Genomic DNA, 230686 nt, shown 5'->3' with positions numbered 1-230686 from the left:
GCGCTACGCTTTCCCTGCCGCCGGTGCCTTTGCCGTGATGCACGCCTTTTTACCACCGCATCCGGGTCCTGTGGCTTCGGGCGAACTCTTAGGCGTTAATATGGGATTATTGGTAATCGTAGGACTGGTAATTGCGATTCCGACCTGGTATATCGGCGCTTATCTTTATGGCTTATGGGTGGGACGTAAAATTCATATCAGCCTACCTTCCGCTTTTTTGAATCAGAATGTTGTAACGGAAACCGTTAAAGCGGAACCGCCTAAATTCAGCAGCGTATTGTTTATCCTGCTACTGCCGCTGATTCTGATCTTTCTGGATACCGGTTTAAACACCTTGGTTACGGCAAAAGTATTGGCCGGTGATCAGGTATGGGTGGAAGTATTAAGAATGTTGGGTAAAACCCCGGTCGCCCTGTTAATTACATTACTGGTTTCTATTGTTATTCTGAAAAAACAGCGTTCTCTGGAACAAGTGGAAAAATTATGTGATAGCGCACTCGGCCCGATTTGTTCCATCGTTCTGGTTACGGGTGCGGGCGGTATGTTCGGCGGCGTTTTGCGCGCCAGCGGTATCGGTGATGTACTCGCCGCAACATTATCGGATACGGGCTTACCCGTTATCGTGGCCGCCTTTGTTATCGCCACCTGTTTGCGTGTTGCACAGGGTTCCGCCACCGTAGCCCTGACTACAACGGCCGCATTAATTGCCCCTACTGTAGCAGCCACAACGGGACTGAGCGAATTCGATCTTTGCTTTATCGTCATCGCCATCGCTTCCGGCGCCACCGTTTTATCTCATGTGAACGATTCCGGTTTCTGGTTAATCAGCCGTTTCCTTGAAATGGATACCAAAACCACCTTTAAAACCTGGACCGTTATGGAAACATTGTTAGGCTTAATCGGCTTTATTTTGGCCGCTATAGGTAGCATTATTCTCTAATCCTCCCTATACGAAAATAACCGCCTTGTTGCCGATGCAGCAAGGCGGTTTTATATTCCGATAAAAATAAGCGGGCTTAATTACTCTTGTGCAAAATTGCTGGCAGCCAAAAAAATCCTGTAAAAATGACCGCTCTTTTTCAACCCGCCTATTTTCAACCCGCTTATCTCTTAAACCGGCTTAGCGCCGATTAGTATCGCCGCTAAGCCCCAATCAGGAAGTTACGGCAGTACAATCGGCGACCACAGAAAACCGAATATAACGCCGGCAATCACGCCGCATAAGCCCGGTAGCATAAACGGGTGATTCAATACATATTTACCGATACGGGTGGAACCTGTGGTATCCATTTCCATCGCCGCCAATGAAGTCGGATAGGTCGGTAATACGAATACGCCGGTTACCGCTACGAATGAAGCCAATATGGCCCAATGCGGTACTCCCAACGCTAAGGCCAAAGGAATAATCAGCGGTGTTGTTGAACCCTGAGAATATAATAACGCACAGGTGCCGAATAAAACTAAAGCCAACAGCATCGGATAAGTCGTCAATACATTACCTGCCACCGCTTTAATATCCGCCATATGAGCATCAACGAAGGTAGTTCCCAAGGTAACGATACCAAGGATAACCACAATGGAACTCATACCTGAACGGAAAGTAGAGCTTAAAACCAGCGCATCAGGTTTGGTTTTGCAGAAAATCAGCATTAAACAGGCCGCACTATACATAACAATCACGATGATATCGCGCGTTCCCATGGTTTTGCCGCTCTCATAAACCGGACGCAGCGAAGGTATCGCCGCCAGCACGACAATACAAAGCGTCGCCAGTAAAAAGATAACAACCGAAAGTTTTGCCGTGGCCGGGAAAATTTCCGTTTTCTGTTCCATTTTGCTAACCAGCCCCGCCTGCAGGCGTTGCAGATAAACTTCGTCATCCTGCAATTCGCAACCCTGACGGGAAGCTACAAAGGCCGCAACCATAGCGGCGATAAAGGAGGCAGGCAAACAAACCGCCATAATTTGTAAAAAGGTTACCGAGGTGCCGTTTTCCATAATGGTGATCATTGCCGCCATTGCCGCACTTATCGGCGAACCGGAAATCGCCAACTGAGAAGCCACTACGGATCCCGCCAATGCCCGCGACGGACGAACCCCGGATTCTTTCGCCACCTCCGCAATCACCGGTAAGGTGGAAAAAACAATAAATCCGGTACCGGCCATAATCGTCATCAGCCAGGTAATCACCGGTGCGATAAAGTTAATATATTTCGGGTTTTTGCGCATAAAAATACCGGCGTGATGAACCAGAAAATCCATCCCCCGAGTAGCCTGCAATGCCGCTGCGGCAATGACCACACTCATAATAATCAGCATTACGTCCACAGGTACGGAACCTACCGGTAAGCCGAGGCCGAGGGTTAATATGGCCAACCCGATCCCGCCGAACAGCCCGATCCCAACGCCGCCCATGCGGATCCCCATAAAAATACATCCCAATACGACGAAAATTTCTATCCAAATCATAATAAACTCCGGAATAATCTGTAATTAAGCTTGTCGATACCATTGAATCGCCGCACGTACCAACGCCGAAGTGGAATCAACATATAAGTGCGGTCGATTTTGCTGATCTTTTTGCAAGATCACCGGGATTTCGGTACAGCCGAGAATCATAATTTCCGCCCCCTTCCCGATTAAAGCTTCTTTCTGTGCCAACATCAGCGCTTCCGCCTCCTGCTCCTGCCCCGCTTTAAGCAAATAGATGCTTTTCATCACTTCCTGCTGCGAGGCCTTATCCGGAACAATACAGTTCAGCCCCCTTGCTTCCAGAGCATCTTGATAAAGACGGGTAGCTAAAGTGGCATCGGTCGCCAGCAGTCCGATATTCTTTGTACTCGATGCCGCCGCTTCAGCCACTGTGGCCTCGATCATACTCAGCATCTTGGTGTGGCACTGTTGCTGCAAACGAGAAAACCAGTAATGAGCGGTATTACAGGCGATTAGGATACAATCCGCCCCGGCCCGTTCCAGCCCCTGAATGTATTTCAGCATCAAAGGTTCCGGTGATTCGCCGCCATGCAATAACGCTGCAGTTCGATCCGGAATATCGGGAATAGAAGAAATCAGCAGCGGAATATGCTCCTGATCACAACGGGCCGGAGTAAAACGGATAAACTTCTGCAGCATATCCGCAGTGGCGGCAGGCCCCATACCGCCTAAAATGCCGATCACTTTTTTCATGTATGCCTCCTAAATTTAATTAGCCATAACAAGCTTTTAGCAGGCGGAGAGAGGAAAATGAAATGCAAGAAAGCGAACAGATATGCAAAAAACGACTAGAGAAATCATTAGGGATACATATTCATAATATAATCAATGTGCTATCTTGGATAAGGCAAAGCAAATCATGCAAGAAGTATAGGGATTATGCGAAATATGCATTTCATCGGAGGTACCGGAGATGAAAAACATTGAAACCAAATGGTTGGAAGATTTTTTAATGTTGGAACAATGCCGCAATTTTTCTCAGGCGGCGGAACAACGCAATTTATCCCAATCCGCTTTCAGCCGGCGAATATCGACCTTGGAAGACGCATTGGGAATCAAATTGTTTGACCGTTCTACCCTCCCCCTGCAACTAACTGAAGGCGGTAAACTTTTTCATTCTCAGAGCCGCAGCCTATTACAACAGTTTCAGGATAATCTGGACGAACTGGCCGGACGTAATAATCTCGGGCTGCCCAATATAAAATGCGCCGCCGCCCATTCCCTTTCCCTGTCGGTAATGCCGGAACTTTTTCGTCGGGTCGCCGCCCGTCAGAACAATTTAATTTATGCGGTGGAATCTATTGATGTGGATCAGGCGGTCAATACCCTGATTGAAGGCAAAAGCGATTTTATCTTTTCTTTTTATGACGAACGTCTGATGCAGGCTCCCTTTCTTTCCGTGGAAATTCTGCAGTCGAAACTCTATCCCGTATCACCGGCAGATGAATACGGGCAGGCACTGTTCAATCTGAACATGCCGAACTGCCCGCTTCTCAACTATACCTCTTCCTCTTATATGGGACGCCTGGTTAACCGTAAGCTGAGCAATTCTCCCCATATCAAACCCAAAACCGTATTTATTTCTTCAATGAGCGAAGTATTAAAAAATATGGTACTCAACCGACAGGGAATCGCCTGGCTGCCGGAATACGCCATTCATGAAGAATTAGCGGCAAATAAACTCTGCTTGCTCGATATGCAAGAATTTATTATCCCGATTAAAGCCTATATTTATCGGGTGGATACTCGGCTTAATAATCATGCGGAGCAATTTTGGAGAATAGTGGCCGAACTAACGGACTAAAGCCCTCCTCTGGGCAGCTAGAGGTGATTTTGCTATACTGGCGCGCAAAAATTTTATTCCGAGCGAATGACCATAATTATGATGCGATTATTTATAGCCGAAAAACCCAGTCTGGCGCGGGCCATTGCCGATGTATTGGATAAACCCCATCAGCGCGGCGACGGCTTTATCCGCTGCGGAGAAAATGATTATGTAACCTGGTGCGTCGGTCATTTGCTCGAACAGGCGGAACCCGATGCCTATAATCCCGCATTTAAACAATGGCGCCTGGAACACCTGCCCATCATACCGGAAAAATGGCAACTGATCCCACGCAAAGCGGTGGCTAAACAGCTGCAAATCGTAAAAAAACTTATCCATCAGGCAGATATTTTGATCAACGCCGGCGACCCGGATCGTGAAGGACAATTGCTGGTGGATGAAGTATTCAGCCATGCGGATATCAGTGCGGAAAAACGCAATAATATCCAACGTTGCCTGATTAGCGATCTCAATCCCGGCGCAGTCAAAAAAGCGGTGGCGAAATTACAGCCGAACCGCAAATTTATCCCGCTCTCCACTTCTGCCCTGGCTCGCGCCCGCGCCGATTGGCTGTACGGTATTAATATGACCCGAGCCTACAGTATACGCGGTCAGCAAGCCGGTTACCGCGGGGTACTATCCGTTGGTCGCGTGCAAACCCCCGTGCTGGGACTTATCGTCCGTCGTGATCTGGAAATCGAAAACTTTCAGCCCAAAGACTTTTTTGAAGTGCTGGCCCATATCCGTCCGCAACAAGAAAAAACGCCAAAATTTACCGCACTTTGGCAACCGAGCAAAGCCTGCGAAGACTATCAAGATGAGGACGGACGTATTCTTTCTCTGCCGCTGGCGCAAAATGTAGTAAAGCGGATCAGCGCACAACCGGCGGAGGTAACGGATTACAGCGACAAGCGGGAAAAAGAAACCGCCCCTCTGCCTTATTCCCTCTCGGCACTACAAATCGATGCGGCAAAACGCTACGCTATGTCGGCGCAGGAAGTTCTGGATATTTGTCAACGCCTGTATGAGACTCATCGGCTTATCACCTATCCGCGTTCGGACTGCCGTTATCTGCCGGAAGAACACTTTGCCGATCGGCATAAAGTACTTAAGGCCATTGCTATGCATAGCAATGTTTATGCCGAATTGCCGGAGATTCTGAACCCCGAACAAAAAAACCGTTGTTGGAACGATAAAAAAATCGAAGCGCACCATGCCATTATCCCCACCGGGAAAAATCATAAGGTCGCCCTTAATCCGCAGGAAATCAATGTCTACACATTGATTGCCCGCCAGTATCTGATGCAATTCTGCCCCGATGCGGAATACCGTAAAAGTAAAATCAGCCTCAATATTGCCGGCGGCAGCTTTATTGCTCAGGCACCTAATTTACAAACCGCAGGCTGGAAAGAACTTCTCGGTAAAGAAGACGGACAGGAAGAGCAGGAGCCGCCGTTACCCATAGTTAAAAAAGGACAGATACTGTATTGCGAACAAGGGGAAATTTTGAGTAAAAAAACTCAGGCGCCGAAGCCCTTTACCGATGCCACCCTGCTGTCCGCCATGACGGGGATCGCCCGCTTCGTACAGGACAAAGAGCTGAAAAAGATCTTGCGCGAAACCGACGGACTGGGTACCGAAGCGACCCGTTCGGGGATTATCGAACTGCTGTTTAAGCGAGAATTTCTATATAAAAAAGGCCGTAATATCCACAGTACCCAGGCCGGCCGAATCCTGATTCAAGCCCTACCGGATATCGCCACCCAACCGGATATGACCGCCCATTGGGAGGCACAGCTGAGCGAAATCAGCCGTAAACAAATGAGCTACGCGCAATTTATGGCCGGACTTACGGCAATGCTGCCCGAATTGGTACAATATGCAAACTTTAGCGCTCTGCGCCAATTAAGCGCAATTCCCCACCAATCCCCAAGAAATAAAAATACAGAAAAAAGCGGGAAAAGAGCGGTCAAATCTTCCTGAGTTTTTTAAAGTGCCTGAATTTACGCCAAATGCATCGCTTTTTCTCGAAATCGCTTGCGTAAAGAATGAATTTTCGCTAATATCCGGACGTTTTATTTTATTGCATTTCAGCAACAGAGAAGAAGATAATGTATCAAGCCCTATTAATCGTTTATTTACTTATTTCCATCGCATTAATTGCGTTTATCCTGATTCAGCAGGGTAAAGGCGCCGATGCGGGTGCTTCCTTCGGAGGCGGCGCTTCAGGTACGGTATTCGGTTCGGCGGGTTCGGCCAACTTTCTGTCCAGAACCACGGCGGTACTGGCAACCATCTTCTTTGTTATCAGCATTGTTATCGGCAATATCAATTCGCACCGCAACAATGTTGCCCAGGGTAAATTCGATGATTTATCACAGGCTGCGGAGCAGTTGCAGCAAAAACAGGAAGCGGCACCTGCCGTACCGGAAAATAAAAACAGCGATATTCCGCAATAAATTGATTCAGATTCTGCGCTGGTGGTGGAATTGGTAGACACGCTATCTTGAGGGGGTAGTGTCGCAAGACGTGCGGGTTCAAGTCCCGCTCAGCGCACCACAACACATATCGAAGCCTTTCGTAATTTCTCGAAAGGCTTTTTTAATGCCAGTAATTGCAAGGGTTTATCGCCATTTTGCCTTTCTTAGCTTATCGCCGTTATTCGCCTTTTAGCACAGATTTTTGTCGCTCCCTAGCAACTACGCACCTAATATAGTTACCGGCTTATTTTTCATAGTTACTAAATGCGGAGAATCGAACTATGGCACGCATTATCAATGCCTTTGACCAATACAGAAATAGAGAAAGCTAAACCGAAATATAAACCTTATCCCCTAAAAGACGGGGGCGTATTATTTTTACCTATAGCTATTACAGCTTCCAACGCCCGGCAGTTTAATTATCTCCACCCTCTAAGCAAGCAAAAATTCGGTATAGAAGCCTATCCGAGTATTAGCTTAGTCCAAGCCCGTGAGAAATATAAAAAATATAGAACTGTGCTTGCATAAGGAATAGATACTCAAGCACAAAAAACGGCATAAAAAAGAAGGGCTGAAAATTAAAAGCATAAAAAACCCTCTATGTAAAAGAGGGTTTATTTCGTTACGTAAAATATTATTTTACCCCGGGAGGGCAAACCGCATCCGCCGGTTCCACCGCTTTCCAGTAGAAACTGCGGGCAATTTTCTGTTTATCAAACAGAACTTTGTATTGGCAGGTGGTTACTCCTTGGGCAACACCCGGAGTAGGGAAATAGAAAACATAATCCCATTCCCGTGCTGATAGACCTTCATCAAAATGCGGCGTACCGAGCAAGTAATAAAGCTGAGATTTGGTAGCTCCTTTGTAAACCTTTTCCAAGTTCACCGGATTAGGATATATACCCTTCCCCTTTTCAAACCGGATATCCTTTACCGGATCCGGCCAAATCAGCTTATCCGCTGTTCCTTCGCCCGTAACCACAGTACCCGAAGAACAGGCCGATAATAGGGCGACGGACAGGCTGACAAATACAAAAGGTTTAAATCCGAACATAACAGACCTCATCTCTTAGGCATATCGGCGACCCTTTATATGGGCCGCCGAATCCCCTTATTACCATTCGTAACCTACACCGGCACCTGCACCTACATCACCTTGGCTATTCATATTTCCCTGTAATTTCAGAATCACTTTACCGTTATCTGAAGCAGTTGAATATCCTACGGCAATAGCGCTTTGTCCTCTGAAGGTACCCACGGCGGTGGCCATCATAGATTTACCGTTGCCTCTTACCTGCGGTAATGCAGCGGCTGCGTTAGCACCTGCAATACCGGCACGGGCGTTTTTATCCACTTTATGAATATTACGGCTCAATTTATTTTCCACTCGGCTTACCTGGCCTACAGTTGCTACATCGTTAGGAGCCTTACCATCCTGAACATTAGTAATACGTTTATTATTGATTACAATATTACCCTCCTGATTGGAAGAAATGGTAGGTCCATTATTTCCACCGATTTGAATACTGTCCACCTGAATATTACTAAAGCTTTGATTTGCCGCGGCGGAAACTTTCAGGCTATTGCCGTCCTGAGTGATTTCAATATTTTTACCAGCCTTAATATTGACGGTATCACCCATTTTCACATTAGCTTTTTGGCCGTTAATAACTTTACCGCCATCTTCCGTCGCTTCAATATTCCAACCTTTGGCAACTTCGTTCTTCACATTATTAACTTCGTTTTTAACGTTATTAACATCTCCTTTTACGTTATTCACTTCGTTCTTAACATTATTAACTTCGTTGTTGATGCTTGAAATATTATTAGTTACATCAGTGGAAATATCTTTAATCTTGTTTTCAACATTAGTAACTCGTTCATTGGTTGCATGTAACTGAGAACCGTTTACGGCATCGGTACTATTTTCACTAATATCACCATCTGCAACATTAACAATCTTATTACCGCCGTTATTTAAGCCTGTATTAGTTAAGGATACTTCCTTACCACCTTCTTGGCTTGGTTTAATAGTAATACCTGAGTTATCGACCGTCGTATTACCAATCTGGATACTACCGTTATCAGTTAGCGTAACCTTATCAGCCAAACCGACTTCAACGGTATTACCCTTAACCTCCGTCTTAATATTGTCAGCACCTACAATATCAAAACGCGGATTCTCATTGTTAACGGTGATGCCGGCAGCTTGACCAGCACCTACGGTAAAGGCAGACATTTTGCCATTGGTATTGTTAGTGAGAGCCTCGCCTAATCGTTTTAACTGAGCCACATTAACCGCATCGGTATCGGCAGCACCGGCAGCTACATTAGTAATTTGACGGGTTTTTCCTTCACTACCAACAGAAACAGCACCTAAGGTAGAATTCCAAGTAGAATTCGTCGTATCAGTAGAAGGTTTGTTAGTCAAAGGATCATAACCAGCTACACCTTTATCTGTGCTTGCTATAGAACCCGAACCTAAAGCGACACCACCAGCCACAATTACATTGGCATTATGACCAAGTATCGTTGCATCTTCTACTTTAAGCTCAGTTTCTTTATCTGCTATACCGATAACAACAGCATTATGTGCACCGCTAAGTTTACGATTATCCGACAACACAATGGCGTTATCCGTATCCGCTACCTTATTGTTCGAACCAATCGCCGTCAGATGATTGATATTGCTACCATTGTTCAGATAACCGGTAATAAAGTTATAAGAACTTGGTGTTTCCGCCGTACCGGTTAAGCTGTTACCAACACCGGTTAACTGTGAAAGTTTGGCGTAATTTGCACTGTTTGCGCCACCAACGGCCATTACCGCACCGCCGCTGTCTTTCACCGCTTCAGCCAGAATGGAAGCGATATCTTCCGGTGTATTATTCACAACCGCCTGCTGAATTTTAGCGATTTGTTCAGGCGTTAGAGTTACGGCTCCAGCGGAGTTACTGATTTGGTTACCCGCACCGAAGATTAGCGCACCATTGGCATTTTCCGTTTTATTGGCAACACCGATAATACTATTAGCAACACCGTCAAACATATCGCTATTTTCATTTTGTGTAATGGTATTAAATGCCCCGTAAACGGATGCCGTAGCACCTTGGAAAGTAGAATCGGCATCAATACGGGAATAGGAACCCATCACATTTGAAAACACCGCTTTACTTAAAGCATTAGGTCCAGCTACTATACTACCCACCTGCTTAGCACCATCATTATCGTAGTTATCGAGATTTTTCGGTGCATTAACACTATAATAATGGATCTTATCCGCAGCCACATCGTCTTTAGTCGCTAAATTTGAAACAGTGAACTGCTCTCCGTCATTACGATTAATAGTTAAAGTACCATCATTAAGTGTTGCTCCGGTGATATATTTATCAACGGCACTCACCTTATACTCCGTATAACCTTTTGACGTATCTTTAACGACTGAAATATTATCACCGGCTACCACTTCTACACGAGCAGCTTTTAGCTGAGCTACGTTAACCGCATCGGTATCGGCAGCACCAGCAGCTACATTAGTGATTTGACGGGTATTTCCACTACTACCCACAGAAACAGCAGCTAGAGTAGATTTCCAAGTTGCATCTGTTTTTGTTGAAGCGGCATTGGTTAAAATATCATAACCGGCAGCGCCTTTATCAGTATTTGCAATAGCACCTGAACCTAAAGCGACACCGCCAGCCACGGCTACATTGGCATTATGGCCAAGTACAGTGGCATTTTTCACATTAAGCTCAGTTTCTGCATCTGCCGAACCTATAACAATGCTATTATCTGCATCGGTAAGTTTGCGTTTATCGCCTATTACCGTAGCATTATCACTATCTGTTAATTCATTGTAACTACCATTAACAACAATATGCTCTGAGTTTGATACTGTATTTTTTACTCCGTTAAGTAGCGCATATGAAACATTGGTTGCGGTATTTTCATAGCCACTAACCGCATTAAATGCACTAAATACATTACTAGATGTCGCTTGTGCTAACTTAGTATTACCCGAGTTTAGTACCTCATTGGTTGTGGCTCCATTACCTGTTAAGGTATTACCCACCCCAGAGATGGTAGAGAATAAAGCATAATCCGCTTTATTGCCCGAACCCGTAATACCCACGGAAGCAAAACGATTATCCTGAGCATATTTACGGAAAGTTTCCGCTAACTCTTTTACGGAAGAAGAAGCAATGGTTGGATCCAATGTTAAAGTTCCGAGGAATGGAACATTTGTTGATAATGAATCCATAATAATCGGACTATCAGGTGTAATATAAGAGTTAGTAATCTCATTACCGGTACCGAAAATTAAAGCACCATTACTCTTATTGATACGGTTAGCCACCCCGATAATATTGGAAGCCGTACCTGAATACATTAAACCGTTAACTGGATCACTACCACCACCTAATAAAGAGAAAATATTAGCGCTTAACTCTTCATTACCTTCAATGCTATTCAAAGAACCGTTAATCACTGAACCTAATCCTTGGATAGCCGCACCTGCATTATGCAAGGCATTGGTTCCTCTTGTGATTTGGTTACCGGCCCAAGATGCGGTCGGTTTATCATAAGCTTTTGAAATAACGTTATATGAACCTTGGATAGTAGCAAAATTTGCCATATTGAAAGAGTTATCACCCACTGTGGTTGAACCTACACCGGTAGTAACATCAGAGTTATTGAGTCTACCATTATCGGCAATGGCAGCTCCTCCGATTTTTCCGTTGCTTGTTCTAAAATCGAAGTCGCCGATTTGACCACTGTAATCGCGATTACCCAACTCAACATTACCAATGCGAGCATGTGTATCTTGACCAATGGCTACACCGCCTGCTAACTGATTTTTATCACGACCAAAGGTAATAATTGCCTCATGATTACCGTTAGTCATCGCGTGAGAGTAAGCATTTTTACCGATTGCAATACCAGCTGTTCCTACACCACCCTCATTAGTTACTCTTGCGCCATTACCCAGAGCCACTGAATTTTCCAATAAGGCTCTTGCATTAGGGCCAATGGCAATTGCGTTAACTCCTGTAGCGCCAGTATTATCTTTATTACCAGTTTCTTCAGATTTCACTGAGAAGTATTCAATCTTATTAGCAGCTAAATCCGTCTTAGTAGCTAAATTATTGACAGTAAATTTTGCACCATCATTACGGCTAATAGTTAAAGTATCGCCGCTAAGAGAAGCACCGGTAATATACTTATCCTGTAAACCGGTTACATTTACTGTACCGCCTGCGGTATCAGTTAAGGTCATTGTACCTGCACCATTATTCCCATAGGTAACAGTACCGCTCTTAACTTTTGTATCAGTAGATTTCACTGTATATTTAGTATGACCTGCAGTTGTATCAGTATCTACCGTTACATTATCACCGGCAACTACTTCTACACGGGCGGCTTTTAGCTGAGCTACATTAACCGCATCGGTATCGGCAGCACCGGCAGCAACATTGGTGATTTGACGGGTATTCCCATTACTACCCACAGAAACAGCAGCTAGAGTAGATTTCCAAGTTGCATCTGTTTTTGTTGAAGCTGCATTGGTTAAAATATCATAACCGGCAACGCCTTTATCGGTATTTGCTATAGCACCTGAACCTAAAGCGACACCGCCAGCCACGGCTACATTGGCATTATGGCCAATTACAACAGCATCAGTAGCAGTTAATTCCGTTTCTTCGTCTACAGAGCCAATAACAACGCTGTTATGAGCACCTGTTACTTTGTGATTATCACCGAAAACAACAGCGGTCTTAGTTCCTGTAATTGTATTATTAATACCAGCTACAGTTACATCATCTACATTTTCCGCTTTATTGTTATACCCCATAATGGAGTTATATTGGCTAATATCTTCTGCAGTACCTGTTAAGGTATTTTTCACGCCGATAATAGAAGAGGCGCGGGTATAGTCAGCTTTGTTACTGCCCCCAATAGCGAGAGTTGAACCTCCACTATCTGTGTTACGAATAATATCTAGCATCTTCTCTTGTAACTCTTTAGCAGAATTTGCCGCAGAAGAGCTATCTAATAATCCTGTACCTGGGATAGAAATACTTGTTACCGAGTTCGTAATTTCATTCCCCGCACCGAAGATTAAAGCACCATTTGCATTAGCAACTTTATTGGCAAGACCGACTATACTACTAGCTACGCCAGAAGATGAGTTTTCAGCGGTAGCAGATTCAATACTATTCAAAGAACCCGTAATAGTGGAACCAAAGTTCTTACCGGCATCAGTTGAGTTACGACCGCCAGCATAATTACTTGTTGCAATAGAATATGCCCCTGTAATTGTTGAGAAAGTACCATGGTTAAAACTATTGGTACCTATGGTAACGGCATTTACCCCCACTCCTGTTGCTCTACGGCCTGCTTCAGTCGATGTATCTACATTCACATCACCTAATTTACCAATATACTTATGGGTACCAACCATCAAACTACCGGAACGTGCATAGGAGTTTTCCCCAATGGCAATACCTGCCGCAAGCTTAGATGGGTCAGCCGGAATTCTTGCAGTAGACAAGAAATTACCGCTAAATGTTGTTTGACCTAGAGCAAAGATAGCTTCCTGTTTACCCGCCATATTTTCAACATAGGCATTTTGTCCTAAGGAAATACCGGCACTTTGATCCGCATAGTTTTCAACCTTGGCTCCATTACCGATAGCAATATCACCACTGCCTTTACCGCCGTTACTATCCAGAATCCAAGCTTTATGACCAATAGCGATACTGTTATGAGCGACTGCACTGGCTCCTACGCCAGCTGCTAAGGCGTTATCGCCTGTAGCGCCATCATTATTATAGTTACCACCTGGAGTTTGAGGACCTTTTACACTGTAATAATGGATCTTATCCGCAGCCAGATCAGTTTTAGTGGCTAAGTTATTGACCGTGAATTTTTCACCATCATTACGGTTAATGGTTAGTGTATCGCCGCTAAGTTCTGCACCAGTAATATATTTATCACTGGAACTCACTGTATATTTAGTATGACCTGCGGTTGTATCAGTATCTACCGTTACATTATCACCGGCTACCACTTCTACACGGGCGGCTTTTAGCTGAGCTACGTTAACTGCATCAGTATCCACTGCACCGGCAGCTACATTAGTGATTTGACGGGTCTTTCCATCAGCACCGACAGAAACGGAACCTAGAGTAGAAACCCAGGTTGCATCTGTTTTTGTTGAGGCTTTGTCTGTTGAAATATCGTAACCGGCAACACCTTTATCAACAGTTGCCACTGCATGAGAGCCTAAAGCGACACTATCATTTACTGTAGCATCAGCGTTATACCCCATCACCACAACTCTGTCGGCGGTTGTATTAATAGTTGTTTCAGGTACAGCACGTAAACCGTTATTAGCAGCTGCTTTGTTTGCACGTCCTAGAATAATGCTATCTTCTGAACCGGTAACCGTACGATTATCCCCCAAAAGAATCGTGTTCTTAGTGTCTGCAATTGTATTGTTACTACCTGTAGCTGTTACATGACTTACATTAGTCGCAGTATTTTCAAAACCGGTAATAGCGTTAGATTCGCTGATATTTTGAGCTGTACCAGTTACCGTATTATTAACCCCGATAATTGCGGTACGTTGTGTATAGTCCGCTACATTGCCGCCACCAAAGGCCATGGTAGCACCACCACTATCGCTGCTTCGAATTGCAGATTGTAACTTATCTACCATGGCATCAACAGAATCTGCGCCGCTGGTTGGTGCAACAATCCTTGTAATAGAATTAGTGACTTTATTACCCGCACCAAATACTAATGATCCGTTTGTATTATCCGCAGTATTGGCTAAACCGACGATGGTATTGGCTATCCCTTGATAAGAAGGGGAGAATAAACCACCACTACCGTTAGAGCGAATACTATTTAAAGAACCTACTACGGTAGCGCCAAAGTTTTGAGCGCCATATGCTGCGGTATTCATACGTCCGGAACCGTCAAAACTACCTGTGGCAATAGAGTAAGAACCCAACATAGTGGAGAATAACCCTTTAGCATAGGTATTGGTACCTAATGCGGTCTGATTTACATGGAAACCGATAGCATCATTGCCTTTTACTTGTTTACCGCCCATAAGGCCATTATAGGTACGACCGCCGATATCGATGGAACCAGTACGTCCCTTAGCATTAACCCCCATAGCAATACCGGTTGCTACACGACTGCGATCGGTCGGATTATCATAACCACCGGCACCGCCCTTAGGCCAGTTTGTTGGGTCAAAACCAAGTTTCGCTTCTTGTTCGCCACCACCGGCAAATACACGTGCATTTTTACCGATTGCGATATGGCCGTCTAATGAAATATTAGGATCAACACCGGCGCCATCACCGATAATAACAGTGCTATCTCCGCTGGTTCTGGTATTGCGACCAATAACCACCCCACCGGCACCAGCCATACTATTGTTAAAACCGATGGCAACACTACCCTCACCGCTTGCGGTAACTTTCGGACCGATAGCAATAGCATTGGTACCTGTAGCACCTGCATTATTTTTATTACCGGTTTCCGTAGATTTTACAGAAAAGTATTGTACTGCCCCTAATTTATCGATTACATCTTTAGAAAGTGCTAAGGATATAGCTTGACCGTTAACAGTGGTTGTAATATTAGCATCACCATTAATAGCTAATTGCTGAGTACCAAGATTAACGCTACCTTCTACAGGTTTACCATCCTTTTTATTATCTCCGGTAAATTTTAGCCCTACTTGTTTTAACTGAGCTACATTAACCGCATCATAATCATCTGCACCACCGGCTACATTAATAATACGGCGACGATTTTCTGCAACAGTATCTTCACCTACTTTGTATTCCGCATTACCAACAGAAACTACACCATTCTCTTTAGCAAAAGCCTCCTTAGATAGGTAAGCTTCGGTTTTTACATCATCAGCAATATAGGCTAAAGAATTTTTACCTAAAGCTACAGAATTACTGGAAGCTGCTCGAGCTTGTTGACCAATAGCAATTCCATTAGTAACTTCACCGCTTCCATCTAAAGTACTGGTAATTGCATAAGAGCCGATAGCAATTGCATTATCACCATAAGCGCGAGCCCAATGACCTAGGGCTGTAGCTTCCAATCCATTAGCATTAGCTTGTTGACCGATAGCTGTTGCATAATTGCCTTTAGCTTTAGCAGCTATACCAATAGCGACATCATTGGTGTCATAGGCTTCGGCACCGGCACCTAATACAGTATTTTGGTATCCAAAAGACTTGGCCGAATTACCGATTGCAATAGAATTCATATATTCTTGGTTAGGTTTACCTGAACTTGTATCATTATCAACAATTGATAAAGAATGATCAGGTACCCCGCCTTCTGGTGTGCCACCCAGTTCAGTCTTCGCCCCAATATAAGATAATTGACCGATTGCAATACCGTTAACACCTTGCTTGACGGCTGTAGCCTGACGACCAATAGCAATAGAATCATCACCTGTTGCAGTAGCCTGAAGACCGATAGCGTTAGAGGCCAAGCCGGCAGCTATTGCCTCACGGCCATAAGCATTAGCGGCTTCACCACCTGCCCGGGAACTCATCCCTATAGCTTGAGCAGTATACCCTGCAGCCTGTGCATCATATCCGCCGGCAAAGGAAATCGCTCCACTCGCTTTACTTTCCTGACCAATAGCAACGCTCCAGCCACCGGAAGCTTTAGAGGTTGTACCCAGTGCTGTATCGCTGGTATTAGTAGCTTCAGCTCTGGAGCCTAAAGCTACTGTATTATTAGCTTTAGCCTGAGCTGTATCACCTATGGCAACAGCACTGGTAGCAGTCGCTTGTGCCGTCGAACCAATAGCAACAGCATAGAGTTTACTCTCTGATTGCTTACCTATAGCTATACCACCTGAGTTTATACTACTGCTTTCTTCACCGATAGCAATTGCACTAACTCCCCCTGTTTTTGTGCCTTTACCAATTGCGATTCCATTCTTTGTAGATGCATTAGCACTGTTTCCGATAGCAATAGCATCATCGAACGTTGCTTTAGCGGCTGCACCTATGGCTATAGCTTCTCTTCCATAACCTGTTACAACGGCATCCGCACCTATAGCAATACCTTTTCTCGCTAATACCCCTGCATTAGCACCTATAGCGATAGCATTATTTCCAGCAGTAGGTTGTTCTCCAATGCTAGTATCCCCAACTGTTCTCGCCTTAAATCCGATTGCAATAGAGTTTTCCCCGGCACTCTCTCCGGCTTTACTATTAGAACCGATTGCAATGGAATTAGGTGCGCCTTTACCTGTCTTAGCATTAGGTCCGATGGCAACGGAATCTACACCGCTTGCCCCATCATTCTCTTTATTTCCCGCTTCTGTTGATTTAACCGAGAAGTAGTTTATCTTATTGCTATCTGCCGAAGCTTCGTCAGCAGATCCCGTATCCTCCGCATATAAAGGCGATGAAATAAACATCCCCCCTATTGCTGCGCATAGCATTAATTTTTTAAATTTCATGGTTTACCCCTTTCAGACCCTGCCCGACAACAGAAACCCTAAAAAATACTAAAGTTATTATTAAATGGGCTAAATAAGACGCTCCTGTCAACGAATATAAAATATCCATCTTATTTGGCAGAATATAAACAATATTAAAAATATTATCTATATTCCTTAACAATTTTATTTAAAATAATTAAATAAAAATAAAATCCTTTATTACTTAAAAGAATATAAGGCATAACAATATGAATTAATTAAAATTTTAAACCTTCTTAAAATTATTCCTTATTTTTTAATAAAAAAATAAACCAAATAAAACAACAGGTTAAAAAATGATCAAATGATGATGATTTCAAAATTCACAAGAATGCCATTGACAAATTCATAACAACCCTTATCTTCAGCATACTAAAACCGCCCCTTAGCCTGCCCAAAAAAGCTCAGCAGGCTAAACGGAGGAATATTTACAAAAGGAGAAAAAATGAAACTCGGAATTATCGGAACAGGAATGATCGTACGGGATTTTCTGCAAATCTTACCCCAGCTTAAACTTGAGCGAGTCTCTATTTTTGGGCGTAACCCGGAACAAACCAAAGCACTGGCACAAACCTACGAAATAAGCCAAATCTTCTGTGATTATGAGGAAATGTTGGCGAGTGATGCGGATACCCTCTATATTGCGCTGCCGAATGATTTGCATTTTTCCTTTGCCGAAAAGGCATTAAAAGCCGGCAAACACATTATTTTGGAAAAACCTATTACGCCTAGTCTGTCCGAGTTTCAAGCGCTGCGCCGTCTTGCCGAGGAGCAGAAAAAAATTCTGATTGAAGCGATGACCGTCCATTATCTTCCCGCCTATCTGCGGCTAAAAGATTATCTGCCTCGGCTCGGGCAGATAAAAATTGTCAGTTTAAACTATAGCCAGTACTCTTCCCGTTATGATCGCTTTAAGGCGGGCGAGATCCTGCCGGCATTTGATCCTTTAAAAGCCGGCGGCGCTTTAATGGATCTGAACGTTTATAACCTGCATTTTTTAATCGGTTTATTCGGCGCGCCGAAATCCGCCTTCTATTCGGCGAATATTGAACGCAATATTGATACCAGCGGCATTATGCTACTGGATTATGAAGATTTTAAAGCGGTTTGTATCGCCGCTAAGGATTGCCAAGCGCCGGTTACTCTCTCCATTCAAGGAGAAAAGGGCTGCATCAGTATTCCGATGCCGGCTAATATTATGGATAACTTTAGCCTGAATTTAAATGCTCAACCGCCGCAACAGTACAGTTTTGAAAATCAGCACCGTATGCTGCCCGAGTTTCAGAAATTTATCTCTATTATAGCTCGGCAGGATTTCGCATTTGCCGAAAAAATGCTGGATATTAGTGAAGCCGCAGTCGCTTTATTGGATACCCATAAGTGTAAAATTCAAGATTAACGCTGACGGGCCGGTATTACCGGTCTGTTTTTTTACAAAAAGAGCGGTCAAAAAAACCAAAGTTTTTTATTTTAATTAAAAATAGAAATACAAATTATTTACTTTTGTATTTATAAAGCTTTATTTTAGTTAAACTCATTTTTTGTTATTATACTTTTTGTTAAACATAATATTTGTTTAATCTATCTATGAGGTTTTTCCGCTAAGTTTATAAAATTTGCAGAGGTGAATAAATGAAGTCTTTATCTTCCTATATCACGACAGCAATACTCTGTTTATTACTGCCGTTTTCCGCATCTTCCGTCCCCGGATTTCAAAATACTAAGGGTAATATTGATATTGCCGGCGGTACCGCGCATATTCCGGTGATGCTTGGTGCGGCAAAAAACATTATGAGCGAACACCCAGATATTAATATTACCGTTACCGGCGGCGGTTCCGGCGTCGGCGTACAGAAAGTCGGCGAAGGACTGGTGAATATCGGTAATACCGGTCGCGCCCTTAAAGCCGCCGAAATCGAAAAATACGGCTTGGTCAGTTTCCCTTTTGCCATTGACGGTGTCGCCGTTGTGGTAAATAACGCTAATAAGGTGAAAGCCCTTAGCCGTGCACAGCTAAGCGATATTTTTTCCGGAAAAATCACAAATTGGCAGCAACTGGGCGGTGATAACGCGGTAATTTCACTCTATATGAGAGAAGACGGTAGCGGTACGCGCGAAGTTTTCGAGGCAAAGGCCTTAAATAAGGATACCGAAATCGCGCAATCCAATATCGTAAATTCAAACGGTGCGATGAAAACAGCGGTTGCACAGGATAAAAATGCTATCGGCTATGTGGGTATCGGCCATCTGGACGATTCTCTGCACGGGTTAATTATCGATAATATGCAGCCTTCCCAGGAAAATGCGGCAAACGGAAGTTATAAAATTACCCGTTTACTGTATATGAATACCAAAGGCCAGCCGCAGGGTATTACCAAAGCCTTTATCGACTATATTTACAGCCCGGCGGGAACCGCAATAATTAAAAAGGCAGGCTATATCCCAACCGATAAATGATCGAGGGTAATAAAGGGGCCGGTTTACCGGTTTGTCTGGCAACCGCACTGGCTGTCGCTGCGATTCTGTTGATTTTTATCATGGTTTTCGCCTTCGCTTTACCGGTTTTCAGTGCTGATGACAACGGAATAAATGCGCATTTATTCTCTTGGCAATGGAAACCGGCAAAAGGACAATTCGGTATATTGCCCATGGTGGCCGGCTCTCTAGCATTGTCCTGCCTGGCCGTAACTATCGCCTTTCCGATAGCGGCAGGTATCGCTTTCTGGCTACAGACTCGCCCCAACCAAAGGAAACCTCGGCATTTCCTCCCCACAATGGTAGCCTTGGTTATCCGTTTTATGACCGCCATTCCCACGGTGGTATACGGTTTTGTTGCCGTATTTTTACTGGTTCCCTTCATCCGTCAGATACTCAGTTCCGGCTCGGGTTTAAACTTACTGTCCGCAGCATTAATTTTGGCCTTATTAATCTTACCGACAATGGTTCTGGTGATGGATACGGGCTTAAAACCCAGAATGGAACATCTTAGTTTCGATACTGCAGCCCTGGGTTTTAATCGACGTCAAACCTTAATTTATTTTGTATTACCTGCCGCCAGACAATGTTTATTAACTGCGTTGTTACTGGGCTTCAGCCGTGCCATGGGAGATACTCTGATTTCATTAATGCTATCGGGCAACTGGCCTCAGCTTCCTTTACATTTTAGCGACAGCCTGCGAACCCTCACCGCACATATGGCATTAGTAACTGCAAATGAGGTGGGCGGAATCGCCTATAATTCGCTTTTTGCGGCAGGTGCGTTGCTATTATTAATCAATGCCTCAATCAGCCTTATAGTGCGTCGCCTCGGGGAAAAGCAAATATGAAAACCTCTCCTTTCCTACTATTGGTAGGCTTGTTCGAATGGCTGTGCGTAGGTATTCTGCTTATCGCTATAAGTTGTGTGGTCGGATTCTTACTGATACGAGGTTTACCCGCATTAAATTTATCACTGTTATTTGGCACCACACCGGCCAAAGCGGCAATACTGGGAGAACTGCCGGTATGGGAGGGTATCTGGCCGGCCTGTATCGGAACCTTATATCTGGTACTGCTGACCCTCGCGCTCAGCCTGTTTCCGGGAATAGGTTGCGGCATTTTTCTGGCGGAATATGCTACGCCCCGGCAAAAAAAATGGTTAAGCAGCATTATTGATATTCTGGCGGGTACGCCTTCAATCGTTATGGGGCTATTCGGCTTCAGCCTGATTTTATTTCTGCGCTATACCTTTTTCCCGCAAGCCAATACCGGCTTACTGCTTGCGGCAATTTGTCTTGCGTTACTGGTTTTACCGACGCTGATACTCACAACATCCGAAGCCTTACAGGCCGTTCCTCAGGGGTTAAGGCTAACCGGTGCCGCCCTGGGTTTCAGCCGCCGTCAAAGCCTGCGCTATATCCTGCTGCCCAGTGCTAAAAAGGGTATTCTGGCCGGCATTATACTGGCCCTAGGTCGGGCCGCGGAAGATACCGCAGTTATTCTACTGACCGGAGTTGTAGCCAATGCCGGAATAGCCGGCGGCCTATTGGATAAATTTCAAGCCCTACCTTTTACCGTCTACTACAGTGCGGCGCAATACCAAACGGCGGAGGAACTACAAAGGGGATTCGGTGCCGCCTTGATACTGTTAATCCTGGCAAGCGGACTACTGTTATGCGCTTACCTGATTGAAAAAAAATTACTTTCACCTCGGATAACAACAAACTTATGACTATCGCAGCCCAACTTAGCCGCCTCAGCATTAAATTCCACCGGCATAGTATTCTTGAAAATATAAATTTGACGATCCCGAAAAATAAAATCACGGTATTTATCGGTCGTTCCGGCTCGGGAAAAACTACGCTATTACGCAGTTTTAATCGCTTAAATGACGAATATCCCGAATGCCTGACCGAAGGCGAAATCAAACTGGATCTCGGTACAGGATTACAGCTTTATAACCGTCTTTCTCCTAAGGCGCTCAGCGAATTGCGCTTAAAGGTCGGGATATTGTTCCAAACCCCAAATGTATTACCTGTTAGCATAGAAAAAAATATTTCCCTGCCGCTGGCCAAATTACTGCATTTAGCCGAAGCTGAAATACGGGACAGAGTCCAACAAAGCTTGCAGGACGTCGGCTTATGGGAAGAGGTTCGACACCGCCTGCATAGCGCCGCCGACAAACTTTCCGGCGGACAACAACAGCGACTTTGTCTGGCCAGAATCCTAGCCCTTAAGCCGAAAATTTTATTACTGGACGAACCTACCGCTTCTCTGGATATTCTCGCCGCTCGTAAAATCGAAGAGCTCATTGAAAAACTGGCGCCGAAATACAGCCTGATTATGGTATCCCATAGCCTGGCGCAAGCCTGTCGCCTTGCAGACCGCCTGTGCATTTTCGACAAGGGTAGGATAATCGCCATTATTGATAATAAACAGGAAATGCAGGAAGAAAAACTGGCGGGCATTATTTCCGCTTTGCCCGAATAAGAAACAAATAAAAAATATCCGCCTTAATTAAGATTAGTGCGGATATTTTTAAGCTCTTCACTGCGACTCTTCAGCCGCTGCGCGATTATTTATAACGTCTGAACACTAAGGTCGCATTGGTACCGCCGAAGCCGAAGCTGTTCGACATAACCGTTTGCAAACCGGCTTTTTCTTTGGTTTCGGTAACGATATTTAAACCTTCGGCCTGCGGATCCATAGTTTCGATATTAATACTCGGCGCAATAAAGTCGTTTTCCAGCATTAACAGGGTATAAATGGCTTCATGCGCACCTGCCGCTCCGAGAGAATGGCCGGTCATTGATTTTGTCGAAGAAATCGGCGGTACCTTATCGCCGAATACCGCTTTAATTGCGGCTAATTCCTTCACATCGCCCACCGGCGTTGAAGTTCCGTGCACGTTAATATAATCAATCGGCGTATCGATATTTGCCATCGCCTGTTTCATACAACGCTCGGCCCCTTCGCCGCTCGGAGCTACCATATCATAGCCGTCGGAAGTAGCGCCGTAGCCGATAATTTCGGCATAAATTTTAGCACCGCGCGCCAACGCATGTTCAAGTTCTTCAACCACAACCACTGCACCGCCGCCGGCGATAACAAAGCCGTCGCGATTGGCGTCATAAGCGCGGGAGGCTTTACTCGGGGTTTCGTTATATTTAGTGGAAAGTGCCCCCATGGCATCAAATTCGGTAGCGCATTCCCAGGATAATTCTTCCGCACCGCCGGCAAATACGATATCCTGTTTGCCTAACTGAATAAGCTCCCAGGCATGCCCAATACAATGAGCGGAAGTCGCGCAAGCGGAACTCATACTGTAGTTTACGCCGCGAATTTTATAAGGCGTCGCCAAACAGGCGGAAGCGCTGGAAGCCATGGTTTTGGTAACTGCATAAGGGCCGATGGCTTTTACACCGCGCGGACCGCGAACCGCATCACAGGCGACCAGCTGGCTGTGAGCAGACCCCGTACCCGCCCCAATTACCAGGCCGGTACGATCATTGGAAACCTGATCTTCGCTCAATCCCGCATCTTCAATCGCCTCTTTCATGGAAAGATAAGCATAAGCCGCCGCATCCCCCATAAAACGATAAACCTTACGATCAATAAGTTCCGCCGGATTTAATTTTATTGTTCCCGCAATATGGCTGCGCATACCAATATCAACAAAAGCGGGAACCGTTTCAATTCCTGATTTTCCCGCTTTTAATGCTGCCAAAACTTCTTCTTTATTATTGCCGATGCTGGAAATCACACCGAAACCGGTAATCACCGCTCTTTTCATTATCTGTATTCCTTAATGGGTTAGAATAAACCAATTTCAACTTACATTTGTTAGCTGAACGTTAATGTACTATGAAATCGGCAGATTGCAAGTACTAATAATAACGTTCGACCAGTTAGACATACCGAACCGGCCGCCTTTCGCCTAAGCTTAAAAATTGGGGTATTATATACGAAGATCAAACTCAACCAAAGGAAATAACGCCCGATGTTAAAGGTTAGTCCGGCTAAAATTCATTTTAACCTGCAAAATACTCCGGTATCGGAACAATTCGACGATATCTATTTCTCCAATCAGGACGGCATTGCCGAAAGCCGCTATGTTTTTCAACAGGGGAATAATTTATCTCAACGCTGGCGGGACTGCCGTACCGAACATTTTACCATTGCCGAAACCGGTTTCGGTACCGGGCTGAATTTTTTTACCCTGATCGAAGCCTTTCGCCAATTTCGCACTGAATACCCCGAAGCGCCCCTCAAGCGCCTGTTTTTTATTTCCTTTGAAAAATATCCTCTCAACAGGGAACAACTCGAAACCGCACATCGGGCCTATCCGCAGTTTACCCGCCTCAGTAGCGAGCTCCGCGCCCACTGGCCCTTGTCCCTCGCCGGCTGTTATCGTATCCATTTTGCCGAAACCACATTGGATATCTGGCTCGGAGATATTGCGGACAACCTGCCGCAACTGGGCGATTATATGCAAAATAAAATCGACGCCTGGTTTCTGGACGGCTTTGCACCGAGCAAAAACCCGCAAATGTGGAACCATAACCTCTATACGCAAATGTTCCGCTACACGCGCCCGGGCGGTACCTTTGCCACCTTTACCGCCGCCAGTGCGGTCAGAAAAGGGCTGCAAAGCGCCGGTTTTCAGGTAAATAAACGTAAAGGCTATGCACAAAAACGCGAATGTCTGCAAGGAGAAAAGCCCCTTGAAGCCAATAACTTCGAATACCTTAGCCCCTGGTACCTGGCTCAAGCGGCGGATCTTTCCGCAAAGGCGGATATCGCGCTGATCGGCGGCGGAATCGCTTCATTATTCAGCGCCCTCAGCTTACTCGAACGGGGAGCGACAGTTACCCTTTACTGTGCGGACGAACAACTGGGGCTGAATGCCTCCGGGAATAAACAGGGCGCATTTTACCCGCAGCTGAGCGACGACGATATACGCAATATCCGCTTTTATATTCATGCCTTTGCTTACGGACGGCAACGGCTGGAGCAGGCTATCGCCCGCGGAATCGAATTCGAACATGAATTCTGCGGTGTGGCACTTTGCGGTTACGACCCCAAAAGCGCCCTAAAACTGGACAAAATCGCCGCCTACCGATGGCCGGAAGAATTATATATTCCCCTGGATCAGCAACATCTCAGCGCAAAGGTCGGATTACCCCTGCCTTGCGGCGGCGGCTTTATTGCCCAAGGCGGCTGGTTGGCGCCGCGACAATTTGTGCAAAATACTTTCGCTTATTTAGAATCTCTGGGGTTGAAAATAAAAACTCGGCAAAAAATCACCGCACTTTCTCGGGAAAAAGAGCAATGGCGCTTAACTAACGCACAGGGAGAAAGCTTTTTTCACCGGGTGGTGATTCTGGCAAACGGTCATCAGGTTCATCGTTTCCCGCAGAGCGCACCTCTGCCCCTTTACCCCGTACGCGGTCAGGTCAGCCAAATACCCACCTCGCAACAGCTGTTAAAGTTGAAAAGCGTACTCTGCTACGACGGTTATCTTACCCCGGCGGATCAGGCGCAAAGTTCTCATTGTATCGGCGCCAGCCATGTACGCAATTGTGAATCGCGGGAATTCAGCCTGCAAGAGCAACAGGAAAATCAGCATAAGCTACAACATAATCTGGCGGTGGACTGGGTTAACGAAGTGGATTGTTCGGACAATCTGGCGCGCATAGGGATACGCTGTGCGGTACGGGATCGTATTCCCCTGCTCGGAAATCTCCCGGACTTTCAGCGTCAGATTGAAGATTACCGTAATATTTTTAATCTGCGCCGACGCCGCCAAGAAATAAAAGCGGCGGCAAATTATGAAAACCTATATGTGATTGCCGCCCTGGGTTCGCGCGGCCTGACTTCGGCGCCTCTGTTGGGCGAAATTCTGGCTTCCTTAATCTATAACGAGCCGCTTCCGCTCAGTGAAGATCTGCTGCACCAACTCAGCCCGAACCGCAGCTGGATAAGAAAGCTGTTGAAAGGAAGCGCAGTAAATTAAACTGCGCTTCCGAGGGCATTGGCAAAGAGCGATATAATCCCGAGGGAAGCGATAAAAAGCTTTGCCTTTAACGCCGTAGCTCAACGCAACGGCTTCCCCGCCATATATGATGCGTATACAAATTCAGCTCTCGGACTCAAGACGGCTTAGCTTCATATATAAGGGACAAATAATGCGCTAATTTGACAGTCAGGCCATTTTTATGTAGCATTCGCCACGCAATTTAAAAAGTTGCTATCTATATCTATACCGCCGAAGGTTAGATAAATATTCGTTAAATTTATTCAATCGGCTTTTCCGCCATCAGCTATGCCTTGCTTCCTGCAAGATTGCATCAGATTTCCGCCCCGCAGGGCGTTGTCAACTTAAATATTCTGCTTTATCCTGCCGATAATATCTTTTCGCAGGTTGATCAAAAATATAGATTTTGAACTATTAACTTTATTTGTCAGGGAACATGACAAAATTATTTTCCGTGCCGGGAAACTTAATATTAAACGGAATTAGATTTTATATGTTGGAGAAGAAAATAAGATGAACATATTACAAAAAATACGAGCCACAACAACCTTAAAAGGCCCGATTTTTATCCCTACCCTGACATTTGTAGGATTAGTCGCTATTTTTTGTTCGATATTCCCCGAACAGGCTCAAACCACATTAAATAACGCAAAACTATGGGTATTCGCTCATTTCAGTTGGTTCTATATTCTGGCAGGCTCAATTTTTTTCCTGTTTCTGATGTTTTTATGTGTCAGTAGCCTGGGCAGTATCCGCTTAGGAGCGGATACCGATGAACCGGAATATCCCTTTATGTCTTGGATCGCCATGCTATTCGCCGCAGGAATGGGGATCGGTTTAATGTATTTCGGCGTAGCGGAGCCTATGCTGCATTATTTACATCCGTTACAACAGGGACTTTCAGAGTCGGAACGCATGAAAGATGCGATGATGACGACCTTTTATCACTGGGGAATTCATGCTTGGGCGATTTATGCGGTCATAGCACTGGTATTGGCCTATTTTGGCTTCCGCTACAAACTCCCCTTAACCGTACGCTCGGGTTTTTACCCTTTACTGAAAAACCGGATTTCGGGTTTTTGGGGACATCTGATTGATACGGTGGCCCTGTGCAGTACTATTTTCGGTTTAACCACCACCCTGGGCTACGGCGCCATGCAAGTGAATGCCGGTTTTAATCATCTGGGAATGTTGGATGGCAATAGCTTCGGCATATTGGCGGTAATTGTTATTGTCGCCATGGTGTTATCCGTTATTTCAGCAATTTCCGGGGTGGGGAAAGGGGTAAAGATCCTCAGTGAAATTAATCTAATCTTAGCCGCTTTATTATTGATCTTTGTTGTTGTGGCGGGACCGACCTTATTTCTATTCTCCGGCTTAACCGAAAATCTGGGCTATTACTTCAGTTCATTACTGGAACTAAGTTTCCGTACCTTTGCCTATGAACCGGAAAATAAAGGTTGGTTAAGTAACTGGACTATTCTCTACTGGGCATGGTGGGCATCTTGGGCGCCCTTTGTCGGCACCTTTATTGCTAAAATATCTAAGGGTCGAACCATCCGTGAATTTATTTTAGGCGTCTTATTCGTTCCTTCCCTATTTAATATTTTATGGATGACCAGTTTCGGCGGCTCCGCTATATGGCTGGATCAGCAAACGGGAGGCGCATTGGCGGCGATTAGCGGCAATACGGAAGACTTGTTATTCGGCTTCTTCAACCAATTACCCTTCGGCCTTATTGCATCAATAACCGCAGTAGTCGTTATTTCCATTTTCTTCGTAACCTCTGCGGATTCGGGTATTTTTGTCCTCAACAGCATAGCCTCTCAGGGAGATGAAGGCGCGCCGAAATGGCAAAGTATTCTATGGGGCGCCTTACTTGCCATTTTAGGCTTATCCTTGCTTTATTCCGGCGGTTTATCATCGCTGCAAACCATGACATTAATTATTGCGCTACCCTTTATGGCAATTATGATAGCCCTGTGCTTCGGCTTATGGAAAGGACTAATGGTGGATAGCCAGTATTCCGGTAAAAAATTCTCACAGGGCAGCGCCTCTTGGACCGGTAAAGGTTGGAAAGATCGTTTGGAAAAAATCGTTAATCCTACCGATCGCAAAGATATCCGACGTTTTATTAACCAAGTGGCACGCCCCGCCTTCAGAGAACTGGTAGAAGAATTTGAAAACCATGATTTAACCGCGCGCATGAACTTTTTTGAGGGCAAAAATCCGAAAATTGAATTTGAAGTGGTCAAAGAAAACTTACGCAATTTCTTATACGGTATTGAATGCCAGTCCCGCGAATTATCCGATTTAGTCGTGGAAGACAGTAACGTACCTAATATCGATGAAAGTAAAATCTATGAACCCATCACTTATTTTTTCGACGGACGTCAGGGTTACGATGTGCAGTATATGACAAAAGAGGAATTAATTGCCGACGTATTAAAACAATATGAACGCTTTATGAATCTTGCTATGGACGACAGCCATAACTTGATGACCGCCGATGTGGAAAATATGGGCGAATCGAGCGACAACAACATGCAATAATCGCCGCAATAATAAAGGGGGAAAATCCCGATAAAAAATGCCTTTACTCACAAGTAAAGGCATTTATTTTCCATAAGTTAAAGAAATTAAGGTTTATAGATAATTTCTACCCCTTCCTCATCTTCTTCGGACCAGTCATCGTCCCAGTCCTCATCATCTTCATCGAATTGTGTCAGCTGTTGCTGATGATAATCTTCCCATTTGAATTTCACCTCTTCCGCTTCCGCCGTTTCTTGCTCGCTCTCACGCGGGTGCGCTTCAATAAAATCCATAATATCTCGGGTCAGCGGCAGAATATTTTGCCCGCTGGCGGCGGAAATCAGGTAATAATCCTCTTCCCAACCGAGGCGCTCGGTAATTTCCTCCGCTCTCCGGCCGGCCTCTTCCTCGTCCAGGGTATCAATCTTATTGAACACCAGCCAACGGGGTTTATCCGCCAGACGTTCGCTGTACTGGAATAATTCGGTTTCGATAACGGCGATATTATCCGCAGGATCCGACTCATCAATAGGTGCGATATCCACCAAATGGATCAATACTCGGCAACGCTCCAGATGCTTTAAGAAGCGGATACCTAATCCCGCCCCTTCGGAAGCTCCTTCAATCAGCCCCGGAATATCCGCCACCACAAAACTGCGGTTGGCATCCACCCTCGCCACGCCAAGACTAGGTACCAGAGTGGTAAAAGGATAGTCCGCCACCTTCGGTTTTGCCGCCGAAACCGCACGGATAAAAGTGGATTTACCGGCATTCGGCAAACCGAGCATTCCCACGTCCGCCAACAGCATTAATTCCAGCTGCAAATCCCGTTTCTCACCCGGGGTACCCATGGTTTTCTGGCGCGGCGCCCGATTCACCGAAGATTTAAAGCGGGTATTGCCCAAACCGTGATAACCGCCTTTTGCCACCAGCATTTTTGCCCCATGTGCGGTTAAATCTCCCAGCACTTCTTTAGTGTCATTATCAATGGCACGGGTACCTACAGGCACGCGCAAACTAATATCTTTACCGCGGCGACCGGTACAATTTGCACTACGACCGTTTTCTCCTCTTTCGGCGGCAAAACGTTTTTCAAAACGATAATCGATTAATGTATTCAGATTTTCGTCCGCAATCAAATAAACGTCGCCGCCGTCGCCGCCGTCGCCGCCGTCAGGGCCGCCCTTAGGTATATATTTTTCCCGTCGGAAACTAACACAACCGTTACCGCCGTCCCCGGCTTCGACCCGAATCAAAGCCTCATCAATAAATTTCATGCTTTCACCTGCTTCTTAATAGTTCTGTGTCGCCGAACCCTCAGCGACAGGGAAGAATTAGCTTCTCTTGCGGCGGCTAAACAGTTTATGCCCCACCGCAGATAAAATAGCCCCTAATACTACAATAAATGCGCCCAGATAACTAATCAAATTTAATTCCGGTGCCGGAAAGTAGCGGGGCAGCAAATAATGAAAAAGATGGGCGAACAAAATCGTAAACAGCGGCACCAGAGTAATAATTACGCTGACCTTGGATACTTCCCAGCGATTCAGCGCCTCGGCATAAGCACCATAACCGATCAGGGTATTCAAACAACAGTAAATAAAACAAATTAGACTAATTCCCTGTAAGCCGCTCACCTGAGTAATTTCAACAAAGGGGGTAAAAACCAGTGCGCACCCCATATACATCATCATTAGGATTTGCTGCGCGCTGAAACTACGCAGCAAAATTTTTTGCGCCATACCATAGCCGACCCAAACCATTGCGGCGGTAATGCTCAGCATCACCCCGAAGGAATAGCGATTTATACCAAACAGGCTGTCAAAACGATCATTAAAAAACAATCCCAGCCCAAGCAGCAAAATCCCCAATCCGATCTTCTGATAACGCCCCAGCTTTTCTTTAAAAATCACCACACCGCACAACAGCATCATAAAAGAAGATAAATGAATAAAAATCTGCGCCACCGCCGGGCTGACATAGTTCAAGGAAGAATTAAATAAAAAGAAATTACCGGCCAAACCCACAACCCCGATAATCACCAACCAACCGTAGGTGCGGCCGGACTGACGCAACTCGGGTAATTTTTTTCGGCTCCCTAACAACAGAAATAAAGCCAAGGAAGCGACCGCAAAACGATACCAAACGATACTCTGTGCATTCATTACCGCCAAAACTTGTTGTAACGCCAGCGGCAAAGAACCCCAGGCCATAGCGGCAATCAGCGCGAACAGAGCGCCCAAAACCGGTTGTTGTTGCATATATCACCTTATTAAAACGAAATTATTCTTCCGCACCGAAACGGAATATATCAGTCGGAAAAAACTTGGAAATTTTCAACCGCACTTTTCTATCGGCATTAACCTTGCCGGATACGATTGAAAAACTTATGCCCTACGGCAGAAAATAACGCGCCCGACACCACAAAGGCCGCTCCGCAATAACTAAGCGTATTCAGCTGCTGATCGGCAAAAAACTGTGGCGCCAGATAAAATAGCAGTTCGGAAAAAATAATGGTAAATACCGGTATCTGCGTCATCATGGCGCTGACTTTGGAAACCTCCCACAAATTCAGCGCCTCCGCATAGCAGCCGTAAGCAATCAGGGTATTGGCGCAACAGAAAAGCAAGCAGGCAAACTGAAAGGGAGTTAAGGTAAACACCTGCCCCTTATCGGCAAAGGGAGTAAAGAGTAAGGCGCAGCCGATATAGATCACCAGCAGAATTTGCTGAGCGCTGAATTTATACAGCAGCATTTTCTGCGAAATCCCATAAACCACCCAGATTACACTGGCAATAAAGGCGATTAGAACCCCCTTAAAATAAAGGTTCATACGGGCAAAATCATCAAAACGATCATTAAAAAACATGAGCAGACCGATAATCAGTATCAGCAGCCCTATTTTCTGATGCGCCCCCATTTGCTCTTTGAAGATCTTCACGCTGGCAAACAGCATCATAAAGGAACCCAAAGGTCCCATCACCTGACTGGTGCTCGCCGAAATATAATTTAATCCCAGATTAAATAAAAAGAAATTTCCCGATAACCCGAAAATCCCAAGCAGAATATAACGGTAAAAACGCCGATTCAGCTGTCCGAGGCGAGGCAGATTGCCCCGCCAAGCCATAAATAGCGAAAGGCCGACCGCCGCCGCAATAAAGCGATAAAAAACGATCGTCTGAGAATTCATCGCCGTTACCAGTTGTTTTACCGCAATGGGCAACATTCCCCACATAAGTACGGCGATTAATGCGTAAGTAAAGCCTAATAAAGGTTTCTGCTGCATGCTCATTCACCAGATAAGAAAAAGAAAGCCCACCCTTGCCGGGAACAACAACTAGCATAGCGCGTTAAATAAAAAAACCCCACAAAAATTTGTGGGGTCGATTATTTTAAACTGAAATTACTCGGCTACGATACTTACGTATTTACGGTTTTTCTCGCCTTTAACTTCAAATTTTACTTTACCGTCTGCGGTTGCGAACAGGGTATGATCGCGGCCCATACCTACGTTTGAACCTGCGTGGAATTTAGTTCCGCGCTGACGTACGATAATGCTGCCCGCTAATACGGACTCGCCGCCGAAACGTTTAACCCCTAGGCGTTTAGCTTCAGAATCGCGACCGTTACGAGTTGAACCACCAGCTTTTTTAGTTGCCATCTACTTGATCTCCTCTGAAATTATGCCTGAATCCCAGTGATTTTCACTTCTGTGAACCACTGACGATGACCTTGTTGTTTACGGCTGTGTTTACGACGACGGAACTTAACGATTTTTACTTTTTCGCCACGACCGTGTGCAACAACTTCAGCCACTACTTTACCGCCGGCAACAACCGGGGTACCGATTTTAACATCTTCACCGTTAACGATCATCAACACTGAATCAAATTCAACTGATTCACCGGTTGCTTTCTCAAGTTTTTCTAAACGAACAACCTGGCCTTCGCTCACACGGTGCTGTTTACCGCCACTTTGGAAAACTGCGTACATAAATACTCCGCTATATTTGTGCCTCTATGTCTTATTCATTTCTGGCACAGACAAATCATATAAATAGGTCGCAAATTCTACGGAAAAATCCAACCGATAGCAAGCCTTTCTTCACAATATCATGAAAAATTTCCCGAAATGCCGGCTTGAGTTTCGAAACGCCGAGAAATCGGGTACAATTCACCGCACTTTTCTCAAAACTTAACCGGTAACCGGCATCATGACAGCTAAACACGACTTAATGGATCTCTCCGCCGTTCAGGCGCTGATTGAAACCGATATGCAAAAGGTAAACGCCGCTATCCTGAAGCAGCTTGATTCGAACGTGGTACTGATCAACCAACTCGGTCAATATATTATTCAAAGCGGCGGCAAACGTATTCGCCCGATGATCGCCAACCTAACGGCAAGAGCGCTCAATTATCAAGGCGATAAGCATATCGACTGTGCGGCATTTATCGAATTTATTCATACCGCCACCCTATTACATGACGATGTGGTGGACGAATCCGATATGCGCCGCGGCAACCCTACCGCCAACGCCCGTTTCGGCAATGCCGCCAGCGTACTGGTCGGCGATTTTATTTATACCCGCGCCTTTCAGATGATGACCCGTCTGGATTCCCTCAAAATCCTGCGCATTATGTCGGACGCCACCAATGTTATCGCCGAGGGGGAAGTGCAGCAACTGATGAATATCTGCAATCCGGATACCACGGAAGAAAACTATATGCGTGTAATTTATAGCAAAACCGCACGCTTATTCGAGGTTTCCGCTCAGACGGCCGCAATTGTCGCCGGTGCCGATACGGCCTTGGAAAGTGCCATGCAACAATACGGACGCTATCTGGGAACCGCCTTTCAGCTGGTAGATGATGTACTGGATTACAGCGCAAATGCCGGAGCCTTGGGTAAAAACCTGGGAGATGACCTAGCCGAAGGCAAGCCTACGCTGCCTTTACTGCACGCCATGCAACAGGGAAACCCACAGCAGGCGGCGCTGATTCGAAGTATTATCGAACAAGGCGGAAATCGTACGGCCTTGGAGGAGGTACTGGCGATTATGCAGGAACATCGTTCCTTGGATTACGCCATGGGCCGAGCCGAACAGGAAGCGCAAAAAGCTATTGAAGTTATCGCTCCTCTGGCGGACAGCGAATATAAACGGGCTTTAATTTCACTGGCATATTTGTCGGTAAAACGCCATTATTAAATTTTACTTTTTATATCGGAACTTTATGACTGAACAAACCAAACCGACGGAACAATCCGTCCAACCTCAAGCACACAGCTATAGCGGCAAAAAGAAAGAACGCAAAGCAGCCAAAGATCCCAACGCCCCCTTTGTGCGCCCTAAGCTGGAACTCCCCGGCGGACATAATAAACTGCTGCTGCATTCCTGCTGCGCTCCCTGCTCCGGCGAAGTAATGGAAGCTATTCGCGCTTCAGGTATCGATTTCACCATATTCTTTTATAATCCGAATATTCACCCTTTAAAAGAATACTTAATTCGGAAAGAGGAAAATATCCGTTTTGCCCAGAAGTTCGGCATTCCCTTTATTGATGCGGACTACGACCGTCAGCAATGGTTTGATCGGGCCAAAGGTATGGAAGACGAGCCGGAGCGCGGTATTCGCTGCACCATGTGCTTTGATATGCGTCTGGAAAAAGCGGCGGAATACGCCCACAACCACGGTTTTCCGGTTATCACTACCTGTCTGGGCATTTCGCGCTGGAAGGATATGAACCAAATTAATGGTTGCGGACATCGTGCTGCGGCAAAATACGACGATGTTGTATTCTGGGATCATAACTGGCGCAAAGGCGGCGGTTCGGCGCGCATGATCGAAATCAGCAAAAGGGAACAATTCTATCAGCAAGAATATTGCGGTTGCGTTTATTCCCTACGCGATTCCAATAAATGGCGCGAAGCCAACGGACGCCCCAAAATTGAAATCGGCGTCCTCTATTACGGTGCGGACTGATAAAAGGAAAATTTTCGGTAACATCAGCCTAAATGCGGAAAACCGGTTTTACTCAGCAAAAAACTTCGGCAAAAACCACCGCTCTTTTAAAGCTCAAGCAGTATTTATCCTGCCGATACCGAAACCGACAGTAACGACCTTGAGGTAAGAAAAAAGAAAAATGCGATAGGTTTTACACTATCGCATTTTTTATAGGCTTCTCCCGCTTTTAGCCTTTCGCCTGCGCCCGCTTACCTAACAGCACAGACAGGCTAAAGGCGACCGCAAAGGCTATTAGCATGCCGATGCAATACATGGCCAAGCTGTCCGGACGGATTGAAGGAATACCCAGCAGTCCGGCGGCGCCCAAAGCAATGGCTTTCACATTAAAGAAAGCGATAAATGCCGCTGCGGCACCGGAACCCGCCATCGCCGCGATAAAGGCATAACGATAACGCAAATTAACCCCGAACATAGCGGGTTCGGTAATTCCCAACAAAGCGGAAATTCCGGAAGGTACGGCTAAACCGCGAACCTTCGCGTCTTTCATTACCAAAGCGACACCTAAACAGGCCGCGCCTTGCGCAATATTCGACATGGCGGCGATTGGGAAGATAAAGGTACCGCCGGTACGGGCGAGTTCAGCCAACAACTGAGTTTCCACCGCAATAAAGGTCTGATGCATACCGGTAATTACAATAGGAGCATACAGCGTACCGAATACCGCTCCGCCGATAAATCCTAAATTATCATACAACCAAGTAAGTCCCTGTGCTATCAAGCTGCCCGCTTCCCGCCCAAAAGGGCCGATAACGGTAAAAGCAAGAAAACCGGCAATAAACAGGGCAAATAAAGGGGTAACCAAATTATCCAGATAGGAAGGTACGAATTTGCGTAAGCCTTTTTCCAAGCTTGCCAGCACCCAAGCGGAAATTAATGTAGGAATCACCGTTCCCTGATAACCGACTTTTTCGATTTCCAGACCCAATACATTCCAGTAAAGAATTTTTCCCTGCTCCAGAGTTAAGGCATAATTCCAGCCGTCCGCAAGTGCCGGATGCACCAACAGCATTCCCAGCGCCGCCCCTAAATAAGGATTACCGCCGAACTTACGGGTAGCGGAGAACCCCAGCAATACCGGTAGGAAAACAAAGGGCGCGTTGGCAATAGTATTGATAAAATCCACCAGATCGGCAATGCCCGGGTACATATCGATAACATTTATTCCCTCGGCAAAAAAGCCTTTTGCGGTCAGCATACTATGGATACCCATTAACAAACCGCCGGCCACAATCGCCGGAATAATAGGGACGAAAATATCCGCCAATCCTTTCACTAAAAGTTGCAGCAAATTCTGTTTCCGATTTCCCGGCGCAGCAGGCTCCGCCGCTGCCATATCGCCGCTTCCCATTAGCTTGCTCATTTCGGCATGCACCTTATTCACGGTACCGGAACCGAAAATAATCTGATACTGACCGGAAGTGGAAAACTGCCCCTTCACCCCCTCAATATCTTCAATAGCCTGTTTATCGACTTTCGTTTCATCATTAAGGGTTAAGCGTAAACGAGTGGCGCAATGCGCCAAGGTCGCAATATTTTCTTTACCGCCGAGCTTGGCGATAACCTCTCGGGCAATCTGAGGGTAATCCATATTGTTCTCCTGAATAATTAAAAAATACTCGCTCAATTCTAACTAAAACGATAAAGCAGGACTAGAAAAATTTCCCCTTTTGTGCACAGGCGTCCCGATTCTAGCAAAAAATTGTCCGCCACAACGGGGCGGACAATCGATTAAAATTCAGCCAATGCCAGAGCCAGCCTTTCTATCCCGCAACGGATATCCTGCTCGCTGATATTCAAAGCCGGAGTAAAGCGTAATACATTAGGCCCGGCCTGCAAAATCATTACGCCCTGCGCCGCCGCCGCTTTCACAAAGTGTGAGGCCTGTCCCCGATATTTTTCAATCAGCTCCGCCCCGATCAACAAGCCTTCGCCGCGAATATCGCAGAATAACCCGAATTGTCCGTTCAGCTCCCGCAATGCCTGCTTAAACAGTACCGAACGCTGTTGCACCCCCTGTAAAAATTCGGGGCGGGCGATGGTTTCCACGACTTTCGCCCCTACTGCACAGGCCAGAGGATTACCGCCGAAGGTGGTACCATGTACTCCGGGTTTAAAACTGGCCGCAATTTTATCCGTAGTCAACATGGCGCTAATAGGAAAACCGTTAGCCAACGCCTTCGCCGAAGTAAGAATATCCGGCGTTACGCCATAATGCTGATAGGCATACAAATACCCCGTACGTCCCACCCCGGTCTGTACTTCGTCAAAAATCAACAGCGCACTATATTGATCGCAAAGTTCGCGCAGCCCCTGTAAAAATTCGGGTTCCGCCGGAATCACACCGCTTTCGCCCTGAATCGGCTCGACGATAACAGCGCAGGTATGATCATCAATAACCGCTTTTACAGTATCAAGATTGTTAAATTCCACATGGAGGATATCCCCGGGTTTCGGCCCGAACCCGTCCGAATATTTCGGTTGTCCGCCGACACTAACGGTAAACAGCGTCCGCCCGTGAAAACTCTGCTTAAAAGAGATCACCTTGCTTTTCTGATAGCCGAAATGATCGACGGCATAGCGACGGGCTAATTTTAGCGCCGCCTCATTGGCCTCGGCGCCGGAATTGGCAAACATCACCCGTTCGGCAAAGGTGTGAGCCACCAGTTCCGACGCCAATGCCAGTGTCGGTTCGCTGGTAAACCAGTTACTGGAATGCCATAGGGTTTCGCCCTGCCGGCGTAAAACGGCGACAATATCTTCGGGGCAATGTCCCAACGCATTAACGGCAATGCCGCCGCTGAAATCAATGTATTCTCTGCCCTGCTGATCCCAGACCCGGCTGCCCTTCCCCTTGACCGGAATAAAATCCGCCGGTACATAATTTTGGATCATCACTTCATCAAAGGTTTTGCGTGTATATGTTGTCATCTTATTTATCCTTGCCGTGCTTAAATTGATTTAAGTTCAACATACGCCTCAAGCAATATTTAGTCAATAAAAATGAATAAATATTCACTTTATAAGATTGTGCTTTTCCCTATTCGCCTTATTACTGAGTGCCGCCCACGGTGATTTGATCGATCTTTAATGCGGGTTGCCCCACCCCGACGGGTACGCTCTGCCCCTGCTTACCGCAAACACCGATGCCCTGATCAAGTTCCAGATTATCCGCCACCATGGAAACATTCTGCATCACTTCAATGCCACTACCGATTAAGGTGGCGCCTTTCACCGCTTTACCGATACGCCCTTTTTCAATTAAATAAGCTTCGGAGGTGGAAAAAGTGAATTTGCCCGAACTGATATCTACCTGACCGCCGCCGAAATGAGGCGCAAAAATACCATAATCCACCGAAGCGATTAAATCTTCAAATTTACTCTGCCCCGCCAACATATAAGTATTGGTCATACGCGGCATCGGCAAATGAGCATAAGATTCGCGCCGACCGTTGCCGGTAGGTGCCACGCCCATCAGGCGCGCATTCAATTTATCCTGCATATAGCCCTGCAGGATCCCCTCTTTAATCAACACATTATATTGTCCGGGAACCCCTTCGTCGTCCACGCTCAGCGAGCCTCTGCGATCTTGCAGGGTACCGTCGTCCACAATGGTGCATAGCGGGGAGGTAACCAGCTGACCGATTTTCCCGCTGAATAAAGAGCTTTGCTTACGGTTGAAATCACCTTCCAGACCATGCCCCACCGCCTCATGTAATAATACGCCCGGCCAGCCGGCGCCCAGAATTACCGGCATCAGTCCCGCCGGCGCCGCGACCGCACTTAAATTAACCAAAGCCTGACGTACCGCCTCTTTGGCAAAATACACCGCTCGGCATTCCCCTTGATAAGGTGCTAAAAACCAATCCAGGGCAAAGCGACCGCCGGAGCCGGAGCCGCCCCTTTCGCGCTTGCCGTCTTTTTCCACCAATACGGAGATGGAAAGACGTACCAAGGGGCGAATATCCGCCGCCAAGGTGCCGTCCGTTGCGGCAATCAGCACTTCTTCATACAATGCGCTTAAACTGGCGGAAACTTGGGTTACATAAGGACTTTCCGCTCTGGCGGTGCGATCCACCAAGCGCAGCAATTCGATTTTCTGTTCCTTGCTCATGCTGTCCAGCGGGTTAATAGCCGCATAACGGTATACCGGAGTTATGCCATGTAGGGCTATTGGAGACACCTTGCCGGTTTGTCGTGCTTCGGCGATACCTTTCGCCGCATCCGCACATTGCAGCAGCTCGCTTTTATTGATCTGATCCGCATAAGCGAAACCGGTTTTCTCTCCGCTTACCGCTCGTACGCCGACCCCGCAATCAATATGAAAACCGCCTTCTTTAATAATTCCCTCTTCCAATACCCAGTTTTCGTCCTGACTAAGCTGAAAATACAGATCCGCATAATCAATGCGGCGTGCGGAAAACCGATCCAGTACGGAAGCGAGTTCCCGAAGGGAAAGACCGCCCGGGCTAAGTAGGCTGTCGCTGACTTTATTTAACATGCTGTTCTCTTTCGTGTTGAATTAAAATATCCAGGGCATTATAAAAGTGCGGTGTTTTTTTGCAAAATTTTTTCAATCTTTGAAAAACCACAAAAAAACACCGCACTTTTCCGGCAAGAAGGTGCCTCGATAACCGCCCTCTAAATACTGAGAGCCCTTACTACATTACAACGACATCAAACTGATCCTGATTATAATAAACCTCGGTTTTCACCTGAATCTGCTTGCCGATGAAAACTTCCAGTTCCGCCAGTAACCCGTGGCTTTCTTCGTTAATCAGATAATCCGCCACCGCCCTTGAGGCATAAACCACAAACTGTTCGCTGGAAAACAAATGATGCACGCGGATAATTTCACGCATAATCTCATAGCAGACGGTTTCAACGGTCTTAACCTGACCGCGCCCTTTACAGGCGGGGCATTCGCTGCACAGCACATGCTCCAGACTTTCGCGCGTACGTTTACGCGTCATCTCCACCAAACCGAGCTGAGTAAAGCCGTTCACATTGGTTTTAACCCGATCTCTGGCCAGCACTTCCTGCAAGGATTGCAGAACCCGGCTGCGGTGATCATCGCTTTGCATATCGATAAAATCGATAATGATAATCCCGCCCAGATTGCGTAGCTGCAGCTGCTGAGCAATGGCCTGAGTCGCTTCGATATTGGTATTGAAAATGGTTTCTTCCAGATTCCGATGCCCCACAAAAGCGCCGGTATTAATATCTATGGTGGTCATAGCCTCCGTCTGTTCGATGATCAGATAGCCGCCGGATTTCAAATTGACCCGTTTATCCAAAGCCTCCTGAATCGCAGCTTCCACGCCGTACACATCAAATAAGGGTTGATTACCGCTATACAGCACCAATTTATCCGCCAACTCGGGCATAAATTCCTGTACAAACTGAGAAACCTCGGAAAAACACAGTTTCGAATCGATACGAATCTTTTCAATGCCGGCACCGACAAAATCGCGCAAAATCCGCTGCGCCAAGGCCAGTTCGCCGTAAAGCATGGAGCGGGTGGGATATTTCCCGCGCCGCTCCATAACTTTAAGCCAGAGGCGTTTCAAAAAATCCGCGTCCTGTTTCAATTCTTCTTCCGTGGCGCCTTCCGCCGCAGTGCGGATAATATAACCGCCGAGATCGTCGCAATAGGGTTCAACCAAGGCTTTCAGCCGCGCCCGTTCCTCTTCACTTTCAATTCGTTGCGATACGCCCACATGGCTATTTTCCGGCATAAATACCAAATAGCGGGAGGGCAGCGTAATATCCGTGGTCAGCCTTGCGCCTTTGGTGCCCAAGGGATCCTTTACGACCTGAACCACAATATCCTGTCCTTCGCGCACCAGCTCGGCGATATCCTTAACCACAAACTGCTTTTTTTCATTTTCATCCACACATTCCGTATGGGATACAATATCGGAAGCATGTAAAAACGCCGCTTTATCCAATCCGATATCCACAAAGGCCGACTGCATTCCCGGCAAAACTCTGGTTACCCTGCCCTTATATACGTTACCGACAATACCGCGTTTGGCCTGACGTTCGATATGAACTTCCTTTAGCACCCCCATATCCATTAATGCAATACGCGTTTCGCTGGGCGTTACGTTAACTAATAATTCCACTTCATCCATAAAAAATACCTGTTTATTTATTCTTATTATAGGGTTCCGCAAGCGGAAAACCTTCGCTAGTCTATCGAAAAGGGCCATGGAATAATAGCGTTAATTACTGTAAAATATGCGCTTTATCAAAATTTACCCGCATAAACCGAAGCGTCGCATTGTATCATCGGAAATTTATCCCGCACCGAAATCAGCGCGTAACAGGTGAATCAGGCGATAAAAACATATCGCCCGGGATCAAGGGAACCGACGGAGAAAGATAATGTTTGGATTGGATCCGACACTGACGACTTTTACCATTTATATTTTCGGTATGCTGGCTATCGGCATTCTGGCTTATCGTTACACCAATAATATTTCCGACTACATTCTGGGCGGACGTCGCCTAGGCAGCTTTGTTACCGCCATGTCGGCGGGGGCTTCGGATATGTCCGGCTGGCTGCTGATGGGGCTGCCCGGGGCGGTATATCTTTCCGGTTTGGTAGAAAGCTGGATTGCAATAGGTCTGACCCTGGGCGCTTATCTGAACTGGCTGTTCGTGTCCGGTCGGCTACGAATTTACACCGAATTTAACCATAATGCCTTAACCCTCCCGGAATACTTCCACAGCCGTTTCGGCACCTCGCATAGACTGCTGAAAATCGTATCCGCCGCAATTATTTTGATCTTTTTTACCATTTACTGCGCTTCCGGCGTAGTGGCCGGTGCCAAACTGTTTCAAAATCTATTCCAGCTGGACTATGCCACCGCCCTTTGGTACGGCGCTCTCGCCACTATCGCCTACACCTTTATCGGCGGTTTCCTGGCGGTGAGCTGGACGGATACCATTCAGGCGACCCTAATGGTTTTCGCCTTACTGCTGACCCCTTTATGCGTAATTTATACTCTCGGCGGTACGGATCAGTTCGATCTGGTAATCCAACAGGCGGGAACCGATATGCACAAAGAATTCAGCGATCTGTTCGCCGGCACTACCCCGCTCGGTTTGCTAAGTCTGGCCGCCTGGGGCTTGGGTTATTTCGGTCAGCCGCATATTCTGGCCCGTTTTATGGCGGCCTATTCGGTTAAAGCCCTGCATAAGGCTCGTCGTATCAGTATGATCTGGATGATGATCTGCCTCGGCGGCGCAGTGGCAATCGGCTATTTCGGCATCGCCTATTTCTATGCCAATCCGCAGCTTGCCGGAACGGTAAACCGCGAGCCGGAACAGGTGTTTATCGAACTGGCGAAACTGCTGTTCAATCCATGGATTGCGGGTATTCTGCTGTCCGCAATTCTGGCGGCGGTAATGAGTACTCTAAGCTGCCAGTTGCTAATCTCTTCCAGTGCGATTACCGAGGATTTTTATAAGGGCTTTATCCGCCCGAATGCCGGTGAAAAAGAGCTGGTCTGGTTGGGACGAGCGATGGTACTTATTATTGCCGGTCTGGCCATCTGGATTGCTCAGGACGAACATAATAAAGTGTTGAAGTTGGTGGAATTCGCCTGGGCAGGCTTCGGCAGTGCCTTCGGCCCGGTGGTTCTGCTCTCTCTGTTCTGGAAACGCATGACCGCCTCCGGAGCGATGGCGGGTATGCTCACCGGAGCTGTGGTGGTATTCGCCTGGAAAGAACTGATTCCGCAGCACAGCCAATGGCATCAGGTATATGAAATGATCCCGGCATTTTCTCTGGCAGCCTTGGCGGTTATTGTGGTTTCCCTGCTATCGCCGAAACCGGAACAACAGGTTATAGAAACCTTCGAACGGGCCGAACAGGCATATAAACAGGCTAAATTATCATGATTGACTTCCGCCCCTTTTATCAGCAGATTGCCACCTCAAACCTGTCCGCTTGGCTGGAAACCTTGCCTTTACAGCTAAAACGTTGGGAAAAACAAACACATGGCGAATATGCCAAATGGGCTAAAGTCATTGATTTCCTGCCGCAGCTGAGTGCAGAACGGATAGATCTGAAACAGGCGGTACGCGCCGAAAGCGATACGCCCCTAAGCGAAGGTCAGCGCCAACGTCTGATTTATCATCTGAAGCAGCTAATGCCATGGCGTAAAGGCCCCTATCATTTACACGGCGTGCATATCGATTGCGAATGGCGCTCCGATTTTAAATGGGAACGGGTATTGCCGCATCTGGCGCCGCTGCGGGATCGCACCGTACTGGATGTGGGTTGCGGCAGCGGTTATCATATGTGGCGAATGCTTGGAGAAGGTGCGGCGACCGTGATCGGCATCGATCCTACCGAGTTGTTTCTCTGCCAATTCGAAGCGGTGCGTAAACTGTTGAATAATGATCGACGCGCCAATTTGATTCCCCTCGGCATTGAAGAAATGCAAGCGTTGGGAGTATTTGATACGGTATTTTCCATGGGGGTGTTATATCACCGTAAATCCCCTCTCGATCATCTGACCCAGCTAAGAAGTCAGTTGCGTCCCGGCGGCGAATTGGTACTGGAAACCCTAGTGGTTGAGGGCGATGTTAATACGGTGCTGGTACCCGCCGATCGCTATGCAAAAATGAAGAACGTCTATTTTATTCCTTCCGTAGACTGCCTGATTAATTGGCTGCAGAAAACCGGTTTCCACAATGTACGTTGTGTAGATGTCGCCACCACAAGTTTGCAGGAACAACGCAAAACCGAATGGCTGGAAAATGAAAGTCTAATCGATTTTCTCGATCCCCAAGATCAGAGTAAAACCGTCGAAGGCTACCCGGCGCCGCAAAGAGCGGTTATTTTGGCGAACAAATAAAAACAAAAGTGCGGTTGTTTTTTCCCGAATTTTAGCCATTTTCACCTCATAAAAAAACCGGAAAAAAACAACCGCACTTTCTTGCCTAAACTTAATTAATCTCACCGAACAAAAGGGGAAAACAGCAGTTTTCCCCTTTTAGTTTCAGCCTTTTCTTTAGGCTATTGCGCTAAACATTGCGCATAACTGTCCGCAGTGGCCTGCAAAAATGCGGCATAAGAATCTTTACCGAGTTGCACATTATCGCCAATCGGATCCAAACGCCCCACTTTTACCCCGGTAGATTGGCTTAAGCTTTCAATTACCTTCGGCGTAAATTGAGGTTCGGCAAATAAACAACTGACTTTATGTTGTTGAATTTCCTGTTTGATCTTTGCCAGAGTTTTAGCCCCCGGGGCAACCAAGGGGTTAATGGTGAAATAACCGGTCTGATTTAAGCCGTAGGCCGTATTAAAATAGCCGTAGGCATCATGAAAAACATAGAAACCCCGATCTTTATAGGGTGCCAGCTGAACTTTGATTTTTTCGCTTTGCGTCGCTAAAGATTGTTCGAACTGCGCCAAATTTTTTGCGATGCGCTGTTTTTTATCCGGGTATATATGTGTTAAGCGCTCGGCAATTTCCTGCGCCACAATATGGCTAATTTGCGGTGAATACCAAATATGCCAGTTTACCGAACTGTCATGATGATGATCATGCGCATGGGAATGCCCCTCCTGCTTATGCGCATGGTTATGGCTATGTTCCGCATCTTCTTCCTCATGGCTGTCGCTATGATGATTATGCGAGTGGCTATGGTCGTGCCCCTCTTCGCCTTCAATCAGCAAATCTTCAATTTCTTCCAACTCACTAAGTTGCAATTTTTTATCGGCGCCGAGATATTCATTGATAATTTTACTGAAATTAGCATCCACATCTTCGCCAATCCATATCGCCAGATCGGCTTTTTTCAATAACAGCACATCAGAAGGTTTCAAATAGGTATCATGGGGAGAGGCGCCGGGCGGAACCAATACCTGGGTTTCGGTTACCCCCTCGGCAATGGAAGAAGCGATAAAACCGAGCGGCTTTACCGAAGTAACTATATCGGCGCTTGCCGTATAAGAGGCCAAACTTATTGCAACGGCAATGGCGCTTTTGTGTACGGATTTTTTTATATGGCGGGTAAATTCTGACATATTATCTCCTTGGCTGAATATCCCTGAAATTATGAGAATGATTATCAAACAAAATCCGCTTAAATTACTCCAATTCGAATAAAATATCCATCTTTATTTCTGCTCTGCACCTGAGGTTTCCCGCCATGATCCGCCTGCGCCATAGCAAATTAGCGCAGCGCTAATAGTTTATCAATTACCCTGGCTACCGCAAAAAATGCAAAAGTTGCGGTAACCACCGTAGTAGCGCCAAAACCGTTGGCACAGTTCATGGTAGCGGAAAGAGTACAGTCCTTTCCGACTTTGGGAAAAATCAACGCCTGTTCGGAAAAAACACAATCAATGCCGAATTTTTTCTTCGGATCACGACTGAATCCGTATTCTTTACGCAGCAAGGCGCGTACCCGAGCAAGTAAAGGATCTTGCACGGTTTTGCTTAAATCCGTTATCCGAATTCGGCTCGGATCGGTTTGGCCGCCCGCACCGCCTATGCTAATCAATTTTAATCGTCGAGATTTACAATAGGCGATCAGAGCCGCTTTAGTCCGCACATTATCAATAGCATCAATAATATAATCATAGCCGCGGTCTAAATATTCGTTTAGATTTTCCGGATCAAGAAAATCATCAATAATATGAACTTCAGATTCCGGATTAATCAGCTGAACTCGGGCTTTCATCACTTCGGTTTTTAATTGCCCGATATTACCGCTTAAAGCATGAATCTGACGATTAATATTGGTAACGCAAATATCATCCATGTCAATTAAGGTCAGCTTTCCTATTCCTGAGCGCGCCAAAGCCTCCACCGCCCAGGAGCCGACTCCGCCGATACCTATCACGCAAATATGCGCACGGCGCAAACGCTGTTGCTCGTCGCTACCGTATAAACGCTCGATCCCGCCGAAACGCCGCTCATAATTATCAATTCGTTCCATTTCATATCCTTTTACAAAAAATCGGCACGAATCCCTATTCGTGCCGAATTATCCGCTAGTTAAAGGCTGACTTATTGCAGCAACCAGACTCGACCATAATGCTTAGACAATCCGGCAATATGTCCCGCCTCATCACCTATGCCGCGATACAAATCAAAATGATGTCCTTTTACCGCACCGCCCACATCCAATGCAACCATTAAACGTAGCTGATGTTCACCCGTCCAGTTCCCTCCATTGTCCATTTGCGGTACTTCCACCAACAATACCGAACCGGAAGGAATAATATTGCGATCCGAGGCGATCGCCGCCATAGGAACCAGAGGAACGCCGGCGGAACCCTTTACCTGCCCGGTAGGATCATTTTTAAAGAACACATAGGATTGGTTTCGTTCCAGCAACGCCTGTAAGCGAGAAGGATTCGCCTTTGCCCAATCTCTGATCGCCTGAATCGACATTTTTTCCTTCTCGATTTCCCCCTGTTCTACCAACAAGCGACCTACCGCCGTATAAGGAAAACCGTTCTGTCCCGCATAAGCGAAATAATTCAGGTTACCGTCGCCGAAATCCACATATCCGCTGCCCTGTACTCCCAGCAGAAAATTATCGATCATCGAATCGCTATATGCCAATTCCAGCCCCTTATTTTTCAGCGCACCGGCATAAATCTGGGCGCGACTGAAGCGTTTTTTAGCCGGTAAGGCATAAATCGGTTGATTATATCTGCCCTGCGGGCTACGTCGCGCATGAATAACCGGTGAATAATAGCCCGTCATCAGCACATTCTGATAACCGTCATGTCCCTTCATAATCTGAGGACGAATCCCGTAACTACTCAGTTCGCCGGTATTGGCGCCGGCCAGCACCCAGCCGGTAATTTTGTTATAAACATCCGAATATTGCCCCGACAGACGCCCGGAATAATTATGCACATTAGATAACTGGGTTAAAAAATCGGCCTGATTAATCACCGCACTATGGTTGTCTACGCCTGCAACCGCCGCCAAATGGGATTGTTGATAAGTGCGGCCCTCATATTTGGCACCGAAATTGCGTAGATCCGTGCTATTTACCGAACCGCCCGCATGCCCCGCCGGTCGGGAGGAGCAGGCACTAACCAGAGCGATAGCCAATAAGCTCGCCCATTTAAAGCTTAGGTTAAAATTAAATTTCATGTTGAAATCCTTGTATCGATAAAGGCATAAAAACCCTTGTGCATATTGGAAGCGTAAAAGTGGTTATGCTATCAAAAAAATAAGCGAGGCTCTAGAAGTAATCTCGCTTCAATGTGCTTAACCTCGTTAAGCTAAGGGATAAAATAAGACAGGGATCATTGAGGAAGAAAAATTCTCTCGACAAATAAACAGTAAAGCCCCGGCGTCTTTATTTCGGCGCGCTATTTTTTACAGCTACCGATTTTACGACCGCTCTGCAAGGAAAAAATATCGCAATCCCGAGCAAAAGCGACTTTGCCCTTAAAGGAACCTCGTATCGCCTTTTCCGTATCCGGTTTTACATTTTCCGTACGCCGCATAATATGGCTGAGTATCAGGCTATCAACGCCCGCCTGCCGAGCAATGCGTCCGATTTCCGACGGCGGCATATGTAGTTTTAACGCAATGGCATCACCGCTGCTTTCCGGCACCGCATTATGTGCGATAAATAGGTTTGCTCCCCGTACCAAGGGATCAAGGGTTCCGCCCAAATTACTGGTATCGCCGGATACTACCAGCGCACAGCCGTCTTTTTCAATCCGCCACCCCAGTGCCGGCATTAAACCGTGTTCTACACCCACCGCCTGCAATTTGAATCCCGCCACCCGGGTAGTGAAAATTTTCGGTTCGATTTTATCCGCATTTACATTATGCGCTTGCAGGCTATAGGATTCTTCCCCCCTGACAAAGCCGGACAAATAAGCATAAGCCCCCTCTTCGCCGAATAGGCGTTGAAGGAAAAGCCCGGTATCCGGAATAAGATGATTACCCGTCGGCCCGTAAATCGGTAAATCCGTTGCCCTGGCAGTAAAAAAAGAGGCTTTGATCAGAGCCGGCAGATCATTAATATGATCCACATGCAGATGACTGAGTAATATGGCCTGTAAATCTTCGATACGGGCGCCGGCACGCTCAAAGTTGAGCAGAGTTCCGCTTCCCAGATCAATAATAAATTTCGCTTTGCCCTTTTCACGCAATAAATAACCGGTGGAAGCGCGCTGTTCCTGCTGCGGCATATTAATTCCGCGCAACAACGGCAACTCCGGCCCGCCGGAACCTAAAACCACCACCTCCAAATCAGGATTCAGGCAACGCTCGGCAACCGCCGGAGCGGAGAGAAAAAGCAATAATAAATACAAGAATTTTTTCATCAAGGTTGAAAGACCTCCCCGTATCGGAAGAAGTGCGCTTGTTTTTTTGGTTTGTTAACTAAACATAGCCGGAAATTTCCCGTCATAGACCTTATTGAACAACTTGGTATAATAGATTCCGAACAGCTTTCCGGCCAATATTTATCGCCAAATATTCCGTATAGCATTTCAGCGCTAAACCTTTAGCGGATAAATCACATCCTCTTCAATCCATTTTTCCCAGGTTTGCTGGAGCACTGCGCTTAAGCCTTGATTTTCCGCAATCACCGCGCTTAGCGCCTGCTCTATCTCCTGTAATGAAGCGGCTTGTTCGCCAAGATAGGTTAATAACCAGAAATCCAACTCCGTTAACCCCTGATGCCGGACCGCAAACAAGCTGTCGCGCCATACCGCCAGTTTTGTCGCCTTTGCTTCAAAGCGGGTGAAATCACTGTGAATAAAATCCACATCATATTCTTTTAAAAATGCCGCTTCTGAAAGACGCATTCGAGTACCTTCGTCCCAGGCAAAGCTATCGGGAACATCAGCCATAGCAACCTCGGCAAGCAACTGCGTGTTCTCGAAATCCATCAGCGCCAGAATATGCGGCTCAAAGGCTTTAATCGCCTGACAAAAAGCCAGAAATTCGCCGGCTATATCCTGAAAGTAAGGAGATACCGCCCGGGCTTCCCGTAAAAAGCGTTCTTTCGTATTCTGCCAATCTTCGGCGGGAATATGCTGAGGCGCTTCAACAAAACAGCGATCGATAAATCCGAAGGTATTATTACGTACCAAGCGGGCATAAACCGCCAAGCGGTTCGGAGCATAATTCCCCAGAGGCTGAGCGTCGGCCAAGCGTACCGCACGGGCAAGGGCATTTTGGGTTTGAATCAAACTAGGCCGCATAAGTTTTCACCTCGACAGGTTTGGCATATTTTTTCTGTAACCCGGCAATATGCTCCACTTCCGCATAGAGTTCGGCAAAAGGCGGGAAGTTAAAATCCCGTTCCAGTAATGTCGGCGGAATATAAGGCAAACGTTGATAGGCATATTCCAACAAATCCCAAACATTGCCTTTTACCGCTTCGCCGTGCGTATCCACCAGTAATTCCGGCAAATAACGGTATTCGCCCTTAACCTTATTGAAAGACTCCTGCTCCGCCGCCTCAATAACGGGCTGAGCGGCGGAATGTTCTTCGTCATGTCCTGCGATATGAATATAATCGACCCGTTCCATATTTACCTGATCGAGAAAAACATAGGGATCAAGTAAACCGTGATTAACCCCGTTCACATAAATATTATTCACATCCAAATGAATCCCGCAGTCGGCCTCTTCCGTAATCGCATTAAGAAATTCCACTTCATTCATAGTGCTGGTAGGAGAATGCAGATAATAAGAAGTATTTTCCAGGGAAATACGCATTCCGAGGAAATCCTGCACTTCGGAAATACGCCGTGCCACATGCTTTACCGCTTCTTCGGTAAAAGGCATGGGTAATAAGTCATAGAGGTGGCCTTCGCATTCGCAATAACTTAGATGTTCGGAAAAAAAGGTGGATTGGTATTGCTGCATTAATTGTTTAATATGTTTCAGCAAATTACGATCCAAGGGGGCTTGCCCTCCTAATGAAAGGGATAAGCCGTGAACCGCCAGCGGAAAACGTTCCGCCGCCCGATCAAATTGATAACGTGCCGCACCGCCCATTTTTATCCAGTTTTCCGGTGCGACTTCAATAAATTGAATGGCATTATGATCTGCCGGAAGGGACAAAAATCCCTCTGCCAAATCCCGGCGATAACCTAAACCTGATCCAGACAACATAGCATAACTCCATAATTTTTATTTAAGAAAACTGGTGTAATATAAATTACACCAGTGTTATTGAAAGCCGTGATTAATGCGAACCGCACTTACCCTCGCCGCACTTGCCTTCAGCGGATTTTGAACTTGCACCGCACTTACCTTCGCCGCATTTGCCCTCGGCGGATTTAGAGCTGGCGCCGCATTTACCTTCACCGCATTTGCCTTCGGCGGATTTAGAGGCTTTAACTTTCTGGCTCTGTTGCGCTTTAGTCGCTTTACTGTCTGTGGCAGCCTGTAGCGGTGCGGACATTACCATGGTCAATGCACCGGCCAAGGCGGTTAAAGTAGCTAATTTTTTCATATATAAATCTCCTAAAATAAAATATTAAATTAAAGATATTTCAACCATTTATTGGTCGAGTATTTTTTCCGCAATGCGGAATCCAAAGAGAGCGTCCCTGCTCCTTGTGTAATTAACGGGATTAACATGACTAAATAGATAAGAACCAATTTATAGCCATTGTCGCACACGTTATAACCCGCATCTGCATGGAGGCTATACCATGCAACAGCAATTAATGTCGCTAAGACAAAAGAACTAAAGCGAGTAAATAAACCGAGAACCAACAGGAAGGGTAAAACAAGCTCCGCTCCCATGGCCAATCCCCAGCTTAGATCCGTTGGAATATAATTGAGCGGAAACGGAAACTGATCCTGAATCTGAGAAAACCAGTTCTGCCCGTTCCATTTCTCCATCCCTGCTTCAAAAAACTCCCAGGCAAGCAGAAGCCGTAGTCCTAAAAATCCGATTCCTTCGGTTACCTGAAAATTCAATCTATTACAACGCATTTTCTCTCCTTGTTTTAAACCGGTTTTTCCTAACCGGTGCTTTATTAGTCTGATGAATGTTATTTTTCTTACAAAATTTTTAAAAAAAATTTCTTTTTTGTTAAAAAAACGCATCAAGGAAATAAGCCTCACAACAAACTTATCTTTCTGAGAAATAATATTTTTATCAATCGCATAGCGCCGAAGCGCGCTAAAACCACATGGCGCCGAGGCGCGCTAAAACAGCGGAACCTAACCGGTGCAAATCGAAACCCCATTTGCTATGTAGCGCTTTTTGCGCTTGCTGCTTGATTGCTAACTCAGTTACTAAAAATAGAGAAAAGAACGGTGAGATGTTCCGGCGTTTTTAGCCAAAAAAACCGCCGCCCGAAAACCACCGCACTTTAAGTTGCAAAAAGCTGCAAAACCCAAAGTTACAAAAACCAAAGTTGCAAAACCCATTTATCCGCCGCTCGGAAAAATCGCCGATCTTGACGGGATTAAGCAAATTAAAAATCTGTAGAGGAGGAGATTGAATCAGGTAGTTATACGGATTCTAAGCGATGAAAAGGGAGCCAATATTTTCTATTCCCTAAGGAAAAGGCGGCGGGTAAGCGGCGTTATCCGCTTTTGCAGCGAAGCGATGAAAAAACCATCGTTTCGTTTGTTTTTAGCGCAAACGAAAGCAATTATCCCAACTAACCCTTGAAATCTGACCGAAAACGAGTATAGTACGCCCCATCAGACGCGGGGTGGAGCAGCTTGGTAGCTCGTCGGGCTCATAACCCGAAGGCCGTCGGTTCAAATCCGGCCCCCGCAACCAGACAAACAAAAAAAGCGTTAACTTAAAAGTTAACGCTTTTTTTATACCTTTGCACCGCCTGTTGAGAGCGATAACCGGGCATTTAGGCCCGGATACTATAATCACCGCTCGCCACCCATTTATAAGTGGTTAGCGCTTCCAGCCCCATCGGCCCGCGGGCATGTAGTTTCTGGGTGCTTACCGCCACTTCCGCGCCTAAGCCGAATTGAGCGCCGTCGGTAAAACGCGTACTGGCATTAATATAAACTGCCGCCGCATCTACCTGAGTAGTAAATTGCCGTGCCGCCTGCATGGATTCTGTCAAAATCGCTTCCGAATGCTGGGTGCTGTATTCCCCAATATGTGCTATAGCCTCCTCTATATCCTGCACAACTCGGATATTCAGATCTAAGGACAGCCATTCCTGACGCAGTTCTTCTTCCCGTACCGCTACAGCTTCAATTCCCGCCTTGTGCAAAATGGAAAGTGCGGTCGGATCGGCATGCAATTTTACCTGTTTCGGCGCTAAGCGGGCTGCCAGTTTAGGTAAAAACTCCGCCGCGATGGAAGCCTGAACCAACAAGGTTTCCAAGGTATTACAGGTACTGGGACGCTGGGTTTTGGCGTTTTCAATTACCGCCAACGCTTTATCCTGGTTGGCACTTTGCTCGACAAAAATATGACAAACACCGATACCGCCCACAATCACCGGCATCAGGGCATTTTCTTTACAAAGCTGATGCAAACCGGCTCCGCCACGGGGAATCATCATATCCACATAGCGATCAAGCCGTAACAATTCCATAATCAAAGCGCGATCCGGATCCGTAATCGCCTGAACCGCCCCTTGGGGCAAGCCCGCCAATGCCAAAGCCCGACCGATAACCTCCACCAGTATTTTGTTCGAATGGCGGGTTTCCTTCCCCCCGCGCAGAATTACCGCATTACCGGTTTTTAAACACAAACTGGCTACATCAATGGTAACATTGGGGCGCGCCTCGTACACGGTGCCTATGACCCCCACCGGAACCCGAACCCGTTCCAGTTTAAGCCCGCTATCCAAGATACCGCCGTCGATACTTTTACCTACCGGATCCGGCAGTGAAATCACATGGCGCACATCATCGGCAATCGCTTTTAAGCGCTGCTCCGTTAATAACAGGCGATCTATTAGGGCTTCCCCTAAGCCTTGCTCTCTCGCCGCTTCAATATCCTTGCGGTTTTCCGCCAGAATTTGTGCCGACTGTTTTTCCAACTGATCCGCAATAAGCGCAAGCGCATGATTTTTTTCCGCCTCGGAAAGCTGAGCCAGTACAAAAGCGGCCCCTTTGGCCTGTTTTCCCATTTCAATTAAATCTGTCATCTTATTCCCCGTTTATTTAGTTTTCTGCGGCAATTTATCGTCGTTCTTATCTTTATCCTCGTCTTGTTCCTGATAGTCGAAAACCGGCAGCCCCAGTTCGAAATAAATGGCCAGCAAACGCAGAATAAAACCGCTGACTAAGGTAACGATAATAACGATATTGCGCTCCACCTGCAGATGCAGCAAACCGATATAAATAATTGTCGCCAGTAAGGCGATACTGGCATACAGCTCCTTTTGAAACACCAACGGAATACGGTTGCATAATAGATCGCGCAACACCCCACCGAAAGCGCCGGTAATAATCGCCGCAATAGTCGCCACCGTGAAACCATGTCCCATATCCAGCGCCACCTGCGCCCCGATAATGGAAAAAACAATCAACCCCAGCGCATCTAACACCAAAAATATGGTACGGAAATAACGCATCAAATGGCGAATAAAGGGAACGATAAACACGGTCAATATAGCGGCGCTGGCGACAATAATAAAATATTCAGGATGCTTTACCCAGCCCAGAGGATAATGCCCGAGCAGAACATCCCGCACCGAACCGCCGCCGATAGCGGTCATGGAAGCGATAATTACAACCCCGAAAACATCCATTTTTTCACGTCCGGCCGCCAGTGCGCCGGTAATGGCCTCGGCAGTAATACCGATAATATAGAGAATGCTCAACAGCATATATTGTCCTGTTTCGGGCTGATAAAGTGCGGTCAAAAAAACCGATACTTTTTTGGCGTTAATCTTAGCCGCAGAAAACTTAATTTTTACCTAAACAGCGAACCTCATAGGGAGATCCCGATGCAATAAAATCAATGAAATGCGGATTACACATATAAAACCTATTCTGTTATCCGGATGATTTTCATATTGTGCCTTTGCCATCTAACCCTCTAATTTTTTCCGTTTAAAGGAGGGCGAAAATAATAAAAAAATCATCGTATACAGCGACTGCGCTTCATTCTAGCGGAAAATCCGGCAAAAAACTATTTTCGTTTACGCCGCTAAAATATCGGTTTTGTGATTGTGCTAACAGAATTATCCGCGCACTTACTTTATTATAAAGAAAACTCAATCATATCAAGGAGTAAGCTCAATGAAAAAACTGATCAACGGTATCGAACAGGTTCTGCAGGAACAGTTACAGGGATTAAGTAAAGCGCATCCGGAATTGGTTTTACAGGAGGAGCCGCGTTTCGTACGTCGCATCCATAGCCCGATAGCGGGCAAAGTCGCGCTGGTTTCCGGCGGCGGCAGCGGACACGAACCCATGCACGCCGGTTTTGTCGGCGAAGGAATGCTGGACGGCGCCTGTCCGGGAGAAATTTTTACCTCGCCGACGCCGGATCAAATATTTGAATGCGGTTTAGCCGTAGACGGCGGTGCCGGCGTGCTGCTGCTAATCAAAAACTATACCGGCGACGTACTGAACTTTGAAACGGCGGCGGAATTACTTGCTGATAGCGGAATTAAGGTTGCCACCCTATTAATTGATGACGATGTGGCGGTAAAAGACAGTTTGTACACCACCGGAAGACGCGGCGTCGCCAATACCGTTCTGATTGAAAAGCTCCTCGGCGCCGCTGCCGAACAGGGCTATGATCTGGCACAATTGGAAGCATTAGGCAACAAACTGAATGATAACGGGCATTCCATCGGGATCGCCTTAAGTGCCTGTACCGTTCCGGCGGCGGGAAAACCTTCCTTTACCCTCAAAGATAACGAAATGGAATTCGGAGTTGGTATTCACGGAGAACCCGGTATCGAACGGCGTGAATTCATCGATTTGGAACAAACGGTGGCACAGATGTTCGACACCTTGATTGCACATGGCGCCTACGAACGCAATATGCGCCGTTGGGATTCCGGCACCCAGAACTGGCAGGAAATTCGGCGGGCTAAACAGGCATTAAGCGCCGGCGATAAGGTTATCGCACTGGTTAATAATCTCGGCTCCGTTCCTCTTTCCGAACTGTACGGCGTCTATAACCAACTGGAACGGCATTGTCGACAATTCGGTATTAGCATTGAACGTAACTTAATCGGCTCCTATTGTACTTCGCTGGATATGCAGGGAATTTCCATTACCCTGTTAAAAGTAGATGAGGATATCCTGAAATTATGGGACGCACCGGTTAAAACCCCCGCCCTAGGTTGGGGAAAATAAGGAGAACAGCGTGATTTTAACGAAACAACAAATCCTAAACTGGCTGGAAAACTGCCATCATATTTTGAGTGAAAAAAAAGACGAGCTGACCCAACTGGACACCGCTATCGGCGATGGGGATCACGGGGTGAATATGCAACGGGGTTTTGCCAAGGTGGCGGAAACATTGCCTAACATAGCGGATAAAAATATCGGCAGCATACTCAAAAGCGTGGGAATGACCTTACTTTCTCAGGTCGGCGGCGCCAGCGGCCCCTTATACGGAACCTTCTTCATTAAAGGCGGGCAAAGAGTACTCGGAAAAGAAAGTCTCACTTTTGCTGAATTTCACTTACTGCTGCAAGAGGGCGTGCAGGGCATTATTGCACGCGGACGGGCGGAAAGCGGGGATAAAACCATGTGTGATGTATGGCTGCCGCTGCTGAAAGATCTGGAAGGAATGAACGCCGATGCACCGGCGGCGGTAATTTTAAAAGAGGCGCTGCAAAAAGCCGAACAATATTCCGCCGCCACCCTGCCGTTGATTGCAAAAAAAGGCCGAGCCAGCTACCTCGGCTCTCGCAGTGCGGGACATCTTGATCCGGGCGCCGCCTCCACGGTTTATATACTGCGGGCATTATATGATGCGGTGAAACAGGAGTAAGGCAATGGTAAATATCGTTCTGGTTTCCCACAGTGAAAAACTGGCGCTGGGCCTGGCCGAATTATTGGCGCAAATGGCGCAAGATTGTAAAATCGCCGTTGCCGCCGGTATTGATGATGCCGATAATCCCATAGGTACCGATGCGGTAAAAATTATGAATGCGGTGGAAGAAGTCTTTAGTCCGGAGGGGGTCATAATTTTCGTTGATCTCGGCAGCGCCGTTCTGAGTGCCGAAACGGCAATAGATTTGCTACAGGCGGATATGGCGCCCAAGGTAAAAATCAGCTATGCGCCTTTGGTCGAGGGAGCGCTGGCAGCGGTTATCTCCGCCGCAGGCGGTGATGATCTGCAGACCGTACTTGCGGAAGCCGATGCCGCCGCCGAGTTAAAACAGCAACAAGCGGACAAATAACCTCCGCGCAAATAAAAAGCATGAGAAATATAACTTCCCATGCTTTTTTTATCAATTTCCGCAGCGGCGCTTAGTTTTCAAACAACTCTTTATGTAAAGCGCGAACAATATCATCGGCATGTTCGCTGTAGGTCAGCATACAGATATTATTGGTACTCGCACCATAGCTGATCATACGGATATTATAGTTCTCCAGCGTACTGAAAATACGTTTTGCCACCCCGGAAGCAATATGCAGATCATTACCGATTAAGGCTACCAGCGATAATCCGGTATCCACTTTCACCGTGCAAATCTCACTTAACTGGCTTAATAAATCCCGCGAAAGCAAATCCGTTGCGGAAGAAGTAGAACCGGTTTTATCCAAGGTCAGCGCAATACTGACTTCCGAAGTCGTAATAGTATCCACCGAGATTTTATGCTGCGCCAGAATACCGAAAACCTTGGCTAAAAAGCCTTGGGCGTGCAGCATATTCAGGCTGGAAAGGGTCAGCAACGTCTGATCTCGACGCAAAGCTATGGCTCGAAAGGTAGGCCGAGGTTGGGGATCGCGGGTAACCCAGGTACCACCGTCTTGCGGCGCCTTACTGGATCCCACATAAACCGGAATATTGCTGCGCACCGCCGGTAATAAAGTGGCAGGATGCAAAACCTTGGCGCCGAATGTAGCCATTTCCGCCGCTTCCGCAAAGCTCATGGTGTCAATACGCCGAGCCTGTGGTACTACACGCGGATCCGTGGTATAAATGCCCGCTACGTCAGTCCAGATCAGCACATCTTTTGCTTCCAGGATTTCAGCAATCAGAGCCGCCGAATAGTCGGAACCGCCCCGTCCTAAGGTTGTGGTTCTGCCTTTTTCATCACGACCGATAAAGCCTTGGGTAATCACCAACTCGCCGTGATCAATCAAAGGTTTCAGTATCAGCCGGCTATTTTTCAGTGTTTTCTCATCATCCGGTGCGGCCTTACCGAAATTGCTGTTGGTCGCAATCAGATTACGCACATCAAGCCATGTGGCCTGTACATTCAGTTCACGCAGCACCTGAATAAAAATACGGGTGGACATCATCTCGCCGTGGCTGATCAGCTCATCGGTAAGCGCCGGAGAAGTGGCCAGGCTGGCCGCCTCCGATAAGGATTTAATACTTTCCAGTAAACGTTCAATTTCCGGACGCACTAAAGAAGCGTCTGCCAGCTCGTTCAGAATATTTTCCTGAATACGGCGCACCTCAACCAATAGCTGCTCCCGTTTACCCTCATCACAGCCGGCGGCTAATTCCACCAACAAGTTGGTAATACCCGCAGAGGCGGACAACACCACAATCCGCGTATTAGGATCGGCGGTAACGATTTTAGCGCAGGCAACCATGGCGGCATGGTTCGCCACACTGGTACCGCCAAATTTAGCCACTGAAAGATTTCTCATTATTGTATTCCTCTAAAACTCTATCCCTTATCTACCAATAGAGAAAACCCGCCGGGTTGTCAAATAAAGCGGCGAGAAATTTTATATTTATTGAATTTTATTTAATTTATCCAGAATTTTTTGGTGAATGCCGCCGAAACTCCCATTGGACATCACTAAAATATGATCCGTCGGCTGCGCTTCCTTCACGATAAGATCGACCAATTTATCCGGATCTGCCGTCCAGCTTGCCGGCTGTACGCATTTATTAGCGATATCCACCACCTCCCAAGGAATATTCTCCGGCTGCAGTAGAAAAACATGATCGGCACGCACCAGTGCCGGAGCGATTTCATCTTTATGCACACCCATTTTCATACTGTTGGAACGGGGTTCCAGCACGGCCAGAATACGTACGCCGCCGCCGACCTTATCGCGCAGTGCGGTTAAAGTCGCTTGAATTTCCGCCGGGTGATGGGCGAAATCATCATATAGGGTTATGCCGCCCACTTCTCCCTTCACTTCTAAACGGCGCTTGGCATTAATAAAGGAAGCAAGAGCCGCACAAGCATCTTCGACCGCAACCCCGGCATGGTGAGCCGCCGCAATGGCCATTAAGGCATTATGCATATTATGCTGACCCACAATATTCCATTTCACTTCGGCAAGTTTCTCTCCCCGATGAAATACGGAAAAATGGCTGCTGTCGTTACTGATTCGTTCCGCATACCATTCTTGATCCTTACCTAAAAATTGTTTTTCCGACCAGCAGCCCATTTCCAGGGTTTCTTTGGCACTCTGCTCGGCGGCAACGGAAAGTACCAAGCCGCTCTGCGGCATGGTTCGGATCATATGGTGAAACTGGCGTTTAATCGCATTCAAATCATCGAAAATATCCGCATGATCGAAACCGATATTATTAATAATCAGGGTTTTTGGATTGTAATGTACGAATTTAGAACGTTTATCGAAAAATGCGGTGTCATATTCATCCGCTTCTATCACAAATAAATTGCCCTCGCCCAAACGGGAAGACACCCCGAAATTCCCGGAAATACCGCCGATCAAAAAACCCGGTTTTAAGCCGTTCTGTTCCAGAATCCAGGCCAACATTCCCGTCGTTGTGGTTTTTCCGTGCGTACCCGATACCGCCAGCACCCAACGATTGCGTAACAAATTATCATGCAGCCACTGCGGGCCGGAAGTATAAGGCAAACGATTTTCCAACACATATTCCACACATGGATTACCCCGCTTCATCGCATTACCGATAATCACCGTATCCGGCGCAGGCTGTAGTTGCGATACCTCATAACCGGAAATAATATCAATACCGTGCTGCTGTAAAAAAGTAGACATCGGCGGGTAAACATTGGTATCCGATCCGGTAACATGATAGCCCATCTGCTTGGCGATAATTGCCAGACCGCCCATAAAAGTACCGCATATACCGAGAATATGTATGTGTTTTCCTGCCATTGATTTATCTCTTTAATTGAAATTTAAAACGAATTCTGTGTCCAAGATCACATTGTTAAAGATTTGTAATATGAACCTCTGTAATTAGGCTCTATAATAATCCAACTCGTCCGCCTAGTAAACGACGGCGAATAAAAGCATTTTCCTTATATTTATCAAATTGTTATCTACCATTCAGAGCGCAGTATGAAAACATTAGACGAATTTATTGTCGAAAAACAGGCCGAATACCCTCATGCTAAAGGGGCTTTAACCGGAATCCTCTCCTCTATCCGCTTAGTTGCCAAAATCATTCATCGCGATATTAACCGCGCCGGTTTGACCAATAATATTTTGGGCATTTCCGGGGTCGAAAACATTCAGGGCGAAACCCAAATGAAGTTGGATATTTTCGCCCACGAAACCATGAAAAAAGCCTTAATGGCACGGGAAGAAGTGGCGGGTTTTGCCTCCGAAGAAGAAGAAAATTTTGTGGTTTTCGATACGGAACGCGGCCGTAACGCCAAATATATTATCCTGACCGATCCTCTGGACGGTTCTTCCAATATTGACGTCAATGTCGCCGTAGGTACCATCTTCAGCATCTATCGGCGCATATCGCCTATCGGCACACCGGTAACCCTGGAAGACTTTATGCAGCCGGGTAATCGGCAGGTCGCCGCAGGCTATGTGGTTTACGGTTCTTCCACCATGCTGGTTTATACGACCGGAAACGGCGTGAACGGTTTTACCTATGATCCTTCTCTCGGCGTATTCTGTCTTTCCCACGAAAATATTCAGATTCCGCACAGCGGCAAATATTATTCTATCAACGAAGGGCAATATCTGAAATTCCCGCAAGGGGTGAAAAAATATATTAAATATTGCCAAGAAGAGGATAAACAAACTCAGCGCCCTTACACTTCGCGCTATATAGGTTCGCTGGTATCCGATTTCCATCGTAATATGCTGAAAGGCGGTATTTATATCTATCCGCAGGCAACCACCTATCCTCAAGGCAAACTACGTTTGTTATACGAAGGCAATCCGATGGCCTTTATCGCCGAACAGGCGGGCGGAATCGCAAGCGACGGGCAGCAGCGTATTCTGGATATTCAACCTACCGCACTACATCAAAGAACACCGTTGTTTATCGGCTCGAAAGAGATGGTAGAGAAAGCGCAGAGTTTTATGCGCGATTACCCCGAATAAAAATCTCTTCTATCCTAATATCCTGCAAAATGCCGCCGAAACAATATTCCGACGGCATTTTTATATATTGGCGCCCAGATAAGGCATTAACCCATACAACAGCTTATGCGCCGATATAAGCGAAGGTCGCCCACAGCGGGAGAGAGGCACATAGGGTCAGTACGATAAGCAAACTGTTATAGCTCAGGGCTTTATTACGGAACACAGCCTGCGCCGGCATAAAACTGATAAAAATATGCAGCACGAAATAAAGAATCAATGCCGCCTGATTTGCAATCGCAAGGGTCTGATTAAAATAAGCGACGGCCAGTAGCGCTAACACGCATAGTGCATTTAAAAACAATAATCCGCCCTGGCTCAGGCAGAGCAAGGCAATAAATCCCTGTAAACGGTTGCGGGCAACCACCAGCATAATATTCGCCAGAACCGTACCGGCCAGTAACTGAGCGACGGGATTATATTGCAGCCAATCCGATAGCGGCAGACGCACTAACATAATCAAATAGCTCAAGATGCCCAAGGCACCGATTAAAGCGGCCACAATCAGCATCGAACGGCGCATTTGTATATCCTGCGGCGGTTTATTGATACATAAAAACATCAAGATTCCGCACAAACTGATAATATCGGTCAGAATATAATGATAAGTGGAAAAAAAACTCAGTAGAAACCAGCACAGCCAGTAAATCAAAAAATATCGGTTCGCTTTAAGCAGACGGGCGCGCTGTCCGTTGCAAATATCTCCCTTGAGAAAAACCAGAATACACAACAGCTGAGCGCTTAATACGGCAAAGGCAAGATGTGAAAGCGCTTTCGAATGCGCTTGTAAATACAGGGCGAAAACATCGATCAATAAAAAAATCACCAGGGGTAACGCGGAAAAAAAACCGGTTAAAAATTTAGTTTGGTTCTGTTCGGACATATATTTCCATTTGTATAACGAAATCCGCCGAAGGAAAACCGATAAAGTATCTCACCTTATCAATATCAATTCCGCCCGGCTTTACACTGCAACTCGCAGAGAGAATAAAATTTTTCGTATTATGCAGAAATAAAAAAGTGCGGTCAAAAATTTATCCCTTTTTTCAGTTTAAAAAGCATGGACAAATCCCCATATTCGGTTAGACTTAGGCTTTGCATTTTATTCAGGGGCTGTCGGACGGCCGCGGTGGCCGCAACAGCGACCGACCGAGTGCTAAAAAGCATCGACCTCCGGCAGGCCCAAAGGCTAACAATATTTTGACAACATGGAGTAAAACATGTCGCTAAACGGTTCGGATCAGGATCCTTGGGCAAAACCGGGGCAATCGCAGCCTGATAACAATACCTCAAAAGATGACAAAAAATCCGATTGGACTTCAAATTCCGGTAATAAACAGCGGAACCAAGAACAATCTCCGCCGGATATTGAGGAGATTTTTAACAATCTGCTGAAAAAATTAGGCGGTAAAGGCACAGGTAACGGCAATACCTCGAAAGCGCCGAAACCCGCCAACCTTGGAAAACTGCTTCCTCTGGCGGTCGTAATAGGCGCGGTAGTTTGGGGGCTGAGCGGCCTTTATACGGTAAAAGAAGCGGAACGCGGCGTGGTAACCCGTTTCGGCAAACTGCATTCCATCGTACAACCGGGCTTAAACTGGAAACCGACCTTTATCGACCAGGTTACCGCAGTTAATGTGGAAAAAGTGCAGGAACTGAAAACTCAGGGCGCCATGCTGACCCAAGATGAAAATATGGTAAAAGTGGAAATGACCGTACAGTACCGTATTCAGGATCCGGCCAAATATCTGTTCAGTGTTACCAATGCCGATGACAGTCTGAACCAGGCTACCGACAGTGCGCTGCGCTATGTTATCGGCCATATGAGTATGGATAATATCCTGACCACGGGCCGTGCCATCGTCCGTGAAGAAACTTGGAAAGCCCTCAACGATATTATTAAACCTTATGATATGGGGCTTGAAGTAATAGACGTTAACTTCCAGTCCGCTCGTCCGCCGGAAGAAGTCAAAGACGCCTTTGACGATGCGATTAAAGCCCAGGAAGACGAACAGCGCTATATCCGCGAAGCGGAAGCCTACGCCCGTGAACAGGAACCTATTGCACGTGGTGATGCTCAGCGTATCGTAGAAGCCGCCACAGCCTACAAGGATCAAGTGGTACTGAACGCACAGGGGGAAGTGGAACGTTTCCGCCGCTTATTACCTGAATTTAAAGCAGCACCGGAACTGCTGCGCGAACGTCTGTATATTCAATCCATGGAACAGGTTATGGCGAAAACCCCGAAAATCATGATGGACGGCTCTACCGGCAATAATCTCACGGTATTACCGCTGGAACAGATATTGGGTAATAATGCCGCAGCAAAAGCGGAGCCGACACCCAACAAGGAAAACAATACCCTTCCCCGGAACCTAACCACGAATCCCGCCAGAGCGGTATTAAATAATACGACGGAAAACAATAACGCCGTTCGTTCCGATATTCGACAAGGGAGATTTAACTGATGCGTAACTATTTAACCCCGATTATTGTTGTCGTACTGGCATTAATCTATTCTTCCGTTGCCATTATCGACGAAGGTTCGCGCGGAATTATGCTGCGCTTCGGCAAAGTTCAGCGTGATGCGGACAATAAAGTGGTGGTCTACACCCCGGGTCTGCATTTTAAAATCCCGTTTATCGACAGTATCAAGGTCTTGGACGCTCGAATTAAAACCTTGGACGGCCAGGCGGATCGCTTCGTTACCGTAGAGAAAAAAGACCTGTTGGTAGATTCCTATGTGAAATGGCGAATCAGTGATTTCGGTCGCTTCTACACCTCTACCGGCGGCGGCGACAATACGCTGGCATCAAACCTGTTGCGTCGTAAAGTAAACGACCGTTTACGTTCTGAAATCGGCTCGCGTACAATTAAAGATATTGTTTCCGGTACCCGCGGCGAATTAATGGCGGGAGCGAAAAAAGCGCTGAATACCGGGCAGGACAGTACGTCCGAACTGGGTATTGAAGTTATCGACGTGCGGGTAAAACAAATTAACCTGCCGGACGAAGTGTCTTCTTCCATCTACCAGCGTATGCGTGCGGAACGTGATGCGGTGGCGCGCGAACACCGTTCGCAAGGTAAAGAAAAAGCCGCCTTTATTCAGGCCGATGTAGACAGAAAGGTTACCCTGATTCTGGCTAATGCGAATAAAACCGCACAAGAACTGCGCGGTTCCGGCGATGCGACGGCGGCAAAAGTTTATACCGACGCCTTTGCTTCCGAGCCGGAGTTTTATGCCTTCGTGCGTAGCCTGAAAGCCTATGAAAACAGCTTCTCCGATTCAAAAAATATGATGATTCTGAAACCGGACAGCGATTTCTTCCGCTTTATGCAAACACCTGCCAAATAGGCTCATACAAGATAATCATCACAAAGCAAACCTTCGGGTTTGCTTTTTTATCAGCCCATATTTTCCCCGGATAAAACTTCAGCCGCTTTTTCCTTTATATAAAAATCAAAAAAGTAGCGGAATATTTAATTCCCTTTTAGCAAAAGGGGGGAATAACCTAACGCATTTCAATTTGCATTGAGTTCTCACCCGGAAAATAGTAAAGTATGCTCTTCTTATTAAACTGAAGCTAAAGGCGGTAAAACTTATGGGAAAAAGTGTCGTTATCCTCGGCGCCCAATGGGGTGATGAAGGTAAAGGTAAAATCGTCGACCTGTTAACCGATCGAGTAAAATACGTTGTGCGTTATCAGGGCGGTCATAATGCGGGTCATACATTAATCATCAACGGTGAAAAAACCGTACTGCGTTTAATTCCGTCCGGTATTCTGCACGATAACGTAACCTGCTTAATTGGTAACGGCGTCGTTCTTTCTCCCGCCGCACTGATGCAGGAAATGGGCGAACTGGAAAAACGCGGTATTAATGTGCGCGAGCGTTTACTAATTTCCGAAGCCTGCCCCCTGATTCTTCCTTATCATATTGCTATGGATCACGCCCGTGAAGCCGCATTGGGTAATAAAGCCATTGGTACCACAGGCCGTGGTATCGGCCCGGCCTATGAAGACAAGGTCGCGCGCCGCGGTCTGCGCGTCGGTGATTTATTCGATCGGGAAGCCTTTTCCGAAAAATTAAAAAATATTCTTGATTACTACAATTTCCAACTGGTGCATTATTACAAAGCCGAAGCGGTAGATTACCAGAAAACGCTGGACGAAGTATTCGCAGTTGCCGATATTATTACCGCAATGGTGGCGGATATCAGTACCATTCTGGATAATGCGCGCAAGAACGGCGACAATATTCTGTTTGAAGGCGCACAGGGTACCATGCTGGATATCGACCACGGAACCTATCCTTATGTAACCAGTTCCAATACCACTGCCGGCGGTGTCGCCACCGGTGCCGGTTTCGGCCCGCGCAATATCGATTATGTACTGGGCATCGTCAAGGCCTACTGTACCCGTGTCGGCGGCGGCCCTTTCACCACCGAACTCTTTGATAAAATCGGTAACGAAATTGCCCGTAAAGGAAATGAGTTCGGTGCGGTAACCGGACGCCCTCGCCGTTGCGGTTGGTTTGACGCAGTGGCTATGCGCCGTGCAATTCAGGTTAATTCCATTTCAGGTTTCTGTATGACCAAGCTGGATGTTTTAGACGGCTTTGATGAAGTAAAAATCTGCGTCGGCTATAAACTGCCAAACGGAGAAGTGATTGATTATGCGCCTCTCGCAGCAAAAGACTGGGAAGGTATCGAACCGGTTTACGAAACCCTGCCGGGCTGGAAAGAAAATACTTTCCGAGTAACCGACATCAATAAACTGCCGCAAAACACGCGCAATTATATTAAACGTATTGAAGAAGTAACCGGCGTTCCCGTTGATATTCTTTCCACCGGGCCGGATCGAGTTGAAACAATGATTCTACGTGATCCTTTCGCCCTTTAATCAAGCCCGAGACCAAATGACCGCACTTCTTTTATGCGGTCATTTCTTATACTCAAGTAAGGAAACTATATGCTGGTTGAAAATCCTAATGAAAAACCGCAACATAAGCCGCCTCAATATAACCCGCCAAACGCTGATGCGTCTGTCCCCGATAATTTCGCCAACCCTTTTAAGCGCTGGGGGGCTTCGCTACTCAATGCCTTGGTATTTTATATTATGTTATTTTTAGGGGCGCTTTTGGGCAAACTCGGCGCATGGCTTGCCGTTATCGCCTTTTTTATTCTGCAGATTTATTACATGCGCAATTACAATCAAACCTTTGCCAAAAATAAATTAAATCTTCAGGTACTGGACTATGCCACCCGCCGGCCCATAGCCTTCCCACGCTACCTTTTCCGCGAGCTTCTTGACGTTATCTTCTCGCTATTAAGCCTGCCGATTCTGATTAGCGCCGTTATTGCCTTTGTCAGTAAGGAAAAACGCTCGCTCACGGATATGATTATGTCCACCATTGTGGTTAATAAAAACTCACTCTGATAAAAATCAGGCAAAAAATAACCGCACTTTTATAGTGCGGTTATTTATATTAAGAAAAATCCAGCCTAATTGCTTTTTTCCGCAGCCAATACACCGTACCAGTTTTCAGCCTTAACCGAGCCGACCAAATAGCGATAATCCTTTTTATCCTTAGCGGAATCAACAAAATGTACATCCATAGAGGCTTTATCCCGCACCAATGCACCGCCTTCAAGATATTGTGTTGGAGTTAATGTCAAGGTGCCGTCAATAGGGCCTTTTTCAATTTTAAATAAATCCCCTTCTCCTCCGGATTGATAAATCTGGCCGCGACTGATTTTACCACCTTGAAATTCAATATTAACCGTTGCGGTATTAATCACATTATCCAAACTGCCGCCTTTCTGATCCAAGCGGCTGATGCTATACATAAAGCCATCTTCTTTATAATATTTCGCCGTAAGATTCTCAGGCACATCTTGATTTTCCAAAGAACGCTCAAACCCATAAATATAATTTACAAATAAATCTTTACTATCCGGGGTAATTTCACGGAAATAACCGAAGAAAGCCTCGCTCTTATTATTTTTATCGATGGATTTAAGCTCATAGCTACCGTTCTCCGCTTTGGCGGGTACAGCAACCTCAATAAGTGTTTGTTTCAGAATTTCTTCACCCAGATTATTTTTTCCCCCCTGTTCAACCTTATATATAAGTACTCTGTCTTTAGTAATCAGATGTGAAGAATTAACCCGATATGACCCGGTATGATTTACTGACAATACCGAATATCCTGTTTCCTGCGGCATATCCGGTTGCTTAGGCGCCGGCTCAGGTTGATTCTGTGGCGGTATTTCCGGTTTCGCCGACGGCGGCGCTTCAGGATTCTGTTGCGGCGGTTGCGGCAGTTTCGGGCCGCTATCCGGTCGCTGAGGCTGCGGCGGTTGCTGACCCTTATCCGGCTGCTGAGGCTGTTGCGGTTGCTGCCCCTGAGGCGGTGTTTGTTGCGGCGGCCGATTGCTGCGCGGCGGATTTTGCGGGACGTTATTGCCACCGCCACCACCGGAACAGGCGGCTAAGCAGGCAGATAAACAAAGTGCGGAGAATAGTTTTTTATAATCTTTCATAATTTTTTCCCTAAAATATAAATAAATTCCTTATTGCTTTGTGATAAAAAGAGTTAAAAAAGTGCGGTGATTTTTAACCGAAGTTTTTTATTGCTTCTCGGCAGCTAGCACACCGTACCAGTTTTCAGCCTTAACCGAGCCGACCAAATAGCGATAATCCTTTTTATCCTTAGCGGAATCAACAAAATGTCCCTCCAATACGGCCTTATCGCCTTGTAAGTTACCACTGCCTAGATGTTCCGTCGGAGTTAAAACCAGTTGATTAACCGTTGCGCCTTTTTCAATTGTAAACAAATCGCTGGCACCGCCCGATTGATAAATATGTCCTTTACTGATTTTACCGTTCTGAAATTCAATATTTACCGTGGCAGTATTTACCACATTATCCAGGCTGCCGCCTTGCTGATTCAAACGGCGCAAGCTATACATAAAACCGTTTTCTTTATAATATTTGGCCGTAAGATTCTCAGGCACATTTTTATTTTCCAAAGAACGCTCAAACCCATAAATATAATTTACAAATAAATTCTTACTATCCGGAGTAATTTCTCGGAAATAACCGAAGAAAGCCTCGCTCTCATTATTTTTATCTATGGATTTAAGCTCATAGTTACCGTTCTCCGCTTTGGCGGGTACAGCAACCGTAATTTCCTCTTGTTCTAAAATATCTTCACCTAGGCTATTTTTACTTCCCTTTACAATATCATACACAGGTACCTTATTTTTAGTTACCGGAAGTTTAGCTGTATATGAACCGGTATGATTTACTTTTAATACCGAATATCCTGTTTCCCGCGGCGTATCCGGTTGCTTAGGCGCCGGCTCAGGTTGATTCTGTGGCGGTATTTCCGGTTTCGCCGGCGGTGGTGCTTCAGGATTCTGTTGCGGAGGTTGCGGCAATTGCGGTCCGCTATCCGGTCGCTGAGGCTGCGGCGGTTGCTGACCCTTATCCGGCTGCTGAGGCTGTTGCGGTTGCTGCCCCTGAGGCGGTGTTTGTTGCGGTGGCTGGTTGCCGCGCGGCGGATTTTGCGGGGTATTATTGCCACCGCCGCCACCGGAACAGGCGGCTAAGCAGGCGGATAAACAAAGTGCGGAAAATAGTTTTTTATAATCTTTCATTATTTTTTCCCTAAAATATAAATAAATTTCCTATTGCTTTGTGATAAAAAGGGTTAAAAAAGTGCGGTGATTTTTAACCGAAGTTTTTTATTGCTTCTCGGCAGCTAGCACACCGTACCAGTTTTCAGCCTTAACCGAGCCGACCAGATACTTATAATCATTAGTACCTTTACTTGAATTTAGATAATGTATATCAGCAACACCTTTATCTAGTTTAATTCCTCTATTCTCATTTAAAAAAGAATCAGTGGGGGTAATAATAAACTGTTTTACTGAGCTACCCTGTTTAATATCAAACTGTTTCACTCCTAAGTTAGGATAGGTTATTTCGCCTTGAGAAATCTTACCATTATGAAATTTAATACTCACATCACTTTTAAATACACCATCATATCCTAAATTTCCATTTCCTATCATTTGAGCCACAGTATATAAAAAACCTCCTTTTTTCTTATAAGTGGCAGTAATATCTGATGGTAAAACACTATTCTCAAGTGTGCGATCAAATCCATAAGCAAAATTTAAAAATATATTATTATTTTCATTAAGATCCGTGTAGTAACCAAAGAAACCTCGCTCCCCTAATAAACTTAACTCATAGCTAAATTCATTATTAACTACCGGCGCTTTAACTCTAACACTTTCCTTTTTATTAATAACTTTCTCGCCATTACGTGTAAAACTAATATTATAAACAGGAATAGAATCTTTACTGATATCACTCGCATTATTCCAGTACATATCTTTATTTATCCCCTTGCTATTTACCGTTTCGGTAAAATAACCTTGAGCTTCCACTTGAGGAGCTTCTACCTTTGGCGGTTGTTGCGGATTACGTTCGCTATCCGGCAATTTAGGTTGCTCTGGCTTTTTACCACTTTCCGGCGACTGAGGCTGCTCAGGTTTTTTATCCGGCGATTGAGATGGCGGTATTTGTTGCGGTGGCTGGTTGCTGCGTGGCGGATTTTGCGGGGCGTTATTGCCGCCGCCACCGGAACAAGCGGCTAAGCAAGCAGATAAAAAAAGAGCGGATAAGCATTTTTTATAATCTTTCATAATTTTTTCCCTAAAATATAAATAAATTCCTTATTATTAGATAGAAAGAGGCTGAAAATAAAAGTGCGGTTATTTTCAGCCGAAGTTTTTTATTGTTTCTCAGCTGCTAGCACACCGTACCAGTTTTTTGCCTCCACCGTTCCCACTAGATATTTATAATCATTAGTATCTTTACTTGAATTTAGATAATGTATATCGGCAGTACTATTATCCCCTTGTAAAATATTTTTATCTATATTAGCATTAGCGGTAGGTTTTATAATTAATTGATTTACAGATTTTCCCTTTTCTATATCAAATAATTTAACACTACCATTTCCAGAAGTTATTTCACCCTTTTCAATATTTCCATTTCTAAAAACAATATTTACATTTCCTCCAGAATGGACACCTCCACCATACTGATTAGGTATTTTTGTGAAAAATAAAAAACCATTTTCTTTAGTATAATTAGCCGTAATATTGCTTGGAACATTTTTATTTTCTAAATTTTTATCAAAGCCATAAGCATAATTAATAGCATATTCTCCATTATTACCAATACTAGTATAATGACCATAAAAAGCATTATTGCCTAATAGACTCATGTCATAATATGCTTCTACTGCAGGAGCTTTGATTCTTTGTAGTTCTTTAGTTAAAACCTCCTCTGTATTTATGCGCTGTATTTTATATACAGGTATAGAATCCTTAGTTATATTGGTAGCTGATTTCCAAACTGAATCCGCATTTTTACCATCTTTATTAATTGTTTCGGTAAAATAGCCTTTAGCTTCCGGTTGAGGTGCTTCAACCTTTGGCGGTTGCGGTAGTATAGGATTGGTTTGCGGCGGTTGTTGCGGATCGCGTCCGCTATCCGGCAATTTAGGTTGTTCTGGCTTTTTACCACTTTCCGGCAACTGAGGTTGCGGATTTTTCCCCTTATCCGGCTGCTGAGGCTGTTGCGGTTGCTGCCCCTGAGGCGGTGTTTGTTGCGGCGGCTGATTGCCGCGCGGCGGATTTTGCGGGGTATTATTGCCACCGCCGCCACCAGAACAGGCGGCTAAGCAGGCGGATAAACAAAGTGCGGAGAATAGTTTTTTATAATCTTTCATAATTTTTCCCTAAAATACAGATAAATTCCTTAATATTGTTTAATGCTAAGGCTGAAAATAAAAGTGCGGTTATTTTCAGCCGAAGTTTTTTATTGTTTCTCTGCTGTCAATAGGCCATACCAACCTTTTGCATCTACCGTTCCTACCAGATATTTATTATCGTTAGCATCTTTAGTTGAATTTAGATAATGTACGTTAGCAATTCCTTTATCAGTATTAGTTATAAAAGAATCTTTTTCAGGAGTAATAACCAGGTGATTTATTGATTCTCCATTTTCTATTTTAAATAAATTCAGTAAACCGTCAGTAGAAGTTATTTCACCCTTAGTAATTTTACCATTTTTAAATTCTATATTTACATCACCACGACTATAACCAAAATCTCTACTAGTATCAGAAGGCGATTTTTTCTTCTTTGCCTTATATAAAAAACCATCTTTCTTGCTATATATAGAAGAAATATTCTCCGCTATATTTTTATTTTCAAGCTCCGGATTAAATCCATAAGCAAAATTAATAATTTCATTATTATTCTTATCTAAATCAGAATAATAACCATAGAAGCCTTCGCTTGCCAATAAATCGAATTTATAAACACCTATTTCACCATGAATACCCTTACCGGTAATAATGCCATACGAAGGTACACCAACAATAACAGCTTCCTTAAATAACTTTCTATTAGCTGCATCAGGAAAATCTATATTATAAACAGGTAAAGTATTTTTATTTATTTTTGCGGAATTCCAACGCATATCCTTATTTTTACCATCTTTATTTACCGTTTCGGTAAAATAAGCTTTAGCCTCCGGTTGAGGTGCTTCTACCTTTGGTGGTTGCTGCGGATTGACTCCGCTATCCGGCAATTTAGGTTGCTCTGGCTTTTTACCACTTTCCGGCGACTGAGGTTGCGGATTTTTCCCCTTATCCGGCTGCTGAGGCTGTTGCGGTTGCTGCCCCTGAGGCGGTGTTTGTTGCGGCGGCTGATTGCCGCGCGGCGGATTTTGCGGGGTATTATTGCCACCGCCGCCACCGGAACAGGCGGCTAAGCAGGCGGATAAACAAAGTGCGGAGAATAGTTTTTTATAATCTTTCATAATTTTTCCCTAAAATACAGATAAATTCCTTAATATTGTTTAATGCTAAGGCTGAAAATAAAAGTGCGGTTATTTTCAGCCGAAGTTTTTTTATTGTTTCTCTGCTGTCAATAGGCCATACCAACCTTTTGCATCTACCGTTCCTACCAGATATTTATTATCGTTAGCATCTTTAGTTGAATTTAGATAATGTATATCGGCAGTACCTTTATCAGTATCTTTTATAAAACTATTATTTTTAGGCGTAAAAATCAATTGATTTATTGTTTTTCCTTTTTCCACTTCAAATAACTGAACATGTTTTCCCTTTTCTTTTTTTGATATTTCGCCTTTTATAATTTCTCCATTTGCAAATTGAATATTAACATCCGCAACATCAACATTACCAGAGTGATGTTTTTCTACATTACTGTTCCTTATCGTATATGAAAAACCATTAGACTTACTATAGTTAGCAGTGATATTTGATGGTACATTTTTATTTTCTATTTGAGGACTAAAAGCATAAAAATAATTCGAAAATAGAATATTTTCATTATCTAAATTAAAATAATACCCGTAAAAAAAATCATCGTCTAAAAGAGTGATATCATGATGATTATTATTAGTTTTTTTACTCGGTGCCTTAACAATTACTTCTTCCTTTACGAAAGAATAATTACCATTCGTATCCTCAATAAAATCTATATCATATACAGGTATAAAATCTTTTTTTATTGCAGAGGAATTCCAACGCATATCCTTATTTTGACCATCTTTATTTACCGTTTCGGTAAAATAAGCTTTAGCTTCCGGTTGAGGTGCTTCTACCTTTGGCGGTTGCGGTGGTATAGGATTGGTTTGCGGCGGTTGCTGAGGATTGCGCCCGCTATCCGGCAATTTAGGTTGTTCTGGCTTTTTACCACTTTCCGGCGACTGAGGTTGCTCAGTTTTTTTGTCCGGCGATTGAGGTTGCGGATTTTTCTTCTGAGGCGGTATTTGTTGCGGCGGCTGGTTGCCGCGCGGCGGATTTTGCGGGGCATTATTGCCACCGCCACCACCGGAACAGGCGGCTAAACAGGCGGATAAGCAAAATACGGATAATAAGACTTTATAATTTTTCATTATTTTTCCTTAAATAAAAGATATATTCCCTTAAATTTTTAATAAAGGGCTGAAAATAACCGTAATGTTATTTTCAGCCTGATTTTTATTGTTTTTCAGCGGCCAATACGCCGTACCAGTTATTTGCTTTTACCGTACCTACTAGGTATTTGTGATCGTTTTTATCTTTAGCCGAGTTCAGATAATTCACGTCTGCAATCCCTTTATCCTTGGTTAAGCTGCCGAAAGCCGAAGGATCTGTAGGGGTAAATACAAGTTGATTAATAGAATTTCCTTTTTCTATTTTAAATAGCTGTTCTTTGCTTGATGGATCCAATATTTCTCCTTTTACAATATTACCTTTTTGGAATTGAATATTTACATCGGCTTTTGAAACACTGGAATCCCTTAGATTTTTACCTATCTCAGGATAATCCAGGGTATAAACAAAGCCGCCTTGCTTACTATAAGTTGCTGTCATATCAGCGGGAACATTTTTATTTTCCAGAGACTTATCAAAGCCATAAGCATAATTCACAAAAATCTGTCCTCTATGCGTATTAAAGTAATACCCATAGAATCCTTCCTGGCCTAATAAGTCAAATTTATAACTATTAAATCTGCCGCGATCTTTAGCCTTAGCTATTATCTCTTGTTTATGATCTAGGATAATTCGACCTTTTCTATCCTTGATCCGAGATATTTCATAAACGGGAATTGCATCCTTGGTAATATTCTGGGTACTATTCCAGCGGCTATCTTTATTTTTGCCGTCTTTATTAACAGTTTCGGTAAAGTACTCAGGTTTAGCCGGTGGTATATCCGGTTTCGGCGGTTGTGGCCGTTCAGGCATAGGACCGCCGGGAGGCGTTTGCTGCGGCGGTTTATTTCCACCGCCACCACCACCGGAACAAGCGGCCAAAAGTGCCGACAGGCAGAATATGGACAATAGTTTTTTATAATCTTTCATATGTTTTCTCCCTAAAATATTAATTTCCCTATAAAGATTATGTCGATGAAATATAAACCCGTTGTAAACAATGGGTTTAACCATAAAAGGAGCATATTATTTATTGCCTAATAAGCTCCCAAGCTATCAGCCTTAATTTTCAATCCTTGAAAAATAAGGCTGAAATTCTACGGCGAATTACTGCTTCTCCGCCGCAAGTACCCCATACCAATTTTTCCCTTCAACGTTACCTACCAGATATTTATTATCATTGGCACCTTGCGCTGAATTTACGTAATGTACGTTGGCTGTTCCCTTATCATCTTTGAGTTTACCTTCCGCCAGATGCTCTGTCGGAGTAATCAATAATTGTCTGACCGAATCCCCTTTCTCCACTTTAAATAACTGGGTCGTATTACCATTAGAAGCTGTTACGGAAATTTCTCCCTTGCTAATTTTTCCATTTTTAAACTGGATATTAACATCTGCCGTGGAACGGCTTTCATGGATATCCGCAGATTCGATACCTTTCAAGGTGTAAAGGAAACCGTTCTTTTTACTATAAGTCGCACTTATATCTTCTAAGCTGTTTTTATTTTCACGCGCTTCCTCAAAGCCATAGGCATAGGTTACGAATAAATCGTTTCTACCCTGTAAATCATAGTAATAGCCGAAGAATCCTTCGCTCCCTGTTCCCAATAGATCAAATTTATAGTTCACTACCCTTGCATCAGGCACGCTAACTGTTGTTTGCTCTTTCACCAGAAGAATTTCTCCCTTCTGATCTAAGGTGGCGCTGATATTGTAAACGGGAATAGCATCCTTGCTGATATTCTGGGTAGTTTTCCAGCGTTGATCTTTATCTTTACCCAGTTTACTTATCGTACCGGTCAGGTATGCTGGTTTTTCCGGCGGCTTAGGATTATCCGCTCTTGGCGGTAGTTCAGGTGGCGGCGACTTAGGTGGCTGAGGCTGTGGTTGCGGCTGCGGCTGCGGCTGAGGTTGTGGCTGCGGCTGAGGCTGAGGTTGCGGCTGAGGTTGTGGCTGCGGCTGAGGCTGCTGCCCCTTACCCGGCGGAGTTTGTTGCTGAGGCGGAAAATCAATACCGCCGCTGTTGGAACAAGCGCTTAAAAAAGCTGATAAACACAGCGTGGATAAGAGCAATTTATAGTTTTTTTGCATAAGTGTTTCTCCTTAAACCGAAGGACTGATTTCCCTATCAATCCTGATAATTATCGAATGAATTAAAACTGAGATTAATTTTTTTCAGCGCTTAATATACCATACCAGCCTTTAGCATCGACCGTTCCAATAAGATATTTGCGATCATTCGCCCCTTTACTGGAATCTACATAATGAACCTCTGCGATACCTTTATCCTCTTTAAAACGGCCTTTGGAAAGATTATCCGTTGGGGTAATCACAAGCTGATTAACCGAATTTCCGCTTTCCACTTTAAATAATTGGGTATTTTTCAAGGAATCGCCTTCCCGTATATCTCGGGTTATTTCGCCGCGTGTAATTTTTCCGTTTTTAAACTGGATAACGACATCCGCCTTGGCAGCAAGGAAGCTTGTATCAATGCCCTGTACATTTCTGACCGAGAATAAAAAGCCGTCTTTTTTCACATAATCGGCGGTCATATCCGCCGGTACGTTTTTACTTTCTAAATCTTTATTAAAACCGTACCCGTAGACCACAAATAGATCTTTATTTGCGTCCGTATCAAAATAATAGCCGTAAAAACCGTCGCAACCTAAGGCTTCGAACTTATAGCCGGGATAGGTCTTTTGCTCGGCGGGTACTTTGATCGTCGTTGGCGTTTTTTCAAATAGGGTTTTTCCTTGGTTGCCCGGTCTTGTTGCCGTAATGTTATAAACAGGTACCGAACCTTTATTTATATTGGCATTCCAGCGCGTATCCTTATTTTGACCCTCTTTACCTTGGGTACCTACGATATAGCCGCCGTTATTTTGCGGATTAGGCGATTGCGGAGCCGGCGCCTGAGGATTGCCTCCCCGCCCCGGCGGATTCTGCGGCGCATTATTGCTATTACTCCCTCCGCCTCCGCCGCCGGAACAGGCGGCCAACAGAAGAGATAAGCATAGGAGGGATAAGCTCCCTTTGTGAATATGTTTCATTGATGTTTCTCCTTAAACGTTGATTCGAACTCCATTCGAATATCAAATAAACGGGCTATCACGAAATATGTAACCCGAGCGGACAATATTCCCATATTTTGCCGTTCCGTCCATTCCCTTAGGCTTGTATCCGTTATCAAGAGCAAATTAGCGAAAATTGTTAATTTTTAAAAATACTTGCTTAATTCTAAATACACACGGTTTTTATCATAAGCGGAAAAAGGGTTGTTACTGCTTGTTTTATGGTAACTCCAGGTTAGTTTAGGCGTGATACCGCCGAAATGCAGCTGGCGATGCCAGAGGGTAAAAAAGCTGCCGTACTCTCTGTTTTTTTGCAAAAATTTATGGAAAGGCGTAACAAAATAAGCTTCTTTATAATTACGTTCCGCATAAGTCAGTTGCAGGCGGGTGGAAATACCAAAAGGCCATTCCTGTCCCCAACCGAGACGAATGCCCTTACGATCGAAGGCATTATATTTAGCCTGAGCATTTTTGCGATAATAATCTATACCGCCGAACCAGTATTGGTTACTGTTAGGAATGTACAGCATAACCGCAGAAGCGGAATAACTGTTTCCGTTCTGTGATTTGCGCACGGGATAACGAGCTTCGCCGTATTCCAAAACCGAGGATATTTTCCAGCGGTTATTCAGCCAGCGGGACATATCCGTGCGAACACCGCTGGTGCGTGAATAACGATGAAGGGTTCCGCGCTTAGAAGCATCGGAACTTTCGCCACCCGCATACCAGTAATTTTCCACAAAAGGCGCAAAGGAAATTTCCGACTGTAAATTACGGTATCCCAAACCAAGCTGAGTTCTGAGCGAAAGTTCGTTATATTTACGATTATTCCAGTAATGCTTACCGTTGAAGTCCATGCCGAGCAGGCTGAAAGAACCGCCGCTTAAAGACCATTTCTTTTCTCCGGAAAAAGCATAGCCCACCCCGCGCGCATCTTCCGGTCGGCTGCCGGGCCTCCAGCCGTCCAGCTGCGTACCGGCTTTAGGCGCATTATTAATATTAGCTTCGTGCAGATAAGTCAGACCACCGTTAAAATTCCATTTATCCCGCTGGTTGATTCCCTGTAAATAAGCATTTACCAGATGGCGCAGCGGATCCGGCAGCGCTTCGCTACGCAGTCTATTAAACTGATCCTGAGCCGCTTCATTCTCAAGGTTGTTAAATAGCGCAATGGCCAATTGTAAACGGGCGGCCGTTAAATCGGGCCGTTCAGCAATAATTTTGCGGTAAAGATCCACGGAGGTTGACAGATCTCCCTGCCGTTTTGCCACCATAGCTTGCGCCCAGGTGAGTAGCAAGGGATCCTGCTGCTCGGCAGGCAAATTCTGGTAAATAGGCAACAAGAGGGCAACCCCTTCCACATTATTCGCCACTAAAGCGGGAACCAGGGCATTTACCAGTAAATCCGGTCGCTGCGCCAATTCTTCCGCCGTTATGCTAACAGTCTGTTCTCCTGTTTGCGGTTCGGCAATAGGCTCATTTTTGGGTTGCGTATTTAGATGGGGGGAAGCCGCCGAAAAATCTTCGTTCGGTAATCGTTCCCGTTGGACGCCGATCTGATCCGCCGCAAGGTCGCGGCAAAAAAGCGCACAGAGCGTGAAAAAAAGCGTTTTTTTTAGCTTAAAATCCATTTTAATATCCGTATTAACTTCCTGATGTCCTATCAAATTCCTTTCACTTGAAAGAAATTTCCGGCGATTATATTAATTTTTTTTTTAAGATTCAATAAATATATTATTTTTATTTGATTGTATTTGAATGTAAATGGCTAATACTATGTCGCCCTTATATGACTACAACCCAGAGTAAAGCTGATAGATGTGAGCAAAAATCTAATGAGATCAGACCTCTGATGAATATAAGATGATTAGGGATAAATTATCTTGAGAAAAATAATCAGGATTATTCTTATTCCCCTCATACAAACTACTTGAGGAGCAAAATAAAAAGACCCGACTAAAATAGTCGAGCCTTGAAATCAATAAAAATACGAGTAGCGCTAAGTTTTATTTTACTCGACTACCGGCCTTCGCCCCCTGATCCACATCCAACAGGAACAAATCGCTACCGCCGCTGCCGGCAGAAAGAATCATTCCCTCGGAAAGACCGAATTTCATTTTACGCGGTGCCAGATTGGCAACCATAATTACATGGCGTCCCACTAACTGTTCAGGTTTATCGTAGGCGGCTTTAATTCCGGAAAAGACTTGGCGGGTTTCACCGCCTAAATCTAAAATAAATTTAAGCAGTTTATTACTTTCCGGTACGGCTTCGCACTGCAACACTTTTGCCACGCGCAAATCCAACTTGGCAAAATCATCGATGGAAATCGTCGCTTCGAAAGGTTCAACTGCCTCTTGCGGCGCTTTCGGCTGCTCCGCAGGATTATTGAGCCCGGCATTTTCCTGTTTGGAAGCTTCGAGCATAGCTTCAATTTTTTTCATATCCAAACGGGTAAATAGCGCTTTAAAAGGTGCAATACTATGATCTAACAAGGGCTCATGCAGATTTTGCCAGCTTAATTCCGTTTGTAAAAATGCTTCGGAACGCTGAGCAAGCTGTGGTAGAACCGGTTTTAGATAGCCTATCAGAATGCGGAATAACTGAATCCCCATGGAGCAGACATCATGCAACTGCGTGCTTTGGTTTTCCTCTTTCGCCAGCACCCAAGGAGCCTTGTCATCAATATATTTATTGGCTTTATCAGTTAATGCCATGATTTCGCGTATCGCTTTACCGAACTCGCGGTTTTCATAGCAGTCGGCGATTTTTTCCGCCTGTCCGCTCACTTCGTCGAATAATGCTTGATCTTCGATACGAGCGGAAAGTTTACCGGCGAAACGTTTTTGAATAAAGCCGGCGTTGCGCGATGCCAAATTCACCAGTTTATTAACCAAATCGGAATTCACCCGCTGTACGAAATCTTCCAAATTCAAATCCAGATCATCGATTCGATTGCTCAGTTTAGCGGCATAATAATAGCGCAAGTACTCCGGATCCAAATGTTTCAGATAGGTGGCCGCCTGAATAAAGGTACCGCGCGATTTCGACATTTTTTCACCGTTCACGGTTACATAGCCGTGTACAAAAATATTATTCGGTTTACGGAATTGGGCGCCTTCCAACATCGCCGGCCAGAACAGGCTGTGGAAATACATAATATCCTTACCGATAAAATGATAAAGCTCCGCCTGACTTTCTTGGCCCCAAAAACTTTCAAAATTCAGACCGCTCTTTTGCGAACACAGATTTTTAAAGGAAGCCATATAGCCGATTGGCGCATCTAGCCAAACATAGAAATATTTGTCCTGCTCGCCCGGAATCTTAAAGCCGAAATAAGGTGCGTCGCGGGAAATATCCCATTGCTGCAACCCCGCCTCAAACCATTCGCGCATTTTATTCGCCACTTCCTGTTGTAAGGAACCGGAGCTGATCCAGTCTTTCAACATTTGTTCAAAGCTCGGTAAATCAAAGAAAAAATGCTCGGATTCTTTGACTACCGGCGTAGCGCCGGATACCACCGAACGCGGATTGAGTAAATCCATCGGGCTATAGGTGGAAGAACAAACTTCACAATTATCACCGTACTGATCGGGTGCTTTACATTTAGGACAGGTACCCTTTACAAAGCGATCCGGCAAAAACATTTGTTTCTCCGGGTCGAATAACTGAGAGATAGTGCGAATTTTAATAAAGCCTCTATTTTTCAGCCGGGTGTAAATCGTCTCGGCCAATTCCCGGTTTTCTTCGCTATGGGTGGAATGGTAGTTGTCGAAACTGATATTAAAGCCGGCAAAATCCGCCATATGCTGTTGCCGCACCTCTGTAATCAACTGCTCCGGGCTAATCCCCATCTGATCCGCTTTTAGCATAATCGGCGTACCATGAGCATCATCGGCACAGATAAAATAGATTTCGTTACCGCGCATACGCTGAAAACGCACCCAGATATCCGCCTGAATATGTTCCAACATATGGCCTAAATGAATCGGGCCGTTAGCATAAGGCAATGCACAGGTAACTAAAATTTTACGAAGAGAAGTGGACATTATTTCTACCTTCCGGAATAAGACAAAATTGGCGTCAATCTTACCTGATCACAGGCTTTTTTTCCAGTTTAACCGCACTTTTGCAGATTTCGCTTAACAGCGCCCCGCTATCATGGTTAAATACTCGGGAATTTTCTACTTAGTGAAGGATTAAAGCATGACTATCCTATTTTCCGATACTCTCTCTACCGAACAGCAGACCCGAATTTCCGAATGTTTCCGACAATATCGGGACGAAGGATTACAAAAAGATCTGATAGAACTCAAGGCGCTGAAAAAAGTGGAAAAAGGCGGAGATATTCTGCGTATAGAAATCACGCTTCCATTTGCTTGGAACAGCGGTTTCGAAAGATTGAAAACGGCGCTCGCCCCCGAATTACTGAATATTGCTCAGGCACGGGAAGTCAAATGGCAGCTGAATTATCAAATCGCTACCCTGAAGCGGGCGAATGAACACCCTGCGGTAAAAGGTGTGAAAAATATTATTGCGGTAACCTCCGGCAAAGGCGGTGTGGGAAAATCCAGCGTTACCGTAAATTTGGCACTGGCATTGCAGGCGCAAGGCGCCCGGGTCGGTATTCTGGATGCGGATATTTACGGCCCTTCCGTGCCTCATATGCTCGGTGCGGCAGATCAACGCCCGACCTCGCCGGACAATCAGCACATCACCCCGATTCATGCCCATGGGCTATTTGCCAACTCCATCGGCTTTCTGATGGACGCCGACAGTGCCACTATCTGGCGCGGCCCGATGGCAAGCAGCGCTTTAAATCAGTTGCTGAACGAAACACTATGGCCGGATCTGGATTATCTGGTAATTGATATGCCGCCGGGTACGGGGGATATCCAGCTGACCTTATCGCAGCAGATTCCGGTAACCGCAGCGGTGGTTGTAACTACTCCGCAGGATATTGCACTGCTTGATGCGGTGAAAGGTATCTCTATGTTTGAGCGGGTTTCCGTTCCGGTACTGGGTATCGTAGAGAATATGGCAATGCATATTTGCAGCAACTGCGGCCACTATGAGGCGATTTTCGGTAGCGGCGGCGCGGAAAAAATCGCTCAGAAATACCATACCCAAATTCTGGCGCAACTACCGTTGAATTTGCGTTTGCGTGAAGATTTGGATAAAGGTTTCCCAACCGTTGTCGCCGATCCTAAGGGCGAAATCACCCAAGCCTTCCTGCAGCTGGCGGAAAAAGTGAGTACTCAGCTTTACTGGCAGGGTTCCGTTATTCCGAGTGAAATTATGTTCCGTGAAGTCAAATAAGCGCTGAAACAGGAAAAAGAAAATCCGCCGTTCGATACCTTCAAACGGCGGATTTTTTATTTTCCGCAAGCCGCTGCAGCGGTCTTATTATCGCCCCCTTAGGGGCGAAATAATACTACTCGACTTTACTCGGCTTTACTCGACTTGCGCCCGGGTCGGTTCTGCATACACATGGCTTGATGCGCTGTGATGTCCTGCCGAACCCTTACCATGGAAGTAATAACGACTTTCCTGCCAAACCACAATTTCACAAGGTTCAGCCGTCAATGCCGACGCCTGTGCCTGCGTCATCTCCGCTTTGGTATGGACTACCGCGGAAATAGTGCCTAGCTGTCCTTCGAAACGATAAGCGGATTCCCTGAGTTCCGATTTTTCCGCTGCCGCTTCGGCTACAGGTGCTGTTGCTGTGTACGACTGCTCACAGATTTCGTTCCGTTCTTCCTCTCGCTTCTCGCTTGCCGCTACAGCGCTTTCCACTGCAGTTTCCGCACTCATTTCTTCCATCGTTTCCGACTGTTGCAGGCGCTGCAAGGATTCCTGAACTTTCTTCTCTACGGACTCATTGGCCGGTTGAGTTAAGAAGCCGGCTAAAGGCTGCACGTTTGCTTCGTTTTTATTCAGAATCAGATTCGTGGCCGGAATGGTTACCGCAGCATTTTCCACGGCATTATTCGCTTCCGGCGCCTTATCCTGCTGTTCCAGCAGCTGATCTACCGATAGGAAAGGGGTTTCCTTCGGTTTGGCAAAGGCGGCGGCTTCAATCCAGACTTTTCCACTGGCCAGTTCCGGCGATGCTACCGCCATAAATAGCGGCATCGGTGAAACCTGGCTGTCTTGCTGACGACGACGGCGCTGGTTACTCACACGTAAATGACGCGGTAAACGACGGCGGTTATCCTGACGTTCGCTACGCCCTTCCTGATTATCGTTGCTATCGCCTTTATGCTCCGTTGCTTTTTCGGTAATTGCCGGAATATTATCCGTATCCGACGGAATCGGAAGAGTCTGTACTTCCTGTAGAGCCAATGCGGTTTCATTCACTTCATGAGGCGGATTCGGCATACTTGGTTTTTCTGTCGTTTCATCACCGACGCGTACTTTTTTACGCAGTTCTCTGCGCTGACGACGTTGCTGAACCTGTACGGATTTTTCCTCGTCCGCCTGCAGATTATCGCGTTCTCCGCTTCTTTGCTGCGTATTTTCATTCGGCAGCATTTCCTCTTGAAGATTTTTACGGCTGTTGCGTTTATTATTCCGCTCGTTATTGCGCTCGTTGTTACGCTCGCCACGCTGTTGACTACGTTCCGTTCTTTCCGTCGACAGCGTATTTTCCCGTTCTTCCGAACCGTTCTTATTCGCCCGCTCATTACGGCTACGGCGATTATTACGACGTTCCTGATTATTACGTCGATTATTTCGGCCGGCGGATACCGCCACTGGTTTTTTCTCTTCTTCCGGTGCTGCGCTGAACAACGATTTTATTGCTGCCATCAGGCGAGAAAATAATGAAGGCTCCGATTTTTCTTTGCGCTCGACAGTTGGCGCCGGCTCGGAAATAGTCATGGAAAGCGCCGCACTTTCAAGAACGTTTTCACTGGTAACCGCCGCTGTTTCAATATTACGCGAAACCAAAGATTCCTCTGCGACAAAGGTATCTTCCTGTTCTTCGTGTAACTTAGCCAGGTTATAACTCAGTACATTGCTTTCTTCGCCATCACGTACGCGGAATACGCTGAAATGCGGAGTTTCCATAGCTTCGTTCGGCACCACCAGAATATCCACGTTATGCCGTTTTTCAATATCACGAATGGTTTTACGTTTTTCATTCAGTAAATAAGTGGCGATTTTCACCGGTACTAAAGTATGCACCTGTTTGGTATTTTCTTTAATCGCTTCTTCTTCCAACAAACGCAAAATAGACAGGGATAGGGATTCGTTATCACGCACCTTACCGGTACCCTGGCAGCGCGGACATACATGATGAGAAGACTCGCCTAAAGAAGGGCTTAAACGCTGGCGGGACATTTCCAACAAACCGAAACGGGAAATCCGGCTGATCTGAATTCGGGCACGATCTTGGCGCACGGCATCACGCATGCGGTTTTCCACTTCACGTTGATGGCGAACCGGCGTCATATCGATAAAGTCGATAACAATAAGCCCGCCGAGGTCGCGCAAGCGCAGCTGACGGGCGATTTCGTCCGCCGCTTCCAAATTGGTATTCAGTGCGGTTTCTTCAATGTCGCCGCCGCGAGTGGAACGGGCGGAGTTAATATCTATGGCCGTCAAGGCTTCGGTAACATCAATAACAATGGAACCGCCGGAAGGCAAACGAACTTCGCGCTGAAAAGCGGATTCGATTTGAGATTCAATTTGATAATGGCTGAATAACGGCACTTCGCCCTGATAGAGTTTAATGCGATTTAAGAAATCCGGACGAACCAATTTAATATGGGCTTTTGCTTTTTCAAAAACCTTAGGGCTGTCGATCAGGATTTCGCCGATATCGCGGCGCAAATAATCACGGATAGCACGAACAATAACATCGCTTTCCTGATGGATCAGGAACGGCGCCGGACGGCTTTCCGAAGCACTTTTAATCGCTTCCCAATGGTGTAGCAGAACCTTCAGATCCCATTGTAATTCTTCCGGCGACTTACCCACCCCGGCAGTACGTACGATTAACCCTACACCTTCCGGTACTTCCAGCGAACTCAGAGCATCTTTCAGCTCCAAACGTTCGTCCCCTTCAATGCGACGGGAAATACCGCCGGCACGCGGATTATTCGGCATAATCACCAGATAGCTGCCCGCCAGCGAAACAAAAGTGGTTAAGGCGGCGCCTTTATTACCGCGCTCTTCCTTATTAACCTGAACAATCACTTCCTGCCCTTCGCGGATAATATCGCGAATATTCGGACGGCCCTGATAAACGTAATCGGCGGGGAAATACTCGCGGGCAATTTCTTTCAACGGCAGGAAGCCATGACGTTCCGCACCATAATCAACAAATGCCGCTTCAAGACTAGGCTCTACACGGGTAATTTTACCCTTGTAAATATTCGCCTTTTTCTGTTCATGCCCCGGATTTTCTATATCTAAATCAAAAAGACGCTGGCCATCTACCAGCGCGACACGCAACTCTTCTTTCTGAGTCGCATTAATTAGCATTCTTTTCATTTGTAAAAATTTCTCTGGTTATTTTTATAAAAATCCGATTAAAAACAACTGCACTTTGGAGAGTATGCCCGAGCGTTTTCCGCCCATGGCACAGCTTTCCGCTAATACTTCGCAATCGACCTCGTGTCTGTCGCCGAATGTCCGTCTTCCCGACTGTCAACGGCTGGGTGCATTGACTGCGCTAGCTATCCTTCCCAAGAAAATTCGAATAGCTAAAACAAAATTGGCTGGTTCAGATTCATTTTGCAAGAAGCCGTTATTTTTAATCACAAAACCTCAATATAATTAATGTCTTATGCCGTGCGCCGCATTAATCTCGGATATTGGGGTTGAAAATCAATTTTTATGCTGTTTGCAGGCACAAAAATACGCTCTATTATCTACCGCCAGGCATTTTTTGGCAAGGCATTTCAGCATTTAAATCCCGTGGCGGATATGTTATGATTCGGCCCGATTTTACTTAGGACGGCGATTCCATGACAAGCGAAAAAACCATTAATCCAAGCGTACAAATACTGACCGTTAGCGCAGACGAAAGCGGTCAGCGGATTGATAACTATCTCTGCGCCAGACTCAAAGGCGTACCCAAAAGCCTGGTTTACCGTATCCTGCGTAAAGGCGAAGTCAGGGTGAATAAAGGGCGGGTAAAACCGGAATATAAATTACAACCCGGAGACAATGTGCGCGTGCCGCCGGTACGGGTAGCGGAAAAAGCACAGGCGCAGATTTCCCCGAAACTGAATAAAATCGCCGCCTTAGAGCAACAGATTATTTTCGAAGACGATTGCCTGCTGGTGCTAAACAAGCCTTCCGGCCTGGCGGTACACGGCGGCAGCGGATTAAGTTTCGGAGTAATTGAGGCCTTGCGCGTATTGCGCCCGGAAGCCCGTTTTCTGGAACTGGTACACCGCCTCGATCGCGACACTTCCGGTATTCTGTTGGTCGCCAAAAAACGCTCCGCTTTACGCAATCTGCACGAACAACTGCGCCTGAAACAGGTTCAGAAGGATTATCTGGCATTGGTACGCGGACAATGGCAATCCCACTGCAAACTGGTACAGGCGCCGCTACTGAAAAATGAGCTTGCCGGGGGCGAACGTATTGTGAGGGTAAATGAGCAGGGAAAACCTTCGGAAACCCATTTCAGCATAGAGGAGCGCTATGCAAACGCGACCCTGATTAAAGCTTCGCCGGTAACCGGACGTACCCACCAGATCCGCGTACATACCCAATATGCGGGGCATCCTATTGCCCTCGACGATAAATACGGCGATAAGGATTTCGATCAGGCTATGCGTGCCATAGGTCTGGATCGCTTATTCCTGCATGCTTTTTCCATTCGTTTCAATCACCCTAAAAGCGGCGAAACCCTGAGCCTAAGCGCCGCGCCGGAAAAAAAATTAAAGCGGGTGCTGCAATCTCTGCGGGAAAACCGCTGATTTTCCGCCAAGAATAGGAGGCGTACTGGTAGCGCCGCAATGTAAAAAAACGCTGCCGAAAACAACCGCACTTTAGGGATAATTCCGGGCCTTTGAGCTTTTCGGCTTTTCGGCTTTTCGGCTTTTCGGCTTTTCGGCTTTTCGGCTTTTCGGCTTTTCGGCTTTTCGGCTTTTCGGCTTTTCGGCTTTTAAAGAAACAATAAAAGGGGCAAAATAGCAATAAATTCGCCCTCCTACGGATTATTTTCTGCGCAATTATCCGTTTCTTATTTTAAATAAGTTCTATGGCATAGAACCTGGGTTTAAGCTTTTTCCCAATTTTCCCTAAATACCTTGATTTGCCGATTTTATTAGCTAACGGCATAAGCAATCGTTTTCCTTTTAAAGGGAGTACAGTATAATATGCGCCCGTTTTTTCAGCTTCGGAGCCTTTATGAACAACCTGCTTTATTCCGTTGAGGACAAACCTCCCTTCGCCCTAAGCCTGCTATTGGCGGCACAGCATTTACTCGCCGCACTGGGCGGAATTATCGCCGTGCCATTGGTAATTGGTAATGTGTTAAAACTTCCCACCCCCGATACCATTACCTTGGTGAATGCGGCATTATTGATTTCCGGCGTGGTAACCATTATTCAATGCCGCGGTCTTGGCCCCATCGGCATTCGGCTGCCCAGCGTAATGGGTACCAGCTTTACCTTTGTGGCCGCGGCGCTGGCTATAGGTTTCAGCGAAAGCGGCGCCGCCGGGATTCTCGGCGCCTCCTTAGTCGGCTCGCTGGTGATGATTATCGGCAGCTTTTTTATGCCTTATATCCGTAAACTCTTTCCGCCGGTGGTAACGGGTACGGTGGTGATGATGATCGGGTTGAGCCTGATTCCCGTTGCGGTAGATTGGTTTGCCGGCGGTCAGCGTAACGATCCCCAATATGCGGATCCGAATAATCTGCTGATGGCGACCTTTGTACTGGTAATAGTTATCGCCCTGGTGCAATGGGGTAAGGGAATATTTTCCGCCGCAGCCATCGTCATCGGAATGATGGCGGGCTATATCGCCTGTTTGCTGCTGGGTTGGGTAAATTTTGAGGGCGTACATAATGCGCAGCTGTTTGCCGTTCCCCAACCGCTGCATTTCGGTCTGGAATTTCCCTTATCCGGTATTATCGGTATGTCTATTGCCTATCTGGTTACTATCGTTGAATCCAGCGGTAACTTTCTAGCTCTGGGCAATGCGACTAAAACGGAAATCAGCGGAAAGCACCTGCGCGGCGGCGTACTGTGCGACGGCTTGGGCTCCGCTCTGGCCGCTCTGATGTCCACCACGCCTTTTTCCTCCTTCTCGCAAAATATCGGCGTAATTTCCTTAACAGGTGTCGCCAGTCGCTATGTGGTTTCCTTAACCGGCGTATTACTGGTTTTAGCCGGGTTGTTCCCCGTATTCGGCGCCTTAATCGTTTCCATTCCGCTGCCGGTACTGGGCGGCGCCGGATTAATGATGTTCGCCATGATTATCGCCGCCGGTATTCAGATGCTGGATAATATTGAGCGCAGTAAACGTAACGGGCTGATTATCGCTATTTCCGTCGGTTGCGGTTTGGCGGTAACCACACGTCCCGAACTGTTAGATAAACTGCCTCATTTCGTTAAAGAAGTGTTGGGTTCCGGTATTACCCTAGGTTCTTTGCTGGCATTAATTCTTAATCTGATTCTGCCGCAGGATAAGGTCGGCCCGAATGAAACGGAAGTAAAAAAAGCCGCCTGAAAACAACCGCTCTTTTTCCCCCTTTTTCACCGCCGGACAGGGATCCGGCGATGAAAACAGCGATTTTGGCGGCGCTTTTTTTCTGCTATACTCCCCTTTCGGTTCGGGCTGCGCCCGTTTATCCCTTACCCGAATTTATCATTTCAACACAAGGAAAAAGCATGGAACAGATGCCACAATGCCCGCAATGTAACGGCGAATATGTTTATCACGACGGCCTTCATTTTGTTTGTCCCGACTGTGCGCACGAATGGGCGGAAAACGAAAGCAAAACTCAGGATGAGGAAAAAATTATCCGGGATAGTAACGGCAATCCGTTGCAGGACGGCGATTCGGTGATCCTGATTAAGGATCTCAAGGTAAAAGGCTCCTCAATCGTATTAAAAAAAGGCACTAAAGCGAAAAATATCCGTTTAACCGATGGCGACCATGATGTGGATTGCAAAATTGATGGTCAGAGTTTTTCACTTAAATCCGAATTTCTGAAAAAAGCCTAATCCCCCCATATATTCTTCCGGCGCCTATTGGCGCCGTTTTTATATCTATTTTATATCTATGCGCCCTGCCGGCTTTCGATTTCCCTTTGAGTTTTTACACTAATGACAATGAAAATTCATGAAAATGTGATCGGCTTCAAAATTTTGAAAATATATATTTTCGTTTCCGTGCAATCCCGAGGCTTTTAGGGATAAAATGCCGCACTATTTTTTAAATAAGGAGCAAGGAGTCTGTATGACGATAGCCATTATCATCGCAACCCACGGCGTAGCAGCGGAACAGCTGTTGAAAACCACGGAAATGCTTATCGGTGAGCAGGAAAACGTTGCAACCGTTGATTTTGTGCCCGGTGAAAACGCAGAAACCATCATGAGCAAATATCAGGAAAAACTGTCCGGGCCGCTGTCTCAATGCGAGCAGGTGCTGTTTTTGGTCGATACCTGGGGCGGCAGTCCCTTTAATGCGGCAAACCGGGTCGCTGAAGGTAAGGAGAATATGGAGGTTATCGCCGGAGTCAATATACCTATGCTGGTGGAAACCTTTATGGCGCGTGATGACGGGCCGGAACTGCAAGAACTCACGGCTATCGCGCTGGAAACCGGGCGCAGCGGTGTACGCGCATTGCGCTACCAGGAAGCCGAAGCCGCTCCCGTACAAACCCCGCCGAGTCCGCAACCTGCAACTCAAACAGCGGCGGCGCAACCCCATGCCGAAGGCAACATGGTGATCGGGCTGGCGCGTATCGATGACCGCTTGATCCACGGTCAGGTGGCGACGCGCTGGACCAAAGAAAGCCAAGTCAGCCGTATTATCGTGGTAAATGACGATGTGGCGAAAGACAGCGTTCGTTCCACAATGCTGAAAAGCGTAGCGCCTCCCGGCGTTACCGCCCATGTGGTCGGGGTGGATAAAATGATTCGCGTGTATAACAACCCGGAATACGCCGGCGAACGGGTAATGTTGTTATTCACCAATCCGAGCGACGTCCTGACATTACTGCAAGCCGGGGTAAGCATGCCTTCCGTCAATATCGGCGGCATGGCCTATAAAGAAGGAAAACAGATGATTACCAGTGCGGTATCCGTAAATGACCAGGATATTGCCGCCTTTAAGGCAATTGACGCCATGGGCATTGAGCTTGATGTTCGCAAAGTATCCAATGATGCGCGTCAATATATGATGGATTTACTACAGAAAAATAATTTAGTCTAAGGGAAACTATTATGGAAATTTCAACGCTACAGATTGTCCTTGTTTTTCTCATCGCCTGTATTTCGGGGATGGGATCCATTCTTGACGAATTCCAAACTCACCGTCCGTTGGTGGCTTGTACGCTGATCGGTCTGGTATTAGGCGATATTACCACCGGGATTAAGGTGGGGGGCGCCCTTGAATTACTCGCCCTCGGCTGGATGAATATCGGCGCCGCCTTAGCGCCGGATGCCGCTCTGGCTTCCGTGGTTTCCACCATTCTGGTGATTGTGGGCGGGCAGGATATTTCTACCGGTATCGCCATCGCCATTCCGTTGGCCGCAGCGGGTCAGGTACTCACTTATGTGGTACGCGCAATTACCGTCGGTTTCCAACATGCCGCAGATAAATCCATTCAAGACGGTAATCTTAACCGCTTGGACTGGATTCATTGCAGCGCACTGATTTTACAGGCTATGCGTATTGCCATTCCGGCCTTAGTGGTAGCGCTTACCGCCGGTACGGATACGGTTCAAAGTATGCTGAATGCCATTCCTGAAGTAGTTACTACAGGTCTGAAAATTGCCGGCGGCTTTATTGCCGTTGTGGGTTACGCCATGGTGATTAATATGATGCGCGCAGGCCACCTCATGCCGTTCTTCTATGCCGGATTCGTTATCGCCGCTTTCACCGATTTCAACTTAGTCGCATTGGGTGTACTGGGCACAATTATGGCGCTGATCTACATTCAGCTTCATCCGAAATACAACCAGAGCAAACAAGCGGTACAGATCGTTTCCAATACCAATAACGATCTAGACAACAGATTAGATTAATGGGGATAAATAACATGACAACGGAATTAAAAAAAGTTACACAACGCGATTTGAACGCCGTCGTACTTCGCTCTAACCTTTTTCAGGGCTCTTGGAACTTTGAACGTATGCAGGCATTAGGTTTCGCCTATTCTATGGTTCCTGTTATCAAACGCTTATATCCGGATCCTAATTCTCAGGAACGTAAAGATGCGATTAAGCGCCACCTGGAATTTTTTAATACCCAGCCTTTCGTTGCCGCTCCGGTACTCGGCGTAACCATTGCTATGGAAGAAGAACGTGCCAATGGTAAGGAGATCGACGATGCGGCGATTAACGGTATTAAAGTCGGTCTGATGGGGCCTTTGGCCGGAGTGGGCGATCCTATTTACTGGGGAACCGCCCGTCCCGTATTCGCGGCATTGGGCGGCGGCATCGCTTTAAACGGTGATATTCTCGGCCCGATACTGTTTTTCGTGCTGTTCAACTTGGTGCGTTTAGCAACCCGTTACTTCGGTGTAACCTATGGTTATAAAAAAGGTTTAAACGTTGTGCAGGATATGAGCGGCGGTTTATTACAGAAATTAACCGAAGGGGCTTCCATCCTCGGTTTGTTTATTATGGGGGCATTGGTACAGAAATGGACCAGCATTAATGTTCCTTTGGTGGTTTCCAATATTCAGAAGCAGGACGGAACCACTGAAATCACTACCGTACAAGGCATTCTCGACAGCCTGATGCCGGGCCTGCTGCCATTGCTGCTGACCTTCGCCTGTATGTGGCTGCTGCGCAATCGGGTCAACGCACTCTGGATTATCGTCGGTTTCTTTGTTATCGGCATCTTCGGTGCCTGGACAGGTTTTCTGGCCTAAGCATTTACTTTCCGCACGGGCTTCGGCCCGTGCTTTTTTTATTTCTACGCTTCCTCTTGGCTGTTCAATATGCTTAATATAATGCTCATTCTCGCCATTTTAATTTTCTTGATTTACACCTTATATGATCAATTCGGTATGGATCGGCTCAAAGGTAAAACCTTAGTTAAAGTACGTCTGAAAAAGCAGGCGAAACTTGATACCGCCATCTTTATCGGACTGCTACTCCTGCTGATTTATCAGGCATACCTGCAAGGAGAAGGCATAGCTTCCCTCAGTCTTTTTCTGTTGGCCGGCTGCGTATTGCTCAGTCTGTATGCCGCCTTTATCCGCTCCCCGGTGCTGATTCTGAAAAAAGCCGGTTTTTTCTTCGCTAATCTGTACTTCGAATATGATAAAATCCGGGCGGTAAATCTGGCCGACGGAAATGTCATCGTTATCGATCTGAAAAACGGTAAACGCCTGCTGGCATTAGTTGCCGATCCTCAGGATACGGAGCGGATTGTGGCTTTTTTCGGCGGCTATAAAGATCAATCTCGGAAGCAACATAAGGAAGGATAAAATGAGCGGAATCTATAGACTCAAAGGTAGCCTACAGCATTATATTTGGGGGGGAAGCGAATATATCCCACAATTACTGAATCAGGAAAAAAAGCAAAGCCATTATGCGGAATTATGGCTTGGCGCCCATTCTTCTTCGCCCTCGATTATTGAAATCGAAGGGCAGTTACAAAATTTGAACGAATTTTTACATGAACATCCGCAGGCGCTGGGGCAAGGCAGCCGTAGCGAGTTCGGCAACGAACTCCCTTATTTACTGAAAATCCTAGATGTGGCACAACCCCTATCCATTCAGTTACATCCGACCAAACAGCAGGCGGAAGCCGGGTTCGCTGCGGAAAATGCCAAGGGTATTCCTTTAACGGATCCGAAACGTACTTATAAAGATAATAATCATAAACCGGAAATGATGATCGCCTTATCGGATTTCTGGCTGTTACACGGCTTTAAAAGCCGAGATAAAATTCTCCAATGCCTGAATGCCCGCCCTTCCCTGCAGCCTCTGGCCCAACAATTGGAAACGCAGGATTTACACAGCTTCTACGCCCATATTATGCAGGCGGATCAGGCGCATTTGTCCGCCTGGCTGTTACCTCTTATTAAAGCGAATCAAGCCGCCTACGACAAGGGCGAACTCAAGGAGGACAACCCGGATTACTGGCTGCTGTATTGCCTGCAAGCCATGCAAATTCCGCTTACTAAATTGGATCCGGGCCTGATTTGTTTTTATCTGTTTAATATCGTACATACCAAAAAAGGCGAGGGTATTTTTCAAGATGCGGGGATTCCGCACGCTTATCTGCGCGGGCAGAATATTGAGCTGATGGCCTGTTCCGATAATGTGATCCGCGGCGGTCTGACGCCGAAACATGTGGATATCGCCGCTTTACTACAGGTTGTAAACTGCCGCGAAGTGGAACCTCAGATTATTGCGCCGGCGCCGCAAGACCGGGCAGGCTTTACTTATCCTACTCCCGCACGGGATTTTGCTCTGGAAAATATCCCTTATCAACAGGGGGAATCTTATCAGGCTAAAGCGGAAAACGCTGCCATTCTGTTGGTTATGGAAGGCGAAATAAAAATCCGACAAAATTCCACCGCACTTTCTCTGAGCCGGGGAGAGTCGGTATTTATTTGCGCCGACAGCCAATATCAGCTTGAAGGGCTAAGCGCAGGTTATGCGGTGCTGGCAAAACTGCCTTAAAGCAATGCCGGATAAAAAATCCGCCGTAATAACGGCGGATTTTAAATGCAGAGAAAAAATTATTTGATCACTCCGCAAGCCAGACGCGCACCACCGCCGCCCAGGGCTGCCGGGGTATCGGAATGGTTATCGCCGCCCACATGAATCATAATGGCGTGATTTTTAATTTGCTCAAGAGAAGTTAAACGCGGCGCCAGTACCGGATTGGTTGCCGTTCCGTCCGCATTTACCGTCAGCGCCGGTAAATCGCCCAAATGAGCGTCTTTCTGCCAAGGGAAACCGTGCTGTCCGCTTTTTTCCGGATCCCAGTGTCCGCCTGCCGCCAGTGCGGCAACCAATTTACCGTCTTTCTCCAACGGCGCGCAACTTGCATTCTGATGAATATGGAAGCCGTGCAGACCCGCAGGTAAACCTTTTAATTCCGGCGTGAAAACCAAACCGTAATCCGATTGAGTAACCCGGATATGCCCTGCCGGCGTATCTCCTTTCACCGGATCCAGAACATTTACTTCAATATTAATTGCAGGCTGTTCCGCTGTTTTTGCCGACTGAGCCCACACCGAAGCGGTGCAAACCGCCAAACCTAATGCGATAAGTGTTCTCTTCATAAAATATCCTTATATGATATGAGTAGGTAGATAAAAAACCGAACGGAGCCGAAGCTATTCAAACTCGTCCAGCCACTTTAATAAGACGGCTTCCAGAATCTTCTCATTGGATTTTTCCGGATCGTCGTCAAATTCTTCCAGCGCGCAGATCCAACGATGCATATCGGTGAAACGTACGCTTTTCGGATCTATGTCCGGATAGCGATCATATAATGCTTCCGCTATTTGCTGACTGTCCTGCCATTTCATTAGTGGTTCTCTTCCCTGGCGTGATTAATGGTATATTTTGGAATTTCCACCACCAGATCTTCATTACCAATCCGGCACTGGCAGCTGAGCCGACTATCTACTTCAAGCCCCCAAGCCTTATCCAGCATATCTTCTTCCTCATCACTGCTTTCATTCAGGCTGTCGCCCCCTTCACGAATAATGGTATGGCAGGTGGTACAGGCGCATGAGCCGTCGCAGGCGTGTTCAATCTCAATTCCGGCTTCCAGAGCGACTTCCAGTAAATTATCACCGGCGGCGGCATCCACAACCATGCCTTCCGGGCAAAGGGTTTCATGGGGAAGAAAAATAACTTTTGGCATAATGGGATTTCCTAACTTGCTTTCCTAATTTTCAATATCTTCAATTTTATGGCCGGTAAGCGCACTACGGATAGATTTATCCATACGGCGAGCGGCAAATTCCTGAGTAGCCGCATCCAGCGCTTTAATTCCCTGCTTAATTGCCAGGGCGTCCTTTTGTTGCTGTAACGTCTGTAATGCATCAAGTGCATTTTTGACCTCGGTTAATTCCCTTTCGTTCAGCAAATCTTTGTCATATTCAAGAGCGGACAATACGCTTTCTATAACACGCCGAGCTTCCACCCGCTGTTCTGCCAGTAAACGCGCATCAATATCCTGTTTTGCGTTTTCCATAGAAGATTTCAACATGGCGGTAATTTCATCATCAGTCAAGCCGTAAGAAGGTTTTACCTGAATCGATGCCTGTACGCCCGTGGATTTTTCCATTGCGGTAACACTCAGTAAACCGTCCGCATCTACCTGATAGGTAACCCGAATATGCGCCGCTCCGGCGGCCATCGGCGGAATGCCGCGCAAGGTAAAGCGCGCCAATGAACGGCAATCTTGCACCAATTCGCGTTCGCCCTGCACCACATGAACCGTCATGGCGGTCTGCCCGTCTTTAAAGGTGGTGAACTCCTGAGCGCGAGCCACCGGAATAGTGGTATTGCGCGGGATAATTTTTTCCGCCAAACCGCCCATGGTTTCTATTCCTAGAGAAAGCGGGATCACATCAAGCAGCAACATATCCGCATCTGGCTTGTTACCGACCAGAATATCCGCCTGTACAGCAGCGCCCAGCGCCACGACTTTATCCGGATCAATGGAAGTCAGCGGAGTACGGTTAAAAAAGCCGCCCACCTGTTCACGCACAAAAGGCACGCGGGTGGAACCGCCGACCATCACCACTTCGCACACAGCCTGCGCACCGACACCGGCGTCCTTTAAGGCTCGACGGCAAGCGGATAAGGAGCGTTTAACCAGAGGCGCTATCAGTAGATTAAACTGTTCGCGGCTGATTTCTCCCCGCCATTGCTGAAATTCAATGCTGCAACTCTGTTGCTCGCTCAGGGCTATTTTAGTTTGTGCCGCCAGTTCAAGCAAACGGCGTTTCTGCCTTTCGTCCTGCGCCTCTACGCCGGCTTGAGCCTGAATCCAGTCCGCCAGCAAATGATCAAAATCATCGCCGCCCAGCGCCGTATCGCCGCCGGTCGCCAATACCTCAAATACCCCTTTGGATAAACGCAGAATCGAAATATCAAAGGTGCCGCCGCCCAAATCATAAACCGCAATCACCCCTTCTTGCCCGCTGTCAAGACCGTAGGCGATAGCGGCTGCGGTAGGTTCATTTAACAACCGCAATACATTCAGACCGGCGAGTCTGGCCGCATCTTTGGTACTCTGACGCTGCGCATCATCGAAATAAGCGGGTACGGTAATCACAACGCCGGATAATTCTCCGCCCAAGCGTTGCTGTGCAATATGATTCAGCCGGCTTAAAATATCCGCCGATACTTCAATGGGACTTTTGTTGCCCTGGTCGGTTACAAATAAAGGTAAACCGTTTTCGCTAGCAATAAAGCGATAAGGCAGATTCGGATAACGTTGCTGTACATCGGCCAAACTTCTGCCGATTAAACGTTTTACCGAAATCACCGTATTATGAGGATCCGTACTGGCATCATTCAGTGCTGCCAGCCCAACCCGTTTGTCTTGAGCCGAATAATGTACCACGGAAGGGGTTAACGCCCGTTCCTCTTCATCCGCCAGAATTGATGCCTGGCCGTTACGAACCGAGGCCACTAAAGAATTGGTGGTACCCAGATCGATGCCCACCGCCAGCCGATGCTGATGGGGTGCGGCAGTCTGACCCGGTTCTGCAATTTGTAATAATGCCATGTTATTCTCTGTTTTGATTCTTATTGGTCGAATATTGATCTCAATTGCTATCGGATAATACCGGCCTCAGTTCGGATTAAGCCGGCAAAAAAACCTTAAAAAACGACCGCACTTTCGCTACAGTCAGTATGCCAACTGCTGTTCTTCCACATTATCGATTTCTTCCAGCAGCTTTTGCATAAAACGTAGTTTATCACATAAGCCGTCCGCCTGCTGCCATTGCTTTTGTGTCAATAATCTTTCAACTTCATTCAGCATTTCGCCCTGTTTTTCCTCGACTTCCCGGCGTAATTCGTCCAGGGCGTCCTGCGCTTTCGTCGCTGCGATTTCTTCCAATTGCTCGCGCCATTGCATCTGCTGCATCAGAAATGCCATATCATGGCTGCTTTTCTGTTCTGGATCCTTAACCTGCTCGCAGTTCAGGGCAATTATTTTTTCCGCACGCAAAATAGGATCTTTCAAAATTTGCAGTGCATCATTGATTTCCGCCGATTTCTGCATGGCCAGACGCTGTTCCTGCACGGAAGCTTGTGCGAAATTATCGGGATGAAGGGTTTTCTGAAGACGCAAATAACGTTGCGCAAGCAGGTTTTGATCAATAGCGAATTGTACCGGCAGATCAAACAGACTAAAAGGGTTGCTCATAGTTTCGCTCGAACCCATACTTAAACATTAAAACTTTCGCCGCATCCGCATTGATCTTTAACGTTCGGATTGGCAAATTTAAAACCTTCGTTCAAACCTTCTTTGACGAAATCCAGTTGGGTACCGTCCAGATAAACCAGACTTTTACTATCTACGATAATTTTTACATCACCCTGCTCGAATACCTTATCATCTGCATTCAGTTCATCGACAAATTCAAGTACGTAAGCCAGTCCGGAACAGCCGGAAGTTTTGATCCCTAAACGCAAGCCTATTCCTTTACCCCGGTTTTTTAAAAAAGTTTTAACCCGGTTTGCCGCACTTTCCGTTAATGTAATCGCCATTTTCTTTACCACCAGATATGAAATAAGCGCCCGAAAACTAACGAGCGCCGAGCATAAAAAATCAAGAGCCTTTTTTCGCTTTATAATCCGCAATCGCCGCTTTTATTGCATCTTCGGCCAAGATGGAACAATGGATCTTCACCGGCGGCAATTCCAGTTCTTCGGCGATTTGACTATTTTTTATCGCCTGGGCTTCGTCTAAGGATTTCCCTTTAACCCATTCGGTAATTAACGAACTTGAGGCGATCGCCGAACCGCAGCCGTAGGTTTTAAATTTTGCATCTTCAATAATGCCTTCGCCATTCACTTTAATTTGCAACTGCATTACATCACCGCAAGCCGGAGCGCCGACCATACCGGTACCCACATCCGCCGCTTTTTTATCAAATGCGCCTACGTTGCGCGGATTTTCATAATGATCGATGACTTTCTCGCTATATGCCATTTCTATATTTCTCCGTATTGAATTTGTTACTATAACGCCGACTTAATGGGCCGACCATTCGATGCTGGATAAATCGACGCCTTCTTTGTACATATCCCATAACGGGGATAATTCGCGCAATTTCTGTACCGCATTTTTTACCAGGTTAATGGTGTAATCGATTTCTTCTTCGGTAGTGTAACGACCGACGGTAAAACGAATGGAACTGTGCGCCAGTTCGTCATTCAGACCTAAAGCGCGTAAAACATAGGAAGGTTCCAAACTGGCGGAAGTACAGGCGGAACCGGAAGATACCGCAATATCCCGTAATGCCATCATCAGGGACTCCCCTTCCACATAGTTAAAACTGATATTTAAATTGCTGCCCACACGCTGTTCCATAGAACCGTTTACATGGGTTTCTTCAATATCTTTCAGCCCTTGGTATAGGCGATCGCGCAATGCGGTCAGGCGAGGCATTTCAGCGGCCATTTCCTCTTTGCAGATGCGATAAGCTTCGCCCATGCCGACAATTTGATGCACAGGTAAGGTACCCGAACGCATACCGCGCTCGTGGCCGCCGCCGTGAATAATAGCTTCTAAACGTACGCGCGGTTTACGACGTACATAGAGTGCGCCTATACCTTTCGGCCCGTAAAGTTTATGCCCGGACATAGACATCAGATCCACTTTGAGCTCGGCCAGATTAATAGGCAGTTTACCCACACTTTGCGTGGCGTCCACATGAAAAATAATTTTACGCTCGCGGCACAGCTCGCCGATGGCGGCGATATCCTGAATAACGCCGATTTCGTTATTCACGTGCATAATGGACACCAGAACGGTATCTTCGCGCATCGCTCCTTTTAAATCTTCCAAGTCGATTAAACCGTCCGCTTTAGGGGTGAGATAAGTTACTTCAAAACCTTCCCGTTCCAACTGGCGGCAGGTGTCCAGCACCGCTTTATGTTCGGTTTTACAAGTGATGATATGCTTACCTTTCGTTTGATAAAAATGCGCCGCACCTTTAATCGCCAGGTTGTCGGACTCCGTCGCCCCGGAAGTAAACACAATTTCCCGGCTGTCGGCACCGATTAGATCGGCAATATGATTACGCGCCACATCAACCGCTTCTTCCGCTTCCCAGCCGAATTTATGGGAACGAGAGGCGGGGTTACCGAAAATACCGTCCTTAGTCATATATTCCGCCATCTTTTTCGCTACGCGTTCATCCACCGGGCAAGTCGCCGCATAATCCAAATAAATTGGTAATTTCATTCTTCACTCCGTTTTTATTTTGCAGACCCGAGTAAAATTATTCGGGTCGATAATCTTTAACCGTTTATCAATAAAAGATTCTCGAAATCCTGATGTTTTTCTCTGCCGTGCATCTTTTCATGGTGCTGGCTGACCAGTTCTTCCAAGGTAATCTTATTTAAAAAACCTTCAATCCGATTACTCAGTTCTTCCCATAAAGAATGGGTCAGGCAGACTTTGCCGCTTTGACAGTTACCCTGGCCCAAACAGCGAGTTACGCTGATATTTTCATTCACTGCGGCAATAATCATACCGATAGAAATCTGACCGGCATCCTGTCCCAACTGATAACCGCCGCCCGGCCCGCGTACGCTTTTCACCAGACCATGTCGGCGTAATTTGGCAAACAGCTGTTCCAGATAAGAAAGGGAAATACTCTGACGCTCGGAAATATCCGATAAGGTTACCGGGCCGTCCCCGGAATTGAGTGCGATATCTAAAATTGCGGTAACCGCATAACGTCCTTTTGAAGTTAATTTCATGCTGCCTTTCCTTAATGAATCAAAATAATGTTCTAAATACTACATAACCTATTAAAATAGTCAACTATTATCCTTGTTAGCGATACGATATTTTTCCACCGCAGTTAACATTCCCTGCAAAATATTCAACTCATTGGTTTCTAAACGGGCGCGCTGGTATAAACGCCGCAGTTTAGGCATAACCCCTTGATTTTGAATGAATCCTAGCTGCCGATAACATTGCTCGGTATGGCTAAAAAAATGCTCGAGCTGTTGTGCCGTCGGATAAAGGGGCGGCTTATTACCGGTATCGCCTATGGCAGAAACAGGCATAACCTTATCCTGTTCCTGCTGTGTCTGTAACCATGCCATACGTAATTCATAACTGATTAATTGAACCGCCATCGCCAGATTCAGCGAGGAGTAATCAGGATTCGCCGGGATAGTCAAATGGTATCGGCATTTCATCAATTCTTCATTTAATAAACCGATACGCTCACGACCGAAAATAATGGCAACTTCTTCACCACCGCCTGCATGACGAAGGGCTTCAGCAGCACATTGACGCGGTTCAATAAGACTGTTCTGTAAATGACGCAATCTGGCGCTGGTACCTATGACTAAGGAACAATCGGCAATCGCCTGATCGAGATTTTCCGTTAGCCTTGCATTTTTTACCACATCTTCCGCACCGGCGGAGAGCGCCAACGCCTGTTGATCCGGGCTACATTTCGGAGCCGCCAGATACAGACGGCTGAGCCCCATGGTTTTCATAGCTCGTGCCGCCGAGCCGATATTCCCGCTGTGTGTGGTTTCTACCAGTACAATACGGATATTATTTAACATACACTTATATTCAAACTCAAAACTGGCGCTATTCTAGCATAATATCCTTTATATTTAGTCGGATTTAAAAAATTTTTTTCGCTGGAAAAAGCAACGGAGTTTCAATATAATGCAGGGCAAAATTTACTGAGTCGATTCGGCTTGTTGTTCTTTAAAATCCAGTGGAAAACCATTATGAATCCAATGTTAAATATCGCTATTCGCGCGGCGCGGAAAGCGGGCAATGTGATTGCTAAAAATTACGAACGTCGCGATGATATTAAAACCGCCGTCAAAGGTAACAACGATTATGTTACCAATGTCGATAAAGAGGCGGAAGCCGCAATTATCGAGGTGATCAAAACCGCCTATCCGGAACATACGATTATCACCGAAGAAAGCGGGGCCTTAAAAGGGCGGGACAACGATATTCAATGGGTTATAGATCCACTGGACGGAACCACTAATTTTATTAAAGGTTTCCCTCATTTTTCTGTCTCCATCGCCATTCGGGTTAAAGGTCGCACCGAAGTCGGCGTGGTGTACGATCCTATCCGTAACGAATTATTTACCGCCGTACGCGGCGCCGGTGCCAAGCTGAATGAAATGCGTCTGCGCATCGAAGCCAAACGAGATCTGCAGGGCGCGATTCTGGCGACGGGCTTTCCATTTAAACAAAACAAATATATGCCGCTTCAGTTTGAGGTGATGCAAGGGCTTATCGAGCAAGCCGCCGATTTCCGCCGCAGCGGTTCTGCCGCATTGGATTTATGCTATGTTGCCGCTAACCGTGTGGACGGTTATTTTGAAATAGGTCTGAAAGCCTGGGATTGCGCCGCCGGCGATTTAATCGTGCGGGAAGCGGGCGGTCTGGTAACGGATTTTAACGGCGGACATACCTATTTAACCGCCGGACATATTGTGGCGGCTTCTTCACGCATAGTGAAAGAAATTCTGAATAAAATTCAGCCTTGTTTAGGCGCCGAATTTAAAAACTAATCATTTATTAGAAATGAAAAGCCGGATCATTCAGTATCCGGCTTTTGTTTCTCCGCTCCGCTTCAGATTCGCTGTAAATAGTTTTCCAAGCTTTCCGTATCGCCCTTCCAACAACGCGCCAGTTCTGCAATCAATTCGCCGATATTATGGCTCCAGTCCGCCCTTTCCCGGTGCTGGGCCCGTTCCGCTAATTCGCGAATCCGTTTTAGACCCACCGATGCCGCAGCACCTTTGATTTTATGCGCACAATCCGCAACTCCGGCAGCAGCCGTACTCTCTTCCTGATAGCTGCGATAAGCGTTCTGCAATTCTTCCATATAATCCGGCATCGTCTGTGCGAATAAAGCCAGACTTTTACGCGCAAACGCAACGCCGAGCATATCTATCAGTTCTTCCAAGATAGAAAAATCAATAAAATCCAAGGCACTTTTTTCTTCCTTAGGAAGTCGGTTATATACAGCTACGCCGAGGCTCTCCCGTTCCTCGCCGAAATGTTCTTTCAAACAGGCGATCAACGCTTCCGGGAGCAGCGGCTTGCGTAATACGTCGTCCATTCCTTTGCGCCGATACTCTTCTTTATCCTGCATAAGGTTAGCAGTTAGCGCAATAAGAGGGGGCAGGTGTTCATAACGATCCTGCTCGTAATTCTGCCGCAAGCGATGAGCAATATCGAAACCGGACATATCCGGCAGAAGAATATCCAACAGAACCAAATCATAGCTGCTACGTTCGAATTTCTCGATGGCTTCCTGCCCTGAGCGGGCGACATCAACAAAATTCCCCAATTTCTCCAACAGGGTTTGAGCAACCAAAATATTCAGTTCTACATCTTCCACAAGCAGAATATGCAAACGGCTGACCCCCGCATGGGAGATTTCAACCTCGGATTGCGGCGCAATTTCGGCTTGAATGCTCAAAATAAAGGTAGAGCCTTCTCCCAGCACGCTGTGAACCTGTAAACTACCGCCCATAAGTTCGGCAAGGGTTTTCGAAATCGCCAGACCTATACCGCTGCCGGCCGGTTTATGTTTATTAAAACGGCTGTCCACCTGATAGTGCATGGCGAAGATTTTATCCAGTTCCTGCTGCGGAATACCTTGCCCCGTATCCTGCACGATAAAATGATATTCGCTTGCGCCCACCCGTTTAATTTCCAGATTGATTTCGCCCTTTTCGGTAAACTTCGTCGCATTACTCATCAGATTCCATAAAATCTGGCTTAACCTCGTAGTATCCAGCATCAGGCGGGAGGGAAAATCCTTCGCATAATGCATCTTAAATTGCAGATGTTTCTGCTCCGCCATCAATCGGCAAATATTGTGAATATCGTTTAGGAATGAATAAAAATCCGTTTCGGTACGATAAAGTTCTATACGTTGCGCATCGATTTTTTCAAAATCGATAATATCGTTAAAAATATTACCTAAAGATACCGCACTTACATTAATAGTATTCAGATAGTTCCGTTGCTGCTCGCTGAGTTCGGTATCCAGCAGAATACGGGTCAGCCCCATAATTCCGTTTAAAGGCGTACGCAGCTCGTGGCTGATGGTTGCCATCAGACGGGTTTTATTATCATTAGCCTGAGCCAGTCGTTGCTCCGCCAGAATTCTGTCTTTAATTTCCTGTTGTAATTCCTTCACCGAACGGGCCAGATGCAAACGGGATAACTCCAGCCTTTCCACCAGTAAGGTAAAGAAATAAATAACGAAAGGGGTCGAAATTAAGCCGAACAATATGGCATAGCTCAGGCTACGCCAATGTATTTCCCCCACGATCAACAAACTCATAATAATATGCGTGCATAATGCCAGAGCGGCAATCACGATAAAGCCCAGTAAACTGAACTTTAAACGTCCCAATTTGATTACCCAATCAACATAACGCTGAGCAAAATGTTTAACATTTTTCATAACCGATTTCCGATACTTAACTTTAACAGGCTGATATTTAAGCGAGTTTACTATGTAATCCGGAAAAAGCGAATACAGGGGACACAAAAAAGGCTCTGCCGTAAGCAGAGCCTGAATCGAGAATAGCCTTAGGATTAAATACCTATTACCGCGAATAATACGATAACACTATAAAGTGCGGCCAGGCCGTAAAAGATAAATCCGCCTGCAGGTACGTGCAGCTTAATATCGTGCATACCGTGATGGATACGGTGCAGACCCGCCCATATTGGGAAAATCGTTAATGCCAGAATAACTAATTTTCCGAACCAATGATGGGCAAAGGCGATAATATTATCCGGCGAAACCAACCCGAAAGGTAATAAAATGCCGAGGATAAAAATCAGCACCGGAAAAGCAAGCGCACTCACCATACCGCCGGCACTAAATAATAACCATACAGGCGGCTCGTTCGAACGTTTTGGATTCTGATTGACCATTTGATTCCCCCTAGATAAAGACCAGAATTAATGCAAGCACCGTAACCGCGGCAAATAATGCGCGCAATAAGTTACGAATCAACGGCGATGGCAGCCCCGTGGTACCGGCCATCACTTCCCCCGTCATATCAAACAGGGTAAAGGCGTGCAATAATAAACCCGCCAGGGAAATTACGTTCAAAATAACCACGATCGGATTCTGCAGGAAAGGAATAAAACTTCCGACAAAACCGTTATCTTTACCCAAGCAGGTAATTCCGTACAGCAATACGATACAGAACCACACGGTAGGTAATGCGGTCGCTTCGCGTAACATATAGAATTTATAAAAATCCCAACTCTTCCACCAGGTTGCGGTGACTTCACGTACATATTTCTTACGTTTACTTACTGTTGATGTCATAATTCCACCTTATGCCTTCGGTTTAAGCATTGAAATCAGATAGTCTTTCGCACTTTCCAATTTACCCTGGTTAATTGCCGCCGCCGGGTTAACGTGTTTAGGACAAACTTCCGAACAGGCGCCGACGAACGTACAGGACCAAACCCCGTTTTCGCCGTTAATAATCGGCATACGTTGCGCTTTACCGTTGTCGCGGTTATCCAGATTATAACGGTGCGCCATGGTTAAAGCGGCGGGACCGACGAATTCCGGATTCAAACCGAACTGCGGACAAGCGGCATAACACAGACCGCAGTTAATGCACATGGAGAATTGGCGATATTTTTCCAGCTGTGCCGGCGTCTGTTTGGTACGACTTTTAGCCAATTCGGAAGACGGATGCGGTTTACCGTCCAGTTCCGGCATTTTATTACCGATAATATAAGGTTTGATCGCTTCCAGACTTTCGATAAAGTGGCTGAGATCTACGATTAAATCGCGTTCAATCGGGAAATTAGCCAAAGGTTCGATACGCATATGACCGCTGTAATCGCGCAAGAAGGTTTTACAAGCTAATTTCGGTAAACCGTTTACCATCATCCCGCACGAACCGCAAATAGCCATACGGCAGGACCAACGATAAGCCAGTTCCGGATCCAATTTGTCTTTAATATAGCCCAATGCGTCAAGCAGAGAAGTTTGTGCGTCATAAGGCACCTGATAAGAACGCAGATAAGGTTCTTTATCAACTTCCGGATTATAACGTAATACTTCAACGTTCATTACTGTTTGATTAACCATTTGCATTCTCCTTAGCTTTCGCTTTTTCCGCCGCTTCCTGAGCCTCGGCTTCCGCACCGTAAACGCGTTTTGCCGGCTGAGATTTGGTGATTTTCACATCGCTGTATTCGATTCGAGGCGAACCGTTTTCATTATAGAATGCAAGAGTATGTTTCAGATAATTCACATCATCACGCTCGGTATAATCCAAACGCTGGTGAGCGCCGCGGGATTCTTTACGTTCAATGGCGGAATTCGCAATAGACTGAGCCACATCCAGAATATATCCCAGTTCAACGGTATATAATACGTTGGTGTTGAAGACGCTGGAACGGTCGGTAATGCGAATGCGTTTATAGCGTTCTTTCAATTCCGCAATTTTGTCTACCGCCGCCTGCATACTTTCCTGAGTACGATAAATACCGCAGCCTTCTTCCATCGCCTGTCCCATTTCGTCGCGAATATCGGACCAGGATTCGGTACCTTCCTGATGGAATAAATCCTCCAGACGACGAATCACATCCTGCGCCTGAGCATTAATCGCATTATGGTTAACATTATGATTTTCCACTGCACGCTGCGCCGCATATTCACCGGCGACTCGGCCCAATACCACCAATTCGGCCAACGAGTTGGAACCTAAACGGTTGGCACCGTGTAAACCGGAAGAGGCGCATTCACCCACGGCAAACAGACCTTTAATCCGAGTTTCGCTGTTGAAATCAACTTCGATACCGCCCATGGTATAGTGCACCACCGGACGTACAGGAATCGGCTGATTAACCGGGTTAACCCCTTCGTAAGCCTGCGCCAATTCACAAATGAAAGGTAAACGCTCGTGCAAATATTTCTCACCCAAATGACGCAGATCCAGATGAACCACATCCACACCTTTAGAGGTTTTCAATGTATTGCCCTTACGCCATTCCTGCCAGAAGGCCTGAGACACTTTATCGCGCGGCCCCAGTTCCATATATTTATTTTCAGGTTTGCCGATTGGCGTTTCAGGGCCCAGACCGTAATCCTGCAGATAGCGATAGCCGTCTTTATTCACCAGGATACCGCCTTCACCGCGACAACCTTCGGTCATCAGAATACCGGTGTTAGGTAATCCGGTCGGATGGTATTGAACGAATTCCATATCGCGCAGCGGAACGCCATGACGATAAGCCATAGATAAACCGTCCCCGGTAACGATACCGCCGTTGGTATTGAAACGGAAAGCACGGCAGCCGCCGCCGGTGGCGATAACCACGGCATTAGCGTTAATCTGCACCAAGGTACCTTCCATCATATTCATGGCGACCATACCGCGCGCATGACCATCGTCAACTAGGATATCTAAGACGAAATGCTCGTCGAAACGCTGAATCTGCGGATATTGAATAGATGTTTGAAAGAGAGTATGCAATAAATGGAACCCAGTTTTATCCGCGGCAAACCAAGTTCGTTCGATTTTCATTCCGCCGAAACGACGTACGTTCACATCACCGTCCGCTTTACGCGACCAAGGACATCCCCAACGTTCCAGCTGTGTCATTTCTATCGGTGAATGCTGTACGAAGTATTCAACGACATCCTGTTCGCACAACCAGTCCCCACCGGCAACAGTGTCCTGAAAATGCTTGTCGTAAGAATCCTCTTCTTTAATTACGGCTGCTGCGCCGCCTTCCGCCGCCACAGTATGGCTGCGCATCGGGTAAACTTTAGAAACTAATGCAATCTTCAGGTTAGGGTTTGCTTCCGCGGCTGCAATCGCTGCACGTAATCCGCCGCCGCCTGCACCGACGATCGCAATATCGACATTTACAATTTGCACGATATTCTCTCCAATCTAGATAAAATAAAAAAATAAAAACAAGTTCAACCGCATCTTTTTATAAGATTGAGTTATTCTGCCATTATTTTCGCGGGTAACTAACTCTTTTTTGTTAAATACGGCATAAAAGTTATACTTTTGTGATCTAACTCAAAAAAGCCTGTTCGCGCGTTAATAATCATTATTATTCCCGTCTTTTTCCTTAATAATCATTTTAATAAATAAATTTTCCCGCCCGGAGGGAATTCGTATTAGAATAGCGGTTTTCTTCATCACTACGGGCTTTATTATGTTTGAACAGGAACATTGGCAGCCGAGCGCATCGATTCAGAATCTGCTGGCACGAGCAAAAATTATTAACGCTATCCGCCGCTTCTTTACCGAGCGGGGATTATTGGAAGTGGAAACGCCGGTATTAAGCGAATTCGGTGTTACCGATCTGCATTTATCTACCTTCAGCACCGAATTCATCGCGCCTTTTCATCATCAATCGAAAACCCTGTGGTTAAATACCAGCCCCGAATATCATATGAAAAGGTTGCTGGCCGCAGGCAGCGGTGCGATTTTTCAGCTGTGCCGCGTATTCAGAAATGAAGAAGCGAGCCGTCGCCATAATCCGGAATTTACCATGCTGGAATGGTATCGTCCCCATTTCGATATGTATCGCCTGATCAACGAAGTGGACGATTTATTGCAGAATATTCTGGATTGTCCGCCGGCCGAAAGCTTAAGTTATCAATTTGCCTTTCAAGAATTTGTCGGACTGGATCCGCTTTCTGCGGAAAAAGAAGAACTCATCGCCAAAGCCGAGGAACAGCATTTTATTAATGCCCCACAAGAGGATCGGGATACCCTGCTGGAGTTTCTGTTCAGTACCCTGGTAGAACCCAATATCGGCCGGGAACAACCGGTGGCGGTATATCATTTTCCCGCCACACAGGCGGCACTGGCCCAAATAAGCCCCGAAGATCATCGGGTGGCCGAACGCTTCGAATTCTATTACAAAGGTCTGGAACTGGCGAACGGTTTTAACGAGCTGACCGATGTGAACGAACAGCTCAGTCGCTTTGAACAGGACAATCGCCTGCGTGAAAAAGCCGGTTTACCGCAACGGGAAATCGACCGTCGCCTATTAGCCGCATTACAGGCCGGTATGCCGAACTGCGCCGGTGTGGCTCTGGGCGTGGATCGATTGCTGATGATTGCACTGAACGCGCAATCCATTGATGAGGTGATTGCCTTCGGCATCAATAACGCCTGAGCCTGACAATAAGCCGTTGCGGTGCGACGGCTTATAATTTTTTGATCGAATCCCGTAACACTAAGCGCGGTTCCAACAAAAAAGTGCGGTTATTTTCCGCCGAGTTTTTTATGCGCTGTAATAAGCGCTCCACCGCTAAGCGACCCAATTCTTTTTTCGGCTGGTGAACGGTACTGAGCGGCGGCGCAAGATAGGCGGCCAGTTCAATATCATCATAACCGATTAGCGACATATCTTCGGGAATCCTTAAATTATGTTTCCACAGGCTGTGATAAGCGCCCACCGCAATGGTATCGCTACAGGCAAATACCGCCGTCGGCGGCTGCGCCAATGAGAGCAGCTTGTCCATTCCCTGCATTCCGCCCTGAAAGTCAAAGTGGCTCTCCACAATCCATTCCCGCCGTAGCGGAATTCCGGCTTGACGCAGGGCTTTTTTATACCCCTGCAGGCGGTTGCGGGCCAGAGATTTCTTTAGATTACCGGTAATGATACCTATGCGTCGATGTCCCGCATCAAGCAAAGCCTGTGTAGCGAGAAAACCGCCGTACGCCGAGTTTTCAAAAATTTTATCCGCACCGAGTTCCGTCGGCCACCAGTCCATCACCACCAGCGGCAGATTCAGATTCAACCCCGGCCCGGAAGCCAATCCCGTATCGGTACACATCAGTAGCAAGCCGTCTACTTTTTTCTGAACCAGGGTTTGCAAATTATGCTGTAATCTTTGTTCGTCCCCTTCGGTAGTGGCCAGAATCAGGTTGTACTGGTGCTGCTGACAATATTGTTCGACCCCCGCCATCACTTCCATAAAAAAAGGATTATTGGTGGCGGTAACCAGCATACCTATGGTTTTGGTTTCTTTCACTTTCAGACTGCGCGCCAGTGCGGAGGGCGTATAGTTTAGAGATTCCACCACCTGCATAACCTTTTCCCGGATTTCATCGCTGACAAAACGCGAATTATTGATCACATGCGAAACCGTGGAAGTCGAAACCTGCGCTATCCTTGCAATATCCTTCATCGTCGCCATAAAAACACCTGTAAAACCCACCGCACTTTTATTAAATCATCAACCTCACTACGCCTGCGTCGCCGCTAAAAAAGCCAAAATTTCCTCCCGGTAAGGAATGGAAGGTTGTGCGCCTTTGCGAGTAACACTAATGGCCGCCGCCGCATGGGCAAAACGAATCGCTTGATTAAGCGACTTATCCTCGGCCAATGCGGTCAGCAATGCGCCGTTAAAGGTATCGCCGGCGGCTGTGGTATCTGCGGCTTTAACCCGAAATCCGGCAATAATCCGTCCTTCTCCGCCGCTACTGACAAACACACCCTTTGCCCCCAGCGTAATCAGTACGGTTTCAATGCCCTGTCGGTGAAATACCGCCGCCGCTTGAGCGGCGCTTTGTTCATCGCTAACCTTAATACCGGTCAAAATTTCCGCTTCCGTTTCATTCGGGGTGATCATATCCACCAAATGCAGTAATTCTTCCGGCAAAGGCCGCGCCGGCGCAGGATTCAACACTACCCGAGTATGATGAGCTCTTGCCAGCTTCGCCGCATGGATAATCGTATTCAGCGGGCTTTCCAGCTGCATCAGCAAATATGCCGAAGCCGCAATCCCGTCGGCAAACTTTTCCACCTGAGCTTCATTCAGGCAGGCATTGGCACCGGCGGAAATAACAATACTATTCTCCCCCGTATCCGCCACCTGAATCAGAGCCACTCCGCTTGTCTGTCCCGACACTTCCTCAACGGAGCGGGTATCTATACCGTCTTCGGCAAACGCCTTTTTCATCGCCCGACCGATATCATCCGCACCGATACAGGCGATAAAACCGACCTTTGCACCGGCTCTTGCCGCCGCTACCGCCTGATTCGCCCCTTTACCGCCGTATGCAATATGATAATCGCTGCCCGCCAGGGTTTCCCCCGGTTTTACGAAGTAAGGCACGCTGATAACATGATCCGCATTAATACTGCCCAATACGGTAATAGCTTTCATAACAGACTCCGATTTTCCCTGAGCGCCGATCGCCGGCCTGATTGATAATAGATTGATAATTAAAGGTTTATCCTCTGAAAAAACGGCGCTTCGACATAAAATACAACAGTCCGAGGCGCCGCACTCAAGCTATATATTATTTTTCAATAACCTTGAGATCTACCGGAATTTTAGCTTCCACGCTTTCACCCTTTAACAGGCGATCTGCGGTTACCACCCCTAAAGCGCCGATCAAATCCGGCTGCTGAGCGATAGTCGCCGCCAGTTTGCCGCTTTTTACCGCATTAATCCCGTCTTCCGTACCGTCGAAGCCCACCACAAGAACCTCTTTATTCGCCGCTCTGATGGCACGCAAAGCACCCAACGCCATTTCATCATTCTGAGCAAAAATGGCTTGTACATCGGATTTACTCGCTAACAGATTTTCCGTTACATTCAGTCCTTTCGTACGGTCGAAATCCGCCGGCTGACTGGCCAGCATATTAAATTTATGCGCTTCGATCGCCTGTTTAAATCCCTCGCCCCGTTCACGTGCGGCAGAGGTTCCAGCAATACCTTCCAACTGAATAACCTTAGCGCCCTGTCCTAATTTAGCCGCAATAAAATCACCCGCCATTTTTCCGCCGGCGACATTATCGGAAGCAATATGGCTGACGACTTTTCCTTTCTCCGCACCGCGATCCAAGGTGATTACCGGAATATTATTACGGTTGGCAATGGCTACGGCGTTCCCCACCGCCGCCGAATCGGTCGGGTTAATCAATAATACTTTCGCGCCGCGTACGGTTAAATCTTCAACATTCGCCAGCTCTTTCGCCGGATCGTTTTGCGAATCAAGCACCACCAGTTTATAGCCTAATTCATCGGCTTTTTTCTGGGCGCCGTCCTTTAAGGTTACAAAAAACGGATTATCCAGCGTAGAAACCGCCAAGGCGATGGTATCCTGGGCCAGTGCGGCAGCGCTTGCGGTAAGGCCGAACATAATTGCCGAGGCGATTGTAGTTAATTTTTTCATTCGAATCTCCTTCAAGATCATGGTTAGAGTTTTTTAGTTCCCAGGTAGTTATCGGCCAAAACCGCCGCCAGAATAACCAAGGCTTTTGCTATCATTTGATAGTAAGAAGAAATATCCAGTAAATTCAGGGCATTATTCAAAAATCCGATAATCAACGCACCTATTAATGTGCCCATAACACGCCCTTTACCGCCCATCAGACTGGTTCCGCCCACGACCACTGCGGCAATGGCATCCAGTTCGTAGGATACGCCCGCTGTAGGTTGGGCGGAAGATAAGCGCGAAGTAACTATTAATCCCGCCAGTGCGGACAGAAAACCGCTCACGGCAAAGACAAACACTTTGATTTTATTTACATTAATTCCGGAAAGCTGGGTCGCCGCCTCATTGCCGCCCAGGGCATAAATATAACGGCCGATAGGGGTATGCTTTAAGATATACCAAGCCAATGCAAATACCACCGCCATAATCCAAATCGGTAACGGAATAGCAAACAAATAACCGGTGCCTAAAGCGGCAAAGGTATCCGCCCCTTCGGAAAAGCCGGTACTTATCGGGCGACCGTCGGTATATACCATAGTAATACCGCGCAATAACGTCATGGTAACCAAGGTGGCGATAAAGGCCTGAACCTTCCCTTTCGCAACAATCACACCGCTGATACCGCCGAGCAGAGTCCCTATTAGCAACACCGCCGGTATCACCAAAAAGACCGGCAGCTCCGCACTCACCATCGAGGCGGCAATGGCGCCGGTTAACGCCAGTACGGATCCGACGGATAAATCAATGCCGGCGATTAAAATTACAAAGGTCATACCTACCGCAATAATCGCATTCACCGAGGTCTGACGCAAAATATTAAGAATATTATCAACACTGAAAAAATCCGGATTAATCACCGAAACAATAGCTATCAGAATCAATAACGCAATGATCGAACGCTGTTCGAGCAAAAATTTTCCCATTTGAAATGATTTAGTTTGAGAACCCATAAAAATACCTTTAAATCAGACCGCACTTTTACCGATAGCGGCGGCTAATAATTTTTCCTGTGTCGCTTCGGCTCGGGAGAATTCGGCTCGAATTTGTCCGCCTCCCATCACCAGAATACGATCGCTCATTCCCAATACCTCGGGCATATCGGAAGACACCATCAGAATGCTCAAGCCGTCTTTTTTAAATTCGTTGATCAGCTGATAAATTTCCTTTTTGGCTCCGACATCCACACCGCGGGTGGGTTCGTCCAAAATCAGTACGTTAGGGCGCGTCATCAATCCTTTGGCAATAGCCACCTTCTGCTGGTTACCGCCGGATAACAGACCGATCTGCTGATCCCGCCCCGGAGTTTTAATATTGAACATCAAAATAAAGTCGTCCACCGCCATTTGCTCCGCCTGATGACGCAAACTGCCGCCCTTGGAAAAATATTCGAGCGAGGTCAAAGACATATTTTCTTTTACCGACATACCTAAAATAAGTCCGTCGCCCTTACGATCCTCGGAAATATAAACGATCCCGCTATTCAAACCGTCCTGTGGGCAACGGTTATCCAATGTTCTGCCGTTTAAACGAATCACTCCGGCGGTTTTAGGTAAGGCGCCGTACAACACTTTCATCAGTTCGGTGCGCCCGGCCCCCATTAAGCCGGAAATGCCCAGGATTTCACCCTTATGCAATTTAAAGGACACCTTATCCACTCCCGGCCCGCAAACATTTTCAACTTCAAGTAATAATTCGCCCGGCGCCTGCTCCAGATGGGGATACTGCTCTTCCAAACAACGCCCGACCATCATTTCAATCAGCTGATCTTCATTAATTTCACTGACCTGCCGTTCACCGATAAACTGCCCGTCGCGCAAAACCGTAACATCATCACAGATTTCAAAGATTTCTTTCAGGCGGTGAGAAATATAGACAATTCCGCAGTTCTGCGCCTTAAGCTCACGGATAATCTTGAACAGCGCAGCGGTTTCCGTATCGGTCAGCGCATCGGTGGGTTCGTCCATAATAATCACCTTAGCGTCAAAACTGAGCGCCTTAGCGATTTCCACCATTTGCTGTTCGCCGATCGCCAATTCGGAACAAAGGCGATCACTGGCGTATTTAATATTCAGACGTGCCAGCAGCTTATCCGCTTCCGCTTTCATTTTGCGCCAGTCCACCGCTCCCCAGGGCGTTCTGAATTCGCGACCGAGAAAAATATTCTCCGCAATGGTTAAATTGCCCACCAGGTTCAATTCCTGGTGAATAATGCTGATACCCGCTTCCTGCGAATGCTTCGGATTTTTGAAACAAACTTCCCGTCCCAAATATTCAATGCTGCCGGCATCTTTACTATAAATACCGGTCAGTACTTTCATCAGGGTGGATTTGCCTGCGCCGTTTTCCCCCATCAGCGCCATCACTCTACCGGCATAAACGGATAAACAGGCATTACTCAGGGCTTTCACACCGGGAAAAGATTTATCAATAGCGCTGATTTTCAGTAATTCGTTATGCACCGTTCTTTCCTCTTAAAAAGGGACGCCCGAATATAAAATCACGTTGGCATAGGGTGAACATTCGCCGCTGCGTACAATGGCTTTGCCCTCACCGGCATAGGTTTTAAATTCCGTATGGCTGACATAATCCAGCTTAATCCGATTCCCCTGTTCCCTTTCCTGTCGTTCGATGCGGGCCAAAAGAGCGGTCAAAATCTGCGGATTTTTTTGTTTAATTTCTTCTGCCAGCACAATCCGCTCCACATACATCTCCGTCAGTACCGCTTCCAGGGTTTGTAGAAAAGTCGGGATCCCTTTTATCAGCGCCAGATCAATGCGCTGTACCGAATCCGTTATCGGCAATCCCGCATCACAGACGGTTATCCCCTCTGTATGCCCTAAGGTGGCGATACAATGGGATAATTGTGCATTTAATATGCCCGTTTTCTTCATTCGTTTTCTCCAATTAAAGACATCGAAACGTTTCGATGGACATTGAGGCTTACTATAAAAGGAAAATCGCTAAAGGAAAAAATGATTTTTTCAGAATTGTGAGGCGGATCAAAAAATTTCGTCCCTACCTAAAGTAAGGAAAAATTTCTTGAAAAACGCCGAAGCATAGAGGAAGTGTTAGATCAACGGCCTCATAATAAACCTAGAGGAACCTTAGTTATGCACCTACTGAGCGCTCCCGTACAGGCAACGGGAATAAAAGAGCGGTTGAAAAAGAGCAACTTTTTCCGACAATAACGTTCCTTCACGAAGCGCCGTCCCTCCCCCTCGGCTCAATCCGTATCATCTCAATAAAATTACGCCGCTCCGCCTTTAAAAGCGATATGGGTGCGGCGTACCTGCCGTTGAATTAGGGCTGACTGCCCTGAACATCAATAATAAATACTTCCGACTGCGTACCGAGTCGCATCGGAATGCCCCAGAAGCCATAGCCTGAGGTAACGAAAAAATGGCCGTTACCGATTTTGGCATAGCCGTAATCCAACCGATACAGTAAAGCGGTAATCAGGCCGGCGGGAAAAATCTGGCCTTTATGGGTATGGCCGGAAACCTGAATATCAATAGGCAAACGGGAATGTTTCTCTATTTCCGTGGGGCGATGATCCATCAGCAATACGGGTAAATCCGTATTCACCTGCGCCAACAAATGTTCCGTAGGCGGGCGTTGCTTTTCCAGATCATCATTGCGTCCGATAATAACGAAGGAATTATCTATGCTAACGGCCCTGTCCCATAGCAGGTTAATCCCGGCTTTACGGATTTCTTCCGCAATTTTTCCCGGTTGCACAAAAAAATCATGATTGCCCAAAGTGGCGTAAACCCCAAGCGGTGCTTTTAACTTCGCCAAATGGGACGACATTTCTTCCGCCCGATAAGCATTCAGATTATCGTCCATAATATCGCCGGGTAATAAAATCAAATCGACTTTTTCACGAGCAAAAATATGCGCCAGCCGATCCAGGCTTTGCGCACCGAATAATTTCCCCAAATGCAAATCGCTCGCCACTCCGATACGCATCGGCTTTAGCGGTTTATCCAGCTTTACCGCATAATAACGAACAACCGGCGTATAGGCATTGTAAATACTTAGCCCGGTTAACAGACATAGTCCGAGGGGATAGCATAATCTCAATACGAAGTTGAGTTTTTGCGGTGCAATAAAGTTTTTGCCGATGCGGAACAATAAGGCCAAGGTTAGGCTGATAAAAGCGGAGAAAAGCAGTAATACCAGAATCAGCGCGCTCAGTCGGAACATGGGCTGAATACGCAACACCGTCAGTAAAATCACGCTATTTGCCGACATATAGGTTAAAAATCCTATGGCTCGGCGCAGCCTATGTCCGATTCTGCCGCTTAACAACCAGAAAAGGGTGCGATTAAAAATATAGATAAACAGCTGCAATAGCAAAATTGCCACAGCAAAAGTAACATAATGGCGTAATTCCAAAAAAATCCTCCTTTTACCAACAAATAAAAGGGACGGTTGTCCTCCGTCCCTCACGCACATTAGCCTAATAGATCAGACCGAGGTTTGGAAAATAATTTCCTCCCCTTTCTGGGCCTTTTGGGTGTAAGCATTAATTTGATCGAAATTCATATAACGGTAAATATCCGCTTGCTCAGCCCGCAGCTCCGCCGCATAGGATAAATATTCTTGCGGCGTAGGTAATTTGCCGAGTATCGCTGCTACCGCCGCCAGTTCGGCGGAAGCCAGATATACGTTCGCCCCCTGACCGAGGCGGTTCGGGAAGTTACGGGTCGAAGTGGAAACCACGGTAGCGCCATTGGCAACCCGGGCCTGATTGCCCATACACAGGGAACAACCCGGAATTTCAATTCTCGCGCCGCTTTTACCAAAAATACCGTAATAGCCTTCCTCGCTCAATAAGGCGGCATCCATTTTTGTCGGCGGCGCCAGCCATAAGCGGGTCGGTATCATATCCTTATATTTGGCCAGTAATTTTCCCGCTGCACGGAAATGACCGATATTGGTCATACAGGAACCGATAAAGACTTCATCGATTTTATCTCCTTCGACTTCGGATAATAAACGAGCATCATCCGGATCGTTCGGCGCACATAAAATAGGCTCTTTAATATCATTCAGATCAATCTCGATCACGGCGGCATATTCCGCATCCGCATCCGCTTCCATCAGCTGCGGATCCGCTAACCATTGTTCCATTGCCCGAATGCGACGCGATAAGGTACGGGCATCGCCGTAGCCTTCGGCAATCATCCATTTCAACAACACTATATTGGAGTTAAGGTATTCTATCACCGGTTCTTGGTTTAATTTAATCGTACAGGCCGCCGCCGAGCGCTCCGCCGAAGCATCGGACAATTCGAATGCCTGTTCCACCTTCAGATTTTCCAATCCCTCAATTTCCAGAATTCGACCGGAAAAAATATTCTGCTTGCCTTTTTTCTCCACGGTCAGCAATCCCTGTTGAATGGCATAATAAGGGATCGCATGTACCAGATCACGCAAGGTGATGCCCGGTTGCATCTCGCCTTTAAAACGTACCAGTACGCTTTCCGGCATATCCAGCGGCATTACTCCGGTTGCGGCGGCAAATGCCACCAATCCCGATCCCGCCGGGAAAGAAATACCTATAGGGAAACGGGTATGGGAATCGCCGCCGGTACCCACCGTATCAGGCAACAGCATACGGTTTAACCAGGAATGAATTACGCCGTCCCCCGGCCGTAGAGATACGCCGCCGCGATTCATAATAAAATCCGGCAGGCTATGATGGGTCGCCACATCAACCGGTTTCGGATAAGCGGCGGTATGGCAGAAAGATTGCATCACCAAATCGGCGGAAAAACCCAAACAGGCTAAATCCTTTAATTCGTCGCGGGTCATAGGGCCGGTCGTATCCTGTGAACCCACGGAAGTCATTCTCGGTTCGCAATACTGCCCCGGACGGATACCCGCCACACCGCAGGCACGCCCCACCAGTTTCTGCGCCAGCGTAAAGCCTTTACTGCTTTGTGCCGCCGCTTGCGGTTGTTTAAATACCTCGGATTCGCCTAACCCCAGGGCGGTTCTGGCCTTATGGGTCAGCCCCCGTCCGATAATCAGCGGAATACGACCGCCGGCACGCACTTCATCCAGTAGCACTTCGGTCTTAAGCTGGAATCGAGCAATAACCTCATCCGTATCTTGGCGACAAATTTTGCCCTGATAAGGATAAATATCAATAACATCTCCCATATTCAGCGCGCTGACATCCACTTCAATCGGCAATGCACCGGCATCTTCCAAGGTATTGAAGAAAATCGGCGCAATTTTACCGCCGAGTACGATACCGCCCGCCCTTTTATTCGGAATATAGGGAATATCCTCTCCCATAAACCAGAGTACGGAGTTGGTCGCCGATTTACGGGAAGACCCTGTTCCTACCACATCCCCTACATAAGCCAGAGGATAGCCTTTGCTTTTTAAATTTTCGATTTGCTTAATCGGCCCGACATTACCCGCATCTTCGGGTTCGATACCTTCACGCGCATTTTTCAGCATCGCCAACGCATGCAACGGAATATCCGGACGCGACCAAGCGTCCTGAGCCGGCGAAAGATCGTCGGTATTCGTTTCTCCCGCCACCTTAAAAACGGTCAGGGTAATTTTATCCGCCACTTTCGGCCGGGACAGGAACCAATCCGCATCAGCCCAGGAACGCAATACCCGTTGCGCATGGGGATTGCCTTGTTGCGCCCGTTCCGCCACATCATGAAAATGATCAAACATCAGCAAAGTGGCGGACAGAGCATCGGCCGCTATCGGCGCCAGCTTCTCATTGTCCAGCGCCTTTAACAGCGGTTCGATATTATAACCGCCCTGCATGGTACCGAGCAGCTTCACCGCATATTCGGCACTAATCAGCGGCGATGAAGCGGTTCCTTCCGCCAGTGCGGCTAAAAACGCCGCTTTTACATAAGCCGCCTCATCAACCCCGGCGGGAATCCGGGTTTCAAACAATTCAAGCAGAAAATTCTCTTTATCCGCCGGCGGATTTTTCAATAACTCCACCAACCGGCCGGTTTGCTCTGCATTCAACGGTTGCGGAACAACCCCCAATGCCGCACGTTCCGCCACCTGTGTCTGATAATCTTGTAGAAAGTCGGTCATATATTGTCCTTTTTTGTTGAGTTTGCATTATTAGGGTTAAATAAATGTAAAATTCATCATAATACGGAAAAACTCGGCTAACAATACAAAAGCCGAAGATCCTGAAGAAAAAGCCCCGGTTTGCAGGCGTATACGTAAATCCTGTCGCCGAGATCACAAAATCATAAAAAAATCCGATTTTCCCTCTGGTATTTTTGCAGGGATACCGATATATTAGCGCACACTTGTAAGCTAAATTTCATAGTGTATTTTTTAAGGACTGCAATGTACTCAGATTATCACTTTATTGATCGGATCCGTCAGCAGGCGCAGGCCCGGGCGAATCATACCGCACTCCGTTATCATCGCAATGAAAGCTGGCACAATATTTGCTGGAAAGACTTTCAGTACCGAATCGATGCGATGTCGCGCGCCTTATTGGCCTATAATATCGGTATTCAAGATAAAATCGCGATTTTTGCTCATAATATGCCGAACTGGACCATTGCGGATATCGGCGCACTGCAAATCCGCGCCGTTACGGTACCTATTTATGCGACCAATACGGCAGCTCAAGCCATGTTTATCCTGAATAATGCGGACGTTAAAATTCTGTTCGTCGGCGATCAGGAACAATATGATCAGATTATGCCTGTTATTGCCCGCTGTCCCGCCCTGGAAAAAATTGTGGCGATGAAAGAGAGCATTGATTTACAAGGCCATCCGCAGGCCTGCCACTGGCAGGATTTTATCGCCGCCGGTTCCGCCGCCCAACAAAGTGAACTGGAAAGCCGTCTGGCGCATAAAAGCCTTGCCGATCTGTTTACGCTGATCTATACCTCCGGCACTACCGGCGAACCCAAAGGGGTAATGCTGGATTATGCGAATCTGGCTCATCAATTGAAAGCTCATGATCAAACCATTCAGGTCAGCGAAACAGATGTTTCTCTGTCATTTCTGCCCTTCTCACATATTTTCGAACGAGCCTGGGTCGCCTATATTCTGCATCGGGGAGCGACTAACTGCTATATTGAAGATACCAATCAGGTACGCGCCGCACTAAGCGAAATCCGCCCGACCCTGATGTGTGCGGTACCGCGCTTTTACGAAAAAATCTATGCGGCTATTACGGATAAAGTGCAAAAAGCGCCTTTCCATCGTCGCGCGATTTTCAACTGGGCATTATATGCGGCTAAAAAATACCGAGACAAAAACTCCCTCTTGAATCGCCTGCAATATCGCTTGGCGGATAAGGCGGTACTGGCTAAATTACGCAATCTGCTCGGCGGACGCATACGAATGATGCCTTGCGGCGGTGCCAAACTGGAGCCGGCAGTAGGCGCATTCTTCCGCCAAATCGGTATCAATATTAAATCCGGTTACGGTATGACGGAAACTACCGCCACCGTTTCCTGTTGGCAAGATAATGATTTTCAGCCGGATTCCATCGGTGCGGTAATGCCCGGTGCGGAAGTGAAAATCGGCGAAAAAGATGAAATTCTGGTACGCGGCGGTATGGTTATGCGCGGCTACTATAAAAATCCGCAGGAAACCGCACGGGCCTTTACAGCGGACGGCTTCCTCAAAACCGGCGATGCGGGTAAATTTGATGCGCAAGGCAATTTGTATATTACCGATCGGATTAAAGAGCTGATGAAAACCTCCAACGGTAAATATATCGCACCGCAGGCAATTGAAGGAAAAATCGGTAAAGATAAATTTGTCGAACAGATTGCGGTTATCGCCGATGCCAGAAAATATGTTTCGGCCTTAATCGTTCCTTGTTTCGAATCCCTGGAAGAATATGCCAGACAGCTGAATATAAAATATCATGATCGAATGGATCTGATTAAACATTCGGAAATCATTCGTTTGTTTGAGAAACGGCTGGAAGAATTGCAAAAAGAGCTGCCGAGCTTTGAGCAGGTGAAAAAATTTACCCTCTTGCCGCAGGCCTTCAGTACCAAGGCGGAAGAAATAACCCCTACGCTGAAATTACGCCGTAAAGTCATTCTGCAACGCTATAAGGCGCAGATAGAAGCTATGTACAGCTAATTACAACAAAATTAAACCCCGGCCATTGCCGGGGTTTTTAATTTTATCGGAGCAAAAAAATTACCAGCCGTAGTAAGGATGACGATGTCCGCGCCAGTAGCCATAGCCTACCGTCGGCGCAATAATCAGATTCGGCCGTGCCGAAGTGCGAGGAGATAAATTTCTGTGGCTACTATCGCTGCCGTTTAACGGCAGTGCGCTCTGAACCTGAGGTTTATTACGCTGTTCCGCCGCCACGGTATTACCGCTGTAAACCTTCTGGTTGTAAGCTTCAACCGCTGCCATATCCAAAGGCGCGGTAGGTTGCGGGGCCGGTGCGGAACAAGCCGCCAATAGGCTGAAAACACCGGTTGCACCGAATAAGCGAATAAGTTTTTTCATATTGTTCTCTCCTTGAGGAATTTCACAACGGGTATGGATATCCGCCTCCGTAACGGATAACTCTATGCCGGCGTCGTATTTTAGGCGCCAGTCCCTACAACCGGCTCCGTCGTTTCGTATAATTCCAACGGCAAGCCGTCGGGATCATTAAAAAAAGTAAAACGACGCCCGGTCAATTCATCATAACGAATAGGCTCCGAGGTAACTCCGTTGTGGCTTAAATAAGCCACAGCGCATTCAATATCCGCCACCTTAAAAGCCAAATGGCGCAAACCGCAGGCTTCGGGGCGGGTAACTCTGAGCGGCGGCGTAGGAAAAGAAAAGAGTTCAATCCGGCTGCCGTCGGCAAAAGCCAAATCCAGTTTATAGCTATCCCGTTCGGCGCGATAGGTTTCCGCAATAATTTGCGCTCCCAACAGTTCGGTATAAAATTTTTTCGCCCTCAGGTAATCGGAAGCGATTATCGCCACATGATGAAAGCCCTGAATCTGCATTGTCAATTTTTATTCTCCGCTAAAGTCAATTCGCCCCCGGGTTGCGACCCCATTATTGTATCGGGGTAAAGAAGAATTAAGCAAGGGGAAAGCGGCGAAAAAAGTACGGTGCTCGGATTAGTCTGCCGATACTTTGCCCGCATCCGACGATTTGCTGTTCAGTTCCAGTTCCGCCTGTGCGTCGCGAGCGGAGCGAATGCTTTTCTCAATCAGGCCGCGGCGCGGATCCTGTTCGTCCATCAGCCTTAACATCATGGCCCAGGTAACCGCCGCCATTTTATACTGTTCCGCCTCAAAATAGCGGAAAGCCAGTAAACTCAAGGCCTGCGTATTAGTATGATCGGCTCGGATAACCTGTTTCAACATTTCTTCACCGCGGCTTTTATCATAGGAATCCTCGGAAAACATGAGAATCCGCGCATAAGCGATCTTATATTCATTATTTTGCGGCTGCAGTTTCACCGCCTTAGCGTAGCTGTCCAATGCCAGCTGACCGTCGCTCATCCCCATACCGAGCTGGCCGAGCAACCACCAACTTTGCGCATCTTGAGGATTCTTTTGCAATTTGATCCGCAATGCGGTAGCAAATTGCTGCATTTCCGCTTCCGACAGCGGTTTGCTCTCCTCTTCCTGCAAGCGCTGATAAAAGTGCGGTAATTTTTGGTAAGTTTTTTCCAACATGGCTTCCGCTTGCCAGGCGCCGGTTTTAAAATAAACTCCGCCGGCAATAATGCACAGCGTTAATACAGCACTCACAAACCACAGTCTGTGCTGAGCTTTTATTGCAGATGCCGGTGCCGCCTGCTGTTCGGGAATATCTTCCAATAAGGTTCGCTGCAATTCGGTTTTCAGCAAAGTACTGTCTTCAAGCAGCCCTTGGCCTTCATCGCGTTCAATTTCCTGCAAGCGGTTAAAATAGAGCGCTTTATTCAAGGCATCACGATTAATCCCGTCCTTATCCGCACGAATATGCCATTGCCGTCGGCTGAGCAGCAGCGGGTAGAAACCGATCAATGCGATCAATAATGTAAGTAATAATGCGCCTAACCAAAAAAACATGAGTTATTCTTTCTCCTTTAATAAGCGCTCGAAACGCTGCCGCTCTCCTTCACTCAATTGCCCTTCGTCCCTTGTATCTTCTTTGCTTGCATCACTTTGCTCAAGTGTGCGGGAATGGGCAAAATCCGCCGTTTTTACGCCGCCAGAAGACTTGCGCCGTAAAATAAAAATAAGACCGCACAGTAACAATAAAGCGGGAGCCAGCCATAAAATCAAAGTTGCGGCGGTCAGCGGCGGATTATAGGTAACGAAATTCCCGTAACGCTGTACCATATAATCCACCACTTCCTGTCGACTCCGTCCCTGCTGAAGCAATTCAAATACTCTGGCACGCATATCCACCGCAATGGCGGCATTGGAATCGGCAATATTATTATTCTGACATTGCGGGCAGCGCAGTTCCTGAGTCAAACGGTGATAATCCGCTTCCTGAGCGGGAGAAGCAAAATTCAGGGCGTCAATGGCTGCGCTAACCTGTAGGCTGAAAAACAGGCTGAAAAGAGCGGTCGAAAAAATGCGTTTTTGTCCCTTTGTCTTTTTAACGGTAGCTTTCAAACTGAGAAGCCCGGCTAATCTTTGCAATAGAGAGTTCATTCCTTATTCTCCGTCAAACGATAATAAAGAGGGGCTAATTGCTCCCGCCAGACTTTTTCGTTTACATCGCCGGCATGGCGATAACGGATAATGCCTTCGCCATCAATAATAAAGGTTTCCGGCGCCCCGTAAACACCAAGATCCAAACCGAAATCTCCTTTTTCGTCTTTCACCACCGTACGATAAGGGTTATCCAGCCGCTTCAACCAGCCAATCGCCTTGTCCGTTTTGTCTTTATAGTTCAGACCGATAATGCTAACCCCTTGCGCCGCCAGCTGGTTCAGATACTGATGCTCCGCATAACAGGTAGGACACCAGGTCGCCCAAACATTGAGCAAAATAGGTTTGCCCTGACGGAAAAGTTCGCCTTGATAAGCTTTATCATCAAACAAATCATAAAGCGTCCGTTGCGGTACCTCCTTGCCGATTAAGGCGGATTCCAACAGTTTGGGATCATCTCCCTGAGCATTGCGCTGTAGCTGGATCAGAAAGGCGGTAATCAAACCTAAAAAAATAATCAGCGGAAGATAAAAGGCTTTTTTCATAAAACTATTCCTCGGCCATTCCGGCTTTCTCCCTGCCGGTGCTGTCCGTTAATAAGCGACCGAAGCGGTAACGCCGGTCGAACATACAGAGCAATCCGCCCAGCGCCATAAACAGGCCGCCGAGCCAAATCCAGCGAACAAAAGGCTTATAATACAGGCGTAGCGCCCAAGAACCGTCCTCCAGACTTTCGCCCAAGGCCACATAGAGATCGCGTCCGAAGCCCCAATCGATTGCCGCCTCGGTCATGGTCATGCGACTCACCGTATAAAAACGTTTTTCCGCCAGTAGGCGGGCTTCCTGTTTACCCTGTTTGAATACCGCCACTTCAGCTCTGCCGCCGCTATAATTCGGGCCGTCCGCTTGAGTAATACCCTGAAAACGGTAACTATAACCGGCAATTTGCACTTCATCACCGGGCTTCATTCTGACATCCCGTTCAATACTGTAATTTTGGCTGAAGGCAATTCCCCATACTGTCATCGCCACTCCGAGGTGAGCCGCCAACATTCCCCATTGAGAGCGGGAGAGCTTGCTCAACCCGCGTATAAAACCGGTACGGTGGGTTGCCCGCTGCTGCAATTCGTACAGGCTCAGCAGCACGATAATGGTTGCCATCATACAGCCGAGTACGGCGCTGACGGTTAATTTATCCTGCAATAAATAAGGCAGGGCGAAACCGCTAATGGCGGTAATAATCAGGCTGAAAAAAAGCGGTTTGCGAATAGCGCTGAACTGATCCCTCCGCCATTTAACCAGCGGCCCGATTCCCAATAACAGGGAGAAAGGAGTCATAATAATCAGGAACATTTGATCAAAGAAAGGCGCACCGACGGAAATTGAACCTAATCCGAGCTGTTTATGCACCAAGGGCAACAACGTACCTATTAATACGACCAGCAATGCCGTCATCAGCAAAATATTATTCAGCAGCAGCATGGTTTCGCGCGAATAACGCCGAGCATTGCTCTGCGAGCGGATTCCTGCGCCTTTATAGGCGTACAGGGTAAGCGAACCGCCGATCACGATAACCAGATATACCAGAATATATAGCCCCCGAGTCGGATCGGAAGCAAAAGCATGCACCGAAACCAAAATGCCGGAACGAACTAAGAAAGTACCGAGCAAACAGAGAGAAAAAGCCAAAATCGCCAGTAATACGGTCCAGGCTTTAAAGCTGCCGCGTTTTTCCGTTACCGCCAGAGAATGCAATAAGGCGGTTCCTGCCAACCAAGGCATCAACGAAGCATTTTCCACCGGATCCCAGAACCACCAGCCGCCCCAGCCGAGTTCGTAATAGGCCCACCAGGAACCCAGAACGATGCCGAGGGTTAAGAATACCCAGGCCGCCATAGTCCAGGGGCGCGACCAACGGGCCCAGGCACTATCCAGCCGCCCGCTGATCAATGAGGCAATGGAAAAAGCAAAGGCCACGGAAAAACCCACATAGCCCATATAAAGTAAAGGCGGATGGAAAATTAAGCCGATATCCTGCAACAGCGGATTGAGTTCTCTGCCTTCTACCGGAAAATTCGGGAAGGTTCGGGCAAAAGGATTGGAGGTGAATAAAATAAAAATAAGAAAACCAATACCGATAATCCCCATAATCCCCAATACGCGCGCAGAGGCTTCGCGCGGCAGGCGACGGCTGAACAAAGCCACAGCTGCGCCCCATAGAGTCAGCAGCCAGATCCACAGCAGCAGGGAACCCTCATGAGAACCCCATACCGCAGACAATCGATAGCGCAGCGGTAAGGCGGTATTCGAATTATTTACTACATACTGAATACTGAAATCATTGCTGGCAAAGGCGTAAAATAAGGCACCGAAAGAAACGCTGAGGGAGATAAACAGCGCATAACTAAGCGGGCGGGCCAGCGACATCAGCGTAATATTCCCTTTTTCCGCTCCCCATAGGGGGAATACCGCCAACAACAGCGCTACGGCAAGGCTCAGCGCCAAAGCATAATTGCCTAATTCAGCGATCATTTGATATCCTCGGACTTATCTGAAGATAAGGCCTTTTCCTGCCGATCTCTTTCGCTTTCTCCGCGCAAATCGGAAACGCCCATAGGTTTATGCACCTGCTGCAGTTTTTCACTTAAATCCGGCGGCACATAATTTTCATCATGTTTTGCCAACACTTCGCTGGCTTCCAACACAGTCGGCGTTTTTAATACGCCCTGTGCCACGATCCCCTGCCCTTCGCGGAACAGATCCGGCAAAATGCCATCATATTCAACGGTAATTTCCGGACCGATATCATTCAGATTAAAACGTACTTTAAGCCCGTTAGGATCACGTACCACGCTTCCTTCCACCACCATACCGCCGATACGGATCCGCTGCCCGACTTCCGGGCGGGTGGACGGATCATCGTTTTTCCCCTGAATCACTTCCGACGGGGTATAAAATAAATCGATATTCTGACGCAGAGCATACAGCATTAAGGCCGCTGCCACCGCCACGCCCAATAATACAAAAACAACTATGGATAATCTGGATTTACGTCTGGGATTCATAAGCTTTCTCTCCCTTTCATCGTTTGTAAACGCTGCGCCCGTTGGCGTTCATGCCGAATCTCGGCAAAAATTCGTTTTTTCGCCCGATAACTCTGTAGCGTCAATAATAACAGGGCGATAAAAGATACGGCATAAGCCAGCCAGACATAGAAACCGTAGCCCCCCATGGCGAAGAAATCGCTCCAATTGTCGAAAAACATTTTTCTCTCCTTAGTCAAAAATCTTTGTCAAAAACGACCGCACTTTTAAACGCATTTGAGCATATGCTTGTGCGGCAATATGTATTGGCAAACCAGGTTCCCTCCTTTTATTTGGGTAAAAGACTGCCTCCGGCAGTACACAAACTCATTAATGGCGACGAAATTATTTCACCAGCGCATTCACCCAAGGGCGCTTCATATCTTCTCGTAATAAAGCATTACGATAACGCACCAAGCTTAGCCATAGGCTCAGCGCCATAAAACCGAAAATACTTAAAATCAGCGGAATCAGCATCGGCGTAGCAATAGAGGGTTTTTCAAATTTAGTAATACTTGCGCCCTGATGCAGGGTATTCCACCATTCCACCGAAAAATGAATAATCGGCAAATTGATAACGCCGACCACGCATAATACCGCAGCCGCTTTCATGCCGGTTGAACGTTGCTGAAAAGCGGAATACAACGCCAGCACGCCGAGATAAAGAAAGAACAAAATCAGAGAAGCGGTTAAACGTGCGTCCCACACCCACCAGGTGCCCCACATGGGTTTTCCCCAAACCGCCCCCGTTACCAACGATAAAAACGTCAGTACCGTACCCACCGGCGCCATTGCGATAACCGCCAGATGAGCCTGTTTAATTTGCCATATCAGACCGACAGCCGCCGCCACCGCCATAGAGGCGTAAATTCCCATCGACCAGATGGCCGACGGAACATGTACATACATAATCCGGAAGCTATTTCCCTGTTGGTAATCTGCCGGTGCGAAAGCCAACCCCCATACCGTAGCGACAGCCAGCAAAATCAGGCTGAGCGCCGCTGCAAAAGGGATCAGTCGTTCACATAAATAATATTGAGTTTCGGGTTTTGCATAAGGATGTAACCACTTCCACATATTCGTTTCCTTGTATTAATCTAAACTTATCCGTAAGGCCGCAGCAACGGCAAAGGGAGAAAAGGTCAAGGCAGCGGCAAGCATCGCACCTAAAATAGCAAGCTGCCCGTTATAGGGAAGATTCAAGCTTGCCGCATCCAATACCGAAGCGGAAAAAATCAGTACCGGAATAATTAGGGGAATCACAAGTAAGCTGAGTAAAACGCCGCCCTTGCGCAGACCGACGGTAAGCGCCACCCCGATGGCACCGATACAACTCAGCACCGGCGTGCCGATCAGCAATGTCAACACCAGCGCCCACCAAATTTTTATCTCCAGCGATAACAATAATGCCGCCGCCGGTGAAAGCAAAATGAGGGGTAAGCCGGTCAGCAGCCAATGCGCGATAACTTTCGCCAAAGCAGTTAATGCCAGGGGTTGCGACATCAGTATCAGTTGTTCCAAAGATCCATCGATAAAATCGTCGCGAAACAGACGTTCAAAGGAAAGTAACGCCGACAGCAAGGCTGCCACCCAAACAATCCCCGGTGCAATCTTCGCCAATAGCGCAGGTTCCGGCCCGATAACCAGCGGGAATAAGGTAATCACAATCAGGAAAAACCACAACGGATTTAAAATCTCGCCCTGCCTGCGCATGGCGATGCGCAGCTCGCGCCGGATAATTTGGGTAAATATCATTCCGCGTCCTTCCGCTTATTTCCGTTCATTATATTTTCTCTGCCTTAGTAAGCGGATGTATTCCGCTTTTCCACCGCTTGTCATATCCCTCGTCTAACATAGACAAATTAAATAGACAACTTAAACAGGTATAAAGTGCGGTCATTTTTTGACAATTTTTTATCGAGCCGCCTGCTATGATTAGATAACCCTTAAGCGCCGATTTTATATTTTTCCAGCCGCAATATTTGCAAGGCCGTACTAGGAACTTCCTGATGGCTGGTCAGGATCACCATTCCGCCTCTGTCCGCCTGATTTTCAAACAGCTCGGTTAAAATCCCCACCCCTTTTTTATCAATAGCGGTGAAAGGCTCGTCCAAAATCCATAAAGGCGCCTGAGATAACCATAAACGGGCCAGCGCAATACGCCTTTGCTGTCCTGCCGAGAGATGCCCGGCCTGAATATCTTCACGCCCCAATAAACCGACCTTCTGCAGCGCCTGCCATAATACCTCTTCCCCTTGGCGACAAAATCCGGTGTGCTGATAGAAAGCTAAATTGCCCCAAGCGCTAAGCTCGGGCTTCACGCCGGCATAATGCCCCAGGTAAAGCAAATGATGATAATATTCCTCACGGCAGGCATAAATCGATTTATCATTCCAGCGCACTTCTCCCGTTAAGGGGCGGGAAAGACCGGCTAAAATCCGCAACAAACTGGTTTTGCCGATTCCGTTATGCCCTTCAATCTGAATGAAATCCCCGGCTTTTACACATAAATTCAATGCGCCGAACAGGATATCCTCACCGCGTTGGCAACTCAGATTTTCCACAATTAATTGATTTTGCACCAATATCTTCCGTTCTTCCTTATCATGGGCGAATTTTAGCACAAGCTTGGCTAATCAAGTAGCGCTTAGGCGACGAAACCCCATACTCATTTAGTTGTAAATTGGCGGTTTTATTGATTCTGAGCAAAATTTTATCGCCACAGGTAAAAAAATTGTTATGTTATATCAAAAAATATGTAAAAAATAATTAAGTACAATTCATAAAAATAACAAAATAAAAAATCACCGGCTCAAAAAATAAAAAAATTTAATTTTAATAAAAACAAATAAAACAGAATATTACTCCAATTAACAAAATTACGAACCCTTTCTTAAGGGATAAAACGCTAAAATTTAATTTGACAGCAGAATTTTAAACGCATAAATTAATACCCATACTCACAAACACAACAACCGGGGATCTTTATGTTCGGCTTTACTTCTCTTCTGATTAACCTGCTGCGCTCATCATATGTGTGCGGATAGGCTGTGGATGAAATTAAACCGAAACTAAGCCCCTATAATAAACCCGCACAAGATGCGGGTTTTTTTATCTACTCAGCTCAACCGGAAGGACAATAAAATGACAGACCAAGTGATTATTTTCGATACCACATTACGCGACGGTGAACAGGCGTTAAAAGCCAGTTTGACGGTAAAAGAAAAATTACAGATTGCATTGGCGCTGGAACGTTTGGGCGTAGATGTTATGGAAGTGGGTTTTCCGATTTCTTCATCGGGAGATTTTGAATCGGTACAAACCATCGCCCGACATATAAAAAACAGTCGCGTATGTGCTTTATCCCGCGCTCTGGATGCGGATATCGACGCCGCCGCCGAAGCTTTAAAAGTTGCGGAAGCCTTCCGTATTCATACCTTTATTGCCACCTCCGCACTGCATGTGGAATCCAAACTGAAGCGCAGCTTCGACGATGTGGTCGAAATGGCTGTACGGGCGGTAAAAAGAGCGCGCCGTTATACCGACGATGTGGAGTTCTCCTGTGAAGATGCGGGCCGTACCGGTATTGATAATATTTGTCGCATCGTGGAAGCGGCAATTAACGCCGGCGCCCGAACGGTCAATATCCCCGATACGGTCGGCTATTGTTTACCGACCCAATACGGCGCTATTATCGCCGATGTCGTTCAACGCGTACCTAATATCCACAAAGCGATTATTTCCGTTCATTGCCATAACGATTTGGGCATGGCGACCGCCAACTCCTTAACCGCCGTACTAAACGGCGCCCGTCAGATCGAATGTACCCTTAACGGTATCGGAGAACGTGCCGGTAATACCGCCTTGGAAGAAGTGGTGATGGCGATCAAGACCCGTCAGGATATGTTTAATATAGATACCCGTATCAATACCCAGGAAATCCACCGTGTCAGCCAAATGGTCAGTCAAATTTGCAATATGCCGATCCAGCCGAATAAGGCCATTGTAGGTGATAATGCTTTCGCCCATTCTTCCGGTATTCATCAGGACGGTATGTTGAAAAATAAAAATACCTATGAAATTATGTCTCCGGAAACCATCGGCTTGAAAAAAGAAAAATTAAATTTAACCGCCCGTTCCGGTCGTGCCGCCGTGAAAAACCATATGAGCGATATGGGTTACACCGAACAGGATTACGACTTAGATAAGTTATATCAGGCCTTCCTGCATTTAGCCGATAAAAAAGGGCAGGTCTTCGATTATGATTTAGAAGCCTTAGCCTTTATTGATATGCAGAAAGGCGACGAAGATCGTTTAACCCTAGATGTGATCACCTCACAAACCCTCAGCGGATTACCTGCCTCTGCATTTGTTCAGGTAGAGTTGGACGGCCAACGAATCAATCGGGCCTCCAACGGTGGTAACGGCCCTGTAGATGCGGTTTATAACGCCATTCTGCAAATTGTCGGTATGGATGTGAAAATGTCGCACTATAGTCTGACCGCCAAAGGAGAAGGAGCGGAAGCCTTGGGACAAGTGGATATTGTGGTGGAATACGAAGGGCGTCGTTTCCACGGCGTGGGGCTGGCTACAGATATAGTGGAATCCTCCGCCCTCGCCTTAGTACATGCGATTAACGCCATTTACCGCTCCCAAAAAGTAGCAGATGTTACTAAGAATTTAAAACATTAATCATACAGGAAAATAAACTATGCAAGAGTACAATATTGCCGTATTGGCCGGGGACGGAATCGGCCCCGAAGTCATGGCGGAAGCCGTTAAAGTATTAAATGCGGTACAGCAAAAATATGGATTTAAATTAAACTATCGGTATTTCGACGTGGGCGGTATCGCCATCGATCGCCAAGGTGAACCCCTGCCCGCCGCCACCTTAAAAGGTTGTGAAGAAGCCGACGCCATATTGTTCGGCTCTGTCGGCGGTCCTAAATGGGCGGATTTGCCACCGGCACAGCAACCGGAACGGGGAGCGTTATTGCCGTTGCGCAAACATTTCGCGTTGTTTTGCAACTTACGTCCCGCCAGATTATATAAGGGGTTGGAAAAATTCTGCCCGTTACGCGCCGATATTGCGGCTAAAGGCTTTGATATGGTTACCGTACGTGAATTAACCGGCGGAATTTATTTCGGTCAGCCTAAAGGGCGGGAAGGCAGCGGCGCCCAGGAAAAAGCCTATGATACCGAAATCTACCACCGTTATGAAATCGAACGTATCGCCAAAGTGGCATTCGAAACAGCGATGAAGCGCAATAAAAGAGTTACCTCGGTAGATAAAGCCAATGTACTGATGAGTTCGATTTTATGGCGCGATACCGTTAATGAGGTGGCGAAACAATATCCGCAGGTGAACTTAGAGCATATTTATATCGATAACGCCACCATGCAGTTGATTAAAGCGCCGGAACAATTTGACGTGTTACTCTGTTCCAATATGTTCGGCGATATTATCTCCGACGAATGTGCAATGATCACCGGCTCCATGGGAATGCTGCCTTCCGCCAGCCTGAATGAAACCGGCTTCGGACTCTATGAACCTGCGGGCGGTTCCGCACCGGATATCGCCGGCAAGGGAATAGCCAATCCCATTGCTCAGATTCTCTCCGCCGCAATGATGTTGCGCTACAGTTTCCGTTTGGAAGAAGCGGCTAAAGCTATCGAAACGGCGGTACAGCAAGTATTAACTCAGGACCATCGCACTGCGGACTTAGCCGATCAGGGCGAAAGCCTTTCCACCGCACAAATGGGTGATCTTATCGCTCAGGCCATCGAATAAAAAATACAACCGCTAAATACGGATAACATAGCGCGAATACAGGATTACCCCATGAAAAAAACACTCTACGAAAAACTTTTTGACGCCCATGTGGTATATGAAAAAGAAGGGGAAACCCCCATTATTTATATTAACCGTCATTTAATGCACGAGGTTACTTCCCCCCAAGCATTCGACGGTTTGCGTGTGGCCCGCCGTCAGGTACGTCAACCGACTAAAACCTTCGCCACCATGGATCATAGTATTTCCACCCAAAGCCGCGATCCCGCCGCTTGCGGCGAGCAGGCGCGAATCCAGATTCAGGAACTGGAAAAAAATACCCGAGCCAACCATATTTCTCTGTACGATTTAAATAACCCTAATCAGGGTATCGTTCATGTAGTCGGTCCCGAACAAGGGCTGACCTTGCCGGGCATGACCATTGTCTGCGGCGACTCCCACACTGCGACTCACGGCGCATTCGGCGCTCTGGCCTTTGGTATAGGTACCTCGGAAGTAGAACATGTACTGGCGACCCAAACCTTAAAACAGGCGCGGGCGAAAAAAATGAAAATAGAAGTACGGGGTAAAGTTGCTGCGGGAATCACCGCCAAAGATATTATCCTTGCCATTATCGGTAAGACGACAATGGCGGGCGGAACCGGATATGTAGTCGAATTTTGCGGCGAAGCTATTCGCAATCTCTCTATGGAAGGGCGTATGACCGTATGTAATATGGCGATTGAAATGGGAGCGAAAGCCGGTTTAATCGCACCGGACGAAACAACCTTCGCCTATTTAAAAGACCGCCCCCACGCCCCTAAGGGGAAAGACTGGGAAGAGGCGCTAAACTATTGGAAAACATTAAAAACAGATGAGGGTGCGGAATTCGATAAGGTAGTAATATTGGAAGCCGAAGATATCGCCCCTCAGGTTACCTGGGGTACCAATCCGGGGCAGGTTATCGCCATCGATCAGAAAATACCCGATCCTGCCCATATTAACGATCCCATCGAAAGACAATCGGCTCAAAAAGCACTAGCTTATATGGGATTGCAGGGCTGTCAGGATCTGAAAGAAGTCAAAATAGACAAAGTTTTTATCGGTTCCTGCACCAATTCGCGAATTGAAGATCTGCGCGCCGCCGCCGCCGTAGCAAGAGGACGTAAGGTCGCCGAAGGCGTACAGGCGTTAGTTGTACCCGGCTCAGGGTTAGTTAAAGAGCAGGCGGAAAAAGAAGGATTGGATAAAATCTTTATTGAAGCCGGCTTTGAATGGCGCTTACCGGGCTGCTCTATGTGCCTGGCCATGAACAACGATCGTCTGGGCGAATGGGAACGCTGTGCTTCCACCAGCAACCGTAACTTTGAAAGCCGCCAAGGGCGTAACGGCCGCACCCATCTGGTCAGCCCGGCAATGGCCGCCGCCGCCGCAGTTACCGGCAAATTCACCGATATCCGCAATATGGATCTTAATTGAGTTGAAGCAGGAGAACATAAGATGCCACAACCTTTTACACAACACAGCGGAATTATAGTTCCGCTTGACGCCGCCAATGTGGATACAGATGCGATTATTCCGAAGCAGTTTCTACAGGCGGTAACCCGGGTGGGTTTCGGTAAACATTTATTTCATGAATGGCGCTATCTTGATGCCGAGGGCACCCAACCGAACCCGCAATTCGTCCTTAACTTTCCGCAATATAAGGGCGCATCAATATTACTGGCGCGAGAAAATCTCGGCTGCGGTTCATCACGCGAACACGCTCCCTGGGCATTAGCCGATTACGGTATCAAAGCGATGATCGCCCCGAGTTTTGCCGATATATTTTATAGTAACAGCCTGAATAACCACTTACTGCCAATCCGCCTAACGGAAGAAGAAGTAGATGAGATTTTTCACTGGACGCAACAAAATCAAGGCGGGCAGGCGCATATTGATTTAGAAGCCCAAAGCGTACGGGTAGGTAACAAAAGCTACCGTTTCGAGATTGATCCTTTCCGCCGCCACTGCTTGCTAAATGGGTTGGATAATATCGGTTTGACCTTACAACATGAAGCGGCAATTGCCGCCTATGAGGAAAAAATTCCCTCGTTCCTGCGCTAGGCATAAATACAACAAAAGGCTAAATTTAATATTTAGCCTTTTTTATTCCTCTAAGCTCAGGATAATTTTAACTGACGGCGTATTTTACGCAACAGCAAAAAGACCCATGGCCATAATATACCGCTAATCAGCGCACCAAAAACTTCCTGCCAACGAAACGTGGCGTTATGCACGAATAATTCCAGCAGAAACACAAAAATACGTACCAGAAAGACTAACAGCACAATCAGCAAGCTCTGTTGCCATAAGGACAGATTACGCAAAATACGATGATATCTGGCAACTAAATAAGCCATACAGGAAAGTACCATCGCATGAATACCCAGCACCGAGCCCAAAATCACGTCCCAAATCAAACCTAACACAAAGGCTGTACCTATATTAACTTTATTCGGCAAAGCCAGTATCCAGTAAGTCAGCACCAACACCAACCAAGCGGGCCTTAAACTCCATAAAGCCGCCGGCCAGGGAGAAATTTCCAGTACCAGTGCGAAAATAAAAATAAGCAGTAATACCAAGAACTGTAACAGCAAACGTCCTTTCATTAATCATTCTCCCGATGTTCTTGCAGTTCGGGTTCAAGCGGCGGAAGCTCGCCATTGTTCATTTCCGGCGGTAGATTTTCCGGCATTTTATCCTCAGGCAAACTCGCTGGAGGAAGATGCTCCTTAGCCTCCGGCTCCGTAACGGGATCTTTTTTCAGACCTTGAGCCTGGCTGTTTGCTAAGCGCTGTTTCACCGCATTGCGTACGTCCTGCGGAGAAATCGACTGCGCTTTACGCATTTCTTCATTCGTTGGCCAAAGCAGCAATACATAGCGCAAGCGCTCCATTGAAGCCAGAGGTTTAACCGTAATAGTGGCAAAATAGTTAGAGCCGTCGCGCGATACGCTATCGACAATAGCCACCGGATAACCTTCGGGAAAACGTCCGCCCAGCCCGGAAGTAACCAGTAAGTCGCCCTTAACGATATCCACCGAACGCGGCACATTATCCAAGCTCAATTCATCGCTGCGCCCCGTACCGCTGGCAATCACCCTAACATCATTGCGCAATACCTGAACGGGAAGAGAATGAGTCGTATCCGTTAGCAGCAGTACCCGGCTGGTGGTTTCTCCTACGGAAATAATCTGCCCGACCACCCCTTTCTCATCGATAATGGGCTGCCCTACATAGGCACCGTCTTTTTTGCCCTGATTAATCACTACCTGCTGATGATATACATCAGTTTCCGCCGTTAAGATTTCAGCAATTTTCTTATATTCGTCGGTGCGCAGGGGAGAATTAAGCAATAAACGCAGACGCTGATTTTCTACTTTTAATTGATCCAGCAATAATAAATCGGCGTTTTTCTCGCGTAACTGAACCTTCAGCACTTTATTTTCAATCTGCAATCTATTCGTATCGACTAAATTTTCCGATAGGTTATCCAGCACGGAACGAGGCGTATTCGCCAGATAATACAAACCGCCGACCATCGAATCCATCACATTGCGCAGCGCCAGAACGGCATTTGTCTGCCCGTCCGAAAGGATTAGCCCGACAGAAACCGCAAGGGCAAGAATCAATCGAAAGCCAAGGGGCGGTGCTTTTCCGAAAATGGGTTTCATCTGTATATTTATCCGAACAAACTAAAAGTGCGGTCAAAATTTACCGCACTTTATTTTTCGACCCTTAAAGAAAGGTCGTATTAATCTTCACTGAAGACATCGCCACCATGTTTATCAATCATCTCCAAGGCTTCGCCGCCGCCGCGAGCGACGCAGGTCAAAGGTTCCTCGGCAACCACCACGGGTACGCCGGATTCTTTCGACAACAGCACATCTATATTACGTAATAAAGCACCGCCGCCGGTTAATACCATACCGCGTTCAAAAATATCCGCAGCATGTTCGGGTTTACATTCTTCAAGTGCCGTACGCATAGCCGTAACTATGCCGTCCAGAGGTTGTTGAATCGCTTCCAGCACATCGCGGGAAGTCAGACGGAATGCGCGCGGCGCCCCCTCCGCCAGGTTACTGCCGTACACTTCTATTTCCTTCACTTCTTCATCATCTTGAATATAGGCGGTACCGATTTCCTGTTTAATATGCTCCGCGGTGGTTTCACCGATAATCGAGCCGAAGGTACGACGCACATAAGCGATAATGGCTTCGTCAAAACGATCACCGCCGATACGTACCGAAGAAGAATAAGCCACGCCGTTTAAAGCGATTACCGCAATTTCCGTAGTACCGCCACCGATATCTATTACCATGGAACCTGTAGGGGTTGACACCGGTAATTTTGCACCTATTGCCGCAGCCATAGGTTCCTCGATTAAATAGACCTCGCGCGCACCTGCACCTATTGCAGATTCTTTAATGGCGCGACGCTCCACCTGAGTAGCGCCGGCCGGCACGCAAATAAGTACGCGCGGGCTAGGGCGTAAAAAGTTACCGCTATGCACCTGCTTGATAAAATGCTGCAGCATTTTTTCGGTTACGAAGAAATCGGCGATAACCCCGTCTTTCATCGGGCGAATGGCATCAATATTATTTGAGGTACGTCCCAGCATCATTTTAGCGTCTTTACCCACCGCAATAATGCTTTTCAGGGAGCCGGCGCGATCTTTACGAATAGCTACGACAGAAGGTTCATCCAGTACGATGCCCTGCCCTTTGACATAAATCAGAGTGTTCGCCGTCCCCAAATCAATGGAGAGATCATTGGAAAATAAACCGCGAATTTTTTTAAATAACATAAGAATTCCGTTAATAAATAAAAAAGAGAGAAACGTCCGTGGAGTTTACAAAAAATTGTGGCTAAATGTATCAAAAAATCAACTTTTTTTACAGTGAATTTTACAGAAATTTGTAACCTTGTCCAAACAGAATAAAGAAGTCCGCTTTCATTCCCCCTTTAAAGCGCTAATAATTTCAAACTTAAATTTTTCCCCCGGTGCTTAAATTTCCGCACTAGGTTAATATCGAAAAATACCTTATGCCACATAAAAAAAGAGCCCGATATCATATCGGGCCGGAATACCAAAGGAGTATAAACATGACTAAATGGAGTGATTAAAATTAAACAAAAGTTTTTTCGCTAAAAAACCAGCCGGTCTTTATTTTTTTCCAGAATGGCATTGCCTATGCCTTTAACTTCCAACAACTGCTCCACGGCGGTAAAAGCACCGTGCTGCTGGCGGTAATCCACGATCGCCTGTGCTTTTTTCGCACCTATACCGACCAAAGCCTGCTGGATTTCCTCGGCGCTTGCCGTATTAATGTTCAGTTTATCCGCTAAAGGCGCGGAAGATTGACTACCCTCGACCATAGCGCTATTCATTCCGTCCGCACTCATCAGCTTGGAAGCGGATTGCTCCGACGATTGCGCCGACAATTGAACGGGTAATAGCAAAGCGGCGAATACAGTAATAAGTCCGGTAAGTTTTCTTGTTGAAAGCAGCATAATTTCTTCCTTATTCAGAATGAAACCTAGATTGTATAAAGCCAACGCTTATCGATTCTATGCAATAAAAACGGGGGAACAATACTTACCGGGAGCTTTTCGGATCGGGATCGCATAAATAAGGAAGTGTAATTAAAACTTGCCGGATAAATTACCCCAGGCAATTTATCCGGCAGAGATATGGAGAGGAATCGAGAGGCTTGGCTCACTCAGTTTATGTTCGCTCAGTTGACCGCTTTAATCCTTAATTCTTTCGGAACTTCGAATACGGTATTTTCTTCGCAACCGCGCAGTTCTTCCACGCTATCCACCCCTAACAGTTTCAGACGTTCAATTACCGACTGCACCAGAACTTCCGGCGCCGAGGCACCTGCCGTCAAGCCGATAATTTCAACATTTTCAAGCCAGTTCGGTTCAATATCCTCGGCATCGTCGATAAGTTTTGAACGGGTTCCCATACGGGACGCCAATTCCGCCAGACGATTGGAATTGGAAGAGTTTTTCGAGCCTACAACTATTACCAAATCCGCCTGTTGCGCCAATTCCCGCACCGCCTGCTGGCGATTGGTCGTCGCATAACAGATATCGTTTTTGCGCGGCCCCTGAATGGCGGGGTATTTTTCCTTCAAGGCTTCGATAACATCGGCGGTATCATCAATGGATAATGTGGTTTGGGTCATAAAGGTAAGGTTACTATCGTCCTGCAAGGATAAATTCGCAATATCCTCCACATTTTCCACCAGAAAAATTCCCCCTTCCGCATTATCGTACTGCCCCATGGTACCTTCCACTTCGGGATGCCCCTGATGCCCGATTAAAATAGCCTGGGTACCTTTGCGACTTGCGCGGGCAACCTGCATATGGACTTTAGTTACCAGCGGACAGGTAGCGTCAAATACTTTCAGATTACGGTTTTTCGCTTCTTGGCGTACCGATTGCGAAACGCCGTGGGCAGAAAAAATCACAATGGCGCCGTCCGGCACCTCATTTAGTTCCTCGACAAAAATCGCCCCGCGCTGCCGTAATCCGTTTACCACGAAACGATTATGCACCACTTCATGTCGCACATAAATCGGTGCGCCATGAATTTCCAGCGCCAACTCGACGATACTGATGGCACGATCCACGCCGGCGCAAAAACCGCGCGGATTAGCTAAAAGAATTTTCATTGATTTCCTTCACTCTTTTTATGCTCGCTATTTTTAACCGCATCCAATGCCAAGAGCCCCGCGCCGATACAAATCGCCACATCGGCAAGATTAAAGATAGGATAATGATAAATATCCCAGTAAAAATCTAAAAAATCCACCACGAAACCATGGTAGCTGCGATCCGCCATATTTGCCAACGCACCGCCGATAATCAGGGCATAGGCTGAATTCTGGAGCTTCTGGGCAAAGCTGTTTTTAGCTAAAAAATAAACCAGCATAAGGGATACGGCAATCGCTAATAGAATAAATAAATATTTCTGCCAACCACCGTGTTCCGCCAGAAAACTGAAGGCGGCACCGTAATTACGTACGTAAGTTAAATTAAACAGCGGAAAAACATTAATACTTTCATACAGTTCAAAATTCTTTACCACTAAATATTTACTAAATAAATCAAGGCAAAAAACAACCGCACTTAACCATAAAAAAGAAAGTCCCGTTCTTGCGGACATGAAGATATTCCTTTAATTGCGCTAAATTAGTATTTTCTACATTGAACCCCGTGCTTTTCAAGGCACGGGGTTTGATATAAAGCTCTGCGTACGCAAAAACCTTTAAGCGAAGCGACGAATTTCGCCCTGACCTTCGACATTTTCCACACAACGGGCGCAGATGCTCGGATGTTTAGGATTGCTGCCGATGCTGTCGGAATAATGCCAGCAACGCGGGCATTTCTGTTGTGCCGAACGGACGACCTTAACCGCAAAGCCTTTTACTTCCCCTTCCGCTACATCCGCCTGAGCCAGCGGTTTCACTTCAGCCTTCGAAGTAATAAGTACAAAGCGTAGTTCGTTTTGTAAACGGACGAGTAATTCGGCGTAATGCTCATCGGCATAAACGGTTAATTCCGCCTCCAACGCCGCACCTATCACCTTATCGTTACGCGCCTGTTCAAGAATACGGTTAACCTCATCGCGCAAGGTCAGAATCTGTTGCCAATAGGCATCGTCCATGCTCTCGTTTTTATTTAGCGGGAACAGCCCGGTATAAAATTCTTCGGTAAATACAAATTCACCGCGTTGGCCCGGAATATGCCGCCAGATTTCATCGGCCGTAAAGGACAATATAGGGGCAATCCAGCGTACCAAAGCTTCGGCAATATGCCATAAAGCGGTCTGACAGCTGCGGCGGGCAAGGCTGTCGGCTTTTGTGGTGTACTGACGATCCTTGATAATATCCAGATAGAAAGAACCCATTTCAATGGAACAGAACTTCATTAAACGCTGCACCACCGTATGGAACTGATAATTATCATAGGCTTCTTTAATTTCGTTCTGCGCCCGCAATGCGCAATCCACCGCCCAGCGATCCAAGGCGATCATTTCCTCCGCTTTCACACAATCCCGCACCGGATCAAATCCCTTTAGATTAGCCAGTAGGAAACGGGAAGTATTACGGATACGGCGATAAGCATCCGCCGCTCTTTTTAAAATTTCGTCAGATACCGAAATTTCCCCGGTATAATCGGTAGAAGCGACCCATAAACGCAAAATATCGGCGCCGAACTTATCGGTTACTTGCTGTGGCGTTACGGTATTTCCGATGGATTTCGACATTTTGCGCCCCTGGCCATCAACGGTGAAACCATGGGTCAGTACCTGTTTGTAAGGCGCCTTATTATCGGTAGCGGTAGATAACATCAGCGAGGACATAAACCAGCCGCGGTGTTGATCCGAACCTTCCAGATACATATCCGCTTCATGGCCATTAAATTCGCTGCGCGCTTTCACCACGGAATAATAGGTGGAACCGGAATCGAACCAAACGTCCAGGGTATCCACCACCTTCATATAATTTGGGGCATCTTCCCCTAATAAATCCGCCGGTTCAAGATCCCACCAGGCCTGAATCCCTTTCTGCTCCACCAGTTTAGCCACTTCTTCAATCAGCTCTACGGTACGCGGATGCAGTTGCTCCGTTTGTTTATGAATAAATAAAGTAACAGGTACGCCCCAGGTACGTTGGCGTGAAATACACCAGTCCGGACGATTTTCCACCATTTTTTCGATACGCGCCTGACCCCAGTCCGGAATCCAACGCACCCGCTTAATTTCACTTAATGCCTGAGCGCGTAAACCTTGAACTTCCATACCGACAAACCATTGCGGCGTGGCACGGAAAATAATCGGCGTTTTATGTCGCCAGCAATGCGGGTAGCTATGACGGATTTTTTCCAGTTTCATCAATGCGCCCGTTTGCTCTAATTTTTCCACCACCAGCGGATTGCTTTCAAATACAGCTTTGCCGGCAAAAAACGGCGTATTTTCACTGAACTTACCGTCATTACCGACTAAACCGGCCATTTCAATATCATAATTCTGCGACACCATAAAGTCGTCCAAACCATGATCCGGTGCGGTATGAACCAATCCGGTACCGCCGTCGGTGGTTACATGCTCGCCCAGAACCACAGGCACGCTGAAAGCATAGAAAGGATGATTAAAACGCAGTAACTCCAAATCCGCACCTTTGGCCGCACCTAAAATTTCAATCTCTTCAGCGCCTACCGCTTTAGCTACGCTTTCTACCAGAGCCTGCGCCAGGATAATACGCTCCTGCCCGAACTGCACCAACACATAATCCAGTTCAGGATTCACCGCAATCGCTCGGTTGGAAGGCAGAGTCCAAGGCGTGGTAGTCCAGATTACCGCAGAAACCTTGCCCTTGCCTTGCTGATTCAGATGGAATTTACTTAATACCGCCGCTTCATCTTCAGCGCTGAAACGCACATAAATGGAAGGCGATGTTCTGTCCTCATATTCCACTTCCGCTTCCGCCAGCGAAGAGGCGCAATCCAAACACCAGTGTACCGGTTTATACCCCTTATACAAATGGCCGTTATCCACCACTTTACCGAAGGCACGGATAATATTGGCTTCCGTCTCGAAATCCATCGTCAGATAAGGATGTTCCCAATCTCCCAATACGCCCAGACGGATAAAATCCTTTTTCTGACCTTCCACCTGCTCGCGTGCATATTTACGGCATTCCTCGCGGAATTGGGCGGCGGAAATATTCTGATTCGGTTTGCCCACCAAACCTTCCACTTTTAATTCAATCGGCAAGCCGTGGCAGTCCCAACCCGGAATATAAGGGCTGTCAAACCCCAGTGCGGTTTTGGATTTAACAATAATGTCTTTTAAAATTTTGTTGACTGCATGGCCGATATGAATGGTACCGTTGGCATAAGGAGGGCCGTCATGCAAAATAAAGGATTTTTTCCCTTTGGAAAACTGACGGATTTTTTGATACAGCGCTTTGTCATACCAACTTTTCAGCATGGCCGGTTCGCGTTTTGCCAGATCCCCGCGCATCGGAAAATCGGTTTCCGGCAGGTTCAGGCTGTTCTTATAATCAAAATTTTGCTCAGACATTTGTTTATTCCATGTTTTTTAATTAAAAATAGATTAAATCCGTTTGCTGTCGGCTAGGGTTTTTACCGCTTATTTAGCGCCGACGGAAAAATCTTAACGGTTTCTAGTTATAGCGTTTTTCGCCTTTGAATTAAAGCGTTTTTTTGCTGAAAAAAGCGTACGCACTGCCTACATCTCGTGCGATCTGTTGTTTTAAATGTTCAAAGGAAGGAAACTTCATTTCTGCACGAAGATGGCGACAAAGAATCACCTCCAAGGGCTGCCCGTAAATATCCTGATTAAAATCAAACAGATGCACTTCCAGCAATTGTTTTACCCCGTTAATGGTGGGACGCCGACCGATATTCGCCACCCCATAAAAAAACTTTCTGTTTTTCAACCGCACTTTTACCGCATAAACACCATGTACGGGGTTCACCTGTCGGTGTAACAGAATATTAGCGGTGGGAAAGCCGATGGTGCGCCCCAGTTTATTACCATGAGCCACCCGTCCGGTAATGGCATAAGGCCGTCCCAGCATAAGCTCTGCCGCTTCCAAATCATTTTCAGCCAACGCGCGGCGAATCGCCGTACTGCTAACCCGTTGTTCGCCCAGATAGAAGGTCGGGTTCTCTTCTACCTGAAAACCGAAGCGGGCGGATTCCCTACATAACAGCGAAAAGTCTCCCGTACGCTGTGCGCCGAAGCGAAAATCGTCCCCCAGGCTTAAAAAACCGACCGCCAGCCGGCCTACTAACCAATCGCGGATAAAAACCTGTGCGGGCAATGCGGAAAACTGCCGATCGAATTTAACGCAAATAACATAATCGGCGCCCGCTTTATCCAAATGAGTCAGCTTATCGCGCAAGCGCATTAAACGAGCCGGAGCATTTTGACCGGAGAAATATTCGCGCGGCTGAGGTTCGAATAACATTACCGCCATCGGCAGTTGTAATTCGTCCGCCTTACGGCGCAGACGGCGCAGTATCGCCTGATGACCTAAATGAACGCCGTCAAAATTACCGATGGTCAATGCACAACCCGGTATTTTACCCTGCAGATTATGCATTCCGCGAATAAGTTGCATGAGATCTTCCGCTCTGAATCAATTACGAAGGTTAACTGAGAAAAATGGTCGCCATTATACGCATTAATCCCTAAAAATTAAAGGGCGCCGCCGCAGACTCGCCCCCGTCTTCAGCCGGTTTTGCGCCTATAAGTATGTTTTTTCAGGAAGGGCGACAATACCGACAGCATGGTGGCGCCGATAACGCACAGGATACCGATCGCGGTAATAAAAGACAGACTGTCGCCGAGCAGGATAATTGCCAAAAATACGCCGAAAACGGGTTCCAAGGTATTAATAATACTGGATACATTGGCCGAGGTATTCTGCAGCCCCATATTCCACAGCCAGACCGCCACCCAACTGCAACCGATCCCCAAATAAAACAGGGCGGAGATCCCCTTCACAGTAGGGGTAATATTCCAGTCGCGTACCAACAGCAAGCTAAACGGAATACATAATAAACTCCCCAGCACGATAATAACGTTAGTGTATAGGGCGGGATTGATTTCCTTCATTACCTGTTTGCCAAGATAAATACAAAAGGCGAAAACAATTCCCGAAGCCAAAACCAGCATACAGCCTAATAAGCTGATATTGCCGTTTTCCTCCGCACCGAAAACAGTCAACCCGATCCCCAGAAAAGCAATTAGGCTCAATAACCAATCATGGGGTCTGACCCGCTGCCGGAAGAAAAAATACCCGACCATCACTACGATTAAGGGTTCCATACCAATCATTGTTACCGCACTGGCGGCGGAGGTGTAGTACAGTCCGGTAAACTGCAAAATAAACGCCAGCGGGAAATTCAACAATGCCAGTAACCAGACCTTTTTACGCAAATGAGGTTGAATCCGGCGGTAAGCTTTAAAAAATAGCGGTAATATAATCAGCGCGGGAATCATCAGGCGCAGCTGAACCATTAACACGGGATCCATAATTTCATAGGTATATTTACCGGCAATAAAGGCGCTTGCCCAGATAAAAACCGCTATCAATTGGTAAATCATAAGTTTTTAATTCTTCCCCTATCCTCTGGCCAGCAAATCACGGACACGGATACCGCACAGCACCAACATCGCCAAATAGCTGCAAACCGCCAATGCAATCAACCATGCCAGCCAGTGCAGACGCTGCATAAAGGGCATGGCGTACCAGCTTTCCATGGCCGGGGAAAAATGCCAGACCAAGGCGCCCATCACCAAGGCGGCGCATAAAATCCGGATAAAAAAGACCGCACTTTTCGAACTGAACCTGTATACATCTTCTTTTACCAATCCGCGATACAGCAAATAGGCGTTAAGGGTCGCCGACATGGCCGAGGCCATAGCCAGCCCCACATAACTGAAAGGGATCGCCAACAGATTAAATCCCATATTGCTGAGCATGGCGATAATACCGATTTTCACCGGCGTTTTGGTATCCTGTCTGGCGTAATAGCCGTTGGCCAGAATCTTAATCAGCATAAAGCTCAGCAAACCGGCATTAAATGCCCAGAGGGATAAAGCGGCAGCTTCCACGTCATAAGCGCTGAATTCGCCGCGCATAAATAGAACCAGTAACATCGGCCGCGCCAGTACCGCAATACCAATCATTGCCGGCAGGCCGAGCAGCAAAATCATGCGCACGCCCCAATCCATAGTGGTACGGAAAGCTTCAACGCCGCCCGCCTGCTCCCGTCCGTTAACATGATGACGGGAAAGAGTAGGCAGAATCACGGTGGAAATGGCGATGCCGAATAAACCGAGCGGAAATTCCAACAAACGATCGGAATAATACAACCAGCTGATGGAGCCGGTCATTAAAAAACTGGCGATAAAGGTATCTAACAGTAAATTAATCTGACTGACTGATACCCCGAACAATGCGGGAATCATCAGGGTACGGATTTTTTTCACCCCTTCGTCATGCCAAGCCCACTTAGGCTTAACCAAAAGCCCCGCCCGTTTCAAGAAAGGGATTTGAAACAAAAATTGCAGTAAGCCGCCTAAAAAAATGCCGATAGCCAATGCCAAATCCGGGCTTTCCATCTGCGGCGCTAGAAACAATGCGCAGCTGATCATGGCAATATTGAGTAACACCGGGGAAAAAGACATTACGCCGAATTTTCCCAGCGTATTCAAAATAGCGCCGGATAATGCAACAAAGGTAATAAACCATAGGTAAGGAAAAGTAATTTTCAGTAACAGCGAAGCCTGAGTAAATTTCGCCCCGTTCGGCCCCCCATTCAGCCAATCGAGAAACCAACCGGTACCGAACAATGCGGCCACAAGCGGCGAAGCAATCATCGCCGTTAGAGTTACTATGCTGACCAAACCGCCCAGGGTGCCGGAAACCTTAGCAATAAACGCCCGGGTCGCATCCGGATCACCGCTTTTACGGTATTCCGCCAACACCGGGACAAAGGCCTGAGAGAATGCCCCTTCGGCAAACAGGCGGCGCAAAAAATTAGGAATACGGTTAGCGAACAGGAAAACATCCGCCGCCGCCCCAGCACCGATAATATTCGCCACCACAATATCACGCACAAGACCGAGGATACGTGATAATAAGGTCATCGAGCTCACGATAATGCCCGATTTTAATAAGCCTTTACTCAAAATTCTGTACTCTTTCAATCATTATTATGCTACCCGCCCTAAAAACGGATTTATCCGCGATGTACGGGAAAATCAAAATTCCGCCTTAATTGTATAGAAATTTCGTTTTAGCGCTATATTCTAAGCAAAAAAACTGTTAAAATTCCGCCCACTGTCGTTGCTTTGAGCTATATTCCCGAAAAAAAGCGCCGGTATAACGGATATAACGGACCTATATAACGCGTATATAACGACGGTTACTTTCGGTTGTGTCTCACCGAAATCAGCAGAATCAACTTATTTTCATTGACAAACGAACATAAAACAGGCATATTCTACGCCCTTATTTTTATGTTCGTTAATTACAGAAATTCTTAGGAGTTTGACCTTGGCTAATATCAAGTCAGCAAAAAAACGTGCGGTTCAATCTGAAAAACGCCGTCAGCATAATGCAAGTCAACGCTCAATGATGCGTACTTACATCAAAAAAGTTTATGCCGCAGTGGCAGCAGGTGAAAAAACAGTTGCGGAAGCTGCATTCGTAGAAATGCAGAAAGTTGTGGATCGTATGGCTTCCAAAGGCTTAATCCACGCTAATAAAGCAGCAAATCACAAAGCGAAATTATCTGCTCAAATCAAAAAATTAGCTTAATTTTTTGCACAAGGGTGAAATATGAACCGCACTTAAAAAAACAAGTGCGGTTTTTTTATTATTCAGGCGCCTAAAAACCGATTTCAGCTAAAATGCGCTTTTTTCCCGATTAAATCCCAATCCTATTGATATTATTGTTTTTATCCGCCGATATAGATTTCTTTCCGTTTATTTTTACCGGTTGAGATTGTGCATTCGCCCGGTAAGGACGTTTTTTTACGGCCATAAGGTTGTTATTTTTCTGTCCCGCCCCGCTCGGCAAAAATTGAATTCCCCCCGCTTATCCGCTAAGATAGCGGCGATCATAATTAGTCAGCATTGCTAATGTGTTAAGTTTTAACTGTTAATCAACTAAGGATCATGTATGAAAAAACTACTTATGTCTTTCCTTTCCTGCAGTCTGTTAGCTGCCACCGCAAACGCACAGGAATCCTCTTCTACCGCTCCCGCCACCCACACCTATGAAATGACCCAAACCTATGATCTGGCCGTGCCGAAAGGCTCGAAAGGTGAAACCAAACTATGGATTCCCCTCCCTTTCAATAATGAATATCAACAGGTGAAATCCATTCGTTACGAAGGTAATTATAATCGGGCCTACATCACTGAAAACAATACCTACGGCGCCAAAACCCTGTTTGCCGATTGGGATGAAAAAGCTCAGCAACGGGATTTAAAATTAACCCTAGTCATTCAAACCAAAGATCGCGAACCTATGCGGCAAAAAGCCTTGGAAAATTATACCCCGCCGGAAAAAATCATTTACTCCGTCGATGTCGTGGAATATCTGAAACCTACTCAGCACATTAAAACCGATGGTATCGTAAAAGAATATGCGGATAAAATTGTCGGTCAGGAAACGAATCCTTTACAAAAAGCCCGTCTGATTCATCAATGGATAGTGAATAATATGGAGCGCGATAACAGCGTATTAGGCTGTGGCGACGGCGATGTGGAAAAAATTCTGACCAGCGGCGTACTCAAAGGCAAATGTACCGATATGAACTCTGTCTTTGTGGCCTTAGCCCGTGCGGCAGGGATTCCCGCCCGAGAAGTATTCGGTATTCGCCTCGGTGCGGCACCGAAAATGAGCCGCTATTCTAAAACCGCATTCGGCAGCGCCGATGAAAACCGTATTGCCAAAATCAGCGGAGCGCAGCATTGCCGCGCCGAATTCTATTTGGCCGGTTTCGGTTGGGTACCTGTTGATCCCGCCGATGTGGCTAAAATGCGTTTGACCGAGAAAAAAGCGGTTGAAGATGCCGATGTACAGGCGGTTTCCGATTATCTGTTCGGTAACTGGGAAATGAACTGGGTTGGCTTTAACCATGCCAGAGATTTCGAACTTTATCCGCTACCGCAATTAGCACCAATTAATAACTTCGGTTACCCTTATGCGGAAATCGGCGGCGATCCGCTAAATTTCTTCGAACCGAAAGAGTTTAAATATGACTACAGCGCAAAAGAATTATAATAAGTCTTTTATCGCTTCCTGTGTTACCGCCGTGCTTGCGGCGGTAACCTCGACGCTATGCTGTATCGCGCCTCTGCTCTATCTGCTGTTCGGCGTTTCCTCCGCCTGGTTGGTAAAGCTGGACGCCCTAAGCTTTCTACGCTTTCCGCTATTACTGCTTTCCCTGGCTGCTTTCGGCTACGGCTTCTGGCTGCTGACCTTCTCTAAAAAAATCATCTGCAGTCGCTATATTTCACGCAAAACCTTATTGGTATTGTACGGAATAATGTTTATTTTTATCCTGTTTTTCCTGCTCTACCCGAATCTATTGCCCTGGCTGTTGGAAGCATAAATAGACATACATATTTCATAAGGTAAAATCATGCAAAAATTAATCGCACTCTGCCTGTTTGCATTTATATCCATAGGTTCCGCTTCAGGCGCCGACGGCGCCCGGGAAAAACAGGTGGTCATACAAATTAAAGAAATGACCTGTCAGCTTTGCGCTTATTTGGTTAATAAAGAATTGCGCAATATCGATGGGGTAATTACCACTAAAGCCGATTTAAAAACCCGCTCGGTCAGCGTATCGGCACAAGACAAGGTGAGTGATGAACAACTGATACAAGCCATTGACAAGTTGCATTACACCCCGCAGATTCTGCGTACCGAATAAAAACTCCGGTTAAAACGACCGCTCTTTTTAACATTCTTACGGCGGGGCATACTAATGATGATGCGCCCCGCAATCTTTATGCTCCTCCGGCTCGCCTCCTATACAAGCGGTACAATATAGAGATTCGGAATGCCGATGATCTTTGCCTTCCATCTGCAAGGTGCAATGAACGATTCCCTGCCGTTGCAGCGCCGCGGTCAAGCTCGCCATAATTTCTCCGCTTTCCGCAACAGTCAATTCCCCGTCCACCACCACATGAGCGGACAGAAAATGACCTTCGCCGCTTAGAGTCCAAATATGCAAATCATGAATGGCTTCCACCCCCGGGGTTTGCAACATATTCCGAGTCAACTTATGCTGATCGATATCCGCAGGCGCACCTTCCATTAAAATCGGGAGCGCTCCTTTCAACACGGCATATCCGCCCTTGGCAATCAGCAGAGCGACCAATAGGCTGATAAGGGGATCCGCCCAACGCCAATCGAAAAATATCATCAGCAAGGCCGCCGCAATAGCACCGACAGAGCCGAGCAAATCCCCCAATACGTGCAGATAGGCGCTTTTCATATTCATACTGTGCTGCATATCCCCATTCCGCTGCATATAAACGGCAATCACAATATTCACTATCAGCCCGATGAAACTGACGATCAACATTCCCGTCGTAGCGATTTGCGGCGGATGGAAAAAGCGTTGCAAGGCTTCAATAAGGATAATCAAGGCAATCAGAATTAAAGTCAGGCCGTTTAATGCCGCCGCCAATATTTCCGCCCGCTTATATCCATAGGTATTGCGCGCGCAAGCCGCCCGCTCGCCTAAACCTAAAGCCAATAAGGATAAGCCTATGGCCACCCCATCTGAAAACATATGCCCCGCATCGGATAATAATGCCAAACTGCCGGTTAGCAATCCGCCAATAATTTCTACCAGCATATAGGCAAAAATTATCGCCAAGGAAATGGTCAATACGCTTTTATTGCGACTATGGACGTGGGAATGTCCCCCATGATGCCGGTGTGATGCCATGATAATGCTCCCTTACTGCAGTCTGAGCCTGAAGTATAAAAATATAAGGCGGTATAGCGTCAAGTAAAATCCCCCTTAAAAACAAAAAAACAATCATTAATTATCATTAATTCCTTACCCAAAACCCTTTAAAATCAATTCAAATCATATAATTTAAAACGATAATTATTTTTAATAATACATATAAGCTTTTGATTTTAATCAAAACATAAAAAACCAAGTTGATTATATTTAAACGGACAGCTAGATACCAAGGAGGGAATTCATATGTTTAAATTTCTAAAAGCTTCTCCGCCTGCCGCTCCGCTTGAAAGCGCTCAGGTAGATCGAGAATACCGTCGATTACGCCTGCAGGTTTTTGCCGGCGTCTTTATCGGCTATGCGGCCTATTATCTTATCCGTAAAAATTTCTCCCTTGCCATTCCCTATTTAATTGATGAATACGGTTTCAGCAAAGCGGAGTTAGGTACGGTGGGCGTTGCTCTGTCCCTGGCCTATGGTTTCAGTAAATTTATTATGGGAAATATTTCCGATCGCAGTAATCCGAAATATTTTATTACTATAGGTCTACTTGGCTCGGCCGTTATCAGCTTGGCTTTCGGCTTGGTACCCGGTGTTCTCTCTTCTATCCCGATAATGATTGCGCTGGCCGCTTTAAACGGTTGGTTCCAAGGAATGGGGTATCCGCCCGGTGCCAAAACCATGACCAACTGGTTTTCCGTATCCGAACGTGGTGTTTGGTGGAGCTGGTGGAACGTATCCCATAACCTTGGCGGCGGTTTGATCGGTCCATTGGCCATACTGGGATTATCCCTATTCGGAGTATGGCAATCATTGTTCTATTTACCGGCGCTTATCGCAATTCTATTGGCGCTGGTCGTCTTCTTTCTAATGCGTGATACGCCGGAATCCCAGGGTTTACCTCCGATTGATCGCTATAAACAGGAAAAAGTGATTGAGCAGGTGGAATCTGCGCATACGCTGTCCTCTAAAGATATTTTCATGAAATATATCATCGGTAATAAATTCTTATGGGCCATTGCCGTTGCCAACGTATTCGTCTATTTTATCCGCTACGGTATCATCGACTGGGCTCCGACTTATCTGAAAGAAGTTAAACACTTCAGTGTTGATAAGCAAAGCTGGGCCTATTTCCTGTATGAATATGCGGGTATATTCGGAATGCTGGCCAGCGGTTATTTAAGTGATAAAGTATTTAAAGGACACCGAGCGCCGCCGATGCTATTTTTCCTTGTCGGGGTATTAATTGCCATTATCGTATACTGGAAAAACCCGGCTGGTAATCCTCTGGTGGATAATATTTGTCTGGTGGCCATCGGCTTCCTTATTTACGGACCGGTGATGATGATCGGTTTACAGGCTGCCGATTTCGTCCCCCGTGTCGCCACAGGAACAGCAACGGGATTAACCGGGCTATTCGGTTATCTGCTCGGCTCTGCCAGTGCCGGTTATGTCATGGGAAAACTGGTGGATCTGTTCGGCTGGGACGGCGGTTTCTATGCGCTGATTATTTCCTGCTTACTGGGATTTGTATTTATCGCCTTTACGTTATTTCATAAAACCGGCGTAAAATAAATCCTTATCACACCATATTCATGCCCGTAAAGCCTATCTTCGGGCATGAATTTTTTTATAACATCTGATAAATCAATGAGAACGAAACCTTCTTCTGCGCCGGTGAAAATTTAATGCGTTATTTACCGGTGCGAGATTTTCCGTTTTTAGTACGGGCTGAATTTCTTTCTGCTTGCGACGGGCGCGGCGATAATGGCTTAAAAAATAATGGGTCGAGCTGGCCAACAGAATACCGATTAAAAATACGATCAACAGTTCGCCGTACAGACGATGGAAGATTTGGTTGATTTTATTCTGGGTAGTTTGCCCGTAGCCGGCATCAAAAGTAACGCGCAGAAATCCTTCCAAGCCGTTGGCGGAATAGATCGGCTCCACAATCTGGCGACTACGAAAATCCTCCTCGCCGCTAAGTTCGCTTTTATCCAACCCCAGCTGACGGCGTAATTCCGGCATATTATTGGTTTGTGCCAACAGTGCGCCGTTTTCGGCATAAATAGAGGCGTCCAGAATAAACTGTTCTTTGGTCAATGCGGCCAAATTTTCATTCAGCTTTTCCGTATCCGCCCGATTTGATAATAAAATCGAAAAAATATTCGCCTGTTGGCGCACCAGTAAATGGGAGAGATTGGAAACCTGATTAACGCTGGCGATCTGCGAGCCGATTTTAAACTGGTTAATACCGAATAAAATCACGGCCAGTACGCCGATACAGAGTGCGGCAATAGCGATGAACATTGCGGTTTTAGCAATCTTTTCTTTAATAATCAGGTGCAAATTATTTCCCCCAAATCCGAATGGAATGTTGTATTATGGCAAACTTAGCATAAAAACAAAACAGGAACGCCGAAATATGCCCCAACATCAAGCTATACAAGATATTACCCGCCAATACGGCCCTTTTCCCGCCGCGATGTTAAAAGAGCGGCCGGAAGCAGCAAGGGAAGATTATTTTATTCTGTTCGGCCCCCGCCTTAATTTACAAAGTCTGCAGCAATTTCAGCATAACTGCGGTCAGAATTTTACAATTTTTGACGGCTGGGAAACCCTGGGAAACCCAATTCTGTTACTCGGCGGAAAATGGCAAGCGCAATACCTGGAGATAGCCCATAAATTATCTCTGGACGCCGCCCCGATAAATTTCAGTCCTCGTCTTTCCCGCCCCGGTCTGTTGGTGATGGATATGGATTCGACCGCCATTCAAATCGAATGTATTGATGAAATCGCCAAACTCGCCGGCTGCGGAGAAAAGGTTTCCGCCATCACCGCCAGCGCCATGCGGGGAGAGTTGGATTTTGAGCAAAGCCTGCGTAAGCGCGTGGCCACTTTAGAAAATGCGCCGGAAAGTATTTTACAGGAAGTCCGCCGCAATCTGCCCTTAATGCCGGGCTTGCGGGAAACCGTACGGGAATTAAAAAAATATCAGTGGAAAATTGCCATTGCCTCCGGCGGTTTCACCTATTTTGCCGATTATTTAAAAGATCTGCTCGAACTGGATGCGGCGGTATCCAATCAATTTGAAATCCAAGACGGAAAGCTAACCGGTCGGGTAAAAGGCAATATCGTCCATGCCGAATATAAAGCGGATACCCTGCAACGCTTAGCCGCACAATTCGGCATCGCTCGAGAAAACACCGTAGCGATCGGCGACGGCGCCAATGATCTTTGTATGATGAGTGTTGCCGGATTAGGCGCAGCCTTCCATGCCAAGCCTAAAGTTCAACAACTGGCGCAGGTTGTGGTAAACTTCGCTGACCTAAGCGCACTTATCTGTCTGCTAAGTGCCAATGACAGAATTAAATCTTAATAAGGAGAAATTATGCCGTCATTTGATATTGTTTCGGAAATTACCATGCATGAAGTACGCAACGCCGTAGAAAACGCGCAGCGCGATCTCACCAATCGTTGGGACTTCCGCAATGTGCAGGCTTCAATTGAGCTGAATGAGAAAAACGAAAGTATTAAATTAGCGACGGAATCGGATTTTCAGTTGGAGCAGTTACTGGATATTCTGCGTAACGCCTGTATTAAACGCGGTATTGATTCCGCCGCCCTCGATATCCCTGCCGACTATGAACATAGCGGAAAAACCTATAGTAAAGAGGTTAAATTGAAACAGGGTATTGAAAGCGATATGGCAAAAAAAATTACCAAATTAATTAAAGACAGCAAATTAAAAGTCCAGACTCAGATTCAGGGAGAACAGGTTCGGGTCAGCGGCAAATCTCGCGATGATTTACAAGCGGTGATTCAATTAGTGAAAGGTGCGGAATTAGGCCAACCTTTCCAGTTTAATAATTTCAGGGATTAATTCGGTTCTTGTATATTGGATTTCGGAGCTAAGCCTGGGGTTTAGCTCTTTTTTATTCTCCGCCAGTTCCTGCAATCCTGCCCTAAAATCAAGCAATATATAAAAGTGCGGTCAAAAAAAAAGTTTTTAAACCTACCGCTGTTTGAAGATAGTAAAGAAAGCGCCGGGTTCAGACTTCGCCTGCAGGCTCTCAGCGAATAAAAAAGGGGGATAAAAAAGGGGCGGATAAGTTTATCTCCGCCCCCTTTTTACAGTCCGGGATTTATTGTGCAAACGGATTCCGGCTGCTTAACCTCTTTATTTTATATAAGTAATCAGTGCTGTTAGCATTGATCGAACATGTAAATATAAAGCCGAATCCCGCAATGCAGGAAGCCGAATTAATTACGGTGTCCTTGCTTCCGAGCATCACCAATAGAAGTTAATCAGAACAAGAAGACCGAAGAACGATAATCCTTGGCGCCAACTACCAACGAATATTATTTAATCCCTGATTTCCTTCAAATCAGTGAAGTTATTTTCCGGCATACAGTTTATCGGCATGAAAGCCTATATGTTCGCCGATAAAACTGGCGACAAAATAATAACTGTGATCATAGTTTTCGTGATAGCGGATCTTTGGATTCAGCGCCATTCTCTTACAGGCTTGGGCAAAATTTTCAGTACACAGCTGCTGCCGATAAAATTCATCGTCCAATCCCTGATCAATCAATATATTCTCGACTTTACCGCCAGCCAGCACCAACTCGGTAGGATCATAATCCCGCCAACTATGCTGATCTGCGCCTAAATAGGCGCTAAAGGCTTTTTGTCCCCATTCGGCTCGGGAAGGGGACAGAATCGGAGCAAAAGCGGAAACGCTCCTATATACCTCCGGATTGCGTAACGCCAATACCAGTGCGCCTAATCCCCCCATGGAATGGCCAAATACGGATTTTTGAGCAGTGGCAGGAAAATGCCCTTCAATCAGAAGCGGTAATTCGTGCAGAATATAATCGTACATTTTATAATTGGCACGCCATGGTTCCTGCGTCGCATTCAGATAAAATCCCGCCCCCTGACCGAGATCATAGCTGTCGGCATCGGCAACCCCTTCTCCTCTCGGACTGGTATCCGGCGCCACCAGAATAACATTATGTTCCGCAGCATAACGCTGCGCTCCCGCTTTGGTGATAAAATTCTGTTCCGTACAAGTCAACCCCGACAGCCAGTATAATACCGGTAATTTTTGTTTCTCCACCAATGGCGGCAAATATATGCCGATATTCATCTCGCAACCTAAGGTTCGCGCATAATGTTTATACACATATTGCCATCCGCCGAAACAGGCTCGTTTTTCAATCAGTTGCATAGCTTATAAATTCTCCCCGCAACAATATTCGACTAAGGGCTATGTTCTTACGCCATAGCCGTTCACCGATTTAATAACGGATAACCGTCCGAATCGACTTACCCTGATGCATTAATTCAAACGCCTGATTAATCTCATCTAAGCTCAGACTATGGGTAACAAAAGGTTTTAACTGGATTTTCCCTCGCATCGCATCTTCCACCATACCCGGCAGCTGAGTACGGCCTTTTACCCCGCCGAATGCGGAACCTTTCCATACTCGTCCCGTTACCAGCTGGAACGGGCGGGTAGAAATTTCCTGGCCCGCACCTGCTACACCGATAATGACGGACTGTCCCCAACCGCGATGAGCGCTTTCCAGCGCAGCCCGCATCACCTCAACATTACCGATACATTCAAAAGTATGATCTATTCCCCATTTGTGCATATCCAGTAACACGTCTTTTATCGGTTTATCATAATCATTCGGATTCAGACAATCGGTGGCACCGAACTGCTTGGCCAACGCAAATTTAGCCGGATTGGTATCAATGGCGATAATCTTACCCGCTTTTGCCTGACGAGCGCCCTGAATCACGGCAAGGCCGATGGCACCTAAGCCGAATACCGCAACGGAATCCCCTTCCTGTACCTTAGCGGTATTATGCACGGCGCCTATTCCCGTAGTAACCCCACAACCTAATAAACATACCTGTTCGTGATCGGCCTCGGGATTAATTTTTGCCAGAGAAACTTCCGCCACCACGGAATACTCACTAAAGGTAGAACAACCCATATAATGGTAAATAGGTTGCCCCTTATAAGAGAATCTCGTAGTACCGTCCGGCATTAAGCCTTTGCCCTGGGTTTCTCGCACGGAAACGCACAGATTGGTTTTTCCCGAACGACAGAATTCACATTCTCCGCATTCCGCCGTGTAAAGAGGAATAACATGATCACCGGGTTTTACGCTGGTTACCCCCTCGCCGACTTCAACGACAATACCCGCCCCTTCATGGCCTAATACCACCGGGAAAACCCCTTCGGGATCCTTGCCTGATAAGGTAAAAGCATCGGTATGACAGACTCCCGTATGGGTATTTCTGATTAAAACTTCCCCTTTTTTCGGTGGATCAACATCAATTTCAACCACCTGTAACGGTTGACCGGGTGCAAATGCAACGGCAGCGCGTGATTTCATAAAATTCCTCTCTTTAACTGATTTACTCTTACTTTAAATAAGCGCGAACAAGTTCGATGGTATCATCGACGGAGCTATTAATTTCGTGATAGCTTGACTTATCCGGCTGAAAACTTTCGCGAATATGGCTTTCCAGCACCTCGGCCATTAAACCGTTCACCGCACCTCTTACCGCAGCAATCTGCTGTAAAATAGCACGACATTCCGTTTCGCTTTGCAGCGCACGTTCAAGCGCTTCCATTTGTCCTTGGATACGCCGGACCCGAGTCAGTATTTTCTTTTTTTCCGCTGGGCTGTTGGGCATTGATTACCTCCTTTTACTCACAAGAGTTATACTATAGGGGAGTATGCTATCTTTGTCAAATAATAGCCCTCCATATAAATTTATCGGCACATAACCTAAAAAGACGTATTAAAAAAGGGCTATCATGCCCTTTTTACCTAACCCATCAATCGGCTTCGCATCAAACCCCGAGGTTAGTCATTGAATGGAAAATTTTATATTTATTATCTTAAAAAACCTTTTATATAAAACTTAAAAAAACCAAGACCTATTCCGGGTTGGCGAACGGTAAATTGCTAAATTCCGATTTATTTCTTAATTCGTCCAGGCTTCATTGATCGGGCATCAGAGATGATTTTTTGCTCCGATATTCTCGGTTACAATCATGGCTATCCCCGCTAAAAGCGAATAGCGAATAGCGAATAGCGAATAGCGAATAGCAAATAGCAAATAGCAAATAGCAAATAGCAAATAGCAAATAGCAAATAGCAAATAGCAAATAGCAAATAGCAAATAGCAAATAGCAAATAGCAATAAAATAACGGAATAAGTATAAATAGGCTAAATACTCGATTAGCAAAGCTACTCAGGATTTTCGAAAAGATAAAGAAAAAAGATGAAAGGGTTAATGGTGCCCCCAACAGGACTTGAACCTGTGACCAATCGATTATGAGTCGACTGCTCTGACCGACTGAGCTATGGGGGCGCGCTCTGCCATTTGTAAGCAAAAACGGCGTAATTATAATGAAATATTCGGGTTAAGTCTATACAAGAACGGATAACAGGTTTAAATTCAAACAAATAAGCCCTGCAATCAGTGCAGGGCCCAAATTTTATACCGAGATTACTCGTCCAAAAAGCTACGCAGGGTTTCCGAGCGACTCGGATGGCGCAGTTTGCGCAGGGCCTTAGCCTCAATCTGACGGATACGCTCGCGGGTAACATCAAACTGTTTACCCACTTCTTCCAGAGTATGATCGGTATTCATATCGATACCAAAGCGCATACGCAGAACTTTTGCCTCACGCGGCGTTAACCCTTCCAGAACCTCATGGGTCGCCGTTTTCAGACTTTGTGCGGTAGCCGAATCCAGCGGCAGTTCCAGGGTGCTGTCCTCAATAAAATCACCTAAGTGGGAATCATCATCATCACCGATAGGCGTTTCCATCGAAATCGGCTCTTTAGCGATTTTAAGCACTTTACGGATTTTATCTTCCGGCATTCCCATACGTTCCGCCAGTTCTTCCGGAGAGGCTTCGCGCCCCATTTCCTGTAACATCTGACGTGAAATTCTGTTCAGCTTATTAATGGTTTCAATCATATGTACCGGAATACGAATCGTTCTGGCCTGATCCGCAATAGAACGGGTAATCGCCTGACGAATCCACCATGTAGCATAAGTGGAGAATTTATAACCTCGCCGGTATTCGAATTTATCCACCGCTTTCATCAAACCGATATTCCCTTCCTGAATCAGATCCAGGAACTGCAAACCTCGGTTGGTATATTTTTTGGCAATGGAAATCACCAGACGCAGGTTGGCTTCAACCATTTCCTTTTTCGCACGTCGCGCTTTTAACTCGCCCTGTGCAATACGCTCGCCGATATCGCGAATTTGCTGAATACTCAGCTTGGTTTCGCTTTCAATTTGCTGTAAGCGGACAATACAATGACGAATATCCTCGGCATAAGCCTGCAAACGTTCGGCATAAGGTTTTTTACTTGCCAGTAACTTATCCAACCAGGCATCGTTATTTTCCTTACCGATGAAAACCTTAAGGAATTCTTCTTTCGGCATTTTAGCGTAATCCACTGCTAAGCGCTGAATCTGACGTTCTTCCGCGCGGATCCGCTTCATCATGCTACGCACGGAAATCACCAGCAAATCGAACTGGCGCGGCACCAAACGGAACTGGGTGAAAATTTCAGATAATATCTGAATCTGCTCTTTTGCTTTGCTGTGGGTACGCCCGTGTTTTGCGATCACATCGCAGGTTTTAACGTACTGAGCTTTTAACAAGGTGAATTTTTCACGGGCGACTTCGGGATCAATGCTGTTATCGCTGTCGTCGGCGGAAGAGTCGGAATCTTCGTTTTCTTCATCTTCCTCCTCTTCGTTTAATTCGCCTTTGGCCGAGCTTTCTTCTTCATCTTCGTCCAATGTTTCGTCTATTTCCGGAATATCATTTTCTTCCACAACATTAGGATCCACAAAGCCGGTTATCAGATCCGCCAGTCTGACGCTGCCCTCTTCCACCTTAGCATATTGCTGCAGAAGATCGGTCAGGGCTTCAGGATATTCGGCTACGGCGCTTTGTACCTCGTTAATGCCGTCTTCAATACGTTTTGCGATATCAATTTCGCCTTCCCGAGTCAGCAGTTCCACACTTCCCATTTCGCGCATATACATACGCACGGGATCCGTAGTACGCCCCAACTCGGCTTCAACACTGGACAAAACCTGTGTCGCTTCCTCAACGGCGTCTTCATCGGCAATGGTTTCGCTCAGCATTAAATCATCCGCATCAGGTGCGCTTTCCAGTACCTGAATCCCCATATCGTTGATCATTTGGATAATATCTTCAATCTGATCCGTATCGACAAGTTCTTCCGGCAGGTGATCATTCACTTCAGCGTAGGTAAGATACCCCTGCTCTTTTCCTTGGGCGATTAGCAATTTCAGTTGAGATTGTGGATTTTGATCCATACGAGACATCCGCCTTTGATTAATTAATTGTAATGAAAGATAAAATGCCACTGATTTTATCACTGTTAGAATTGATTAACTATCACTTTTTTGTCGCGCCACCAATAACTGTGCCAGCTCTTGCTTTTCTATATCCGATAAGCCCGTCGTGCGCTCTTTAGCTATCAATCTTTCTATACTTTGTTCGGTAAATTGAACATACAGATACATTAAGGTTTCACGAAATGTTTCCGTAATATTTTCCTGCTTAGTTAAATGATCCCACACCGACAGAATTTCAAGGGATTTGGCATATTCGGAATCTCGCCAGTATTCCAAAATCTGTCCCATACTGATGCCCACATTCTCGCGGCAAAGTGCGGTCATTTTATAAAATAAATCGAATCCCGGCTCGTCCAGCCCCGCCAAGGGCGACAAATCATAGTCTAGGGCGGCCAACTCCGGATTTTGCAACAGCAACGCAATCAATAACCGCATAGGGGTACGCTTTACCGTTGGCGCTTGCGGCGTGCTCTGCGCTTCCGTTTCAGCGGGAAGCAGGCTTTCCAGCTGATTCTGATCGATAATGCCTAACTTCTGCGCCAGAATATTGCGTAAATATAAGCGCAACATACCGCCCGGAATTTTGGCAATCAGCGGAACTGCCAGCGCCGCCAGTTTCGATCGGCCTTCCTTACTGGACAGATCTACCTGATCCAGTAAATGAGCAAACAGAAAATCGCTTAAGGACATGGCATGGCTCAGGTAATCCTCCAGCCCTTGTTTACCGTATTGACGGATATAGCTGTCGGGATCCTCGCCGTCGGGCAGAAATACGAATTTCAACTGCCGCCCGTCCTCCAGGTAAGGCAGCGCATTTTCCAGTGCGCGCCATGCAGCTTCCCGCCCCGCCCGGTCGCCGTCATAACAACATACCGCCTGCTCCGTTACTCGGAATAATAATGCTATCTGCTCCGGCGTAGTCGCCGTGCCCAGAGCGGCAACGGCATAATTAATACCGAACTGGGCCAGCGCGACGACATCCATATAACCTTCCACCACCAACAGCATTTCCGGTTTCTCATTTTCCTGCAAAGCTTCGAATAAACCGTATAGCTCATTGCCTTTATGGTAAGTCAGGGTTTCCGGAGAGTTCAGATATTTAGGGCGCTCGTCGCCCATGACCCGACCGCCGAAAGCAACGGTTCTGCCGCGACGATCGCGGATGGGAAACATAATTCGATGCCGAAATCGATCGTAACTATCCCCCCGTTCATTACGCGACAGCATACCTAAATCAAACAGATTCTGCTGTTGCTCACGGCTCCGGCCGAAACGGCGTAATACGGTATTAAAACTGTCCGGTACAAAACCGATGGAGAAACGGTGGATCACTTCCTGAGATAAACCGCGTTTCTGCAAATAAGCCTGAGCGGGAATACTGGCGCTTAACTGTTCCTGATAAAAAGCCGCGATTTCCGCCATAATATCGTACAGATTCCGTTTACTCCGATAGCTGAGCCTAGGTTTATCTCCCTCCCGGGAACTCTGCTCGCGCGGAACTTCCAGACCGAGAAATCCCGCCAGTTCTTCCACCGCTTCCGGAAAATCCAGCTTATCGTATTCCATCAGAAAAGTAATGGCATTACCATGCGCTCCGCAACCGAAACAATGATAAAACTGCTTATTTTTACTGACTGTAAAGGAAGGCGTTTTTTCATGATGAAAAGGGCAACAGGCCTGATAATTATTGGTTCCCGCCTTTTTCAGTTTTACGCGTGAATTGACAATATCCACAATATCCGCTTTCGCCAGAATATCATTGATAAAGCTACGGGGAATAAGTGCACCCATGACCGACCTCTGAAATAAGGATAAACCGAAGGGATATTATAATGAACAAAACCGTGATCCCCAAAAGGTTTCACGGTTCGTTAAACTCGAGTTTAATTAAAATGCGTAAGATATTTTTAATTAATATAAACGTGTATTACGCGCATTTTCACGTGCAACGCGTTTCGCATGACGTTTGGCACGGGTTGCATTCTCGCGTTTACGAATAGTAGTAGGTTTTTCGTAAAATTCGCGGCTGCGGACTTCCGCTAAGATACCGGCCTTTTCGCAAGAGCGTTTAAAACGACGTAATGCAACGTCAAATGATTCGTTTTCACGTACTTTAATTACAGGCATAAGCCATCACCTCAATATTGGATTAAATATAATTTTGCAAAATCAATCGCCGTTCGCCCGAACGGCTTATTCAATAAAGGTCGCAATTTTAATCCAGAAAGGCCGGAAAAGTAAAGTCTGATTTCATATTTTCGCTAAAATCTCCGCTTCCAACTGGAGAAAATACGCTAAACAGAGTAAAATCACGCACAATTTTAATCCTGCGAAGAGAAAACCGATGCGTGTTCTAGGAATAGAAACCTCCTGTGATGAAACCGGCGTTGCCATTTACGACGAACAAAAAGGTCTGATCGCCAATCAGCTGTACACCCAGATAGCCCTACATGCCGATTACGGCGGCGTAGTACCGGAACTGGCTTCGCGCGACCATATCCGTAAAACCGCACCGCTGATTCAGGCGGCGTTACAAGAAGCCGGTCTGAACGCCGAAGATATCGAAGGTATCGCCTATACCGCCGGGCCGGGTCTGGTGGGCGCCTTGCTGGTAGGTTCAACTGTCGCCCGCGCCTTGGCATATGCCTGGAATATTCCGGCGGTCGGCGTTCATCATATGGAAGGGCATTTATTGGCCCCTATGCTGGAACAGAACCCGCCGGATTTTCCTTTTATCGCCTTGCTGGTTTCCGGCGGACATACTCAGCTTATCCGGGTGGAAGCTGTCGGCCGTTATGAATTACTGGGTGAAAGTATTGACGATGCCGCCGGCGAAGCCTTTGATAAAACCGCTAAATTGCTGGGACTGGACTATCCCGGCGGAGCGGCGCTGTCCCGTCTGGCGGAACAGGGCGATCCGACACGTTTTCATTTCCCCCGACCGATGACAGATCGTCCCGGGTTGGATTTCAGCTTTTCCGGTCTGAAAACTTCCGCCGCCAATACCCTGCGTCAGCTAATCGAACAGGAAAACGGCTTGAGCGAACAAGCCAAAGCCGATATCGCCTGCGCATTTCAACAGGCGGTGGTGGACACCTTGGCGATAAAATGCCGTCGCGCACTACGGCAAACCGGCTATAAACGTCTGGTAATCGCCGGCGGCGTCAGCGCCAATCGCCAGCTTCGCCATAGCTTAAGTGAAATGATGCAACAATTGGGCGGTAAGGTATTCTATCCCCAGCCGCAATTCTGCACCGACAACGGCGCCATGATCGCTTACGCCGGTTTACTGCGCCTGAAACAGGGGCAAAAGCAGGATCTCAGCATTGAAGTCAAACCGCGCTGGGCAATAACCGAACTAAGCGCGCTGGAATAATGCGGCATAAACCGCCGGTTGAAAAAACTTCGGATTTTTCGACCGCACTTTTGCAACGCCGACAAGCAACCTGATAACCATGGCAAAACTTTATTTTTACTATTCCACGATGAACGCCGGCAAATCCACCACTTTGCTGCAATCCGCTTATAACTACGAAGAGCGCGATATGCACACATTGGTGTATACCGCAGCAATTGACGATCGATTCGGTTCGGGCTACGTAACCTCACGTATAGGTATCAAGCGCCGTGCCGCTTTATTCGCAAAAGATACGGATCTTTTCGCCGAAATTCAGGCCTATCATCTCCAGCATAAGCTGAATTGCATTCTGGTGGACGAAGCACAGTTTCTGACCAAAGCCCAAGTCTATCAACTCAGTGATGTGGTGGATAAGCTGAATATTCCCGTACTCTGCTACGGGCTACGCACGGATTTTCAGGCCAATTTATTTGAAGGCAGCCGCTATTTGCTGGCCTGGGCGGATCAACTGGAAGAATTGAAAACCATCTGTTACTGCGGGCGTAAAGCCAATTTCGTGCTGCGCCTAAATGAACGGGGTGAAGTGGTAAAAAGCGGAGAACAGATTCAAATTGGCGGCAACGATAAATATATGTCCGTCTGTCGCCGCCATTTTAAACAAAAAACGGAATAGCCTCGAACGGCGGCAAGCGCCGCCTCCTTCGAATCAGGATTGTTGCAGCCCTTCAAGCACCCGTAGAAACTCCTGTTCCGACCAAACTTCCAGCCCCAAGGCCTGTGCTTTGGCCAGTTTTGAACCAGCATTTTCACCGGCGATCAGCAGATCGGTTTTCGCCGATACGCTACCGCTCACCTTTGCCCCCCATTGTTGCAGCAACGCCTTGGCCTCAGTGCGCCCCATAGCGCTTAAAGTCCCGGTGAGTACCAGGGTTTTATCCTTAAACGGGTTATCGGCGATTTCTTTAACTTCCACCCTTTCCCAATGTACGCCCTGCCCGATCAAATCCTGCACCACCGCAACATTATGCGGCTCTTGCCAAAAGAGCAGAATATGATTAGCCACCACTTCCCCGATATCCTGTACCTCGAGCAGCTGTTCCTTAGAAGCCTGCTGCAAGGCTTCTAAGGAGCCGAAATAATTGGCGAGATTAAGTGCGGTGGCCTCGCCCACTTCACGGATCCCTAAAGCAAAAATAAAGCGCGCCAGACTGGTATGTTTGGCTTTCTCCAGACTGTTTAAAGCGTTTTCCGCCGATTTCGGCCCCATACGTTCCAATCGGGTCAGGGTAAGACTGTCCAGCTTAAATAAGTCCGCCGGCGTATGAATCAGCTCCCTATCCACCAATTGTTCGATTAATTTTGCCCCGACGCCTTCAATATCCATTGCTTTTCTCGACACAAAATGCTTCAGCGCCTCTTTACGCTGTGCGGCGCAAATCAAGCCGCCGGTACAACGCGCCACCGCTTCGCCCTCGACACGTACAATCTGAGAACCGCATACCGGACAATGCTGCGGAAAAACAATAGGCTTGGCCTCTGCCGGACGGCGTTCATGCAGCACACCGATGATTTGCGGAATAACATCGCCGGCGCGACGTACAATCACCGTATCGCCGATGGCAATATCCAAGCGGGCGATTTCATCGCCGTTATGCAAAGTAGCATTGCTAACCGTTACTCCCGCCACAAACACCGGCTCCAGTTTCGCCACCGGAGTAATGGCACCGGTTCGCCCCACCTGAAATTCAACATCATTCAAACGGGTCAGTTCTTCCTGGGCCGCAAACTTATAGGCAATGGCCCAACGCGGCGCCTTGGAAATAAACCCCAACGCCTGCTGCAGGGCGATGCTGTTGATTTTTAATACCGTGCCGTCAATATCATAGCCGAGGCTACTGCGTTTATCCGCGATGGTGCGATAAAAATCCAATGTCTGCGCCGCACCTTTGCATAAGCGAATTTCCGGATTCACCGGAATACCGAGGGATTTCAGCCATTGCAAACGTTGATAATGGGTATCGGGCAAACTCACCCCTTCCGCAATCCCGATAGCATAAGCATTCAGGGTCAACGGGCGCCGACTGGTGATTTTCGGATCCAGCTGACGCAGAGAACCGGCCGCCGCATTACGGGGGTTGGCAAAGGTCTTTTCACCCTGCGCCAGCGCCTGTTGATTTAAACGTTCAAAGCCCGCCTGCGGCATAAAGACCTCGCCGCGCACTTCCAAACGTCGCGGCGGATTTTCCGTCAGCAGGCGCAGCGGAATATTGCGGACGGTACGAATATTAGCGGTAATATCTTCGCCCGTGGTGCCGTCGCCGCGGGTTGCCGCTCGGCTCAACAGACCGTTCTCATATAAAATGCTCACCGCCAAACCGTCCAGCTTAGGTTCACAACAAAATTCCAAGGATTCGGGCGGCAGGCTCAGCCGTTCCTGAATACGTTTAACAAACCCGTAAAACTCCTCATCGGAAAAAGCGTTATCCAGGGATAGCATCGGCAACTCGTGCCGAACCTGAGCAAAGCCGGACAAGGGCTTGGCGCCGACGCGCCGAGTCGGCGAATTGTCATCCGCGTACTGCGGATAATCCTGTTCCAGCGCCTTAAGCTGATGAAACAAACGATCATATTCACTATCGGGGATTTCGGGATTATCCAGTACATGATACAGATATTCATGGCGGCGCAAACTTTCCCGCAATTGTTCTATTTGTTGTGCGATATCAGACATAATTAAGTTCCTTTACAAAAATGACCGCACTTTATGCTGCCAAAGTGCGGTCATTTTTTCGCTTTTTTATTCTCGGCTAATTCAGTTTGGCAAGGTATTGCTGTTCCGCCTCGTCATCAAACAACGCCTGCTGATCCGTCAGCACAAACCCCTTTAACTGCTCCGCCAGGGTCTTCGCCGCCCGAATCATCATTTTCAAATTGGTGCGATCGTTACCGGCGGACGGCAGCTGCATAAACAATGCGATGCCCACTGTTTGAAAATCGCTCATGGCATAAGGATTAAAAGTACCCGGCTGATTAATATTAGCGGCGCTGAACAATACCGGACTGGCGACGGTTAAATCGAGATGGCGGTGATAAATCTGCCCTTCGCCGAAAATAAAGCCCAGATCTTCCAGTGCCTGCGCCAGTACGCTACCGTGGAAGCTACGGTTTTCCGCCGCCACCACATACAGCATAATAAAAGACGAGGACTCTTCCGCCACCGTAGCGGCGGCATTATTATTTCGTACCTGTTCTTGCTCTTCCAAAGGTTGTTGCAGAGGAGGGGCGGAAAAGGGTGTCTGCGCCGCAGGCTGTATGCCGGCCTGTGCCGCTTCTTGTAACTGCACTCGCAACAGTTCGGAGGAAGAATTAATTCCTTCCTGTTCGTCGGCCATAGCTTCCACATCGGCAATGGTACGCTCACCCACATTGGCGTGAATTTCAGGCTGAATCTGAGGCTGAATCTGAGGCTGAATCTGAGGTTGTTGAACCTGAGCCTGTGTCTGCAACTGACGGCGCGAATCATAAGGGCGCATATCATAGAGGGTTTCGGAATCCGATCCCGGTAAGGTGATTTTTATCTGTTCCACCGATTGAGGCGCCTGAGAAGACGGCTGCTCCACCGGCGTCGTTCGACTTTCCGCTGCAAAATTCAAATTCTGCTGCGCGGCTTCCGGTTGAGAAGAAAAAGGGGCGGCAGAAGAAAATCCGGCTTCCGGGGATACGGGCGATGCCTGTACGGGCTGATGGGAAAAGGAGGAATCTGCTTGTCCGGCACGATTAAAGGTGTTGGCATTAACGAAATATTGAGATTTTTCACGTCGGTTGGCCCATAACCCGTGAGCCACTAAAGCAATCAGCGCAAGAATGCCTAAAATGATTAAAATTGTATTTAAATCCATTGCTATGCGATTCCTATGATTTTCTGTTTACCACTCGGCCGTTTCGACATAAAGCGAAAGCGTGCAAATGTGGCTAGCTTACCATATTTTCGCAATCGGGCGATATCTTTATCTTGAAATTCCCCCTTTAAACCCGCACTATAAACGGCGAAATTTAATCAGCGTCGTAACGGCGCCTCAGACTTCGTTATTCCTCCAAGGTCAATTTATTAAGGACACTTTATGCTAAAGCAAAATGAGATAGGATCGGGCTTCCATTATTTCGTCATGGGCTGGCACCTTATCCGGCAGAAAGGCCTGCGTCGCTTTGTAATTATGCCCGTAGTGCTGAATATCTTATTATTAAGCGGCCTGTTCTGGCTGTTCGTCAGCAAAATCAGCGATATGATCGATAGTCTGATGTCCTTTATTCCCGACTGGTTAAGCTGGCTCAGTGGAATTTTACTGGTTCTTTCCGTACTGATGATTCTGCTGCTGTTTTATTTTATCTTTACCGCCCTATCCGGCTTTATCGCTGCGCCCTTCAACGGGCTGTTGGCGGAAAAAGTGGAACAGATGCTCACCGGCGAAAGCCCGAACGATATGGGCATCGCCGACTTTATTAAAGATATACCGCGAATGCTAAAGCGGGAATGGCAAAAACTGCTATATAGCCTGCCGCGTTTGTTACTGCTGTTCTTACTCGGTTTTATGCCTTTAATCGGACAAACCCTGATTCCGCTGCTTACCTTTATATTTACCGCTTGGATGATGGGAATTCAATATTGCGACTATCCCTTCGATAATCACAAAATCAGTTTCCACAGTATGCGCTTCAATCTGGCGCAGAATAAAATCCAAACCACGGTATTCGGTAGCCTGGTTACCCTCTGTACCTTTGTTCCGCTGGTGAATTTTCTGATTATTCCGGTGGCCGTGTGCGGGGCAACCGCCATGTGGGTGGAAACTTACCGCCCGCAAACAGCTGTGCAAAAGCAAAATAGGGATTTAATGCCCAAAGGGCAAGGGAAAGAAGTTAGCCCGCAGGCCACCAAGGGCGATCTTACCCCTTAATGTTTTAAGGCACGCCTTAAGCGGGCGTGCTTTAAATTTGCCTGATTTTTAGTCGGTGTTTTTTCCTTTATCATCTAAACGAAAAAACTTTCTCTAAAAGCACCGCACTTTTATGCCGTTACCGCCTTCTTTATTGCCGAGCGGGCTGAAACCTTGACTTAATCCTCCTCTTCCCCCCTGATTCCCCCCCCTTTTAAATAACCATCAATTATAAAATATAACTAATAACCATTTTTTTTATTATATAGGCTATGCTAAAACTAAGCGCAATAAATAAGCAGGGTTCTTAAGGAGAACAGATCATGACTATTTTTGCAGATAATTCTTATTCTATCGGTAATACCCCCTTGGTGCGCTTAAAAAATTTCGGTAATAAAGGAAACCTGGTGGTAAAAATTGAAAGCCGTAACCCGAGCTTCAGCGTAAAATGCCGTATCGGTGCCAATATGGTATGGCAAGCGGAGCAGGACGGTATCCTGACGAAAGACAAAGAAATTGTCGATGCCACCAGCGGCAATACCGGTATCGCACTGGCTTACGTTGCCGCCGCACGAGGCTATAAAATCACCCTGACCATGCCGGAAACCATGAGCTTGGAACGTAAACGTCTGTTACGCGGCTTAGGGGTTAATCTGGTTCTGACCGAAGGGGCAAAAGGAATGAAAGGCGCCATCGCCAAAGCGGAAGAAATCGTCGCCTCAGATCCGAACCGTTATATTATGCTGAAACAATTTGAAAATCCGGCCAACCCGGATATTCACCAGAAAACCACCGGCCCGGAAATCTGGCAGGCAACGGAAGGCAAAGTGGATGTTATCGTAGCCGGCGTAGGTACCGGCGGAACCATTACGGGAATCAGCCGTTACTTGAAACAGGATCAGGGCAAGGCCGTGATTTCCGTAGCGGTGGAACCGGCGGAAAGCCCGGTAATCAAACAAACCCTGGCGGGAGAAGAAATTAAACCCGGCCCGCATAAAATTCAGGGGATAGGTGCCGGTTTTATTCCTAAAAATCTGGATCTTTCCTTATTGGATCGAGTCGAACAGGTGGATAGCGAAACAGCCATCGCTACCGCTCGCCGCCTGATGGCGGAAGAAGGCATTCTGGCGGGTATTTCCTCCGGTGCCGCCGTAGCCGCCGCCGATCGTCTGGCTAAATTGCCGCAATTCGCCGATAAACTTATCGTCGCCATTCTCCCTTCCGCTTCGGAGCGTTATTTAAGTACCGCCCTATTCGAAGGTATCGAAGGCTAATTATTCATTACTTGGAAAGCAAACCCCGCCCGGTTTTTATAAGCCGGGCTTTTTCATGCTTTTTATGCCTGCCCCCTGCCGACAAAGCAACGGGGAAACCTAGTATTTAAGCACCGAACCCCGCTTTTTTCACCCTTTCTGTTCTGATGCTAAACCGCCCGCTTAAGGACAAGCTATTTAACATAAAATATTTTATTTTTTCCCTTGAAATCCGTAAAAGGGGGCTTATCTTAAGCAACGTGAATAAAAAACGTTCGACAATTTTTTAACAGGAAGACAAAACTATGAATATTGAAAAATTCACTACAAAATTTCAACAGGCGCTGGCAGAAGCCCAGTCGTTGGCATTGGGAAAAGATAATCAGTTTATCGAACCGCTACACTTGTTGCAGGCTTTAGTAAACCAGCAGGATGGTTCGGTAGCGCCGATTCTCACCTCCGCCGGGGTTAATGTGCAAATGCTGCGGGCGCAGTTAAACAATGAATTGAATAAATTGCCGCAGGTTTCCGGTAACGGCGGCGACGTACAGCTGTCGCGCGCCTTAATCAATCTGCTCAATCTATGCGATAAAATCGCACAACGCCAAAAGGATAAATTTATTTCTTCGGAATTATTCCTGTTGGCGGCGCTGGAAGAACGCGGCGGATTGGGCGACTTGTTGCGTGCCAACGGATTGAAAAAAGAAAATTTACAACAGGCGATTCAACAGATTCGCGGAGGACAAAGCGTGAACGATCAGAATGCGGAAGAAAGCCGTCAGGCTCTGGAAAAATATACCATTGACCTAACCGAACGGGCGGAAAGCGGCAAGCTGGATCCGGTTATCGGCCGAGATGAAGAAATCCGCCGCGCCATTCAGGTATTGCAGCGCCGCACCAAAAACAATCCGGTATTGATCGGGGAACCCGGGGTCGGTAAAACCGCCATCGTGGAAGGTCTGGCACAACGCATTGTCAACGGCGAAGTACCGGAAGGATTAAAAAACAAGCGGGTGCTTTCCCTTGATATGGGGGCGCTGATTGCCGGTGCGAAATACCGCGGCGAATTTGAAGAACGCTTAAAAGCGGTATTAAAAGAATTAGCTCAGGAAGAAGGTAAAGTCATACTGTTTATTGATGAGATTCATACCATGGTGGGTGCGGGTAAAACCGACGGCGCCATGGACGCAGGCAACCTGCTGAAACCGTCCCTGGCTCGCGGCGAATTGCATTGTGTCGGTGCTACGACCTTGGACGAATACCGTCAGTACATCGAAAAAGACGCCGCCCTAGAACGCCGTTTCCAGAAAGTGTTTGTGGACGAACCTACGGTAGAAGACACCATTGCCATTCTGCGCGGTCTGAAAGAACGTTACGAGCTGCACCATCACGTACAGATCACCGATCCGGCCATTGTCGCGGCGGCAACCTTATCGCACCGTTATATTTCCGACCGTCAGCTGCCGGACAAGGCCATTGATTTAATCGATGAAGCGGCTTCCAGTATTCGTATGGAAATCGACTCCAAGCCCGAACCCTTAGATCGTCTGGACCGCCGCATAATTCAGCTGAAGCTGGAACAACAGGCACTGAAAAAAGAAGAAGATGATGCCAGCCGTAAACGTTTGGAAATGCTGGAACAGGAATTAAGCGAGAAAGAACGCGAATATTCCGAATTGGAAGAAGTCTGGAAAAGCGAAAAGGCCGCATTGTCCGGTACTCAGCATATTAAAGCGGAACTGGAAAACGCCCGTACCCAGATGGAACAGGCGCGCCGTGCCGGCGATTTGAATAAAATGTCGGAATTGCAATATGGGGTTATCCCGGCTCTGGAAAAACAACTGGCACAGGCCGACAGTGCGGAAGGTAAAGAAATGACCCTGCTGCGTTATCGAGTTACCGAGGAGGAAATTGCCGAAGTGCTTTCCCGCGCCACAGGTATACCGGTTTCACGCATGATGGAAGGGGAAAAAGAAAAACTACTGCGCATGGAAGAAGAACTGCATAAACGGGTTATCGGTCAAAGCGAAGCTGTCGAAGCGGTGGCTAATGCCATTCGCCGTAGCCGTGCCGGTTTATCCGATCCTAATCGTCCTATCGGTTCTTTCCTCTTCCTCGGCCCGACCGGGGTGGGTAAAACCGAGCTGTGCAAAACTCTGGCGAATTTCCTGTTTGACGATGAAAACGCCATGGTGCGTATCGATATGTCCGAATTTATGGAAAAACACAGTGTTTCCCGTTTAGTGGGCGCACCTCCGGGCTATGTAGGCTATGAAGAAGGCGGTTATTTAACCGAAGCGGTACGTCGTCGTCCTTATTCCGTCATACTATTGGATGAAGTGGAAAAAGCCCATCATGACGTCTTCAATATCCTGCTACAGGTATTGGACGACGGACGTCTGACCGACGGGCAAGGGCGTACCGTCGATTTCCGTAATACCGTGGTGATTATGACCTCCAACCTGGGTTCCGATTTAATTCAGGAAAACAAAGAGGCCGGCTACGAAGCCATGAAGCAGTTAGTGATGTCGGTGGTCGCTCAACACTTCCGACCGGAATTTATCAACCGGATTGACGAAAGCGTCGTATTCCATCCGTTGGATAAAGAGAATATTCGTTCCATCGCGAAAATTCAGTTACAACGTCTGGCACAGCGTATGGAAAGCCACGCCTATCCGTTGGAATTCACCGATGCCGCATTGGATTTCATCGGCAATATAGGCTACGACCCGGTTTACGGCGCACGTCCGCTGAAACGGGCTATCCAGCAGGAAGTGGAAAATCCGTTGGCGCAACAGATCCTGTCCGGCAAGTTATTACCGGGTAAAATCGTCCGACTGGACTATGAAAATAATCAAATTGTGGCTAAACAGGCATAATCCGAAAACCGCGCTGTATACCGCACTTTCAAAGTGCGGTATTTTTTTAGCTTTTTTTCAGCACGCCCGCATAATCCTAGCGCCGCCCCAAAACCCCATCGAATAAAAATCTCCGCCCATATCAAAAAACAAGCGCCAAAACGGCGCACTTTTCTGTTACCGCCGGCCCCTAAGTATTTTGATTAGGCCGGGATAAATAGCTATAATGCCAAACGATTACCAGTCAGAAAAAATACAGGAAGAAGTATGCAGTTTTCCAAAATGCACGGTTTAGGCAACGACTTTGTTGTTGTTGACGGCGTAACCCAGAATCTTTATTTTCCGCCGGAGCTTATTCGCAAGTTGGCGGATCGCCACCGTGGCATAGGTTTTGATCAGCTTCTGCTGGTCGAACCGCCCTATGATCCCGAGCTGGATTTCCACTACCGTATTTTCAATGCCGACGGCAGCGAAGTTTCCCAATGTGGTAACGGCGCTCGTTGTTTTGCCCGCTTTGTCAGCATGAAAGGGCTAACCGATAAGCAAGAGATCGCCGTCAGCACTCAAAAAGGTAATATGATTCTAAGCATTAAAGAAGACGGCATGATTCGCGTTAATATGGGCGAGCCGGTATGGGAACCGGCGAAAATTCCTTTTAACGCCAATAAATTCGAAAAAAATTATATTCTGCGTACCGAAATCCAAACCCTACTATGCGGCGCGGTTTCCATGGGCAACCCGCATTGCGTGGTTCAGGTGGAAGATATCGCAACAGCCAATGTGGCGCGCCTCGGCCCCTTAATCGAAAAACACGAACGCTTTCCGGAAAGGGTCAATGCGGGGTTTATGCAGGTGATTAACCGCAACCATATTAAATTGCGCGTCTACGAACGCGGTACCGGCGAAACCGAGGCCTGCGGCAGCGGCGCCTGTGCGGCGGCGGCGGTCGGCATTATGCAGGGGCTGTTGGAACATCAGGTTCAGGTGGATTTACCCGGCGGCAGCCTGAACATCGAATGGAAAGGCGAAGGTAATGATCTCTATATGACCGGCGATGCCACCCATATTTACGACGGCGTTATAAAACTTTAATAAAAACGACCGCACTTTTAGCACCGCCCGCGCAAGCCGAGTAAGGAAAGGAACATGAATGATCTGAACGAACAGCAAGTGGCCGATTATCTTAGCCGGCATCCGGATTTTTTTAACCGACACCCGACACTGCTGGATAAGCTGAAATTTAGCGAAGCCCATAAAGGCGTCCTGTCGCTGGTGGAAGTACAACTGGAAAGGCAACGCCGGCATATCCGTGAATTGGAAAGCGAATTGGATAAATTTGCCCGCTTGGCCAATAAAGAACCGGATATTTTTCTCGGCCTGATGCCGTTACAACAAAAGCTGTCCGCAGCGGAAAACTTCAGCCGCGGATTACAGAAACTGAATCAATGGGCCACCGAGTTTGAATTACAACAGGCGAAAATTCTACTGTTTAATGACCGCTGGCAAAAAAATCCCGATGTAGCCCCTCAATACTGGCTCGATCGCAACGCCTTTGAATGGCTCCGGCTGGAGCGCTTCGGGCTACGGCGTTTTTATCTGGGCGAACTGAGTAATAGAGAAAAATCATTGATATTCCTGCCCCAGGAACTGCCGGTCGGCTCCGTCGCCTGCTGCCAACTCGGCAACAGAAACGGACATCAGCCCGACGCCCTTTTATTATTTGCAGCCCATGATACCAGACGTTTTCACAACAGCCAGGATACCGCATTTCTGAAACACCTGGCGGATATTGTCGAACTGCACCTGCAGCGTTGGCTGGCGCCCTATAAAAACTAAAGCGGAAAGCCCTTATGGAGCAAATGAATCAAGCATTACAGCAATATTGGGATTACCTGCGTATCGAGCGTCGCGTCAGCCCTCATACCCTCACTAATTATCAGCGTCAGATGAAAGCCATCGGCAAATTGTTCGAGCTACAGGGGATTACACAATGGCGGCAGGTTACGCCGAGCCTGGTACGTTTTCTGTTAACGGAAAGCAAAAAATCCGGCCTGCATGAAAAAAGTCTGGCCTTGCGTCTATCCGTATTACGTCGCTTTCTGGCTTTTCTAGTGCGCCGAGGAGTATTGCAAGTTAATCCCGCGGAAGGAATATCCGCCCCCAAACAGGCAAAACATCTGCCGAAAAATATTGATGAGGCCCAGGTCGCCAAGCTACTGGATAACCACAGCAAGGAACCTATTGATATTCGTGATCGCGCCATGTTGGAACTGACCTACAGCTCGGGGTTGCGTCTGTCCGAATTGCAGGGGCTGAATTTAAATGCGGTAAATTTGCGTGCGCGGGAAATTCGCGTATTGGGGAAAGGAAATAAGGAACGCATACTGCCCTTCGGCCAACACGCCCTGCACGCACTACAGGCCTGGCTGAAGGTGCGTTTACTCTTTAATCCGAAGGATCAGGCGCTGTTCGTCAGTCAGCGCGGTAATCGAATCTCCCCCCGAACAATTCAGAAACGGATGGAAACCTGGGGCATACGCCAGGGGCTGAACAGCCATCTGAACCCGCATAAGCTGCGCCATTCCTTCGCTACCCATATGCTGGAAGCCAGCGCCGATCTACGCGCCGTACAGGAACTGCTGGGGCACAGTAATCTGGCCACAACCCAGATTTATACCCATCTGGATTTCCGCCATCTGGCTCAGGTATACGATGCGGCTCATCCGCGGGCAAAACGGAAAAAATAAGCCGGCGAACAAGGCCTTAACCCTGTTTTAATAAATAGAATAACCGGAAAAATATGATGAAATTCTACCGCTCTTTACGCCCTTTTCAGGTAATCTCCTTTGATCTGGACGATACCCTGTATGATAATTCGCAGGTGATTATCGAAGCGGAACGGCATTGTATCGAATTTCTGCGCCAATCCGCCGATATCGCCTTGGACGGTGAAAAATGGAACGCCTGCCGCCAGCAGATTGCACAGCAACAACCGCGCTTATGCGAAGATGTAACCGCATGGCGAATTGAAACCATCCAAACGCTGCTGCGCCAGGCCAATAAGCGCCCGGAGGAAATTCGCCTGATTTGCAATCGAACCATGCAGGCTTTTTTGCAACGCCGTCATGCTATCCGTCTGCCACAACAAAGCATGGATATTCTCAATCGCCTGAAGAAACGGGTTAAACTGGCGGCGCTCACCAACGGTAACCTCGAACCGGCCAGAATAGGATTGAATCAGTTTGACTTGGTCTTACAGGGGGGCAAACAAGGGCGAGCAAAACCCCATGCGGATTTATTCCGCCAAACGGCGGCTTATTTCAATGTGCCTACCCATCAGATTCTGCATATCGGCGATAATCTGATTACCGATGTACAGGGCGCGGTTCAGGCCGGTTGCCAGTCGGTATGGATTAACCTGTCCGGACGAAACCTGAACTTTTTTCCCGAAGCCGGCCTGCTGCCGGATCTGGAAATCGACGATCTCGGCGCGCTGCTGAAACTGTAACCCAAGCTTCAAAGCAGGCTGCAATACGGAATTTAAGCACCGGATATATTAAATATAGCGGCTCAATTCAATTAAATTTCCGTCCGGATCCCGCACATACAGCGAGAGCATTTTTCCCATCGCCCCGCTGCGCTCGACAATACCCGTTTCCGGAATCACCGAATGCGCCTGTAAATGCGCCATGACCTCTTCAAGGGGCGTATGGGTGATAAAACATAAATCCGCACTGCCCGCAAGCGGAGAACGAGCATGGGGCGAAATTTCCTTGCCCTGCAAATGCAAATTAATTTTCTGCCGTCCGAACAAAAGTGCGGTGCGATTCTGTCCGAAGGTTATGGCCTTAAAGCCCAAAACACCGCAATAAAAATCCCGGGTACGCTGAATATCAGCAACGGTCAGTACCAAGTGATCGAGATGGGAAATACTAATCATATAGCCTCCGCGTTCCGCCTTGCCCACACAAAAAATTTACCGCCCGCAGGCGGTAAAAAACAAATTGCTACAATAGGGTTTTCGAACGGGAAATCAACGTTTGCCGAACATTCCGCCTAAGCCGCCGAGCGCCCCCAAACCGCCCCCCATCATACCTTTCATACCGCGCATCATTTTCGCCATACCGCCACTACGCATTTTTTTCATCATACGCTGCATTTCATCAAACTGTTTGAGCAGCTTGTTCACATCTTGCACCTGGGTGCCGGAACCCAATGCGATACGACGACGGCGCGACCCTTTGATAATCGCCGGATTGGCGCGCTCTTTCAAGGTCATGGAATTGATAATGGCTTCCATTTTAACGAACATTTTATCATCGACCTGATTTTTAACCTGTTCGGGCAAATTCTTCGCCCCGGGCAGTTTTTCCAGCATACTCATCATACCGCCCATTTTTTTCATTTCCACCAGCTGATCACGGAAATCTTCAAGGGTGAAAGCATCTCCCTTTTTAAATTTCTGCGCCATTTTTTCCGCTTTTTCTTTATTAACGGAACGCTCCAGATCCTCAATTAACGAAAGAACGTCCCCCATTCCCAGAATACGGGAAGCCACACGATCCGGATGGAAAGGCTCAAGGGCGTCGGTTTTTTCGCCCACCCCGAGGAATTTAATCGGCTTGCCGGTAATCTGTCGAATGGATAAGGCCGCACCGCCGCGCGCATCCCCGTCCACCTTGGTCAGAATCACCCCGGTCAGGGGAAGTGCTTCATTAAAGGCTTTGGCGGTATTGGCGGCGTCCTGCCCGGTCATCGCATCGACCGTAAACAGGGTTTCAACCGGATTCAGTACCTCATGGATCCCCTTGATTTCCTCCATCATTTCACCGTCTACATGCAAACGGCCTGCGGTATCCACAATCAATACGTCGTAAAATTTCAGTTTCGCTTCCGTTAATGCGGCTTGAGCGATATCCACCGGGTTCTGTTTGATCTCGGAAGGGAAGAAATCGACTCCCACAGCCTGAGCCAGTGTTTCCAGCTGCTTAATCGCCGCCGGGCGGTAAACGTCGGCGGAAACCGTCAATACTTTTTTCTTATGACGCTCACGCAGGAATTTGGCTAATTTCGCCACACTGGTGGTTTTACCCGCCCCCTGTAAACCCGCCATCAATACCACTGCCGGCGGCTGTGCGGCGAGATTGAGGCTTTCATTCGCCTCACCCATGGCATTTTCCAATTCCGACTGCACAATTTTTATAAATTCCTGGCCGGGAGTCAGGCTCTTATTCACCTCAACCCCTACCGCACGCTCCTTCACCGCAGCGATAAACTCGCGTACCACAGGTAAAGCTACGTCCGCCTCCAATAACGCCATACGCACTTCACGCAGGGTATCCTTAATATTATCTTCGGTTAAACGCCCCTTTCCGGTAATATTACGCAGGGTTTTCGACAGGCGATCTGACAGATTTTCAAACATTGCAACAATCCTAATCAATTGGGTTTTTAGCTAAAAAATTGCGTTTATTATACTGGAATCACAGCTATTTTCACTATTTATACGCACATGGTGCAGATAAAGGCTGGCGATTTTAGTCAAGCGCCGTTAAAATTAGACACATTATCATATTCAGGATGAAACTATGTCGTTTGCTATTTTTTCCGCATTATTTTATATCGTGAGCCTGTTTTTCATCACGCCGATACTGATTAAAGCGCAATCGGGCGAGCATACTCAGAGTCCGAACAGAAGCTACTTTTTTCTGACCGTAGTTTTGGCCGTGTTGCTGCATGGCTTTAGCCTCACCCCTTTAATTCGCCAACTATTTTTCGAAGGGGAAAGTTTTACCCTGATCGCAATAAGCTCGCTGATTTCAGTTATTATTGCCGTTCTGGCCACCCTGGCAATCGCATTTAAAGTGAAAACCCTGTGGTTTCTGTTACCTGTGGTGTACAGCTTCGCCGCCATTAACCTGATTTTCACCGCTTTACTGCCCGAACATGTTATCTATAACCTGAGCCAAAACACCGGGCTGACCCTGCATATCGTCCTGGCGCTTTTTTCTTATGCGGTTTGTTTTATCGCCATGTTGTACAGTATTCAGCTGGTTTGGATCGATCGTAATCTGAAAAAGAAAATGATGATGGTTTCTCCTATAGTGCCGCCATTAATGACAGTGGAACGCCATTTTTTCACCGTAATGCTGACCGGCGAAATCCTGCTGACCCTCACCTTAATTTCCGGCGCCCTTTATCTGGCGGACTTTTTCGGCATACAAAATATTCAGAAAGCAATCTTTTCATTTATCGCCTGGTTTATTTTCGCTATTTTATTAATCGGCCATCATAAATTACATTGGCGCGGAAAAAGGATGATTAGTTACACGATTTCGGGTATGATTTTTCTGACAATCGCCTATTTCGGCAGCCGAGCTATGCTGAATATCTGAATAGGCTATTCCGCATCAATATAAAACGGAACAATCACAAAAATAAAGTGCGGTTATGTCCGCACTTGTTTTTTTAACTTATATAAGGATTATGGACCTTGGACAGTATCCCCCTGAGCACGCTATTTATCGTCCTGATTTCACTGCTAATTATCTCCGCTTATTTCTCCAGTTCCGAAACCGCGCTGTTATCCCTGAATCGCTACCGTATGCGCTTTCTGGCCGAACAGGGCAACCGAGGGGCGCGCAAGGCGGAAAAATTAGTCGCACAAACCGATAAACTGCTCAGCCTGATCCTTATTTGTAACAACCTGGCTAATATTCTGGCCTCTTCCATCGCCACCATTATAGGTATGCGTTTGTACGGCGATATCGGGGTAGCCGCCGCTACCGGCGCCTTAACCTTTATTATGCTGGTATTTGCGGAAATTTACCCGAAAACCGTCGCCGCCATCTACCCGGAAAAAATAGCCTTTCTGTCCGCCCATTTACTTACCCCGTTAATGAGAATATTCACTCCGCTGGTATTTTTTATGAACATGATTATCCATGCGCTCATTAAAATCAGCGGACTGAAGTCCGAACTCCGCACCAATAGCCTGAGCGCTGAAGAACTGCGTTCCATCGTACATGAAGCGGGAAAATTTATCCCCTCCGCACACCAGGAAATGCTGCTGTCCATCTTAGATCTGGAAAAAGTTACCGTGGACGATATTATGGTGCCGCGCAACGATATCGCAGGTATCGATATTGAAGACGATTGGAAAGCTATTATGCGCCAGCTGAATCATGCCGCACACGGTCGCGTCATATTGTACAAAGAAAACATGGACAAAAATATCATCGGTATTTTGCGCGTGCGGGAAGCTTATAGGCTAATGTCCGATAAAAACGAGTTCAATAAAGAAACCCTGATCCGTGCGGCGGACGAAGCCTATTTTATTCCGGAGGGCACCGCCTTAAACGTACAGCTGCTGAATTTTCGCCATAATAAGGAACGCCTTGGCCTGGTGGTTGACGAATACGGCGATATTAAAGGCCTGATTACGCTGGAAGATATACTGGAAGAAATCGTCGGAGAATTTACCACCTCCACCATGCCTTCCATCGAAGAAGAAATTGCTCAGCAGCCGGACGGCTCCGTAATAATCGACGGCGCCGCCAATATCCGCGATATTAACAAAGTTTTCGACTGGCAGCTGAACACCGATGAAGCCCGAACCTTCAACGGGCTGATACTGGAAACCCTGGAAGAGATTCCCGAACCCGGTTCCAGTTATGAAATCGAAGGCTTAAAGGTTACTATCCTTGAAGTGGGCGACAATATGGTAAAACGCGCTAAAGTGATTAAATTATAATCCGCTGCTCTTCAAACCGCGCAGCGCCCGCCATATGGCGTTGCGTTAATCTCATTCTTCCCTTTAGCTTTCCCGCTTATTCCGAGGCTCCGGTCTTCTCCGTCCTCTTAGGTTTAAATTGACATTATATTATTTTTAACGATAATTATTATCGTTATCTTTTGTTCGGATAGCATTATTCTTTATTTTCAAGACTGCAAGGATAGGACTTAAAACATGGATAAACGTTTTGCTCTATTACCCTTAACGGTATTTTTCAGCGGCTATATTTACGCCGAATCGACATCATCTCATCTGGATATTATCAACGTCGTCAGTGATAACTACTCGCCGCAGGCAGAAAACCTCAATGCCAAGGGCTCGGCAAAAGTACGCCAAGCCACTAAAATGTCCGATGTGTTACGCGGTGTCCCCGGTGTGAACGTCAACGGCGGACGTTCCATCGTGGAACGCTATAATATTCGCGGCGTCAGCGAAGAATATTTAAGCATCAGCATAGACGGCGCCCGCCAGGAAGGCTATTCTTTCCACCATTCCGGCAACTATGGTATAGATCCGGAAATTCTGAAGCGGGTGGATATTGATGTGGGCGCCAATTCCGTCGCCACCGCCGCCGGTTCCCTCGGCGGTTCGATCAAATTTGAAACCGTAGATGCGGCGGATCTGCTGGAACAGGGGCGCGATTTCGGTGCCAAGTTCAAGTACGGCTGGGGCAGTAACGGCAACTCCAACCAGGCTTCCGCCACCTTATACGGGCGTAGCGGCGACTTCGATCTGCTCGGCTACTTCAACTACCGCCACCAAAATAACGGCAAAGACGGAAACGGGCTGGAAAACAGAAACAAAGGCCATCTACAGAATTATTTATTCAAGGTGAAATACAATATCGATGCGGAACAATGGCTGAAACTGTCGGCGGAGCATTATGAAAACACCGCAATCAACTGTTTGCAGGCCAACTTCGGCTTCTGCTTGGGAGACGTGCCTAAACCGGGCGAGCCGGGCTACAACAGACGCCATAGTACGGCCATTTCCACCATTGACCGCAGCACCTATACCCTGGCCTATGCTTATGCACCACAAGCCAACCCATGGGTGAATCTGAAAGCCAATGCCTATTCCACCGCAACGGAAAACACTTCTACCGGAAATAAACTGAGTAAAGTAACCACCGTCGGCGCTGCGGTTTCCAACCGTTCCGAATTCGATCTGGGAATAAGTTCGCACAGCTTGCTGGCCGGCGCGGAACATTACAAAATCACCGCCCTACGCTACGGCGGCAAAGAACGTAACTCCAATGCCATTCGTCCCGACTATACCCAGTATGCCTATTCCACTTCCATTTACCTGGAAGACGCTATTCGCCTTGCTAATTTCGTAATTACGCCGGGAGTTCGTTTCGATCACTACCGCGCCGATTTCCTCGGCGTAGATAAACGTTATCACCGCTTCTCCAAAGCGCTCGGGTTAAAATACAGTTTAACCGATAACTTAGTGGCCTTTGCCAACTATACCGAGATTTTCAAAGGGCCGGGATTCGGCGAGCTGATCAGAGTACAGCCCGATCTTTATACCGGTAAGCTCGTACCGACCCGCGGCGATAACCGCGAGGTAGGTTTCAACTATGCGCAAGATCAAGTTTTTAGTAGCACGGACGGCTTCTCCATCACGGCTAAATACTTCCATACCGATTATGACAATATCAGCCTGTCTATCAGTAACCCGAACGGCGGCGGTAGTATCTACGCCAATTTAGGCGAAGTAAAATTACGCGGGGTAGAAGCGCAGGCACGCTATTATATTGAAAACTTCGCTATCAATGTCGGCTATGCTCGAGCCAGAAGCGAGAAACGTTCCGACAAGCTCTCCGCCTTCCCGGATACTGGTGATCGCTATAGCTTCGGGCTGAGCTACCGCATTCCGGATATAAATCTGGAAATGGGTTGGAATACCATGTGGGTACGCAGTCTGATTTATCAGAGCAGCCTCAGAACGGCACCGGTCAAAAAAGAGGAATATGCCGTCAGCAACGCTTATATCACTTGGGCGCCTGCAGCAGCAAAAGGTCTGGAGTTAAGCTTCGGTGTCGACAACCTGTTTAACCGTGCTTACAAGGATCACAGTACCCAGTACTATGGTGCGGTGGATTTAGATCCGGGTCGTAATTATAAGCTGACCCTATCCTATAAATTCTGATTGATCTCCGATGAGATTTAAACGGCGGCGGATAAATTCCCCGCCGTTTATTTTTTGGCACTAAAAAGTGCGGTCAAAAATCCTAAAGTTTTTTTATTTATCCGCCCACATAAACTTTCTAGTCTATCGACTGCCATTCGACATATTTAAATTGACACAAATTGATTTTTAATGATAATGGTTCGCATTATTTTTTACTTATATAATCATTTTATTTCACTAACCTAAATACCATAAGGACATAAAACATGGATAGAGTACGTTTTGCAGTGTTACCGCTGACCCTATTTATGACAACCGCAATCTCCGCCGCCTCCGTTCAGAATAATGATTTGGATACCATTAATGTCGTCAGCGACAATTATTCTCCCCAAGCTGAAAATGTTACCACCAAAGGTTCAGTCAAAGTCCGTCAGGCAACTAAAATGTCCGATGTACTGCGTGGCGTTCCCGGAGTAAACGTCAACGGCGCACGTTCCATTGTTGAACGCTATAATATCCGCGGCGTAAGTGAAGAATATCTAAGTATTACCGTCGATGGCGCCCGTCAGGAAGGCTATTCCTTCCATCATGCCGGTAACTACGGTATAGATCCCGAAATCTTGAAACGTGTCGATATTGATGTCGGCGCCAACTCGGTGGCGACAGGTGCCGGCTCTCTCGGCGGTTCGATCAAATTTGAAACTGTCGATGCGGCGGATCTGTTGGAACAGGATCGTGATTTCGGTGCAAAACTGAAATACGGCTGGGGCAGCAACGGTAATTCCAATCAGGCTGCCGCCACATTATACGGACGAGCCGGAAATTTCGATTTACTCGGCTATTTTAACTATCGCCACCAGGATAACGGAAAAGATGGAAACGGACTGGAAAACAAAAATAAAGGCCATCTGCAAAATTACCTGTTCAAAGTTAAATACAACCTCGGTGAAGATCATTGGTTGAAACTTTCCGCCGAACATTACACCAATACCTCGGTAAACTGCTTCCGAGCTAATTTTGATTACTGCTTGGGCGATGTTCCTCAACCCGGCGAAAAAGGTTATGTACAAACCAACCACGCCACCGCCGTTTCGACAATTGAGCGTACCACCTATACTTTAGGCTATGCCTACAACCCTCAAAATAATCCTTGGCTGAATCTGAAAGCAAATGCTTATTCTACGGAAACGGAAAATACATCTATGGATCGGAAACAAAGTAAAGTGAAAACCTACGGCGGCAGCATATCCAACCGTTCAGACTTTGATTTAGGCCCGAGTACTCATAGTCTGTTGGTAGGCGGCGAATATTATAAAACAACCGCCTTACGTTATGGCGGCCAGGAACGTCGCTCAACGGCTATCCGTCCAGATTATACTCAGCATGCCTATTCAACCTCTCTTTATCTGGAAGATGCAATAGGTTTAGGCGATTTAATTATCACTCCGAGGATTCGTTTTGATCATTACCGTGCCGATTTACTGGATTTAGATAAATCCTATCACCGTTTTTCCAAAGCCCTAGGCTTAAAATACAGCTTAACCGATAACCTTGTGGCCTTTGCCAATTATACCGAGCTATTTAAAGGCCCGGGTTTCGGTGAAATCACTCTGGTTGCGCCGGGTCGTTATAACGGTAGCCTGGCACCGACACGCGGCGACAATAAAGAAATAGGGTTCAGTTATGCAAAAGATGAAATATTTACTGCGGCAGACGGTTTCTCCATTACAGCGAAATATTTCCATACCGACTACGATAACGTAAACCAATCTATCACCGATCCTAAGGGCGGCGGCAGTATCTACGCCAGCCTAGGTAAAGTAAAATTAACCGGTGTGGAAGCTCAAGCACGCTATTATATTAACAACTTTGGCGCCAGCCTCAGCTATGCCCGAGCCAGAAGTGAAAAAGCCTCCGACGGTTTTTCCGCTTTCCCGGATACGGGTGATCGCTATACCTTCGGTTTGAATTATCGGATGCCGGAAATCAATGTTGAAATGGGCTGGAATACTATGTGGGTACGCGGACTTGCCTACCAAACCACCCAATCCTCCATTGTTAACAAAGAAGAATATGCGGTGAGCAACGCCTATATCAGCTGGAGCCCGGCACAGGTTAAAGGACTGGAGTTAAGCTTCGGTATCGATAACCTGTTTAACCGCGCCTACAAAGATCATAGTACTCAGTACTACGGCGCAGTGGACTTAGATCCGGGTCGAAACTATAAACTGACGCTGTCTTACAAATTCTGATTTTACAGCAAATCCTCTAAGCGGTGCCGGCAGTTTCAGCCGGCATTATTTTTATCGGTAAAAGTGCGGTGAGAAAATCCCTTATTTTCCCACCGCTTCCGCTCCCTTCGGAATAAGGGTTGGGAGCAGCTCTCCGATTTTCATAAGTTTTTTATTTACCCTGCCATGGGCATTTGTTACAATTCGCTTCTAATTGAAACTGATTATCAATTAGCCTATAAAAATACCTCTTATTTCTTTTTTTAATCAAGGACAAAAAATGTCAGACTTGCTGGATATTTTACAACATCACATCGATTACATTATTCTCGGGCTATTGCTGTTAATGAGTTTTATTATGGTGTGGTTCGTTATCGAACGTTTCCTGTTCTTCAAGAAAGTGAAGGTATCCGCTTACAGCAATATCCATCAGTTGGATATCGATCTGAACCGCCACCTAACCATTATTTCCACCATAGGTTCCAATGCACCCTATGTGGGTCTGCTCGGCACCGTTATCAGTATTCTGCTGACCTTCTACGCACTGGGAAATTCCGGCGGCGATATTGACGCCTCGGCCATTATGCTGCATCTCTCGCTAGCGTTAAAAGCTACTGCGGTGGGAATTATCGTAGCTATTCCCTCTATGGTGTTCTATAACGCCCTGAGCCGTAAAGTCGAAGTTAACCGATTAAAATGGAAAGCGCTGAACAGCCAGAAAAATATAGGTGAATAATGTGAAAAAATTTGATGAAATCAACATTATCCCCTTTATTGATATTATGCTGGTTCTGTTGGCCATCGTCTTAATCACCGCATCTTTTATTTCCCAGGGGAAAATTCAGGTCAATGTGCCTAAAGCTTCTTCCACTGTGGCATTTAAATCCGATGACCTGGCTAAGTTGCTGACCGTAACGGAAAACGGCGAAGTTTACTTCAACGACAAACCGATCCAAAAAGAAGCGCTGGAAAAAGAAATCGCCGGCTGGAATCCGGAACAGAAAGTTACTCTTAAGGTTGATGCCAAATCCGCTTTTCAGGATTTTGTTGCCATCACCGATCTCATGGCCAAGCATCAGATTAAAAATGTCGCTATTGTTACCATGAAGGATAAAGGCAAGTAATATGCGTAACCGCTCTTTACTCGGCTTTCTCGTATCCCTGCTGTTTCACGGCACCTTGGTGGCCGCCATTGCTTTCGCCCTCAGACAGAATGAATCGGCCAATAGCCAAAGCGCACAGTTGGTGGATACAAACATTTCGATGGAAATGATGATGGCGACGGTGATTGAAGAAGCACCTGAGCCCCTTCCCGAAGTTGAGCCGGAGCCAGAACCGGAACCTAAGGAAGAAATTCCGGATCCGACCCTGAAACAACCGGAACCCAAAGTACAAGAAAAACCTAAACCGGAAAAGAAATCGGAACCGAAACAAAAGCCTAAACCGCCAAAACAACGTCCGAAACCGAAACCAAAAGATATGCCGAAAGACGCGGTTAAAGCGGATCGCATCAATGTTTCCGAAGCCAAGGTTAATTCCGCTGCAACCACAACGGCTGCCACGACCACTAACCCGAATCTGAGCGGCAAAGGCAGCAGCAGTTCGGAAAAAGATGCCTACAGCCATGCTTTACGCCGTGAAATAGAACGGCACAAAAGATATTCGCAGCGGGCAAGAATGATGCGTAAACAGGGAACCGTTACTATAGGCTTTAATCTTGCCGATGACGGTAGTATCAGCGGCGCCAGAATCCTTAGATCTTCCGGCAGCGAGGATTTGGATAATGCGGCCTTAAGTGCGGTACAAAGTGCCAAATCTGTCGGCCCGCGACCGGCCGGCATTCCTTCTTCCCTGAATGTGCCGATCCGATTCTCTTTGCAATAAATCGGCAGTAGAAAGGGTGCCCGAATTTCTCTGCAATAACAAATTTGCACCCCGGAACCCATAGGACGTAAAATAAAAGTGCGGTAAAAAACTACCGCACTTTTTAATTTCCCCTGTTATTTTCTCCGACCCAAGGATTTTTTAAATGATTATCGGACCCTTTATCAATGCCGGCGCCATAATTTGCGGTGCCCTTATCGGCAGCATTATCGGCGGCCATATCCCCGAACGCCTGCGCACCAATCTAACCATGTTATTCGGACTCTGTTCCATGGGAATGGGTGTGGTAATGACGGCAAAAGCCGTCAATATGCCGGCGATGATTCTGGCCGTTCTGCTCGGCACCATTCTCGGAGAAATTATTTTACTGGAAAACGGCATCAATAAATTGGCTTTTTCAGCCAAGGGGATTGCGGAAAAAATCCTGCCGAACAAACAGGCGGGGCAACAATCCCATGAGGAATTTCTGCAAAAATTTGTTGGAATCGTGATCTTATTTTCCTTCAGCGGAACGGGGATCTTCGGTGCTATGAACGAAGGTATGACCGGCGATGCCAGCATTCTGGCAATTAAATCTTTTCTAGACTTTTTCACCGCAATTATTTTTGCCACCACCCTAGGGGTTTCCGTCGCCACCGTATCCTTGCCGCAAACCTTGATGCAACTGTTATTGGCCTATGGTGCAGTGCTGATTATTCCGTTATTGACGGCGGATATGCGCGCCGATTTCGCAGCAACCGGCGGTATGCTGATGATAGCCACCGGCTTCAGAATCTGCGGCATTAAAAATTTTCAGGTTGCCAATATGCTACCCGCCTTACTGCTGGTAATGCCGCTCTCTGCCCTCTGGGTAAAGTTTTTTTGAATAATGCTTTACTGCGCAGATAAAAAAACACAAGCCTAAGGCTTGTGTTTTTCTTTTCCGGCATATTTTTGCAGCATAGGGCGCACTACTGCACCAACAGCAATCCTATCGCTCCTCTGTCCGCCAGCATCAGATCCGAAGCGCCGAAAATAAAGGGGCGCATATTGGAAGAAAGATTATCGAAACGCACCAGAATCTGCATTTCACCCTCTATCCAGAGGCTGTCTTTCCACACCAGTTCCGCCGCCTCCACAGGCTTACCGCCACGACGCTCAAGTACGAATTTCGCCCCTTGAATACGGAATCCCACCGGCGAAGAAGCGGTCAGAATCCAACGTTCCACCGTTCCCTGTTTTACCGCAACATCAATTCGGCGCGGATCAAAATACTTTTGATTTATCATGCCGTTCAGCGTATCCAAATAGAATTCCCGCTCCCGTACCACATTGGTCGGTAAAACCGCCGTATTCGGCACCTGTAATAGCGGTTTTTGATGAAATGCCGATAACAATCCCTCGGGGCGGAGTTCCAGCACATTGTTATCCGCCAACTCGCCGTTACTGTCAAAAAACAGTCTGGCTTTATCCAGAAAGCCCCGCTTCGCACCGGCCAACAAGGACACATTACCGCCCTCATTCATATCTACCAGCACCTCAATACGTTCGCCGGGGCCGACAAAAAAGTTTTTTACCCCTTTGCTCTGCGGCAGAAAGCCTTGATCGGCGGCGATAATCAAACATTCCCGCTGATCTTCAAAACCAAGGGCATAGCCGCGCGAAAGCGAGGCATTCAGAATCCTTAATCTGACCCAACCGCGCGGTACGGACAAATAAGGAGCTTCCTGTCCGTTAACAAATAAACGTTCGCCGTAAAAGCGCCCTTCGTCTTGGCGAAATAGCTGGACGCCTTTACTATTGATTTTCTGATCCTGCAGAATCAGCGGAATATCATTTACCCCGTACCTATTCGGAATCTGCATTTTACGGCTGTATTCATCTTCGATAATCCACATACCCACCAGCCCGCGGTAGTTCTGATAGGCGGAATTTGCCAGAGTACAGGCTTGATAATAACAGGTTGCAGCAGACTGAGTAATCGGCAGAATTGGCGCCCAACCCTGTCCGGGGCGAATAGGATGACCGATACCGCCGAGCAATTCACCGGAAACTTGCAACCCCTGAATATTCATTGCCACCGTGTGCGACAGATTATTGCGATAATTCAGTTTGACGAAATCGCCCTGACGCACCCGTACCGTAGGGCCGAGATACTGCCCGTTAAAGCCCCAGACTTCCGCAGGTTCGTTGCCCGCCAGTTTTTTCTGCGTACTTTCCATACCTAAAAACACCGGTTTCCCCCGTCTGCTTTCCAGTAGCGGCGGAATAAACAAAGCCTGGCGGGCTGCCGCCAACAACGGAGCCGGCATGGCGCCGAGTGCGGTTGCAAACAGGGCGTTTCTGAATAATTTGCGGCGTGAATAATCGATCATTTACATTATCTTATCAGAGCGATCAACGAGCTTTATCTGCGGCGATTTCCGCATCCAGCTCGGCAATACGTTTTTCCATTAAATCATGACAATAGGCGGCCAGTTCGCGTACGTTATCCTTACCATAAGCCGAAATATCTACCGGCGCCATCATTTCGCAGATCACCTTACCATTATCCAGGCGGTTCAAATCCACCTGATTATGGGTTGTGGAACAAACCACGGGAACAATAGGTACGCCGGCGGCAATCGCAGCATGGAAAGCGCCGGTCTTAAACGGCAGCAAACCGCGCCCGCGGCTACGCGTACCTTCCGGAAACATCCAGATGGAAAGCTGATCTCGATTGATTCGACGCGCCAGCTCCGTCATCGTTCCGTGCGCCTTACTGCGGTTATCGCGATCCAACAGAATATTGCCGCTCACCCAGTATAAAATACCGAAAAAAGGCACCCAAATCAGGCTTTTTTTACCTACACTGACGGTACGCTCGCGTACCATATAGGATATGGTTACCATATCGTAATTATTCTGGTGGTTACCAATATAAATACAGGGGCCGATGTTCTCCGCCCGTGCGGAAAAACGATATTCCGTTTGCAGCCCGAATAAGCCGTGTAAACGCCCGAACCAACGGGCTACGACACCCACATTACTCGGATTCCGGAAACGGATAAAGGAATAAAGCGTGCCTAATACACAAATAATAATGCAACAAATAAGCACAATAACGATTCGAAATAGCTTCAACATAAATTCAATACCTTGGGGAAATTTGGTAAAGTATAGCGAAAATAGGAATTTATGGGTAGAGGCGATACCGGATTCATAGCTGCATATATTATATCGACCTGCTCCCGCGCTATAGGATATAAAATGAGAAAAACATATTTTATTGCGGATTTACATCTCAGTGAAAGCCGTCCCCATTTAACGCAATTATTTACCGACTTTATGCAACAGCGTGCGCCCGAAGCGGAAGCCCTGTATATTCTCGGCGATCTGTTTGATTTCTGGATCGGAGATGATGAAAGCTCACCGCTAATAGAAAGCGTGCGTAACCATATCCGCCGCCTTACCGAAAAGGGAGTCGCCTGTTATTTTATTCATGGCAACCGTGATTTTCTGTTGGGGGAAAAATTTGCCCGCAGCTGCGGAATGCAGTTGCTGCCCACCTATCAGGTCATCAATTTATATGGTACGGATACCCTGCTCTGTCATGGCGATACCCTTTGTATTGACGATGTAAATTATCAGCGCTTCCGCCGTAAGGTTCAACAAAAATGGCGACAGAAGCTGTTTCTGTGCCTGCCGATAAGCCTGCGCCTAAAAATCGCCGCTAGAATTCGTTTACAAAGCGGACGGGATAAAAAGAATAAACCGGCACAAATTATGGACGTGAACCCGGATTTCGTACGCCAAACCTTTGAACAATTCCATGTGGAACGCATTATTCACGGCCATACCCATCGTCAGAATATTCACCGCATCGCACCGCACTTTACCCGCATCGTATTAGGCGACTGGGGAGAAACCGCCTCAATACTGGAAGTGAACCAAGAGGAATATCTCTTCCGCCGGGAGTAAAAAAATAATCCCGCATTGAAGCGGGATTATTATAGAAACCGCCCGCTTAATCACGGACGATTTTATCCTAAAAATTATTTTACGCGCGATACGTATTCGCCGGAACGGGTATCTACTCGGATGACTTCGCCGATCTGTACGAATAAAGGTACTTTTACCACCGCGCCGGTACTTAATGTGGCAGGTTTACCGCCGGTACCCGCCGTATCCCCTTTCAAACCGGGATCCGTATCCACTACTTCCAGTTCAACAAAGTTCGGCGGAGTTACGGAAATCGGTGCGCCGTTCCATAGGGTAACGATACATTCCGCCTGATCCAGTAACCATTTTTCCGCATCGCCGATAGCTTTGGCGTCGGCGGAATACTGTTCGAAAGTTTCCGGGTGCATAAAATACCAGAAGGCTTCGTCTTTATAGGAGTAGTTCAGGTTCAGATCCATTACGTCCGCCGCTTCCACCGCAGTCCCGGATTTAAAGTTCACATCCAATACCTTACCGGAAATTAATTTGCGGATACGTGTACGGGTGAAGGCCTGGCCCTTACCCGGTTTCACAAATTCATTTTCAACAATAACGCAAGGCTCGCCGTCCTGCATAAATTTTAGACCCGGTTTGAAATCACTGGTAGTATATGTAGCCATATTATCCTCAAATTGATAGAGCTCGTTTTTTTGAAATGCGTATTTTAACCCGAAACTCCCTGATTAGAGAAGAGCAAAAATCCGATAATTGGTTAGAAATTCTCGCTGCTTCCGTTTCCGATCCTAAAACCCTGTTACGGATTCTGGGCCTGCCTCTCGCCGGATTCGAACAGCATATTGAAGCTCGGCGTTTATTTCCGTTGCGCGTACCTATGCCCTTTATCGAAAAAATGGAACCTAATAACCCGCAGGATCCTTTATTTCTACAGGCAATGAGTATGAGCCAGGAATTTATCTCGCAGCCGGGATTCAGTAAAGATCCTTTGCAGGAACAGCAAAACGCCGCTCCCAATATTCTGCATAAATACCATAACCGCCTGCTTCTGATGGTCAAAGGCGGCTGCGCAATTAACTGCCGTTACTGCTTCCGCCGCCATTTTCCTTATGGCGAAAACAAGGGCGGAAAAACAAACTGGCTACAGGCACTGAATTATATTAAAGCTCGTCCGCAAATCGAAGAGGTCATCCTCTCCGGCGGCGACCCCTTAATGGCGAAAGATCATGAACTGGCGTGGCTAATCGAAAGACTGAGCGATATTCCGCACCTAAGCCGACTGCGCATTCATACCCGTCTGCCGGTGGTTATTCCGCAGCGAATCACCGAGGAATTATGCCATATACTGGCTCAGACGCCCTTACAGACGCTGTTGGTTACGCATATCAATCATGCCAATGAAATCGACCTCGACCTGGTTGAAGCCATGCACAAATTGAAAGCGGCCGGCGTTACTTTATTAAATCAGTCCGTCCTACTGAAAAATATCAACGATAACGCCGAAACCCTGAAAGCCTTAAACGATAAATTATTCCGTAGCGGTATTCTGCCCTATTATCTGCATCTGCTGGATAAAGTGGAAGGCGCAAGCCATTTTTATATTGATGATGAAAAGGCGCTCGCCATCTATCGCCGCTTACAGGCAATCAGTTCCGGCTATCTGGTACCCAAGCTGGCACGGGAAATTGCCTTTGAGCCGAATAAAACTTTATACGGCGCATAGGAAAATCGGAAAAGATCCGATAAAATAAAGCGATTTTTATTGTGCTTACGTACGGAGGCGGTAAAGATCAAAACACCCTCTCCGTTCAGCGTAAAAACTCCAAAAAAATGAGTAAAAAAAGACCGCACTTTTCAACAAGCGGTACGATACAATTCAGCATCGAGGTATATTGTGGAAAAAACACCAGAAAATAATCCTGCATCAACCCCATCTCCGGCACAAAACGAGTTGGATTTAGGCATTAATCCGGAGCCGATTACTCCGAAAAAAACCGTTAAAGCGGAAGCTTCTTTACTGGATAAAGCAAAAAATATGTTCTCAAAACGTAATAATATCGACCCGAATCAATTTGCGGTACGCAAAGAACCCACCTTTGGTGAAGAACAGCCGGCTATCGCTGCGGAACAAAATGCAAGCGAAAGCCTGCCGAATAATGATTTTGATACCGGCGTAGAAAAGGCCGCCAAACAAGATTCCGGCACCGAACAGAGTGCCCCCGCTTTTATGGCGGACAGAGTACCCGAACCGGTATCCGCAACGGAGGAACAACCCGTCGCCGCAGCTAAACCTAATATGAAAAACCCAGAAAACTGGGCGATTATGCAGAAATTGCCGCGTAAACACCGCCGCTTGGTAATTGCCTTGGCGGTAGCGGTTATCGCCTTACTGGTGTTGCTCTGGCTAAAACCGGATACCCATACGGTGGAAGATTTTCAGGCGCAAAACAATAATAGCCTGCCGATAGAATTTCAACCGTTGGATCAGTCGCAAAGCCTGGAAAATGCTGAAAATACTGCAGCCCAGGATGCGGCACAGCCGCTGAACGGCACCGCTACCAGCGTATCTGAAGCGAATGCCCCGGCACCGACCGCAGCGGGAACCGGTGCTGATAACAGTGCTAATAACAGCGTTAATACCACGGCAGCATTAAGCGAAAGCAATAAAGAGGCTGCCCCTCCGGTTGCCGCCGCTGCACAAAACGATCAGGAAAATCAAAAACTCCGTCATGAAAAAGTTCAGAGTAGCAAAGCGGCTGAAAAACCTCACTCTACCACGGCACCTGCCGCAGTACGCAGCGAAAGCGTAAAAACGCCGATAAAAACCGCTGAAAACAACAAGGCAACGGCGGACAGAAATAGCAGAAAATCTCAAGGTGCGCCGGTAGTTGAAGCCAAACCGAGCAAAGCTAAACAGAATGCCGCTCCGGTGGTAGAAGCGGCTTCCGCTTCAGCAAAAACCCTAACCATTCCGCCGGCAACCTCGCTAATGCAGGTATTCCGTGATAACAATCTGAATATTGCGGATGTTAATGCAATGACCAAAGCGGAAGGTGCAAAAGGCGTATTAAGCAGCTTTAAAGCCGGCGATAAAGTACAGGTATCGGTCAATAGCCAGGGACGTGTCAATACCCTGCGCCTTTCTAACGGCGCCACCTTTAAACGCCAAGCGGACGGCAGTTATAAATATCAGAAATAAGGAAGTCATATTTTGAAAAAACCACTCTTAGTTCTTATGCTATGCAGTATCGTTGCTTGTAGCGCCAAAACCGGAACGGTCAATCCCTCCGGTTCGGCAAATACGCAAACCAAGCCCGTACAGGTACTGGATAAAACTTCCCAACAGCGCAGTGCTGCGCTGTACCGATGCAAAGACGATAAACAAGTGAGAGTGGTCAGCATTCTGCCTGCTGCCAAAGGTAAAAAGGGGAAAATCAAAGCCATTAATCTGAGCTTTAATAACGTTACCGAGAAACTGGTATTAACCATTACCGAAAGCGGTAAAAAATATACCAATATACACTGGCATTGGTACGAACGAACCAATAGTAATATGCTGACCAACAGCATTGGCGAAGTGCTAGCGGAACAATGCGTACTAAGTAAATAACCCCCTGAATACAATACCGAATCCGCACCCGAACCGGAGAATCCGCCTTCTGTTCAGGTGCGGATTTTTATATCCGGAAATATAGGGCGATCTCCAAATAACAGAGATCAGTTGATCTTAGAATATATAAAAAGGGCTGAATCCGATAGAGGAATCAGCCCTGAATAAGAAACTAACAAGAAATAGAAAACATATATAATGTTCTTTAAAAAATTTACCCATTATTAATTATCCTTTATAGAATTACCTTTGATATATAAATACAAGATCAATCTTCTAATGAGGGTTTATCACCTTTATTTTTAAAAATACATCTACATCTTTATAAAATTCTATTGAATGTAAATTAGAAATAATTAATTTATATTCGGATCTCGGCAAAAATTAAAACAAGCAGGTTCACCTGGAGAGTAAACGCCATCTACGCCGCTTAATAAATATTTTTTATTATTGATTTTTGCTTTACTAACACCATGTGAATACATTGCATAAAAATCCCTATCCATTACTTTATCGCCATCTTTAAATATTTTTAGATTTAGTTTAGGTTTATTATTAATTTCAGAGTAAAATTCTTTTTCTTTTAATATAAATGAATTATCTTCCGAAAGATAAAAATCATTATAATATTCAATATCCTTATAACTTCTAATGATAAATTCAAGATTAAAAAACCTGGATTCACTAATAACCAAGGGGGTTTTGTAATCTATAACGATTTCATTTTTTTCAGATAAAGAAATCGGATAGTATCTGTCATCTATTAAGTCTTTGCTCCATAGCCAAATATAGCTAATACAGGTGGCAAAGGTAATAATAAACAAAATACCGATATAATATTTTTTGAAAAACTTACGCATTATTAAGTGTTCTCTGCACAATAATAATTAGAAGAGAAAGAAAATTTGAACAGTAATTATCTGTGGAAAGGAGGAATTATTATAAATGAAATGTTGCATAATCCGATATCCTATCAAACACCTATCCTTAAAATGGGGGGCTCTTAAGCAAAATCAGTATATAGAAACCCAATGGCGATAATATAGCCAATTTCAGACTAAAAGAAAAGCAAATTACCCAAAAGACGAGTAAAAGCGCTAATTTTATATTTTGTTAATAAATAGGGTTGAATGTTAAATTATTCAGAACTACGGATAGGCATAACTTGAAAAATCCGAGAAATTTCTGTTATCCGAATAGAGAACTTGAAAGCGCTGGCAATATTAAAAAAATTACCCTGATAGGCAAGGCGGAAAAGAAAAGAGGAAACGAATCGATAAACGCGGGAAATAACAAAAAAAACTTAAAAATAATGCAGCGGTATTCCCGCTGCTTAATAACGAGTATCGCCGCTGCATTATGCTATTCAGATACGAACTATTTATTTTTCCCTTCCAGGTATAGCCATTCGGCAACCTGCTTAGCAAAGTAGGTTAAAATACCGTCCGCGCCGGCACGTTTAAAGCACAGCAGGCCTTCCATAATACATTCTTTTTCCTTCAACCAGCCGTTTTGAATAGCCGCCATATGCATCGCATATTCGCCGGAAACCTGATAAGCAAAGGTAGGCACGCCGAACTGGCGTTTAACCCGATATACCATATCTAAGTAAGGCATACCCGGTTTTACCATAACCATATCGGCACCTTCCTGCAGATCCAGCGCTACTTCTTGCAATCCTTCATCACCGTTGGCGGGATCAAGCTGATAGGTTTTCTTATCCCCGCCTTTTAAATTGCCGGCGGAACCCACCGCATCGCGGAAAGGACCGTAATAATCGGAAGCGTATTTCGCCGAATAGGCCATAATTTGGGTATTAATAAATCCCTGAGTTTCCAATGCCTGACGAATTTTTCCGATTCTACCGTCCATCATATCGCTCGGCGCAACCATATCCGCTCCCGCTTCCGCATGAGAAAGCGCCTGTTTTACCAGCACTTCCGTAGTAATATCATTTACCACATAGCCGCTTTCATCGATAATGCCGTCCTGTCCGTGCAGGGTATAGGGATCCAGTGCTACATCGGTAAGCACGCCTAGTTCGGGATAGGCGGATTTTAACGCCCGTACGGCGCGTTGCACCAGCCCGTTAGGGTTATAAGCCTCTTCCGCCATCAGGGATTTCTTTTCGGCATCAACCACCGGAAACAGCGCTATAACAGGTACTCCGTATTTCACCAATAAACCCGCTTCAATTAGCAGTTGATCTATCGTCAGGCGTTCCACTTTCGGCATAGAAGGAACAGGCTCACGGCGGTTATCCCCTTCGATTACAAAGACGGGATAAATTAAATCGTCCGCCGTCAACTTATTTTCCGCCATTAAACGGCGGCTGAAATCATATTTACGCATACGGCGTAAGCGACGAGCCGGAAAACCGGTAAAAATTTGTTTGGTCATAATATTTTCTCCTTAATAACTTCGGGCGGCGAATTAAATAAAAAAGCACGAGTCCTGCCCGCGCTTATTCTCTTTATCTAAAACTTATTTGTTTTCGACCGCACTTTGTTCGTCTTCTTGTTTCGGACGATAGAATTTGGCGCAGATAACCCCCAGCTCAAACAACAGGCACATAGGTACCGCCAACAGGGTTTGTGAAAAAACATCCGGCGGGGTAAGTAACATACCGATAACAAAGGCCGCTACGATAATATAAGGGCGTTTGGCTTTTAAATCCTGAGGCGAGGTAATACCGCTCCAACACAGCAGAATAATAGCCACCGGTACTTCGAAACACACACCGAAAGCCAAAAACAGGGTTAATACAAAATCCAGATAACTGCTGATATCCGTCGCAATGGATACGCCGGTGGGTGCGGTTTTAGTCAGAAAACCGAAGGCAAGCGGAAACACTACATAATAGGCAAAAGCGACGCCGATATAAAACAATAGGGTGCTGGAAAACAGTAAAGGATAAATCAAACGCTTTTCATGCTGATACAAGGCCGGCGCAACAAAAGCCCAGATTTGGTACAAAATATAGGGTACGGAAAGAAATACGGCGGCAATGGCGGTTAATTTTATCGGCGCAAAAAAAGGCGCCGCCACATTCGTAGCAATCATCGTCGCCCCTTGCGGCATGGCTTCCAGTAAAGGAGTGGCGACCAGATGATAAATATCATTGGAAAAATAGACCAATGCACAAAAAGCGATCAGTACAAATACCACACAACGCAATAAGCGGTTGCGCAGCTCAATTAAATGGGTAATCAGGGGTTGGGTTTCTTCAACTGTCATTTTGTTTCCGTCCGGCCGTCCTTTGCATCGGAAGAGGTAGCTCTTTGCAGACCACCCTCTTCGCCCGGATGATATTCGTTGATATAGTAGGCCAACTGCTCATCCAGCGCCGAGGTTTCCGATTCGGAAGCCTCGGAAAGTGCGCTTGAATCCGCCGCAGTTTTTTTATTTTCCGCCGTTTCCTGCGCTAATATGCTCTTTTCGGGGTGCGGCGCTGTGGACGCTTGCCCGTTTAAGCCGTTTTTTTCGGCATTTTCCTCGCGCAGAGTTTCGATCTGACGCTCTAGCGTAGTGTTTGCCTGTGCCGCTTTATTTTCCAAATCGGTTTTCATTTTATCCGCCGAAGCTTTCAGTTCATCAACGGTTTTAGCCAGATCCGGGGAAAGGGATCTTAAATTCAGATTTTCGGCTTTTTTGATACTTTCCTGCAATTCCTGCAGCTTCAGTTCCTGCGTCAGTTCGTTCTGAACGTTTGCCGCCAGACCGCGAACGGTTCTGACCCACCCCATAACGGTACGCACCGCTACGGGTAAACGCTGTGGGCCTAGTACTACTAAGCCCACGATAAAGACAAGAATTAACTCCGAAAAACCGATATCAAACACGGATTACACCTGTTCTTTATCTTTTTCTTTAACTTTTTCGCCGCTTTCGCTTTCATTGTTTTTCAGCGATTTAAACTCGGCGTCTTTCGGCGATTCGTCATTGATGGCTTTTTTAAACCCTTTTACCGCTTCCCCCAGATCGGTACCTAGGGTTCTGAGTTTTTTAGTGCCGAACAATAAAACGATAATTGCAACGATAATTAGTAGCTGCCAGATACTGATGCCGCCCATAAATTTTCCTTTTCTTCGTAATCAATAAAACGCGATTGAATATACCCCTTTTCGCCTTGATGAACAATAGCCAGAAAGAATTATTTGCCCGTTTAAACGGCTCTTAGGGTACTTCTGCTGCGTAAAAATACTAAAGCGACGCTGGAGATCAGCAAGACGAAGGCAACACCGATATACAGGCTCTGTTTGTCCCAACCGTAATCCAACAAACTACCGGCGGTAATAGGGGCGAAAATAGCGCCGATACGTCCCACCCCGATAGACCAACCCACGCCTGTACCGCGAATCTCCGCTGCGTAGATACTCGGATTTAGTGTATAAAACCCGCTGATACAGCCGTTCATACAGGCACCGACGATAATCCCCAGCAACATCGCCAACCAGAGCAGTGCGGAGGAAAGAATAAAGGCGACCACCACGGCGGCAGACAGCAAGGTAAACAGAATCAATACGCTGCGTGCCGCCCAACGGCTGGCCAGTAATCCGTACAACAGCGAACCGCAGGTACCGCCCATGGCGATCATTATTCCTACGGTAATACTTTGATCCGTACTCATGCCGGCATCTTTCAGCAGCGCTGGTGTCCAGGAACTAATCAGATAATAACTGAACATCACGGCAAAAAAAGCCGTCCAGATTAACATTGTGGCGCGGGCATATTCCTTCTCAAACAAGCGGAACACGCTAGGCTTACGTAAAACTCCCTGCGCCGGCGCAACAAATTCCCAATTTCCTTTCAGCCCCATTTTCCGGCAGATGCGTTGTAACTGTTCGGTCGCTTTAGGTACTCGGCCGGAGAGCAGAAAATCAATAGATTCCGGTAACCATACCCATAAGGCGATAAAGCATAAGCCGGTCAGTAGCGCACCGGCCAGATAAACCGCATGCCAGCTGTATTCTTTTTGTAGAGCGACGGCGAATATTCCGCCCAGCACGGCACCGATACCGAAGCCGGAAGAATAGATACTGATGGCCAGACTACGCCATTTTCGGGAAGAATATTCACTGGCGAGAACATTGGTACCGACCAAAATACCGCCGACCCCTAAGCCGGTAAGCAGCCGCCAGAAACCGAGGGTTACCGCATCGGAAACAAAAGCGGAGCCCAACATACCCAATGCGGATAAAGCAACGGAGATCAGCAATAGCGGGCGACGCCCGATTCTGTCCGCCAAGGGAGCCAGAAACAAGGAGCCGGCACTCATACCGATAAGGCCCGCACTCAACAAATAGCCCAGTTGAGTACCGCTCAAACCGAATTCCGCGCGAATGGCCGTGGCGGTAAATGCCAGAGCCAGTACGTCAAAGCCGTCCAATAGGTTCATCACCGTCGCCATCATAATCACCGCCCACTGGTAAGCGGACATTGGGCTTTGGTCAATGGTTTCTCTTAAATTCATCTGCATATTCCTTCCTGTTCTATGTTGTAAAAATCTATGTTGTAAAAATCTATGTTGGAAAAATCAATGGGATCGGGCGACCGCCGTTAGCGCAAATAATTTGCCTAAAATAACATTCAGCAAGATTCCGTAAGCAGGCACAAACAACATAATCCCGACCAAAAGTTTGAATAAGTAATCAACAATTCCCAGTTCCAACCAATGCGCCGCCATAAAAGGATCAGAGCTGGCGTAAAAGGCTACGGCAAAAAATAAAAACGTATCCGCCATTGAACCGAACAGCATGGAGGCGCTCGGCGCAACCCACCAGAGGCGTAAGCGCCGTAATCGGTTAAAAACCAATACATCCAGCAACTGCCCGAATACATAGGCGCAAAAACTGGCTAAGGCGATTCGAAACACAAAGAGATTAAATTGCCCGAGTACCCCAATCCCCTGATATTGCCCTTCGGCAAACAGCGCGGATACCAGATAGCTGCTCAGCAATGCGGGCAGCATGACATTAAAAATAATCCGCCGTGCGGCAACAGCGCCAAAAATACGCACGGTTAAATCCGTGGCCAAAAACACAAAAGGAAAACTCAGGGTTCCCCAGGTGCTGTGAAAGGAAAAATCCTGTTCCGCACCGAGAGCCGTAAAGGGGAGACGAATTTCAAAAGGAATCTGCACCAGATAATTACTCAGGGTAATAATAAAAATATGAAAAAAACTTAGAATAATCAGAACGCGCAATTTTTGCCGATACTGCGCCTGAAGAATATTATTTTGCATTGTTGTAACCTTTTTTATACGGGGGTTAGGGAACCCAGGAAAATTTAATTCCAAAGGGAGCTAAAGCATAATATGAATAAAGGGATATATTCAATAATCTGGGAAATGAAAGAATTTACAGAAGGGCATGAAATAATTTAATGGCGGTGAGAAGGGGATTCGAACCCCTGATGCACTTTCGCACATACACGCTTTCCAGGCGTGCTCCTTCAACCTCTCGGACATCTCACCGGTGTGAAAATTTGTAATGCTACAAACAGGGCGAAACTATAAAAACTTACGGCGCTTTCGTCAAGTTTTTTTTACTTTTTCTTGTTCTAACGTATAAATAAAAAGCAAAGTTCAGGGTACAATAGGCAACGAAAGATATTTTTAGATGCCTTTGGAATAAATATGTTAAAAAAATGGTTCCTTAATAAAAATGCGTTACTTGCGGTCAAGCCCTTCAGTGCATTAAAAGATAGTATGCGCGCAGGATACGGAATGCGACATTTTATCAAAGACCTGATAGCAGGTTTAACTGTAGGTATTATCGCGATTCCGCTATCTATGGCTTTAGCCATTGCCAGCGGCGTACCGCCGCAGCACGGGCTGTACACCGCCATTATCGCCGGGCTAATTATCGCACTGAGCGGCGGTTCGCGTTTCAATATATCGGGACCTACCGCCGCCTTTGTGGTGATTCTTTATCCGGTTACCCAACAATTCGGCTTAGGCGGCTTATTAATGGCTACCCTGTTGTCGGGGATAATTCTGGTATTAATGGCATTTTTCCGTCTGGGACGCTTAATCGAATATATCCCTTTGCCGGTAACACTCGGTTTTACCTGCGGGATAGGTATTGTAATCGCAACCTTACAGATTAAAGATTTTCTGGGGCTGACAATCAGCGGAATGCCGGAAGATTATATCGGAAAAATTCAGACGATTTTGACCGCACTTCCGACTATAAACTGGGCGGATACGCTAATAGGCTTAACGACATTATTAATTCTGACTCAATGGCATAGACTGCGTTTGCCGGTACCCGGTCATCTGCCGGCGGTAATTATGGCCACCCTGCTCGCTTTCCTGCTGGATCATTTCGGTTACAGTATCGAAACCATAGGTTCCGCTTTCAGCTATACTCTGCCGGACGGCTCAACAGGACAGGGAATTCCGAATACCTTGCCCGAATTCATCTTACCCTGGAATATTCCCGATCCGAGCGGTCAGCCCGTGGACTGGAACTTCACCACATTACAGGCATTGCTGCCGGCGGCCTTTTCCATGGCGATTCTGGGGGCGATAGAATCCCTGCTCTGTGCGGTAATTCTGGATAATATGACCGATACCAAACACCATTCCAATAATGAATTACTGGCTCAGGGATTGGGGAATATCGCTTCGCCCTTTCTGGGTGGAATTACCGCCACCGCTGCGATCGCCCGTTCCGCCGCTAATGTAAAAGCCGGCGCCCAATCGCCGATCGCCAGTGTCGTGCATGCTTTATTGGTATTGCTTGCTCTCCTGTTCTTTGCCAATGCCTTATCTTATCTGCCCCTATCCTCTATGGCGGCGCTGTTACTGGTTGTGGCCTGGAATATGGCGAACGTCAGACAAATCGTACATCTGCTGCGGCGCTCAGGTAAAAATGAAATTGCTGTGCTGATGACCTGCCTGATTCTCACCGTGTTATTTGATATGGTGATAGCCATCAGCGTTGGAGTGTTGCTTGCCAGCCTGCTGTTTATCCGTACCATTGCGGAAATGACGAAATCCATTGCTATCTCGGCACCGGAAGATCTGAAAAATACCCAGGTTTACCGGATCAGCGGTCCGTTGTTTTTTGCGGCGGCGGACAATTTATTCGCCGATTTACATGATAAAACCCTGCATACGGAACATGAGGTTAAACATATTATTTTACAATGCGATGCGGTTACCGTCCTGGACAGCGGGGGTATCCACGCTCTGACCCGCTTCATACAGCATATGGCGCCCCATCAACAGCTGTATATGTGCAATATGCAGTTTCAGCCGCTGCGTATGATGGTGAAATCCAATACGGTAGCAGAACTGCAAAAAATCAATTTCAGCACGGATTTACAGGAAACTTACGCAAAAATCCGTTCTTTGGAGAGCTAGATAGCCGAATACCTTTCGACGAAATTTCAAAAAAGAGGAATTGTAAAAAAGGGAGCCTTTCGGCTCCCTATTTATTGGCTTTTAATCCCGTTCAGGTTAAGGTCTGCGATCATGAAAACGGCGCTCTTTATCTCCGCGTTTAACGGAACGTTCATTGAAAGAGCGGTCGTTTTTCTCTCTAAATTTTCTGTCTTCGCGTCTGAATCCCTCTTCCTGACGGCGTCCGCTGGAACGTCCGGAACGGCGTCCTTCACGCTCGTCGCGACCGCCTTTAACTTCACCGAGCAGGCTCATACGCATTTGTTTATTCAATACTCGCGCCTTACCGAATAATTGCAGTAACTCTTTCGGCATCCCCTGCGGCAGTTCGATAGTGGAATAATCTTCATACAGTTTGATATGTCCGATATTACGACTGTCGATATTACCTTCGTTGGCAATCGCTCCCACAATATGACGGACATCAACGCCATCACCGCGTCCCACTTCGATGCGGTATAAATCCATCGGTAAAGGGTTACCGTAGCCGCGACGCTCCTGACTGCGCGGATTATCGCGCCGCTCATTACGCCGTTCGTCCCGTTCGCGCCGGCCTCTACGTTCGATTACAGGATCCGGCGGCAGAATCAGTTTTTGTTTACCCTGCAATAACATCAGCATTGCCGCAGCAATATCTTCCTGATCCTGATCGGCGGTAAACAAATCCTCCAACAGGCTGCGATAAAGTTCCAGATCGCGATGCTCCAGCTGCTTGGTAATATTCGCCTTGAATTTTTCCCGGCGACGCTCCTGCAATTTTTCATGATTCGGAATATCCGTTTCTTCGATCGGTTTCTTCATCAGGCGTTCAATATTGCCCAACAGGCGGCGTTCTCTCGGCTCAACGAATAATATGGCCCGCCCCGCCCGGCCCGCTCGCCCGGTACGTCCGATACGATGCACATAGGATTCCGCATCTAACGGAATATCATAATTTACCACTAAGCTGATACGTTCCACGTCCAAACCGCGGGCGGCAACATCCGTTGCCACTAAAATATCCAAGCTACCGTTGCGTAAACGATCAAGCGTCTGTTCGCGCAGCTGCTGGGTCATGTCGCCGTTCAATGCGGCGGCACGGAAACCATGTTTTTCCAGTAATTCGGTAATATCCAGGGTACCGGTTTTGGTGCGGGTGAAGATAATTGCCGCATCAAAATCTTCCACTTCCAGGAAGCGTAATAAGGCTTCATTTTTACGGAAGCCGCGCACATACCAGCAACTTTGAGTAATATCTGGATTGGTACGCTGTGTGGACTGAATCTTCACTTCCTGAGGTTCGCTCATAAAGCGTTTGGTAATACGCCGAATCGGTTCCGGCATTGTCGCCGAGAATAAGGCGGTCTGATGGTTTTCCGGTAATTCCGCCATTACGGTTTCCACATCGTCAATAAAGCCCATACGCAGCATTTCATCCGCTTCGTCCAGCACCATAAAACGCAGGCGGGATAAATCCAAGGTTCCGCGTCGGATATGATCTAGAATACGTCCCGGGGTACCGACCACCACCTGAGCGCCCTGTCGTAAAGCGCGCAGCTGAATATCATAACGCTGCCCGCCGTAAAGGGTTACGATATGTATCCCCTTGGCATACCGGCTGAACTGTTCGCAAGCGTCCGCCACCTGAATGGCAAGCTCGCGCGTCGGTGCCATCACCAACATCTGCGGATATTTTTCCTCAACATCAATTTGCGCCAACAACGGCAAGGAGAACGCGGCGGTTTTTCCGCTCCCGGTCTGGGCCATACCTAAAACATCGCGTCCGTTCAGCAAATGAGGAATACAAGCCAGCTGAATCGGCGAAGGCGTTTCGAATCCCATATCAACCACGGCGGAAAGAATGAATTCAGGCAAGCCTAAATCCTTAAAAGTCATGTTAGTTTCAGTCATTAAATACTCGAATATAAAAAAGAAAGGGGAAATAGGAGGTTCCCCGTATATCAATAAAATGTTGTTTAGAGAAAAAACGAAGGGCAAAACTTCCGTCTTGCGAATAAGATAGATTTCCGGCGTAAAATGCTCTCTGCCGGCAATTAATCAGATGATTTAACTCTCTGTACAACAGCCTGTTCTGTTTGTTCCGTTTCGGCTTTTAATTTGCCCAATTCAAACAGAGCAAAACGATACTCAACAAAGTTATACACCTGATTTGCCACGGCTAATTTGAACAGCACTTCCGCTTCGTCAATAAGGCCGGCATTGAGTTTTTGTTTTGCCAGATAAAAATAGGTTTCCGTCAGAATTTCCGCATATTGAGGGGATTGCGGATCGGCAAAGCGTTTCGCTTTGCTGAGTAATTCCTGTTCAGAAATCCGGTTCAGATAATACTGAACGATATATGTTCCCCAATATTCCGCCGAGAGAGCCTGCGCTCTCCGGGCTAAATTTTGTTTCGCCTCGCCGGGTTTAAATTTCAGTTCGTTCAGATACAGCCACAATACCCGGTAAGGATCGCTGCTATCGGCCTGGTGAAAACGCAGAAAATCCTGTTCCGCCAGGTTATAACGCCCCATATAATAGAAATCCAGCCCCCGGTTCAAATAGGTGTATTCATAGTTCGGATCCAGTTCCAGTACGGCATCGAAGGCTTCCATGGCGCTGTCATAATCGCCGTCCAACAATAAATACAAGCCGAGATAGTTATAAATGGCCGGGGTTTTCGGCTGTAAAGCCAGTGCCTGGGTAAAATCATAACGGGCCAACGCCCACAATCCCAGACTGTCGTATAGGATACCGCGTTCAAAGTGGAGATTTGCCCGTTCCTGCTTATCCAGCTGTCCGACAATCAAAATCTGACTGATACGAACAATCATTACTTCCTGATCAAAATGCGCATTCGGATTCTGTTCCGATAATATAATGCGATTTTTCGATACGAAGCTCTGCTCCGAACTGCTTATACAACCGGATAACACCAGAACGGAAAATAATGTACTGAAAAAAACGATGGCCTTCGCCAATCTGACCCCGAATACCATTGCCGATAAACCTATATACCAGACAATTATAAAAAACCGAGAAAATTCCAACGCACTTTGCTTGAATTAACGGGCAAAGCGCGTTGGTCTATGGCTTATTCCTGTTCGCTAAGCTCGCTTGCTTCGCTGCTTTCTTCCGCTTTACGAACAAGCTCTTTCATGGTTAAACGGATACGTCCCTGACGATCAATTTCCACCACTTTAACCTGAACCTCTTGGCCGACTGCTAAATAGTCGCTGACTTTCTCAACGCGCTCTTCCGCAATCTGAGAAATATGCACTAAGCCTTCTTTGTTCCCCACAATGGATACGAAGGCGCCGAAATCCGCCAGACGCGTTACCTTACCGCGATAAATCGCACCCGCTTCCACTTCTGCGGTAATTTCTTCAATTCGGCTCATCACTTCTTTCACCGCATTGTTATCAACGGCGGCGATCTTCACCGTACCGTCATCATCAATATCAATTGAAGTGCCGGTTTCTTCGGTTAATGCACGGATAACCGCACCGCCTTTACCGATAACGTCTTTAATTTTCTTCGGATCAATCTTCATGGTATGAATACGCGGCGCAAAATCGGAAATATCCGCACGCGGTGCGGCAATCGCCTGCTCCATCACGCCCAGAATATGCATACGCGCGCTTTTCGCCTGATTCAACGCAATCTGCATAATCTCGGCGGTAATACCTTCGATTTTAATATCCATTTGCAGAGCGGTAACCCCTTCGCGTGTTCCAGCAACTTTGAAGTCCATATCGCCCAGGTGATCTTCATCGCCCAGAATATCGGAAAGCACCACAAATTTTTCATTTTCTTTCACCAATCCCATGGCAATACCGGCAACCGCCGCTTTAATCGGCACCCCGGCGTCCATTAAGGCTAATGAAGCGCCGCAAACGGAAGCCATGGAAGAAGAACCGTTAGATTCGGTAATTTCGGAAACCACACGCACCACATAAGGGAACTCCGCCAGGGTCGGCATTACTGCGGCAACACCGCGTTTCGCCAGACGACCATGTCCGATTTCACGACGTTTCGGCGAACCGATCATACCGGTTTCACCCACGGAATACGGAGGGAAGTTATAGTGGAACAGGAAGTGATCGGCACGTTCACCGGTCAGTTCGTCAATAATTTGCGCATCTCTCTCCGTTCCCAAGGTGGCAACCGCAAGCGCCTGAGTTTCACCGCGGGTGAAAATAGCCGAACCATGAGTACGCGGCAATACGCCGGTACAAATATCCAGAGCGCGCACGGTATCCACCGTACGACCGTCGATACGAGGTTCGCCGTTTAAAATTCTGCCGCGGACTACCGCACTTTCCAGAGAGGTAATGATATCAATAATCGCACCTTCGCTGATTGTTTCGTCTTCCGCCGTTAACTGGGCGATAACATCCGCTTTAATCGCATCGATTTGCTCATAGCGAATCTGTTTTTCAGTGATCCGATAGGCATCGCCCAAACGTGCTTCGGCCAGGGCTTTCACCTTATTGATCAATTCATGATTCGGCTGCGGAGCCACCCAATCCCAACGCGGTTTGCCCGCCTGTGCGGTAAATTCTTTGATGGCTTCGACCACGACCTGCTGTTGCTGATGACCGAATACTACGGCGGCCAGCATTTGTTCTTCGCTCAGAATATCCGCTTCGGATTCCACCATCAGCACCGCTTTATCGGTACCCGCCACCACTAAATCCAAACGGCTTTGTTTCTGCTCGGCAACGGTCGGATTTAACACAAACTGATCATTAATAAAACCTACGCGTGCCGCACCTATAGGGCCGTTAAAAGGTACGCCGGACAATGACAGTGCGGCGGAAGCGCCGATCATGGCCACCAAATCCGGACTGATTTGCGGATTAACGGAAACCACAGTGGCAACAATTTGAATTTCGTTATAAAAACCTTCCGGGAAAAGCGGACGGATAGGACGGTCAATTAAACGGGCAATCAGGGTTTCACCTTCGGAAGGACGGCCTTCGCGCTTAAAAAAACCGCCCGGAATACGACCGGCCGCATAGGTACGTTCCTGATAGTTCACCGTTAGAGGGAAGAAATCCTGCCCTTCTTTAACCTCTTTTTTAGCCACTACGCTAACAAATACCGTGGTATCGTCCATACTTGCCATAACCGCTGCCGTGGCCTGACGGGCGATAGCCCCGGTTTCCAAAGTTACGGTATGCTGACCGTATTTAAACTGTTTTACAATCGGATTCACAATTTTTTCCTTTTTAGTTATTTGCTGAAAATTGCGTTTTATTTTCCAGATTTGCGACTAGCAAAAATAATCTTCTCCACTCCGCACCGTTGCGTAAAATCACTTTTGATAGCCGCACGCTAAAGCGGAAAACAAAACTTTGGCATTATACTAGGCTTTACCCTATTTGGGAATTTTTTTCACCCTGATGCCTTATCTTTTACCCCCGTGCCGAAAAAGCGCAGAAAAACTTCCGCCGGACTTTGGCGTTCGGCGCAATCGGGTATAGAATAAGCGCCGAGCTAAACATCCCCCTATTTTTTTAAGGATTTAAGGAGAAAGCATGTTTTTCGGAGATTTAACCCGTTCGGATTTTAAACGCGGCTTACCTAAAGTTATCGCCGCTACCTGTGAATATTTAAACCGGCTGGATTTATCCGCACTTAGCCCCGGTCGGCATGATATCAGCGATCAAATTTATATGAATGTAATGGAAACCGATACCCAACCGGCGGCGGAACGTCCGGCGGAACTGCATCGCCGCCATGCGGATATTCAGGTATTGATTAGCGGAGAAGAAGCGATGGAATACGGTATTACCCAGCCGGATCTCAGTCGCTACGAGGTTTATCATGAAGCGGAAGATTATCAGCTTACGCCTCATGCCATCGAGTATAAACAAACATTAACCCTACGCCCGAAAATGTTTGTGGTCTATCTGCCCTACGAAGAGCATAAACCTTGCTGCAATGCGGGAGAAAGCTCGCAGAGAATTAAAAAACTGGTGGTTAAAATTCCGCTGCAGTTATTGGAATAAGAGCGCCTAACTTGTCCGCGCCGAACAGCGAGCGCCCCAATAAGATGCTGTTCGGCCGTTTTGCCTATCCGCTCTTATTACGGAAGAAACAGCCCGTCTTTTGATAAATTAACGATACAGCTGGAGCTTAGGTACTTCTAGCATAAGTTTTTCCTGCCAACGCTGTAATGTTTGTTGCGCTAATAGGCTTAAGGCCTGATAGAAAGGATAATCCGTCTGTTCCGCTAAAAGTTGCAAATAGCGCCCCGACCAAGTCAGCAAATGCTGCGCTAAAAATTCATTAAGTAACGGCGGATGATTTTCGGCTAAATAGGCGGCTAGCATCAACATTAAACCGAAATGATCTTCCGGTTCATTCAAGTCCAAACTAAATGTAATTTTATGCCATTTTAAAAATGTGCGTAACTCAAGCAGCGAATCACCGAAAATCACCCCTTCCCGATCAAGATAAACCGATCCCCAAGGAGGAGCGGGTAACGCATTCGGCCCAATAAAAAGGTATTGATAAGCTTCATCAAGATCTCGGCTTAGACCTTTTCGTATAAGCCCTTGAATCTCCTCCGATACGGTTAAAATATGCCAATCCTCAATCCAGTTCGGGCGTTCAAAAAAGGCTAAAATAGGTTTTACCTCTTGCGCCTGCGGCGCATAATAAAATGCCGCGCCTAATAAGCGCCCGTAAGTCGAGATTTCCTGTAATAATGTTTGCTGCATAAACTATTCCGAACAATAAATCCAGCAGGGCGCCGTAACCGACGCCCTCTGTTTCCGTTGATTTTATAATTAGCCCGCTACGGCCATTCCTACCGTCATATGGAGTCCGTAAAAAATTAAACGCCCGATCATTTCGGCAAAGAGTACCGCTAAAGCGGCGACACCTAATAGCCAATTTTTTGGTAATTTGCATAAAACGATGGCGCCTAGTGCCAAGAGCGTAAAGCGCAGCGCCTGTAAATTGGCAAAATCTGGTACCAAGTTCACCGCCTGCTGTACGGAGCTATGAATATGCGCAAGTCCAACCCCTTGATAAATAACCACAATCACCGCTAAAAATAATCCGACCAAATAGCAATAAGCCACATGACATAACTTGTATGTTTTGTGCGGATTAGCATTTAACAAACCGTAGGCCAAAGCCGAACCGCCAATAACAAGGGTTAAGTAAAATTGTAAGCTGGTCAGCAAACTGTCCCAGGTCGGAACGGTATTAATATGATAAACATTATTCATCATATACATAAATACCAAGCCTAAAACTGCGGTTAACGCCAACCATACCTTGGCCAGAGCCTCGGTGATTTTTCCCGTGATACCGAGCAACCAATAGATCCCTGCAGCACCGAAGAAAACGGCGCCGGAGGCAATTTCATTGCTAAGCATAGATGAACCTATTCGATTTAACGAATTAAAGGCTCTAAGGGGAGAACCCAAATGCAGAATCGAAGCGATAAATCCAAGACCTAATAGCGCTAACAGAATAAACATTACCTTATGCAGATATTGCTTACTTTGTGCAGAATTATTCCGGTATAAGGCCCAGCTGAACAGCAACCAGGCACCTACCGTTGATTGTGCCAATACGGTAAAAATAATCAGGGGTAATTCGTGTAAGCCGTTCATTTTACACCTCTCTCGGATTGCCTAAGAAGCCGCTGGTATCACCGCTGCTACGGCAATGTTTATTCGGTTTAATCACTAGATTAGGTTGAGTAATCTCTGCCGCAGGTAAGGGGGCGATAGAAGCTTGATTACCGTATTTTTCGCGTAACTCGTCAATGGGTGCAAAATCCAGAGCGCGTAATGGACAGGCTTCTACACAAATCGGTTTATGCCCTTCTTTAATACGTGAATAACAACCATCACATTTGGTCATATGCCCTTTCTTCACATTATATTGCGGAGCATCATAAGGACAGGCCATATGACAGTAACGGCAACCGATACAAATCTCTTCATTCACGATAACGAATCCGTCCGCATTTTTATGCATCGCACCTGTCGGACAAACTTTGGTACAGGCCGGATCGGTACAGTGGTTACAAGAAATAGACAAATAATAAGCAAATACATTTTGGTTCCAACATCCGTCCGCCTGCTGCGTCCAATCACCGCCGGTATATTCATAAATACGGCGAAAATTCACATCGGTTCCCAGCTCCTTATAATCCTTACAGGCTAATTCACAAGTTTTACAACCGGTACAGCGCTCGGCGTCGAAATAAAAGCCATATTGTTTCATCATATCCCCCTTAGGCTTTCTCAATTTGAACTAAATTAGAATGTTGCGGATTACCTTTGGCCAACGGCGAAGGACGGTGGGTAGTAATAGTATTCACACAACCGCCGTGATCGACACGATCCCCGAACATATTCGCCTGATGCCATGCTCCCTGTCCCATACCTAATACCCCCGGCATAATACGCGGGGTAATTTTGGCCGGAAGACGGGTTTCACCGATTTCATTAAAGATACGAACTAATTCACCGTCTTTAATATTCTTTTGTTTAGCATCAAGGGGATTAATCCAGACCTCTTGCGGATTGGCATGTTGCAATACATCGATATTGCCGTAAGAAGAATGGGTTCTCGCTTTGTAATGGAAGCCCACTAACTGGAACGGATACTTCTCTTTTTTCGGATCCGCCACACTGTTAAATCCTGCGGCAAAAATCGGTAAAGGATGGATTACATCGTCTTCGGCCAATTCCCAGCTGTTCGCGATATCCGCAAGTTGTTCAGAATAAATTTCAATTTTTCCGGAAGGGGTCTTAAGCGGGTTCGCTTGCGGATCTTTACGGAAATCTTTGAAGGCAACCACATGTTCTTCAGGGCATTTGCGCTTATAAATCCCAACCTTTTTCATCTCTTCATAACTCGGCATATCCGGATTACGACTTTTTGTTTGTTCACAAAGATAGCGAACCCATTCGTGCTGAGTACGACCTTCGGTAAACTTCTGATAAACCTCATCGCCTAAGCGTTTTGCCACTTCCGATAAAATTTCATAAATCGGGCGACGCTCAAACTTACGGCTTGTCGCCGGTTGGCCTAAAATAACATAGGCCATATTACCCGCCGCCTCATGGGGAATTAAATCTTCCTGTTCGGTCGGCATTAAATCCGGCAGCACTATATCGCAATATTTCATTGAGGCGGTCATAAAGTGGTCGATCCCCACAAGCATTTCGCATTTACTCTCATCTTGCAGGATATCGTGAGTTCGCCCGATATTACTGTTCTGATTAATCAGCGTATTACTTGCATAGCACCACATAAATTTAATAGGTACATCAAGTTTCGCTTTACCCTGCACACCATCGCGAAGTGCGGTCATTTCCGTTCCCCGCTCGATTGCATCGGGCCAAGTAAAAACCGAAATTTTAGTTTTAACCGGATTGCTTAACATGGAAAACCATTCGGGCGCCATATCATAGGTACCTTCACGGTCGCCGGTATTACCACCGTTGATCCCCACATTACCGGTTAAGATCGCTAACATAGCAATAGCACGCGCGGTTTGTTCGCCGTTTGAATGACGTTGCGGCCCCCAGCCCTGACAAATAAACGCCGGCTTTGTCTGGCCGATTTCACGTGCAAGTTTGATAATACGGCTGCTCGGAATGCCCGTAATCTTTGCGGCCCATTCAGGGGTTTTCGCAATACCGTCTTCGCCTTGTCCTAAAATATAGGCTTTATAATGACTGTTCTTCGGTGCGGATGCCGGTAAGGTTTTTTCGTCATAGCCCACACAATATTTATCTAAAAAGGCTTGATCCACCATATCTTCGGTAATCAATACATAGGCAAGAGCTGCCGCTAAGGCTCCATCAGTTCCCAGGTAAATCGGGATCCATTCGTCCTCGCGTCCGACGCCGGTATCGTTATAACGCGGATCGATTAAAATCATTCTTGCATTGGAACGTTCACGGGCCTGCTCAACATAATAGGTTACGCCGCCACCGCTCATTCTTGTTTCGGCTGGATTATTGCCAAACATCACAACCAGTTTAGAATTTGCAATATCATCGGGGCTATTACCGCTGCGCTCACCATAAAGATATTGCATTGCCATACGAATTTGTGCCGTACTATAGCTACCGTAACGGCTTAAAAAACCGCCGCAAGAATTCATTAAACGGTAAGGAACGTTAGAATTGGTAATATTACCGCCGTCAACGCCCGTACCATACAAAACATGGACCGCTTCATTACCGTAATCTTTTAAAATACGCTTTAGATTATCGGCAATCGTATCCAGCGCTTCCTCCCAACTGATACGTTTAAATTTCCCTTCTCCGCGTTTTCCTATGCGTTTCATCGGATATTTCAAGCGATCCGGGTGATTCATACGACGACGAATAGAACGACCTCGCAAACAAGCGCGTACTTGATGATTTCCGTATTCGTCATTGCCCGTATTATCCGTTTCTACCCAATACACCTCGTCATTTTTAATATGCAAACGTAATGCGCAACGACTGCCGCAATTCACCGTACAGGCACTCCAAACCCATTTATCTTCCGTAACATCTGCTACCGGAATTTGTTCTGCTGCTACACTCTTGAAAGGTAATGCCATATCGGCAACAATGGCAGCCGCACCGACAGAAGAGCCCTTTAAAAAAGTTCTTCGATTTAAGCCCGGATTTAATATTGAGTTATCCATAAATATTCCCCCATATTTACTTTTTCACTCCAATTTAAAAATAAAAATACCTTAGGTATAAACTATCGCGGGCAAGGTTCTCATATTGAATTGTTCAATACAAGGCGACTTTCTGTAGCTTTTTTAATAATAGAATTAAAAAAAATTTAAAAGTTAAATAAATGTTAATTTAATAAAGAAAAGAGATTTAATCGGTAAAACGAAGGAAAATAAAAAGGGAAAATTGCATTCACTTACACACTTTTCCCTTGGAAACTCGGTCGAATAATATTTTCTACAAAAATTTAATTGTTATATTACTGTAAGCGCCGCTTTTAAATCTTCAATTAAATCTTCTGCATCTTCACAGCCGACGGAATACCGCAAAAGCCCCTCCGTAACGCCTTGTTCTAAGCGTTCTTTCGGGCTGACGCAAGCATGAGACATTTTCGCCGGGTAGGAGATAATCGATTCGATGCCCCCTAAACTAACGGCGACAAGGGGAATCTTGAGGGCTTGCAGAAATTTAGTTACATTTTGATAAGAACCTAAATCAAAGGAAATAATCATTCCGCCGTTTTTCGATTGTGCCATATGAATCTTATGTCCGGCGTGGCCGGCAAGCCCCGGATAGAAAACCTGTTTCACCTTAGGATGACAAGCTAAAAATTCCGCTATTTGTCGGGCGTTATCACTGGCCTGCTTAACCCGCATCGCCATGGATTTTAAACCGCGCATTGTTAACCAACAGTCAAATGGTGCTGCAATACCGCCGAGAACAACAGCGATTTTGTGAATTTTAGCAGCTAATGATGCGCTATTTGTGGCAAGCGTACCTAACACCACATCACTATGACCGTTAATAAACTTGGTCGCACTGTTAATCGAAATATCAACCCCTAAGGCAATCACATTGGAAAGCAAGGGGGTCATAAAGGTATTATCACAAATGGTGAGTACATTATGCTTTTTAGCAATGGAGATGACCCCTTGCAAATCGGTAATTTGCAAGGTGGGATTGGAAGGCGTTTCAACATAAAATGCCTTGGTATTTTCTTTAATCGCAGCCAGATAGTTATGCGGATCTGTGGCATCGACAAAACTGACTTCAATGCCGTAAGCGGGCAGCATTTCCGTCATCAACTGAAAAGTACCGCCATAAATATTCCGGCAGGCGACGATATGATCGCCCTGTTTAAATTGTAATAAAGAGGCGCTAATCGCCGCCATTCCCGAAGCAAAAATCTCGGCATATTGCGCTTCTTCAATCGCACAAATCGCTTCGCAAAGTCCGCTGCGAGAAGGATTTGAAAAGCGGGAATAAATCGGGCCGGAATGGCTGTCCAAATCATGTTGATGAAAGGTTGAAGCCTGATAAATGGGTACGGAGGAACTGCCCGTTGTTTTATCCGTTATCTCATAGCCATGTAATACTTTCGTGTTTATTTTCATTGTTATTTCCTAATAATAAGCAGCTAATCAATAGCTAAAGGGTTAACCCAAGTATAATGTAAGCCAGTAAAGCTATTCCCCCGGTAACTAACGCATAAGGGAACTGGGTTCTGATATGTTCGATGTGTTCGCAATCCGTCGCCATGGACGCAACGATCGCATCGGAAGAAATCGGCGAGGTCATATCGCCGAAAATAGAGCCTGAAATAGCGGCGCCAATCATATATTCCGGCGGAACCCCTACGGACACGCCGAGTTGTACGCCTATTGGGATCATAATGGCAAAAGTTCCCCAAGAAGTACCCGTTGCCAGGGACATAATGGCGCTGATCAGGAAGATAAAACCGATGGTTAAACTCGGCGGGATAACGCTGGACGAAATTTTGGCAATATAAGCGCCGGTATGTAAATCACCGCAAATTCCCCCCATTAAAAAGGCAAAAATCATTACCGAACTAATTTTGACCATGCTGGCAAAGCCGATATAGATTTCGCTAAAGAAACTGTCAATGGTAAAAATACGGCGAGCCATAAACCATACAAAGGAAATACTTAGCCCGAAAATAACCGCATAATATACGGAGGTTGAACCGCTCCCCTTAGAAAAATCGCCGTGGCCGGTAATATATAGCATAACGGGAACGGCCAATACGGTAGATAAAATCGGAATCAGGAAATTTAAAATACTGTTACTGTTCGGATGCTCTATTACATAATCCTGCGGGTCGGTATGATTCTGCTGCTGTACTTTTTTACGCTTAAGGCGGGGATATTTAGTCAATAACTCCGCTTTACGCATTGGGCCCCATGAGGCGCCGGTAAAAATATAAAACAGTACCGTCGCCAACGAGAAAAACGCCATAAAATGATAAAGCATTGAACCGGCAAGAATTTCAAAGGGTTCTCCGGTTAAAAAACCCTTGCTGATTTGTACCCCGATAACCCCCATCATGGCGGCGCCCCAGCCGTTAATCATGGCCGAGGAACAAACGGATACGCAGGAGGTTTGAATAATGTAAGACATTTTTTCCGGCGGAACGGCATATTTTTCGGCTAATTTTTTGGTTGAAACACCGGCGACTAACTGGTTAATCGAACTTTCAACAAAAATCAAAGAGGTAATCACCATCGCAAGCAGTTGAACAGAACGGCGCCCTTTAATTAACTGTGATTTTTCACTTAATGCGCGTACTAAGCTGCGCATTCCCCCGGTAACGACCACTAACCGCATAATGCCGCCGATTAACACCATAAAAATAATCGTTTTAGCATTACCGCCATCGGCAAAAATTTTGATAATTCCGTCCAGAGTAGCCTTAATACCGCCCAAAATATGGAAATCATGCAACACGATAAATCCGAAGACGGAACCTGTTAGCAGAGAAAGAATCACCTGGCGGGTTAAAACAGCCAATAAGATAGTAAACAGCGGCGTAAGCACCGCCCAAATACCGTAATCTTGCATAATATGCCCCTTAGGCTATTGGTTTATTGTGCTAATGCGTAAGCCAAATCTTCAATTAAATCATCAATACATTCGATGCCGACGGATAAACGCAATGTGGTATCAAAAATACCTATAGCCGCTCTGGCTTCGGCACCCATACTGGCATGAGACATCGTAGCGCTATGGTTTACCATACTTTCCACCCCGCCAAGGGATTCGGCCAGAACAAAATATTGCAAGCCTTTAATAAAGCGATTCACGCGTTCCAAATCGCCTTTTAAGCGAATGGTAACCACCGCTCCCCCCGAACGCATTTGCTTTTTACACAATTCATAGTCGGGGTGCGATTTTAAGCCGGGATAATGAACTTCTAATATTTCCGCATGATTTTCTAAGAATTCGGCAACTTTTAACGCATTATCACATTGCCGCTGCATACGCAGATCAAGGGTTTTCATTCCACGCAATGCAAGATAGGCATCGAAAGGGGAGGCAATGGCGCCAAGTGCGGTTTTTTTCGAATTGATTTCTGCGGCGAAATCTTCACGTCGGGTAATTAAGGCTCCGCCGATAATATCGGAATGGCCATTGATATATTTACTGGTGGAAAGCATGACCAAATCCGCGCCTAAACTGAGCGGTTGCTGGTTCCAAGCGGTAGCAAAGGTATTGTCGACACAGGTAATGATGTTGCGTGCTTTGGCAAATTGACAAACTTTTTCAATATCTACGATGCGCAATAGCGGATTCGTCGGACTTTCGATCCAAATCATGCGGGTATTGCTTTGCAATGCGGCCTCTAATTCCGCCTGATCATTCAGGTTAATATAGGAGAAAGAAAATCCGAAAGTACTTTTACGGATGCTTTCGAATAAACGGAAAGTCCCGCCATATACCCCGGTGATCACGATAATATGACTGTCTCTCGGCAAGAGTTCCAGTGCCAGAGAAGCGGCGGCAACACCGCTGGCGGTAGCGGTGGCATAAATACCGTTTTCAATTTCGGCTAGCGCCGTTTCATAGGAATAGCGTGTCGGATTGGATACCCGGGAATAACAAAATTTACGCTGTTCATTTAAATCTCTTTGAATAAAAGAACTTGCGGTCGTAATAGGGGTTACAATAGCATCATAGGCTTCATCTTTTTGATAACCGGCATGTACCGCTAAAGTCGCAATAGATTTTGATTTTGTTCTCATAAATAAACTCCCGTTGGATAATAGAGGCTAAGTTTACTTATGTTCACACTATTGACCCCTAAAATAAAGGGTGCTTTAATTATATAAATTTAAATCAGTTATCAAAAAATCTTTATAATGAAAAACCTCCGCCATATGTCCCTCAAACGTATTCATTGTTTTGTTGCCATTGCGAATTTAGGCAACTTAAACGAGGCGGCAAAAGAGCTTAATCTCACCCCTTCTGCGGTTAGCCAAAACCTGAAACTGCTGGAAGAGGAATTAGGCGTTACCTTAATCAAGCGAACCACAAGAAGCTTGTTGTTGACGGATGTAGGTCAGTATTTCTATCAAAATTTACAGAAAATTCTGGCTGATTTAGATAATTTATACAGCAATGCCGGTACCTATAATAAGGAACCGAAGGGAGAACTCACCATTACCTGCCCGGTTGCTTTCGGCTATTCTCAGCTTGCTCCGCTTATTTATGAATTTAGCGAACGCTATCAGCACATTAATGTAAATATCAAATTAAGCGATAATTTAGTCAATTTAAATGAAGAAGATTACGATATCGCCTTACGTATCGTTTCCATGCCGCCCGATAATTTTTCTCTTCGTTATTTATGCCCGATAGACTGGGTATATTGCGCATCAAGCGAATATTTATCCCGGTACGGCAAACCGGAAACCATTGAGGATCTGCGCCATCATCAATTATTGATGTATCCGGAAATGAATCCTACCTTAAAAAAAATGGATAATAGCGAAACCCTAAAATCCATTAAATCAAATTGCAGTTTATTTTCGCTGCAAGCGGTTTTAAACCACAAAGGCGTTGCATATTTACCGCTTTATTTAATTCGGGACGAAATTAAAAATAAGCGGATTGTCCCCCTAAAATTAACTGATCGTTTAGTATTTCACACCCATCATCTGTACGCTTTGTATTTTCCTTCACGTCATAATAATCCGAAAATCCGGGTATTTATTGATTTCTTATTGGAAAAATTCAGCCGGCAAAGTTTCGCATTAGAAGAATAAGGCTTATTTTCCGCTATTTATCGGAGGGCGCTTAGTCCGCCCCTAAACTCCCTCCGAGCCTATGCGGAAAAACTAAGTGGAAAACCCACCGCACTTTTAGGCAGCCCGATGACTCAAATAAATCTTTTCCAGTAATTCATACACCAATAATACCCGCTTGGCCGTAATAGTCTGCTTCGGGCGGTAAAGATAATAGGCCCATTTTTGCGATTCGCTGTAGGGGAATACCTTCACCAGTTCTCCGGTTGCAAAATAATGCTGGCAATCCATATAGGGCAACGGAGCAAAAATCCTGCCCGCCAATACCGCCTGTAATAAAGCTTTCGTATCATCGGTAACAACATCGGCCTGATAAATAGGAATAAATTCGTCGTTTACAGACCAGGCCCAGGGACGGTTGGTTTTGCTATTAAGCAGGCTACCGATGGGAAAACGGGCTAACAGGTCTTCAATATTTTCAGGCTGCCCGACCAGTTCGATAAGTGCCGGCGCAGCAACAATCGGCTCGTTCAGCATACGGATTTTCCTGGCGATCCAGTTATCTTCGGGGCGTTGGGTAATACGCACGCCGATATCAATTTGATCCTCAACCGCCTTTAGCACATTAAAGCCGGTGCGCCAATCAATGCGGATGGCGGGATATGGCGCCAGCGCAAGCAGAAGTTGCTTCAGAACCCAATCGCTATATGCCGAAGGCGGTACGGTAATTCTAACCACGCCGGACAATTCGTTATCATTGAGTTTAGCCGGCATACCGAATAAAACTTGCTCCTGCTGTAAAAACTGCTCCGCTTGGGGCAACCATTGAATGCCGAAATCAGTTAAACGAATAGAACGGGTATTACGTTTGAATAATTGTTCGCCCAGTTCAGTTTCCAACTCTCCCATCACGCGAGTAATCACCTGCGGTGAAACGGAAAAGCGTTCCGCCGTAGCGCGAAAGCTCAAGGTTTCAGCCGCAACAACAAAATATTTTAAAGCGTCCAGTCGGTTCATAATCTCATTTTTCGGAATTGTATTTTCTAAAATTATTCATTCTATTGAGATTAAACCCTAATTACAATATATCCATACTTCAGCCCCACTGAAAAGTGCGGTCAAATTAACTGACTTTTTACCATCACATAAGGACAAACAGAATGAACAATATTCAGGGCAAAGTGGTAATTATCACCGGAGCTTCTTCAGGTATCGGTGAGGCAACCGCCTATAAATTAGCAGAACAAGGCGCAAAACTCGTGTTAGGCGCCCGCCGTGAAAACAAATTAAAAACCATCGCGGATAACATCAAAAGTAAAGGCGGTGAAGCGGTTTACCGCATAACCGATGTAGTAAAAGCGGAAGATAATATCGCCTTGGTGGAACTGGCGAAAGCGGCATTCGGTAAACTGGACGCTATTTTCTTAAACGCCGGCTTAATGCCTAATGCACCGCTTTCCGCTCTGGAAACCCACAATTGGAATGCGATGGTGGACGTAAACATCAAAGGCGTGCTGAACGGCATTGCGGCGGTATTACCCACTTTTACGGCGCAAAAATCCGGCCATATCATCAGCACATCATCGGTGGCGGGATTAAAAGTATATCCCGGCGCTGCCGTATACTGCGGTACCAAATGGGCGGTAAAGGCCATTATGGAAGCCTTGCGCATGGAATCGGCGCAAGCCGGTACCAACATTCGTACCGCCACCATTTATCCTGCGGCGGTACAATCGGAATTAGTGGCCGGCATTACCGATAAAGCGACTTCCGGCGCCTATCGCCAACTTTATGATGCTTATGAAATCCCTGCCGAACGCGTCGCCAATGTGGTGGCATTTGCACTTTCGCAACCGGAAGACACCAATGTGAGCGAATTTACCTTAGGCCCGCTCACACAACCTTGGTAGCCCCCTAAACCGGATCGGAAATAACATAGGCGATATTTTCGCTAGGAAGTTCGCGCAACCATCAGCGCCCTCAATAGAGGCCTGCGGCAATATAGAGGAAAACATGAAAAAACACCGAAAAACTTTTGCAATTTTGACCGCACTTTTTAGCCTGCCTGCGACAAGCTTTGCCACCGACACAAAACCTGTAACGGAACCCAAAGCACAAGGAGTAATACAGATGGAACTTTCTCAACGACAATCCTCACTCGTTCAACTAAGCGCACTCACCGCCAAAGGCGATATTCCCGCTTTAAAAATAGCTATCGAACAGGCGTTGGATCAGGGATTAAATCTGAATGAAATAAAAGATCTCATGGTGCAGCTTTATACCTACACCGGCTTTCCGCGCAGTTTAAATGCGCTAAATGCTTTAGCCGAAACACTGCAAGCTCGTCAGGCAAAAGGCGTGCCAACCGAAATCGGGCCCGAACCCGACAGGGGAAATTCCAATGTGGATATGTTGGCACAAGGCACTCGAACACAAACGGCGCTTATCGGACAAAAGGTAGATCTCTCCGCACTTTCAGCGGATATCGACCGTTATCTGAAAAGCCATTTATTCGGTGATATTTTCGCCAGCGATTTGCTCAGCTGGCAAGAGCGGGAAATCATAACCGTTGCCGCATTAAGTGCAATGCAAGGCGTAGACAGCCAATTGCAGGCACACTTGAATATCAGCAAGAAAAACGGGATCAGCGATGAACAACTTAAAGAGATTATCCGCATGGCTAAACCGGAAATGAGTCAATTTCCGGCGGGAGAAGAAAACATTGCCTACGCCCAATATTTTGTCGGTAAAAGCTATTTGAATATGCTTTCGACCGATCAGCTAGCTGTGGGTAATGTTACCTTTGAACCAGGTACCCGGAATAACTGGCATATTCACCATGCCAGTAAAGGCGGCGGCCAGCTGCTGTTAGTTACCGCCGGTCGCGGTTATTATCAGGAATGGGGCAAACCCGCTCAGGAACTGAAAGCCGGTGATATTGTCCATATTCCCGCCGGTACCAAACACTGGCATGGTGCCGCACCGACCGAGTGGTTTCAGCATCTGGCCATTGAAGTACCAGGAGAAAATACCCGTAACCAATGGCTGGAGCCGGTTGCGGATGAGGATTACGCTGAACTGAAATAGAGCGGCTCCCTATCGCCCGGAAATTAAAGAAGAATAGCAAAAGCGCCGCTTTTACTCTTGTTAAATAAACAATCTTCAATCTTTAAACCCCGGTTAGCACAATTTCTAAAATCAAAAAAGCCTTATCAACTATAATTGATAAGGCTATTAAATTTGGTGGAGATAATCGGGATCGAACCGACGACCTCTTGAATGCCATTCAAGCGCTCTCCCAACTGAGCTATATCCCCGAAATGTGCCCGTATGATAAATATCGCGGGCATTGCTGTCAATATTAAAATTCGCTAATTTCGTTTATCAGACGAAATATTAAGCGTTTTGCCCTTTAATAAAGTCAATGGCTTTCGCCAGACGGGATAATACGCGTTCGCGGCCAATACCCACCAGGGTTACATCCATGGAAGGCGATTGACCTGCCCCTGTTACCGCAAGGCGCAGCGGCATTCCCACTTTCCCCATACCTACTTCTAATTCGGCGGCGGTTTGCTCAATCGCCTGATGGGTATGCTGTAAATCCCAAACCGAAAGTGCGGTCAGTTTTTCCAATACTTTTTCCAACGGCGCTAATGCCGCAGGTTTAAAATGTTTTTTCACGGCGTTTTCATCATAGCTGTCGAACTCTTCAAAGAAGTAACGACTGGCCGCCGCCATTTCTTTTAAAGTCTTGCAGCGTTCCGCCAACATACTGACGATTTCGCTCAGTGCCGGGCCATTTGAAGTATCGATCCCCTGATCCTGCATATGCCAAGCCAAATGTTTCGCCATATATTCCGGTGCCAACTCACGCATATAATGATGGTTCAGCCATAGCAGTTTTTCCGTATTGAATGCACTGGCGGATTTACTGACATGATTTAATTCGAATAAACGGATCATTTCTTCTCGACTGAAAATCTCCTGATCGCCATGTCCCCAGCCGAGACGCACCAGATAATTGAGCAGCGCTTCCGGTAAGTAGCCTTCATCGCGGTATTGCATTACGCTGACCGCACCATGGCGTTTAGACAGCTTCTGACCGTCATCACCCAAAATCATCGAAACATGAGCATAGGTCGGAATCGGCGCGCCTAAGGCCTGCAAAATATTAATCTGCCGCGGCGTATTGTTTATATGGTCTTCACCGCGAATCACATGCGTAATTCCCATATCCCAGTCATCTACCACCACACAGAAATTATAGGTCGGCGAACCGTCGGTACGGCGAATAATTAAATCGTCCAGTTCCGCATTACTGATTTCAATGCGTCCGCGTACCGCATCTTCAAAAACCACGGATCCCTGCTGCGGGTTTTTAAAGCGCACCACATGAGGTTCATCGGCGGAATGGCTGTGATCGTGCAAACAATGGCGATCATAACGCGGTTTCTCTTTATTCTGTTCCTGGTTCTGGCGCAATTCTTCCAAACGCTCTTTACTACAGTAGCAACGATAAGCCAGCCCCTGTTCCAGCATCTGATCAATCACCTGATTATAACGGTCGAAGCGTTTGGTCTGATAATAAGGCCCATGTTCCCAACCTAAATCCAGCCATTCCATCGCTTCTAAAATCGCTGCCGTTGCCTGCGGCGTGGAACGCTCTAAGTCGGTATCTTCAATACGTAATACGAACTCGCCCTGATGATGTCTGGCATAAAGCCAGGAATAAAGCGCCGTTCTGGCGCCGCCCACATGTAAATAACCGGTCGGGCTAGGAGCGAAACGGGTACGCACCTTCACATTGCTGTCCAGATTAAATAATGCTTTTAATTCCATGAGATAACCTTAAATTCTGAAAATATAACGAAGAATATCGGGCGCTATTGTACTACGACTTCATTCGATCTCTAAATAAAGATTTAGAAAACTTCCGCAAACCGCACATAACCGCCACAGAAAAATGATTTTTTATGGCTATTTTTAAAACAATCAGGCGTTTTTCACCAAAAATCGGTTGACTGAACACGGATAACAATTATAATGCCTGCCACAATACAGGGGCGATTAGCTCAGTTGGGAGAGCACCTCCCTTACAAGGAGGGGGTCACTGGTTCGAGACCGGTATCGCCCACCATATTTCAACTTCTGTATTGTCGCTTAAACCGACGTGGGCGATTAGCTCAGTTGGGAGAGCACCTCCCTTACAAGGAGGGGGTCACTGGTTCGAGACCGGTATCGCCCACCACGCTTGGTTTAAGCCCCAAAGATTTTTAAGTTTTTTAAGCGGGCGATTAGCTCAGTTGGGAGAGCACCTCCCTTACAAGGAGGGGGTCACTGGTTCGAGACCGGTATCGCCCACCACTTAAAAGTTAAACTTGAAATCTACCCATAATAGCCTTTGGTTATCATGCGGGCGATTAGCTCAGTTGGGAGAGCACCTCCCTTACAAGGAGGGGGTCACTGGTTCGAGACCGGTATCGCCCACCATTTCTTTCTTACTCGGCTTATTTCACGCTTTTCATTGGGACAATCGTTTTTTTTCTGTAAAATGATGGAAGCATATTTCCATCCATGGTGATTTTATGAATAAACCGGTAAAAAATCAGATTTTAATCCTCATCTTAAACAGCCTGATGCGGATAATCGGTAATATCGTCAAAATACTCAGTTATCCCTTTCATGCGATTTTTCCCAAAGCACGTTTTACCCTTCCTGAATTCAGCCCGGCAAAACGGCGCACCGAACGGCAGACGCAGATTAAAGGAACCATCTGGCAAACCAATTACAGCAACAAAGTAACATTACCTGTTTATTGTAATTACCTGATTAACCGACTGTTCGCCCTCAGCTATGAGTATCGCTACGTCAGCACGGAACAACGGGCCGAATATATTCGCACCAATGCGGACGAACGTACCTATAACGCCTACAGCAAACTGACCGACGGTGCGGCTCAAGCGGATTTCTGGCGTATTTTTACGCTGTATCACGAAGGCGGCGTATATATGGATATCGACGCCCATTTAGTTTGGTGTCTATCCGATATTATCAGCCCGCAGGATACGGAAGTGGTAATTACCCGACGGGATAAATACACTAATTTTTTTCTGGCCAGTGCCAAAGGCAATGCTTTTCTGAAAGATACCCTGGATATTATTATCGATAACATCGAACAGCAGCGGGTAGAAGGCGGGGTATTCGTACTTACCGGTCCGAGTACCTTAAATACTGCGCTAGAAGGGAAAAAGGTTAATGCGCGGCGCGATAAGCTAACCTGCGTGCAGGGTACCTTTACCAACGAATATTTCCAATATATGGATAAAAAACGCGGTAAATGGACTCATGCGAAAAACGAAGATCTTTTAAAATAAACCATTATCTTAATATGACAACAAGACCATGAACAAAAACACTCTTATTATCGGCTTCACGCTGTTTGCTATTTTCTTTGGGGCGGGAAATCTGATTTTTCCGCCAAGACTGGGATTAGAAAGCGGGGAAGATTTCTTTCTTTCCATTACCGGTTTTATTTTAAGCGGCGTCGGCCTCCCTTTACTGGGAATCGTCGTCAGCGGTTTTTATGAAGGCGGTTATAAAAACGCTCTGAACAAAATTCACCCGTGGTTTTCGGTGGGTTTCCTGATGGCAATTTATTTAACCATCGGGCCGTTTTTTGCAATTCCCCGTACCGCAGCCACTTCCTATGAAATGTCAATTCTACCGTTTCTGAACGGGCCTTCGACGATATCATTGCTGATCTTCAGTGCGATTTATTTTATTATTTCCCTGTGGCTATCGATTAACCCTTCAAAAAGTGTCGAACGTATCGGTGCAATTTTGACTCCCCTGTTGCTACTTGCAATTCTGATTCTGGTGGTAAAAGCCTTTATTTTACTCTCGGATAATGCGCCTAACATGATTGCAGTACAGGATAATGCGAATGCCAGCCCGTTCTTTACCGGCTTTATCAACGGCTACCTCACCATGGATGCCATCGCTTCCATCGCCTTTTCTGTTATTGTTATCGCAGCAATAAAATCAAAAGGCACCAAAAACGGTACGGATTTAACCAAGCAAACCATTTTCTCCGGAATTATCGCTGCCATTGCGTTGGGAGCCATCTATCTCGCCATCGGCTGGATCGGTAACCGGATTCCGATGACGGAGGAAACCCTACTCCATCTGAAAAACCAAAATCTGGATATCGGCACCTATATTCTAAACAGCATTACAAGCCAGGCATTCGGCGATCTGGGCCGTAGTGTAATCGGCTTTATCGTTATGTTGGCCTGTTTAACCACCTCAATCGGTCTGATTGTTTCCGTTAGCGAATATTTTAACGAGCTCTATCATAAAATATCCTACAAAACCTATGTGGTTATCTTCACGCTGATAAGCTTCGTAATATCCAATCAGGGACTGAGCTTCGTTATCAGTAAATCCGTACCTATGCTGATGGTGCTGTACCCCATTGCAATGACGGTGATTTTCCTACTGTTAATCAACCTGTTTATCCCTTTACCTCAGATCGTGCAACGCACATCGGTAGGATTTACCCTAATTATCGCCATTCTTTCCGTGGCGGAAGTTTCTTTCGTACAAAACATTCCGTTAAAACAATATTCATTGGAATGGCTGCTATTTGCCGTAGCAGGTGCCGTTATCGGCTATATTTTCTATCTACTGTCGGCGAAAAAAGCATAAAAGAGCGGTCATTTTTGCAAGACTTTTTCGGGCGGTAACATACCGCCCTTATTTTTCTCCAAGTTTATAACGGACTGAGTAGGTAAGTAATAACCCTTCTCGTGCCGGTTTTAATTTCCGCTGTTACCGCCATTCCTGCGGTTAGATGAATTTTCTGTACTTCAAACATAAGATAATTCTTGTCCAACTCAACAATAACAGAAAACACCAGACCTAATTTTTCATTCTCAATCGCATCAAAACTGATGGATTTTACATATCCCGACCAAAATAAAATGTTTCTTTTCTTTTTTATCTCACACCAACACAGATAAAGATAGTAGTGGAAGGCGAGAAATTTCCTTATATACAGGACGTGCTTTTAAACCGATAAATTTAGCTGCTCTCTGCCAATTAATAATATCTAACTCTTTTCCCTGGGTATCGAACTGATGCTGAATATCTGCCGGGTTCACCGCAATATGATGTAGGCGTGCAAGTAAAACTAAAGCAGATAGAGCAAGATCTGATGATGTCTGATTTCCTTTCATTTTTAATTAAACTTTAATGTGTCGCTATAGATAAAACTTACAACCTACAAAGGGCACCATAATTTTGATAAAAAAACACCAATACAAAATTTTAATATCACCATTGCCTTATTATAAAAAATGTAATATATATTACACACAAAATAAAATAGAAGAAAAAATCAAAAGTAATAATAAACACACTAAAACAATCAATAACCATACAACTGTAATCATTTAAGATAGAAACGAAAAACCTAAAAAAATTAAAAGCATAGTAGGGAAAATAATAAAACATGTAAAAGAAGAATTTACTATATTTTATTGGATAATGATAATTTATTCAGTAGCAATATTTATATATGTAATAGCACAAAACTATAATATCTTATTCGACTATAGATTCCAGGTGGAATATAAAACATATAAAAACATAACCGTAGATATTAAAAATAACGAAATACATGGAAACTTAAATAAATATGTAGCCATAAAACACATAAATAAACAGTGCTATAAGTTAAACTGCGGATTTCCGGAATCAGGTCAGTATGATATTAAAGAAATAAAATTTATTACTATAGAAAAAAAAGTATTTTTGTATTACGCCTGTACATCAAAGGAAACCTGCTTTTATAATATTGATGATGAATTCATAAGTAAATTTAAAGAATATTTATATTATGATGAAAAAGACAAATTAAAATTTGCGATAATCAATATTATAGGAATGATACTAGCCAGCTTCTTAGACTCTATTCCTAGAAAAATAAGAAGGAAACGAGGATTATTAGACGAATAATTTAACTATGGAAGGAAATTATTATGTCTATGAAAAAACTCTTAGTTGCCAAGCTTACTGGAGATATAGGTACCATAGATGGGCTTGTTGAAGTAGGAGCAGTCAGAAGTTGTAATGGCGATAGCTTCAGCCTAAGTCTTGCAACCGGATCTACTGCCGCAAACTTTACTGGCGGTTTTCCTAACCACCTTGCAGCTCGTTTTGGTGAAGGATATACAGCAAGCTATATTTGCTCGATTTTGGCTGGAAAAGAAAAAGGGTATGGCATTTCTCGTGCCATACCCTTTTGCCGTTAGAATTTTACTGTATGCCCATAGCTTTCTAGAATATTTTTAATATGTTCGAGGGATTCTTTTTTCGGCGGTTTAACATCTTCAAGCTCGTATTTTTCTCCCATCGCTTCCCATTTATGGGCGCCCAAGCGGTGATAAGGCAGCAATTCCACTTTTTCAATATTATCCATTCCCTGTATAAACTGTCCGAGTAGATGCACATCATGATCCGAATCCGTGTATCCCGGCACTACCACATAGCGAATCCATACTTTCTGGTTACGTTTCTGCAGATATTTGGCAAATTCTAAAGTACGTTTATTCGGTACCCCGATCAGATTCTGATGTACGCTATCGTTAAGTTCTTTTAGATCCAGCAGAACTAAATCGGTTACATCCAGTAATTCGTCGATAATATGATCATAATGGCGCACGAAGCCATTGGTATCCAAACAGGTGCTGATCCCTTCCGCCTTACAGGCGCGGAACCAGTCCCGCACAAATTCCGCCTGGAGCACGGCCTCTCCGCCGGAAGCGGTTACGCCGCCGCCGGAGGCATTCATAAAGTGGCGGTAAGTAACCACTTCTTTCATCAGCTCTTCAACGGTAATTTCTTTGCCGCCCTGTAAATCCCAAGTATCACGGTTATGGCAGTATTTGCAACGCATCAGGCAGCCCTGCATAAATAAAATAAAACGAATTCCCGGCCCGTCAACGGTTCCGCAAGATTCGTAGGAATGAATTCGGCCCACAACTGACATATTAAAGTTCCTATAAAAAATTTGATATTTTAAAAAATAGTTAAATTCTACCCGATTTTGCTTAAAAGACGAAAAATTATTTGTCGTCCCCGGGGGAAATATTCTCTGCCCTCCAATACAAAAGGGTTGCCGAGATCCCCGGCAACCCTGTAGTAAGCCAATAGCTCCTGTTTAAAGCTCAGTAAAGGTCTGAACCTGTGGAGGAATTTCGCACATTTCTGCCAATTGAGGCACTATTTCAGCGAAATGAGCAGAAGCCGAATGACGTTCTAAATCTTCTTTTGAGTCCCAGTATTCAATAAATGCAAAATCATTTGCCTGCTCTCTGTCCTGATGTAATTTATAAGAAATACAGCCCTGTTCCTTGCGGGTTTCAGTAATCAATCTGTTACACTCGGCAATAAAATTTTGCGTAGCGGCTGGTTTTACCCTAAAGCGGGCAATGACAATAATCATTTTTTCTCCTGTATAAATAACAGAACCGCTCTGAAAAGAGCGGTTCGATTTTACAAAGTTTTTTCCTTAGCTTTACATAGACTGTGTAAAGGTACGGGTAATTACGTCTTGTTGTTGCTCTTTAGTTAAAGAGTTAAAACGTACCGCATAACCGGAAACACGAATGGTAAGCTGCGGATATTTTTCAGGATTTTCCATGGCATCCAGTAACATTTCACGATTCATAACGTTTACGTTCAGGTGCTGACCGCCTTCAACGCTTGCTTCGTGATGGAAGTAACCGTCCATTAAGCCCGCCAGGTTACGTTTCTGCGCTTCGTAATCTTTACCTAAGGCATTAGGCACGATTGAGAAGGTGTAGGAAATACCGTCTTTCGCGTAAGCAAACGGAAGTTTAGCCACGGATGTCAGGGAAGCTACCGCACCTTTCTGATCGCGACCGTGCATCGGGTTGGCACCTGGTCCGAATGGCGCACCGGCACGACGACCGTCCGGCGTATTACCGGTTTTCTTACCGTAAACCACGTTAGAGGTAATGGTTAATACGGACTGAGTCGGAGTGGCATTACGATAGGTTTTGTGCGTCTGAATTTTCTTCATGAAACGTTCAACCAGATCGCAGGCCAGATCATCTACGCGCGGATCGTTATTACCGAATTGCGGATATTCGCCTTCGATTTCGAAGTCAATGGCGATATCTTTTGCAATAACATTACCTTCTTTATCTTTAATATCACCGCGAATAGGTTTAACTTTCGCATATTTAATTGCAGATAATGAGTCGGCCGCAACAGACAGACCGGCGATACCGCAAGCCATTGTCCGGAATACATCGCGATCATGGAAGGCCATCAATGCGGCTTCATAGCTGTATTTATCGTGCATGAAGTGAATAATGTTAAGGGCGGTTACATATTGTGTCGCCAACCAATCCATAAAGTGATCCATGCGGTTCATCACATCATCAAAGTTGAGGTATTCGTCTTTGATAGGATCGGTTTTCGGACCTACCTGCATACCGTTTTTCTCATCCACACCGCCGTTGATCGCATAAAGCATGGTTTTCGCCAGGTTTGCACGGGCGCCGAAGAACTGCATCTGTTTACCCACAACCATCGGGCTTACACAACAAGCGATAGCATAGTCGTCGTTGTTGAAGTCAGGACGCATTAAATCATCGTTTTCATACTGTACGGAAGAAGTATCGATGGAAACTTTCGCACAGAAACGTTTAAAGGCTTCCGGCAGCTGTTCGGACCAAAGAATGGTCAGGTTAGGTTCCGGGGAAGGTCCCATAGTGTATAGGGTATGTAACATACGGAAGCTGTTTTTAGTTACTAAAGTACGTCCGTCTAAACCCATACCTGCCAGAGTTTCTGTCGCCCACATCGGGTCGCCGGAGAATAACTGATCGTATTCAGGGGTACGTAGGAAACGAACCATACGTAATTTCATCACTAAATGGTCGATTAATTCCTGAGCTTCCTGTTCGGTAATTTTACCGTTTTTCAGGTCGCGTTCAATATAGATATCAAGGAATGAAGATACGCGACCGAAAGACATCGCCGCACCGTTCTGAGATTTAACCGCAGCAAGATAAGCGAAATAAGTCCACTGAACCGCTTCGCGTGCATTGGTGGCCGGATTGGATACATCATAACCGTAAGAAGCCGCCATTTCTTTGATTTTACCTAAAGCACGATGCTGTTCGGCAATTTCTTCGCGCAGCTGAATAGTCATCTGTAAGTCTTCACCGGCTTCCAGACGTGCCTGTAACGAAGCGAACTGAGCTTTTTTATCCGCCATTAAGAAATCCGCACCATAAACCGCTAAACGACGGTAGTCCCCGATAATACGACCGCGGCCGTAAGCATCCGGTAAACCGGTCAATACGCCGGATTTACGGCAACGTAAGATATCCGGCGTATAAACGTCGAATACCCCTTGGTTATGGGTTTTACGGTATTCGGTAAAGATGTGTTCAACCTGTGGATCTAGTTTACGTCCGTAAACTTCACATGAACCTTTAACCATTTTAATACCGCCAAACGGGATAATTGCACGTTTCAATGGTGCATCGGTCTGTAAACCGACGATTTTTTCCAAATCCTTATTGATATAACCCGGTTTATGGGAGGTGATTGTTGAAGGGTTATCCGTGTCAAAATCGAGAGGTTCATGGGTTTTATTCTCGACTTTGATGCCTTCCATCACTTTATTCCATAACTCGGTAGTGGCCGGAGTCGCATCGGCAAGGAAAGATTCGTCGCCTTCGTACGGAGTGTAGTTTTTCTGGATGAAGTCGCGTAAATTCACTTCAGTTTGCCAGCTACCCGCCGTAAAACCTTCCCATGCTTTTTGTTGAGCTTCAGTTAATTGAGCCATTGTTAATGCTTCCTTTTCTCTGATTAATAAAAAATTAAAACAATGCAAGCGCAATAACCTAATGCCTGCGCCTGCACCAAACGATTTTAGTGGAGTTTACTGCTGTACCACTGATAAAGTGCGATACATACACCACCACCCACAATGTTACCTAGGGTAACGGGAATCAAATTTTTCACTACAAAGTGATAAATATCCAAATCCGCATATTGTTCCGGATTTAATCCGATTGCCTGCCAGAATTCCGGCGCGCTGAAATGTGCAGTAATAATGCCCAGCGGAATCATAAACATATTCGCTACGCTATGTTCAAAACCGGAAGCGACGAATAAACCTATTGGCAGCATCATAATAAAAGCTTTATCGGTTAGGGTTTTACCCGCATAAGCCATCCAAATAGCGATACATACCATGATGTTACACAAAATTCCCAGGCTGAACGCCTCCACCCAAGTATGATGAATCTTATGCTGAGCGGTGTTTAAGATCGTCAATCCCCACTGCCCGTTCGCCGCCATCGTCTGACCGGCAAGCCAAACCACGGTTACAATAAATATTGCTCCCACAAAGTTGCCGCAATATACCACAATCCAGTTACGAATCATCTGATAGGTGGTAATCCTACCGCTGGCGCGCGCCACCAGCGTCATGGTGGAAGAAGTAAATAATTCCGAACCGCATACCACCACCATAATTACCCCGAGGGAGAAAACCAGACCACCGACCAGTTTCGTTAGCCCCCAAGGCGCGCCGGCACTACCCGTCTGCGTGGTCGTATAAAATATAAAAGCCAGTGCGATAAAAGCACCAGCCGGGATTGCGGAAATAAAAGAATAACGTTGTTTTTTAGTTGCTTTATATACGCCTACGTCTTCGCCGATTTGAGCCATTTCGGCAGGTGTTGACATGCAGGTAGATGTTGATTTTTCAGTAGCCATAGTATCACTCCAAATAGTATTGTAATAAATTTTAGGAGGTTACAAAAAAGCAATAACACTAAAATTTTTTTTATTTTTTATAAAAAAATTTTGCTTATTATAGGCGTTTTTAATCCGTAAATACAAACGGATCCTATGTTCTGTTTATCTATTTTCCGCGTTTTTTGACTTAAATCAAGACTCATTCAGATAAAAATCCTCCCTTTCTTCCCACAAGTGCGGTTGTTTTTTCATGGGGTTTTAAACACATGGCGAATACCGCCTTTCGCCTATAAAAAATGTTGTAATAACAAGGCTGTTTTTCCAACAGATCAATTCTACGCCGATTAAAATAACTGCTATGGCATCGCCTTGAAAATTGCTATTTACAGTAAATTCTGATAAAACGTGCCCTATCTTTCATTTGATTTCTACTAAGGAAAACACCATGGCGGAAGAAACTATTTTCAGCAAAATCATTCGCAAAGAAATCCCGGCCGATATTTTATATCAGGACGAATTGGTTACTGCCTTCTCCGATATCGCACCTCAGGCCAATACCCATATTCTGATCATTCCGAACAAACAGATTGCTACGGTAAACCACGCCACCGCCGAAGACGAACGCACATTAGGTCGCCTGTTTACGGTTGCGGCAAAAATCGCCAAAGATAAAGGTTTTGCCGAAGATGGCTATCGCCTGATTGTGAACTGCAACAAACATGGCGGGCAAGAAGTCTATCATCTTCATATGCATCTGCTGGGCGGCGAACCTCTGGGCAAAATGCTGGCCAAATAAGCTGACAGAACGGTTAATCCAATAATGAAAAAATACCTTCCTCTTATTTTCAGCCTTGTGCTGGGCGCCTGCTCAAGCAATGCGCCCAACCTTGTTCGTACCACGGCGCCGATTCTAAATATTAGCGCCGAACTGGCGCCCCATATAGAGGCTTCCGTCGCCTCGGATTCCGCCTGGGTTAAAAACAAAACCGGAGAAAATCTCAAACTGAGCTACGATATATTCTGGTACGACAACAATGGCGTTACCCAGCCTTTCAGCGAAGATAAAGAAAGCTTCTCCGCCGTTATTCTACTGAAACCAAAGCAGCAAGCCGGTATCCAGCTCAGCAGACCTAGTGCCGACAGCCGCAACTACCGTTTATATTTACACTGATCCTATGTCAACATTACTTATCGATCTGCAGGGGCAGGAAGTTACTCAGGAAGAAATAGAACTGCTTCAGCATCCCTTGGTCGCCGGTCTGATTCTGTTCAGCCGCAATTTTTACGATCGGGAACAAATCCGCGCGCTTGTGGATTCCGTACGCCGGCGCAGTAAAAAACCGCTGCTGATTACCGTCGATCAGGAAGGCGGACGGGTACAACGCTTTCGCCAAGGTTTTACTCAACTGCCGGCAATGCAGGCTTACGCCGCATTAATTAACGACTCGGATACTCGGAATGCGCTGGTAAAAGAGGCCGGCTGGCTGATGGCATCGGAAATGCTCGCCCTGGATATTGATTTAAGTTTTGCACCGGTATTGGATTTAGGTCATCAATGCAAAGCTATCGGCGATCGCAGTTTCCATATAGATGCCGAACAAGTAACTCCGTTGGCCGCAGCTTTTATTGAAGG

General features: G+C 46.5%; 203 protein-coding genes and 9 tRNA genes (2 of these 212 running past the window's edge). 86 read left to right on the top strand and 126 right to left on the bottom strand.

Going from position 1 to position 230686, the window contains the following annotated elements; genetic code table 11:
- Positions 1-940 carry the 3' portion of a GntP family permease gene (locus tag EDC45_RS02080; protein ID WP_133542967.1) on the top strand. It extends 443 nt beyond the left edge of the window, so only the last 940 of its 1383 coding nucleotides appear in the window; its start codon lies off the left edge, out of view; the stop codon is at positions 938-940.
- 221 nt (positions 941-1161) lie between these two features.
- On the opposite strand, the gene EDC45_RS02075 is transcribed toward EDC45_RS02080, so the two are convergent.
- Together EDC45_RS02075 and cuyB are read right to left on the bottom strand one after the other, a co-directional pair.
- The gene (locus EDC45_RS02075; RefSeq protein WP_133542965.1) at positions 1162-2469 is read right to left on the bottom strand and encodes an anaerobic C4-dicarboxylate transporter; all 1308 of its coding nucleotides are present in this window, start codon (positions 2467-2469) and stop codon (positions 1162-1164) included.
- 24 nt (positions 2470-2493) lie between these two features.
- Positions 2494-3186, bottom strand: a complete 693-nt coding sequence (cuyB, locus tag EDC45_RS02070) for a cysteate racemase (protein ID WP_133542963.1) — start codon at positions 3184-3186, stop codon at positions 2494-2496.
- A 220-nt stretch (positions 3187-3406) separates the two neighbouring features.
- Between cuyB and hypT the strand changes: the two genes are divergently transcribed.
- The 5 genes from hypT to EDC45_RS02045 all read left to right on the top strand — a co-directional run bounded on the left by hypT (position 3407) and on the right by EDC45_RS02045 (position 7326).
- Complete coding sequence (gene hypT / locus EDC45_RS02065) at positions 3407-4297, top strand: hypochlorite stress DNA-binding transcriptional regulator HypT (RefSeq protein WP_133542961.1); 891 nt, start codon at positions 3407-3409, stop codon at positions 4295-4297.
- Positions 4298-4378: 81 nt separating this feature from the next.
- Complete coding sequence (locus tag EDC45_RS02060; RefSeq protein ID WP_133543256.1) at positions 4379-6301, top strand: DNA topoisomerase III; 1923 nt, start codon at positions 4379-4381, stop codon at positions 6299-6301.
- Between the two features lie 128 nt (positions 6302-6429).
- A complete protein-coding gene (gene secG / locus EDC45_RS02055) occupies positions 6430-6777 on the top strand; it encodes a preprotein translocase subunit SecG (protein WP_133542959.1) in 348 nt (115 codons plus the stop codon).
- 15 nt (positions 6778-6792) lie between these two features.
- Positions 6793-6877 (top strand) — tRNA-Leu (locus tag EDC45_RS02050).
- Between the two features lie 218 nt (positions 6878-7095).
- Positions 7096-7326 carry an integrase arm-type DNA-binding domain-containing protein gene (locus EDC45_RS02045; protein WP_243728752.1) on the top strand — a complete coding sequence of 77 codons (231 nt, stop codon included), beginning with the start codon at positions 7096-7098 and terminating at the stop codon, positions 7324-7326.
- Positions 7327-7432: 106 nt separating this feature from the next.
- Here EDC45_RS02045 and EDC45_RS02040 read toward each other — a convergent pair whose 3' ends face one another.
- Together EDC45_RS02040 and EDC45_RS02035 are read right to left on the bottom strand one after the other, a co-directional pair.
- Positions 7433-7852, bottom strand: a complete 420-nt coding sequence (locus EDC45_RS02040; RefSeq protein WP_166635090.1) for an outer membrane protein assembly factor BamE — start codon at positions 7850-7852, stop codon at positions 7433-7435.
- A gap of 60 nt (positions 7853-7912) precedes the next feature.
- Entirely contained in the window at positions 7913-17320 is a 9408-nt protein-coding gene (locus tag EDC45_RS02035) for a YadA-like family protein (RefSeq protein ID WP_133542954.1), read from the bottom strand.
- A 466-nt stretch (positions 17321-17786) separates the two neighbouring features.
- Here EDC45_RS02035 and EDC45_RS02030 point away from each other — a divergent pair, with 466 nt between their 5' ends.
- From EDC45_RS02030 to EDC45_RS02010, 5 genes are all read left to right on the top strand, one after another.
- Positions 17787-18740, top strand: coding sequence for a Gfo/Idh/MocA family protein (locus EDC45_RS02030; RefSeq protein WP_133542952.1), 954 nt, complete (start codon positions 17787-17789; stop codon positions 18738-18740).
- A 233-nt stretch (positions 18741-18973) separates the two neighbouring features.
- The gene (locus tag EDC45_RS02025; RefSeq protein WP_133542950.1) at positions 18974-19798 is read left to right on the top strand and encodes a phosphate ABC transporter substrate-binding protein; all 825 of its coding nucleotides are present in this window, start codon (positions 18974-18976) and stop codon (positions 19796-19798) included.
- Entirely contained in the window at positions 19795-20667 is an 873-nt protein-coding gene (locus EDC45_RS02020; RefSeq protein WP_133542948.1) for a PstC family ABC transporter permease, read from the top strand. The genes EDC45_RS02025 and EDC45_RS02020 overlap by 4 nt, the downstream gene beginning before the upstream one ends.
- A complete protein-coding gene (locus tag EDC45_RS02015) occupies positions 20664-21551 on the top strand; it encodes a PstA family ABC transporter permease (RefSeq protein ID WP_133542946.1) in 888 nt (295 codons plus the stop codon). The genes EDC45_RS02020 and EDC45_RS02015 overlap by 4 nt, the downstream gene beginning before the upstream one ends.
- Positions 21548-22309 (top strand): phosphate ABC transporter ATP-binding protein, encoded by a 762-nt coding sequence (locus EDC45_RS02010; protein WP_133542944.1) that lies wholly within the window; start codon positions 21548-21550, stop codon positions 22307-22309. The genes EDC45_RS02015 and EDC45_RS02010 overlap by 4 nt, the downstream gene beginning before the upstream one ends.
- A gap of 85 nt (positions 22310-22394) precedes the next feature.
- Here the strand turns inward: EDC45_RS02010 and fabB are convergent, their stop codons facing one another.
- The gene (fabB, locus tag EDC45_RS02005; protein WP_133542942.1) at positions 22395-23612 is read right to left on the bottom strand and encodes a beta-ketoacyl-ACP synthase I; all 1218 of its coding nucleotides are present in this window, start codon (positions 23610-23612) and stop codon (positions 22395-22397) included.
- 207 nt (positions 23613-23819) lie between these two features.
- Here fabB and mnmC point away from each other — a divergent pair, with 207 nt between their 5' ends.
- Positions 23820-25835, top strand: a complete 2016-nt coding sequence (gene mnmC, locus EDC45_RS02000; RefSeq protein ID WP_133542940.1) for a bifunctional tRNA (5-methylaminomethyl-2-thiouridine)(34)-methyltransferase MnmC2/FAD-dependent 5-carboxymethylaminomethyl-2-thiouridine(34) oxidoreductase MnmC1 — start codon at positions 23820-23822, stop codon at positions 25833-25835.
- 534 nt (positions 25836-26369) lie between these two features.
- A complete protein-coding gene (locus tag EDC45_RS01995; protein WP_133542938.1) occupies positions 26370-28409 on the top strand; it encodes a BCCT family transporter in 2040 nt (679 codons plus the stop codon).
- Between the two features lie 86 nt (positions 28410-28495).
- Here EDC45_RS01995 and cgtA read toward each other — a convergent pair whose 3' ends face one another.
- From cgtA to rplU, 5 genes are all read right to left on the bottom strand, one after another.
- Positions 28496-29665 carry an Obg family GTPase CgtA gene (gene cgtA / locus EDC45_RS01990; protein ID WP_133542936.1) on the bottom strand — a complete coding sequence of 390 codons (1170 nt, stop codon included), beginning with the start codon at positions 29663-29665 and terminating at the stop codon, positions 28496-28498.
- 57 nt (positions 29666-29722) lie between these two features.
- Positions 29723-30649 carry a DMT family transporter gene (locus tag EDC45_RS01985; RefSeq protein ID WP_133542934.1) on the bottom strand — a complete coding sequence of 309 codons (927 nt, stop codon included), beginning with the start codon at positions 30647-30649 and terminating at the stop codon, positions 29723-29725.
- A gap of 98 nt (positions 30650-30747) precedes the next feature.
- Positions 30748-31674, bottom strand: a complete 927-nt coding sequence (locus EDC45_RS01980) for a DMT family transporter (RefSeq protein ID WP_133542932.1) — start codon at positions 31672-31674, stop codon at positions 30748-30750.
- A gap of 117 nt (positions 31675-31791) precedes the next feature.
- Positions 31792-32049, bottom strand: coding sequence for a 50S ribosomal protein L27 (rpmA, locus tag EDC45_RS01975; protein ID WP_133542930.1), 258 nt, complete (start codon positions 32047-32049; stop codon positions 31792-31794).
- A gap of 20 nt (positions 32050-32069) precedes the next feature.
- Entirely contained in the window at positions 32070-32381 is a 312-nt protein-coding gene (gene rplU / locus EDC45_RS01970; RefSeq protein WP_133542928.1) for a 50S ribosomal protein L21, read from the bottom strand.
- A 241-nt stretch (positions 32382-32622) separates the two neighbouring features.
- Here rplU and ispB point away from each other — a divergent pair, with 241 nt between their 5' ends.
- Both ispB and EDC45_RS01960 read left to right on the top strand, forming a co-directional pair.
- Positions 32623-33594, top strand: coding sequence for an octaprenyl diphosphate synthase (gene ispB / locus EDC45_RS01965; RefSeq protein ID WP_133543254.1), 972 nt, complete (start codon positions 32623-32625; stop codon positions 33592-33594).
- Positions 33595-33619: 25 nt separating this feature from the next.
- Positions 33620-34366 (top strand): epoxyqueuosine reductase QueH, encoded by a 747-nt coding sequence (locus tag EDC45_RS01960; protein WP_133542926.1) that lies wholly within the window; start codon positions 33620-33622, stop codon positions 34364-34366.
- A gap of 208 nt (positions 34367-34574) precedes the next feature.
- Here the strand turns inward: EDC45_RS01960 and EDC45_RS01955 are convergent, their stop codons facing one another.
- The 4 genes from EDC45_RS01955 to rng form a co-directional block, all read right to left on the bottom strand.
- Positions 34575-35996: a sucrose-specific PTS transporter subunit IIBC gene (locus EDC45_RS01955; protein WP_133542924.1), complete on the bottom strand. Its 1422-nt coding sequence runs from the start codon at positions 35994-35996 to the stop codon at positions 34575-34577.
- A 140-nt stretch (positions 35997-36136) separates the two neighbouring features.
- Positions 36137-37336 carry an aspartate aminotransferase family protein gene (locus EDC45_RS01950; RefSeq protein WP_133542922.1) on the bottom strand — a complete coding sequence of 400 codons (1200 nt, stop codon included), beginning with the start codon at positions 37334-37336 and terminating at the stop codon, positions 36137-36139.
- A gap of 121 nt (positions 37337-37457) precedes the next feature.
- Positions 37458-38906, bottom strand: coding sequence for a metalloprotease TldD (gene tldD / locus EDC45_RS01945; RefSeq protein WP_133542920.1), 1449 nt, complete (start codon positions 38904-38906; stop codon positions 37458-37460).
- 160 nt (positions 38907-39066) lie between these two features.
- On the bottom strand, positions 39067-40542 hold the full coding sequence (gene rng / locus EDC45_RS01940) for a ribonuclease G (RefSeq protein WP_133542918.1): 1476 nt from the start codon (positions 40540-40542) through the stop codon (positions 39067-39069).
- 253 nt (positions 40543-40795) lie between these two features.
- Here rng and putP point away from each other — a divergent pair, with 253 nt between their 5' ends.
- Both putP and cmoB read left to right on the top strand, forming a co-directional pair.
- The gene (gene putP, locus EDC45_RS01935; RefSeq protein ID WP_133542916.1) at positions 40796-42316 is read left to right on the top strand and encodes a sodium/proline symporter PutP; all 1521 of its coding nucleotides are present in this window, start codon (positions 40796-40798) and stop codon (positions 42314-42316) included.
- The gene (cmoB, locus tag EDC45_RS01930) at positions 42313-43278 is read left to right on the top strand and encodes a tRNA 5-methoxyuridine(34)/uridine 5-oxyacetic acid(34) synthase CmoB (RefSeq protein WP_133542914.1); all 966 of its coding nucleotides are present in this window, start codon (positions 42313-42315) and stop codon (positions 43276-43278) included. Before putP ends, cmoB begins: the two co-directional genes overlap by 4 nt.
- Before the next feature lie 161 nt (positions 43279-43439).
- On the opposite strand, the gene znuA is transcribed toward cmoB, so the two are convergent.
- The 8 genes from znuA to EDC45_RS01890 form a co-directional block, all read right to left on the bottom strand.
- Positions 43440-44456: a zinc ABC transporter substrate-binding protein ZnuA gene (gene znuA / locus EDC45_RS01925; RefSeq protein WP_133542912.1), complete on the bottom strand. Its 1017-nt coding sequence runs from the start codon at positions 44454-44456 to the stop codon at positions 43440-43442.
- Between the two features lie 149 nt (positions 44457-44605).
- Positions 44606-45373: a tRNA cyclic N6-threonylcarbamoyladenosine(37) synthase TcdA gene (gene tcdA, locus EDC45_RS01920; RefSeq protein WP_133542910.1), complete on the bottom strand. Its 768-nt coding sequence runs from the start codon at positions 45371-45373 to the stop codon at positions 44606-44608.
- A 71-nt stretch (positions 45374-45444) separates the two neighbouring features.
- Positions 45445-46548 carry a murein transglycosylase A gene (gene mltA, locus EDC45_RS01915; protein WP_133542908.1) on the bottom strand — a complete coding sequence of 368 codons (1104 nt, stop codon included), beginning with the start codon at positions 46546-46548 and terminating at the stop codon, positions 45445-45447.
- A gap of 221 nt (positions 46549-46769) precedes the next feature.
- A complete protein-coding gene (locus EDC45_RS01910) occupies positions 46770-47738 on the bottom strand; it encodes an MBL fold metallo-hydrolase (RefSeq protein WP_133542906.1) in 969 nt (322 codons plus the stop codon).
- 174 nt (positions 47739-47912) lie between these two features.
- The gene (locus EDC45_RS01905; protein ID WP_133542904.1) at positions 47913-48623 is read right to left on the bottom strand and encodes an HvfC family RiPP maturation protein; all 711 of its coding nucleotides are present in this window, start codon (positions 48621-48623) and stop codon (positions 47913-47915) included.
- A complete protein-coding gene (locus tag EDC45_RS01900; RefSeq protein WP_133542902.1) occupies positions 48613-49542 on the bottom strand; it encodes an HvfB family MNIO-type RiPP peptide maturase in 930 nt (309 codons plus the stop codon). The genes EDC45_RS01905 and EDC45_RS01900 overlap by 11 nt, the downstream gene beginning before the upstream one ends.
- A 73-nt stretch (positions 49543-49615) precedes the next feature.
- Positions 49616-49885 carry an oxazolone/thioamide-modified RiPP metallophore HvfA gene (gene hvfA / locus EDC45_RS01895; protein WP_133542900.1) on the bottom strand — a complete coding sequence of 90 codons (270 nt, stop codon included), beginning with the start codon at positions 49883-49885 and terminating at the stop codon, positions 49616-49618.
- 29 nt (positions 49886-49914) lie between these two features.
- Positions 49915-50373, bottom strand: coding sequence for an HvfX family Cu-binding RiPP maturation protein (locus tag EDC45_RS01890; RefSeq protein WP_133542898.1), 459 nt, complete (start codon positions 50371-50373; stop codon positions 49915-49917).
- Positions 50374-51098: 725 nt separating this feature from the next.
- On the opposite strand from EDC45_RS01890, the gene EDC45_RS01885 reads away from it, so the two are divergent.
- Positions 51099-51175: transfer RNA gene (locus tag EDC45_RS01885), tRNA-Met, on the top strand.
- An 82-nt stretch (positions 51176-51257) separates the two neighbouring features.
- Here EDC45_RS01885 and proA read toward each other — a convergent pair.
- Together proA and EDC45_RS01875 are read right to left on the bottom strand one after the other, a co-directional pair.
- On the bottom strand, positions 51258-52517 hold the full coding sequence (proA, locus tag EDC45_RS01880) for a glutamate-5-semialdehyde dehydrogenase (protein WP_133542897.1): 1260 nt from the start codon (positions 52515-52517) through the stop codon (positions 51258-51260).
- A 12-nt stretch (positions 52518-52529) separates the two neighbouring features.
- Entirely contained in the window at positions 52530-53201 is a 672-nt protein-coding gene (locus EDC45_RS01875; RefSeq protein WP_133542895.1) for a trimeric intracellular cation channel family protein, read from the bottom strand.
- Positions 53202-53616: 415 nt separating this feature from the next.
- Between EDC45_RS01875 and dhaK the strand changes: the two genes are divergently transcribed.
- Genes dhaK through dhaM form a run of 3 tightly spaced genes read left to right on the top strand, consistent with a single transcriptional unit; the run spans position 53617 to position 55742 of the window.
- Positions 53617-54687 (top strand): dihydroxyacetone kinase subunit DhaK, encoded by a 1071-nt coding sequence (dhaK, locus tag EDC45_RS01870; protein WP_133542893.1) that lies wholly within the window; start codon positions 53617-53619, stop codon positions 54685-54687.
- 10 nt (positions 54688-54697) lie between these two features.
- Positions 54698-55330, top strand: a complete 633-nt coding sequence (dhaL, locus tag EDC45_RS01865) for a dihydroxyacetone kinase subunit DhaL (RefSeq protein WP_133542891.1) — start codon at positions 54698-54700, stop codon at positions 55328-55330.
- 4 nt (positions 55331-55334) lie between these two features.
- Positions 55335-55742, top strand: coding sequence for a dihydroxyacetone kinase phosphoryl donor subunit DhaM (gene dhaM / locus EDC45_RS01860; protein WP_133542889.1), 408 nt, complete (start codon positions 55335-55337; stop codon positions 55740-55742).
- Between the two features lie 70 nt (positions 55743-55812).
- On the opposite strand, the gene lysC is transcribed toward dhaM, so the two are convergent.
- Positions 55813-57168, bottom strand: coding sequence for a lysine-sensitive aspartokinase 3 (lysC, locus tag EDC45_RS01855; protein ID WP_133542887.1), 1356 nt, complete (start codon positions 57166-57168; stop codon positions 55813-55815).
- Positions 57169-57255: 87 nt separating this feature from the next.
- A complete protein-coding gene (gene mpl / locus EDC45_RS01850) occupies positions 57256-58626 on the bottom strand; it encodes a UDP-N-acetylmuramate:L-alanyl-gamma-D-glutamyl-meso-diaminopimelate ligase (RefSeq protein ID WP_133542885.1) in 1371 nt (456 codons plus the stop codon).
- Positions 58627-58812: 186 nt separating this feature from the next.
- Between mpl and fbp the strand changes: the two genes are divergently transcribed.
- On the top strand, positions 58813-59817 hold the full coding sequence (gene fbp, locus EDC45_RS01845) for a class 1 fructose-bisphosphatase (protein WP_133542883.1): 1005 nt from the start codon (positions 58813-58815) through the stop codon (positions 59815-59817).
- Positions 59818-59920: 103 nt separating this feature from the next.
- On the opposite strand, the gene EDC45_RS01840 is transcribed toward fbp, so the two are convergent.
- A complete protein-coding gene (locus EDC45_RS01840) occupies positions 59921-60739 on the bottom strand; it encodes a hypothetical protein (RefSeq protein WP_133542881.1) in 819 nt (272 codons plus the stop codon).
- A gap of 337 nt (positions 60740-61076) precedes the next feature.
- Here EDC45_RS01840 and hflK point away from each other — a divergent pair, with 337 nt between their 5' ends.
- The 4 genes from hflK to EDC45_RS01820 all read left to right on the top strand — a co-directional run bounded on the left by hflK (position 61077) and on the right by EDC45_RS01820 (position 65294).
- The gene (gene hflK, locus EDC45_RS01835) at positions 61077-62324 is read left to right on the top strand and encodes an FtsH protease activity modulator HflK (protein ID WP_133542879.1); all 1248 of its coding nucleotides are present in this window, start codon (positions 61077-61079) and stop codon (positions 62322-62324) included.
- Entirely contained in the window at positions 62324-63211 is an 888-nt protein-coding gene (gene hflC, locus EDC45_RS01830) for a protease modulator HflC (protein ID WP_133542877.1), read from the top strand. Before hflK ends, hflC begins: the two co-directional genes overlap by 1 nt.
- A 247-nt stretch (positions 63212-63458) precedes the next feature.
- Positions 63459-64757 carry an adenylosuccinate synthase gene (gene purA / locus EDC45_RS01825; protein ID WP_133542875.1) on the top strand — a complete coding sequence of 433 codons (1299 nt, stop codon included), beginning with the start codon at positions 63459-63461 and terminating at the stop codon, positions 64755-64757.
- Positions 64758-64826: 69 nt separating this feature from the next.
- Positions 64827-65294: an RDD family protein gene (locus EDC45_RS01820; RefSeq protein WP_133542873.1), complete on the top strand. Its 468-nt coding sequence runs from the start codon at positions 64827-64829 to the stop codon at positions 65292-65294.
- Positions 65295-65359: 65 nt separating this feature from the next.
- Here EDC45_RS01820 and EDC45_RS01815 read toward each other — a convergent pair whose 3' ends face one another.
- The 11 genes from EDC45_RS01815 to metG all read right to left on the bottom strand — a co-directional run bounded on the left by EDC45_RS01815 (position 65360) and on the right by metG (position 79009).
- Complete coding sequence (locus EDC45_RS01815; RefSeq protein WP_133542871.1) at positions 65360-66400, bottom strand: hypothetical protein; 1041 nt, start codon at positions 66398-66400, stop codon at positions 65360-65362.
- A gap of 87 nt (positions 66401-66487) precedes the next feature.
- Entirely contained in the window at positions 66488-67519 is a 1032-nt protein-coding gene (locus EDC45_RS01810; RefSeq protein ID WP_133542869.1) for a hypothetical protein, read from the bottom strand.
- A gap of 87 nt (positions 67520-67606) precedes the next feature.
- Positions 67607-68575 carry a superantigen-like protein SSL4 gene (locus tag EDC45_RS01805; RefSeq protein ID WP_133542867.1) on the bottom strand — a complete coding sequence of 323 codons (969 nt, stop codon included), beginning with the start codon at positions 68573-68575 and terminating at the stop codon, positions 67607-67609.
- Between the two features lie 89 nt (positions 68576-68664).
- Positions 68665-69669: a hypothetical protein gene (locus EDC45_RS01800; RefSeq protein WP_133542865.1), complete on the bottom strand. Its 1005-nt coding sequence runs from the start codon at positions 69667-69669 to the stop codon at positions 68665-68667.
- Positions 69670-69758: 89 nt separating this feature from the next.
- The gene (locus tag EDC45_RS01795) at positions 69759-70766 is read right to left on the bottom strand and encodes a hypothetical protein (protein ID WP_133542863.1); all 1008 of its coding nucleotides are present in this window, start codon (positions 70764-70766) and stop codon (positions 69759-69761) included.
- 90 nt (positions 70767-70856) lie between these two features.
- Positions 70857-71870, bottom strand: coding sequence for a proline-rich domain-containing protein (locus EDC45_RS01790; protein WP_133542861.1), 1014 nt, complete (start codon positions 71868-71870; stop codon positions 70857-70859).
- An 85-nt stretch (positions 71871-71955) separates the two neighbouring features.
- Positions 71956-72819, bottom strand: coding sequence for a hypothetical protein (locus tag EDC45_RS01785; protein WP_133542860.1), 864 nt, complete (start codon positions 72817-72819; stop codon positions 71956-71958).
- A gap of 177 nt (positions 72820-72996) precedes the next feature.
- On the bottom strand, positions 72997-73980 hold the full coding sequence (locus EDC45_RS01780; RefSeq protein WP_133542859.1) for a hypothetical protein: 984 nt from the start codon (positions 73978-73980) through the stop codon (positions 72997-72999).
- Positions 73981-74054: 74 nt separating this feature from the next.
- The gene (locus EDC45_RS01775; protein ID WP_133542858.1) at positions 74055-74939 is read right to left on the bottom strand and encodes a hypothetical protein; all 885 of its coding nucleotides are present in this window, start codon (positions 74937-74939) and stop codon (positions 74055-74057) included.
- A 167-nt stretch (positions 74940-75106) separates the two neighbouring features.
- Entirely contained in the window at positions 75107-76591 is a 1485-nt protein-coding gene (locus tag EDC45_RS01770) for a surface lipoprotein assembly modifier (protein WP_133542857.1), read from the bottom strand.
- A gap of 375 nt (positions 76592-76966) precedes the next feature.
- A complete protein-coding gene (gene metG / locus EDC45_RS01765) occupies positions 76967-79009 on the bottom strand; it encodes a methionine--tRNA ligase (protein ID WP_133542856.1) in 2043 nt (680 codons plus the stop codon).
- 157 nt (positions 79010-79166) lie between these two features.
- On the opposite strand from metG, the gene apbC reads away from it, so the two are divergent.
- Positions 79167-80279 (top strand): iron-sulfur cluster carrier protein ApbC, encoded by a 1113-nt coding sequence (gene apbC, locus EDC45_RS01760; RefSeq protein ID WP_133542855.1) that lies wholly within the window; start codon positions 79167-79169, stop codon positions 80277-80279.
- Positions 80280-80414: 135 nt separating this feature from the next.
- On the opposite strand, the gene rne is transcribed toward apbC, so the two are convergent.
- Positions 80415-83459 (bottom strand): ribonuclease E, encoded by a 3045-nt coding sequence (gene rne / locus EDC45_RS01755; protein WP_133542854.1) that lies wholly within the window; start codon positions 83457-83459, stop codon positions 80415-80417.
- A gap of 476 nt (positions 83460-83935) precedes the next feature.
- Here rne and rluC point away from each other — a divergent pair, with 476 nt between their 5' ends.
- The 8 genes from rluC (at position 83936) to manA (ending at position 91798) form a co-directional block, all read left to right on the top strand.
- Positions 83936-84898: a 23S rRNA pseudouridine(955/2504/2580) synthase RluC gene (rluC, locus tag EDC45_RS01750; RefSeq protein WP_133542853.1), complete on the top strand. Its 963-nt coding sequence runs from the start codon at positions 83936-83938 to the stop codon at positions 84896-84898.
- Positions 84899-85331: 433 nt separating this feature from the next.
- Entirely contained in the window at positions 85332-86657 is a 1326-nt protein-coding gene (locus EDC45_RS01745; protein WP_133542852.1) for a nucleobase:cation symporter-2 family protein, read from the top strand.
- Positions 86658-86818: 161 nt separating this feature from the next.
- Positions 86819-87154, top strand: a complete 336-nt coding sequence (locus EDC45_RS01740) for a zinc ribbon domain-containing protein YjdM (protein ID WP_133542851.1) — start codon at positions 86819-86821, stop codon at positions 87152-87154.
- Between the two features lie 235 nt (positions 87155-87389).
- The gene (manX, locus tag EDC45_RS01735; RefSeq protein WP_133542849.1) at positions 87390-88367 is read left to right on the top strand and encodes a PTS mannose transporter subunit IIAB; all 978 of its coding nucleotides are present in this window, start codon (positions 87390-87392) and stop codon (positions 88365-88367) included.
- A gap of 11 nt (positions 88368-88378) precedes the next feature.
- Complete coding sequence (locus EDC45_RS01730; protein WP_133542847.1) at positions 88379-89182, top strand: PTS mannose/fructose/sorbose transporter subunit IIC; 804 nt, start codon at positions 88379-88381, stop codon at positions 89180-89182.
- A gap of 14 nt (positions 89183-89196) precedes the next feature.
- A complete protein-coding gene (locus EDC45_RS01725) occupies positions 89197-90033 on the top strand; it encodes a PTS mannose transporter subunit IID (RefSeq protein WP_133542845.1) in 837 nt (278 codons plus the stop codon).
- Positions 90034-90102: 69 nt separating this feature from the next.
- On the top strand, positions 90103-90594 hold the full coding sequence (locus EDC45_RS01720) for a DUF986 family protein (RefSeq protein ID WP_133542843.1): 492 nt from the start codon (positions 90103-90105) through the stop codon (positions 90592-90594).
- 1 nt (position 90595) lies between these two features.
- Positions 90596-91798: a mannose-6-phosphate isomerase, class I gene (gene manA, locus EDC45_RS01715; RefSeq protein ID WP_133542841.1), complete on the top strand. Its 1203-nt coding sequence runs from the start codon at positions 90596-90598 to the stop codon at positions 91796-91798.
- A 59-nt stretch (positions 91799-91857) separates the two neighbouring features.
- On the opposite strand, the gene sodC is transcribed toward manA, so the two are convergent.
- The 10 genes from sodC to trmJ form a co-directional block, all read right to left on the bottom strand.
- The gene (sodC, locus tag EDC45_RS01710) at positions 91858-92406 is read right to left on the bottom strand and encodes a superoxide dismutase family protein (RefSeq protein ID WP_133542839.1); all 549 of its coding nucleotides are present in this window, start codon (positions 92404-92406) and stop codon (positions 91858-91860) included.
- A gap of 54 nt (positions 92407-92460) precedes the next feature.
- Positions 92461-92655: a Fe-S cluster assembly protein IscX gene (gene iscX / locus EDC45_RS01705; RefSeq protein ID WP_133542837.1), complete on the bottom strand. Its 195-nt coding sequence runs from the start codon at positions 92653-92655 to the stop codon at positions 92461-92463.
- Positions 92655-92996, bottom strand: a complete 342-nt coding sequence (gene fdx, locus EDC45_RS01700; RefSeq protein WP_133542835.1) for an ISC system 2Fe-2S type ferredoxin — start codon at positions 92994-92996, stop codon at positions 92655-92657. Before fdx ends, iscX begins: the two co-directional genes overlap by 1 nt.
- 24 nt (positions 92997-93020) lie before the next feature.
- Entirely contained in the window at positions 93021-94874 is a 1854-nt protein-coding gene (gene hscA, locus EDC45_RS01695) for a Fe-S protein assembly chaperone HscA (RefSeq protein WP_133542833.1), read from the bottom strand.
- A 123-nt stretch (positions 94875-94997) separates the two neighbouring features.
- A complete protein-coding gene (gene hscB / locus EDC45_RS01690; protein ID WP_133542831.1) occupies positions 94998-95519 on the bottom strand; it encodes a Fe-S protein assembly co-chaperone HscB in 522 nt (173 codons plus the stop codon).
- 20 nt (positions 95520-95539) lie between these two features.
- A complete protein-coding gene (gene iscA / locus EDC45_RS01685) occupies positions 95540-95863 on the bottom strand; it encodes an iron-sulfur cluster assembly protein IscA (protein ID WP_133542829.1) in 324 nt (107 codons plus the stop codon).
- Between the two features lie 61 nt (positions 95864-95924).
- Positions 95925-96308 (bottom strand): Fe-S cluster assembly scaffold IscU, encoded by a 384-nt coding sequence (iscU, locus tag EDC45_RS01680; protein ID WP_133542827.1) that lies wholly within the window; start codon positions 96306-96308, stop codon positions 95925-95927.
- A gap of 42 nt (positions 96309-96350) precedes the next feature.
- Positions 96351-97565: an IscS subfamily cysteine desulfurase gene (locus EDC45_RS01675; protein ID WP_133542825.1), complete on the bottom strand. Its 1215-nt coding sequence runs from the start codon at positions 97563-97565 to the stop codon at positions 96351-96353.
- Positions 97566-97621: 56 nt separating this feature from the next.
- A complete protein-coding gene (gene iscR, locus EDC45_RS01670; protein ID WP_133542822.1) occupies positions 97622-98086 on the bottom strand; it encodes a Fe-S cluster assembly transcriptional regulator IscR in 465 nt (154 codons plus the stop codon).
- Between the two features lie 60 nt (positions 98087-98146).
- Positions 98147-98911, bottom strand: a complete 765-nt coding sequence (gene trmJ, locus EDC45_RS01665) for a tRNA (cytosine(32)/uridine(32)-2'-O)-methyltransferase TrmJ (protein WP_133542820.1) — start codon at positions 98909-98911, stop codon at positions 98147-98149.
- 174 nt (positions 98912-99085) lie between these two features.
- On the opposite strand from trmJ, the gene suhB reads away from it, so the two are divergent.
- Positions 99086-99889, top strand: coding sequence for an inositol-1-monophosphatase (gene suhB, locus EDC45_RS01660; RefSeq protein ID WP_133542818.1), 804 nt, complete (start codon positions 99086-99088; stop codon positions 99887-99889).
- 62 nt (positions 99890-99951) lie between these two features.
- On the opposite strand, the gene EDC45_RS01655 is transcribed toward suhB, so the two are convergent.
- The 5 genes from EDC45_RS01655 to frdA form a co-directional block, all read right to left on the bottom strand.
- On the bottom strand, positions 99952-101802 hold the full coding sequence (locus EDC45_RS01655; RefSeq protein ID WP_133542816.1) for an ATP-binding protein: 1851 nt from the start codon (positions 101800-101802) through the stop codon (positions 99952-99954).
- Positions 101803-101936: 134 nt separating this feature from the next.
- Positions 101937-102281 (bottom strand): fumarate reductase subunit FrdD, encoded by a 345-nt coding sequence (gene frdD / locus EDC45_RS01650; protein ID WP_133542814.1) that lies wholly within the window; start codon positions 102279-102281, stop codon positions 101937-101939.
- 10 nt (positions 102282-102291) lie between these two features.
- On the bottom strand, positions 102292-102684 hold the full coding sequence (frdC, locus tag EDC45_RS01645; RefSeq protein WP_133542812.1) for a fumarate reductase subunit FrdC: 393 nt from the start codon (positions 102682-102684) through the stop codon (positions 102292-102294).
- 9 nt (positions 102685-102693) lie between these two features.
- Positions 102694-103464: a succinate dehydrogenase/fumarate reductase iron-sulfur subunit gene (locus EDC45_RS01640; protein ID WP_133542810.1), complete on the bottom strand. Its 771-nt coding sequence runs from the start codon at positions 103462-103464 to the stop codon at positions 102694-102696.
- A complete protein-coding gene (gene frdA / locus EDC45_RS01635; RefSeq protein WP_133542808.1) occupies positions 103457-105262 on the bottom strand; it encodes a fumarate reductase (quinol) flavoprotein subunit in 1806 nt (601 codons plus the stop codon). The genes EDC45_RS01640 and frdA overlap by 8 nt, the downstream gene beginning before the upstream one ends.
- A gap of 289 nt (positions 105263-105551) precedes the next feature.
- Between frdA and epmA the strand changes: the two genes are divergently transcribed.
- Positions 105552-106523 (top strand): elongation factor P--(R)-beta-lysine ligase, encoded by a 972-nt coding sequence (epmA, locus tag EDC45_RS01630; protein ID WP_133542805.1) that lies wholly within the window; start codon positions 105552-105554, stop codon positions 106521-106523.
- 31 nt (positions 106524-106554) lie between these two features.
- Here the strand turns inward: epmA and EDC45_RS01625 are convergent, their stop codons facing one another.
- The 8 genes from EDC45_RS01625 to acnB form a co-directional block, all read right to left on the bottom strand.
- Entirely contained in the window at positions 106555-107550 is a 996-nt protein-coding gene (locus EDC45_RS01625) for a substrate-binding domain-containing protein (RefSeq protein WP_133542803.1), read from the bottom strand.
- 48 nt (positions 107551-107598) lie between these two features.
- Positions 107599-108522 (bottom strand): ribokinase, encoded by a 924-nt coding sequence (rbsK, locus tag EDC45_RS01620; RefSeq protein ID WP_133542801.1) that lies wholly within the window; start codon positions 108520-108522, stop codon positions 107599-107601.
- 136 nt (positions 108523-108658) lie between these two features.
- Positions 108659-109537, bottom strand: a complete 879-nt coding sequence (rbsB, locus tag EDC45_RS01615; RefSeq protein WP_133542799.1) for a ribose ABC transporter substrate-binding protein RbsB — start codon at positions 109535-109537, stop codon at positions 108659-108661.
- Between the two features lie 23 nt (positions 109538-109560).
- Positions 109561-110529, bottom strand: a complete 969-nt coding sequence (gene rbsC, locus EDC45_RS01610) for a ribose ABC transporter permease (protein WP_133542797.1) — start codon at positions 110527-110529, stop codon at positions 109561-109563.
- A 15-nt stretch (positions 110530-110544) separates the two neighbouring features.
- The gene (gene rbsA / locus EDC45_RS01605; protein ID WP_133542795.1) at positions 110545-112038 is read right to left on the bottom strand and encodes a ribose ABC transporter ATP-binding protein RbsA; all 1494 of its coding nucleotides are present in this window, start codon (positions 112036-112038) and stop codon (positions 110545-110547) included.
- Positions 112039-112050: 12 nt separating this feature from the next.
- Positions 112051-112470, bottom strand: coding sequence for a D-ribose pyranase (gene rbsD, locus EDC45_RS01600; RefSeq protein WP_133542793.1), 420 nt, complete (start codon positions 112468-112470; stop codon positions 112051-112053).
- 409 nt (positions 112471-112879) lie between these two features.
- Positions 112880-113977 carry a metallophosphoesterase gene (locus tag EDC45_RS01595; RefSeq protein ID WP_133542791.1) on the bottom strand — a complete coding sequence of 366 codons (1098 nt, stop codon included), beginning with the start codon at positions 113975-113977 and terminating at the stop codon, positions 112880-112882.
- Positions 113978-114049: 72 nt separating this feature from the next.
- Positions 114050-116665 (bottom strand): bifunctional aconitate hydratase 2/2-methylisocitrate dehydratase, encoded by a 2616-nt coding sequence (gene acnB / locus EDC45_RS01590; RefSeq protein WP_133542789.1) that lies wholly within the window; start codon positions 116663-116665, stop codon positions 114050-114052.
- Positions 116666-116929: 264 nt separating this feature from the next.
- On the opposite strand from acnB, the gene EDC45_RS01585 reads away from it, so the two are divergent.
- Entirely contained in the window at positions 116930-118699 is a 1770-nt protein-coding gene (locus tag EDC45_RS01585) for an AMP-dependent synthetase/ligase (RefSeq protein WP_133542787.1), read from the top strand.
- A gap of 60 nt (positions 118700-118759) precedes the next feature.
- Here EDC45_RS01585 and EDC45_RS01580 read toward each other — a convergent pair whose 3' ends face one another.
- The 11 genes from EDC45_RS01580 to ccmA all read right to left on the bottom strand — a co-directional run bounded on the left by EDC45_RS01580 (position 118760) and on the right by ccmA (position 126892).
- Positions 118760-119080 carry a hypothetical protein gene (locus EDC45_RS01580; RefSeq protein WP_133542785.1) on the bottom strand — a complete coding sequence of 107 codons (321 nt, stop codon included), beginning with the start codon at positions 119078-119080 and terminating at the stop codon, positions 118760-118762.
- Between the two features lie 80 nt (positions 119081-119160).
- Complete coding sequence (gene gloA2 / locus EDC45_RS01575; protein ID WP_208107232.1) at positions 119161-119580, bottom strand: SMU1112c/YaeR family gloxylase I-like metalloprotein; 420 nt, start codon at positions 119578-119580, stop codon at positions 119161-119163.
- A gap of 111 nt (positions 119581-119691) precedes the next feature.
- Complete coding sequence (gene ccmI / locus EDC45_RS01570) at positions 119692-120633, bottom strand: c-type cytochrome biogenesis protein CcmI (protein ID WP_133542781.1); 942 nt, start codon at positions 120631-120633, stop codon at positions 119692-119694.
- Positions 120634-120636: 3 nt separating this feature from the next.
- On the bottom strand, positions 120637-121227 hold the full coding sequence (locus EDC45_RS01565; RefSeq protein WP_133542779.1) for a cytochrome c-type biogenesis protein: 591 nt from the start codon (positions 121225-121227) through the stop codon (positions 120637-120639).
- Positions 121224-121772 carry a DsbE family thiol:disulfide interchange protein gene (locus EDC45_RS01560; RefSeq protein ID WP_133542777.1) on the bottom strand — a complete coding sequence of 183 codons (549 nt, stop codon included), beginning with the start codon at positions 121770-121772 and terminating at the stop codon, positions 121224-121226. The genes EDC45_RS01565 and EDC45_RS01560 overlap by 4 nt, the downstream gene beginning before the upstream one ends.
- Positions 121773-121776: 4 nt before the next feature.
- The gene (locus EDC45_RS01555) at positions 121777-123759 is read right to left on the bottom strand and encodes a heme lyase CcmF/NrfE family subunit (RefSeq protein WP_133542775.1); all 1983 of its coding nucleotides are present in this window, start codon (positions 123757-123759) and stop codon (positions 121777-121779) included.
- On the bottom strand, positions 123756-124292 hold the full coding sequence (gene ccmE / locus EDC45_RS01550; RefSeq protein ID WP_133542772.1) for a cytochrome c maturation protein CcmE: 537 nt from the start codon (positions 124290-124292) through the stop codon (positions 123756-123758). The genes EDC45_RS01555 and ccmE overlap by 4 nt, the downstream gene beginning before the upstream one ends.
- On the bottom strand, positions 124289-124492 hold the full coding sequence (ccmD, locus tag EDC45_RS01545; protein WP_133542770.1) for a heme exporter protein CcmD: 204 nt from the start codon (positions 124490-124492) through the stop codon (positions 124289-124291). Before ccmD ends, ccmE begins: the two co-directional genes overlap by 4 nt.
- A 163-nt stretch (positions 124493-124655) precedes the next feature.
- Positions 124656-125387, bottom strand: coding sequence for a heme ABC transporter permease (locus tag EDC45_RS01540; RefSeq protein ID WP_133542768.1), 732 nt, complete (start codon positions 125385-125387; stop codon positions 124656-124658).
- A gap of 15 nt (positions 125388-125402) precedes the next feature.
- A complete protein-coding gene (gene ccmB / locus EDC45_RS01535) occupies positions 125403-126065 on the bottom strand; it encodes a heme exporter protein CcmB (RefSeq protein ID WP_133542765.1) in 663 nt (220 codons plus the stop codon).
- Between the two features lie 191 nt (positions 126066-126256).
- Positions 126257-126892 (bottom strand): cytochrome c biogenesis heme-transporting ATPase CcmA, encoded by a 636-nt coding sequence (gene ccmA / locus EDC45_RS01530; protein WP_424960653.1) that lies wholly within the window; start codon positions 126890-126892, stop codon positions 126257-126259.
- A 562-nt stretch (positions 126893-127454) separates the two neighbouring features.
- Between ccmA and leuA the strand changes: the two genes are divergently transcribed.
- From leuA to leuD, 4 genes are read left to right on the top strand one after another with little or no spacing between them, the layout of a single operon-like run.
- Positions 127455-129002 (top strand): 2-isopropylmalate synthase, encoded by a 1548-nt coding sequence (gene leuA, locus EDC45_RS01525; protein ID WP_133542762.1) that lies wholly within the window; start codon positions 127455-127457, stop codon positions 129000-129002.
- Between the two features lie 19 nt (positions 129003-129021).
- A complete protein-coding gene (gene leuB / locus EDC45_RS01520; RefSeq protein ID WP_133542760.1) occupies positions 129022-130101 on the top strand; it encodes a 3-isopropylmalate dehydrogenase in 1080 nt (359 codons plus the stop codon).
- A gap of 51 nt (positions 130102-130152) precedes the next feature.
- Positions 130153-131559, top strand: coding sequence for a 3-isopropylmalate dehydratase large subunit (leuC, locus tag EDC45_RS01515; RefSeq protein WP_133542758.1), 1407 nt, complete (start codon positions 130153-130155; stop codon positions 131557-131559).
- A gap of 21 nt (positions 131560-131580) precedes the next feature.
- Positions 131581-132186, top strand: a complete 606-nt coding sequence (gene leuD, locus EDC45_RS01510) for a 3-isopropylmalate dehydratase small subunit (RefSeq protein ID WP_133542756.1) — start codon at positions 131581-131583, stop codon at positions 132184-132186.
- Between the two features lie 56 nt (positions 132187-132242).
- Here the strand turns inward: leuD and mreD are convergent, their stop codons facing one another.
- The 10 genes from mreD to murJ form a co-directional block, all read right to left on the bottom strand.
- Complete coding sequence (gene mreD, locus EDC45_RS01505) at positions 132243-132731, bottom strand: rod shape-determining protein MreD (RefSeq protein WP_133542754.1); 489 nt, start codon at positions 132729-132731, stop codon at positions 132243-132245.
- The gene (gene mreC, locus EDC45_RS01500; RefSeq protein WP_133542752.1) at positions 132731-133795 is read right to left on the bottom strand and encodes a rod shape-determining protein MreC; all 1065 of its coding nucleotides are present in this window, start codon (positions 133793-133795) and stop codon (positions 132731-132733) included. The genes mreD and mreC overlap by 1 nt, the downstream gene beginning before the upstream one ends.
- 80 nt (positions 133796-133875) lie before the next feature.
- Positions 133876-134928, bottom strand: coding sequence for a rod shape-determining protein (locus EDC45_RS01495; RefSeq protein WP_133542750.1), 1053 nt, complete (start codon positions 134926-134928; stop codon positions 133876-133878).
- Positions 134929-135269: 341 nt separating this feature from the next.
- Positions 135270-135635, bottom strand: coding sequence for a ComEA family DNA-binding protein (locus tag EDC45_RS01490; protein ID WP_166635089.1), 366 nt, complete (start codon positions 135633-135635; stop codon positions 135270-135272).
- A 224-nt stretch (positions 135636-135859) separates the two neighbouring features.
- On the bottom strand, positions 135860-136804 hold the full coding sequence (gene ispH / locus EDC45_RS01485) for a 4-hydroxy-3-methylbut-2-enyl diphosphate reductase (protein WP_133542748.1): 945 nt from the start codon (positions 136802-136804) through the stop codon (positions 135860-135862).
- Positions 136801-137298, bottom strand: a complete 498-nt coding sequence (gene lspA / locus EDC45_RS01480; protein ID WP_133542746.1) for a signal peptidase II — start codon at positions 137296-137298, stop codon at positions 136801-136803. Before lspA ends, ispH begins: the two co-directional genes overlap by 4 nt.
- Positions 137299-137400: 102 nt before the next feature.
- Entirely contained in the window at positions 137401-140220 is a 2820-nt protein-coding gene (gene ileS / locus EDC45_RS01475; RefSeq protein ID WP_133542744.1) for an isoleucine--tRNA ligase, read from the bottom strand.
- Between the two features lie 130 nt (positions 140221-140350).
- The gene (gene ribF / locus EDC45_RS01470) at positions 140351-141286 is read right to left on the bottom strand and encodes a bifunctional riboflavin kinase/FAD synthetase (RefSeq protein WP_133542742.1); all 936 of its coding nucleotides are present in this window, start codon (positions 141284-141286) and stop codon (positions 140351-140353) included.
- Between the two features lie 110 nt (positions 141287-141396).
- Entirely contained in the window at positions 141397-142275 is an 879-nt protein-coding gene (locus EDC45_RS01465; protein ID WP_133542740.1) for a DMT family transporter, read from the bottom strand.
- Positions 142276-142293: 18 nt separating this feature from the next.
- Positions 142294-143865, bottom strand: coding sequence for a murein biosynthesis integral membrane protein MurJ (murJ, locus tag EDC45_RS01460; RefSeq protein WP_133542738.1), 1572 nt, complete (start codon positions 143863-143865; stop codon positions 142294-142296).
- 367 nt (positions 143866-144232) lie between these two features.
- On the opposite strand from murJ, the gene rpsT reads away from it, so the two are divergent.
- The 4 genes from rpsT to EDC45_RS01440 all read left to right on the top strand — a co-directional run bounded on the left by rpsT (position 144233) and on the right by EDC45_RS01440 (position 146625).
- Positions 144233-144496: a 30S ribosomal protein S20 gene (rpsT, locus tag EDC45_RS01455; RefSeq protein WP_133542736.1), complete on the top strand. Its 264-nt coding sequence runs from the start codon at positions 144233-144235 to the stop codon at positions 144494-144496.
- A 364-nt stretch (positions 144497-144860) separates the two neighbouring features.
- Entirely contained in the window at positions 144861-145970 is a 1110-nt protein-coding gene (locus EDC45_RS01450) for a transglutaminase-like domain-containing protein (protein WP_133542734.1), read from the top strand.
- Positions 145945-146301, top strand: a complete 357-nt coding sequence (locus EDC45_RS01445; RefSeq protein ID WP_133542732.1) for a mercuric transporter MerT family protein — start codon at positions 145945-145947, stop codon at positions 146299-146301. Before EDC45_RS01450 ends, EDC45_RS01445 begins: the two co-directional genes overlap by 26 nt.
- Before the next feature lie 30 nt (positions 146302-146331).
- The gene (locus EDC45_RS01440) at positions 146332-146625 is read left to right on the top strand and encodes a heavy-metal-associated domain-containing protein (RefSeq protein ID WP_133542730.1); all 294 of its coding nucleotides are present in this window, start codon (positions 146332-146334) and stop codon (positions 146623-146625) included.
- A gap of 51 nt (positions 146626-146676) precedes the next feature.
- Here the strand turns inward: EDC45_RS01440 and EDC45_RS01435 are convergent, their stop codons facing one another.
- Entirely contained in the window at positions 146677-147651 is a 975-nt protein-coding gene (locus EDC45_RS01435) for a cation diffusion facilitator family transporter (protein ID WP_133542728.1), read from the bottom strand.
- A 267-nt stretch (positions 147652-147918) separates the two neighbouring features.
- On the opposite strand from EDC45_RS01435, the gene pgtP reads away from it, so the two are divergent.
- A complete protein-coding gene (pgtP, locus tag EDC45_RS01430; RefSeq protein ID WP_133542726.1) occupies positions 147919-149247 on the top strand; it encodes a phosphoglycerate transporter protein PgtP in 1329 nt (442 codons plus the stop codon).
- Positions 149248-149319: 72 nt separating this feature from the next.
- Here the strand turns inward: pgtP and EDC45_RS01425 are convergent, their stop codons facing one another.
- Positions 149320-150021 carry a YtjB family periplasmic protein gene (locus EDC45_RS01425; protein ID WP_133542724.1) on the bottom strand — a complete coding sequence of 234 codons (702 nt, stop codon included), beginning with the start codon at positions 150019-150021 and terminating at the stop codon, positions 149320-149322.
- A 76-nt stretch (positions 150022-150097) separates the two neighbouring features.
- Between EDC45_RS01425 and serB the strand changes: the two genes are divergently transcribed.
- Complete coding sequence (gene serB / locus EDC45_RS01420) at positions 150098-151051, top strand: phosphoserine phosphatase (protein ID WP_133542721.1); 954 nt, start codon at positions 150098-150100, stop codon at positions 151049-151051.
- Positions 151052-151063: 12 nt separating this feature from the next.
- Entirely contained in the window at positions 151064-151555 is a 492-nt protein-coding gene (locus EDC45_RS01415; protein ID WP_133542719.1) for a YajQ family cyclic di-GMP-binding protein, read from the top strand.
- 514 nt (positions 151556-152069) lie between these two features.
- On the opposite strand, the gene fghA is transcribed toward EDC45_RS01415, so the two are convergent.
- From fghA to rpsU, 7 genes are all read right to left on the bottom strand, one after another.
- Positions 152070-152906: an S-formylglutathione hydrolase gene (gene fghA / locus EDC45_RS01410; protein WP_133542717.1), complete on the bottom strand. Its 837-nt coding sequence runs from the start codon at positions 152904-152906 to the stop codon at positions 152070-152072.
- Between the two features lie 70 nt (positions 152907-152976).
- Positions 152977-154086, bottom strand: a complete 1110-nt coding sequence (locus EDC45_RS01405) for an S-(hydroxymethyl)glutathione dehydrogenase/class III alcohol dehydrogenase (protein ID WP_133542715.1) — start codon at positions 154084-154086, stop codon at positions 152977-152979.
- A 28-nt stretch (positions 154087-154114) separates the two neighbouring features.
- The gene (gene frmR, locus EDC45_RS01400) at positions 154115-154390 is read right to left on the bottom strand and encodes a formaldehyde-responsive transcriptional repressor FrmR (protein ID WP_133542713.1); all 276 of its coding nucleotides are present in this window, start codon (positions 154388-154390) and stop codon (positions 154115-154117) included.
- 608 nt (positions 154391-154998) lie between these two features.
- Positions 154999-155075, bottom strand: a tRNA-Ile gene (locus tag EDC45_RS01390).
- Between the two features lie 138 nt (positions 155076-155213).
- Positions 155214-157076, bottom strand: a complete 1863-nt coding sequence (gene rpoD, locus EDC45_RS01385) for an RNA polymerase sigma factor RpoD (protein WP_243728751.1) — start codon at positions 157074-157076, stop codon at positions 155214-155216.
- Positions 157077-157151: 75 nt separating this feature from the next.
- The gene (gene dnaG, locus EDC45_RS01380) at positions 157152-158909 is read right to left on the bottom strand and encodes a DNA primase (RefSeq protein ID WP_133542709.1); all 1758 of its coding nucleotides are present in this window, start codon (positions 158907-158909) and stop codon (positions 157152-157154) included.
- A gap of 120 nt (positions 158910-159029) precedes the next feature.
- On the bottom strand, positions 159030-159245 hold the full coding sequence (gene rpsU, locus EDC45_RS01375) for a 30S ribosomal protein S21 (RefSeq protein ID WP_005717672.1): 216 nt from the start codon (positions 159243-159245) through the stop codon (positions 159030-159032).
- 217 nt (positions 159246-159462) lie between these two features.
- Here rpsU and tsaD point away from each other — a divergent pair, with 217 nt between their 5' ends.
- Together tsaD and EDC45_RS01365 are read left to right on the top strand one after the other, a co-directional pair.
- On the top strand, positions 159463-160494 hold the full coding sequence (gene tsaD / locus EDC45_RS01370; protein ID WP_133542707.1) for a tRNA (adenosine(37)-N6)-threonylcarbamoyltransferase complex transferase subunit TsaD: 1032 nt from the start codon (positions 159463-159465) through the stop codon (positions 160492-160494).
- A 79-nt stretch (positions 160495-160573) separates the two neighbouring features.
- Entirely contained in the window at positions 160574-161149 is a 576-nt protein-coding gene (locus EDC45_RS01365) for a thymidine kinase (RefSeq protein WP_133542705.1), read from the top strand.
- A 33-nt stretch (positions 161150-161182) separates the two neighbouring features.
- On the opposite strand, the gene ligA is transcribed toward EDC45_RS01365, so the two are convergent.
- Together ligA and zipA are read right to left on the bottom strand one after the other, a co-directional pair.
- Entirely contained in the window at positions 161183-163207 is a 2025-nt protein-coding gene (gene ligA, locus EDC45_RS01360; RefSeq protein ID WP_133542703.1) for an NAD-dependent DNA ligase LigA, read from the bottom strand.
- 76 nt (positions 163208-163283) lie between these two features.
- Positions 163284-164375 (bottom strand): cell division protein ZipA, encoded by a 1092-nt coding sequence (gene zipA, locus EDC45_RS01355; RefSeq protein WP_133542701.1) that lies wholly within the window; start codon positions 164373-164375, stop codon positions 163284-163286.
- A 222-nt stretch (positions 164376-164597) separates the two neighbouring features.
- Between zipA and cysZ the strand changes: the two genes are divergently transcribed.
- The 7 genes from cysZ to EDC45_RS01320 all read left to right on the top strand — a co-directional run bounded on the left by cysZ (position 164598) and on the right by EDC45_RS01320 (position 173026).
- Positions 164598-165428 carry a sulfate transporter CysZ gene (gene cysZ, locus EDC45_RS01350; protein ID WP_133542698.1) on the top strand — a complete coding sequence of 277 codons (831 nt, stop codon included), beginning with the start codon at positions 164598-164600 and terminating at the stop codon, positions 165426-165428.
- Positions 165429-165730: 302 nt separating this feature from the next.
- A complete protein-coding gene (cysK, locus tag EDC45_RS01345; protein WP_133542696.1) occupies positions 165731-166681 on the top strand; it encodes a cysteine synthase A in 951 nt (316 codons plus the stop codon).
- Between the two features lie 284 nt (positions 166682-166965).
- Complete coding sequence (gene clpB / locus EDC45_RS01340; protein WP_133542694.1) at positions 166966-169539, top strand: ATP-dependent chaperone ClpB; 2574 nt, start codon at positions 166966-166968, stop codon at positions 169537-169539.
- 246 nt (positions 169540-169785) lie between these two features.
- Positions 169786-170610 carry a diaminopimelate epimerase gene (gene dapF / locus EDC45_RS01335; protein WP_133542692.1) on the top strand — a complete coding sequence of 275 codons (825 nt, stop codon included), beginning with the start codon at positions 169786-169788 and terminating at the stop codon, positions 170608-170610.
- A 54-nt stretch (positions 170611-170664) separates the two neighbouring features.
- Entirely contained in the window at positions 170665-171354 is a 690-nt protein-coding gene (locus tag EDC45_RS01330; RefSeq protein WP_133542690.1) for a DUF484 family protein, read from the top strand.
- Between the two features lie 23 nt (positions 171355-171377).
- On the top strand, positions 171378-172265 hold the full coding sequence (xerC, locus tag EDC45_RS01325) for a tyrosine recombinase XerC (RefSeq protein ID WP_133543248.1): 888 nt from the start codon (positions 171378-171380) through the stop codon (positions 172263-172265).
- Between the two features lie 56 nt (positions 172266-172321).
- Entirely contained in the window at positions 172322-173026 is a 705-nt protein-coding gene (locus EDC45_RS01320; RefSeq protein ID WP_133543247.1) for an HAD-IA family hydrolase, read from the top strand.
- A 48-nt stretch (positions 173027-173074) separates the two neighbouring features.
- On the opposite strand, the gene EDC45_RS01315 is transcribed toward EDC45_RS01320, so the two are convergent.
- Positions 173075-173458 carry a VOC family protein gene (locus EDC45_RS01315; protein ID WP_208107231.1) on the bottom strand — a complete coding sequence of 128 codons (384 nt, stop codon included), beginning with the start codon at positions 173456-173458 and terminating at the stop codon, positions 173075-173077.
- A 93-nt stretch (positions 173459-173551) separates the two neighbouring features.
- A complete protein-coding gene (gene ffh / locus EDC45_RS01310; RefSeq protein WP_133542688.1) occupies positions 173552-174943 on the bottom strand; it encodes a signal recognition particle protein in 1392 nt (463 codons plus the stop codon).
- Between the two features lie 163 nt (positions 174944-175106).
- Between ffh and EDC45_RS01305 the strand changes: the two genes are divergently transcribed.
- From EDC45_RS01305 to EDC45_RS01270, 8 genes are all read left to right on the top strand, one after another.
- The gene (locus EDC45_RS01305) at positions 175107-175913 is read left to right on the top strand and encodes a cytochrome C assembly family protein (RefSeq protein WP_133542686.1); all 807 of its coding nucleotides are present in this window, start codon (positions 175107-175109) and stop codon (positions 175911-175913) included.
- A 98-nt stretch (positions 175914-176011) separates the two neighbouring features.
- On the top strand, positions 176012-177271 hold the full coding sequence (locus EDC45_RS01300; RefSeq protein ID WP_133542683.1) for an HlyC/CorC family transporter: 1260 nt from the start codon (positions 176012-176014) through the stop codon (positions 177269-177271).
- Positions 177272-177487: 216 nt separating this feature from the next.
- Complete coding sequence (locus EDC45_RS01295) at positions 177488-179467, top strand: TonB-dependent receptor domain-containing protein (protein ID WP_133542681.1); 1980 nt, start codon at positions 177488-177490, stop codon at positions 179465-179467.
- A gap of 248 nt (positions 179468-179715) precedes the next feature.
- Positions 179716-181701 carry a TonB-dependent receptor domain-containing protein gene (locus EDC45_RS01290; protein WP_133542679.1) on the top strand — a complete coding sequence of 662 codons (1986 nt, stop codon included), beginning with the start codon at positions 179716-179718 and terminating at the stop codon, positions 181699-181701.
- A gap of 259 nt (positions 181702-181960) precedes the next feature.
- The gene (exbB, locus tag EDC45_RS01285) at positions 181961-182416 is read left to right on the top strand and encodes a TonB-system energizer ExbB (RefSeq protein ID WP_133542677.1); all 456 of its coding nucleotides are present in this window, start codon (positions 181961-181963) and stop codon (positions 182414-182416) included.
- Between the two features lies 1 nt (position 182417).
- The gene (exbD, locus tag EDC45_RS01280) at positions 182418-182804 is read left to right on the top strand and encodes a TonB system transport protein ExbD (protein ID WP_133542675.1); all 387 of its coding nucleotides are present in this window, start codon (positions 182418-182420) and stop codon (positions 182802-182804) included.
- A gap of 1 nt (position 182805) precedes the next feature.
- A complete protein-coding gene (locus EDC45_RS01275) occupies positions 182806-183564 on the top strand; it encodes an energy transducer TonB family protein (protein ID WP_133542673.1) in 759 nt (252 codons plus the stop codon).
- A 145-nt stretch (positions 183565-183709) separates the two neighbouring features.
- Positions 183710-184429 (top strand): DUF554 domain-containing protein, encoded by a 720-nt coding sequence (locus EDC45_RS01270; protein WP_133542671.1) that lies wholly within the window; start codon positions 183710-183712, stop codon positions 184427-184429.
- An 85-nt stretch (positions 184430-184514) separates the two neighbouring features.
- Here the strand turns inward: EDC45_RS01270 and EDC45_RS01265 are convergent, their stop codons facing one another.
- On the bottom strand, positions 184515-185918 hold the full coding sequence (locus EDC45_RS01265) for a multicopper oxidase domain-containing protein (protein ID WP_133542669.1): 1404 nt from the start codon (positions 185916-185918) through the stop codon (positions 184515-184517).
- 22 nt (positions 185919-185940) lie between these two features.
- Positions 185941-186669: a 1-acylglycerol-3-phosphate O-acyltransferase gene (locus EDC45_RS01260; protein WP_133542667.1), complete on the bottom strand. Its 729-nt coding sequence runs from the start codon at positions 186667-186669 to the stop codon at positions 185941-185943.
- 123 nt (positions 186670-186792) lie between these two features.
- Between EDC45_RS01260 and lpxH the strand changes: the two genes are divergently transcribed.
- Positions 186793-187503, top strand: coding sequence for a UDP-2,3-diacylglucosamine diphosphatase (gene lpxH / locus EDC45_RS01255; protein WP_133542665.1), 711 nt, complete (start codon positions 186793-186795; stop codon positions 187501-187503).
- Between the two features lie 74 nt (positions 187504-187577).
- Here lpxH and efp read toward each other — a convergent pair whose 3' ends face one another.
- Positions 187578-188144 (bottom strand): elongation factor P, encoded by a 567-nt coding sequence (gene efp, locus EDC45_RS01250; RefSeq protein WP_133542663.1) that lies wholly within the window; start codon positions 188142-188144, stop codon positions 187578-187580.
- A 35-nt stretch (positions 188145-188179) separates the two neighbouring features.
- On the opposite strand from efp, the gene epmB reads away from it, so the two are divergent.
- From epmB to EDC45_RS01235, 3 genes are all read left to right on the top strand, one after another.
- Positions 188180-189202, top strand: coding sequence for an EF-P beta-lysylation protein EpmB (gene epmB, locus EDC45_RS01245; RefSeq protein WP_133542662.1), 1023 nt, complete (start codon positions 188180-188182; stop codon positions 189200-189202).
- Between the two features lie 171 nt (positions 189203-189373).
- Positions 189374-190678, top strand: a complete 1305-nt coding sequence (gene oapA / locus EDC45_RS01240; RefSeq protein WP_133542660.1) for an opacity-associated protein OapA — start codon at positions 189374-189376, stop codon at positions 190676-190678.
- A 12-nt stretch (positions 190679-190690) separates the two neighbouring features.
- A complete protein-coding gene (locus tag EDC45_RS01235) occupies positions 190691-191089 on the top strand; it encodes an MliC family protein (protein WP_133542658.1) in 399 nt (132 codons plus the stop codon).
- Positions 191090-191445: 356 nt separating this feature from the next.
- Here the strand turns inward: EDC45_RS01235 and EDC45_RS01230 are convergent, their stop codons facing one another.
- The 8 genes from EDC45_RS01230 to EDC45_RS01195 form a co-directional block, all read right to left on the bottom strand.
- Entirely contained in the window at positions 191446-191949 is a 504-nt protein-coding gene (locus EDC45_RS01230) for a hypothetical protein (protein WP_133542656.1), read from the bottom strand.
- A gap of 517 nt (positions 191950-192466) precedes the next feature.
- Positions 192467-193489, bottom strand: a complete 1023-nt coding sequence (gene hemB / locus EDC45_RS01225) for a porphobilinogen synthase (RefSeq protein WP_133542654.1) — start codon at positions 193487-193489, stop codon at positions 192467-192469.
- A gap of 84 nt (positions 193490-193573) precedes the next feature.
- Positions 193574-194326, bottom strand: a complete 753-nt coding sequence (tatC, locus tag EDC45_RS01220; RefSeq protein ID WP_133542652.1) for a twin-arginine translocase subunit TatC — start codon at positions 194324-194326, stop codon at positions 193574-193576.
- On the bottom strand, positions 194323-194931 hold the full coding sequence (gene tatB, locus EDC45_RS01215; RefSeq protein WP_133542650.1) for a Sec-independent protein translocase protein TatB: 609 nt from the start codon (positions 194929-194931) through the stop codon (positions 194323-194325). Before tatB ends, tatC begins: the two co-directional genes overlap by 4 nt.
- Positions 194932-194934: 3 nt before the next feature.
- Positions 194935-195162 (bottom strand): Sec-independent protein translocase subunit TatA, encoded by a 228-nt coding sequence (gene tatA, locus EDC45_RS01210; protein ID WP_133542648.1) that lies wholly within the window; start codon positions 195160-195162, stop codon positions 194935-194937.
- A 92-nt stretch (positions 195163-195254) separates the two neighbouring features.
- A complete protein-coding gene (locus EDC45_RS01205) occupies positions 195255-196562 on the bottom strand; it encodes an MFS transporter (protein ID WP_133543243.1) in 1308 nt (435 codons plus the stop codon).
- 63 nt (positions 196563-196625) lie between these two features.
- Complete coding sequence (locus tag EDC45_RS01200; RefSeq protein WP_133542646.1) at positions 196626-197333, bottom strand: 7-cyano-7-deazaguanine/7-aminomethyl-7-deazaguanine transporter; 708 nt, start codon at positions 197331-197333, stop codon at positions 196626-196628.
- Positions 197334-197474: 141 nt separating this feature from the next.
- Positions 197475-197564: transfer RNA gene (locus EDC45_RS01195), tRNA-Ser, on the bottom strand.
- 162 nt (positions 197565-197726) lie between these two features.
- Between EDC45_RS01195 and dauA the strand changes: the two genes are divergently transcribed.
- Positions 197727-199460 (top strand): C4-dicarboxylic acid transporter DauA, encoded by a 1734-nt coding sequence (dauA, locus tag EDC45_RS01190; protein WP_133542644.1) that lies wholly within the window; start codon positions 197727-197729, stop codon positions 199458-199460.
- Between the two features lie 96 nt (positions 199461-199556).
- Here the strand turns inward: dauA and EDC45_RS01185 are convergent, their stop codons facing one another.
- From EDC45_RS01185 to pnp, 3 genes are all read right to left on the bottom strand, one after another.
- Positions 199557-201389, bottom strand: coding sequence for a DEAD/DEAH box helicase (locus tag EDC45_RS01185; RefSeq protein WP_133542642.1), 1833 nt, complete (start codon positions 201387-201389; stop codon positions 199557-199559).
- Between the two features lie 143 nt (positions 201390-201532).
- Positions 201533-202477, bottom strand: a complete 945-nt coding sequence (gene nlpI, locus EDC45_RS01180) for a lipoprotein NlpI (RefSeq protein ID WP_133542640.1) — start codon at positions 202475-202477, stop codon at positions 201533-201535.
- Positions 202478-202572: 95 nt separating this feature from the next.
- Positions 202573-204699, bottom strand: a complete 2127-nt coding sequence (gene pnp, locus EDC45_RS01175) for a polyribonucleotide nucleotidyltransferase (RefSeq protein WP_133542638.1) — start codon at positions 204697-204699, stop codon at positions 202573-202575.
- Positions 204700-205021: 322 nt separating this feature from the next.
- Between pnp and nanQ the strand changes: the two genes are divergently transcribed.
- Positions 205022-205495 carry an N-acetylneuraminate anomerase gene (nanQ, locus tag EDC45_RS01170; protein ID WP_133542636.1) on the top strand — a complete coding sequence of 158 codons (474 nt, stop codon included), beginning with the start codon at positions 205022-205024 and terminating at the stop codon, positions 205493-205495.
- A gap of 108 nt (positions 205496-205603) precedes the next feature.
- Here the strand turns inward: nanQ and dmsD are convergent, their stop codons facing one another.
- From dmsD to EDC45_RS01135, 7 genes are all read right to left on the bottom strand, one after another.
- Positions 205604-206209, bottom strand: a complete 606-nt coding sequence (gene dmsD, locus EDC45_RS01165; RefSeq protein ID WP_133542634.1) for a Tat proofreading chaperone DmsD — start codon at positions 206207-206209, stop codon at positions 205604-205606.
- Between the two features lie 69 nt (positions 206210-206278).
- Complete coding sequence (locus EDC45_RS01160; protein WP_133542632.1) at positions 206279-207115, bottom strand: DmsC/YnfH family molybdoenzyme membrane anchor subunit; 837 nt, start codon at positions 207113-207115, stop codon at positions 206279-206281.
- A 1-nt stretch (position 207116) separates the two neighbouring features.
- A complete protein-coding gene (locus tag EDC45_RS01155; RefSeq protein WP_133543241.1) occupies positions 207117-207734 on the bottom strand; it encodes a DMSO/selenate family reductase complex B subunit in 618 nt (205 codons plus the stop codon).
- Between the two features lie 10 nt (positions 207735-207744).
- The gene (ynfF, locus tag EDC45_RS01150; RefSeq protein WP_133542630.1) at positions 207745-210162 is read right to left on the bottom strand and encodes a selenate/tellurate reductase subunit YnfF; all 2418 of its coding nucleotides are present in this window, start codon (positions 210160-210162) and stop codon (positions 207745-207747) included.
- A 291-nt stretch (positions 210163-210453) separates the two neighbouring features.
- Positions 210454-211593, bottom strand: a complete 1140-nt coding sequence (locus EDC45_RS01145; RefSeq protein ID WP_133542628.1) for a trans-sulfuration enzyme family protein — start codon at positions 211591-211593, stop codon at positions 210454-210456.
- Positions 211594-211627: 34 nt separating this feature from the next.
- Positions 211628-213058 carry a Na+/H+ antiporter NhaC family protein gene (locus EDC45_RS01140; protein WP_133542626.1) on the bottom strand — a complete coding sequence of 477 codons (1431 nt, stop codon included), beginning with the start codon at positions 213056-213058 and terminating at the stop codon, positions 211628-211630.
- Between the two features lie 23 nt (positions 213059-213081).
- Positions 213082-214239 (bottom strand): trans-sulfuration enzyme family protein, encoded by a 1158-nt coding sequence (locus EDC45_RS01135; RefSeq protein ID WP_133542624.1) that lies wholly within the window; start codon positions 214237-214239, stop codon positions 213082-213084.
- A gap of 135 nt (positions 214240-214374) precedes the next feature.
- Between EDC45_RS01135 and EDC45_RS01130 the strand changes: the two genes are divergently transcribed.
- Positions 214375-215262 (top strand): LysR family transcriptional regulator, encoded by an 888-nt coding sequence (locus tag EDC45_RS01130; protein WP_208107230.1) that lies wholly within the window; start codon positions 214375-214377, stop codon positions 215260-215262.
- Between the two features lie 96 nt (positions 215263-215358).
- On the opposite strand, the gene EDC45_RS01125 is transcribed toward EDC45_RS01130, so the two are convergent.
- Complete coding sequence (locus EDC45_RS01125; RefSeq protein WP_133542620.1) at positions 215359-216258, bottom strand: LysR family transcriptional regulator; 900 nt, start codon at positions 216256-216258, stop codon at positions 215359-215361.
- Between the two features lie 143 nt (positions 216259-216401).
- Here EDC45_RS01125 and EDC45_RS01120 point away from each other — a divergent pair, with 143 nt between their 5' ends.
- Both EDC45_RS01120 and EDC45_RS01115 read left to right on the top strand, forming a co-directional pair.
- Complete coding sequence (locus tag EDC45_RS01120) at positions 216402-217151, top strand: SDR family oxidoreductase (RefSeq protein WP_133542618.1); 750 nt, start codon at positions 216402-216404, stop codon at positions 217149-217151.
- Positions 217152-217371: 220 nt separating this feature from the next.
- Positions 217372-218328 carry a carboxymuconolactone decarboxylase family protein gene (locus EDC45_RS01115; RefSeq protein WP_133542616.1) on the top strand — a complete coding sequence of 319 codons (957 nt, stop codon included), beginning with the start codon at positions 217372-217374 and terminating at the stop codon, positions 218326-218328.
- 154 nt (positions 218329-218482) lie between these two features.
- Here the strand turns inward: EDC45_RS01115 and EDC45_RS01110 are convergent.
- Together EDC45_RS01110 and gltX are read right to left on the bottom strand one after the other, a co-directional pair.
- Positions 218483-218558 (bottom strand) — tRNA-Ala (locus tag EDC45_RS01110).
- Between the two features lie 79 nt (positions 218559-218637).
- On the bottom strand, positions 218638-220080 hold the full coding sequence (gltX, locus tag EDC45_RS01105; RefSeq protein ID WP_133542614.1) for a glutamate--tRNA ligase: 1443 nt from the start codon (positions 220078-220080) through the stop codon (positions 218638-218640).
- 222 nt (positions 220081-220302) lie between these two features.
- On the opposite strand from gltX, the gene EDC45_RS01100 reads away from it, so the two are divergent.
- The 6 genes from EDC45_RS01100 to brnQ all read left to right on the top strand — a co-directional run bounded on the left by EDC45_RS01100 (position 220303) and on the right by brnQ (position 222948).
- A tRNA-Val gene (locus tag EDC45_RS01100) sits at positions 220303-220378 on the top strand.
- A gap of 35 nt (positions 220379-220413) precedes the next feature.
- Positions 220414-220489, top strand: a tRNA-Val gene (locus EDC45_RS01095).
- A gap of 40 nt (positions 220490-220529) precedes the next feature.
- Positions 220530-220605, top strand: a tRNA-Val gene (locus tag EDC45_RS01090).
- A gap of 50 nt (positions 220606-220655) precedes the next feature.
- Positions 220656-220731: transfer RNA gene (locus tag EDC45_RS01085), tRNA-Val, on the top strand.
- A 95-nt stretch (positions 220732-220826) separates the two neighbouring features.
- Complete coding sequence (locus EDC45_RS01080; RefSeq protein WP_133542612.1) at positions 220827-221615, top strand: glycosyltransferase family 32 protein; 789 nt, start codon at positions 220827-220829, stop codon at positions 221613-221615.
- 28 nt (positions 221616-221643) lie between these two features.
- Positions 221644-222948, top strand: a complete 1305-nt coding sequence (gene brnQ, locus EDC45_RS01075; RefSeq protein WP_133542610.1) for a branched-chain amino acid transport system II carrier protein — start codon at positions 221644-221646, stop codon at positions 222946-222948.
- Positions 222949-223012: 64 nt separating this feature from the next.
- On the opposite strand, the gene EDC45_RS10495 is transcribed toward brnQ, so the two are convergent.
- Both EDC45_RS10495 and EDC45_RS01065 read right to left on the bottom strand, forming a co-directional pair.
- Positions 223013-223225: a beta-barrel domain-containing protein gene (locus EDC45_RS10495; protein ID WP_481822769.1), complete on the bottom strand. Its 213-nt coding sequence runs from the start codon at positions 223223-223225 to the stop codon at positions 223013-223015.
- A gap of 19 nt (positions 223226-223244) precedes the next feature.
- The gene (locus EDC45_RS01065; RefSeq protein ID WP_133542608.1) at positions 223245-223478 is read right to left on the bottom strand and encodes a cysteine peptidase family C39 domain-containing protein; all 234 of its coding nucleotides are present in this window, start codon (positions 223476-223478) and stop codon (positions 223245-223247) included.
- A gap of 388 nt (positions 223479-223866) precedes the next feature.
- On the opposite strand from EDC45_RS01065, the gene EDC45_RS01060 reads away from it, so the two are divergent.
- Together EDC45_RS01060 and EDC45_RS01055 are read left to right on the top strand one after the other, a co-directional pair.
- Positions 223867-224259 carry a hypothetical protein gene (locus tag EDC45_RS01060; protein WP_133542606.1) on the top strand — a complete coding sequence of 131 codons (393 nt, stop codon included), beginning with the start codon at positions 223867-223869 and terminating at the stop codon, positions 224257-224259.
- Positions 224260-224282: 23 nt separating this feature from the next.
- Positions 224283-224555, top strand: coding sequence for a hypothetical protein (locus EDC45_RS01055; RefSeq protein ID WP_133542604.1), 273 nt, complete (start codon positions 224283-224285; stop codon positions 224553-224555).
- Here EDC45_RS01055 and pflA read toward each other — a convergent pair.
- From pflA to focA, 4 genes are all read right to left on the bottom strand, one after another.
- Complete coding sequence (gene pflA, locus EDC45_RS01050) at positions 224552-225292, bottom strand: pyruvate formate lyase 1-activating protein (protein WP_133542602.1); 741 nt, start codon at positions 225290-225292, stop codon at positions 224552-224554. The two genes, EDC45_RS01055 and pflA, sit on opposite strands and share 4 nt — an antisense overlap.
- 171 nt (positions 225293-225463) lie before the next feature.
- Positions 225464-225748, bottom strand: a complete 285-nt coding sequence (locus EDC45_RS01045) for a putative quinol monooxygenase (RefSeq protein ID WP_133542600.1) — start codon at positions 225746-225748, stop codon at positions 225464-225466.
- 72 nt (positions 225749-225820) lie between these two features.
- Positions 225821-228133, bottom strand: a complete 2313-nt coding sequence (gene pflB / locus EDC45_RS01040) for a formate C-acetyltransferase (protein WP_133542598.1) — start codon at positions 228131-228133, stop codon at positions 225821-225823.
- Between the two features lie 86 nt (positions 228134-228219).
- Positions 228220-229071 carry a formate transporter FocA gene (gene focA / locus EDC45_RS01035; protein ID WP_133542596.1) on the bottom strand — a complete coding sequence of 284 codons (852 nt, stop codon included), beginning with the start codon at positions 229069-229071 and terminating at the stop codon, positions 228220-228222.
- A 427-nt stretch (positions 229072-229498) separates the two neighbouring features.
- Here focA and EDC45_RS01030 point away from each other — a divergent pair, with 427 nt between their 5' ends.
- The 3 genes in view from EDC45_RS01030 to nagZ are tightly spaced (at most 24 nt apart) and all read left to right on the top strand, a layout consistent with a single transcriptional unit that may run on beyond the window.
- Entirely contained in the window at positions 229499-229849 is a 351-nt protein-coding gene (locus tag EDC45_RS01030; RefSeq protein ID WP_133542594.1) for an HIT domain-containing protein, read from the top strand.
- Positions 229850-229873: 24 nt separating this feature from the next.
- Positions 229874-230224 carry a DUF1425 domain-containing protein gene (locus EDC45_RS01025; RefSeq protein WP_133542592.1) on the top strand — a complete coding sequence of 117 codons (351 nt, stop codon included), beginning with the start codon at positions 229874-229876 and terminating at the stop codon, positions 230222-230224.
- 4 nt (positions 230225-230228) lie between these two features.
- Positions 230229-230686 carry the 5' end (the start) of a beta-N-acetylhexosaminidase gene (gene nagZ, locus EDC45_RS01020; RefSeq protein WP_133542590.1) on the top strand. 589 nt of this gene lie beyond the right edge of the window, so only the first 458 of its 1047 coding nucleotides appear in the window; it begins with the start codon at positions 230229-230231; the stop codon falls past the right edge of the window.

This window comes from Mesocricetibacter intestinalis, from assembly GCF_004363295.1.
Lineage (GTDB): Bacteria > Pseudomonadota > Gammaproteobacteria > Enterobacterales > Pasteurellaceae > Mesocricetibacter > Mesocricetibacter intestinalis.
The sequence above is the reverse complement of the archived record's forward strand: the minus strand, read 5'-3'. Positions and strand labels throughout refer to the sequence as shown.

Excerpts from the sequence above, each read along its gene's own strand:
- EDC45_RS02075 (WP_133542965.1), bottom strand. The coding sequence starts at position 2,469 with ATGATTTGGATAGAAATTTTCGTCGTATTGGGATGTATTTTTATGGGG.
- cuyB (WP_133542963.1), bottom strand. The coding sequence starts at position 3,186 with ATGAAAAAAGTGATCGGCATTTTAGGCGGTATGGGGCCTGCCGCCACT.
- hypT (WP_133542961.1), top strand. The coding sequence starts at position 3,407 with ATGAAAAACATTGAAACCAAATGGTTGGAAGATTTTTTAATGTTGGAA.
- EDC45_RS02060 (WP_133543256.1), top strand. The coding sequence starts at position 4,379 with ATGCGATTATTTATAGCCGAAAAACCCAGTCTGGCGCGGGCCATTGCC.
- secG (WP_133542959.1), top strand. The coding sequence starts at position 6,430 with ATGTATCAAGCCCTATTAATCGTTTATTTACTTATTTCCATCGCATTA.
- EDC45_RS02045 (WP_243728752.1), top strand. The coding sequence starts at position 7,096 with ATGCCTTTGACCAATACAGAAATAGAGAAAGCTAAACCGAAATATAAA.
- EDC45_RS02040 (WP_166635090.1), bottom strand. The coding sequence starts at position 7,852 with ATGTTCGGATTTAAACCTTTTGTATTTGTCAGCCTGTCCGTCGCCCTA.
- EDC45_RS02035 (WP_133542954.1), bottom strand. The coding sequence starts at position 17,320 with ATGAAATTTAAAAAATTAATGCTATGCGCAGCAATAGGGGGGATGTTT.
- EDC45_RS02030 (WP_133542952.1), top strand. The coding sequence starts at position 17,787 with ATGAAACTCGGAATTATCGGAACAGGAATGATCGTACGGGATTTTCTG.
- EDC45_RS02025 (WP_133542950.1), top strand. The coding sequence starts at position 18,974 with ATGAAGTCTTTATCTTCCTATATCACGACAGCAATACTCTGTTTATTA.
- EDC45_RS02020 (WP_133542948.1), top strand. The coding sequence starts at position 19,795 with ATGATCGAGGGTAATAAAGGGGCCGGTTTACCGGTTTGTCTGGCAACC.
- EDC45_RS02015 (WP_133542946.1), top strand. The coding sequence starts at position 20,664 with ATGAAAACCTCTCCTTTCCTACTATTGGTAGGCTTGTTCGAATGGCTG.
- EDC45_RS02010 (WP_133542944.1), top strand. The coding sequence starts at position 21,548 with ATGACTATCGCAGCCCAACTTAGCCGCCTCAGCATTAAATTCCACCGG.
- fabB (WP_133542942.1), bottom strand. The coding sequence starts at position 23,612 with ATGAAAAGAGCGGTGATTACCGGTTTCGGTGTGATTTCCAGCATCGGC.
- mnmC (WP_133542940.1), top strand. The coding sequence starts at position 23,820 with ATGTTAAAGGTTAGTCCGGCTAAAATTCATTTTAACCTGCAAAATACT.
- EDC45_RS01995 (WP_133542938.1), top strand. The coding sequence starts at position 26,370 with ATGAACATATTACAAAAAATACGAGCCACAACAACCTTAAAAGGCCCG.
- cgtA (WP_133542936.1), bottom strand. The coding sequence starts at position 29,665 with ATGAAATTTATTGATGAGGCTTTGATTCGGGTCGAAGCCGGGGACGGC.
- EDC45_RS01985 (WP_133542934.1), bottom strand. The coding sequence starts at position 30,649 with ATGCAACAACAACCGGTTTTGGGCGCTCTGTTCGCGCTGATTGCCGCT.
- EDC45_RS01980 (WP_133542932.1), bottom strand. The coding sequence starts at position 31,674 with ATGCAGCAGAAACCTTTATTAGGCTTTACTTACGCATTAATCGCCGTA.
- rpmA (WP_133542930.1), bottom strand. The coding sequence starts at position 32,049 with ATGGCAACTAAAAAAGCTGGTGGTTCAACTCGTAACGGTCGCGATTCT.
- rplU (WP_133542928.1), bottom strand. The coding sequence starts at position 32,381 with ATGTACGCAGTTTTCCAAAGTGGCGGTAAACAGCACCGTGTGAGCGAA.
- ispB (WP_133543254.1), top strand. The coding sequence starts at position 32,623 with ATGGATCTCTCCGCCGTTCAGGCGCTGATTGAAACCGATATGCAAAAG.
- EDC45_RS01960 (WP_133542926.1), top strand. The coding sequence starts at position 33,620 with ATGACTGAACAAACCAAACCGACGGAACAATCCGTCCAACCTCAAGCA.
- EDC45_RS01955 (WP_133542924.1), bottom strand. The coding sequence starts at position 35,996 with ATGGATTACCCTCAGATTGCCCGAGAGGTTATCGCCAAGCTCGGCGGT.
- EDC45_RS01950 (WP_133542922.1), bottom strand. The coding sequence starts at position 37,336 with ATGACAACATATACACGCAAAACCTTTGATGAAGTGATGATCCAAAAT.
- tldD (WP_133542920.1), bottom strand. The coding sequence starts at position 38,906 with ATGTTAAATAAAGTCAGCGACAGCCTACTTAGCCCGGGCGGTCTTTCC.
- rng (WP_133542918.1), bottom strand. The coding sequence starts at position 40,542 with ATGGATGAAGTGGAATTATTAGTTAACGTAACGCCCAGCGAAACGCGT.
- putP (WP_133542916.1), top strand. The coding sequence starts at position 40,796 with ATGTTTGGATTGGATCCGACACTGACGACTTTTACCATTTATATTTTC.
- cmoB (WP_133542914.1), top strand. The coding sequence starts at position 42,313 with ATGATTGACTTCCGCCCCTTTTATCAGCAGATTGCCACCTCAAACCTG.
- znuA (WP_133542912.1), bottom strand. The coding sequence starts at position 44,456 with ATGTCAGAATTTACCCGCCATATAAAAAAATCCGTACACAAAAGCGCC.
- tcdA (WP_133542910.1), bottom strand. The coding sequence starts at position 45,373 with ATGGAACGAATTGATAATTATGAGCGGCGTTTCGGCGGGATCGAGCGT.
- mltA (WP_133542908.1), bottom strand. The coding sequence starts at position 46,548 with ATGAAATTTAATTTTAACCTAAGCTTTAAATGGGCGAGCTTATTGGCT.
- EDC45_RS01910 (WP_133542906.1), bottom strand. The coding sequence starts at position 47,738 with ATGAAAAAATTCTTGTATTTATTATTGCTTTTTCTCTCCGCTCCGGCG.
- EDC45_RS01905 (WP_133542904.1), bottom strand. The coding sequence starts at position 48,623 with ATGCGGCCTAGTTTGATTCAAACCCAAAATGCCCTTGCCCGTGCGGTA.
- EDC45_RS01900 (WP_133542902.1), bottom strand. The coding sequence starts at position 49,542 with ATGTTGTCTGGATCAGGTTTAGGTTATCGCCGGGATTTGGCAGAGGGA.
- hvfA (WP_133542900.1), bottom strand. The coding sequence starts at position 49,885 with ATGAAAAAATTAGCTACTTTAACCGCCTTGGCCGGTGCATTGACCATG.
- EDC45_RS01890 (WP_133542898.1), bottom strand. The coding sequence starts at position 50,373 with ATGCGTTGTAATAGATTGAATTTTCAGGTAACCGAAGGAATCGGATTT.
- proA (WP_133542897.1), bottom strand. The coding sequence starts at position 52,517 with ATGACAGATTTAATTGAAATGGGAAAACAGGCCAAAGGGGCCGCTTTT.
- EDC45_RS01875 (WP_133542895.1), bottom strand. The coding sequence starts at position 53,201 with ATGCTGTTGAGCATTCTCTATATTATCGGTATTACTGCCGAGGCCATT.
- dhaK (WP_133542893.1), top strand. The coding sequence starts at position 53,617 with ATGAAAAAACTGATCAACGGTATCGAACAGGTTCTGCAGGAACAGTTA.
- dhaM (WP_133542889.1), top strand. The coding sequence starts at position 55,335 with ATGGTAAATATCGTTCTGGTTTCCCACAGTGAAAAACTGGCGCTGGGC.
- lysC (WP_133542887.1), bottom strand. The coding sequence starts at position 57,168 with ATGAGAAATCTTTCAGTGGCTAAATTTGGCGGTACCAGTGTGGCGAAC.
- mpl (WP_133542885.1), bottom strand. The coding sequence starts at position 58,626 with ATGGCAGGAAAACACATACATATTCTCGGTATATGCGGTACTTTTATG.
- fbp (WP_133542883.1), top strand. The coding sequence starts at position 58,813 with ATGAAAACATTAGACGAATTTATTGTCGAAAAACAGGCCGAATACCCT.
- EDC45_RS01840 (WP_133542881.1), bottom strand. The coding sequence starts at position 60,739 with ATGTCCGAACAGAACCAAACTAAATTTTTAACCGGTTTTTTTTCCGCG.
- hflK (WP_133542879.1), top strand. The coding sequence starts at position 61,077 with ATGTCGCTAAACGGTTCGGATCAGGATCCTTGGGCAAAACCGGGGCAA.
- hflC (WP_133542877.1), top strand. The coding sequence starts at position 62,324 with ATGCGTAACTATTTAACCCCGATTATTGTTGTCGTACTGGCATTAATC.
- purA (WP_133542875.1), top strand. The coding sequence starts at position 63,459 with ATGGGAAAAAGTGTCGTTATCCTCGGCGCCCAATGGGGTGATGAAGGT.
- EDC45_RS01820 (WP_133542873.1), top strand. The coding sequence starts at position 64,827 with ATGCTGGTTGAAAATCCTAATGAAAAACCGCAACATAAGCCGCCTCAA.
- EDC45_RS01815 (WP_133542871.1), bottom strand. The coding sequence starts at position 66,400 with ATGAAAGATTATAAAAAACTATTCTCCGCACTTTGTTTATCTGCCTGC.
- EDC45_RS01810 (WP_133542869.1), bottom strand. The coding sequence starts at position 67,519 with ATGAAAGATTATAAAAAACTATTTTCCGCACTTTGTTTATCCGCCTGC.
- EDC45_RS01805 (WP_133542867.1), bottom strand. The coding sequence starts at position 68,575 with ATGAAAGATTATAAAAAATGCTTATCCGCTCTTTTTTTATCTGCTTGC.
- EDC45_RS01800 (WP_133542865.1), bottom strand. The coding sequence starts at position 69,669 with ATGAAAGATTATAAAAAACTATTCTCCGCACTTTGTTTATCCGCCTGC.
- EDC45_RS01795 (WP_133542863.1), bottom strand. The coding sequence starts at position 70,766 with ATGAAAGATTATAAAAAACTATTCTCCGCACTTTGTTTATCCGCCTGC.
- EDC45_RS01790 (WP_133542861.1), bottom strand. The coding sequence starts at position 71,870 with ATGAAAAATTATAAAGTCTTATTATCCGTATTTTGCTTATCCGCCTGT.
- EDC45_RS01785 (WP_133542860.1), bottom strand. The coding sequence starts at position 72,819 with ATGAAAGATTATAAAAAACTATTGTCCATATTCTGCCTGTCGGCACTT.
- EDC45_RS01780 (WP_133542859.1), bottom strand. The coding sequence starts at position 73,980 with ATGCAAAAAAACTATAAATTGCTCTTATCCACGCTGTGTTTATCAGCT.
- EDC45_RS01775 (WP_133542858.1), bottom strand. The coding sequence starts at position 74,939 with ATGAAACATATTCACAAAGGGAGCTTATCCCTCCTATGCTTATCTCTT.
- EDC45_RS01770 (WP_133542857.1), bottom strand. The coding sequence starts at position 76,591 with ATGGATTTTAAGCTAAAAAAAACGCTTTTTTTCACGCTCTGTGCGCTT.
- metG (WP_133542856.1), bottom strand. The coding sequence starts at position 79,009 with ATGTCCACTTCTCTTCGTAAAATTTTAGTTACCTGTGCATTGCCTTAT.
- apbC (WP_133542855.1), top strand. The coding sequence starts at position 79,167 with ATGACTATCCTATTTTCCGATACTCTCTCTACCGAACAGCAGACCCGA.
- rne (WP_133542854.1), bottom strand. The coding sequence starts at position 83,459 with ATGAAAAGAATGCTAATTAATGCGACTCAGAAAGAAGAGTTGCGTGTC.
- rluC (WP_133542853.1), top strand. The coding sequence starts at position 83,936 with ATGACAAGCGAAAAAACCATTAATCCAAGCGTACAAATACTGACCGTT.
- EDC45_RS01745 (WP_133542852.1), top strand. The coding sequence starts at position 85,332 with ATGAACAACCTGCTTTATTCCGTTGAGGACAAACCTCCCTTCGCCCTA.
- EDC45_RS01740 (WP_133542851.1), top strand. The coding sequence starts at position 86,819 with ATGGAACAGATGCCACAATGCCCGCAATGTAACGGCGAATATGTTTAT.
- manX (WP_133542849.1), top strand. The coding sequence starts at position 87,390 with ATGACGATAGCCATTATCATCGCAACCCACGGCGTAGCAGCGGAACAG.
- EDC45_RS01730 (WP_133542847.1), top strand. The coding sequence starts at position 88,379 with ATGGAAATTTCAACGCTACAGATTGTCCTTGTTTTTCTCATCGCCTGT.
- EDC45_RS01725 (WP_133542845.1), top strand. The coding sequence starts at position 89,197 with ATGACAACGGAATTAAAAAAAGTTACACAACGCGATTTGAACGCCGTC.
- EDC45_RS01720 (WP_133542843.1), top strand. The coding sequence starts at position 90,103 with ATGCTTAATATAATGCTCATTCTCGCCATTTTAATTTTCTTGATTTAC.
- manA (WP_133542841.1), top strand. The coding sequence starts at position 90,596 with ATGAGCGGAATCTATAGACTCAAAGGTAGCCTACAGCATTATATTTGG.
- sodC (WP_133542839.1), bottom strand. The coding sequence starts at position 92,406 with ATGAAGAGAACACTTATCGCATTAGGTTTGGCGGTTTGCACCGCTTCG.
- iscX (WP_133542837.1), bottom strand. The coding sequence starts at position 92,655 with ATGAAATGGCAGGACAGTCAGCAAATAGCGGAAGCATTATATGATCGC.
- fdx (WP_133542835.1), bottom strand. The coding sequence starts at position 92,996 with ATGCCAAAAGTTATTTTTCTTCCCCATGAAACCCTTTGCCCGGAAGGC.
- hscA (WP_133542833.1), bottom strand. The coding sequence starts at position 94,874 with ATGGCATTATTACAAATTGCAGAACCGGGTCAGACTGCCGCACCCCAT.
- hscB (WP_133542831.1), bottom strand. The coding sequence starts at position 95,519 with ATGAGCAACCCTTTTAGTCTGTTTGATCTGCCGGTACAATTCGCTATT.
- iscA (WP_133542829.1), bottom strand. The coding sequence starts at position 95,863 with ATGGCGATTACATTAACGGAAAGTGCGGCAAACCGGGTTAAAACTTTT.
- iscU (WP_133542827.1), bottom strand. The coding sequence starts at position 96,308 with ATGGCATATAGCGAGAAAGTCATCGATCATTATGAAAATCCGCGCAAC.
- EDC45_RS01675 (WP_133542825.1), bottom strand. The coding sequence starts at position 97,565 with ATGAAATTACCAATTTATTTGGATTATGCGGCGACTTGCCCGGTGGAT.
- iscR (WP_133542822.1), bottom strand. The coding sequence starts at position 98,086 with ATGAAATTAACTTCAAAAGGACGTTATGCGGTTACCGCAATTTTAGAT.
- trmJ (WP_133542820.1), bottom strand. The coding sequence starts at position 98,911 with ATGTTAAATAATATCCGTATTGTACTGGTAGAAACCACACACAGCGGG.
- suhB (WP_133542818.1), top strand. The coding sequence starts at position 99,086 with ATGAATCCAATGTTAAATATCGCTATTCGCGCGGCGCGGAAAGCGGGC.
- EDC45_RS01655 (WP_133542816.1), bottom strand. The coding sequence starts at position 101,802 with ATGAAAAATGTTAAACATTTTGCTCAGCGTTATGTTGATTGGGTAATC.
- frdD (WP_133542814.1), bottom strand. The coding sequence starts at position 102,281 with ATGGTCAATCAGAATCCAAAACGTTCGAACGAGCCGCCTGTATGGTTA.
- frdC (WP_133542812.1), bottom strand. The coding sequence starts at position 102,684 with ATGACATCAACAGTAAGTAAACGTAAGAAATATGTACGTGAAGTCACC.
- EDC45_RS01640 (WP_133542810.1), bottom strand. The coding sequence starts at position 103,464 with ATGGTTAATCAAACAGTAATGAACGTTGAAGTATTACGTTATAATCCG.
- epmA (WP_133542805.1), top strand. The coding sequence starts at position 105,552 with ATGTTTGAACAGGAACATTGGCAGCCGAGCGCATCGATTCAGAATCTG.
- EDC45_RS01625 (WP_133542803.1), bottom strand. The coding sequence starts at position 107,550 with ATGGCGACGATGAAGGATATTGCAAGGATAGCGCAGGTTTCGACTTCC.
- rbsK (WP_133542801.1), bottom strand. The coding sequence starts at position 108,522 with ATGAAAGCTATTACCGTATTGGGCAGTATTAATGCGGATCATGTTATC.
- rbsB (WP_133542799.1), bottom strand. The coding sequence starts at position 109,537 with ATGAAAAAATTAACTACAATCGCCTCGGCAATTATGTTCGGCCTTACC.
- rbsC (WP_133542797.1), bottom strand. The coding sequence starts at position 110,529 with ATGGGTTCTCAAACTAAATCATTTCAAATGGGAAAATTTTTGCTCGAA.
- rbsD (WP_133542793.1), bottom strand. The coding sequence starts at position 112,470 with ATGAAGAAAACGGGCATATTAAATGCACAATTATCCCATTGTATCGCC.
- acnB (WP_133542789.1), bottom strand. The coding sequence starts at position 116,665 with ATGACCGACTTTCTACAAGATTATCAGACACAGGTGGCGGAACGTGCG.
- EDC45_RS01585 (WP_133542787.1), top strand. The coding sequence starts at position 116,930 with ATGTACTCAGATTATCACTTTATTGATCGGATCCGTCAGCAGGCGCAG.
- EDC45_RS01580 (WP_133542785.1), bottom strand. The coding sequence starts at position 119,080 with ATGAAAAAACTTATTCGCTTATTCGGTGCAACCGGTGTTTTCAGCCTA.
- ccmI (WP_133542781.1), bottom strand. The coding sequence starts at position 120,633 with ATGTTTTTTTGGTTAGGCGCATTATTACTTACATTATTGATCGCATTG.
- EDC45_RS01565 (WP_133542779.1), bottom strand. The coding sequence starts at position 121,227 with ATGAACTCTCTATTGCAAAGATTAGCCGGGCTTCTCAGTTTGAAAGCT.
- EDC45_RS01560 (WP_133542777.1), bottom strand. The coding sequence starts at position 121,772 with ATGAAAAAAGCCTTTTATCTTCCGCTGATTATTTTTTTAGGTTTGATT.
- EDC45_RS01555 (WP_133542775.1), bottom strand. The coding sequence starts at position 123,759 with ATGATCGCTGAATTAGGCAATTATGCTTTGGCGCTGAGCCTTGCCGTA.
- ccmE (WP_133542772.1), bottom strand. The coding sequence starts at position 124,292 with ATGAATCCCAGACGTAAATCCAGATTATCCATAGTTGTTTTTGTATTA.
- ccmD (WP_133542770.1), bottom strand. The coding sequence starts at position 124,492 with ATGTTTTTCGACAATTGGAGCGATTTCTTCGCCATGGGGGGCTACGGT.
- EDC45_RS01540 (WP_133542768.1), bottom strand. The coding sequence starts at position 125,387 with ATGTGGAAGTGGTTACATCCTTATGCAAAACCCGAAACTCAATATTAT.
- ccmB (WP_133542765.1), bottom strand. The coding sequence starts at position 126,065 with ATGATATTTACCCAAATTATCCGGCGCGAGCTGCGCATCGCCATGCGC.
- leuA (WP_133542762.1), top strand. The coding sequence starts at position 127,455 with ATGACAGACCAAGTGATTATTTTCGATACCACATTACGCGACGGTGAA.
- leuB (WP_133542760.1), top strand. The coding sequence starts at position 129,022 with ATGCAAGAGTACAATATTGCCGTATTGGCCGGGGACGGAATCGGCCCC.
- leuC (WP_133542758.1), top strand. The coding sequence starts at position 130,153 with ATGAAAAAAACACTCTACGAAAAACTTTTTGACGCCCATGTGGTATAT.
- leuD (WP_133542756.1), top strand. The coding sequence starts at position 131,581 with ATGCCACAACCTTTTACACAACACAGCGGAATTATAGTTCCGCTTGAC.
- mreD (WP_133542754.1), bottom strand. The coding sequence starts at position 132,731 with ATGAAAGGACGTTTGCTGTTACAGTTCTTGGTATTACTGCTTATTTTT.
- mreC (WP_133542752.1), bottom strand. The coding sequence starts at position 133,795 with ATGAAACCCATTTTCGGAAAAGCACCGCCCCTTGGCTTTCGATTGATT.
- EDC45_RS01495 (WP_133542750.1), bottom strand. The coding sequence starts at position 134,928 with ATGTTATTTAAAAAAATTCGCGGTTTATTTTCCAATGATCTCTCCATT.
- EDC45_RS01490 (WP_166635089.1), bottom strand. The coding sequence starts at position 135,635 with ATGCTGCTTTCAACAAGAAAACTTACCGGACTTATTACTGTATTCGCC.
- ispH (WP_133542748.1), bottom strand. The coding sequence starts at position 136,804 with ATGAAAATTCTTTTAGCTAATCCGCGCGGTTTTTGCGCCGGCGTGGAT.
- lspA (WP_133542746.1), bottom strand. The coding sequence starts at position 137,298 with ATGTCCGCAAGAACGGGACTTTCTTTTTTATGGTTAAGTGCGGTTGTT.
- ileS (WP_133542744.1), bottom strand. The coding sequence starts at position 140,220 with ATGTCTGAGCAAAATTTTGATTATAAGAACAGCCTGAACCTGCCGGAA.
- ribF (WP_133542742.1), bottom strand. The coding sequence starts at position 141,286 with ATGCAACTTATTCGCGGAATGCATAATCTGCAGGGTAAAATACCGGGT.
- EDC45_RS01465 (WP_133542740.1), bottom strand. The coding sequence starts at position 142,275 with ATGATTTACCAATTGATAGCGGTTTTTATCTGGGCAAGCGCCTTTATT.
- EDC45_RS01450 (WP_133542734.1), top strand. The coding sequence starts at position 144,861 with ATGAAAAAACTACTTATGTCTTTCCTTTCCTGCAGTCTGTTAGCTGCC.
- EDC45_RS01445 (WP_133542732.1), top strand. The coding sequence starts at position 145,945 with ATGACTACAGCGCAAAAGAATTATAATAAGTCTTTTATCGCTTCCTGT.
- EDC45_RS01440 (WP_133542730.1), top strand. The coding sequence starts at position 146,332 with ATGCAAAAATTAATCGCACTCTGCCTGTTTGCATTTATATCCATAGGT.
- EDC45_RS01435 (WP_133542728.1), bottom strand. The coding sequence starts at position 147,651 with ATGGCATCACACCGGCATCATGGGGGACATTCCCACGTCCATAGTCGC.
- pgtP (WP_133542726.1), top strand. The coding sequence starts at position 147,919 with ATGTTTAAATTTCTAAAAGCTTCTCCGCCTGCCGCTCCGCTTGAAAGC.
- serB (WP_133542721.1), top strand. The coding sequence starts at position 150,098 with ATGCCCCAACATCAAGCTATACAAGATATTACCCGCCAATACGGCCCT.
- EDC45_RS01415 (WP_133542719.1), top strand. The coding sequence starts at position 151,064 with ATGCCGTCATTTGATATTGTTTCGGAAATTACCATGCATGAAGTACGC.
- fghA (WP_133542717.1), bottom strand. The coding sequence starts at position 152,906 with ATGCAACTGATTGAAAAACGAGCCTGTTTCGGCGGATGGCAATATGTG.
- EDC45_RS01405 (WP_133542715.1), bottom strand. The coding sequence starts at position 154,086 with ATGAAATCACGCGCTGCCGTTGCATTTGCACCCGGTCAACCGTTACAG.
- frmR (WP_133542713.1), bottom strand. The coding sequence starts at position 154,390 with ATGCCCAACAGCCCAGCGGAAAAAAAGAAAATACTGACTCGGGTCCGG.
- rpoD (WP_243728751.1), bottom strand. The coding sequence starts at position 157,076 with ATGGATCAAAATCCACAATCTCAACTGAAATTGCTAATCGCCCAAGGA.
- dnaG (WP_133542709.1), bottom strand. The coding sequence starts at position 158,909 with ATGGGTGCACTTATTCCCCGTAGCTTTATCAATGATATTCTGGCGAAA.
- rpsU (WP_005717672.1), bottom strand. The coding sequence starts at position 159,245 with ATGCCTGTAATTAAAGTACGTGAAAACGAATCATTTGACGTTGCATTA.
- tsaD (WP_133542707.1), top strand. The coding sequence starts at position 159,463 with ATGCGTGTTCTAGGAATAGAAACCTCCTGTGATGAAACCGGCGTTGCC.
- EDC45_RS01365 (WP_133542705.1), top strand. The coding sequence starts at position 160,574 with ATGGCAAAACTTTATTTTTACTATTCCACGATGAACGCCGGCAAATCC.
- ligA (WP_133542703.1), bottom strand. The coding sequence starts at position 163,207 with ATGTCTGATATCGCACAACAAATAGAACAATTGCGGGAAAGTTTGCGC.
- zipA (WP_133542701.1), bottom strand. The coding sequence starts at position 164,375 with ATGGATTTAAATACAATTTTAATCATTTTAGGCATTCTTGCGCTGATT.
- cysZ (WP_133542698.1), top strand. The coding sequence starts at position 164,598 with ATGCTAAAGCAAAATGAGATAGGATCGGGCTTCCATTATTTCGTCATG.
- cysK (WP_133542696.1), top strand. The coding sequence starts at position 165,731 with ATGACTATTTTTGCAGATAATTCTTATTCTATCGGTAATACCCCCTTG.
- clpB (WP_133542694.1), top strand. The coding sequence starts at position 166,966 with ATGAATATTGAAAAATTCACTACAAAATTTCAACAGGCGCTGGCAGAA.
- dapF (WP_133542692.1), top strand. The coding sequence starts at position 169,786 with ATGCAGTTTTCCAAAATGCACGGTTTAGGCAACGACTTTGTTGTTGTT.
- EDC45_RS01330 (WP_133542690.1), top strand. The coding sequence starts at position 170,665 with ATGAATGATCTGAACGAACAGCAAGTGGCCGATTATCTTAGCCGGCAT.
- xerC (WP_133543248.1), top strand. The coding sequence starts at position 171,378 with ATGAATCAAGCATTACAGCAATATTGGGATTACCTGCGTATCGAGCGT.
- EDC45_RS01320 (WP_133543247.1), top strand. The coding sequence starts at position 172,322 with ATGAAATTCTACCGCTCTTTACGCCCTTTTCAGGTAATCTCCTTTGAT.
- EDC45_RS01315 (WP_208107231.1), bottom strand. The coding sequence starts at position 173,458 with ATGATTAGTATTTCCCATCTCGATCACTTGGTACTGACCGTTGCTGAT.
- ffh (WP_133542688.1), bottom strand. The coding sequence starts at position 174,943 with ATGTTTGAAAATCTGTCAGATCGCCTGTCGAAAACCCTGCGTAATATT.
- EDC45_RS01305 (WP_133542686.1), top strand. The coding sequence starts at position 175,107 with ATGTCGTTTGCTATTTTTTCCGCATTATTTTATATCGTGAGCCTGTTT.
- EDC45_RS01295 (WP_133542681.1), top strand. The coding sequence starts at position 177,488 with ATGGATAAACGTTTTGCTCTATTACCCTTAACGGTATTTTTCAGCGGC.
- EDC45_RS01290 (WP_133542679.1), top strand. The coding sequence starts at position 179,716 with ATGGATAGAGTACGTTTTGCAGTGTTACCGCTGACCCTATTTATGACA.
- exbB (WP_133542677.1), top strand. The coding sequence starts at position 181,961 with ATGTCAGACTTGCTGGATATTTTACAACATCACATCGATTACATTATT.
- EDC45_RS01275 (WP_133542673.1), top strand. The coding sequence starts at position 182,806 with ATGCGTAACCGCTCTTTACTCGGCTTTCTCGTATCCCTGCTGTTTCAC.
- EDC45_RS01270 (WP_133542671.1), top strand. The coding sequence starts at position 183,710 with ATGATTATCGGACCCTTTATCAATGCCGGCGCCATAATTTGCGGTGCC.
- EDC45_RS01265 (WP_133542669.1), bottom strand. The coding sequence starts at position 185,918 with ATGATCGATTATTCACGCCGCAAATTATTCAGAAACGCCCTGTTTGCA.
- EDC45_RS01260 (WP_133542667.1), bottom strand. The coding sequence starts at position 186,669 with ATGTTGAAGCTATTTCGAATCGTTATTGTGCTTATTTGTTGCATTATT.
- lpxH (WP_133542665.1), top strand. The coding sequence starts at position 186,793 with ATGAGAAAAACATATTTTATTGCGGATTTACATCTCAGTGAAAGCCGT.
- efp (WP_133542663.1), bottom strand. The coding sequence starts at position 188,144 with ATGGCTACATATACTACCAGTGATTTCAAACCGGGTCTAAAATTTATG.
- epmB (WP_133542662.1), top strand. The coding sequence starts at position 188,180 with ATGCGTATTTTAACCCGAAACTCCCTGATTAGAGAAGAGCAAAAATCC.
- EDC45_RS01230 (WP_133542656.1), bottom strand. The coding sequence starts at position 191,949 with ATGCGTAAGTTTTTCAAAAAATATTATATCGGTATTTTGTTTATTATT.
- hemB (WP_133542654.1), bottom strand. The coding sequence starts at position 193,489 with ATGACCAAACAAATTTTTACCGGTTTTCCGGCTCGTCGCTTACGCCGT.
- tatC (WP_133542652.1), bottom strand. The coding sequence starts at position 194,326 with ATGACAGTTGAAGAAACCCAACCCCTGATTACCCATTTAATTGAGCTG.
- tatA (WP_133542648.1), bottom strand. The coding sequence starts at position 195,162 with ATGGGCGGCATCAGTATCTGGCAGCTACTAATTATCGTTGCAATTATC.
- EDC45_RS01205 (WP_133543243.1), bottom strand. The coding sequence starts at position 196,562 with ATGAATTTAAGAGAAACCATTGACCAAAGCCCAATGTCCGCTTACCAG.
- EDC45_RS01200 (WP_133542646.1), bottom strand. The coding sequence starts at position 197,333 with ATGCAAAATAATATTCTTCAGGCGCAGTATCGGCAAAAATTGCGCGTT.
- dauA (WP_133542644.1), top strand. The coding sequence starts at position 197,727 with ATGTTAAAAAAATGGTTCCTTAATAAAAATGCGTTACTTGCGGTCAAG.
- EDC45_RS01185 (WP_133542642.1), bottom strand. The coding sequence starts at position 201,389 with ATGACTGAAACTAACATGACTTTTAAGGATTTAGGCTTGCCTGAATTC.
- nlpI (WP_133542640.1), bottom strand. The coding sequence starts at position 202,477 with ATGGTATTCGGGGTCAGATTGGCGAAGGCCATCGTTTTTTTCAGTACA.
- nanQ (WP_133542636.1), top strand. The coding sequence starts at position 205,022 with ATGTTTTTCGGAGATTTAACCCGTTCGGATTTTAAACGCGGCTTACCT.
- dmsD (WP_133542634.1), bottom strand. The coding sequence starts at position 206,209 with ATGCAGCAAACATTATTACAGGAAATCTCGACTTACGGGCGCTTATTA.
- EDC45_RS01160 (WP_133542632.1), bottom strand. The coding sequence starts at position 207,115 with ATGAACGGCTTACACGAATTACCCCTGATTATTTTTACCGTATTGGCA.
- EDC45_RS01155 (WP_133543241.1), bottom strand. The coding sequence starts at position 207,734 with ATGAAACAATATGGCTTTTATTTCGACGCCGAGCGCTGTACCGGTTGT.
- ynfF (WP_133542630.1), bottom strand. The coding sequence starts at position 210,162 with ATGGATAACTCAATATTAAATCCGGGCTTAAATCGAAGAACTTTTTTA.
- EDC45_RS01145 (WP_133542628.1), bottom strand. The coding sequence starts at position 211,593 with ATGAAAATAAACACGAAAGTATTACATGGCTATGAGATAACGGATAAA.
- EDC45_RS01140 (WP_133542626.1), bottom strand. The coding sequence starts at position 213,058 with ATGCAAGATTACGGTATTTGGGCGGTGCTTACGCCGCTGTTTACTATC.
- EDC45_RS01135 (WP_133542624.1), bottom strand. The coding sequence starts at position 214,239 with ATGAGAACAAAATCAAAATCTATTGCGACTTTAGCGGTACATGCCGGT.
- EDC45_RS01130 (WP_208107230.1), top strand. The coding sequence starts at position 214,375 with ATGTCCCTCAAACGTATTCATTGTTTTGTTGCCATTGCGAATTTAGGC.
- EDC45_RS01125 (WP_133542620.1), bottom strand. The coding sequence starts at position 216,258 with ATGAACCGACTGGACGCTTTAAAATATTTTGTTGTTGCGGCTGAAACC.
- EDC45_RS01120 (WP_133542618.1), top strand. The coding sequence starts at position 216,402 with ATGAACAATATTCAGGGCAAAGTGGTAATTATCACCGGAGCTTCTTCA.
- EDC45_RS01115 (WP_133542616.1), top strand. The coding sequence starts at position 217,372 with ATGGAACTTTCTCAACGACAATCCTCACTCGTTCAACTAAGCGCACTC.
- gltX (WP_133542614.1), bottom strand. The coding sequence starts at position 220,080 with ATGGAATTAAAAGCATTATTTAATCTGGACAGCAATGTGAAGGTGCGT.
- EDC45_RS01080 (WP_133542612.1), top strand. The coding sequence starts at position 220,827 with ATGAATAAACCGGTAAAAAATCAGATTTTAATCCTCATCTTAAACAGC.
- brnQ (WP_133542610.1), top strand. The coding sequence starts at position 221,644 with ATGAACAAAAACACTCTTATTATCGGCTTCACGCTGTTTGCTATTTTC.
- EDC45_RS01065 (WP_133542608.1), bottom strand. The coding sequence starts at position 223,478 with ATGAAAGGAAATCAGACATCATCAGATCTTGCTCTATCTGCTTTAGTT.
- EDC45_RS01055 (WP_133542604.1), top strand. The coding sequence starts at position 224,283 with ATGTCTATGAAAAAACTCTTAGTTGCCAAGCTTACTGGAGATATAGGT.
- pflA (WP_133542602.1), bottom strand. The coding sequence starts at position 225,292 with ATGTCAGTTGTGGGCCGAATTCATTCCTACGAATCTTGCGGAACCGTT.
- EDC45_RS01045 (WP_133542600.1), bottom strand. The coding sequence starts at position 225,748 with ATGATTATTGTCATTGCCCGCTTTAGGGTAAAACCAGCCGCTACGCAA.
- pflB (WP_133542598.1), bottom strand. The coding sequence starts at position 228,133 with ATGGCTCAATTAACTGAAGCTCAACAAAAAGCATGGGAAGGTTTTACG.
- focA (WP_133542596.1), bottom strand. The coding sequence starts at position 229,071 with ATGGCTACTGAAAAATCAACATCTACCTGCATGTCAACACCTGCCGAA.
- EDC45_RS01030 (WP_133542594.1), top strand. The coding sequence starts at position 229,499 with ATGGCGGAAGAAACTATTTTCAGCAAAATCATTCGCAAAGAAATCCCG.
- EDC45_RS01025 (WP_133542592.1), top strand. The coding sequence starts at position 229,874 with ATGAAAAAATACCTTCCTCTTATTTTCAGCCTTGTGCTGGGCGCCTGC.